Source organism: Microbacterium sp. M4A5_1d, assembly GCF_053345465.1.
The window spans coordinates 275,491-501,473 of the sequence record NZ_JBKFAD010000003.1; the positions used below are offsets into that span (position 1 = coordinate 275,491).

Here is a 225,983-nt window from a genome sequence, read left to right on the forward strand (position 1 = left end):
CTCGGCCGTGCTCGTGAAGACGCCGAAGGACGAGCTGGCTTCCGCCCTGAAGCAGGTCGAGGACGACATCCGCGCCAACCAGTGACATCCCCGCGTGTGCGGCCCGCTCCCCCGGACGGGCCGCACACGCATGTCCCGTTCGAGGAGCCCCGCATGACCCTCATCCGCCTGTCCGGCGTGACCAAACGCTTCCCACCGTCCACCAAGGGCGGCGAGCCCGTCGTCGCGGTCGATGACGTCGACCTTGAGATCGAGGCCGGAACCGTGTGCGGCATCGTCGGGTACTCCGGCGCGGGAAAGAGCACGGTGCTGCGCCTGGTCAACGCCCTCGAGACGCCGACGAGCGGCAGCGTCGAGATCGACGGCCGCGACATCACGGGACTCCGCGAGCGCGAGCTGCGCACCCTGCGCGGTGACATCGGCATGATCTTCCAGCAGTTCAACCTGTTCGACTCGCGAACTGTCGCGGGCAACGTGGCGTACCCGCTCGAGGTCGCCGGACGCTCGCGTGCCGAGGTCAAACAACGCGTGGCCGAACTGCTGGAGTTCGTCGGGCTCTCGGGCAAGGCCAAGAACTACCCCGAACAGCTCTCGGGCGGGCAGCGGCAGCGCGTCGGCATCGCGCGGGCGCTGGCCACGAGCCCCCGCATCCTGCTGGCCGACGAGGCGACGAGCGCTCTCGACCCCGACACGACCCAGGAGGTGCTCGCCCTCCTGAAGCGCATCAACACCGAGCTCGGCGTGACGATCCTCGTCATCACCCACGAGATGGAAGTCGTCCGCGCGATCGCCGACCGCGTCGTCGTGATGGAGCACGGACGCGTCATCGAGAGCGGCGACGTGTTCGACGTTCTCTCGGCACCGTCGCACGACGCCACGCGCCGCTTCGTGGCGAGCATCATCGATGAGGCGCCCACGGGCGACAAGCTCGCGGCACTTCGCGCCCGGCATCCCGGCCGCATCGTCACGTTCACGATCCGCGAGGGCGAGTCGCCGCAGGCGGACGTGTTCGCGGCGCTGTCGTCGCACGGCGTACGGTTCGAGCTCATCCACGGCGGCATCAACGACATCCGCGGTCGCGTCTTCGGCCATCTGACCCTCGCTCTGTCGGGTGAGAAGGACGCCGTCGACCGTGCCGTGGCGGCGGCATCCGCCCACGCACCGCTCATCGAGGAGGACTCCCGTGGATAGGCTCATCGACCTGCTCCCCGACCTCTGGCCGGCGACGGCCGAGACGCTCTACATGATCACGCTGAGCCTCGTGTTCGGCGGTATCGCGGGCTTCCTTATCGGCCTCGCACTGTACGCGACCCGGGCCGGCAGCCTGTTCCCCAACCGCGTCGTGTTCGGCATCGTCAATGTGATCGTCAACACGTTCCGGCCGATCCCGTTCATCATCTTCATGGCCGCGGTTCAGCCGCTCGCCCGCGCGTTCAGCATCCGCGGCATCGGCATCGAGTTCGCCGTCTTCGCGATCTCGATCGCGTCGATGTTCGCCATCGGACGCATCGTCGAGCAGAACCTGCTGACGGTGCGCCCTGGGGTGATCGAGGCTGCCCGCGCCGCCGGTGCGAGCCGCTCGCGCATCCTGTTCCGGCTGGTCCCCCGCGAGTCGCTCGGACCGCTCGTGCTCGGCTACACCTTCATCGTGGTCGCGCTCGTCGACATGACCGCGGTCGCCGGCGCGATCGCGGCGGGTGGCCTCGGTCAGTTCGCGCTGGTGAACGGCTTCCGTCAGTTCAACCCGTGGGTGACCTGGGCGGCCGTGATCATCATCATCCTGCTCGTGCAGGGCGTACAGTTCCTCGGCAACGCCCTCGCGCGCCGCATCCTTCGACGCTGATACCCGCCGAGGTCCCCGTTGGGCGGGGTCCGCGCCCGTCGAGGTCCCAGTTCGGCCGGGTATGGCGGCATCATTCCCGGCCCGAGTGGGACCTCGGGGGCGGGGGCTAGCCTGGCGGCATGCTTTCGGATGCCGATCTGGTTCGCATCGCGCGTGATGTTGCAGCGACGCCGGGCGTGGTCGCGGTGGCGCTCGGAGGCAGCCGCGCGCGCGGCACGCATGCCGCCGGCTCGGACGTCGATCTCGGCGTCTACGTCGACGGGCGAACATTCGACCGCGGCGTCCTCTCCGCGTCGGTGTCTCGCTGGGCCGGGACGTCGGTCACCATCGGACCGGCCGGGAGCTGGGGCCCGTGGGTGGACAGCGGCGCGTGGGCGACGATCGCGGGAATGCCCGTCGACGTCATCATCCGCGACGCCGACCGCGTTCGAGCTCAGGTCGCGAGGGCTCGCCGCGGCGAGTTCGCCTTCCACGCACAGCCGGGGCATCCATTCGGGTTCCTGGACGTCGCATACGCCGGCGAGGTCGCGCTCGCGAAGCCGCTCGTGGATGGCGCGGGTTTCCTGCGCGATAGCTCCGCTGCCCTCATTCCCTACCCCGAGCCGCTGCGGCAGGCCTTCCTCGACGATCTGTGGCAGGTGGATTTCCTCGTGGACGCCGCAGCGAAGGTCGCTGGTCGCGGCGACACCGCCTACCTCAGTCTCTGCCTGAGCAACGCGGCCGTGCGGCTCGGGTACGCGTGGCACGCCGACGCCAGAGCCTGGGCGATCAACGAGAAGGGCATCGTCCCGGGAGTCTCTCGTCTGATCTCGGCCCCGGCCGACTTCGACATCCGGGTCGCCGCTGCTCTCAGCGCGCTCAACGCCTCACCCGAGGGCGCGCGGGCAGCGGTCGAGATGCTCCGGACCCTGCCTCGCCCGTCCTGACCACCGCCGAGGTCCCACGTGGGCCGGTTTCAGCGGCCCCGTTCCCGGGCGAACTGGGACCTCGCGCGGCAAGCTGGGAGCTGGGGGGGATGCCGAGGGAGCAGAGACCTAGCGGCAGACGAGGCCGTCCTCGGGCACCGTGTCGTCGAGGAAGAAGGCCTCGACCGCGTCGTCGACGCACGAGTTGCCCTTCTGGAACCCGGTGTGCCCCTCGCCCTCTCGCGTGACGAGCACGCCCGAGGCGAGCTGATCGGCGAGCGATTCCGACCACTCGTACGGAGTGGCGGGATCGTTGGTCGTGCCCACGACGACGATCGGCGCGGCACCGTCGGCGGTGATCTCGCCGCGGGTACCGGTGGGCGGGTACGGCCAGACTGCGCAGGCGTCGACGCCCTCCCAGTACGGTGCGACCGTCGGCGCTTCCACCGCGAGGCGCGCCTTCGACGCGGCCTCGGCCTCGGGGTCGTTCTCGACCGGGTAGTCCATGCAGTTGTACGCGCGGAACGCCTCGGACGAGTTGTCCGAGTACTGCCCATCGGGCGTGCGCGCGTAGTAGAAGTCGGCGAGCAGGAACGCCGTCTGCGGGTCGCCCGCCAGCGTCTGCGAGAGAGCCTGCCGCAGGATCGGCCAGTTGTCCTGCGAGTACAGCGCGGCGATGATCGCGGTCATGAGCGAGTCGGCGCCGAGCCGGCGACCGTCGGATGCCGGCAGGGGCGAGGCGTCCACGCTCGCAAGCAGCGTCCCGAGGTCGGTCATCGCGTCATCGACGCTCCCTCGGAAGGGGCAGTCCTCTTCCTCGATGCAGGCCGCCATGAACGCGCGCAGCGCCGACTCGAAGCCGACCGCCTGGGTGGCGCTGACATCGAGAGACGACACGCTCGGGTCGATCGCACCGTCGAGCACGAGACGCCCGACGTTCTCGGGGTAGAGCTTGGCGTAGGTCGCCCCGAGGAAGGTTCCGTACGAGTACCCGAGGTAGTTGAGCTTCTCGTCGCCGAGCACCGCACGCAGCAGATCCATGTCGCGCGCGGCGAACTCGGTCGTGATGAAGGGCAGGATGCCGCCGCTGTTCTCGTCGCAGGCGGCGGCGAACTGCTCGTTGCGGGCGGTCAACTCCGCTTCCCACTCGGGCGTACCGCGAGGGGCGGCCGGGATGTCGAAGAAGTAGGCGTCGGTGCCCGCGGCGTCGAAGCACGCGACGGCGCTCGAGCGGCCCACGCCGCGCGGGTCGAACCCGATGACGTCGTAGGCGTCGGCCAGCACTGACCCGACCGCGAACTGGGCGCTGTCGGCGATCAGGTCGTACCCGCTCGCGCCGGGACCGCCGGGATTGACCAGCAGCGACCCGAGCGCTTCGCCCGATCCCGCCGCCCGCCGCACGACCGCGAGCTCGATCTCGCCCGCGGACGGATCGTTCCAGTCACGCGGCGCGCGCACCGTCGTGCAATCGTATGAACCCGAGTCGGCGCCCACGCAGGACTCCCATTCGAGTTCCTGCCCGTAGAACGGCATCAGATCCGCTGAGACGCCCTCGGTGACAGGTGTGCGGCTCGGCGCCGGCGAGGCCTGATCGGAGCTTCCCTTGAAGACGCATCCGGTGAGGACCGTCACCGTGGCCGCGGCGATCGCGATGACGGTGACCAGACGACGGGGAGCTTTCACGGTGTCCTTCCGCTGGCGACGGTGATGAGCATGCTCTCGAGGGCGAGCAGGGGGGCCGCGTTGCCTTCGAGGGCGCTCCGGGTGGCCGAGATGCGATCGAGCACGACGAGCGTGCGGTCGGGAGTCCATGCCGACGCGAGAGCGGCGAGCTCGCTCGTCAGCTCGCGATTGATGAGGTCGCCCTCCCGGCCGAACTGCAGCATCAGCGTGTCGCGGTACATCGATTCGAGATCGGTGAGGACCCTATCGATGCCGTCGCGCAGGCTGCGCGTCGCCCGACGCTTCTGCTCGTCCTCGAGCGCGCTGAGCTGACCGCGCACGGCGGGCGGCACGGGTGCACCCGGAGCGACCCCGAGCGTACGCCGGAGCGCCTCGCGCTCGGACTCGTCGCGTTCGGCCGTCAGAGCCTTGGCATCTTCCGTCGCGGCGCTCACGATGCGACCGGCCGTCTCGACGGCGTCGGACACCCCGCGCACCGCCAGTACCGCGCGCAGCGTCGCATCGCGGCGCTCCCGAGAGGCGGCATCCGTCGCGAGGCGCTGAGCCATACCGATGTGGCGCTGGGCGAGACGAGCGGACTGCTCGGCCACCGCTTCGTCGACGCCCGTGCGCGCGGAGATGAGCCGTGCGACATCCACCACGTCGGGCTCACGCAGTCGCAGTGTCCGCACGCGCGAGCGGATCGTCGGCAGCAGATCGGCATCACTCGGCGCGCACAGCACCCAGACCGTCTGCTCTGGCGGCTCTTCGAGAGCCTTGAGCAGAACGTTGCTCGTCCGCTCGACCATCCGGTCGGCGTCTTCGACGACGATGACGCGGTAGCGACCGAGAGACGGCGAGAAGTACGACCGTTCGACGAGCGCTCGGGCGTCACGGATGGAGATGACCACGCCCTCCGTGCGGAGGGCCGTGAGATCGGGATGCGTGCCCGCGAGGACCTGCCGCATCGCGCCCTCATCCCCCGGCTCGGCGATCAGCGCTGCCGCGAACGCGTGCGCGAGCGTCGAACGCCCCGAGCCGGGCGGTCCCGTGATGAGCCAGGCGTGCGCGAGCTGCGCGGGGTCGGATGCCGCGGCCTGCAGCGCCGCGACGGCCGAGTCCTGACCCCAGACCTCGCCCCACGGCGGCGCGAGCGGAGCGGAGGCGGTCATGGGTCCAGCCTACGGGGAGCCCCCGACCTCGGTTACCCCGCGCCGCGCGGGCCACAGTCCGCCGCCCGCGCCGACTCAGCCGCGCAGCGAACGTTCGACGCGTGCGCGGATCTCGACGGACAGGTCGACCGGCGGACGGGATGCGTCGAGCACGAGGAACCGCTCGGGTTCCGCGGCGGCGAGCCTGAGGAAGGCGGTGCGCACACGCTCGTGAAAATCGGCCTTCTCGGCCTCGAGCCGGTCGAACGGTTTGTCGTCGGCGTCGAGACGTGCTCGGGCGGCGGCGGGGTCGAGGTCGAGCAGCACCGTGATGTCGGGCAGCGCGCCGTCGGTGGCCCACAGCGAGAGGTCGCGCACCTCACCGGCATCCAGGACCCGCCCGGCCCCTTGGTAGGCCACGGACGAATCGAGGTACCGATCCTGCACGACGACGGCGCCGCGTACGAGGGCCGGACGGACCACGGTCGCGACGTGGTGAGCGCGGTCGGCGGCGTACAGCAGGGCTTCGGCGCGCGGAGCGATGTCTCCCCGGTGGTGCAGGACAATGTCGCGGATGAGCACGCCCACGTCGCTGCCGCCCGGCTCGCGCGTGCGAACGACCTCGCGTCCGCCCTCGCGGAGCCAGGCCTCGAGAGCGGTCGCCTGGGTGGTCTTCCCCGACCCGTCGCCGCCCTCGAGGGTGATCCAGAGTCCGCGGTCGGCGGAGCCGGTCACTTCTTCTTTGCCGCGGGCTTGCGCGTCGTCGTGGTCTTGCGCGCCGCCGCCTTGCGCTTGGGCGCCGGTCCCTTAGCGCGCTTGTCGGCGAGCAGCTGAACGGCGCGTTCGAACGTGACCTCTTCGGCGTTCTCACCGCGCGGGATCGTCGCGTTGGTCTCGCCGTCGGTGACGTAGGGACCGAAGCGGCCGTCCTTGAGCTTGATCGGCTTGCCGCTGGTGGGGTCGGCTTCGAACTCCTTGAGCGCACTGGACGCCGCGCGAGCGCCGTACTTGGGCTGCGCGTAGACGGCGAGGGCTTCCTCGAGCGTGATGTCGAACAACTGCTGCTCGCTCGCGAGCGTGCGCGAGTCGGTGCCCTTCTTCAGGTACGGACCGTAGCGGCCGTTCTGCGCGGTGATCTCGTTGCCCGACTCGGGGTCGACGCCCACGACGCGAGGAAGCGACAGCAGCTTGAGCGCCTGTTCGAGGTCGACCGTGTCGACGCTCATCGACTTGAAGAGCGACGCGGTCCGCGGCTTGGGGGCCGATTCCTTCTTCTTCGTCGTCTTCTTCTTGGCGGGGGCGACCTCACCGGTCGCCTCGTCGACGGTCTCCTCGGGCTCGGGCTCGAGCTCCTGCACGTAGGGGCCGAAGCGTCCGTCCTTGACGACGATGAGCTTGCCGTTCTCGGGGTTCTCACCGAGGACGCGGTCACCGGCGACGGGAGCGTCGATGAGTTCCTGCGCCTTCTCGGGCGTCAGCTCGTCGGGCGCGAGATCGTCCGGAACGTTGACGATGCGCGTCTCGCCCTCGCCGACGGGGACGTCGAGGTACGGCCCGTACTTGCCGAACCGCAGAGTCGCCACGTCGCCGATGGGCGTCGCGTTGAGCTCGCGGGCGTCGATGTCACCGAGGTTCTCGACGATGTTGCGCAGGCCCACGTGGTTGTCCGAGCCGAAGTAGAACTCCTTCAGCCACGCCTCGCGCGCCTGCTCACCCCGGGCGATGGCGTCGAGGTCGTCCTCGAGCGCGGCCGTGAAGTCGTAGTCGACGAGGTCGGAGAAGTGCTGCTCGAGCAGCCGCACGACGCTGAACGAGAGCCAGCTGGGGACGAGCGCCTGGCCACGCTTGGTGACGTAGCCGCGCTCGAGGATGACGTCGATGATGCTCGCGAAGGTCGACGGACGGCCGATGCCCTTCTCCTCGAGCGCCTTGACGAGGCTCGCCTCGGTGTAGCGGGGCTTGGGGCTCGTCGCGTGCCCCTTGGGCTCGACATCCGACAGCGCGAGCTCGTCGCCCACGGCGACGGCCGGCAGCGACTGGTCGGCGGAGCGGTCGTTGTCGCCGCGCTTCTCGTCGTTGCCCTCTTCGTACGCCTCGAGGAAGCCCTTGAAGGTGTAGACGGTGCCGGATGCCGTGAAAGCGGCCCGCTTGCCGGCTGCGTCGACCTCGAGCGTGACGGTCGTGGTCTCGTACTTCGCGTCGGACATCTGGCTGGCGACGGTGCGCTTCCAGATGAGGTCGTACAGGCGCTGCTCGTCGCGGTCGAGACCGGACGCGACGGATGCAGGCGTGCGGAACTCCTCGCCCGACGGGCGGATCGCCTCGTGCGCCTCCTGGGCGTTCTTGGCGTTGTTGCGGTACGAGCGCGGGCTCGCGGGAACCGCACGGTCACCGTACAGCGCGACCGCCTGCGTGCGCGCGGCCGTCACGGCCTGCGCCGAGAGCGCGGTCGAGTCGGTACGCATATAGGTGATGTAGCCCTTCTCGTAGAGACGCTGGGCGACGCTCATCGCGTGCTTGGCGCTCATCGAGAGCTTGCGGCCGGCCTCCTGCTGCATCGTGGAGGTCGTGAAGGGCGGCTTGGGGCTGCGGGTTCCGGGCTTGGCCTCGACCGCGGTGACGGCGGCGGTGGCGGCCTTCTCGATCGCTGCGGCGAGTTCGCGGGCATCCTTCTCGCTGAGGACGACGACCGCCTTCTTGAGCGAACCGGTGTCATCGAAGTCGGTGCCGCGGGCCAGCGGGGCGCCGTCGAGACGTGCCAGACGGGTCGAGAACGAGCCGCCGTCCTTCGCCGCGTGGGCCTCGATGTCCCAATACGACGCCGAGACGAACGACATCCGCTCGCGCTCGCGCTCGACCACCATGCGAGTGGCGGCGGACTGCACGCGGCCGGCGCTCAGCGCCTGGCCGTCGCGGCCGGAACCGATCTTGCGCCAGAGCACGGGCGAGACGTCCCACCCGTACAGGCGGTCGAGGACGCGGCGGGTCTCCTGCGCGTTGACCAGTGCGAGGTCGAGCTCGCGGGTGTTGTCGGCGGCCGCGCGGATCGCGTCCTTGGTGATCTCGTGGAAGACCATGCGCTTGACGGGGACCTTGGGCTTGAGCACCTCGAGCAGGTGCCAGGCGATCGCCTCGCCCTCGCGGTCTTCATCGGTGGCGAGCAGGACCTCGTCGGCGTCCTTCAGGGCGCGCTTGAGCTCGGCAACGGTCTTGGTCTTGCGATCGCTGACCACGTAATACGCATCGAAGCCGTTCTCGACGTCGATGGAGTACTTGCCGTACGCCTGCTTCTTGTCGGCCGGGATGTCCTCTTTCTTAGCGAGGTCCCGGATGTGCCCGACCGAGCTGAGCACTTCGTACTCGTCGCCCAGGTAGCCCTGGATCGACTTCATCTTGGTCGGGGACTCGACGATGACGAGTTTCTTGCCGCCTGCCACGAGTCTTCCTTTCTCCAGCGCACACCATACACGCGCCACACGGTGGAGGATGCTGGGAACGGCGCGCCATATCCTCCCGTCGGCATGCCAGGACTCACGAGCCGCGCGGGCGCGCGCGGGCACGCGGAATACACCCTTCACAGGCCCGTCTGCGACGGCACGATGCGACGGGGTTCAGCCGGGAATCACGCATTGCGGATGACCGGCACGCGCGGGATGCCGGGCGCCTCCTACGATCGCAGCAAGCCGGCGGTTCCTGATCAGTCCCACTCGGCCAGGCCCGGTGGCTGAGGCGACCGGGCCGCTCCCCTGGGCGGCGGGTTCACGACCGCGGTCGAGACATCGAATGAGTCACTCCGGCGGGCCGGCCCGGGCGCGCGCCTGAACGGCGAATACGCCGGCCGACGACCCGACCGCGACGGTGGCGACCACGCCGTCCACCTCGCACGCGGTGAGCGCGAGCCCCGACCGTGCGACGACGTGCCCGGCTCGCTCGCACGGCACTCCCCCGACGAACCCGAGCGCGGCATCGGCCGCCGCGAGCGCCGCCGTGTCGGCGACGGCAGACACCCGCGCCGACTGGATCGCCGCGACTCCCGCCAGGGCGCAGCCCGCCGCGACCGTCGCCGTCACTGCCAGAACGCCGATGGCCGTCGCGACGCCCGCCATCAGAGCCCTCCGGAGAGCGCGCAGCTCTCCGCGCGCAGTGACGGCAGCGGCAGCGGGATCGCATGATCGGCCGTCACGATCGCGCACGTGAGGTCCGCCTCGGATCGCACGTCGAGCACGGCACCCCCTGCCGCGGCCTGCACCACCGCCGCCGCCCGCCCGGGATCCTCGCCCCGCGCGACGAGCCGCGCGGCCTGAGCAGCCGCATGCTCGAGCCGGATCTGCGTGCCCGCCGCCGCCAACGCGGCGACGGCGAGCAGCACCAGGAGCATCGCCGCCGGAACGACGACCGCGAACTCGGCGGCCACCGAGCCGCGCTCGTCTCGGCGTAACCTCATTCGACGGTCAACGCCCGCCGCACGAGATCGGTGAGGATGCCGCGCACCTCGTCGCTGCGCATGATCATCACCAGCAGGCCCGCGAAGGCGACGGCGGCCATCGTCGCGATGGCGTACTCCGCCGTCGCGGCGCCGGACTCGTCGGCGAAGAGCCTCGCAGCGCGCGCTCGCGTCAATCGAGGAAGGGATCGGTTCATGTTCGCTCCGTTCTGTCGTTGAGTGTTCGGATCGGGCACGGTGGGCACGGTCTGGGTCTGGTCGGACGTGAGCGCGCTCGCGCGGGGGTAGCGACGTCACAGCGTCACCGAGGTGCTCGTCATCGCGCTGAGGAGCATCGGCGCGACGCCGATCAGGAGGAACGCGGGCAGGGTGCAGACCCCGAGCGGCAGCAGCAGCCGTGATGTCAGCTGCGCCGCCCGCATCCGCCCCTCGATGCGGGCGCGGTGGCGCTCGAGCTCCGCGGTGGCGCGCAGAAGGTCCACCGCCGGCACGCCTGCCGAGGTCGAGAGATCGAGGACGTCTCGGTCGGCATCCGCCGGCGAGACGTCGACGGATGCCAGTACCTCCTCCGCACGGCCGATCGATACGCCGCTCGACAGCGCGATCGCGAGGAGTTCCGCCGACATGCCCGGGATACCACCGCCCGGCCGGGCGCGAGCTACGAGACGACGTGTCCACACGTGCGCGCCCACCATCAGCAGCGCCCCGACGACGAGGCACGCTGCGCCCACAGGGTGCTGCAGCGTGGCGAGCACATCGAAACCGAGCAGCAGTGCCAGCGCGACGGCGGCGAGCGGCAGCCACCCGACCAGGCGCGCCGTGGCCGTCGGCTCGGCGAGCGCGACGCGGATGTCGTCACGAGCTGCCTCGGCGTCGCGGAGCGCCTCGGCCATCCCGCGCAGCGTGCGCGCGAGCGGGGCGCCCACCGTCGTCGCGACCTGCCAGGCTTCGGCGACCTCGCGCCAGGCGCCCTCCTCGGCAGCGATGGCGTCGGCGAGCGGTCGGCCCGCTCGTCGTCGTTCGTGCACGCGCCGAGGTGCCGAGTCACCCGAGGCGGCGAGGTGCTCCCAGGCCCGGTCGGGTGCGATGCCTGCTTCGAGGAGCACGGCGAGACGATGCAGGACGGGTGCGACATCCGCCGCTGCAGCATCCGACTCAGCCGCGGAACGGCGCCAGCGCCAAGTCCGCGTCATGCCTGTTCCTCGATCCCGAGGCGCCCGTCTCTGAGGACCGGGCGGGCGATCCCCATGACCCGTCGCACACCGTCGACGTTTCCTACGTGGACGACCGCGCCGATCGCGCTCACCACCTGGCGGGCGACGCCGTGATCGTCGAGGCCCGCCAGCGCACCGAGCGCCTCGAGCCGGGCCGGGACCTCAGCCAGACCGCTCGCGTGCACCGTCCCTGCTCCGCCCTGGTGCCCCGTGTTGAGGGCGGTCAGCAACTCGCGGACCTCTTCGTCGCGGCACTCGCCCACCACGAGCCGATCGGGCCGCATGCGCAGCGCCTCCCGGACCAGCCGAGCGAGCGGCACAGCTCCGGCGCCTTCGAGATTGGGCTGGCGCGCCTCGAGCCTCACATGGTGCGGGTGATCGAGCCTCAGCTCGGCGACATCCTCGATCGTGACGATCCGGTCGGTCGGGCTCGCGGCCGAGAGCAGCGCTGCGAGGAGCGTCGTCTTGCCGGCGCCCGTCGCCCCTGTGACGAGGAGGTTGGTGCGCTCCTCGACGAGCCGACGAAGGTCCGCGGCGACCGCGGTGTCGAACATGCCTCGCTGCTCGAGATCGGCCAGACTCAGTTGCTCGACCGCGGGGAGCCGGATCGAGATCACCGACCCCTCGCAGGCCACCGGCGAAAGCACGGCGTGCACCCGGATGCCGCCGGCCCAGCGCACGTCGGCACAGGGCGTAGCGTCATCGAGATGACGCCCGCCGAGGGCGATCAACGCGACGGCGAGAGCGCGCACCTCCGCCTCATTCGGACGCCACCCCTCGACGGCCTCGGTGCCCCGGCCGCGGTCGATGAAGACGCCGCGTTCCCCATTGACGAAGACATCGGTCACATCGGGATCGAGCAGGTACTCGCGCAGCGGGTCGAGCGCCGCATCATCGGGGAGCTGTCGCCGCGGTCCCGGCACCGACGCCGGTTCGCCGCGTGAGGCCGCAGCCGAGCCCGGGCGCGGAACGACGACGAATGCTGATGCCATGCCCCAACACTAGAAAGCGCCCCCGCCCTCATTCGCGGGCCGCCGCCATTCGTGGCACAAGCCGTGTCTTATCCCCGTTGGGGAGGAACCGGAACGAGACACTGGCATGGTGGTTCAGGACGAGTCGACCGGTGCGGTTCACCGCAACACGGGCTTCCGATGGTTGTGGGCGTCGAATGCCCTCCAGGAGACCGGACGCCAGTTCGCGACACTCGCCCTGTCGGTGACGGCGGTGGCCGTCCTCGGAGCCGAGGCGTGGCAGGTCGGTGTCATCTCCGCGCTCGGCCTGAGCGCCTATCTCGTGATCGGTCTCCCGGCCGGCGTCTGGGTCGACCGGTGGCCTAAGAGGCCCGTCCTCGTGTGCACCGAGCTCATCCGTGCTGTCGCTGCGGCGAGCGTCGCGGTCGCGTACATCGCCGGCTGGCTCTCGGTGTGGCAGCTCATGGGGGTCGCCGCGATCATCAGCGTGACGTCGGTATTCTCCGACACGGCGCAGACGGCGTTCACCCCGGCCATCGTCGGGCCGTCGCGGGTATCCGAGGCAACGGCTCGAATCCAGTCGACCGACGCCTCGATGCAGGTCGTCGGCCCCGCGCTGGCAGCAGCCGTGCTCACACGCCTGGCGGCACCGCTCCTCTACGTCATCACGTCGGTCACCGGCATCCTGGCCGCCGTCGCGGCCTCGCTCATCCGCGCACCGGAGCCTCGCGAGAAGGGTGTCGCCCCTCCCCCGTTCTGGGCGTCGCTCGTCGAGGGGATCGCGTTCGTCCGGCGGCATCCCGTTCTCCGGACCATGCTCGTCACGAATGCCCTCATCAACGCCGGCGCCGGCGTCTTCGCAACGCTGATCGTTCTCGTCGCCCTCGACGACCTCGGGATGACCGCGAGCGGCTACGCGCTCGCGAGCGGCATCGGGGCGACCGGGGCCATCATCGGGTCGTTCGTCGCCATGCGGATCCGCACCCGCCTGGGTCCCATCCGAACGATGCTCACCGGATACTGCCTGCTTCCCGTGGCCGCACTGATCCTGCCGTCGGCGTACGTGGTGCCGCTTCCCTCGGTCGTGTTCGTCGCGGGGTCGAGCTTCGCCTTCGGCCTGATCGTCGTGACGACGATGATCAGCTCCGCTGGCCTGCGCGCCGAGGTGACTCCGCCGCAGCTGATGGGACGAGCCACCGCCGCGAACCGATTCGTCACGCAGGGCGCCATGCCCCTCGGGGCACTCGTCGCGGGCATCGTCGGCAGCGCGGCATCGAACGGTGTCGCCCTGTTGCTGTCGCCTCTGCTGCTGACACTCGCAGCGGCCGCGTTCGCTCTCTCGCCGCTGCGGCCCCACCGTGCGCTGCCGGACGAGTGGAAGCACCACCTCGCCGCGTGAAACCCGGGAGAAAAGAAGAAGGACGGCACCCCACATTGGGGGATAGGGGTGCCGCCCACGCAACGTCCCGCCGCTTGGGGGGTAGGTCGGGCCGCCACGGGCGCGAACGATGTCGCAGCCACGGATCAGCTTACGCTGTCGAACCGGCTGCTACCCAATCACCGCGCGCCCACACCACCCTCGGCATGACCACCCACTATCGGCGGTAGTCTCCTGATCTCGCCGCGGTCTAGATTGACCGCACGCCGCCCGCGCGCGGGCGCCATCGACCGCGAAGGAGCGTGCCGTATGAGCAGCCAGATCGACCACCTGCTGACCGAGACCCGGCGGTTCGCGCCGTCGCCGGAGTTCGCCGCATCCGCCGTCGGCACCGCCGAGCTCTACGAGCGCGCCGCAGCCGACCGCGAGGGCTTCTGGGCAGACCAGGCCCGGGAGCTGCACTGGCACAAGCCCTTCACGCAGGTACTCGACTGGTCGAATCCCCCGTTCGCCGAGTGGTTCGCCGACGGTGAGCTGAACGTCGCGTACAACTGCCTCGACCGTCACGTCGAGGCCGGCCTCGGCGACCGTGTGGCGCTGCTGTGGGAGGGCGAGCCGGGCGATGACCGCGCTGTGACCTACGGCGAGCTCACCGATGAGGTCAAGCGCCTCGCCAACGTCCTGACCGAGCTCGGGATCGAGCAGGGCGACCGCGTCGCGATCTACATGCCGATGATCCCCGAGGCCGTCGCCGCGATGCTCGCCGTCGCCCGCGTCGGCGCCGTGCACTCCGTCGTCTTCGGCGGGTTCTCCGCCGACAGCCTGCGGACCCGCATCGACGACGCCGGAGCCAAGCTCGTGATCACCGCCGACGGCGGCTATCGCAAGGGCAAGGTCTCGCCGCTCAAGCCCGCCGTCGACCAGGCGCTGGCCGACCGGGGTACCGGCCCGCAGCTCACCGTCGAGCACGTCATCGTCGTACGGCGCGGCGGCAACGACATCGAGTGGAACGCCGAGCGCGACCTGTGGTGGCACGACGTCGTGCCCGCGGCATCCCCCGATCACGACGCGCAGGCGTTCCCCGCAGAGAACCCGCTGTTCATCCTGTACACCTCGGGCACGACGGGAAAGCCGAAGGGCATCCTGCACACCTCCGGCGGCTACCTCACGCAGGCCGCGTTCACCAACCGCGTCGTGCACGACCTGCACGCCGAGACGGACGTCTACTGGTGCACCGCCGACATCGGGTGGGTCACCGGCCACAGCTACGTCACGTACGGACCGCTCGCCAACGGCGCGACACAGGTGCTCTATGAGGGAACCCCCGACACGCCCCACTCGGGCCGCTCGTGGGAGATCATCCAGAAGTACGGCGTGACGATCTACTACACCGCCCCCACCGCGATCCGGTCCTTCATGAAGGTCGGCCGTCAGGTTCCGGCGCAGTACGACCTGTCGAGCATCCGCCTCCTCGGCTCGGTGGGCGAGCCCATCAACCCCGAGGCGTGGATGTGGTACCGCAAGGTCATCGGCGGCAAGAAGGCGCCCATCGTCGACACGTGGTGGCAGACCGAGACCGGCGCGATCATGATCTCCGCGCTGCCGGGGGTTACCGAGACCAAGCCCGGATCGGCGCAGGTCGCTCTCCCCGGCATCTCGATCGATGTGGTCGACGAGGAGGGCAACCGCGTGGGCGAGGGCAACGGCGGGCTGCTCGTCATCACCGAGCCCTGGCCGAGCATGCTGCGCGGCATCTGGGGCGACCCCGACCGCTTCGTCGAGACCTACTGGGAGAAGTTCCAGAAGCAGGGCTACTACTTCGCCGGCGACGGCGCCCGGCTCGACGACGACGGCGACATCTGGCTCATGGGCCGCGTCGACGATGTCATGAACGTCTCGGGCCACCGCCTGTCGACGACCGAGATCGAATCCGCGCTCGTCGCGCACGAATCGACCGCCGAGGCGGCCGTCGTCGGAGCCTCCGACGAGACCACGGGCCAGGCCGTCGTCGCGTTCGTGATCATCAAGCAGAGCTACCTCGACGCCCACTCCCCCGACGGTCTCGCGACGTCGCTCCGGCAATGGGTCGGCGAGCAGATCGGACCCATCGCACGGCCGCGCGACGTCTACATCGTGGGCGAGCTGCCGAAGACCCGCTCGGGCAAGATCATGCGACGATTGCTGCGGGATGTCGCCGAGGGCCGGGAGGTCGGCGACACCACGACACTCGCCGACACCGCGGTGATGTCGGTCATCAGCGCACAGCTGAAGTAGCCCGCGCGCGGGCTCGATCGCGTCACTCGGCGTCGCGATCGAGTCCGCGGGCCCGGATCTCCTCGATGTCGAGGTCGGCGAGGATGCGGCGTGCCACGAGGTCGTCGATCGTGCCGTCACGCCGCAGGCGCAGCAGCACCTCGCGCTTGCGATCGAGCATCGCCAGCCGCAGCCGCGTCGCCTCCCGGTGCCGGATGAGCGGCGAGCGCTGCGTCAAGTCGATGTCGTCGCTCACGGCGATCATCTCGAGCTGCGGCGCAGGCCGATGCCCGTCCCCGTCCGACGGTCCCGGCGGCACGGGGCCCATGCGCGACGCATCCTCGTCGGACGAGTCGTCGTCGATGTCGGCATCCGGGTCGCGTTCCTCCGCCGCCCGCTGGCGCGCGACGGCGCGGGCGTTGGCGAGCTCGAGGCGTTCGTAGCCCTCGTGCCGGGCACGGTCGCGGACACGATCGCTGACCCCGTGCTCTGCGGCGAGGTCGTCGAGCGCAGCGAGGGCGGCGCCCGAAATGGCCCGCTGGGCGAGCTCGTACTCCTCGATCGCCGCATCGTCGGCGGGCAGCTTCGCCCAGCGGATGACGACGGGCAGCAGCGGCCCCTGCACGAGCAGCGTGAGCACGATGACCCCCGCCGTAACGAACACGATCGAGTCGCGTCCCTCGACCGGCTCCCCCGAAGCCGTCGTGATCGGCACCGACAGCGCGATGGCGAGCGACACGGCGCCGCGGAACCCCGACACCGTGCTGACGACCCGAGAACGATGACGCAGCGATCTGCTCGACCCGGGCGCCGGGCGCGAGAAGGGCGAGAACAGCCACTGGAACAGGTAGCGCACGACGAAGAGGGCGACCCACGCCGCCAGAGTGACGAGAAGCAGGATGCCGATCTCCGACGGCGAGATCTCATGCAGCACCAGCTGCACCTCGAGGCCGATGAGCACGAACAGCGCTCCGTTGAGGAGGTACACCCCGAACGGCCAGGTGGCATCGGCGGCACGGCGCGACATCGCCGTCGTGATGCGCGGCGACACCCAGGCGATGATGAGCCCGGCGAAGACCACGGCGAGCACGCCGGACGCCTCGATCAGCTCGGCGATGAGGAACGCGACGAACGGAACGAGCAGCAGCGTCAGGTTGATCGTCAGGGTCGACTGCATCCGCCGCAGCGCGAGGAAGGCGAGGGCCGCGACGGCGATGCCGGCCGCAGCGCCGCCGAGATACGAGAGGAGCACCATGCCCGTGATCGAGAGGGCGCTGACCTGGTCGCCGAGCAGGAGCGAGACCGCGATGGCGTAGAGGACGAGGGCGGTGCCGTCGTTCGTAAGACTCTCGGCCTTGAGCTTCATGAAGGTGCGGGCGGGGAGCAGCCGGCCGAGCGCGGCCACCGCGGTGGCGTCGGGCGGGGCGACCGCGGCCCCGAGCACGAGCGCGGCCTCCCACGGCACCCCCAGCCAAGTCGCGACCGCCGCGACGGCGAACGCCGAGGCGACGACGAGCAGGGTGCTCATCGGCACGATGTAGCGCAGCGACCGGCGGACCGAGCGGAGCGACGTCGTCCACGCCTCGCGGAACAGCAGCACCGGCAGGAAGAGCAGCAGCACGGTCTCCGGCGGCAGCTCGATCGCCCGCAGCTCGGGCACGAACCCGAGCAGCAGACCGATCACGAGCAGCACCAGCGGCGTCGCGACGCGCAGCCGCGGCGCCAGCACGGTTCCGACCAGAAGGGCGATGCCCAGCAGAACCGTGACCTCGAGTCCCTGCATCCCTACCGCCCTTCCGCGTGGTCCACACCAGAGCGTAGAGCCGCGGGCGACCGGACGGGCGGTGTTCCGCCCGAGGTTCGCGGCGGGCGGAGAGCCCGGCGATCAGACCAGGGCGAAGACGACCTCGACCTCGACCGGGGAGTCGAGCGGCAGCACCGGCACCCCGACCGCCGACCGCGCGTGACGACCCGCGTCGCCGAAGATCTCGCCCAGCACCTCGCTCGCGCCGTTGATGACACCGGGCTGTCCCGTGAACTCGGGGACGGATGCCACGAACCCGGTCACCTTCACGACCCGAGCGAGGTTGTCGACACCGCCGGCCACATCCGCCGCGGCGGCGATGGCGTTGAGCGCGCACTGACACGCGAGCTGCTTGGCCGTGTCGGCGGCGACGAGACCGTCGCCCTCGCCGACCTTGCCGGTCGCGGGCAGCGCGCCGTCGACCATGGGCAGCTGCCCGGAGGTGTAGACGAGACCGTCGTGCTCGGTCGCGGGGATGTAGGCGGCGACGGGCGGGACGACGGGAGGAAGCTGGATGCCGAGCTCGGCCAGACGCGCCGAGACGCTCATGCGCCCGTGCCCTCGAACTGCTGGGCCGCCTGGTGGGCCGCCCCGAGACCGGCGTTGGCTGCTCCCCCGCCCACGGGACGCTTGAAGTACGCGACGAGTCCGCCCTCGGGTCCAGGAACGACCTGCACGAGCTCCCAGCCCTGCTTGCCCCAGTTGTTGAGGATCGCCGCGGTGTTGTGGATCAGCAGGGGCGTGGTGAGGTACTCCCACGTCGTCATCGGGGCTCCGATCTGTGGCTTTCGCGCGCGCGCCGGCATGCGCGGACGCACGCGCGCAAGGGGTGGTCCTGAGGCGGATGCCCAGGTATCTCGCTTACGATCACCCTATGCCTCACAAGAAACGCACGGCCACCGGTGTGCTCGGCGGTCTCGCCGGCCTGGTCGGCCTGAGCGCTGTGGCCGGGATCCTCGTCACGGCTACCGTGACCCCCGCCATCGCCGTGTCGGGTTACGCAGCCACCAGCGCGATCGACGTCTTCGACAACATGCCGAGCTACCTCGAGGTCGACGAGCTCATGCTGCCGACCGAGTTCTACCGCAAGGACGCAGACGGCAACGACGTCCTCATGACGCAGTTCTACGACCAGAACCGCATCCCGGTCACGTGGGATGAGGTCGCGCCGGTCATGTTCGACGCGATCACGTCGAGCGAGGACAAGAACTACTACACGCACGGCGGCGTCGACCTTCTCGGCACCGCGAGCGCGGTGTTCGGCAACCTGCGCGGCGGCGACACCCGCGGTGGCTCGTCGATCACCCAGCAGTACGTCAAGAACGTGCTGCAACAGGCGTGCGAGAAGGAAGCCAAGTCGCAGGACGAGGTCGAGGCGTGCTTCCGCTCGACCACCGTCTCCTCCGGCACCGACGGCATCGAGCGCAAGCTGCAGGAGATGCGGTACGCGATCCAGCTCGAGAAGCGGTATCCGAAGAACGAGATCCTGCTCGGCTACCTGAACATCGCGCACTTCGGCGGCACCGTCTACGGCATCGGCGCGGCGTCGCAGTACTACTTCGGCGTGCCCGCCTCGCAGCTCACGATCGGCCAGGCCGCGGCGATCGCGGGCATGGTGCAGGAGCCGAACACCTACCGTCTGGATCGTCCCGACAGCGAGTCGAACGGCGCCGCGAACGGCTACGAGCTGACGAAGGACCGTCAGATCTACGTGCTCAAACGCATGTTCTCGGATGGCAAGATCACGCAGGAAGAGCGGGATGCCGCTATCGCGGAGCCGATCACCCCGAACATCCAGGAGCGCCCGCAGGGCTGCCAGCTCGCCGCCGGCGCCGAGTTCTTCTGCGAGTACGTCCGCAACATCGTCCTCGACGACCCGGCCTTCGGCGAGTCGCTCGAGGAGCGCCAACAGAACCTGCGCCGCGGCGGCATGAAGATCTACACCACTCTCGACCCGCAGCTCCAGGATGCCGCGCTCGACGCGATGTCCGTCGTGCCCGCGACCGACGACCGTCTGAACCTCGGCGCCTCTGGCGTCCAGGTCGAGGTCGGCACCGGCCGCGTGCTCTCGATGGTGCAGAATCGCCCGTTCGCGCCCACCGGAGACGACGCCGGCACGGTGACCCCGGTCAACTACAACGTGCGCAACCAGGACGGCGGCGGTGGTCACTCCGCGGGCTCGACCTACAAGGTGTTCAGCCTCATCAACTGGCTCGAGCAGGGGCACTCCGTGAACGAAGTGATCAACGGCCGTGTCGGGAACAAGCGCGTGCTGACGAGCTGCGACGGCGCCACCCAGAACGTCCGCACCGGCAACAGCGGCCGCCCGAACGAGATCGGCAACTTCCAGAGCAGCAACGGCTACTCGGGCACGATCAAGAAGTTCACCGAAGACTCGCTGAACTCGGGCTTCCTCGCGATGGCCGAGCGCATCTCGGTGTGCTCGACCAACCAGGTCGCGATGAAGATGGGCGTCATGCAGTCCAACGGCGACCCGCTGGACGTCAACAACAACCCCTATGATGTGCTGGGATCCGCGGCGGTGGCACCCATCGACATGGCGGAGGCCTACGCGGCGATTGCCGGTGGAGGCACGCGGTGCGAGCCGAAGGTCATCGACCGTGCGGTCAAGTCCGACGGCACCGACATCACGCCGCAGACGAGTTGCGACCAGGCCATCTCCGCCAACGTCGCCGCCACTGCCGCTTTCGCGCTCGAAGGCGTCATGAACGCGACGGGCCAGGGCGCCCGCATCTTCGACGGCGTGCCGGTGTTCGGCAAGACCGGTATCCACGAGTACGAGCACACCTGGATGGACGGTGCGAGCACCAAGGTGGCCACCGTGGTCTGGGTCGGCAACGTCGACGGCTTCGCGAAGCTCAACGAGTACCGCGTCAACGGCTGGCGACTCGATCAGATCCGAAACGCGATCTGGCCGAAGATGCAGGGAGCGGCGAACGCCAAGTTCGGCGGCGATCGGTTCCCGACCCCGGACACGAACCTCACGAAGAACACCCTCACGGAGCTCCCGAACGTCGTCGGTCAGAACGTCGATGAGGCGCGCGGCACCCTCGAGGCGGCCGGCTTCTCGGTGAACGTCGCCGAGCCCACCGACTCGACCGAGCCCGAAGGCCGGATCGTGTCGCAGGATCCGGGCGCGGGTCGCGCCGCGGGCGGCGCGACCATCACGATCACACCGAGCAACGGTCAGGGCGCCACGGTGCCGCCGGTGACGGGCAACCCGCAGGAGGCCGAGCGCCAACTGCGAGCCGCCGGCTTCACGAGCGTGACAACGGCGTGTACCGAGAAGGACGACCCGCCGCAGCCGACGGTGACGGGCACCAGCCCTGCCGCAGGCGAGGCGGTCGGCCGCGGGACGCAGATCACCATCGAGTACACCGCGAAGAACTGCTGATGGCAGGCGTCCGCAGGACGCTCTCCACGATCGCCACCGCCGGCGCCCTGGGCGCCGGCGGTGCGGTCGTCTGGGGGGTGGGCATCGAGCGCCATCTGTTCACCGTCCGTCGCCACGAAGTCCACGTGCTGCCCGAGGGCAGCCCCAGCATCACCGTGCTGCACCTCTCCGACGCCCACATGGCGCCGTGGCAGCAGCGCAAGCAGCGGTGGATCGCAGAGCTGGCCGAGACGACGCAGCCGGACCTGGTCATCAACACGGGCGACAACCTCGGCCATGCCCGCGGCCTCGCCGGCATCCGCCGCGCCTTTGCTCCCCTCCGCGGCGTGCCGGGCTTCTTCGTCCACGGGTCGAACGACGTGTTCGAGCCGAGCGCGCGGAACCCGCTGCGCTACTTCACGGGCCCCTCGCGTCACGCCAAAGCGGCGCCGAAACTCGACACCGCGGCGATGGACTCGTTCTTCGCCGACGACCTCGGCTGGTCCGAGCTCGACAACGCCGCCGCTGCCGTGCGCGTGGCCGGCATGCGAATCGACGGCGTCGGGGTCGACGACGCGCACCGCGACTGGGACGACCTCGACGTGCTGCCGGGCGCTCTGGCGGCCCTGCAAGGCCGCAGAAGCGCCGACCTGACCCTGGGCGTCACCCACGCCCCGTATCGCCGCGTGCTCGACCGTTTCGTGGATCTGGGGGCGGACATGGTCTTCGGCGGCCACACTCACGGCGGGCAGGTCCGCATCCCCTTCGCCTCGCGCGCCCTCGTCGCCAACTGCGATATTCCGCTCGATCAGGCGCGCGGCCTGAGCTCATGGGGTGCGGACCGTGTCCCACTCAATGTGAGCGCGGGCCTCGGTCACTCCATCTATGCGCCGGTGCGTTTCGGGTGCCGCCCCGAGGCCTCCGTGCTGGTCCTCCGCGCTCGGGCGTGAGCCGATTCGTCTTCCGAGCCGGATCGGGGTAAGCTTGGAGGGTTGCCACGGGGTGTGGCGCAGCTTGGTAGCGCGCGTCGTTCGGGACGACGAGGCCGCAGGTTCAAATCCTGTCACCCCGACAGCGAAGAGGCTCCGCCGCAAGGCGGGGCCTCTTTCATGCCACCGGAGAACGGAGCACGGATGCCCATCCCCCGACTGGTCGCCTTCGACCTCGACGATACCCTCGCTCCCTCGAAGAGCGCCATCAACCCGCGTATCGGGCGCCAGCTGCTCGATCTTGCGGCCCGCGTCGAGGTCGCGATCATCTCCGGCGGACACCTCGCGCAGTTCACCGCGCAGGTCGTCGACCAGCTGCCCGAGACGGATGCAGACCTGCTGTCGCACTTCCACCTGCTGCCGACCTGTGGAACGCAGTACTACCGCCTCTCCCCCGCCGGCATCGAGACGGTCTACGCCCGCTCGCTGACCGATGACCAGAAGTCCCGCGCCCTCGCCGTGGTCGAGGAAGAGGCGCGTCGGCTCGGCCTGTGGGAGAGCGAGACCTGGGGCCCCATCCTCGAGGACCGTGGGTCTCAGATCACGTTCTCCGCGCTGGGCCAGCAAGCTCCCGTCGACGCGAAGATGGCGTGGGATCCCTCCGGCGAGAAGAAGAATGCGCTGCGAGCGGCCGTGGCAGACCGCATCCCCGACCTCGAGGTGCGCGCGGGCGGCTCGACGTCGGTCGACATCACCGAGCGCGGCATCGACAAGGCCTACGGCATGACCCGGCTGATCGAGCAGAGCGGCATCCCGCAGGACGACATCCTGTTCGTCGGCGACCGTCTCGACGAGAACGGCAACGACTATCCGGTGCTCGCGATGGGCGTGGCCTGCCACGCGGTCGAGGGCTGGGAAGAGACCGCCGACTTCCTCGACCAGCTCATCCCCACGCTTCCGCTGCGCTGATGCGCTGACGCGGACGACTCCGCACGACACGCGCCCGGGCCCCGGGCCGAGCAGCCTGACGACTGCCGGCACCGGGGCCCGTTGCTTCGCGTCCCGTCGTCAGGCTCGCGACGCCGTTTTGGCGCGCGTGGCGGCGCGGCGCGGCGCTGAGCCGGTGACCGGCACGAGCCGCTGCAGCTGCGTGACGTGACGCGGCTCGAGCTCCTCGAGGCTCGAGACGCCGAGCAGCTGCATCGTCCGCTCGATCTCGCTGCGCAGGATCGCGATGGTCCGGTCCACGCCCTGACGGCCGCCCGCCATCAGCCCGTAGAGGTAAGCGCGTCCGATCAGAGTGAACTTCGCGCCCTGCGCGATGGAGGCAACGATGTCGGCACCGTTCATGATGCCGGTGTCGACCATGACCGTGGCGTCCTTCCCGACCTCGCGCACGACCTGCGGCAGGAGGTGGAACGGCACGGGGGCGCGGTCGAGCTGGCGGCCGCCGTGGTTCGAGAGCACGATGCCATCGACTCCGAGGTCGATGAGCCGCTTGGAGTCCTCGACGTTCTGCACGCCCTTGATGACGATCTTCCCGGGCCACATGCTGCGGATGACCTCGAGGTCGTCGTAGCTGATGGTCGGGTCCATCGCGGCGTTGAGGAGTTCGCCGACGGTGCCGCCGGTGGTCGTGAGCGACGCGAACTCGAGCTTGGGCGTCGTGAGGAAGTCGATCCACCACCAGGGGCGCGGGATGGCGTTGACGATCGTCCCGACGGTCAGCGCGGGCGGGATGGAGAACCCGTTGCGCTTGTCACGCAGGCGCGCTCCCGCAACCGGGGTGTCCACGGTGAACATGAGAGTGTCGAAGCCCGCCTCGGCCGCCCGCTTGACGAGACCATATGAGATCTCACGATCGCGCATGACGTAGAGCTGGAACCAGTTGCGTCCGTGCGGGTTGGCCGCCCGGACGCCCTCGATCGACGTCGTCCCGAGCGTCGAGAGGGTGAACGGGATGCCGGCCGCGCCCGCGGCGGATGCCCCCGCGCTCTCGCCTTCCGTCTGCATCAACCGGGTGAATCCGGTCGGGGCGATTCCGAACGGCAACGCCGAGCGCCCGCCGAGGATCTCGGTCGACATGTCGACCGATTCCGCCGGACGCAGGATGTCGGGGTGGAACTCGATGTCCTGGAACGCCTGCCGTGCTCGCGCGAGCGAGATCTCGCCCTCCGCGGCACCGTCGGTGTAGTCGAACGCCGCCTTGGGCGTGCGGCGCTTCGCGATGGTCCGCAGATCATCGATCGTCAGGGCCGACGTGAGTCGGCGGCGGCGTCCATTGAGATCGGGGGCCTTGAACTGCATCAGTTCGAGCAGCTCGGGAATCTTGGGCAACTGTCGGGTGACCATATTCTCTCCTCAGTTCCGGCGGGGCCGACGGGGTCGGACCGGATGGGTTCAGGTGGATTCGGGGCGCACGGGGTTCGCGGACGCGTAGTACCCCGTGATGTGGTCGTGGACGGCGGTGCGGGCATCGTCTACCCGCTGTTCGTCGATCGCCGCCACGATCGCGTTGTGCTCGTCGCGCAGGCGGTCCACCGCGCTGTCCCAATCCGGGATGCGCGCGGCACCCTGGAGCACGTAGTCCTCGATCGACGATCGGAGGCCCGCCATCATCGCCGCCACGACCTCGTTGCCCGATGCCTCGGCCAAGGCGACGTGGAACTGCGCATCGAGTGCCAGGAAGTCGGCGGGGCTGAGGTCGGCGGCATCCATCGCACGGAGCGCTTCGCGCGCCCGCTCGAGATCGACGTCGGACGAGCCGGCCAGCTCACCGGCGACCCACTCCTCGAGCAGGAGACGCGTGTTCACGACATCCGAGATGGCGAAGCCCTGCGCGGCGACCTGCAACCGGAGGAGCGCCTGCATGCCGCCGGTCGGGCGGGCCACGACGATGGCCCCCGCGCTCGGCCCCGATCCCGTCGCGGTGCGGATGAGGCCCATGACCTCCAGCACGCGGAGCGCTTCGCGCACGCTGGATCGCCCGACCCCGAGCTGCGCGACCAGGTCGCGCTCGGACGGCAGTCGGTCGCCGGGACCGAGCTTGCCGGCGAGAAGATCGGATTCGATCTTCTCCAATACGACGCGCCAGGCGCGCGCCGGGGTTCCGTCAGCCATGACGCCCCTCTCCTTGGTGGCCGGACCACGATACATCTTGTGGTCTGACCGCGCAAAGCCCTGGACAGGCGCGTCGTGAAACGTATCAGTCGCCGGACGCCTCAGGCGAGGCGACCACCCGACTCGCGGAGATAGCACTCAGCGCACATCGACTCGTACGTCACCCGGTCGAGAGCGAGCTCGTCGATCGCCACCTGGTCGCCTTCGAACACGAAGCGTCCGCCGACCAGACGTGCGTTGAAGAGGGCCTTCCGCCCGCAGCGGCAGATCGTCTTCAGCTCTTCGAGACTGTGCGCGAGCTCCATCAGACGCGCCGAACCGGGAAAGGCGCGGGTCTGAAAATCGGTGCGGATGCCGTAGGCGAGCACCGGGACGTTCTCCTCCACCACGGTCCGCAGCAGATCGTCGACCTGCTCCGACGTCAGGAACTGCGCCTCGTCGATGAGGAGGCAGGCGACATCCGCTCCCGTCTCGGCGCGCACGCGCTCACGATGCACGCCGAAGACGGCCCGCAGGTCGTCGTCCGCACCGACGAGGAAGTCGACGTCTCGCTCGACGCCCAGCCGGCTTGCGATCTGGCCGGCGCCCTTCGTGTCGATCTCGGGCTTCGCGAGCAGCACGTGCTGGCCGCGCTCCTCGTAGTTGTAAGCCGCCTGCAGGAGAGCCGTCGACTTGCCGGAGTTCATGGCTCCGTAACGGAAGTAGAGCTTGGCCATGCCCGTCAGGGATTGATCGAGAGCGCTTCGGCCGTCGCCTCGATCGACGCGCGAGCGGCATCCGCCCGCGGGTTCAGCGGCTGCCCGTAGCTCGGGATGAGCCTCTTCAGCTCGGGCTCCCAGCCCGCGATGCGGTCGGGGAAGCACGTCTTGAGAAGTCCGAGCATGATGGATGCCGCAGTCGAGGCGCCCGGCGAGGCCCCCAGCAGACCGGCGATCGACCCGTCGGCAGAGGTCACGACCTCGGTGCCGAACTGCAGCACGCCGCCCTTCTTCGGGTCCTTCTTCATGACCTGAGCACGCTGACCGGCCTGGATCAGCTCCCAGTCCTCGTCTTTCGCGGTCGGCATGAAGACGCGGAGCGACTCCACCTTCTTGCGGTGGTTCTTGAGCAGCTCGCCGACGAGGTACGAGATGAGACTCGGGTTGTCGACGGCCACCTTCAGCATCGGCAGCAGGTTGTGGGGGCGCACCTGCGACACGATGTCGGTGATGCGGCCGTTCTTGAGGAACTTCGGGCTGAACGTCGCGAACGGTCCGAACAGCAGCGAGGCCTCGCCGTCGACGACGCGCGTGTCGAGGTGGGGAACCGACATCGGCGGAGCACCCACCGAGGCCTGCGAGTACACCTTGGCCTTGTGCTGCGAGACGACGGCGGGGTTCGTGGTCTTGAGGAACTGCCCGCCGATCGGGAAGACGCCGTAGCCCTTGATCTCGGGGATACCCGACTTCTGCAGCAGCTTCAGCGCCCAGCCGCCGGCCCCGACGAAGACGAAGCGCGCGTCGGTGTGCCCGGGGGTCTTGCCGAGGCGATTGCGCCAGAAGACCCGCCACGAGCCGTCCTTCTGGCGGCTCAGCGTGCGCACCTCACGGTCGGTGATGACCTCCACGCCCTGCTCCTGCAGGTGCGAGAACAGCTGCCGGGTGAGCGATCCGAAGTCGACATCCGTGCCGGCGGGGACGCGCGTCGCCGCGAACGGCTCGCCCTTGCGGCGCTCCTGCATCAGCAGCGGCGCCCACTGGTTGATGACGCGCGAGTCTTCCGAGTACTCGATGCCCGCGAAGAGGGGCTGGTCCTTGAGCGCCTCGTAGCGGCGCTTGAGGAACGCGACGTCCTTCTCACCGCGGACGAAGGTCATGTGAGGCGTCGCGTTGATGAACGTCGACGGTTCGTCGAGGATGCCGCGCTCGATGAGCGAGGCCCAGAGCTGACGGCTCTGCTGGAACTGCTCGTTGATCGTGATCGCCTTGCCGGGATCTACCGAGCCGTCCGACGCCTCGGGCGTGTAGTTCAGCTCGCACAGCGCGGCGTGACCCGTGCCCGCGTTGTTCCACGGGTTCGAGCTCTCCTGCGCCAGATCCGACAGGCGCTCGTGCACCTCGATCTTCCAATCGGGCTGGAGCTGCTTCAGCAGCACACCGAGCGTGGCACTCATGATGCCCCCGCCGATCAGGACGACGTCGACCTTTTCACTCACGATGCACCAGTCTATCCCGGTGGCGGCGCGCGGCATCCCGCCGCCCCGCCTTGACGTCAGAGACGCTCGGCGACGATCTCCGCGATCTGCACCGCGTTCAGCGCGGCACCCTTGCGGAGGTTGTCGTTGCTGATGAACAGCACGAGTCCCTTGCCCTCGGGCGCGGACTGGTCGGCGCGGATGCGGCCGACGTAGCTCGGGTCGTTGCCGGCTGCCTGCAGAGGCGTCGGGACCTCCTCGAGCACGACACCGGGCGCCGCGGCCAGGACCTCGCGCGCCCGCTCCGGCGTGATGTCGCGCGAGAACTCGGCGTGGATCGACAGCGAGTGACCCGTGAACACGGGGACGCGCACGCAGGTGCCGGCGACGCGCAGGTCGGGCAGCTCGAGGATCTTGCGGCTCTCGTTGCGGAGTTTCTTCTCCTCATCGGTCTCGTTGTCGCCGTCGTCCACCAGGTTGCCGGCGAACGGGATGACATCGAACGCGATCGGGGCGATGTACTTCTCGGGCTGCGGGAAGTCGACCGCCGAGCCGTCGTGCACGAGATCGAGCGTGTGTCCTTGAGCGAGGACTCCCTCGACCTGGCCGAGCAGCTCTTCGGCGCCGGCGAGGCCCGAGCCCGAGACCGCCTGATAGGTCGAGACGATGAGGCGCTCGAGCCCCGCCTCGGTGTCGAGCACCTTCAGCACCGGCATCGCGGCCATCGTGGTGCAGTTCGGGTTCGCGATGATGCCCTTCGGCGGGGTAACCGTGGCGTGGGGGTTGACCTCGCTGACGACGAGGGGAACCTCGGGGTCCATGCGCCAGGCGCTGGAGTTGTCGATGACGACGGCGCCTGCTTCTGCGAAGCGCGGCGCGTGCGCGCGCGATCCGGTCGCCCCCGCAGAGAAGAGCGCGATGTCGATGCCGGCGGGGTCTGCGGTGGCGATCTCCTCGACGATCACGTCGTGCCCGGCGAACTCGATCGAGGTGCCCGCCGAGCGCGCGGTGGCGAACAAGCGCAGTTCGCGGATCGGGAAGTTCCGCTCGACGAGAATCTCGCGCATCACCTTTCCGACCTGGCCAGTGGCGCCGACGACGGCGACGGAGAGTCCGGAATCGGAGATGCGGGTCATAGCGGTTCCTTGCGTGAAGCGTGATCGGGTTTCGGCGATTCTATCGGCGCACCGGGGCGGGTCCGACGCACGTGACAGCCGATGACCGCGCGATTCACGCCATCTCGGGGCGGTTCCACTCCCCCGGCACGTCGAGGGCGCCGTAAGCGAGGTCGACCCCGCCAGTGCCGACGGAAGCGGTGCAGACGAGCAGCGACAAGGTCGGCACGCCGTACGGACGGTTGTCGCGGATGATCGCGGCGTCGTCGGTGGCCGGGGTGGCCGCGGTGTCCTGGAGCACGTCGAGCCAGGGCTGCAGGCCGTCCGCGCGATCGAGCTCCGGCGCGGCCGCCGCGAACTCGCCGAGCCAGCGACGGATCCGGGCGGTGCGCGGATCGTCGACGTCGTCGTGGGCGATCATGTGGGTGCCGGGACCGAGGTCGACCGTCCGCAGGGTCGCGGCATCCCACATCGAGACGCGGACCCCACCGGGCGAGACGTCGACGAGATTGAAGCCGTGCGTGGGCGGGGCACCCGTCGGCGGCGAGCCCGCGACCGCATCCAGGACGATGCCGCCGCGCGACAGCGCCGGCGCGCCATCCGGGAGCACGTCGGCTCGATTCAGGATGACGGCCAGCCGGCGAGCGGCCGGGTCGGCGGCGAGCCAGGCCCCGCCGGCGCGACGGTCGCGCACGCCGACGACATCGGCGTACGTGTCGGGCCACCAGGGACCGATCGGGTCCCACGCACGCGACGGATCCTCGTCGCGGACGGCCAGCAGCCGAACCGGCCGGCTCGGATCGGCGGGCACCTGGATGACGACGGTGCACATGGGATCACTCGCTCTCGGCGGCCGGTGGTCGATCCGCGCACCCCGCCCGGGGCCGTGGGAGGATCGGGGGCATGTTCATCGTAGTCGGGGTCACCGGTGGCATCGCCGCCTACAAGAGCGTCCAGCTCGTACGGCTGCTCGTCCAGCAGGGGCACGACGTCCACGTCATCCCCACCGAGGACTCGCTGCGCTTCATCGGCCTGACGACATGGGAGGCGATCAGCCGCAACCCCGTCACGACGTCCGTCCACGACGACGTCGCGCGTGTGCGGCACGTCGCCCTGGGGCAGAGCGCCGACCTCGTGATCGTCGCGCCCGCGACGGCCAACATGATCGCGTCGATGGCCGCGGGTCTGGCATCCGACCTGCTGGGCACGACGCTCCTCGCCACCACGGCACCCGTCGTGGTCGCCCCTGCGATGCACACCGAGATGTGGCGGCACCCGGCGACCGCCGCCAACGTCGCCACGCTCCGCGAGCGCGGCGTGCTGCTCGTCGGGCCCGCGGACGGCCCGCTGACCGGCGGCGACAGCGGCCCGGGCCGCATGTCGGAGCCAGAGGACATCGTCGCGGCGGCTCTCGCGCTGGTGTCCCCCGCGCCGACCGACCTCGACGGCCTGCACGTCGCGGTCTCGACCGGGGGCACCCGCGAACCGCTCGACCCCGTGCGCTTCCTCGGCAACCGGTCGAGCGGTCGTCAGGGCGCGGAGATCGCCGTCGAGGCGGCGCGGCGCGGCGCCACGGTGACGCTCGTCGCGGCATCCGTCGACGCCGGCGTTCTCGACGCCGCCATCGCGCACCCGCGCATCACGGTCCAGCATGTCGAGACCGCGGCTGAGCTCGGCGGGGCGATGTCGGATGCCGCCGCCGCGGCAGAGATCGTCATCATGGTCGCAGCCGTCGCCGACTATCGCGCCGCTCGAGTGTCGGAGCACAAGCTGCGGAAGGAGGACGGTCCGCTCGAGACGATCGAGCTGGTGCCGAACGACGACATCCTCGCAGGGCTCGCCGCCGCTCGCCGCGACGGTCAGACCGTTGTCGGGTTCGCCGCCGAGACCCGGGACGACGACCTGCTGGAGCGCGCGCGACGCAAACGCGACCGCAAGGGCGTCGACCTCCTCGTCGTGAACGAGGTCGGGTGGGACGCCGGTTTCGGTGCGGGCGAGAACGCCGTCGCCGTCATCGGAGACGGCGGCGCGGTCGTCGCCGAAGCCTCCGGCCCGAAGGACGCCGTCGCGCGCGCAATCTGGGACGCGATCGTCGCGCTACGCGCCGCGAGCTGACGCTCAGCCCCTGGCCGGGCGCGATACATCCGTCGGATGTTTGGTGCCCACGCGCACTCAGAGTCACGCGGAGGCGACACCAGCACCACCGGTCCTGCAGCTGTATCGCCACCGGCACGCCTCGGCGGGGCCGACTGCGGACGGGCGGGATCAGCTCAGAGCGCGCTCGCGGATGAAGGCAGTGAGTGCGGCGGCGTCGTCGGGCAGGTCGACGACGTGCTGCGGCGCATCGAGCATCGCCTGCAGCTCATCGGAGTACGTCATGTCGATCTCGATGGCTTCACGGATGGTCTCCGCGAACTTCTCGGGCTTGGCGGTCTCGAGGACGAGCATGGCCTCGCCGGGCTCGATGTACTGGCGAGCAACGGTGACTCCGTCGGCGGTGTGCGGGTCGATGATCTCGCCCGCTTCCTCGTGGACCGCGCGGATGGTGGCGAGGCGGTCGGCGTGCGTGGACGTTCCGCTGACGATGCCGAACTCGGCGGTGAAGCGAGCGAGGTCGGCGGAGAAGTCCGCGAAACCCTGCGACTCGAGATCCTTCCACGCCGCGACGACGCGCTCGGGGTCTCGCCCGACGAGTTCGAAGATGAAGCGCTCGAGGTTCGAGGCCTTGGAGATGTCCATCGACGGGCTCGAGGTCTGCAACGTCTGCGCGGCGGAGCGCGGACGGTAGATGCCGGTGCGGAAGAACTCGTCGAGCACGTTGTTCTCGTTCGCCGCCAGCACGAGCCGGCGGATCGGCAGACCCATCTCGCGCGCGTAGAACCCCGAGAGGATGTTGCCGAAGTTGCCGGACGGCACCGTGATCGAGACCTCGGCGTGGCCGTCGGCGTCCGTCGCGCGCAGCCAGGCCCAGAAGTAATAGACGACCTGCGCCGTGATGCGGGCGAGGTTGATCGAGTTGACCGCGCCGAGGTGCAGCGACCGCTTGACCTCGAGGTCGCCCGCGAGCTCCTTGACCAGGTTCTGGCAGTCGTCGAAAACGCCCTCGATGGCTATGTTGTGGATGTTCGGCTCGTCGAGCGAGAACATCTGCGCCCGCTGGAACGGGCTCATGCGGCCCTGCGGCGACAGCATGAACACGGCGATGCGCTCCTTGCCGCGCAGCGCGTACTCAGCGGCCGATCCGGTGTCGCCCGAGGTCGCACCGAGAACGTTGAGCACGGACCCCGTGCGCGCGAGAGCGTGCTCGACGACCTGACCGAGGAACTGCATCGCGAGATCCTTGAAGGCCAGCGTGGGGCCCTCGGAGAGCCCGACCAGCGTGATCCCGCCACCGATCCGCCGCAGCGGCACGACAGCATCGGGGAAGGGAGCGTATGCGGCCTCGGTCATGCGGGCGAGGTCGTCGCGCTCGATGTCGGTGGCGAAGAGCGCCAGGACCTCGGTGGCCAGCTGCGGGTAGGTCAGAGCCCGCCAGCGCTCCAGGGTCTCGGGCGAGACCGAGGGCATCTCTTGCGGCACGGCGAGACCGCCATCGGTCGCGAGCCCCTCGAGGAGAGCATCGCAGTACGGCAGCGGCTCAGCGCCGCCTCGGGTCGAGATGTACAGCACGCGGGGCTCCTCGGTGACGGGTCGGGGACGGCTTTCGATTGTCGCAGGTGCCGCGCCTGCCCGGCGTCGGCGGGGCGTCGACGGCCGGCGGGGCGTCAGCGCCCGGTGCCGGCGTAGACGACCGCTTCGGTGTCGCCGTCGAGCCCGTACGCCGTGTGCACGACGCGAGCCGCCTCGGCGAGCTCGTCGCCGCGGACGACGACGGAGATGCGGATCTCCGAGGTCGAGATCATCTCGAGGTTCACCCCGGCGTTCGACAGCGCTTCGAACAGCGTCGCGGAGACGCCCGAGTGCGTGCGCATCCCGGCACCGACGACGGAGAGCTTTCCGATCTGATCGTCGTGCACGAGGCTCTCGAAGCCGACCTCGCTCTGCTCGCCCGCGAGGGCGCGGAGCGCGACGGTCGCATCCGTCTTGGGCAGCGTGAACGAGATGTCGGTGCGACCCGTCGTGGCCGCCGAGACGTTCTGGACGATCATGTCGACGTTCGCGCCCGACTTCGCCACGATCTTGAAGATCTCGGCAGCCTTGCCCGGGACGTCGGGCACGCCGATGACGGTGATCTTGGCCTGGCTGAGGTCGGTGGCGACGCCCGCGACGATCGGCTCTTCCATCTCTTCTTCCTTTCGGCCTTCGGGCAGCGTCATCCCGGGACCGAGCACGAACGTGCCGGACCCCGAGCTGAACGTCGACCGGGCGTTGATCATGACGCCGTGACGGCGGGCGTACTCCACCGCACGGATGTAGAGGACCTTGGCGCCGTTCGCGGCGAGCTCGAGCATCTCCTCCGCCGAGACGACGCCGAGCTTGCGAGCCTTAGGCACAACGCGCGGGTCGGCGGTGTAGATGCCGTCGACGTCGCTGTAGATCTCGCAGACGTCGGCCGAGAGCGCTGCGGCGAGCGCGACGGCCGTGGTGTCGGATCCGCCACGGCCGAGCGTCGTGATGTCGCGGGTGTCGCGGTTGAACCCCTGGAACCCCGCGACGATGACGATCGCTCCCTCGTCGAGGGCCTCGCGCAGCCGCACGGGCGTGACGTCGACGATGCGCGCGGCACCGTGCGTGGCATCCGTGATCATGCCCGCCTGGCTGCCGGTGAACGACCGTGCCTCGAAGCCCATCGAGTGGATGGCCATCGCCAGGAGCGCCATCGAAATGCGCTCGCCCGAGCTCAGGAGCATGTCGAGCTCGCGGGGAGCCGGGATCGGTGCGACCTCGTTCGCGAGATCGAGCAGCTCATCGGTGGTGTCGCCCATCGCGCTCACCGCGACGACGACGTCGTGACCGGCGCGGCGGGTGTCGACGATGCGCTTCGCGACCCGCTTGATGCTCTCCGCGTCGGCGACGGACGACCCGCCGTACTTCTGCACGATCAATGCCATGTGGGACTCCCGGATGCCGGTGCCGGCGCGATTGCTACGGGCGCCCGGATGCCGCGCCCACCGGACCATCTTACGGAGCGTCCCATGCGCGCAGCGCCATGTGACGACCCGCCCGCGGGCGAGGCCCCGGGCGCACGGACCTAGGCTGGAACCCATGGGACGCCGCTCGCTCTTCACGGCGCTGAATGCGCTCGTCCACACCTCCGATCCGGCCGGCGGCCCGGCGACGGAGATGCTCCCGGTGATCGACGACGCGTTCGCGGTGCGGGTGCTCGACCTGGCGATCCGACTCGGCGAGACGATGCTCGTGGCGGGCTCGCCGGCCAGCGAAGTGACCCTCACGATCGTGCGGGTCTCGGGGGTCTACGGCCTCGACCCGGTGCACGTCGACGTGACGTACAACTCGATCACCGTCGCGCACCATCGCAGCGGCGAGGACCGACCGATCACGCTCATGCGCGTGGTCCGCGGCGCCGCGCCCGACCATGCACGGCTGCAGCGGTTGCAGGCGCTCGTGGCCGAGATCCGGTCGGGACTCCCCCTGGATGCCGCGGCCCTGCGCTTCCGCGGCATCCGTCGCACACCGTTCCGGTATCAGCAGCCCGTCGCCGTCGCCGCGCAGGCGCTGCTGGCGGTCGGGGTCGCGGTGATGTTCGGGGCGAACTGGCTCGTCATCGTGCTGTCGTTCCTCGCCGCGGGGTCGGCGGCGGTGACCCAGTTCCTCCTGGGCCGGGCGCGCGTGCCGTTCTTCTTCAGTCAGATCGCCGGGGCGTTCGTGCTCACGATCGTCGCCGCGGCCTCCCCGCTTCTTCGAGCGACGGGGTGGGAGGCCGCGATGACCATGCGCCCCTCCGTCATCGTCGCCTCGGGCATCGTGCTGATGCTGGCGGGCCTCACCGTGGTCGGGGCGGCTCAGGACGCCATCGACGGTTTCGCGCTGACGGCGATGGGCCGCATCCTCGAGCTGGTGACGCAGACTCTCGGCGTCGTGCTCGGCATCCTCGCCGGCATCGAGACCGCGCGAGTCATCGGGCTGGGCCTGGAGGCCCCGACGGAGGCGCTGCCGCTCGGACCCGTGCCGCTGCAGTTCCTCGGCGCAGGTCTGATCGCCCTCGCCGTCGCCGTCATCAACGGGGCCGGGCTCCGCATCATCGTCGTCAGCGTCGCGCTCAGCATCGTCGCGTGGCTCGGATACGTGGCCGCGGCCTCGCTCGGCTTCGAGACGGCGGCGGCGAGCGGCGTCGGCGCGTTCGTCGGGAGCCTCGTCGGCATTCTCGCCGCTTATCGTCTGCACGTTCCGTCTGTCGCGATCACGACGGCGGCGATCCTGCCCATGGTCCCCGGTGCCGCGGTGTTCCGCGGGCTCCTCGGCGTGGTCGAGTCGGGTGACAGCCCGGCGACCCTGCTCACCGGATTCAGCACCCTCGCGGCAGCCGCGACCGTCGGCATCGCCCTGGCGGTGGGCGCGTCGCTCGGCATCTACCTCGGCCAGCCGCTCCGCGCGTCGCTGGGGTCGGTCATCCGTGCGCGCGCGCGGGTGCGCTGAAACCGAGAGAAGCGAAACGGCCGCGTCACGAGCAGGCGGGGAACCTGCCGCGGACGCGGCCGAGACGAAGCGACGCGGAGATCAGCCGAACAGCGCGGCGGCCTCCTCGTAGCGGTACAGCGGAACGGTGTTCAGCTCGCCGAGGGCCTCGTCGAACGAGACGCGGACGATGTCGGTGCCCTTGAGCGAGACCATCTGACCCCAGGCACCGTCGACGAGCGCGTCGGCCGCCGCGAGCCCGAGGCGCGTGGCCAGCACACGGTCGAACGCGGACGGCGAGCCGCCGCGCTGGATGTGACCGAGCACGGTGGCGCGCGTCTCGATGCCGGTCAGGCGCTCGATCTCGGGAGCGAGCACCTCGCTGATGCCACCGAGACGGGGACGGTTGAACGCGTCGAGGCCCTTGTCGCTGTAGGCCTCGTCCTGACCCTTCAGCTTGAAGCCCTCCGACACGACGACGAGCGGGGCGCGGCCACGGTCGAACGCCTTGGTCACCTGCGCCGTGATCTCCTCGATCGACATCGGCACCTCCGGGATGCAGATGACGTGGGCGCCGGCGGCGATGCCGGCGTGCAGGGCGATCCAGCCGACGTGACGGCCCATGACCTCGGCCACCATGCAGCGCTGGTGCGAGTCACCGGTCGTGCGCAGGCGGTCCATCGCGTCGGTCGCGATGTTGACGGCGGTGTCGAAGCCGAACGAGTAGTCGGTCGCCTTCAGGTCGTTGTCGATCGTCTTCGGCACACCGAGGACGTTGATGCCGTCGTTGGCGAGACGGTTGGCCGCAGCGAGCGTGCCTTCGCCGCCGATGGCGATGATGCCGTCGATGCGGTGCTTGTCGAGGGTCGCCGCGATGTTCTCGGCGCCGCCACGGGGGCCTTCGTACGGGTTGGTGCGGCTCGTACCCAGAATGGTTCCGCCGACCTTCGACAGGCCCTTCACCTCGTGGCGCGTGAGGGGGAAGAAGTCGCCGTCGACGACGCCGCGCCAGCCGTCGCGGATGCCGACGAACTCGATGTTGTACGAGGTGGTGCCCTTGAGCACGACGCCTCGGATGACAGCGTTGAGTCCGGGGCAGTCGCCGCCGCTGGTGAGGATGCCGATCTTCATGGGGAGATCCTTCGTTGTTGCTCAGGGTGGAGTGTGGCGACGCTGCCTCAGGTCGAGACTATCGTCGCGGCGCGGGTGCTGCCAGGCGAGCCCGCCGGGAGAACTCGCGAGGCCCGTGCGGATGCGACCAGGCGCGCCCTCCGACCACCGACGAACAGCGGAGAGGACGGCTCAGTCCGCGCCGAGCGCCTGACGCAGCAGGTGCATGAGAGCCGACAGCTGCACCGAGTCGCTCGAGGTCGGGTCGACGGCCTCACCATCGAGCGCCCGAGCCGCGAGACCCTGCTTCGAGTCGATGAGCTCGGCGATCTTCGTGTCGATCGTGTGAGCGGCGATGATCCGCCACGCGGTGACGGGCTCCTCCTGACCGATGCGGTGCACCCGGTCGATCGCCTGCGTCTGCTCGGCCGCCGTCCACGACAGCTCGGCGAGGACGACGTTCGAGGCTGCCTGCATGTTCACGCCGACGCCGGCAGCCGTCAGCGAGCACACCGCGATGGCGACATCGGGATCGTTGTTGAACGCGTCGATCGCGTCCTGGCGTGCCGTCGCGCTCTGATCGCCGCGCAGCGACACGGTCCGCAGCCCGGCGGCCGCGAAGTGGGCCTCAGCGGCATCCATGACGTCGATGTGCTTGGCGAAGAACACGACCTTGCCGACGGAGCGCTGCAGCTGGGCCGCGTAGTCGGCGGCGAGCACGGCCTTGGCCTGGCCGATGCGGCGGACCATCGTGAAGACGTTCTCGGCGCCGGTGCCCGTGGCCTTCGACTCCTCGAGCTCCTGCGTCGCGACGAGGCGCACGATGTCGGAGTCGGCCTCGCCGATGAGCACACGGTCGCCGCGCGCCTCGATGATCCGGCGGTACCGCGCGGCGAGACGCTCGCCGAGCTCGTGCTCGGCCTGGCGGATCGACCGGCCGTACTCGTCGTCGAGCTGCACGGGCAGGTCGGCGATGAGCTTGTCGGGAAGGTCGGCGGCGACGTCCTTCTTCTTGCGGCGCACGATGCCCATCGAGATGACGGCGTCGCGGGCAGCGGGATAGAACGCCTTGTCGGCCGGCGTGAGGCCGGTCTCGTCCAGACGCTCCATGAGCACGGGGCCGGGCTTCTCGCCGTTGGTCCACCCCAGGAACCGCCAGATCGCGTCGAAGTCCTCGACGTCGTTGATCAGCGGGGTTCCGGTGAGGGCCAGCATGAGCGGGTCGCGCACCTGCTCGCGAATGCGGCCCGCGAGGGCGAGCACGTTCTGCGAACGCTGCGAGCTGAGGTTCTTGATGAAGTGCGCCTCGTCGACGACCATGCCGCGCAGGCCGATCGAACCGAGCCACGAGAGGTGGCGGTCGAGCACCTCGTAATTGACGATGAAGACGTCGGCGAACGCGTCGATCTGATCGCCGTCGCCCGAGATCACGGTCGCGCGTCGCTGCGGCGTCCAGCGCTCGACCTCGCGCGCCCAGTTCATCTTGACCACGTTCGGCACGACGGCCAGCAGCGGATAGGCGCCGGCGACGGATGCTGCGAGCACCGACTGCGCCGTCTTTCCGAGACCCGGCTCGTCGGCAAGCAGGAACGAGCGGTGACCGGCTCGCACCGACTCGAGGAACCGCGACTGGTGCGGCATGATCTCGAGACCCTTGGGCGACAGGCGGTCGAACTCCGGCACGGGAGGCAGGTCCATCGAGGCAGCCGCCCCGCCGGCGCCGGACTCGAACGCCTTGTAGAGCGGCCCCATCAACTCCCAGCCGTCGAGTCTCCGACGCGGGGTGTCGTGCGGCGCGTGCAGCTCGAGGTCGGGCGCGAGGAAGGGGTTCGCCTCGCGTCGTGCGATCACCTGCGGCGGTGTGACCTGCCGGTCGGCGAGAGCCGCGGGCACGACGGGCGCCTGAACCGGAGCGGCATCGGTGATGATGAGCTCGTCCTCCGGCAGCTCGGCACCCGACTCGAGAAGCCAGTCGCGCCGCATCCGCTTCGCCACCGGCGACGTCGCCTGGTCGACCTCGAGCAGCTGGATGAGAGACGTGTCGCGCGCGGCCGTCTTCGCGAGGATCGTGGCGACGCCGTCGAGCCGCTTGAGCAGCTCCGCCCGGGCGGCGGTGGAGACGTTCTCGTCGGCCTTCACCCGCGCGCGCTCTTCGCGCACCAAGAAGGCGATGACCTGGAACTTGACGCGGTTCGTGGGTCCGAGCTTTCCGCGCTGGGCCTTGGCCTCGACCTCGCGCACCTTGCGCGCCAAGATCGGGATCAGCGGCGCGTCATCATCGCGTCGGGCGGACGAAGATCTCCGTCGGCGGTTGGCGGTCGCTGCGGCGGTGGCCATGGTCGGCATGCTCCTCCTGAGCCTGAGTGCCGGAGTTCCGTCGTGACGGAAACGTACGAGGTGCCGCTCGAACGGACACCGGAGCGTCATGCGAGCGAAGGGCGTTCGCGTCGGTCGGCCACGGGCACTCGCTTCAGCGAGCTGCGGCGTCGAACCCGACGATGTCCCCGCTCACCATTCTATGCCATGACCGGCGCGCCCCGCGATGCGGGGCGTTACTCAGCGCCAGAGCTGAGCGACGATGCCGGGGGTGTAGGAATCGGGGCTGTAGTTGACCCACCGCGTCGACACCCAGGCGTTCCCGCGAAGGAAGTGAGTCTCACCCAAGTCGACGACTTCTTCGTCCATCGAGAGCATCTGCTGCGATGTCCGGAAGTAAACGCCTCCCGAAGCTTCCTCTGAGCCGAAGCCCGCGGTGGACAACGCGTCAGCGATGAGTTCGGACTGGGCGGGCGAGACGAGTGCCACGGTGGTCGCGATGCCTCGGTCGGAGGGCTTTCCCCACGTGCAACGCAAGCTCGGCACCCCCGATTCGAGCACCGTCAGGGCCTCGGCGTTCTCGGTCGAGTACATCGTCACGCCAGGGTCGTTCAGCGGGGCGATCTCAGCGTCGAGCGTGGCGCGCAGATCGCCCGTGAAGAGCTCGTCGCATGACGACGGTAGATTGATCTCGTCGGTTGTCGACCGCGTCTCGACAGGGCTTGGCGTCTCCGACGGAGTGGGCGCGAGCGACGGCGTCGCGGCCGACTCGGACGGCGCGGGTGTAGCAGCTCCGCCGGCGGGAGTCGCGCATGCCGTAGCCAGCAGCGCGACCGCCGTGACGACCGGGATGAAGCGGAGAGCTGTGCGGTGTCTGACGGCCATGAACTGATCCTAACGAGCCGGGTCGGCTACGCGCTCCGGCGCGCGGGCCGCAACGCCGATCGCAGTCGCAGGCTGTTGAGCACGACGAAGACGCTCGAGAACGCCATGGCGGCCGCGGCGACCATCGGGTTGAGCAGACCGGCCACCGCGAGCGGCACGGCGGCGACGTTGTAGGCGAAGGCCCAGAACAGGTTGCCGCGAATGATGCCGAGGGTACGGCGGCTGAGTTCGATCGCCTCGGCCACGGCCCGGGGGCTGCCAGCGGTGAGCGTGATGTCGCTGGCGTGCTTGGCGGCATCCGTGCCACCGCCCATCGCGATGCCGAGGTCGGCAGCGGCGAGGGCGGCCGCGTCGTTGACGCCGTCGCCGACCATCGCGACGCGCTTCCCCGCGGCCTGGCGGCGCCGTACCTCCTCGAGCTTGCCCTCGGGACGCACGTCGGCGACCACGTCGTCGATGCCCAGCTCGCGGGCGACCGCCCCCGCGGCGCCGGCGTTGTCGCCGGTGACCAGGACCACCGAGGCCCCGGTGCGGTGCAGCCGCGCCACGGCTTCGCGGGCGTCGTCGCGGACCCGGTCCGAGACCGCGATGACCGCACGGACCGCCCCGTCCCAGCCGACGGCGACGACGGAAGCACCGGATGCCGCGGCGTCGCGCGCGGCTTCATCGAGCTCGGAGCTCAGCTCGCCCAGTCGCTGGGTGACGAAGGCGACGCTCCCCGCGGTGACCTCGCGCCCCTCGACTACGCCGCTGACGCCGCCTCCGGCGACGCCCGTGAACTCCGTCACCGGCGGCACGGTGCCAGCGGCTGCGACGATCGCGCGCGCGATCGGGTGCTCCGAGGCGGATTCGACGGCGCCGGCCGCCCGCAACGCGTCGTCGCGATCGGCTCCGGCCGCGGTGACGACCGAGGCGACGGACATCCGCCCCTCGGTGAGGGTGCCGGTCTTGTCCATGAGCACGACGTCGATGCGCTCGGCGGCCTCGAGGGCTTCGGGACCGGTGATGAGGATGCCGAGCTCGGCGCCTCGGCCGGTGCCGACGAGGACGGCGATGGGCGTCGCGAGCCCGAGTGCGCACGGGCAGGCGATGATCAGGACCGCGACGGCGGCGGTGAAGCCCGCGGCGACCGGTGCGCCGGCGATGACCCAGCCGAGAAGGGTCAGCACTGCCACGACGATGACGACGGGGACGAACACCGCCGAGACGCGGTCGGCGAGACGCTGCACGCGGCTCTTGCCCGACTGGGCCTCGTCGACCAGCCGCGCCAGATGCGCGAGGCGGGTTTCGTCGCCGACCGAGGTGGCGCGTACCCGCAACCGTCCGCCGGAGGCGATCGTGCCGCCGGTGACCTCGGAACCGGGGCCGACGTCGACGGGCACCGACTCGCCCGTCAGCATGCTCTCGTCCACCGCCGCCGCGCCGTCGACGACGATGCCGTCGGTGGCCACCTTCTCACCGGGCCGCACGATGAACTCGTCGCCCGCATGCAGCGCGTCGATGCCGACGCGACGCCCGTCCGGCAGCTCGACATCCGCCGCCCCGAGCTCGAGCAGGGCGCGCAGCGCGGCGCCCGCACGTCGCCGCGAGCGCTGCTCGATGTAGCGACCGAGCAGGATGAGCACGGTCACCGCTGCGGCGACCTCGAAGTAGACGAGCGATGTCGGGTCGTGCACGGGGCCGAAGAGGACGACATCGTGACGGATGCCGATGCGCCCGGCGGAGCCGAACAGCACCGCCCACAGGCTCCAGGCGAAGGCCGCGAAGGTGCCCAATGTGACGAGCGTGTCCATCGTCAGCGCGCCGTGGCGCGCGTTCGCGAAGGTGGCGCGGTGGAACGGCCAACCCGCCCAGAACACGACCGGCGCGGTCAGGACGAGCGACACCCACTGCCAGCCGGGGAACTGCCACGCCGGCACCATGCCGAGCGCCACGACGGGCGCGGCGAGCACGATGCCCCAGATCAGCCGGGTGCGCAGAGTGGTCTGGCCCGGCATGTCCTCGACGTCGTGCTGGTGGCCCGGAGCGTCATGATGCTCCGCCGGATGCTGCGCCGGAGAGGAGCGCACTCGAGCGGTATACCCCGCCTGGCCGACGGCCTCGACCAGGTCGTCGACCGAGACGGCGGCGGGATGCTCGACGCGCGCCGACTCGGTCGCGAGGTTCACCGTCGCGTGGACACCGTCCAGGCGCTGCAGCCGCTTCTCGACCCGGGCGACACAGCTCGCGCACGTCATCCCCTCGATGTCGAGGACGGCATGGCTGCTCTCCCGCCCGGCGGTGTCCGCGCTCATCAGCGGCGTCCGGTGACCGTGTAGCCCGCCTCGGCCACAGCGGCCGAGACGACGTCGTCGTCGGGCGGCTGCACAGCCGTGACCGCGACGGTGCCGGCGTCGACGTCGACGGCGACGTCGGAGACGCCCGGGACGAGCCCGAGCTCGCGGGTCACCGCTGCGGCGCAGTGCCCGCAGGTCATGCCTTCGACGGTGTAGGTCTGAGTCGTCATGATGCTCCTTCGTGGTTCAGCGACGACAACAGGATACCCCCCAGGGGTATTCCCGTCGATGCCTCGAGATCCGGACGGCGTACGCTGAAAGCATGTCCACGATCTCCGAGCGCGAGCTCGCCGCGACCCTCGACCACGCCATCCTCAAGCCCGAGCTGACCCGCGACCAGGTCGACGCCGAGCTCGACATCGCCGCCGAGTGGCGAGTCTTCTCGGTGTGCGTACGCCCCTCCGACATCCCGCACGCTGTCGCGCGTCTCGCGGGCACCGGTGTCGCCGTCGGTACGGTCATCGGCTTCCCCCACGGCACGACGTCCACGGCGTCGAAGGTCGCCGAGGTCCGTCAGGCCGCCGCGGACGGCGCCTCGGAGTTCGACATGGTCGTCAACATCGCCGCACTGCGCTCGGGCTTCGACGACGTCGTGGTCGACGACATCCGCGCCGTGGTCGAGGCCGCCGAAGGCAAGATCGTCAAGGTCATCCTCGAGACGAGCCTGCTCGACGACGAGCAGATCGCCCGCGGCAGCCGCCTGACCGAGGCCGGCGGCGCCGACTTCGTCAAGACCTCGACCGGCTTCGCCGGCGGCGGGGCGACAGTTCCCCACGTCCGCCTCATGCGCGAGAACGTCGGCGAGGCCGTGCAGGTCAAGGCCTCCGGCGGCGTGCGCAGCTTCGCCGACGCCGTCGCGATGCTCGACGCAGGCGCCACGCGCCTCGGCACGAGCGGCAGCGCGACCATCCTCGGCGAAGCGCGCCGACTCGAGGCCGGCGGCGCTGCCACCGGCGCGGTCGACGAGTCGTCGTACTGATCCCGCGGGCTGCGGCCCGCACGGGCGCGCGAGGCGCTGGCCTCAGGCGAGGGCCTCGCGCACGCGGACGACATCGTCGTCCATCTGCTCGATGAGCGCCGGGATACCCGCGAACGCGACCATCCCGCGGATGCGGGCCGTGAAGCGGACCTCGACGCGGTGACCGTAGAGGTCGAGATCCGTCTCGTCGAGCACGTACGCCTCGACCTGTCGCTGCGGCACGTCGTCGAACGTGGGATTGGTGCCCACCGAGATCGCCGCCGGATACCGGATGACACTTGCCGGCATCGCGCCGTCGGCACCCGGCATCCCGAGGTCGACGAGCCAGCCGGCGTACACACCGTCGGCCGGGATGAAGCCCGCGGCGTCGGTGGCGAGGTTCGCGGTCGGATACCCGAGTTCCCGGCCGCGCTTGAGTCCGTGGACGACCTCGGCCTCGACCGCGTGAGGGCGGCCGAGCAGGCGGGCGGCACCGGCGACATCGCCGGCCGCGAGCAGATCGCGCACCCACGTCGACGAGACGCGCCGGCCGGCATCACGGGCACGGACGTCCGTGACGACGTCGACATCGAAACCGTGCTCGCGCCCGAGTGCGGCCAGCATCTCGGGATCGCCCTCGCCGCCTCGACCGAAGCGGAAGTCGTCGCCGACGAGGACGCCGACGGCACCGAGCGCGCGAACGAGGATGCTCTCGACGAAGTCACGCGCCGAGAGCGCTGCGAGCTCGGCGTCGAACCGCAGCACGAGGACGGCATCCACCCCGGCCGCCGCGAGGAGCCCGATCTTCTGATCCAGAGCGACGAGCGGCTCGGGGCAGAGCTCCGGACGCAGCAGGCTCAGCGGGTTGCGGTCGAAGGTGACCGCCACGACACGCGCGCCGCGGGCGGCGGCATCCACCCGGGCCCGGTCGATGACCGCGCGGTGCCCGGAGTGCACGCCGTCGAACTTGCCGATGGCCACGACGCTCGGGCCGAAGTCCGCGGGGACCTCCGCGGGGTCTCGGTACACGGTCACCATGACGATCCCTCCAGGACGGCCGGGCGCTCGCTGCTCTCCCCGGCACCGTTGCGGTGCGACACGAGCCACCAGATCCCCACGAAGGGCAGGGCGAGCGGAACCCAGAAGTAGCCGAAACCGTAGCCCGACCAGACGGTGGCGTCGTGCGAGAACAGGTCGGGCAGCACGAGGCTGAGCGTGCCGACGACGAGCACCCCGGCCAGCTCGAAGCAGATCGCGACCCACGCGATCGCGTACCAGGTGCGCGAGCCCGACTTCACCAGCGCGACGGTCGCCAGCACGTACACCAGCGCCGCGGCCGCCGACAGTGAGTACGCGAGCGGTGCGTTGGAGAAGTCCTCGACGATCTGGACGAACGAGCGTCCCGTCGCGGCGAGCGCCATCACGGCGTACACGACCACGAGGACGCGGCCGATGCCGGTCATTCGAGGGCGGGGATGATCCATGACCCCACCAATGATAGGCGTCGCGCGGATGGCTTCAGACGACCTGAACCGTCCAGATCACCTGCATCCGCCACACCATGATCGCGACCGACAGGGCGGCGACGCCGAGGATGACGGTGCTCCAGCGACTGCGTTCGATGAGCGCCCAGAACACAGCGGCAGGCGGCAGCAGGACGGCCGAGACGAGATACACCCAGAACTCCAGGAGACTGCCCGAAGGGGCGTTGCCTGCGAGCGGGGCGATGATCGCGACGACGACCTGGGTGATGAGAAGCACCTCGACGAGGGCGAGCGACCCGACCGAGAGGTCGCTCGGGCGGCGGTTCGCGAGGCCGAGGACGGTACAGAGCAGACCGGCGGCGACCGCCACCGCCACCTGAACGATGGTGAAGACCGTGATCATGCGTCCTCCGCCATGTTCATCAGGCTCTTGACGTCGTCGCCGCGACGCTCGACGATCCCCACCAGTCGCCCATCGGGGTCGATCGCCGCCGGGTGCGGCGCCGACAGGCGCGCCGCCGCTCCGACGAGACGCTTGCCGTGGCGCAGGTCGCGCGCCTCGTCGGCGGTCACCTCGAAGGCGCCGAGCACCGCGGCCGCGACATCCGCGTCGCGCAGCAGCGTCGCGTCCGGGGCGATCTCGGCCTCGGCATCCGACACCTCGAAAGGTCCGATGCGGGTGCGCCGGAGCGCCGTCAGATGCCCGCCGACGCCGAGATCTGCTCCCAGGTCGCGGGCCAAGGCGCGGATGTAGGTACCGCTCGTGCAGTCGACGATGACGTCGACGTCGATCGCGCGGGATCCGCCCGCGACATCGTTCAGGACGACGTCGCGGACGTCGCGCACATCGAAGCGAGAGACGGTGACGCGACGCGCCTTCAGCTCGACTTCTTCGCCCGCGCGAGCGAGGTCGTACGCCCGCTTCCCGCCGACCTTGATCGCCGACACCCGGCTCGGTACCTGGTCGATCTCGCCGGTGAGCGCCGCGATGCCGCGATCGATGCCGGCGCGGTCGACCGCGGCGAGGGCTTGGTTCGTCGCGTGCTCCGTCACGGTGCCGTCGGCGTCGTCGGAATCGGTCGAGACGCCGAGGCGGATCGTCGCCTCGTAGGTCTTGTCGAGCCCCACGATGTAGGTCAACAGGCGGGTCGCCGGCCCCACACCGAGGACGAGCAGCCCCGTCGCCATCGGATCCAGAGTGCCGGCGTGGCCGATCTTGCGGGTGCCGAGGGCTCGACGGGCTCGGGCGACGACGTCATGACTGGTCATCCCGCCCGGCTTGTCGACGAGCAGGATGCCGCGGGGCGCGGGTTCGGGCATGTCTCCCAGCCTACGGTGACGCCCCGTCGGCCCCGTCCGCGGTCAGTCCAGCGCCAGCTCGATGGTCGCGAAGGAGTGCGGCGGCAGCGTCACGACGAGCTCGCCACCGTCGAGGGCGGTCGCGAGGGGCCGCGGCTCGACACGAGCGGGCACGTCGGCGTCGTTGTACGTCGTCGCGCTCTCTGCTCCCAGCACCCGGGCACGCACGACGCGGGCGCCACGTCCGCGGAGGTCGATGCGCACCTCGCACTCGTCGTCCACCGAGAGGTGGGTGAGCGAGATGAGCGCCGCCCCCTCCTTCGTCGAGGCCGACATCGACACCAGCGGCAGCTCTCCCCCGCGCGCCGTCGTCGCGGGCGCGTCGAGCACGTGGGCGGCGAGCGCACGGGCGTCCTGGTGCCCCTTGTTCATCTCGAACACGTGGTAGGTCGGCGTGAGAACGAGCTTCTCGCCGTCGGTGAGGATCATCGCCTGCAAGACGTTCACCGTCTGTGCGATGTTCGCCATCGAGATGCGCCGCGCGTACCGGTGGAAGATGTCGAAATGAATGCCGGCGACGAGCGCGTCGCGGATCGTGTTCTGTTGGAACAGGAAGCCCGGGTTCGTGCCCTTTTCGGCGTTCCACCACGTGCCCCACTCGTCGCAGACGAGGCTCACCCGGTTCTCGGGGTCGTACGAGTCCATGACCGCGACGTGTCCGCGGACGACCCGCTCGAAGTCGCGGGCGTAGGCCATCGTGTCGTAGAACTGCTCGTCGGTGAAGGTCGTCGCGTCTTCGCGATTGATGCCCGATCCGGTGTGCGTGTAGTAGTGGAACGAGATCGCCTGGTACGGATGCTTGTCGTACAGGTTCGCGGCGTGCGACTCGACGAGCGTCTTCACGAGCACCCGCGTCCACTCGAAGTCGTCCTCGTTGGCGCCGGCGGCGATGAGCGTCAACCTGTTCTCGCCGTGGTCGTGGCAATAGGTCGCGTAGCGCCGCGCTTCTTCCGCGTAGAACTCGGGAGACAGGTTGCCGCCGCATCCCCACGGCTCGTTGCCGATGCCCCAGAAGGGCACACGCCAGGGCTCGTCGCGACCGTTCTCGCGGCGCAGACGCGCCATGGGGCTGTCGTCGTCGCGCGTGAGGTACTCGACCCACTCCGACATCTCCTGCACCGTGCCGCTGCCGACGTTCCCGTTGACGTACGCCTCGGTGCCGAGCAGGTCGCACAGATCCATGAACTCGTGGGTTCCGAAGTGGTTGCTCTCGACGACGTCGCCCCAGTTCGTGTTGGCGATCTTCGGCCGTTGCTCGCGCGGACCGATGCCATCGCGCCAGTGGTACGTGTCGGCGAAGCAACCGCCCGGCCAGCGCAGGTTCGGGATGTCGAGCGCGCGGAGGGCCTCGACGACGTCGGTGCGGATGCCGCGGGTGTTGGGGATCGCCGAATCCTCGCCGACCCAGAAGCCGTCGTAGATGCAGCGTCCGAGATGCTCGGCGAAGTGCCCGTAGATGTGCCGGCTGATGCGATCGCCGACGACGTCGAGGTCGATGACCGCACGTGCGGACGAGGTCATGTGGTTCTCCAGTGCTCGTGCTCGGTGAGCGGGACCAGCGGAGGACGCTCCGCGGTCGTGGTCAGGGTGATGCGGCGTCCCTCTCGCGCCGACCGCGTGAGGGCGCTCATGATCTCCAGGACGTGCAGGGCGACCTCACCGCTCGCACGCCCCGCGCCGGAGCCGCCGCGTACGAAGTCGAGGACCCCGATGCCGCGGCCCGCGCCTCGATAGCCCGCGCGCGGCGCGATGGCCGTCCACTCCTCCGCGCGGGGTCGCCGCATGGTCACGTCGCCGTCGAAGAAGTTGGGGTCGGGCAGGGTCAGCGATGCGCTCTCGCCGTGCACCTCGATCGGTGCGGCGTGGGTTGCGGCGGCGTCGAAGCTGAAGGTGACCGTCGAGACCGCGCCGCCGGCGTGCTCGAGCACGCCGGTGACATGCGTGTCGATCTCGACGGGGATGCGCTCCCCCGCTCGCGGGCCCGAACCGATCGTGCGGTCGTCGCGTGATCGCGACGAAGCACCCGACACGCTGACGACGGGTCCCAGCAGGTGGAACAGCGCCGTGAGGTAGTACGGCCCCATGTCGTAGAGCGGTCCGCCGCCTTCGCGATAGTAGAAGTCGGGATGCGGGTGCCAGGCCTCGTGGCCCGACGACAGCCACGTCGCGACGGCCGCGACCGGTCGGCCGATCTCGCCGGCGTCGACGACCGCTCGCGCGGTCTGCACACCGGACCCCAGCACGGTGTCGGGGGCCCCGCCGACCCAGGCGCTGGCCGCGCCGGCCATGACCCCGAGCGCTTCGTCGAAGGTCGCGGCCAGCGGTTTCTCGCCGTAGACGTTCTTGCCCGCGGCGAGCGCCGCGCGCGCGACCTCGCCGTGAGCGGCGGGGATCGTCAGGTTGACCACGGTCTGCACCGCCGGGTCGGCGACGAGCTCGGCGACCGATAGGGCGCGGGCTCCGGGGAACCGCTCGGCGACCGACCGGGCGCGGTCGACGTCGAGGTCGGCCGTCGCAACGATACGGACGGCGGGGTGATCGCCCAGCGTCTCCAGATACTGGCCCGAGATGACCCCGAGGCCGACTACACCGATGCCGTGCGGCTCGCCCACAGCATCCCCCTCTCGATGATGGTGCGGACGTTGACGTCGCGCAGCACGACGAGGCTGTGCCCCGGCGTCGCGACGAAGATGCGGCCCTGTCCCCACTCGCGCGTCCAGACGGCAGGCGAGGTGATGGGGCGGTGCCACGGGTGGTACGGCTGCACGGGATGCGTCGTCGTCGCGAGCACGTCGTTGAGGTCGTCGGAGAGCACCCAGTACTGCTCCGTGCGGAGCGTGAAGTCCTCGAGGCCCGCCATGATCTCCGAGCGGCGACCTGCGTCGGTGAGGTCGACGGTGTAGCAGAGGTAGTTGTCGGTCTCGTCGCCGACGCGGGCATCGGGGTGCTTCGCGGGATGCGTCGCGAACTGGCCGCCGATGAGCTGCAGGTAGTCGGAGTTGTCGCGGTACGAGTCGGCGATGCCGCCGTGCCAGCCCGCCAGCCCCGTTCCGCGCTCGACCGCGTCGCGCAGGCCGGCGAAGGCCTCGCGTGAGATCTTCGACATCGTCACGGACTGGACGATGAGGTCGGTGCTTTCCATCGTCGCCCGGTCGGTGTAGACCTCATTGTCCTCTTCGATGCGGACCTCAAAGCCGTTCTCTTCGAGGAAGGGCACGAAGAGGTTGGTGGCCTCGACGGGTTTGTGCCCCTCCCAGCCGCCTCGGACGATGAGCGCCTGTCTCGCGGTCATGAGATGACCCCTTCCACTCGGATGCTTCTGCTGTCGGATGCCGCGCTCTCCTCGACCGCCGCGAGGACGCGCTGCACGCCCGCGGCCTCGGCGAACGACGGGTGCGCTTCGATCTCACCGGCGACGGCGCGGACGAAGTCGACGCTCTGGTGGGTGAACAAGTGCTCGTAGCCGAGTCCGTGTCCTGCCGGCCACCAGGCTCCGGCATAGGGATGCTCGGGCTCGGTCGCGTCGATGCGGCGGAACCCCTGCTCACCGGCAGGGAGCGTCGCGTCGGCGAAGAGCAGGTCGTTCAGGTGCGAGAAGTCGAAGGCGACGGCTCCGCGTTCACCGCTGATCTCGATGCGGTTGGCGTTGCGGTGCCCCGTGGCCATGCGCGTGGCCTCGAAGATGCCGAGGGCGCCGTCGGAGAACGATGCGGTGAACGCCGCGGCGTCGTCGACGGTCACGCGTTCAGTTGCGGCTCCGGCACCGGCTCGGCCGCCGAGCCCGACGCGCTCGTCGAGGACCGGGCGCTCGTCGACGAAGGTGCGGAGTGTGCCGGAGACGCTCGTGATGCGCGCGCCGGTGAGCCACTGGGCGGCATCGATGCTGTGCGCCCCGATGTCGCCGAGCGCACCCGATCCCGCGCGACCGCGATCGAGACGCCAGGTGAACGGCGCGTCCGGGTCGGTGAGCCAGTCCTGCAGGTACTGCGCGCGCACGTGCCGAATGCGGCCGATGCGTCCCTCCTCGATCAGACGTCGCGCCAGAGCGAGGGCGGGCGTGCGGCGGTAGCTGAACCCGCACATCGCGACGACCCCGCGCGATGCCGCCGCGGCGGCGGCATCCGTCATCCGGTTGGCGTCGGTGACGTCGTTGGCCAGCGGCTTCTCGCACAGCACGTGACGGCCGGCGTCGAGGGCTGCGAGCGCGATCTCGGCGTGGGTGTCGCCCGGGGTGCAGATGTCGACGGCGTCGATGTCGTCGCGTGCGATGACACTTCGCCAGTCGTCGCTCGACTCGGCGATGCCGAACCGCGATGCGGCGTCGGCCGCGCGTTGTGCGTCGCTGCCCGCGAGCACGACCACCTCCGGTTCGACCGGCAGATCGAAGAACCGCGGAGCGGTGCGCCAGGCGTGCGCGTGCATCCGTCCCATGAACCCGGTCCCGATGATCGCGATGCGCAATCGTCTCGACATCCTCGTCTCCCTCCGCACCGGTGCGTGTGATCGCGGACCACGATGTCACAGCCCCTCGACGCGGACGTCGGGCTTTGCGCAAAATAGGCGAATGCCGTCTTCCCGACCGAGCCTCACCGACGTCGCCACGGCCGCGGGCGTGAGCGTCGCGACCGTCTCACGGGCGCTCCGCGGCCGCGGCGAGCTGTCGCCCGAGACCCGCACGCGTGTGCTGCAGACGGCGGAGCGGCTCGGGTACACGCGAAGCGGGACACCGCGCGGCCGGCCCCGCGGCGGGACGTCCCGCATCTTCGATCTGGTTCTCGGGCACTTCCATGACCCCTACACCGACGAGGTCGTCGCCGGGGCTCACACGGCGGCCTCGCGCCTGAGCTACGACCTCGTCCTCACCGCGGAGCGCGACGATCCGGGCGATGACTGGCCGGCCCGCATCCGCTCCCGGGGATCGGCGGGGGTCGTGCTCGGTCTGATCCTGCCCACCGCGGCCCAGCTGGAGGTCGTGCAGGGCGCGGGCATCCCCATCGTCCTGCTCGAGCCTCCGTCGGGGACCACCCAGCACGTGCCGAGCGTGCGGAACACCGATCACGCGGGCGGCTCGGCGGCGGCGGAGCACCTGCTGGCGCAGGGCGCGCGGCGCTTCATCGTCATCGGCGGGGCTCCGTCGTACCGGTACGGCCGTGCGCGGATCGAGGGCTTCCTCTCGACGCTCGACGAGACGGCCCCGGCTGCGCCCCGCATCCTGACGACGGCGGACTGGGGTGCGGCGGACGCGCGACGAGCGTGCGCCGCGGCGCTCGATGACCTCGGCGGCGAGGGCCCCATCGGGCTCTTCGCCTGCTCCGATGAGATGGCCGCGGGCGCCTACCGGGCGATCGCCGAGGCTGGGCTCGCGGTGGGGCGCCACGTTCTCGTCGTGGGATACGACGATGTGCGGGGCGCGCGGTGGCTGCATCCGCCGCTCACCACGATCCGTCAGCCCATCCGCGAGATGGCCGCTGCGGCGGTCACGCTCCTGGCTCAGATGGCGGGCGGTGCGCAGCTCGCCGACGAGGTGGTCGAGCTGCCGACGGTTCTCGTGGCCCGCGGCTCGACCGGCCGTCCGCGCTGACCGAGGCCGCCACCGACGGGGCTCACGCGGGCGCGACGACCGGGAAGTACACGGCGTAGCGCTCGTCGACGATCTCGTTCAGCGGCACGAATCGGATGCCGGCCGAGCCGCCGACACTGCGGTATCGCGTGAGCCACTGCGACCACTGCCTCTCGTCGTCGGCAGCCAGCAGCGTCGCCGGGTCGGAGCTGTCGCCGATGAGCGGCGTCTCACGGTCGACGAGACCCGCGAGCACCACGGCGCCCTCGACGAAGGCGACGGTCTCGGGCTCATCCGGGATCGGCACCGTCCGCAGCTCGAATCCGAAACCGAGTTCGATCTCGGTGCGCCCGCCGGGATGATCGATCTCCACGAAGCTGCCGCGCCGCACCACGGCGATGTCCGACCGGACGTGCACCTCGCCCGCGGTCCAGGCGGGCACACGCATCCGGACGCGGCCCCGAACGGTCGGCGGCGACTCGACCGCCACCGAGACCCGAAGGGCGTGCGGCCGATGCGCCGGGCCGCCGGGGCCCGCGTTCGCGTCCGGACCGACGTAGAGGGCGTCGTCGATCGTGCGGACCTCGACGGCCAGCTGGCCTGCTGCCGTGGCGACGTCGGCGCGGACGGGGATGTACTGCGCGACGGTGACGGCTTCGCCGTCGCTGTACACCGCCAGCGACGAGTGGCGCGTGTGCGCCTGCACCACCGTGCCGTGGCAGCACCAGAAGTCCTCGGTGGGCGATCCCCACTCCTTGCGCGCTCCGCTCTGCAGCGGCAGGAAGTAGCTCACCATGCCGGTGCCGGGATGCTGCTGCGCCAGGATGCCGTTGACGAGGTTGGCCTCGATGTAGTCGAGGTACGACGCCTCGCCCGTCCATCGGAACAGCACGTCGGCCAGCCGGATCATGTTGTAGACGGCGCAGTGCTCCTGGGTCTTCGTGCCCCGTCGCGCGGCGAAGGCGAACGGCGGCGTCCAGATCTCACCCGAGGTCTGTCCGCCCGTGCAGAAGGTTCCGCGTCGTGTGACGGCCCAGTCCCAGTACGCCTCGACGATGCGTCGCCAGCGCTCCTCACCCGTGACCTCGAAGGCCCGCGCGGCACCGAGCACCTCCGGGATGGTCGTGTTCGCGTGCATGTTGGTCAGCATGTCCTCGCCCGCCAGCAGACCGTCGAAGAGCGACCGGTGGTCGTATCGGTCGAGGAGCTCGCGATACATGTCGTCGCCGGTGGCCTCGAGGAGGTCTGCCCACACCTCGAGCATGCCGCCCGTCTCGACCTCGAGGATGGCCTGGAACTCGTCGCGCTCGAACTCCCGCGCCCACTCCGCGATCAGCGCCGCAGCGCGGTGGGCGATGCGCAGGGCTCGCTCGTCGCGGAGGTCTCGGTACACGTCCACCAGACCCATGAAGGTCTTGTGGATGTTGTACTGCGGCGCCCACACCTCGCGCCCCTCGGCGAGCCGGCGCAGGAACGTCTGCGGAATGCCGAACACCCAGCCCGCGCCGGCATCCTGGCACGCTTCGAGCTCGTCGAGGACAACGGCCAGCTTGCCCCGCAGCACCGGATCGCCGGTGACGGCGATCTCGCGCGCGGCCGCCGACATCCAGTGCCCCACGAAATGGCCCCGCAAGAGTGCGCCGGGCGTCTCCCAGCCCCAATGACGTGCCCAGCCGTTCTCGACGCCCGGTGTGACGGACGGCTTCAGGTGCCAGGCCTGATCGCCGATGCCCGCTTCGATGCGGTGGTTCTGCACGAGAGCGTGCTCGTCGAGCGACACGAGGTACGTGCGATTGGTGCGGCGACGACGATCATAGGTTCCCGGGAGCAGCCGGGAGGCATCGGGCGCAAGGGCGGATGCGGTCATGGTTGTGACATCTCCTTCGATGTGCTGAGATCGATCTCTGACTGTACCGCCCGAGCGATGTCAGCAGAATAGGAGCATGGATTCCATGCGCGTGATCCACCTCAACGCCGAGGACGTCTCCGTCGTGATCGCAACGGCGGACGATGGGATGCCGGAGATCGTCCACTGGGGCGAGGCGGTGACGTCGGCGGAGCCCGACCTCCTCGCATTCGTCGCGGCCGAGCAGCGGAACGGGATGACCGGTGATTCCGACGTTCCGTACCGCGCGAGCGTGCTGCCCGAGCACAGCCGCGGGTGGTTCGGAGCCCCGGGGCTGTCCGCACATCGCGACGGCTCGGGGTGGGCGCCGCGGTTCGTGCTGCGCTCGCTGACTCTCGACGGCGCCGAGGCCGGACCGGGCGTGACGTCCGGCGGAGCGGGGCGGGTCGACGCGGTCCTCCACGACGATGCTGCTGAGATTGAGCTCGGTGTAGAGATCGATCTCACACGAGACGGCCTCGTGCGTTCCCGCGCTCGGGTCCGGAACACCGCCGGCGCAACCGAGGCGGCGGCACCGCTCGAGATCCAGTCCCTCGCCGTCGCCCTTCCGATACCGACGTGGGCGCAGGAGGTGCTCGACTTCACCGGCCGATGGGGGCACGAGCGCATGCCCCAGCGGCATCCGGTCGTCCGCGGTGATCACTCGCGCGTCTCGCGGCGCGGCCGCACCGGTCTCGACGCGACGCTGGTGCAGGCGGTCGGCACGCCGAGGTTCTCCGCCGGCTCCGGCGAGGTATGGATCGGACACGTCGGATTCAGCGGCGACCACGAGCACACGATCGAGCGCACCGACGGGCGCCTGCACTTTCGGGGCGGCGAGTCGATCCTTCCCGGCGAGATCCGGCTGACGCCCGGCGAGGAGTACACCGGCCCCTGGGTGTTCGGCAGCTACGGGCGCGGACTCGACGGCGCTGCGGCGCGCTTCCACTCCTACCTGCGTGAGCGCTCGCGTTCGTCGCGCCGCCCCCGCCCCGTGACGATGAACGTCTGGGAGGCGGTGTATTTCGACCACGACCACCGCGTGCTCGTCGATCTGGCGGCCCGCGCCGCCGAGCTCGGCGTCGAGCGCTACGTCCTCGACGACGGCTGGTTCCGGGGGCGCAATGACGACCGCGCGGGGCTCGGCGACTGGGCGCCCGACCCGATTGCGTGGCCCGACGGCCTCCGCCCACTGGCCGACGAGGTGCGCTCTCTCGGCATGGAGTTCGGGCTCTGGGTCGAGCCGGAGATGATCAACGAGGACTCCGATCTCGCCCGTGCGCACCCCGAGTGGATCCTTCGGGCGGGGCCCGAGCTGCCGCCGCGCCAGCGGTTCCAGCAGGTGCTCGACCTCACGCATCCGGCCGCTTTCGACCACATCCTGGGCGTGCTCGACGGGCTCATCGAGGACATCGGCGTGAGCTACCTCAAGTGGGACCACAACCGCGACCTCATCGCGGCCGGGCACCCCGCCTCGGGCACCCCTGCCGTTCACGAGCAGACCCTCGCGGTGTACCGCCTCATCGACGAGCTCCGCCGTCGCCATCCCGACCTCGAGATCGAGAGCTGCGCCTCCGGCGGCGGGCGGGTCGACCTGGGGATCCTCGAACGGACTGACCGGATCCATCCCTCCGACAGCCACGACCCCCACGACCGTTTCGGCATCCTGCGCTGGACGGGACTCCTGGTGCCGCCGGAGATGATGGGATCGCACGTCGCCTCCCCCGTGTCGAGCGTCACGGGACGCGCGCATGACCTGCAGTTCCGGTGCGCAGTCGCCTTCCTCGGCCACTTCGGCATCGAGTGGGACATCCGCGATCTCGACGAGCACGACCGGCGCGTCCTCGGCGACTGGATCGCACGATACCGCCGGCACCGCCACCTCATCGCGACGGGGCGCACCGTCGGCTCGGGTGAGCTCGACGCCGCGGCTCCGCAGGTGCGCGGCGTGGTCGCGCCCGACGGGTCGGAGGCGCTCTTCACGATCGTCACGCCGACGACCTCGGCCGACACGATCGCCCGTGTGCGGTTCCCCGGCTTGTCGACCGACCGCAGCTACCGGGTGTCGGTGAGCGGCTCGGACTCGTTCGGACCGCCCTGGCAGGTTCCGGCGTGGCTTCGGGAGAGCCCCGAGCTCGGCGGTGACGGTGACGGTGGCGGTGGCGGTGGCGGCGAGCGTGTGGGTGACGGCCCGGTCATCGCGGGTACCGTGCTCGCACGGGTGGGGCTGGAGTTCCCCACGTTCCACCCCGACCGCGCGGCGGTCGTTCACCTCGCGGCGGTGGCAGCGCCGTGATCGGCGAGCGCCGGGCCGCGGCATCCCGTCCCCCGATGGGGTGGAACAGCTGGGACTGCTTCGGGTCGTCCGTGACGGAGACCGAGGTGCTGGCGAACGCCGAATACGTCGCGGAGCACCTGCTCGCGTTCGGCTGGGACACGATCGTCGTCGACATCCAGTGGTACGAACCCGATCCGGGGGCGCACGACTATCGCGAGGTCTCTCGGCCGCTGCTGGATGCCTGGGGCCGGCCGCTCCCCGCGCCGGGACGCTTCCCCTCCGCGGCGGACGGGAGCTTCCAGCCGCTCGCCGACCGCGTCCACGAACTCGGCCTGCGCTTCGGGGTGCACCTCATGCGGGGCGTCCCGCGCGCCGCAGCGGATGCGGCTCTGCCCGTCTCGGGCCGCCCCGACGCGACGTGCGACTCGATCGCCGACCGCTCGAACGTCTGCGTGTGGAACCCCGACAACTACGGCGTCGATATGACGGCACCCGGTGCGCAGGAGTACTACGACTCGGTCATGGCGCAACTGGCCGCCTGGGGCGTCGACTTCGTGAAGCTCGACGATGTGCTCTACCCGCCCGTCGAGACCGCCGAGATCGCAGCGATCTCGCGCGCAATCGATCGGTCGGGACGGGCGATGGTTCTGAGCCTGTCGCCCGGCAAGCGACTGTCGCTCGCGCACCTCGAGACGCTGCGCGAACACGGCCAGATGTGGCGGATCTCGGACGACTTCTGGGATGACTGGGCGCACGTGGTCGAACAGTTCCAGCGCGCCGCCCGCTGGGCGCCGTTCCAGCGGCGCGGTGCGTGGGCGGATGCCGACATGCTCCCTTTCGGACGCATCGGCGTGCGCGGACACGTCGGCGAAGACCGTCTCAGCCGCCTGTCGGTCGACGAGCAGCGCACCGTCATGACGCTGTGGAGCATGATGCGCTCACCGCTCATGATGGGCGGCCACCTGCCCGACACTCCGCCAGAGACGCTCGCGCTGCTGCGTAATCCCGGCGTCCTCGCGCTGCGCGACGGCGAGGAGTCGCGCGAGATCGTGCGCGACGGACATCTGGTCATTTGGAGCGCGCGCGTGGGCGCGCGCGAGTACCGTGCGGTGTTCTGGCTCGGCGACGATGAGCAGGAGCTCGTCGTCCACCTCGCCGACCTCGGGCTCGGGCTCGGGCTCGGGCTCGGGCTCGGGGACGTGGGGACGGCGGGTTCGTGCACGGATGTGTGGAGCGGGACGAGCGTCGAGGTCGCCGACGGACGCGTCACGCTGACGGTGCCGGCTCACGGCACACGGCTGCTCGTCTTCGGCTGACCGTCGGGAGGAGGAGCGGGCCGGCTGTGGAAAGGCACGGGCGATGTCGGAGGCCCGTGGCAACATTAGAACATGCATTCGAACGGCGAGCTTAGTGGCGGGATGGGCAGCGACGCTGATGTCGACGTCCTCGCTCAACTGGTCGCGGATGCGGAGGGGGCGGCGGATGCTGCGCGGTTGGCGCAGATTCGTGAGGTTCGGGTGCTCGCGGCAGCTGGCGTGCTGGCCGAGAAGCAGGCGGCTGGGGCGGCGGAGCGGGTCAAGGCGCGCGAGATGGCGCTGCGTGGCATCGCGGCGGAGCTCGCCGGGGTCTTCGTCGCGACCGACCGGACGTTGCAGCGGCGCATCGACGAGGCGCGAGACCTGGTGGAGAACTATCCGGTGACGATGGCGGCCTGGGAAGCCGGGCGAATCGTCCGCGGGCACGTGCGGGTGATTCAGGAGACGGGATGCCTCGTGCCCGCGGAGGAACGGGCAGAGTTCGAACGGGTCGCGATCGAACGGTGCGAGGGCGAGACCCCGAACCGGGTGCGCGACGCGTTGCGGATGATCGCCGAGCGGATGCACCCGCGGTCGTTCACCGAGAGGCACGAGGAGGCCGCGGCCGGGCGGTGCGTGCGGGTGCTGGCCGGCGCCGATGGGATGTCGGACCTGATCGCGACCTTGCCGACGGTGATCGCCGACGGGATCGTCGACCGGCTCACCCGTCAGGCCCGGGAGATCATCAACGCGCGGCAGCAGGCTGATGCGCCTGGCACGCCTGACACTCGAGCCGACGCGAACGGCGGCTCACCCGATGCCGACAGGACGATTCGCGACGGGTCGTCGTTCGTCGACGATGCCCGCACCATCGACCAGGTCCGCGCCGACGTGTTCAGTGACCTCCTCCTCGCGGGGGCGCCGGCCCTCGACCCGACTGGCACCGGTGACGGCGACGGAACGCTCGGGGCGATCCGGGCACACGTGCAGGTTGCCGTGTCGGCGTTGACGCTGATGGGTCAGGACGAGGGGCCGGCCGATCTAGCCGGCCGCTCCCCCATCGATGCCGCGACCGCACGCGAGCTCGCGGGCAACGCGACCTCGTGGGACCGGCTGCTCACCGACCCCGTCACCGGAACCGTGCTCGAGTGCGACAGCTACCGCCCCACCGCCGCCATGGTGCGACTTCTACGGGCGAGGGATCGGCACTGCCGGTTTCCCGGATGCCGGCAACCCGCCATCCGTTGCGAACTCGACCACACGATCGCCGCATCCGAGGGCGGGGGCACGCACGTGTGCAACCTCGCCAACCTCTGCAAGAGACACCACGACGTCAAACACCACACCCGATGGCATGTCCGACAACTCCCGGGTGGGCGGCTCGTGTGGACCTCACCTACCGGGCGGGTCTACCGCGAAGACGCACCCCCACCACTCGTCGCCTTCACCATCGACGAGCCAACCGATCGCCGAGGCGATCAAGCACCACCCGGAGCGTTTCCCCCACCACGATCACTGGGGCGACCCGACGCGCCTCGGGGGTCCGCTCCGCCGTTCTGACGGGATCGTCTTCGCCCTGAACCAGCCCGCGGGAGGGGGTGGTTGCCGTGCCCGTCACACCGTGAGAGCGCCGTCCATCATGCCCGCGGCCGCCGGCCGCACCGCCGGAAGACGACACGCGTCTGCTCGCGTTCGGCTGACCGTCAGGACGCGCGGCGCGGGTCGATCCCGAGTCTGCCGACGGCGTCATCGAAGCCACCGACGCGAGCGAGCTCCGCGGCGCGCGCCGATGCCCGCTCGAACAGGTCGTCGAACCTGACCGGGACGCCGGCGGCCGCGGACGCCACGGCAGCCTCGACCATGGCTAGGCTGCCGATGTTGCGCGTGATCTCGCCGGACGGCACCGGACCGCCGTCGAGGGCTGCGACGAACTCGGCGAGGGCGGCATCCAGCCCCTCGGCCCCGTCCGCCAGCACAGCAGCCTGCGCGCCGCCCTCACGTGGCTGGATCACGACGTCGGTCTCTCCGTCCCAGGCAGCGGATCCATGGGCAGCGTTTCCCCGCCAGTCGCCGTTCCACGAGGTCGTCAGACCGTCGGCGCACCAGCTGCCGGAGTACGAGAACCGGCGCCCATCGGCGAAGCGGAAGATCGCCTCGGCCGCGGCGGCGCCGCGATACCAGCTCCAGCTCGGCGAGAACTCCTCGCAGAAGACCGACACGGGTTCACTCGAGAGCAGGTACCGGGCTTGGTCGAACTGGTGGATCGCCATGTCCATGAGCAGCGGCGACGGCATCTCGTCTCGGAAACCTCCGAACCGGGGGTTCTGGAAGAAGCGGACGTCGAGCTGCTCGGCCCCGCCGAGGCTGGCCAGGGCGTCGCGGAACGCCCGGATCCCGCGGGAGTGCCGACGCGACTGACTCGTCGCCATCAGGGTCCCGGTCGACGCGCTGACGGCGGACAGCAGCAGCGCCTCGGCCACAGTCGGCGTCACCGGCTTCTCGCTCAGGACGGGAACACCCGCCCGCAGCGCCGCGGCGCTCACCTCGAGATGCGCCTGCGGGATCGTGACGTTGACGACCAGGTTGACGTCGAAGGCGTCGAGCGCATCATCGACCGAGCCGAAGCTCGGGACATCGAGTCCCCGCTCGACTGCCGCGGCCCGCGCGGCGTCGGCGACGATGTCGACGAGCCCGACGATCTCGAGATCAGGACGACGAGCGGCCGTGTCGATCCACGCCTTCCCCATCGCTCCCGCCCCGACGATGACGACACGACGGGCGCGCCCCGTCACGACTGCTCCTCGCCGTCCCACTCCCGCGGAACGTCCCACTCCCCCGTGCGATGCATCGCCAGACGGGCGGCGGCGCGGGGGCGGTCGTTCCGAGCCCATCGCGCCGCGTTCGCGAGGACGAGCTGGATCTCGGGCTGATGGTAGACGGGATAGTCCTGGTCACCCGGCGAGAAGTAGAACACCCGCCCGTGACCGCGGAAGAACGTCATGCCCGAGCGGAACACCTCGCCGCCCGAGAAGTTCGAGACGAAGACGAGCTCGTCCGGCTGCGGCACGTCGAAGAACTCGCCGTACATCTCCTGCTCGGGGATGACGATCGGCTGCGGCACGCCGGCGGCGATCGGATGCGACGGCGAGACCGTCCACACGAGCTCCCGGTCATGCGCCTGCCGCCAGCGCAGCGCGCAGGTCGTCCCCATGAGACGGATGAAGATCCTCGAGAAGTGCGCCGAATGCAGCGCCACGAAACCGAGCCCGCCGAGCACGTGCCGATGGACCCGCTCGACCACGACGTCGTCGACCTCGTCGTGCAGGAGGTGCCCCCACCAGAACAGCACATCCGTCTGCGCGAGGCGCTCCTCGCTCAGCCCGTGCTCCGGATCGTCGAGCGTCGCCGTCTCGACGACGGCAGCGTCGCCGAGCAGTCGCCGCAGGCCCGCGGCGATGGTCCCGTGCATCGTTTCGGGATAGAGGGCGCGCGGGATGTCGTGATGCTTCTCGTGATGGTTCTCGCCCCACACCAGCACGCGGATGGGGGTGGATGTCGTGCCCGTCACCCCTTGAACGCCCCGTCCATGATGCCCGCCACCATGCGGCGCCCGACGACGAAGAAGACGATGAGCAGCGGCAAGGTTGCCAGGAACGACCCGCCCATCGTCAGCGCCAGGTCGATCGACCGGTTCGCCTGCAGCTGCTTCAGGGCGATCTGCACCGTGAACAGCTCGGGCGACTTCAGCACGATGAACGGCCACATGAAGTCGTTCCACACCGAGGTGAACGTGATGAGGCCGAGCACGAAGGCCGCCGGCCGCACGACCGGGAACCCTATGCGCCAGAAGATCTGCCAGCTGTTCGCCCCGTCGATGCGGGCCGCGTGCATGAGCTCGTCGTTGAGGGTGGTCGCCATGTGCTGCCGCATCCAGAAGATGCCGAACGCGCTGGCGAGCCCCGGGACGATGATCGCTTGCAGGGTGTCGACCCAGTCCAGCCACGAGATGATCAGGTACTGCGGGATGACGCTCAGCTGAGCGGGCACCGTCATGGTGAGCAGCACGATGACGAAGAGCGCGTTCCGGCCCCGGAACTGCAGCTTCGCGAAGGCGAAACCGGCGAGCGCGCACAGCAGTGATGCGATGACGGCGATCGAGAGCGAGACGATCGCGCTGTTCAGCAGCGACTGGAAGAACGGCACCGTGTCGAACACCTTCGTCGCGATGTCGAAGAAGTTGAGCCCCGGGTAGAAGCGCGGCGGGATCGAGGTGACCGCGGAGGCACCCACCGACGCGATCACGAACATGTAGTACAGCGGGAAGACGCTGATCACGACCGCGATCCCGAGCAGCACGTAGACCGGCCAGGGCACGCGGCCGACGCGCCCGCCTCCGCGCCGCGGACGCTTGCGGGGCGCGCTCAGCGCGGTCGGATCGAGGGGACGCGGCACAGCTGTGTCGACGGCGTCGGACATCATCGGGCCTTTCGGGTGCGGGTGGTCAGGAAGAAGTTGATCGCCGAGACCACGACGACCACGACGAAGAGGGCGACACCGATCGCCGAACCGTAGCCGAACTCGAACTGGCCGAAGCCCTGCTCGTAGAGGAACAGCGCGAGGGTCTGACACTGTCGCCCGCCGCCGCAGGTCAGCCCCGACTCGGGAGCCACCAGCAGGGGCTCCGTGAAGATCTGCAGCCCGCCGATGGTCGACATGATGACGGTGAAGATGATGATGGGCCGCAGCGACGGGATCGTCAGGTGGATGAACTGCTGCCAGCCGGACGCGCCGTCGACCGAGGCCGCTTCGTACATTTCGCGCGGGAGCGCCTGCAGCCCGGCGAGGTAGAGCAGCGTGTTGTATCCGAACCATCGCCACATCACCATCGACGAGATGACGATCCACGAGCCGACCTGAGACGACAGGAAGTTCACCGCCGGGATGCCGAAGAGGTCGAGCACCCAATTGATGAGCCCGAAGTTCTTGTCGAAGATCTGAGCGAAGACGAGGGCGGTCGCGGCGACCGAGGTGATGTAGGGCACCAGCAGCGCCATGCGGAAGAAGTTCGCCATCTTGAGGGTGGCGTGGTTCAGCAGGTGCGCGAGGCCGAGCGCCAGCAGCAGCTGCGGGATCGTGGAGATGAGGAAGATCCCGAAGGTGTTCACGAACGCGTTCCAGAACCGGGAGTCCTGGACGAGCCGCTCGAAGTTCGCCAGACCGACGAACGTCTGCTCCCCGATCGGGTTCCAGTCGAATAAGGCCACGTAGAACGTGAACAGCAGGGGGAACAGCCCGAAGATCAGGAAGATCACGAAGAACGGGGCGATGTAGATGTACGGCGCGATGCGCTCCGCGAGCGGCTGGCGGATGGCGCGTCTCGGCGGACGCTCGCGCCGAGCGGTCTTCTTGTCGATGGTGATGGCGGTGGCGGTGGCTGTCGCGGTCATGATGCGTCCTCGATGAGGGTGGTGGCCCGCCCACGGGCGGACCACCACCGAGCGGGTAAGGTCAACCGCCGATCGCGGCCCGGGCGCTGTCGACGCCGGTCTGCCACGCGTCGCGCGGCGCGACGTTGCCCGCTTCCATGTCGACGAGGGCATTGAGCAGCGCCGCCCCGATCGCGCTCGTGTCCGGCCCGTTGTGGAAGGACTGGAACTGCAGCACCGAGTTGCTGATGACCTCGCCGATCCGGGAGTCCCCGAAGAAGGGATCGGTGTAGCCGGTCACCTCGCTGCTCTCGAGAGCGCTCTTGGCCGCCGGGAACGTGCCGGTGCGGGCGAAGTGCGCCGTTTGTCCTTCCGGCGAGAGCATCGTCTCGATGTACTTCCACGCGGCCTGCGGGTTCTTCGCGCGGGCGGGGATCGCGATGACGCTGCCACCCCAGTTGCCGCCGACGCCGGGGATCGCGGCGACTCGCCAGAGCCCCTCGGTGTCGGGAGCGTCGTTCTTGTAGCCGGACAGCATCCAGGAGGGCGCAGTGCTGACCGCGAACGCGCCGTTCGCCTTGCCCGGAGCCCAGCCCGACGACCAGGCGGCGATGCCGGCGCTGATGCCCGCCTCGTAGGTGCGCACCGCGACGTCGAACGCCTCCTCCACCTGCGGGTTGGTGTCGAAGATGAGCTCGCCGTCCGGTGTGTAGTACTTCTCGGTGACCTGGTTCACGGTCGAGAAGAAGACGCTCGTCTCGACGTTGTCGACGAAGGGCTCTCCGGTCGCGGCCGTGTACTTCTTGCCCATCTCGATGAAGCCGTCCCACGTCGACCACATCTCGGCGACCTCGTCCGGGTCGGTCGGCAGTCCTGCCGCCTCGAAGAGGTCTGCGCGGTAGGCGAAGCCGAGCCCGCCGATGTCGGTCGGGATGCCGATGATCGAGCCATCCTCACCCGTCGCCTCGGCGATGGCCCAGTCGAGGTAGCCCTCGCCGATGTCGTCGCCGCCCAGCGTGCGGAGGTCGATGAAGTTCCCGGGGTTCTCGATGAATTTCGGCAACTCGTCGTTCTGGATCATGACGAGGTCGGGGACGCGTCCGCCGGCCAGGGCCGCGGTGAGCGCGGTCGCGGTCTCGGCGGTGCTGCCGACCTCCGACAGCTTCACCTTCGCGTCCGGGTTCTGCTCGAGGTACTGGTTGACGGAGTCCTGCTGCCCGATTCCCGTGAACGACCAGAACTCGAACTCGGCGTTCGGGTCGTCCGACCCGCCGCCCGATCCACCGGACGTGCACGCGGTCATCGCGATCGCGACGACGCCGAGAGCTGCGACGGGCAGGGCCAGTCTGCGACGATTCACAACTGCTCCTCTTCTTTGGGGACATGTGATGTGCGCGGGGCGATCAGAGACCCCACTGAGAGATCGTTCTCTCATGCCGGGAAACAGTATCCCGAGATCGAACAGCTGGCAAGCCGCGGCATCCGCCAGTCTCGTCACACGCACTGCAAGACCGGGACCATGAACGGATAAGTTGCGCGCAGCGGCTGCTGTCGTGCGAAGATCATCGCGTCAGAGAACGATCTTTCGCTCGCTGAACCCGACCTAGGAAGAGGGAGCCATGTCTCGACCGACCATCGTCGACGTCGCCCGCGCGGCCGGCGTCTCACGCGCTACGGCAGCGCGCGTCCTGGCCGGAGCGACGAACGTCGACCCGGCGATGGCGGCCGCCGTCGGCCGCGAGGCCGCGCGCCTGGGCTACGAGACGAACTTCGCCGCGCGCGTGCTGCGCGGCGGGCGCGCCGGCGCGATCGGACTCGTCATCGCCTTCGACGAGCTCGGCGGGCTGAGCGGCACGTTCTTCACCGCGGTCATGAAGGGCGCAGCCAAGGGCCTCTCTGCCGGCGAGGTGCAACCGGTCCTGCTTCCCGCCGATCACGAGGACCTCGATCGCATCCCGCGGTTCCTGCGATCTGGAGCACTCGATGGCGCCATCGTCGTGCTCCAGCACGAGATCACCCACCTCGTCGACCGGCTCGCCGACTCGCCGGTGCCCATCGCGTGGGTAGGCCGCCCACGCGGCGAGATCGGCCCCGACCCGATCGTGATCGACTCGGACAACTACGGCGGCGGGGTCCTCGCCGCACGGGCGCTCGTTGAGCACGGGCGCCGCAACATCGGCATCATCACGGGCCCCCTCGACATGGAGCAGGCGCGCGAGCGCACCCGCGGATGGACCGACGAGCTCGCGCGCCGCGGCATCGAGCCCGGACCCATCGTCCACGGCGACTTCACCCTCGACAGCGGCACGGCGGCGATGGCCCGGCTGCTGCAGCGCGTCCCGACCCTCGACGGGGTGTTCGCCTGTTCCGACCTCATGGCCGCGGGCGCCATGCGCGTGCTGCAAGCGGCCGGTAGGCGTGTGCCCACCGACGTCTCGCTCGTCGGCTTCGACGACATCCTGCTCGCCGCAGCGAACGACCCCCCGCTGACCACCGTGCGCCAACCGCTCGAGGAGATGGGCCGTGCTGCCGCCGACACGCTTCTGGGCGCCATCCGCGGGGACGACGTCGAGCGTGTGCAGGTGCTGCCCACCTCGCTCGTGCACCGGGAATCGCTGTGACCTCGAAGCGCTCGTGAAAGCCGACCCGGATCTGGTCTTCCGCAGCACGGAGCCCGCCGAGTCGTGGGAGCACGGCCTCATCGTCGGAAGCGGTCGTGTCGGCGCCGTCGTCCACGGACCCGGCGACGAGCTGCGCATCTCGATGGCCCACGAGAGGTTCTTCCTGCCCGCGAACCCGCGGCCACCGGCACCCCGGCTGCATCCCGCCCTGCCGCGGTTGCGGGCGGCCCTCGGGAGCGGCGACCCGGCGCTGGCCGCCGAGATCTTCGACGCCGCGCTGACCGAAGCCGGGTTCGCCGAGCTCGTCTGGACCGACCCGCTCGCGCTGTGCGGCTCGCTGACGGTGGCGACGACGGGGGGATGCTCGACCGAGACGCGCGAGATCGACCTCGTCCGCGGCGTGGCGAGCGTCGCCTGGCGCGACGACTCCGGCGCGTCCCATCGGGTCAGCGTCGTCGCCCCGCGTGACACCGACACGATCGAGCTCGCCCTCGAAGCCGACACCGACACCGAGATGCGGATCCGCCTGGCACTCGCTCCCGTCGACGACACCCCCGCCGCGTCGTTCGCCCCCGATTACACCGGAACCGTCACGGGGCGCCTGCGCGCGGGCGACACCGGATGCCTCGAGATCGTCGACGTCGCCGGTCGACTCCTCGCCACCGTGACCGCGGCGATGCCCGAGCCGGGCGTCGCCTGGCGGGAGGATGCGGACGCTCTCGAGGCTCGCGTGCTCGTATCCGCGGGGGTGAGGCGGACGGTGCGCGTCGATCTGTCGGTCGTGGGGCAGCCATTCGCTCCCGCGCGCGCTGCCGACTGGGAGGACCGGCTCCGCTCGCAGGAGCGCGATCACGGCTCCCTGGTCACCTCATCGCTGCTCGACCTCGACGTCGCACCCGGCGTGGGCACGGCGACGACCGGTGAGCTGTGGCGGGACGCCCGATCGGAAAGCGCCGACGCCGTCCGTCGCGCGATCGAGATCGCCTATGTTTCGGGCCGGTCGAACATCATCTCGTCGGCCGGAGAGCTGCCGCCGACCCTCCAGGGCGTCTGGCAGGGCACCTGGAGGCCGGCATGGTCGGCCGACTACACGATGAACGGCAACGTGCAGAACGGGGCCCTCGCCGGCGTGGGCGTGACGGGAACACCCGAGCTCGCGCTCTCGCTCCTCGGGCTCGTCCTTCCGCACCTCGACGACTACCGGGAGAATGCGCGACGGATCTACGGCGCCGACGGGATGCTGCTCCCCTCGCGCATGTCGACGCACGGCATCGCCAACCATGTCGACCGCGCCTACCCGCACGTCTTCTGGGCCGGCGCCGGCCCCTGGGTCCTCCGGATCGCGGCCGACGTCCTGGCGCTCACGGGCGACCGCTCGATCGTGGACGATCGCCTCTGGGAGCTCGTCGAGGGCGTGCTGTCCTTCGGTGAGACCGCGACGGTCGTCGTCGACGGCATCCGCCATTTCTCACCGAGCTATTCACCCGAGAACACTCCGGCCGGGTGGGCGACGCCGCTCGCGGTCGACGCCGCCGTCGACGTCGCCGCCTACCGCGACGCCGCCCGCGCGGCCCGTCTGCTCGGTCGAGCCCGGGCAGACGGCTCGCTCGACGAGCGGTGGGACGCGCTGGCGAACAGCCTCCCCGACCTGGCGGTCGCGCCCGACGGGACGCTGGCCGAGTGGCTCGATCCGGCGGTACCGGAGAACATCGCGCACCGACACGTCTCGCAGCTGTACCCGCTCTGGTACGACGCCGACGAGATGTTCGCCGCCGACAGCCCCTCGTCCGCCGCGCTGCGCGAGGCCGCTCGTCGGACGATCGACGCGAAGATCGCCTGGCGTGCACACGATCCCGCTCCCCCGCCGGGCCGGATGGAGATGGCGTTCGGGCTCGGGCAACTCGGTCAGGCGGCTGCCGCTCTCGGCGATGCGGAGGCGGCGGTGCGCTGCGTCGAATGGCTCGCACTCCTGCATTGGCGGCCGTCGCTCACGACGACCCACGACGCCGACAGCATCTTCAACCTCGACGCCAGCGGAGCGCTGCCCGCCGTCGTCGCGTCGATGCTCACTCGGTCGACGATGGACTCCCTCCATCTGCTGCCCGCGCTTCCGGCACGGTGGCCGCGTGGCGAGGTCACGGGGCTCCGCGCGCGCGGCGGCATCGTGATCGACCGCCTGGCGTGGGATGAGGCCTCGGCGACGGTCGAGTTGCGCAGACTCCCCGCAGCCTCGTGGCTGTGTCCGGCGGGAACCACGATCATGCATACCGGCTCGGGGTTCACGTGGGGGGACGAGCAGGGCGACGCAGACGGCAGCGCGCGCGTCGTCGAGCTGCGCGATGAGCCCGTCACCCTGAGACTGCGGCGCACCCCGCGACGGAGGAGCACAGCCACGACATCGTAGGCTGAACGGATGCCCGACCTCGCCTCGCCGCTCATCGCGTGGTACCGCGACAACGCGCGCGATCTCCCGTGGCGACGCCCGGGATTCGGGGCTTGGGGAACCCTGGTCAGTGAGTTCATGCTGCAGCAGACTCCCGTCGCCCGGGTGATCCCCCTGCTGGAGGCGTGGCTCGAGCGATGGCCGACACCGGCGGATCTCGCCGCCGCGGCCCCAGCCGACGCGGTCCGGCAATGGGCCAACCTGGGCTATCCGCGGCGCGCGCTCTGGCTGCACCGTGCCGCCGTCGAGATCCGCGACCGCCACGCCGGCGTCGTCCCCCGCGACGTCGACGACCTGCTCGCGCTGACCGGCATCGGCGACTACACCGCGCGTGCCGTCGCCGTCTTCGCGTACGGCGACCGGCATCCGGTCGTCGACACGAACACTCGCCGCGTCCTGGCGAGAGCCGTGCAGGGGCGTTCGCAGCCCGGGCCGGCGGCGAAGCGCGACCTCGCCGACATGACCGAGATCCTGCCCCACGACATCGCCGCATCGGCCGTCGTGAACGCGGCGGCGATGGAGCTGGGAGCGCTCGTGTGCACAGCCCGAGTACCGAGGTGCGCTGCGTGCCCGCTGGCCGACCGCTGCGCATGGCGCGCCGCCGGCTATCCCGACACCGGCGACACCCGCGTGAAGCAGGCGCGGTACGAGGGCAGCGACCGGCAGGCACGAGGCGCGATCCTCCGAGTCCTGCGGTCGACGACGACGCACGACGTCGCCGCCGAGGACGTCATCGGCGACTGGCCCGACGCCGCTCAGCGTGACCGCGCGATCGACTCGCTCGTCTCAGACGGCCTCGTCGAAGCCGTCGACGGCCGGCTGCGCCTACCCCGGTGACGAGACGGAAGAGGGATGCCGCGGCAGCGCGGCATCCCTCTTCTCAGTCCTCGTCCTCGTTGGCCTCGCGAGGCTTGACGTAGGGGTCGGCTTCTCCCGCGTAGCTCGCGCCCGTCGCGGTGGCCGCGGTGGCGGCATCCCGCTCGCGCGCCTCGCGCAGCAGGTGCTCGATGTGACCCGCGTTCTCGGGGATGGCATCGAGGATGAACTCGAGCGTGGGGGTCACCCGCACGCCGAGCTTGCGACCGACCTCGCTGCGGAGCATGCCCGTCGCCGCGCGCAGGGCGTCGGCCGAGTCGGCTCGCTCCTGGTCGGAGCCGTACACGGTGTAGAACACCGACGCGTGCTGCAGGTCACCCGTCACACGCACGTCGGTGATGGTCACGAAGCCGAGGCGCGGATCGCGCAGGCCCTTCTCGAGCCGCTCCGCGACGAGCACGCGGATGCGATCGGCCAGACGCGACTGACGTTCGCTGGACATACCTTCTTCTCCCTCTTCCCCTCCGCCCGCTCGGCGGATGGATGCAGCGAAGGCGTTGGATGCCTCCTCGATAGTCGGGGTCTCGGGGGTCCCGTTATCGAGGAGGCATCCAACGCCGTAGCGTCTGACGAAATCAGCCGCGCGGCTTCTCCACCATCTCGGTCGTCTCGATCTCGTCGCCGATCTGGATGTCGTTGTACTTGCCGAGGCCGATACCGGCTTCGAAGTCCGTACGGACCTCGGTGACGTCGTCCTTGAACCGGCGGAGCGACTCGATGGCGAGACCATCGGCGATCACGACACCGTCGCGGATGACGCGCGCCTTGGCGTTGCGCGTGATCGTGCCCGAGCGGACGATGACACCCGCGATGTTGCCGAACTTCGAGGAGCGGAACACCTCGCGGATCTCGGCCACACCCGACTGGACCTCTTCGTACTCCGGCTTGAGCATGCCCTTAAGCGACTGCTCGACGTCGTCGATCGCGTTGTAGATGACCGAGTAGAACCGGACGTCCACACCCTCGCGGGCGGCACGCTCCCGCGCCTTCGTGTCGGGACGGACGTTGAAGCCGATGACGATCGCGTTGTCGATCGTCGCCAGGTTGATGTCCGACTCGGTGATGGCGCCGACGCCGCGGTGGATGATCCGCAGCTGGACGGAGTCGTCGACCTCGATCTTGAGCAGCGACTCCTCGAGGGCCTCGACGGCACCCGAGACGTCACCCTTGATGATGAGGTTGAGCGACTCGACCTTGCCCTCTTCGAGAGCACGGGTGAAGTCCTCGAGCGAGATGCGCTTGCGGGCCTTGGCCAGCTGGGCATTGCGCTCGGCAGCCTCGCGCTTCTCCGCGATCTGACGCGCGGTGCGGTCCTCCTCGGTGACGATGAACACGTCGCCGGCTCGGGGCACCGAGTTCAGACCCTGCACCTGCACCGGGCGCGAGGGGTAGGCCTCGTCGACCGCGTCGCCGTTCTCGTCGATCATGGCGCGGACGCGACCGTAGGCCGTTCCCGCGACGATCGCGTCGCCGACGCGGAGCGTTCCGGACTGGATGAGCACCGTGGCGACCGAACCGCGGCCCTTGTCGAGCTTGGCCTCGATCGCGACACCGCGCGCCGCCTTGTTCGGGTTCGCCGTCAGGTCGAGACCGGCGTCGGCGGTGAGCAGGACGGCGTCCAGGAGCTCCTGGATGTTGGTGCCCTGTCGAGCCGACACGTCGACGAACATGACGTCTCCGCCGTACTCCTCGGCGACCAGACCGTACTCGGTGAGCTGCTGGCGAACCTTGGCCGGGTTGGCGTCGGGCTTGTCGACCTTGTTCACCGCGACCACGATCGGCACGTTGGCGGCCTGCGCGTGGTTCAGGGCCTCGACCGTCTGCGGCATGATGCCGTCGTCGGCCGCGACCACGAGGATCGCGATGTCGGTCACCTGCGCACCACGGGCACGCATGGCGGTGAACGCCTCGTGACCCGGGGTGTCGATGAAGGTGATCGCACGCTCGATGCCCTCGTGCTCGGTCCAGACCTGGTACGCACCGATGTGCTGCGTGATGCCGCCGGCCTCGCCCGCGACCACGTTGGTCTGACGGATCGCATCGAGCAGTCGCGTCTTACCGTGGTCGACGTGGCCCATGACGGTGACCACCGGAGGACGGATCTCGAGGTCTTCGTCGCTCTCCGCTTCCAGCTCGGCGTCGAGATCGAGACCGAAGCCCTCGAGGAGCTCTTTGTCCTCGTCCTCGGGCGAGACCATCTGGATCTTGTAGCCGAGCTCCTCGCCGAGCACCTCGAAGGTGGCCTCGTCGAGCGACTCGGTGGCCGTGGCCATCTCGCCCAGGTTGAACAGGATCGTCACGAGCGTGCCGGGCTGCACCGTGTAGCCGCGCAGCGCCTCGAGCTTGTCCGCGAAGTCGGCGATCGATGCACCGCGGCGCAGGCGGATGATCTCGCCGTTGCCCTTCTGGACGTTGACGCCGCCGACGACCGGCGCCGACCGCATCTCGAATTCCTGCCGCTTCGCCCGACGCGACTTACGCTGCTTGGACTTGCCGCCGCCCTTGCCGAAGGCGCCTGCGGTGCCGCCGCCGGGGCCGCGACCGCGACCACCGCCGCCACCGGGACGACCGGCGAAACCGCCACCGGGAGCACCCGGACGCTGGAAGCCGCCGGCACCGCCGGGACGACCGGGACCGCCGGGACGCTGCTGGAAGGGAGCACCGGGACGACCGCCGCCGCCGGGACGACCGGCGCCACCGGGGCGCGGAGCGCCGGGACGGGGAGCACCGGGTCGCGGGGCCTGCGGACGCGGGATGTTGCCGGGCGTAGGCCGCTGGCCCATGCCCTGCGCCGAGGCGAAGGGGTTGTTGCCGGGGCGGGGACCGGCGGGACGCTGGCCCATGCCCTGCGAGGGCGCGAAGGGGTTGTTGCCGGGGCGTGCGCCACCCGGACGCGGCGGCTGCGAGCCGCCGGGCGTCGGGCCTGCCGGCTTGGCCGGACCGGGCTTGCCGGCGCCGGGCGTCGGGGCCGACGGAGCGGAAGGCGCCGCAGGGGTCGCCGACGGCGCGGCAGGCGCAGCGGGAGCTGCCGGGGCGGATGCCGCGGGGGCAGCCGGAGCTGCGGGCGCGGCGGGCTTCGCGGGGCCGGGCTTGACGGCCGGGCCGGGCTTCGCTCCGGCGGGACCGGGCTTGCCGGCGCCGGGGCGCGCAGCACCCGGACGAGCGGCACCGGGCTTGGCGCCGCCCGACGCAGCGGGAGCGGGAGCCGCGGCGGCAGAGCCGCCCTCAGCCTCGAGCGCAGCCCGCAGCTTGCGAGCCACGGGGGGCTCGATGGTGGACGAGGGGCTCTTGACGAACTCGCCGAGCTCCTTCAGCTTCGCGAGCGCGACTTTGCTGTCGACGCCGAGTTCGGAAGCGATCTCGTGTACGCGTGGTTTTGCCACAATTCTCCTGTCTGAAGGCCCACCCTCGGACAGGGCGGACCGCTTAAGCGCGGACGGGTCTCATTTCGAGCCGTTCACTTCGTGTCCATAGCCGTTCAGCCTTTGCGCTGGTGATCAATCGGGAAATCCTGCGTGTCCAGTGGGCCGGACACCCGCAGGGCTCGTCCGAACGCGCGGCGCCGCAACGCGGCATCCATGCATTCGTGCGTCTCGTGCACCCACGCGCCCCTGCCCGGCAGCGACGCGGCTCGATCTGCGATCAAGACGCCGTCGCGGGCCACGACTCGTAGGAGTGAGGACCGGGAGGCACGCGCGCGACAGCCCACGCACGTTCGAACAGGTTCCATTCTACCCCCTCGACCGACGTCCCGGTTTCGTCAGGACTCCAGGATCGAGTCGGGCTGGATGTCGATCTTCGCGCCGGTCAGCTTCGCGGCGAGGCGGGCGTTCTGCCCCTCCTTGCCGATGGCGAGCGACAGCTGGTAGTCCGGGACGAGCGCCCGGACGGCCTTCGTGGCCGCGTCGAGCACGAAGCTCGAGGTGACCTTGGCCGGCGACAGGGCGTTGGCCACGAACGCCGGCAGGTCGGCGTTGTAGTCGATGATGTCGATCTTCTCGCCGCCGAGCTCTTCGGTGACGGCGCGGACGCGGCGGCCCAACTCGCCGATGCAGGCGCCCTTGGCGTTGATGGAGGGATCGTTGGCCTTGACCGCGATCTTCGTGCGGTGACCGGCTTCGCGCGCGAGCGAGGTGATCTCGACGAGACCGTTGGCGATCTCGGGCACCTCCATGGCGAAGAGCTTGCGGACGAGTCCGGGGTGCGTGCGGGAGACGGTGATCGAGGGGCCCTTGGTGCCCTTCGAGACCGAGGTCACGTAGACGCGCAGACGCGAGCCGTGCCGGTACTCCTCGCCCGCGACCTGCTCCTCGGGCGGGAGGATGGCCTCGATCGTGCCGAGGTCGACGTGCACCATGCGCGGGTTCGGCCCCTGCTGGATGACACCGGCGACGATGTCGCCCTCCTTGCCCCGGAACTCCCCCAGCACGGCGTCGTCGGCGATGTCGCGCAGGCGCTGGCTGATGACCTGCTTCGCGGCGAAGGCGGCGATGCGGCCGAAGTCGTCGGGAGTCGACTCCTCTTCGCCGACGACCGCGCCCTCGTCATCGCGGAGGGGCACGTAGATGGCGACGTGGCCGGTCTTGCGGTCGAGCTCCGCACGAGCCCCTTCGGGCAGCTCGCCGTCGGGCGAGGTGTGCTTGGCGTACGCCGTGAGGACCGCCTGCTCGATGATGCGGACGAGTTCGTCGAAGGGGATCTCCTTCTCTCGCTCGACGGTGCGCAGCAGTGAGAGATCGATGTCCATGGGGCCCTCCATATTCAGCTCTTGTCCGGGCGCGTTTCGCGCTCCCGGCATCCATCCCACGTTACCCGATGGGGCGGGGAACGTGTTTGCCCGGCGCCGAGGACGCCACGTCGAGCGGGCGACCTCGGGATACTGGGGGCATGACCGAACGCGCTCCCCGCCTCGCCGACCCCGGACTGATCGGACTGCTCGGTTTCGTGATCGCCACGCTCACGGCACAGCTGGAGCATCTCGGACTGCAGAACGAGAGCCCGGTGTTCTGGGTCGGTGCCGTCTTCGGCGGCGTGGTTCAGGTCACCGCGGGGATGCTGTCGTACTTCGCGGGCGACGACTTCCACTTCATCGTCTACAACGCCTTCGGGTGGTACTGGATCTGCATGCCCGGCTTCCTGCTCGGCGGCGAGCTCGGGTTCTTCGAGGTCGAGGGGCCCGCGCGTGGCGTGTTCACGCTCATGTTCTCGATCCTGGCCCTCGTGTTCGCCCTCTCGGCGGCATCGCGCAACACCGTGCTGCCGGTGACACTGCTGGCCGTCGCGGCCGGCCTCGGCCTGCAGACGGTCACCGCGTTCGGCGGGCCGCCGGCCGTCGGAGCAGCCGGCTCGGTCGCATTGCTCCTGGCCTCCGCGCTCGCGGCGTACATGCTGCTCGAGAAGTTCTACGCGCGAACGCTCGGTCGCAGCATCCTGCCGCTGGGGCCCGCGTGGTTCCGGGTCGCCTCCCCTGTATCGATTCAGGCGCATACTGTTTGAGGACCGGGCGGCCCGCGCTGCGGGAGACCACGCCCGATCGTGACATCGGTCGCGACGACGGCTCTGCCGCCGCGACCGCAACGCGAAAGGAACCTCTCATGACCACCAACGCGCACGCCGCCGTTCTCCACGGCCAGGACGCACCGTTCACATTCGAGGAGATCACCCTCGACGACATCCGTCCGAACGAACTGCTCGTGAAGGTCGCCGCCACCGGCCTCTGCCACACCGACCTCGCCGTGCAGCATGGTCACATCCCCGCGGCGTTCCCGTTCGTCCTGGGCCACGAAGGCGCGGGCACCGTCGAGCAGGTCGGCGATGCCGTCGTCGGCTACGCCGTCGGCGACAAGGTCGCGGTGTCGTTCGCCTCGTGCGGCCACTGCACCAACTGCCTCACGGGACGCGAGGCTTATTGCCGCAACTTCATGGCGCTCAACTTCGGCGGGGCGCGCGAGGACGGCTCGGCCACCATGACCGCCGCGGACGGTTCCGCCGTGCACGGCTCGTTCTTCGGTCAGTCCTCGTTCGCCAGCCACGTCATCGTCGAGGCCCGCAACGCGGTGAAGCTGCCGACGACCGCCGACGTCGAGATCGCCGGCCCCCTCGGCTGCGGCGTGCAGACCGGAGCCGGCACCGTGCTCAACTCGCTCGACGTTCCCGCCGGCGCATCGGTCATCGTGACCGGCACCGGCGCCGTGGGGCTGTCGTCGATCATGGGCGCGAAGGTGGCCGGCGCCACGACGATCATCGCGGTCGACATCATCCCGGAGCGGCTCGAGTTCGCGGCGAAGCTCGGCGCAACCCACACGGTCAACAGCAAGGACGAAGACGCCGTGGCGCGCATCCTCGAGATCACCGGCGGGGTCGGCGCGGACTTCGCCGTCGACACCACGGCCGTTCCCGCGGTCGTCGACACGATCGTCGCCGCCACCGCGTTCGGCGCGAAGATCGCGCTGGTCGGTGTGCCGAAGCCGGGCACGGAGATCGCGCTGGCGTCCATCTCGGGCTCGGGCAAGACCTTCGTCGGCGCGATCGAGGGTGACGCGGTGCCGCAGAAGTTCATCCCCGAGATGCTCGCGCTGCACGAGGCCGGACGCTTCCCGTTCGACCAGCTCATCACCAAGTACCCGTTCTCGGAGATCGAGCAGGCCATCGCCGACACGCAGTCGGGCAAGGCGGTCAAGGCCGTCCTCGTCATGGACTGACGACCCGGATACGCCGATCGGGCCGGAGCACGCACATCGCTGCGCGTTCCGGCCCGATTCCTTCCGTCTGGCGGCACGACTTCGGCCATCGCTGAGCCACCCGGCGGTCGCCCCTCGGACACCTAGCCGTCACGGAGTCTCTCCAGAGTCGGGATCGGCGCACATCGCGCCGCCCTCCCCGTCGAACAGGAGTTCCCGCGTGTCCTCACGCCTTCCGTCAGCCACCCGCACGCGTCGCACCGCCGCCGCCCTGACCGTGGCGGGCCTCGCCGCCGGTCTCGCCGTGGCCGCGCCCGCAACCACCGCAGCGACCGCCGCCGCGCCTCCCGCCGAAGACCTCGCCTCCCGCTTCACCCTCGCCGTGCTGCCCGACACGCAGTTCTACTCGCGCTACTCGGCCGACCAGTTCCTGCCGCGCTACGGCACCGACCCGTTCGCGACGCAGACGGAGTGGCTGACGGCTCACGCGGACGACCTGCGCATTCCCTTCACGTTGCACCTCGGGGACATCGTCGACCGCGCCGGCGTCGAGGCCGAGTGGCGTGCGGCCGACGCCGCCATGCGCACCATGGACGAGGCCGCTGCGCCCTACTCGATCCTTCCCGGCAACCACGACGTGCTCAACAGTGGCGTCCGCGATGACCAGCTCGACGTCGCGAACGAGCCCTTCAACCGCTGGTTCGGCGCGACACGGGCGGCGACGCAGAGCACGTACGGCGGCAGCGACCCGCTGGGGCTGAGCCAGTTCCACATCTTCGAGGCCGAAGGCCAGCGGTTCATGTCGCTCGCCGTCGCCTGGAACGCCTCGGACGCAACGCTCGCCTGGGCCCAGAGCGTGCTCGACGCGCACCCGGACGTCCCGGTCATCCTCACCTCGCACGCACTGATCAACGTCGCGGCCGACCAGACCTCCCCCGTCGAGACCGGCGACAGCCAGCGGATGTGGGACCGCCTCATCCGGGGCAACGACCAGATCTTCCTGACCTTCAACGGCCACTTCCACGGCGCGACGCGACAGGTCAAGCAGAACGACTTCGGCCACGACGTGCATCAGGTGCTGATGGATTATCAGATGGCGTACGAGGGCGGCAACGGCTACCTCGGCCTCGTCGAGTTCGACCTCACCAACGGCCGCCTGTCGCTCGAAACGGGGTCGCCGTGGGTTGTGCAGAAGCCGCAGGAGAGCCTCACGAGCTACGACCAGCCCCTCCTCGACGGTGAGCATCAGCGTTTCTCGGTCCCGATCGACTTCCGGGAACGCTTCGCCGGCTTCGCTCCCGGGTTCACCGCCGGTTCCGCCGATGAGCCGAGGCTGACGGAGGCCGCGCGCGCGATCCTTCTCGACGGCTTCGAGGGCCCCGATCCGATCTCGACCGAGGCCCCGGGCAACGAACTCGACTTCGTCGAGGCCGAGGGCACGCTCGCGCACTGGCGATTCAACGGTCAGGAGGGCGTCGTCGACGCGGACACGGTGATCGAGGACATCGCCGGCGACAACGACCTCACCCGTCCCGACCCCGCCGACACGAACGCGGTCGGAACGCTCTGGGAGGACGTGACCGTCCAGTCGTCCGACGTGCACGGCTACTCGTCGGACGCGGCGGCCGTGTGCTTCGACGACTCGTCGGGATCGCGCTTCAGCTACCTGACGACGGCCGCCGACGCCCCGATCAATGAGGCAGACCTGTCGCAGGGGTACACGATCGAGACTTTCGTGAAGATGGACGCCGACTGGAACGCCTCGGCGAACGGATGGTCGAAGGCCGTGACCCGCACCGGCAACCGGTCGCAGATCGGTGTGCCCGAGACCCGCTGGGACTGGACCGCCTCCCCCACCGCGCTGGGCATCTCGAACCTGCGCGAGTTCCAGTACACCAGCCTCGACGCCGACGCCACGCTCGGCGACCGCGTCAACTGGTCGGGCGAGATCATGGTCGACCAATGGCAGCACGTCGCGATCGTGAACGACCCCGAGTCGCGCACGACGACCATGTACGTCGACGGTGCCCCGGTGCTGCGCAACGCCACGAACGTCGGCGGTATGGCCTGGCACGAGGGACACTCGTGGATCCTCGGGGCCGACTGGACCGATGACGCCGCGCGCAACGGATGGCATGGCTGCATCGGCGAGACGCGCATCATCGACCGCCCGACCACGCCGGACGAGTGGCTGACGCAGCGCGCCGACCTGACCGGCTTCGGGGTGCGCGAGGCGCCGTCGGGCGAGCTCGCCGCCGATGTGTCGTTCGTGCGCTTCGCGGGCGTCGGCTTCCCCGGCGCCGAGGTGCGCCTGGCGCCCGCCGCCGAGGGCGTGGCGGCACGTGCCGACCTCGGCGGCGCCGTCACCGCCGTGGCGGCGGACGGCACGTGGGAGATCGTCGTCACCTCGGGCCTGACCGCCGGCGAGCACGCCGTCGAACTCTCGCAGGCTCTCGGAGCGCGCTCGATCACGCCGCAGCGCGTCGCCTTCGCGATCGCGGCCGCTGCGCCCGCTCCGGCTCCGACGACGCCCGCCCTTCCCGGCGGGACCGTTCCCGGCGGGACCGCGCCGGGAGGCGCCGTGCCGACCGGCGCACCTGCCGCGGACGTCGACGGTTCGCTGGCCGCCACCGGCGGCGACTCGGGCATCCTGATGCCCGTCGCCGTGGCGGCATCCGTGCTCACCGTCCTCGGTGGCGTGCTCCTGGCGCTGCGTCGCCGACGCATCGCTCGCGGCTGATCCCCCGGGCCGGGGCGCGGCGGCATCCGTCGCGTCCCGGCCCGCCGCCGCCCTCTCCGGCCCGTGCCGTCGTAGGCTCGCGGGATGGCCGAACACGGGGTGCACGACGCGGCGCGCGCCGTCGAACGGCATCCCGCGGCGCGCGTGCTCGCCCGGGGCGGCTACGTCGCGAACGGTTTCGTGCACCTGCTGATCGGGTCGCTCATCGTCGCGGTCGCTTTCGGCGGCGACCGCGACGCCGACCAGACGGGAGCCTTCCGCGCGGTCGCCGAGCTTCCGCTCGGGTTCGTCGCGCTGTGGGCCGCAGCCGCTCTCCTGACCGCGCTGGGCGTGTGGCATCTCGCCGAGGGAATGCTGGCCTCGCGGCGCCGGCGCGGCGCCGCCGTCTGGGGGCTGCGGGTCTCGGAATGGGGACAGGCCGTCGTGTTCCTGTTCTTCGGCGGGTTGTCCGCCGCCGTGGCGCTCGGCGCACGCCCGCAGGCCGATGAAGCCGCGCGCGACGCGAGCCGCGGCATCCTCGCGCTTCCGGGCGGCGTGTTCGCGATCGTGCTCGTCGGGGCCGGTGTCGCGATCGCGGGAGTGGTCTTCGTCGTGATGGGCGTGCGGCGCTCCTTCCACTCGAAGATGACGATCCCCGACGGAGCGGTCGGTCGCGCCGTCGAGGGCCTCGGGATCCTCGGCTTCATCGCGAAGGGCATTGCTCTGGGGTCGCTGGGCGGTGTGCTCATCGTCGCCGCCGTGCGTTCGCGCGCCGACCAGGCCGGCAGCCTGGATGCTGCGATCCGGGCGCTGCTCGACCTGGCTTTCGGCCCCGAGATCGTGGTCGTCGTGGGGGCCGGGCTCATCGCCTACGGCGTGTTCACGGTCTTCCGCGCGCGCTACGCCGACCTCTGACCCCCGGGTCTCTCGGCGGCTGCCCGCTTGCGGGCGCACCTCGGCCTGTCGAGCGCAGGAACACGTGCGCCGGATGCCGCAACCTGCGCGGCATCCGGCGACCGGGTGCTGAGATCAGCGGGCGGTGAGTCGCGCGACCGCGTCGGCCGCGGCGAGGGTCTCGCGTTCGCCCGTCCGACGGTCCCACAGCTCGACCTGGCCGTCGGCCGCGCCGCGCCCGACGATGAGGATGCGCGGCACGCCCACCAGCTCGGCGTCGCCGAACTTCACGCCGGGCGACACCTTCGGGCGGTCGTCGTAGACGACCTCCAGGCCCGTCGCCTCGAGCTCGCCCGAGAGCTGCTCGGCCAGCTCGAAGGCCGCGGCGTCCCGGCCGGTCGCCACGACGTGCACGTCGAACGGAGCGACCGACGCGGGCCAGATGAGTCCACGCTCGTCGTTGTTGAGCTCGGCGATGATCGCGAGGATGCGGGTCACACCGATGCCGTACGAGCCCATCGTGACCGTGACGAGCTTGCCGTTCTCGTCGAGGACCTTCAGCCCCAGTGCCTCGGCGTACTTGCGGCCGAGCTGGAAGACGTGACCGATCTCCATGCCCCGCGCGATCGAGACCGGGCCCGAGCCGTCGGGCGCCGGGTCGCCCTCGCGCACGGTGGCGACCTCGACGAACGCGTCGGCCGTGAAGTCGCGGCCCGCGACGAGGGAGTGCACGTGCTTCTGGTCGATGTTCGCGCCCGTGATCCACGAGGTCCCGTCGACGACGCGGGGGTCGAGGACGTAGCGGATGCCGGTGGCCGACTCCTCGCCGAGCACCGGGCCCTCGGGCGACCAGGGGCCGATGTAGCCCTTGACCAGCAGCGGGTTCTTGGCGAAGTCCTCGGCCGTCGCCGGCTCGACCTCGGCCGGCGCGAAGGCGACCTCAACACGCTTGTCGTCGACGTCGCGGTCGCCGGGCAGGCCCACGACGACGAGCTCACGCGTGCCGTCGAGGTGCGTGAGGGCGAGCACGACGTTCTTGAGCGTATGCGCCGCGGTGAACTCACCCTCGAGGTTCGCGTTGACGTGTGCGACAAGCGTCTCGATCGTGGGGGTGTCGGGCGAGTCGAAGACGACCGGCTCCGGCAGCCCGTCGATCGGCCCGGCCTCGGGCACGACCGTCGTGAACGCCTCGACGTTCGCGGCATACCCGCCCGCGGATCGCACGAACGAGTCCTCGCCGACGGGGGTCGGGTGCAGGAACTCTTCCGAGCGGGAGCCGCCCATGGCCCCGGCATCCGCCTGCACGATGACGTATTCGAGACCGAGGCGCTGGAAGATGCGCTCGTACGCGTCGCGCTGGGCCTGATAGCTCGCCTCGAGCCCGGCGTCGTTCGCGTCGAACGAGTACGCGTCCTTCATCGTGAACTCGCGGCCGCGCAGCAGGCCGGCACGGGGACGGGCCTCGTCGCGGTACTTGTCCTGGATCTGGTAGATCGTCAGCGGCAGGTCCTTGTACGACGAGTAGAGGTCCTTGACGAGGAGGGTGAAGGCCTCCTCGTGGGTCGGAGCGAGCAGGTAGTCGCCGCCCTTGCGGTCCTGCAGGCGGAACAGCAGGTCGCCGTACTCCTCCCAGCGTCCCGTCGCCTCGTACGCCTCGCGCGGCATCAGCGCCGGGAAGTGCACCTCCTGCGCACCGGCCGCCGCCATCTCCTCACGCACGACGCGCTCGATCTTGGCCTTGACGCGCAGGCCGAGAGGCAGCCAGGCGAAGATGCCCGCCGCCTGCGGTCGGATGTAGCCGGCGCGGATCAGCAGCTTGTGACTGGCGACCTCGGCGCCCGCGGGGTCTTCACGGAGCGTGCGGAGGAACAGGTGCGACATACGGGTGACCACGAGTCGAGTCTACGGATGCCGCGGGGCCGCGATGCGCGCGCGATCGTTCCTCACCCCGCCGCGTCCCGCATCGCCGACAGCACGCGCTCCGCGGCATCCACGACGTCCGGCGCCTCCATGATCTCGACGACGTTCACGCCATCTGTCGCGAGGAGGTAGGAGCTGTCAGGACGGATAGCCCCGACGCCCCGCACGGCCTCGGTCGCGCCCGCGACGTCGACCGGCACCGGGACGTCGCGTCGGCCGTCACCTGCGGCGAGTCGATTCCATTCCCATGCGCCTCCGGGATAGATCGTCACGATGACCGCGTCGAGACGGGCTGAGTTCGGCGCGTACCAGCGGCAGACGGTGCCGAGCCCCGCGTCGCGCGCGATCTCGATGTGAACGTCTGTGCCGAAAGCCGAGGGGTACCCCTCGACGAAGTCGGTCGTGCCGAGGATGTCGGCCACCGAGACCCGTTCCCGCAGCTCATCGCACGTCGTCGGAGACCACCACGAGGAAGTGCGCGCCGCCGGCATCGGACGACCGGCATTCTCGAGGGCTGACATGAAGAGCGGGGCAACCGCGTCGAGTCGGGCCGTGACGACGTCATTGCTGACCCCGTCAGCGTTACCGAACACGCCGCTGACCGTCACGAGCATCCAGGTGTCGCCATCGGACACCGCCCGACGACAACCCTCGCTGTCGTAGCGGAAACCTTCGCAGACCGTGTCGGAGTACGTGGAGACGACGCTCGCGGGAACAACGTCCGCGGGGAGGGCGGACACCTGCACGGATTCGAAAGTGCTGGATTCCCACGAGCAATCGAGACCGCCGAGCGTCCGGACCTCGGGCGTGCTGAGGTCCGTCGCGGGGCCGAGCTCGACCCCGACAGCCGACGAGAGCGCGCTCGCATCGAACACCTGTGTGCAATCGCCCCTGAAGGCCATGGTCGGCGCGGACAGCTGCGGCTCCGCATCCGGAGTCGCTGTCTGGGTGGGCGAAGGCTCCGCCGTCGGAGTGGGGGAAGGCGTGGGTGTGGGCGTCGGCGTCGGCGTGGACGTCTCGACCGGAGTCAGGATGCGGTCGTCCGGGCGGAGGGCCGCGAAGGCGACGCCTGCGACGACGACGGCCACGAGGGCGGACGCGGCCGCTCCCGCGACGATGCGCGAGCGGCGCGCGCGGGCGGCGCGCAGCCGCTTCACACCCCCGACGACACGATCGCGCAGATCGCCGTGCTCGTTCGGGGTGAGCTGATCGTTCAGGTCCACGATGCCTCCAACGCCGTCATCTCGTCTCGTAGCCGGCTCTTCGCCCGTGAGAGGCGTGATTTCACCGTGCCGACCGGGATGCCCAGGGTCTGCGCGACGTCGCGTTCCGGGTAGCCCTCGAGCACGCTGAGGACGACGACGCTCTGCTCACCGGCCGGCAGCTGCTTGAGCGCCGCGAGTACACCGCTCTCGTCGTGGGCGGACGGTGCCGCGGATGCGGACGCCGCAGGGGTCTTCGCCAGCAGCGCTCGGTAGCGCCGCCCCGCTCGCTCGAGATTGCGAGCCGCGTTCGCGACGGTCGTCAAGAGCCACGGCAGCGGCGACCCGTCGACCAGGCGCACGCTCGCGCGCTTGCGCCAGAGCTCGAAGAACGCGATGGCGACCGCGTCCTTCGCATCCTCGCGATCGGTCAGCAGCCGGGTCGCGTGCCGGAACAGTCGCGACTCGTATCTGTCGAACAGGTCTCCCAGCGCGGACTCGTCGCCCGCCCGCAGTCGCTGCCATGCAGCGGCCTCATCATCTCCCACACCATGCAGTGTCCGGCACCACCGAGAAGGTTCGCGGTCGTGCGAACTAATCTGAGCGGATGACGACCGTGCCGGAGGCCGTGGAGCAGCGACTCGCCCCGGTCGAATGTCGGAGCGGCCGCCTAGCCTGAACTCATGAGAACCGTGCTGCTGACTGGATTCGAGCCGTTCGCCGGAGACGCGACGAACCCATCGGGGGACGCGGTGAACCTGGTCGCCGACCATTGGACGGGCCCGGAGAACCTGGTCATGGCGGTGCTGCCGGTGACCTTCCACGGGGCCAGGTTGCAGCTGCTCGAGCTCATCATCGAGCACTCCCCCGACGTCATCATCGCGACCGGCCTGGCCGGGGGCCGCACGGGGATCGCTGTCGAACGAGTGGCGCTCAACCTCAAGGACGCGCGAATCCCGGACAACAGCGGCGAGCAGCCCGTCGACGAGCCGTCGGTCGGGCACGCGCCCGACGCACACTTCGCGACGCTGCCCGTGAAAGCGATCGCCGCGGACATCATGGCGGCGGGCATCCCCGCCTCGGTCTCATACTCGGCGGGCACCTTCGTCTGCAATGACGTGATGTTCACGGCCCTGGATGGCGGCGAGCCGGGCGATCGCGCCGCCGGCTTCATCCACGTTCCCTACGCCACCGAGAACGCACCCGAGGGCCAGCCGTCGCTGCCGCTCTCGGACATTGCGCAAGCGTTGCGCATCGCCATCCGCACCTCCTTGGACACCGAGGTGGACCACTCGTACGCGGCAGGCTCCATCTGGTGAGAGGCAGCTGCCTCGTCAGCTCGAGAGCGCGGAGAGCATTCGCCCGAGGACCTGCCCTGCGAGGTCGAGATTCTCGTCGTAGAGGCTGACCACGTTCACTCCGTCGGTCGCGAACGCCTTGTACGAGCCGTAACCCCAATCTGTGGCGAAGGCGTCGGTCGCACCGGCCACGTCCAGCTCGACAACCGATGACTCCGCCGCCCGCCCGCGCAACTCGTCCCACTGCCACCCCAGGCCCGGCGCGACCTGCGGCGAGAGGATGTGGAACTCGTCCGTCTCGTAATCTATCCGCTCGCCGTCGGAGAACAGCGGACACGCTCGGAAGACACCCGCCGCTGCCAGCAGGACCTCCTCCGGCTGCTCGGAACCCTCCCAGTAGCCGTGGCGATACGGACCGATCAGTTCCTCGAGGCCCATGGCCTCGCCGAGCCACACGCAGTCGGGAACCGGCCAGACGTCATCGGTGGCGGCAGCGCGCCGAGGCTGCGTCGCCGTCGGTAGGTTGGCGGCGACCGCTTCGATGGCTGCACCCAGCAGCTCGTCCGGGGTCTCGACCGCGCCCCAGCCGGCATTCGCGCCGACCCACACGTCGTCCACCACGCGCCCGAGACGACAGTGGTTGGCGTCGTAGCTGGGCTCGCAGGTCGCCACGGAGTAGCGCGCTGCGAACTCGTTGCTCACCTCGGCTGCGGGGACCACGGTCAACGTGAGGTTTCCGACACCCTCGGGGAGATCCGCGCCGTCAGCGGCGAACCACGTGCAGGCGAGGCCACCGAGAGTCCCGAGGGGCTCGACGTCGACCTCCACCGGACGATCCGCGTCCCACGCGAGGTACTGCTCGGCCCGAGTGAGCGCCCCGACCCCGAGGAGTTCGTCGCGCTGCTCGGTCGTGAGCATTCGATCGCAGTCGCCGTCGAACGCGCGAACCGGCTCCAGGTTCGGCGTGGGCGTCGGCGTCGGCGTCGGCGAGGCCGGCATCTCGCTCGGCGCTGAGGGCGTCGGCGTCTCCGCCGTGCGTTCCACGGGAGCACACCCCGCCACAAGGGCGGCGGCGAGCGCGAGGGAGAGAAGCGCGACAGGACGACGGAGCATGCGGTCAGCCTGGCAGGGCCGACATGCCGACAGCGGCATCCGCCGTCGAAGCTTTATGGAACCGATCTCAGGCGGTGACGACCTGTGCCGTGCCGAGCGGCGCGTCGGGACCGAGCTCGTCGGCGATACGGCGGGCCTCTTCGATGAGGGTCGCGACGATCTCCGACTCGGGCACAGTCTTGATGACCTCGCCCTTGACGAAGATCTGCCCCTTGCCGTTGCCCGACGCGACGCCGAGGTCGGCCTCCCGCGCCTCGCCCGGCCCGTTGACGACGCAGCCCATGACAGCGACGCGCAGCGGCACGGTGACATCCTTCAGACCCGCGGTGACGTCGTCGGCGAGCGTGTAGACGTCGACCTGCGCACGCCCGCACGAGGGGCACGAGACGATCTCGAGCTTGCGCTCCCGCAGGTTGAGCGACTGCAGGATCTGGTGTCCGACCTTGACCTCCTCGGCCGGCGGCGCCGACAGCGAGACGCGGATGGTGTCGCCGATCCCCTCGCCCAGCAGGATGCCGAACGCGGTGGCGCTCTTGATCGTGCCCTGGAACGCCGGCCCCGCCTCGGTCACCCCGAGGTGCAGGGGCCAGTCGCCGCGCTCGGCGAGCTGCCGGTAGGCCTTGACCATGACGATCGGGTCGTTGTGCTTGACCGAGATCTTGAAGTCATGGAAGTCGTGCTCCTCGAACAGCGAGGCCTCCCAGACCGCGCTCTCGACGAGGGCCTCCGGCGTCGCCTTGCCGTACTTCTCGAGCAGGCGCCGGTCGAGAGAGCCGGCGTTGACGCCGATGCGCAGCGAGACGCCGGCGGCCTTCGCCGCGTTCGCGATCGCACCGACCTGGTCGTCGAACTTCCGGATGTTGCCCGGGTTCACGCGCACCGCGGCGCATCCGGCGTCGATCGCCTGGAAGACGTACTTCGGCTGGAAGTGGATGTCGGCGATGACGGGGATCTGGCTCTTCTTGGCGATGATGTGCAGTACATCCGCGTCGTCCTGCGAGGGAACGGCCACGCGCACGATCTCGCAGCCGGATGCCGTGAGCTCGGCGATCTGCTGCAGCGTCGCGTTGATGTCGGTGGTCGGCGTCGTCGTCATCGACTGCACGCTGACGGGGGCTCCTCCCCCGACGAGCACCTTCCCGACGCGGATCTGCCGGCTCTTGCGGCGAGGGGCGAGGACGTCCGGAACCTGGGGCATCCCGAGATTGACAGCTGGCACGGGCACAGCCTACGCGGCACCGCCGCAGACGGGCTGGGAGCCGCGCGACACCGCGTCCCCGGCGCGGGTGTGATAATTTCGGCCCATGCGCACGCGCCTCTCCTGGTGGCACACCGCCTAGGCGGTGTGTTCGACGTGCACACGTTTCAGACCGCCCGGCGTTGAAGGCCCGGCGGTCTTCTTCGTGGGGCGGGCGCTCCGACGAAGAAAGACGACGATGACCGGTTCTCTCCCGACCCTGACCGATCTCGCGGCGAGCGGTGCGCCCTTCGCGCTCATCGCGCGCGACGGGGCGACCGTCGAGGTGCTCCGCGGCGACGTCGTCGACGTCGACCGGCTCGCCGACATCCCGCTGGACGATCCCGACGGCACACCGCGCGAAGTGCTCGCCCTCGTGCCGTTCCGCCAGGTCGTCGAACGCGGCTTCGTCTGCCACGACGACCGGGCACCGCTGCGCTGCCTGCGTGTCGCCGACCACGATTCCCTGCCCCTGGCCGAGGCACTGCGCCAGTTGCCGTCGGAGCGGGTGCCGCTCGAGGACGCCGGGTTCGACATCTCCGACGAGGACTACGCCGACATCGTCCGTCGCGTGATCGCCGACGAGATCGGCCGCGGCGAGGGCGCCAACTTCGTCATCCGGCGCGACTTCACCGCGACGGTCGAGACGGATGCCGTCACCGCCGGCCTCACTTGGTTCCGGGCGCTGCTGCAGCACGAGCGCGGCGCCTACTGGACCTTCCTCGTCGTGACCGACGGTCACGTCGCGGTCGGCGCCAGCCCGGAGGCCCATGTCAGCGCGCGCAGCGGGGCGCCCGCGGAGCCCGGCACGAGCATCGTCACGATGAACCCGATCTCCGGCACCTTCCGCCATCCCCGCGGTGGCGCGACCGCCGAGACGCTGACGGAGTTCCTCTCCTCCACCAAGGAGACCGAGGAACTGTTCATGGTCGTCGACGAAGAGCTGAAGATGATGTCTGCGGTCTGCTCCGACGGGGGCCGTATCACCGGCCCTCATCTGAAGGAGATGTCGCGCCTGACCCACACCGAGTACATGCTGCGCGGCTCGAGCACCATGGACCCCCGCGACATCCTTCGGGAGACGATGTTCGCACCCACCGTCACGGGGTCGCCGATGCAGAACGCGTGCACGGTGATCGCGCGGCACGAGCGGACGCCCCGCGGCTACTACTCCGGTGTCGCCGCCCTCTTCACCCCCGCGGCGGGAGGCGGCCACGACCTCGACGCCCCCATCCTGATCCGCACGGCCTATCTCGTCGACGGCCGGCTGCGCGTGCCCGTCGGAGCGACGCTCGTGCGGCACTCCGACCCGGCGGGCGAAGTGGGCGAGACCCACGGCAAGGCGGCCGGCGTCCTGGGCGCGATCGGCGCCGTCGACCGTGACGAGGCGCCCGCCTCCATCGCCGACACCGCGGCCGTCGACGAAGACGCGCCCGCGGCGCATCGTCCGCGACTCGGCGACGACCCGACGATCGCCGCCCTCCTCTCCTCGCGCAACGCGCGGCTCGCGCAGTTCTGGCTCGACCCGCAGGCGGCGCACGGCGGTCCTTACGCGGGCCGCGAGGTGCTGGTCGTCGACGCCGAGGACCGGTTCACCACCATGCTCGGCCATCAGCTGCGCCACCTCGGATTCTCGGTGCGCATCGCTCCGTGGAACGAGGTCACAGATGCCGCGGTCGACGACGCGGGGCTCGTCGTCTTCGGGCCCGGCCCCGGCGATCCGCGAGACGACGCGAGCCCTCGCATCGCGCGCATGCGCGAACTCGTCGCCCGCCGGGCCGAGGCGGGGCGGCCGCTGCTCGCGGTGTGCCTGAGCCACCAGATCCTGGCCGACCGGCTCGGGATCGCGCTGGCCCCCCTCGCGTCGCCCCATCAGGGCCTGCAGAAGAGCGTCGACGTGTTCGGACAACCCGCGTCCATCGGCTTCTACAACACGTTCACGGCACGCGTCGCCCCCGGCACCGAACGCCTGGGCGACACCGAGATCGCGGCGGACCCGTCGTCGGGTGACGTGTACGCGCTCCGGGGACCGGGGTACGCCTCCGTGCAGGGGCATCTCGAGTCGATCCTGTCGCGAGATGGTCTGCCGACACTCGAGCGGCTCATCGGATTCGCGCTCGAGCCCGTCTCCGCCTGATCGCGCCGCGTCGGCGGCGAGCGCGTCAGCCGAGGATCGAGATCGGGTTGAAGACGTCGGCGAGGATCAGCGTGCCGCCCATGACGATGAGCCCGATCACGACGACGAAGGTGACGGGCACGAGCTTCGTGGCGTCGACGGGGCGCGGAGGCGGGCGGCGGAAGAGCTTCGCCCAGGCGCGCTTGATCCCGTCCCACAGGGCCACCACGACGTGTCCGCCGTCGAGAGGCAGCAGGGGCAGCAGGTTGAAGATGAACAGCGCGATGTTGAGCGAGCCGAGCAGGCTCAGCACCTGGAAGGCACGGTCCTGAATCGGCGCGTCGGTCGCGGCCACCTCCCCGGCAATACGCCCGGCACCGACGACCGACAGCGGACCATTGGGATCGCGCTCCCCGCCGGTCACGAGGGCGACCCCGGTCTCGTAGACCTTGACCGGCAGCTGCCAGATGACGCTCGCGACGGCACCGAGCCGCTCGACCGCCGCCTGCGGTCCGGTCCAGATCGGCTGCGGCACGTTGATCCGCGTTCCCGTCATGCCGACGAATCCGACCTCCTGGACCTCGGTCGTGCCGTCCGCCGTCGTCACGGGACGTTCGGCGGCGATCGGGGTGACCTCCAGCGTCACGCGGTCGCCGTCGCGCTCGACGACGACCGGGATCGTGCGTCCCGGCGACGCCTGGACGATGGCGGTCGCCTCGGCGTAGCCCGACACCTCGGTGCCGTCGACGGCGACGATGACGTCGCCGGGGCGGATGCCGCCTGCCGCGGCCGGTGAGACGGGATCACCGGGCTCGCATGTCGTGCGCTCGACGCCGGCCGGAACGACGCACTCGTTCACACCGGCGATCGTGGTGGAGACGCTCGGCAGCCCGATGGCGCTCAGCGCGATGCCGAAGAGCACCATCGCGAGCACGAGGTTCATCAGCGGCCCGCCGACCATGATGACGATGCGCTTCCACACCGAGAGCTGGTAGAACGCCGGGCGCGTGTCGTTCTCGACGAGGGTCTCGGCGTTGGCGAGACGGGCGTCCTGCACCATCGCCCCGAAGAAGCGACCACTGCGCCGGGTGGCGGCGTCGGGCTCGTCGGGTGCCGGCGGGTACATGCCCGACATCGAGATGTAGCCGCCGAGAGGCAGCGCCTTCACGCCGTACTCGGTCTCGCCGAAGCGCCGCGACCAGAGCGTCGGCCCCAGGCCGATCATGTACCGGCCGACGCGCACGCCGAACAGCTTGGCGGGCACGAGGTGGCCGACCTCGTGCAGCGCGATCGACACGGCGAGCCCGACGACGAGCAGCACGACGCCGATGACGAAAGCGAGGACGGTCACGACCGCTCAGAGTACCCGCCGAGTCTTTGAATCGGCCCAGGCCGTAAACTCCCACTATGGAGCGGGCGCAGAGTGCGACAGTGCGGCGTGCTCGCGCGCTGCGCGGAACCGCCTCCGCCGCGATCGCCACCGTCTTCGCCGCCACCGCCCACACCATCTCGGGCGGGCTCGCGCCCTTTTGGCTCATCGTCGTCGCGACGCTGCTCGCGGCCCCCGCGGCCGTCTGGCTCGTCGGCAGGGCACCCTCGGCATGGCGGACCTGCCTCGTCGTGCTGGCGAGCCAGGGCCTGTTCCACACGTTCTTCTCCATCGCCGGCTCCACTGACCCGACGGCGACCCTCGGGCACGTCCACGGCGGAACGCTCGCCGCGCTCGGGCCTGTCGCGCACACGCACGCCTCCGGCACGAACATGACCGCGACGCACGTCCTCGCGGCCGCCGTCACCGTCGCGACGCTCGTCGCCGGCGAGCGCCTCGTGCGCCTCATCCATCGCGGCATCCGTCGGTTCGTGCGTCTGATGTCGCCGTCGGTTCGCGCGCGGACGCCCCTGCTGCGTCCCGCCGTCGGGAGCACGCGCGTCGTCCCGGCACGTCGTCTCCGTTCCTCTCTGTCGCTGCGGGGCCCGCCGGTCGCCGCCGCGTGACCTCCCCTTCCCGTAGCGGACGGCACGACGCCGCCCGCATGTTCCGAGAGACGACAATGACCCTCACCATCACCGCGCGCCGCCGTGCGCGCCTGGCCGTCGGCGTGACCGCCGGCGCCGCCCTCGCCCTGGCCCTTCCGCTGGCCGCCTCCGCGCACGTCCACGTGACGCCGGAGGAAGTCGCCGCCAACGGCTCGACCCGCATCGACTTCTCGTTCAGCCACGGCTGCGACGGATCGCCCACGACGGCGCTCGTCGTCGACATCCCCGCCGAGGCACAGGGAGCGACCCCCGTCATCGACGGCGCGTGGACCATCACCACCGAAGCGGGCGAGAACGGCATCCCCACGCGCGTCACGTATACGGCGGTGGCGCCCATCCCCGACGCCTACGCGGCCTCCGCCGGCATGAACGTGATCTTCCCGGGATCGGCCGAGGGCGAGAGCTTCGCCTTCCCCGTGACGCAGCAGTGCGAGGCAGGAGAGGCTGCCTGGGTGCAGGTCGCCGAGGACGGCCAGGACCCGGACGACCTCGAGTACCCCGCTCCCGTCGTGGTTGTGGGGGCGGCCGCAGCCGACGCGCACGGCGGTCACTCCGAGAGCGGCCATTCGTCCGCGGGCACGTCCGACGCGGCCGATGCCGAGGCGACGGCCGCGGCCGCGCCCGCGGCCGACCCGCTGCCGCTCTGGCTCTCGGCCGGCGCACTCGTCCTCGCGGCCGCGGCGCTCGTCCTGGCGATCACCCGCCGACGCGCGTGAGCACAGCCGGGGCGGGCGCGTCAATCGGCGCGGCCGCCCCGGAACCGGGATGAGACAATGGTGGGAATGCCTACCGACGCCCCGAACCTCCCTCCCGTCCTCCGACCCGAGACGCCGCCGCGCCGCTCCCTGGCCGAGCTCGCCGCCCACGTCGGCGGCCGGATCGTCGGCGATGCATCCGACGTCTCGGTCACGGGTATCACCCTCGCGACGGCCGACCTGCGTCCGGGGGAAGCGTTCGTCGCGATCCGCGGCGCGGCGCGGCACGGCGCCGAGTTCGCGACGCAGGCCGCCGCGACGGGCGCCGCCGCGATCGTCACCGACACCCGCGGGGCCGAGCTCGCCGCCGACGCCGGCCTGCCCATCGTGGTCGTCGACGACCCCCGGGCCCGACTGGGCGAGCTCTCTGCCTGGGTCTACGGCACAGGCCGTGACGACCGCCTTCCTCTTCTTTTCGGCACGACCGGGACGAACGGCAAGACGAGCGTGTCGCACCTCATCGAGGGCATCCTCGGTCAGCTCGGAGCCGTCACCGGGCTGTCGTCCACGGCCGAGCGCCACATCGCGGGCGAGGTCATCGTCTCGCGGCTCACGACGCCGGAGGCCTCGGAGTTCCACGCGCTGCTCGCCCTCATGCGGGAACGCGGCGTCGAGGCGGTCGCCGTCGAGGTGAGCGCGCAGGCACTGTCACGTCACCGTGTCGACGGTGTGGTCTTCGACGTCGCCGGGTTCACCAATCTCACGCACGACCACCTCGACGACTACCGCGACATGGCGGAGTACTTCGAGGCCAAGCTCCCCCTGTTCCGTGCCGACCGTGCGCGGCGGGGCGTGGTCTGCCTCGACTCCGAAGCCGGCACCCAGATCGTCGCGCGGGCCGAGATTCCCGTGACGACGATCGTCACACCCGCGATCGCCGAGTCGCCCTCCGCGACCGCGGACTGGACGGTCGAGATCGTCGCGGAGCGGCAGAGCGGCACCGAGTTCCGCCTGGTCGGGCCGGACGAACGACAGCTCACCACGACGGTTCCGGTCATCGGACGGCACATGGCCGCGAATGCCGGCCTCGCGATCGTCATGCTGCTCGAGGGCGGCTACGCGTGGGACGAGCTCGTGCGCGTGCTGGACGGGCGACGCATCGACGCTCACCTGCCTGGGCGCACGCAGCGCGTCTCGGGTGACCGCGGCCCGGCCGTGTACGTCGACTTCGGGCACTCCCCCGATGCGTTCGAGAAGACCCTGGCCGCCGTGCGGCGCGTCACCCCCGGGACCGTCGTCATGGTCTTCGGGGCCGACGGCGATCGCGACAAGACCAAGCGGCACGACATGGGTGCCACCGCTGTCCTCGGCAGCGACATCCTGATCGTTACCGACCACCACCCACGGTTCGAGGATCCCGACGCGATCCGGGCCACTCTCCTCGAGGGCGCTCGGCGAGCGCGACCGGATGCCGACATCCGCGAGTCGTCGCCGCCCGAGAAGGCGATCATCGAGGCCGTCTCGCTCGTCGGAGAAGGCGACGCGATCCTGTGGGCGGGGCCGGGACACCAGGACTATCGCGACATCCGCGGAGTCCGCACGCCGTATTCCGCTCGGGAGCTCGCCCGTCGCGCGCTCCGAGACGCCGGCTGGCCCGTGCCCGAACCGAGTTGGGCCGTGCCTTACGCCGACTGAGCGCGTTTGTGGTCGGACCACTGTGAAAAATCAGGGGTCTCCCGCCGTCCTGTCGCTCGCGTGCACGATTCCTCCACCACCTGCGGGTGCGGCGTAGCGTCGGCCACAGGCACGCCGCGGCAGGCACGACCAGCGCCTTCCCCGCTCCCCGGCGGGCCTTCCGACAGGACGAAGGACCCACGATGAGCACAGTCATCCCGACCACGACAGCACACGACGACGACGCGGTCCCCGCCGCGTGGGCGGGCTTCGCCCCGGGCCCGTGGCAGGACGACATCGACGTCCGTGACTTCATCCAGCGCAACTACGAGCCCTACACCGGTGACGCATCGTTCCTCGTGGGACCGACGGCCCGCACGACCGGGCTCTGGCAGACGCTCAGCGAGATGTTCCCGGCGGAGCGCGAGCGCGGCGTGTACGACGTCGACGCCCTCACCCCCTCGACGATCACGTCGCACGCTCCGGGCTACATCCGGCGAGAGGACGAGCTGATCGTCGGTCTGCAAACCGACGCGCCCCTCCGTCGGGCGATCATGCCGAACGGCGGATGGCGCATGGTCAAGGGCGCCCTGGAGACGTACGGCTATCCGGTCGATCCGACCCTCGAGACGATCTTCACGCGGTACCGCAAGACGCACAACGACGGTGTGTTCGACGTCTACCCGCCGGCCGTCCGCCGCGCCCGCAGCAGCCACATCATCACGGGCCTTCCCGACGCCTACGGCCGCGGCCGGATCATCGGCGACTACCGCCGCGTCGCCCTGTACGGCACCGACGCACTCGTGGCGGCGAAGAACGTCGAGCGGGCGGAGCTCGACATGCACCCCTCGACGGAGAACATCCTGCGCTCGCGCGAAGAGAACGCCGAGCAGATCCGCGCGCTGCACGAGCTCACCGAGATGGCCGCCTCGTACGGCTTCGACATCACCCGGCCCGCCGCCACCGCCCGCGAGGCGATCCAGTGGCTGTACTTCGCCTACCTCGGCGCAGTGAAGGAGCAGAACGGCGCCGCGATGAGCTTCGGGCGCAACACCGCGTTCCTCGACGCGTACATCCAGCGCGACATGGCGCGCGGCATCCTGACCGAGGCCGAGGCCCAGGAGCTCGTCGACGACCTCGTCATCAAGCTGCGCATCGTGCGATTCCTGCGCACACCCGAGTACGACGCACTGTTCTCGGGCGACCCGACCTGGGTGACCGAGTCGATCGGCGGCGTCGGCGAGGACGGACGCACGCTCGTGACCAGAACCGCCTTCCGCTTCCTGCAGACGCTCTACAACCTCGGCCCCGCACCCGAGCCCAATCTGACCGTGCTGTGGACCGACGCCCTGCCCGACGGCTTCAAGGAGTTCTGCGCGCAGGTCTCGATCGACACCTCGTCGATCCAGTACGAGTCCGACGACCACATCCGCGCACTGTGCGGCGACGACGCGGCCATCGCGTGCTGCGTCTCGCCAATGACGGTCGGCAAGCAGATGCAGTTCTTCGGGGCTCGGGTCAACCTCGCCAAGACTCTCCTGTACGCCATCAACGGCGGACGCGACGAGGTGAGCGGCAAGCAGATCGCACCGGCCGCTGCCCCCGTCTCGGGAGACGTGCTCGGGTACGACGACGTGCGCGAGCGCTTCCGGGTGATGATGGAGTGGCTCGCCGAGACGTACGTCGACGCGCTCAACTGCATCCACTTCATGCACGACAAGTACGCCTACGAGCGTCTCGAGATGGCTCTGCACGACGGCAACGTCCTGCGCACCATGGCATGCGGCATCGCGGGGCTCTCGGTCGCCGCCGACTCGCTCTCGGCCATCAAGTACGCGACCGTCGAGCCGGTGCGCGATGCGTCGGGGCTCGTCGTCGACTACCTCGTGCACGGCGACTTCCCCACTTTCGGGAACGACGACGACCGCGTCGACGAGATCGCCCGCGAGCTGGTGTCGGACTTCATGTCGATGATCCGCAAGCACCAGACGTACCGCGATGCGGTGCATACCCAGTCGGTGCTGACGATCACATCGAACGTCGTGTACGGCAAGGCCACCGGCAACACCCCCGACGGTCGCCGTGCCGGTCAGCCCTTCGCCCCGGGCGCGAACCCCATGAACGGGCGCGACACGCACGGGATGCTGGCGGCGGCACTGTCGGTCGCGAAACTGCCCTTCGACCAGGCCCAGGACGGCATCTCGCTGACCACGACGGTGACGCCGAGCGGTCTCGGGCGCACGCCCGAGGAACGGGTGCGCAACCTCGTGGGGCTGCTCGATGCGCAGATGGCGTCGGACGGCTACCACCTCAACGTCAACGTGCTGACGCGCGAGACGCTCGAGGATGCGATGGTCAATCCCGACAAGTACCCGCAGCTGACCATCCGGGTGTCCGGCTACGCGGTCAACTTCGTGCGACTGACCCGAGAGCAGCAGCTCGACGTGCTCAGCCGCACCTTCCACACGGGGGTCTGACTCCCGTGTCCGCCATCCTGGTGCCGGGCGAAGCCTGCACCGCCGATCTGAGCGATCCCCGTCATGACCGTCTCGCCGCACGACGGTCCGGGCACGTCGCGAGTGTGCACTCCTGGGAGCTCGTCACTTCCGTGGACGGCCCCGGCACCAGGATGACCCTCTTCCTCGCGGGATGCCCGCTGCGGTGCCAGTACTGCCACAACCCCGACACCTGGCGTCAGCGCGACGGCGAGCTCACCGCTCTCGACGACATCGTCGCCCGGCTGCGCCGGTACCTGCCGGTCTTCCGCGCGACGGGCGGCGGGCTCACGATCTCCGGCGGCGAGCCGCTGCAGCAGTCGGCCTTCGTCACCCGCCTGGCCCGAGCCGCCGCCGAGCTCGGGGTGCACGTCGCCATCGACACCTCCGGCAACCTCGGCCGCGCGGCATCCGATGCGCTGCTCGACGACGTCTCACTCGTCCTGCTCGACGTGAAGTCGGGCTTGCCCGACACCTATCGCGAGGTCACCGGCCGCGACCTGCAGCCGACGATCGAGTTCGGCGACCGCCTCGCGGCCCGCGGCACTCCGGTGTGGATCAGGTTCGTGCTCGTGCCCGGACTCACGGATGCCGCGGAGAACGTCGACGCCGTCGCCGACATCGTCGCCCGGTGGCAGAACGTGCAGCGGGTCGAGGTGCTGCCGTTCCATCAGATGGGCACGTCGAAGTGGGAGCGTCTGGGCATCCCCTATCCGCTCGCCGGGCGACCGACGCCGGATGCCGAGCTGCTCGCCCGGGTCCGCGGTCAGTTCGCCGCGCGAGGCCTCACCGTCTACTGACGGCGGTCGTCATCGCGTCGCACCGATCGCCCGGTCAGCGGCGTTCCGGGCCCACGACTCGGCCTCCGCGAGCGACTCCCGCGAGAGTTCGCTCGGCGGGCGGTGCGCTTCGACGACGCGCTCGACGGTCTCCACGATGCCGAGGAAGCTCAGCGCGCCCGCATGGAACGCCTCGACGGCCTGCTCGTTCGCGGCGTTGAAGACCGCCGGATAGGTTCCGCCCTCGCGACCCACGCGTTTGGCGAGGGCGACGGCCGGGAACGCGGCGTCGTCGAGCGGCTCGAAGGTCCACGCGCTCGCGCGCGTCCAGTCGAGCGGAGCGCCGACGCCCGCGACCCGGCGCGGCCAGTCGAGACCGAGCGAGATCGGCAGGCGCATGTCGGGCGGCGAGGCCTGGGCGATGGTGGACCCGTCGAGGAACTCGACCATCGAATGCACGACGGACTGGGGATGCACGACGACGTCGATGCGGTCGTACTCCACGCCGAACAGCAGGTGCGCCTCGATGACCTCGAGCCCCTTGTTGACGAGGGTCGCGGAGTTGGTGGTCACGACGCGTCCCATGTCCCACGTGGGGTGAGCGAGGGCCTGGTCCGGTGTGACGGAGGCCAGTTCGTCGCGGCAACGGCCGCGGAACGGCCCGCCGGATGCCGTGAGCACGAGCCGCCGGACCTCGTCAGGCTCGCCCGACCGCAGCGCCTGCGCGATGGCGGAGTGCTCCGAGTCGACAGGAACGATCTGACCCGGCGCAGCGAGCGACGTGACGAGCTCGCCGCCGACGATGAGCGATTCTTTATTCGCCAGCGCGAGGGTGCGACCTGACTCCAGGGCGGCCAGGGTCGGGCCCAGCCCGACCGACCCCGTGATGCCGTTGAGCACGACATCGGCCTCGACGTCACGGACAAGACGTTCCGCGTCGGCCGCACCGAGTGCGGTGTGGGTCACACCGAACCGCGCCGCCTGCTCTTCCAGCATCCGAGCGTTCGAGCCCGCGGCGAGTCCCACGACCTCGAACCGGTCTCGACGGGAGTCGATGACGTCGAGCGCCTGCGTTCCGATCGAGCCGGTGGAGCCGAGGATGAGGACGCGACGCATGCCGTCAGCCTAGGTGCTGCGGGTGTGCCGGTTTAGTTGCCGCGGCGGTGGGTGACCTCAGCCCGCGGCGGGGGCCGGGGTGCGCTGGACGCCGAGGATGTCGACGACGAAGATGAGCGTCTCGTTCTGGAGCTCGCTGCCCTCCTGCGCACCGTAACCCGCGGCCGGCGGGATAACGACGAGCACCTGCGAGCCGACCTGCTGCCCCTCGAGCGCCTGCTGGAAGCCGGCGACGACCTTATTCGTCTCGAACGCTGCGGGCTGGCCGCGGTCCCAGCTCGAGTCGAACACCGAGCCGTCCGACCACTTCACGCCGGTGTACTGCACGAACGCGGTGTCACCGGGCTGGATGGTGGCGCCGTCACCGGTCTTGAGGTTGGCCAGCTGCACCTCGGTCGGCGCGTCCGTGCCGGGGAGGGTGATGGTGGGGGCGCCGTTGTCGGCCAGGGCGACGGTCGGCATTCCGTCGACGGGGGCCTGGTCGGCGCCGTCGGCTCGCGTCGGAAGCTTCTCGACCCCCTCGGCGACGACGACCACTGATGTCCGATCCTGACCGAAGGCCGAGCCGGGGATCGCGAGGGCGGCGGTCGAGCCGAGCGGCGCGCATTCGAGAGCCGCGACGAACACCGAGTACTGCTGCGGGTCGAGCAGCACCGGCACAAGACCGGAGTCATCGGGAGAGGTGTCGCGCGACTGCTCGAGCAGCTCGCCCGTCGCGCCGTCGTAGATCGCGTAGGAGCCGGAGACGAGATCGCCCGAGACGAGGTCCTCGCCGTCGCCGCGAGTCGTGAGCGTCCGCTCGATCTCGGCGGGCTCGAGGCCCGGATTGACCTTCGCCGTGAGCTCGGGTGCGGACCCCGAGACCTCGATGCTGTCGGAGGACTCCCCCGGCTGGGCGTTCACGAGGCACTGCTCCGACGCACCGGAGGCGTTCGGGCTGGGCGACTCGGTGGCCGTGTCACCGCTCGCGCAACCGGCGAGCGCAAGCGCCGAGACGGCGACGACGGACAGGGCGGCGAACGGGCGCAGACGCACGGAAGAACCTCTTCGATCGGGGGTGGGAGCTCTCATCCTCTCGCACGAGCATCGGTGTGCGCTGAGAGCGGCGGATGCACGTGCCCCTTCGGGCTGTGGAGAACCGCGGGGCGATGTCGGAGGTCCGTGGGAATATTAGAACATGCATTCGAATGGCGGGTTGAGCGGCGGGATGGGCAATGACGCAGACGTCGATGCGCTCGCGGAGCTGGTCGCGGATGCCGAAGGAGCGGCGGACGTCGTTCGGGCTGGTCAGGTGCGTGAGGTTCGGGTGCTCGCCGCGGCCTCGGTGCTCGCGGAGAAGCAGGCCGCGGGCGCGTCCGAGAAGGTCAAGGCGCGCGAGATGGCGCTGCGGGGGATCGCGGCGGAGCTCGCCGGGGTGTTCGTCGCGACCGACCGGACGTTGCAGCGCCGCATCGACGAGGCCCGGGATCTGGTCGACAACTTCCCGCTGGCGATGGCCGCGTGGGAGGACGGGCGCATCGTCCGCGGGCATGTGCGGGTGATTCAGGAGGTCGGATGCCTCGTGCCCGCAGAGGGCCGGGCGGAGTTCGAACGCGCCGCGATCGAGAAGTGCGAGGGCGAGACGCCCAACCGGGTGCGCGAAGCGCTGCGGATGCTGGCGGAGCGGATCAACCCGCGGACGTTCACCGAGCGGCACGAAGACGCCGCCGCGGGGCGGTGCGTGCGGGTGCAGCCCGGGCCGGATGGGATGTCGGACCTGATCGCGACGCTGCCGACCGTGATCGCCGACGGAATCGTGGACCGGCTGACGCGCCAGGCCCGGGAGATCATCAATGCGCGGGTGCAGGGCGACGCGGCGGGTGGCGCGGGCGCCCCCGAAGCACGAGCCGACGTCCCTGACGCGCGAACCGACGCGAGCGGTGGCGCGCTCCATGCCGATACGACGATTTGCGACGGGTCGTCGTTCGTCGACGATGCCCGCACGATCGATCAGGTGCGCGCCGATGTGTTCTCCGACCTGCTCCTCGCCGGGTCGCCGACCCTCGACCCGACTGGCACCGGTGACGGGAACGGAACCCTCGGGGCGATCCGCGCGCACGTGCAGGTCGCGGTATCGGCACTCACGCTGATGGGTCAGGACGAGGGGCCGGCTGACCTGGCCGGCCGCTCCGCCATCGATGCCGCCACTGCACGTGAGCTCGCGGGCAACGCGACCGCGTGGGATCGGTTGATGACCGACCCGGTCACGGGAACCGTGCTCGAGTGCGACAGCTACCGGCCCACCGCCGCCATGGTCAGGCTGCTGCGGGCCCGTGATCGGCACTGCCGATTCCCCGGATGCCGGCAACCCGCCATCCGCTGCGAACTCGACCACACCATCGCCGCATCCGACGGCGGTGCCACCCACGTGTGCAATCTCGCCAACCTCTGCAAACGCCATCACGACGTCAAACACCACACCCGATGGCGAGTACGACAACTCCCCGGCGGACGGCTGATCTGGACATCACCGACGGGGCGGGTCTACCGCGAGGACGCACCACCACCGCTCGTCGCCTTCACCGTCGCGGCTCCGCCCGGACCGGGAGTTCCGCCATTCTGACGAGTCCACCCTTCGACGCGCCCTCCGCGAGTTCAGCGCGCGCTCCGCGAGTTCGGCGCGCGCGCTCGGCGGGTGCGCGCGCTGGGACAACATGTCCACGGAGTTATGCGTTCCGCAGTAGCCTCGTCTGGTGAACGCTGACGCAACCGAGCCGCAGTCCGGCGAGCCCGGCGAGCACGAAGAAGCCGCAGCCGCCGTCGAAGCCGTTCCCGGAATCGGTCTCACCTACGTGATCGGCCGCTGGGTGCTCGCGCCGCTGGCGCGCATGCTCTACCGCCCGCGCATCGAGGGCCGCGAGAACTTCCCTCGCAAGGGCGCCGTCATCCTCGCGAGCAACCATCTCTCGTTCATCGACTCCTTCGTCATCCCGATGGCCTCGCCGCGTCCGGTGCGGTTCCTGGCGAAGTCGAGCTACTTCGACGGCACCGGTTTCCGCGGGTGGCTCTCGCGCGAGTTCTTCTACGCCGCCGGCGCGTTCCCGGTCCGGCGCGGTGCCGGCCAGGCTGCGCTGGATGCCCTGGATCAGCAGAAGAAGATGCTCGACGCGGGATGGTCGACGGCTCTCTACCCGGAAGGCACGCGGTCACTCGACGGCCGCCTGTACAAGGGCCGCACCGGGGTCGCCTTCCTGGCTCTGCAGACCGGCGCACCGGTCATCCCCGTCGGACTGATCGGCACGAGCGAGATCATGCCCGTCGGCGCCAAGTTCCCGCGGTTGCGCCCACGCGTCACCGTGCGATTCGGCGAGCCGCTCGACCTCAGCCACCACGGGTCGGCGGATTCCGGTCGCGCGCGCCGCAATGCCACCGACGAGATCATGACCGCGATCCACGCCCTGTCGGGTCAGGAGCTCGCCGGCGCCTACAACGAGGCCCCGCCGCAGAACGCCGTCGAACGGATCAAGCAGGCTCTGCCCCACGAGCGCCGCTGACGCAGCGAATCATCCCTCGCCCGACACGACGATCGTCGGCTCGTGCCGGACCGGGAAGTTCACCGAGTTCGCGATGAAGCACCATTCGTTCGCCTGCGCGTGCGCCGCGATGGCTGCTTCGCGCATCGACTCCTCAGCGACGACGACGCGGGGCCGCAGAACGACCTCCGTGAACGCACCGCCGCCACGCCCGTCTTCGCGCATCATCCCGGTGGCGTCGTCCGTGTATTCAACGACGACGACGCCGGTCGTCACGCAGGCGTGCAGATACGACAGCAGGTGGCACTCGGAGAGCGCCGAAAGCAGAAGATCCTCGGGATTCCACCGGCTCGGGTCTCCGCGGAAGGGCTTGTCGCTCGACGCGGCGAGGGGCGGCTTGCCCTCGATGCTCAACGTCACGGCCCGGTCATAGTCCCGGTAGCCGCTCGTCCCGGTGCCGCGGTTGCCGGTCCACTCAGCCCGCACGGAGTAGTGATGCTCACCCAACATGCGGACAGTCTGGCACGCGGCATCGCGGGGTCCGCGACGGTAGGCTGTCGGGGTGCCGCAGACCTTCGCCGTTCCCGCCGCTGTCGAGCTCGCGGTCGTCGAGCGCAGCGGTTTCATCGAGTCGCGACATGCCGGTGCAGCGGCCGTCCTGGGCGCCGACGGCGCACCGATCCGCACCCTCGGCGACGTCGACGCCCCGATCCTGCCGCGCTCGACGCTCAAGCCCCTCCAAGCCCTCGCCAGCCTGACCGCCGGGGCCTCTCTCGAGGGTGAGCGACTCGGCCTGGCGACGGCCAGCCACTCCGGCACCGACCGGCATGTCTCCGTCGTCCGAGGCATCCTCAACGACGTCGGGCTGGGCGAGGACGACCTCGGCTGCCCTCCCGCCTGGCCGGGCGACACCGCGACGCGCGACGAGATGGTCCGCGAGCTCGGCTCCCCCACCCGCATCCGGATGAACTGCTCCGGCAAGCACGCCGCGATGCTGGCTGCCTGCGTCGCGAGCGGATGGGACACCACCACCTACCTCGACCCCGACCACCCGCTTCAGGTTCACACCCGCGAGGTCATCGAGCGACTCACCGGCACCAAGGCGTCGGCGATGGCGATCGACGGCTGCGGCGCCCCCGTCTACGCGATGAGCCTCATCGCGCTCGGACGCGCTATCCAGCGCATCGGCACCGCGAGCGAGCGGTCGCCCTTCGCGCTGCACCGCATGGCCGGCGCCCTCGTCCGAGCAGTTCGCGAGAACCCGTGGACGATCGACGGCCCCGGCCGGCCCGATACCGTCGCGATCGAGCGCCTCGGCGTCTTCGCGAAGACCGGTGCCGAGGGTGTGCTCGTGATGGTGGCCCCCGACGGCACCACCGTGGCCCTGAAGGTGCTCGACGGCAACGGGAGAGCCGCGACGGCGATCGCACTCACGCTCCTCGTGAAGGCCGGTGCGCTGGAAGCGGCGCCGGTGGCCCGCGTGATCTCTCATCTTCCGCTGACCGTGCTCGGCGGCGGACAGAACGTCGGCATCATCCGGCCGACGGTGTAGCGGCTCCTCACGAGGGAGCGCAGAAAGGACTGCCATGCGCATCAGCGTTCCCACCGAGGTCAAGAACAACGAGTACCGCGTCGCCCTCACCCCCGCAGGCGTGCACGACCTGGTCGTCGCAGGCCATGAGGTCTTCGTCCAGCGCGGGGCCGGCGAAGGATCGTCGCTTCCCGACTCCGAGTATGCCGACGCCGGCGCGGTGCTCCTCGACGACCCCGACGAGGTCTGGGCACGCGCGGAGCTGCTGCTGAAGGTCAAGGAGCCGATCGCGAGCGAGTACCACCGCTTCCGCGACGACCTCGTGTTGTTCACCTACCTGCATCTTGCAGCCGACCGTCCGCTCACCGACCGGCTCATGGAAAGCGGCATGACCGCCATCGCCTACGAGACGGTGCAGTTGCCCGGCGGGGGCCTGCCGCTCCTCGCCCCGATGAGCGAAGTGGCCGGACGCCTCGCCCCGATGGTGGGAGCCTCAACCTTGCTGCGCTCCGCCGGGGGCCTCGGACTGCTGATGTCCGGCGTTCCCGGAACCCGGCCCGCCGCGGTGACGGTCATCGGCGGCGGGGTCGCCGGGGCCAACGCGGCGTACATCGCGGCGGGTCTCGGGTCGGACGTCACGATCTTCGACACCAACATCCAGCGTCTCCGCTTCCTCGACGATCACTTCCAGGGGCGCGTCAAGACCGCGGCATCCAACCCGCTCGATCTCGAACGTGCGGTCGTGGCATCCGATGTCGTGATCGGCTCGGTGCTCATCCCCGGGGCGAAGGCTCCCAAACTGGTGCGCAACGAGACCGTCGCTCGGATGCGGCCGGGCTCGGTGCTCGTCGACATCGCGGTCGACCAGGGAGGCTGCTTCGAGGACACGCGACCGACGACCCACGCCGACCCGACTTTCCGCGTGCACGACACCGTGTTCTACTGCGTTGCGAACATGCCGGGCGCCGTGCCGAATACGTCGACATCGGCGCTCACCAACGCGACGCTGCCCTACGTCCGGCAGATCGCCCGCCACGGCTGGCGCGCCGCCCTGCGGGCAGACGGCGCCCTGGCGGCCGGCTTGAACACCGCCGGAGGCCACGTGGTCAACGCCGGCGTCGCGGCGGCGCACGGCATCACCGCGGGGTCGTTGGATGACGCGCTGAGCTGAGGGGCAGCACCACCCGCCGGACCCGATCCGTCCGCGTGTCGATGACCCAGGCGCGGCCGCGCCCGGGAGCGGCGTACGGCAGCAGATCTCTGTTGCCGGTCAGAAGCCGCACCTCCCCCGCACACGAGGCATCGATGACGAGCTGGCATCGGGTCTGCGCGGCGGCCGCCGCTGCGCGCCACCGACCGATCCAGGCGTCCGGGGTGCCCCAGACCACCCTCCTCGACCGCAGCGACGTCGTCTGCTCGACGGTCGCGATCTCGAAGCCCCGACGATTCCAATGCTCCAGCGCGGCACGCGTGGCGGCGGTGGGCGGCGCGACGAACGCCGTGGCGTGGCGCGGCTCGAACACGTCGGGCGGCCGGGCCCGCTCCCGCGCGGGGTCGAACGCTCCGGCGTCCGCGAACTGCACGAGTATGCCGCGCCACCTCCCGCGGCCCGCTGGGGCCGTCGGGTCATGGTGAGCCCCCTCACCGCCGAAGGCGACATGCTCCGACCGGGACACGGCGGCGAGCACGGCGCGATCGGGAAGCTGGTCGACGATCCTGCCGACGGCGCCGGTCATCCGCTGTGCAGAGCAGATGAACTGAACGCCACGCGACCGCGAGTCGCGCGCCACACGTTCCAGGATCGCCGCGGCGGCGGCGCTGTAGTCATCCGGCAGCCTCGCCAGCACACGGTCGAGATCGTCGACGACGATGAGCCACCCCGGCGGGATGTCGTCGAGTCCGACGATGACGTCCCACGCGGCCTCGAGATCGTCGGGCAGCCAGCACACCCGATCGTGGGGCACCTGGGCAGCGATGGTCCGGAGCACCGTCGTGCGCCCGGCTCCGGCTCGTCCGAGCACCGCCACCCCCGGCGCTCCAGGGTCCAGCGTCACCGCACGTTGACGCTGCGCATCCGGCTCGTCGGCCAGACCGAGCACCACGGACCCCTCGCCCCGCAGGTCGGCGAGCGCGACGCCATCCGGCAAGGGCGGCAACCAGGGCCGACGCGCGGGGGCCGCACCCGCCGCGGCTCGCGCGATCGACTCGATGGCCGGCAACGGGCACCGGCTCACCCGAATCACGTGCGGATGGACATCAGCCGGACGCATCACCAGCGCGGTCCCGCGCTCGTCGCGGCCGCCGGGAAGCATGGCGGCGTCGCCCGAACCGAGCACGGCGCGCGAATCCGCGACGTCGGTCACGCGAAGCGCGACCCGCAACGGTGCGTTCGCGAGCACCGCCTCACGGAAGCCCGCAGCACGCTGGGTCGCGAGCACGAGGTGCATCCCGAGTGCGCGGCCTCGAGCGGCGATGTCGGCGAAGACATCGTGCATCGCGGGGTGTGTCGAGGTGAGCGCGGCGTACTCGTCGACGACGACGACCAATCGCGGCAGAGCGTCCGGCACATCCGCGATGTCGCGGGCCCGGAGGCCGGCGAGAACGCGCTCGCGACGGCGCACCTCCGCGGTGAGGCTCTCGATCGCGCGCACCGCGTTGCGCTCGTCGAGATCCGTCACGACGCCGGTCACGTGGGGCAGCGACGCGAGGGCATCGAAAGCCCGACCTCCCTTGAAGTCGATGAGCAGGAAATTCACCCGCTCGGGCGGCAGACTCCGCGCGAGCGCGGCGATCCACGTCACGAGCAGTTCGCTCTTGCCGCTGCCCGTGACCCCCACCACGACGGCGTGCGGCCCGTCGTCGACCAGGTCGATCGCCAGCGGGCCGTCGGGCCCCGCCCCGAGGACGGCAGCGAGGCCGGCCCCTCCGACGACGGGGAGATCATCGAATGACGGAGGTGCCGCCGCGTCACCACCCATCGCCTCCGCGCGCTCCCGCAGCAGGGCGGTCACCGCAGCAGCCTGCTCCCGTCCGAGCGGCTCCGGACGGATCGGCCGCGACGAACCGCTGTACGCGAGCACCGCCGCGTCGGCGTCCCCCACGCGGAGCACGGCCGCACACTGCGGCGGCGGTGCGCCGGAGCCCGCGGAGACGATGACGATGTCGGCATCGGCAGGCGGCACCCCGGTCCCCCACCACAGGCGCCGGCCGCCCGGAGTCGATGCGTGCGGGAGGTCACGGGCCCAGTCCTCAGCGGCGCCGACCACCCACACCTCACCGGGCGGGTGGACGAGGCAGATCTGCATCACGAGAGCGCGCGCGATCGCCGCTGGCGCCGCAGCCGGTCCGACGACGGCTACTCCTGCAGTCAGTGGGATCGTGACCGGTGCATCTCGGAGCACCCCTGCGGCATGCCGGAGCTCCGGCGTCGGCTCGCCCTCGATCCGCACACACGACCGCGCATCGCCCGCTCCCATCACGAGCACATCGCGTACCGCCCTCGGGCGCCACAGCTCGTCGGGGTCGTCGAGCAGCCGCGCGACATCCGGCGTGGCACGCCAGAGCTCCGCGCGCTCGAGCGCGTGCCGCTCGTCGACCTCGAGGCGCGCTCTGTGCATGCTCGCCGCTGCGTGCTTCGCGGCCCGCCGCCGCTCCCGCCGCGCGACGCGTGCAGAATCGAGCATGGTGGCGGTGGCTACGAGAGGACCGAGCGCAGCGAACCAGAGCACCGTCGGCGAGCCGGTCACCTGCCACAGGATCACCGCCCCGGCGATGGGGACCACCACCGCCCACAGCGGAAAGGATGATCGCCGCGCCTGCGTCTGCGTCAGCGACGTGGACAGCCGGATGGGGTCGTCGAGTCGGGCTGAGGAGTGCACGCACCCCAGTCAAGCGATGACGAGACGCCGCCGGAGAGGCGCCACGGCCCGCGGTGGAGGATCGGGCTCAGCCCTGGTTCGGGGAGGAGTCGTCGTTCGAAGCACGCACGTGCGCGTCGAGCACGATGACCGTGACGTTGTCACGGCCCCCGTTCTCCAACGCCGCCGTCATCATCGCCGACACGGCCGCCGCAGGATCGGCGTTCTCGAGCAGGAAGTGCAGGATGCCGTAGTCGGTGAGCTCTTTCGTGAGCCCGTCGCTGCAGATCACGAAGCGGTCGCCATCGACGACATCGAGGCGAACGTAGTCGGGGGTGACTCCGTCGCTCGGTCCCACCGCGCGGGTGATGACGTTCCCGTAGGGGTGCTGCTCCGCCTCTTCGGGGCTGAGCCGGCCGGCCGCCACGAGCTCCTGCACCACGGAGTGATCCGTCGTGACCTGGGCGATCGCCTGGTCGCGCAGCAGGTACACCCGCGAGTCGCCGATGTTCAACGTCGTCCACTGCGGTTCGCCGTCGACGATGTCGAGGTACACGCCGGTGACGGTCGTTCCCGTTCCGTCATCCGTCGTCTCGGGGTGATCCGCGATGTCTCCGACGGCGCGCTCGAGGGCTTCTTCGATGTCTTCGGGAGTCACCACTCCGCGCTCGGCGACACCACGGAGCCGGTCGACGGCGCTCGCGCTCGCGATCTCGCCGCCGATATGTCCGCCCATGCCGTCTGCGACGATGAACAGCGGATACTGCGCAAGGACGGCGTCCTGGTTGCTGTCGCGGCGGCGTCCGGTGTCGGTCGCGGCGGCCCACCGGAGTTCGATCGCACCGGACGGGACGTCCACGATCCGGGATTGGGTCGTGGGGTCGGGCACGCTGTCACTCTTCTTTCGTCGACGGATGGGCGTGTCACACTCTAGTGGACGCACCCGCTGAGCGTGATTTCTTCACCCCGCGGCGGGGTCGGACGGCAACGGGAAGAGCGCGTCGATCGCGGCCAGCTCGGCAGCATCGGGGTGCCACGCCGAGGCGGCTGCCGCATTCGAGTGAACCTGCTCGGGTGAGGTCGCGCCGGCGATCACGCTGCTCAGGGCCGGCTGCGCCAGGAGCCAGCCGAAGGTCGCCTGCACCATCGTGATGCCACGCTCGTCGCAGAAGGTCCGGTACGCCTCGATGGCGTCCCAGGGAGCGTTCTCCCACAGATGACGCCGTTCCCTCGCGACCCGCGAGTCGGCGGGGATGTGGTCGCGGGTGAACTTCCCGGTGAGCAAGCCGTTGTGCAGCGGGAAGTACGGGAGGAATCCCCTCCCGAAATGACGGACGGCCGGCAGGACCTCACGCTCGGCGGCGCGTGCGAGCAGGCTGTAGTGGTTCTGCGCGGAGACGAACGGCACATCACCGCGTGCACGCGCCACGGCCTCGGCCTCGGCGATCTGCCAACCCGCGAAGTTGGAGTGTCCGATGTAGCGGACCTTGCCCTCCCGTACGAGCTCCGACAGCGCGTCGAGCGTCTCTTCGATAGGCGTCTCGGGGTCGGGGGTGTGCAGCTGGTAGAGGTCGATCCAGTCGGTCTGCAGGCGCTCGAGCGAGGCCTCCACCGCGCGTCGGATGTAGGCGCGAGATCCTTTCGCGCCCGGCAGCCCGAGGTCCACGGCGCTGTGACCGAACTTCGTGGCGACCACGACGCGGTCGCGACGTCCCCGCAGGGCCTCACCCATCAGCGTCTCGGACAGACCGGGCTCGCCGCCGTAGATGTCGGCGGTGTCGAAGAAGGTGATGCCGGCGTCGAAAGCGGCGTCGAGCACCGCGACCGTGCCGTCGAGAGTCTGCGTGGGAGTTCCCCGCCGCCCGAAGTTGTTGCATCCCAGCCCGACGGCCGAGACGAGCAGGCCGGAGGTTCCGAGTCGGCGGGTGTGCACTGCGTCGTCCATCCCTCCACGCTAGACCCGAATCCGTGGGGTCGGCGCCCGCTACGGCGAGGAACCCCCGTCATACGACGAGGGTTCCTCGGGTGTTCACTGCCGCGGGGCGTCCGGCGCGGGGGGCTCGGTGGTCGGAGGCGTCACGGGCGGCTGTGCCGCCGGCGGCGGGTAGGCACCGGCCGGGGGCGCCGGCGGCGTGGCCGGCGGCGGGTACGAACCGGCCGGCGGCGCGGCGGGAGCGGAGGAAGATGCATAGCCGGCACCGGTGGAGCCGTACGCGCCCGGTGCGGGTGCCGCGCCGCCGTCGGGCTGGACCGGGATGCCCTGCCAGACCGTCGTGTCGCGCAGGAACGAGGTGCGCCACGGCGAGGGCTGCACGTGGGGATTCCACGGCGAGCTCGAGAACGCGGCGATACCGAGCCAGATCAGCCCGCCGATGCCGGGGATGATGTACAGCAGCACGAGCGGCCAGTCCTTGCCGAGCTTCTGACCGACGCGAACGCTGGCCAGAGCCAGCGCGACGATCGCGAGGTAGCTGAAGATGAATCCGATCGCCGGGATGTTGCTCAGCACCGCCGTCGCGACGAGCGCGCCCAGCATGACCCAGGGAGAGGTGTCACCGAGCTTCGCGAAGACCATCTCGCGGTAGACCGGAACCCAGGCGCGCCATTTTCCCTGCACGCCGGCCTTCTCGAAGATCTTCATGTAGAAGAACGAGCTGATGATGTAGCCCGCGAGCACGATGATCAGGATGATGGGAAGAATCAGCAGGATGAGGGCGAGGAAAGCGCCCGCGCCCGCACCATCGTCGTAGTAACCCGACATGTACGACCTCCTCAGTCGCGACCCGGCACGAAGCGCTCGCGCCGTGGGTCGCCGCTCATGCTAGCGAAACACCGGACCCGGCGTGCGACCTCGACAGCACCGGGCATGGGGCATCAGACGACGAGCTCGAGCTCGGACGATCCAGCCGTCTCGCGCAGCACCCATCCGTGTGACGCGGCCCACGCGAGAAGGTCGTCTCGAGAGCTCACGGTCGCAGCCGAACGGGCGAGCGAACGCGTGAACTCGCCCTTCGCGTGCTTGTTGAAGTGGTTGAGGGCGCGCACTGTTCCATCGGCGCCGGCGGAGACCACGCGGACGAACGCGGAGGGCATCGCCGCGGGGACCGGAGCCAGGGCCACGTAGGCCTCCGAGCGCAGATCGAGCACGAACGGCGCCCCGGCCCCCATCAAGGCGGCCGAGCTCGCCGCAGCCCAATGCCGGCGGAGCGGCGGGATGCCCGGAAGCGCCGTGCCCGCCGCCAGCCGATACGCCGGGATGGGATCGAGCGCGGCGACGGGACCGAAGGGCGCCGACTGGATGAGCACATGCTCGCCGAGCCAGCCCCGCGCCCCGGCGTCGAGCGCGGCCGCATCGAGAGCATCGAAGAGGACGCCGGTGTACCGGTCGACGGCGGGCATCGTCGGAGAGGTCATGAGCGCGGAGTTCACCGCCACCTCGCCCAGCTGACGCGCGCTGAGCTTGAGCACCCGCGCCGCGGCGTCCGGATCCGCCGACAACGCGACGAGCGCGTCCACGGCCGCGCGGCGCTCGGGCGCCAGCTGCGGCAGGGCCAGGGCGTCGATGTCGAGCGGCGCACCGGTACCCCCGGCGCGTTTGGTCTCGGACGGCGGCAGCAGGAGCAGCATCCGGAAATCTCCCTTCAACGCGAGAGACCGCACCCCGGAGGGTGCGGTCTCTCGTAGACGCGGTGCGGGTCAGGCCAGCGCGGCGTTACCCGCCACGATGGTGAGCTCGTCGCCCTCCATCGACAGGAAGCCGTCCTGCGCATTGGCGACGATCTTCTCGCCGCCGGGCTGCGTGATACGCACCTGACCTTCGGCGAGGATCGCGAGCACCGGCTCGTGACCCGCCATGAAGCCGATCTCGCCCTCGACGGTCTTGGCCACGACGAGGGACGCCTCGCCCGACCAGACCTCCGCCTCGGCGGAGACGAGCGTGACCGTCAGAGCCATGTCAGCTGTTCTCCTTCTGGATCTTCGCCCACTTCTCTTCGACGTCGCCGATACCGCCGACGTTGAAGAAGGCCTGCTCGGCCACGTGGTCGAAGTCGCCCTTGACGATCGCGTCGAACGACTCGATGGTCTCCTTGATCGGGACCGTGGAGCCCTCGACACCGGTGAACTTCTTCGCCATGTAGGTGTTCTGCGAGAGGAACTGCTGGATGCGGCGTGCACGCGACACGACGATCTTGTCCTCTTCGGAGAGCTCGTCGACACCGAGGATCGCGATGATCTCCTGCAGCTCCTTGTTCTTCTGCAGGATCTGCTTGACGGCGGTGGCCACGCGGTAGTGGTCCTCACCGATGTAGCGCGGGTCGAGGATGCGGCTCGTCGAGCTCAGCGGGTCGACGGCCGGGTAGAGACCCTTCGACGCGATCTCGCGCGAGAGCTCGGTCGTGGCGTCGAGGTGCGCGAAGGTCGTCGCCGGAGCCGGGTCGGTGTAGTCGTCGGCGGGGACGTAGATCGCCTGCAGCGAGGTGATCGAGTGACCGCGCGTCGAGGTGATGCGCTCCTGGAGCACACCCATCTCGTCGGCGAGGTTGGGCTGGTAGCCCACGGCCGAGGGCATACGGCCCAGCAGCGTCGAGACCTCGGAACCGGCCTGCGTGAAGCGGAAGATGTTGTCGATGAAGAGCAGCACGTCCTGCTTCTGCACGTCGCGGAAGTACTCCGCCATCGTCAGGGCCGACAGGGCGACGCGCAGACGCGTCCCCGGCGGCTCGTCCATCTGGCCGAAGACGAGGGCGGTCTTGTCGAAGACGCCCGCCTCCTCCATCTCGTGGATGAGGTCGTTGCCCTCACGGGTGCGCTCACCGACACCGGCGAACACCGACACACCACCGTGGTCCTGCGCGACGCGCTGGATCATCTCCTGGATGAGGACGGTCTTGCCGACGCCGGCACCACCGAAGAGGCCGATCTTTCCACCCTGGACGTACGGGGTGAGGAGGTCGATGACCTTGATGCCCGTCTCGAACATCTGGGTCTTCGACTCGAGCTGGTCGAAGCTCGGCGCCTGGCGGTGGATGCCCCAGCGCTCGGTGACCTCGACGGTCTCGCCCTCGGCGGCGTTGAGAACGTCGCCCGTGACGTTGAAGACCTTGCCCTTGGTGACGTCCCCGACGGGGACCGTGATGGGGCCGCCGGTGTCGCGCACCTCCTGGCCGCGGACCATGCCGTCGGTCGGCTTCAGCGAGATGGCGCGAACGAGGTCGTCGCCGAGGTGCTGAGCGACCTCGAGGGTGATCTCGGTCGACTCGCCGTCGATCGTGATCGTGGTCTTCAGCGCGTTGTAGATGTCGGGGATCGAGTCGTGCGGGAACTCGATGTCGACGACGGGGCCGGTGACGCGCGCAACGCGGCCGACGACCGACGTGGCTTCGGCAGTGACGGTAGTCATGTCTGTCTCTTTCGGTTGGTCTTACTTGCCCGACGCCAGAGCGTCGGCGCCGCCGACGATCTCGGCGATCTGCTGAGTGATCTCGGCCTGGCGAGCGTTGTTGCGCAGGCGGGTGTAGTCGGTGATGAGCTTGTCGGCGTTGTCGCTCGCCGACTTCATCGCCTTCTGCGTCGCGGCGTGCTTCGCGGCGGACGACTGGAGCAGCGCGTTGAACACGCGGCTCTGGACGTACACCGGCAGCAGCGCGTCGAGCACCGTCTCGGGGTCGGGCTCGAACTCGTACAGCGGATAGACCGGAGCCTGGTCCGCCGTCGCCGCATCGGCCTCGACGACTTCGAGGGGCAGCAGACGGACTGATTCAGGTGTCTGCGTCATCATGCTGACGAAACGGTTGTACACGAGGTGGATCTCGTCGACGCCGCCGTCTTCGCCGCCCTGAGCGTAGGCGTCGAGGAGAGCCCCGGCGACCTGCTCGGCCGTGCTGAAGTGCGGCGTGTCGGTGTCACCCGTCCACTCGCCCGCAGCCCGCATCCGGCGGAACTGGAAGTACCCGACGGCCTTGCGACCGATGAGGTAGTAGTCCACTTCCTTGCCCTGCGACCGCAGCAGCTCGGCCAGCTCGAGACCCTCGCGGAGGATCTGCGAGTTGAACGCGCCGGCGAGGCCGCGATCGGAGGCGAAGATGACGACCGCGGAACGACGGATCGTCTCGCGCTCGGTCGTCAGCGGGTGCTCGACGTCGGAGTGGGTCGCCACCGCGGAGACGGCGCGCGTCACAGCTCGCGCGAAGGGAGAGGATGCGCGGACGCGTCCCATCGCCTTCTGAATGCGCGAAGCCGCGATGAGCTCCATCGCCTTCGTGATCTTCTTGGTCGTCTGAGCAGAACTGATCTTCTGCTTGTAGACCCGGAGTTGTGCGCCCATAAGTGTGTGTCGTCCTCCGCGTCAGCCGCGGCGGCCCTTGACGATCTGCTCCTGGTTCACGTCGTCGGCCTCGGCGGCAGCGGTCTCCTCGTGGCCCGGCTTGTTGATGGCCTGGCCCTTTCCGCCCTGGAACTCGAGCACGAACTCGTCGACGACCTTCTCGAGCTCGGCGACGGTGTCATCGCCCAGCACGTTCGTCTCACGCAGCGTGTCGAGGATCGACGTGTTGCGCTTGAGGTAGTCGAGCAGCTCGCGCTCGAAGGTCAGGACGTCCTCGACCTCGATCGTGTCGAGCTTGCCGTTGGTGCCGGCCCAGATCGAGACGACCTGCTCCTCGACGGGGTACGGCGAGTACTGCGGCTGCTTGAGCAGCTCGGTCAGACGCGCACCGCGAGCCAGCTGACGACGCGACGCGGCGTCGAGGTCCGACGCGAACATCGCGAACGCCTCGAGCGAGCGGTACTGAGCGAGCTCGAGCTTCAGCGTTCCCGAGACCTTCTTGATCGACTTGACCTGAGCGTCACCGCCGACGCGCGACACCGAGATGCCCACGTCGACCGCCGGACGCTGGTTGGCGTTGAACAGGTCGGACTGCAGGAAGATCTGGCCGTCGGTGATCGAGATCACGTTGGTCGGGATGTACGCCGAGACGTCGTTGGCCTTGGTCTCGATGATGGGCAGACCCGTCATCGATCCGGCACCCAGGTCGTCGGAGAGCTTCGCGCAACGCTCGAGCAGACGCGAGTGCAGGTAGAAGACGTCACCGGGGTACGCCTCGCGGCCCGGCGGACGGCGCAGCAGCAGCGAGACCGCACGGTAGGCCTCGGCCTGCTTCGACAGGTCGTCGAAGATGATCAGGACGTGCTTGCCCTCGTACATCCAGTGCTGGCCGATGGCCGAGCCGGTGTACGGAGCGAGGTACTTGAAGCCGGCGGGGTCGGATGCGGGAGCCGCGACGATCGTCGTGTACTCCATGGCACCGGCGTCCTCGAGCGCGCCCTTCACCGAAGCGATGGTCGAGCCCTTCTGGCCGATCGCGACGTAGATGCAGCGGACCTGCTTGTTGACGTCGCCCGACTCCCAGTTGGCCTTCTGGTTGATGATCGTGTCGATCGCGATGGCCGTCTTGCCGGTCTGGCGGTCGCCGATGATCAGCTGACGCTGACCGCGGCCGACGGGGATCATGGCGTCGATGGCCTTGATGCCGGTCTGCATCGGCTCGTGGACCGACTTGCGCTGCATGACGCCGGGCGCCTGCAGTTCGAGTGCGCGACGGCCGGTCGTGGCGATCTCGCCGAGACCGTCGATCGGGTTGCCGAGCGGGTCGACGACACGGCCGAGGTAGCCCTCGCCGACTCCGACCGAGAGCACCTCACCGGTTCGCGTGACCTTCTGGCCCGCCTGGATACCGGCGAAGTCGCCGAGGACGACGACACCGATCTCGTGCTCGTCGAGGTTCTGCGCGAGGCCCTCGACGCCGTTCTCGAAGCGGACGAGCTCGTTCGCCATAACGCCGGGCAGACCCTCGACGTGGGCGATGCCGTCGGCCGCGTCGACGACGGTGCCGACCTCGGTCGCGGCGGCCCCGGTGGGCTCGTACGCGGCGACGAAGTCTTTCAGCGCGTCACGGATGACATCCGGGCTGATGGACAGTTCTGCCATGGTGTTCCTTCGGTCCTGAGTCTGAGGGTCCGGATGCATCCGGCCGGTGCGCCCCTGCGGGCGGTGAGGTGGGTCAGCCCGCCAGTCGCTGGCGGAGATCGGAGAGGCGAGAGGCGACGGTCGCGTCGATCACGTCGTCGCCGATCTCGATGCGCAGCCCCCCGACGACCGCGGGGTCGACGACGAGGTTGAGCGCGACGGGCGTGCCGTAGCGGTTCGAGAGGGTCTCGGCGAGGCGGGCGCGCTGCTGATCGCTGAGAGCGGTCGCCGTGCGAATGCTCGCGACGACGCGGCCGCGCTGGTCCGAGACGATGCGGATCGCCCGCTCGAGCAGCTGCCGCACACGGCGCTCACGCGGACGCTGCACGATCGACGAAGCGATCAGACGCGTTGCGGAACCGAAACGCCCGTCGAGAAGGCGCTCGATGAGAGCCCCCTTGGCCGAGGCCTCCCCCAGCCTGCTGCCGAGAGCGAGCTCGAGCTCGGGGTTCGCCGACACGGTGTGCAGCACACCGAACAGCTCGTTCTCGAGATCGCCCTGATCGGCGACGGCTGCGGCGCGGATCGCCAGTTCCTCGACGGCGTCGACGAAGTCGTCGACCGAGGACCAGCGCTGCGCGACGGCTGTGCGCAGCAGCGACACGGTCTGCGCCGCGAAGGCCGGACCGAACACGTCGCCGACGACCTTGTCGCGAGCCTGCGGCGAAGCCGCGTTGTCCGTCAGCGCGCCGCTCAGCTGCGGCGAGTCCGCCAGAGCCCGCGCCGCGACGAACAGCTCACCGGACACGTCGAGCGTGAGCCCGGGGGTCTCGGCGATGGCCGCCGTCGTCGCGACGAGTGCCTGAGTGGTCGCGCTGCCCATCAGTTCGACGCCTTCTCAGAAGCCTCGAGCTCGCTGAGGAAGCGGTCGACGACGGCCTGCGCCTTCTGGTCGTCGGACAGGGTCTCGCCGATGACGCCGCCGGCCAGGTCGAGAGCGAGCGTGCCGACCTCGCTGCGCAGCGAGACGACGGCAGCCTGGCGCTCGGCCTCGATCTGCGTGTGCGCGGCAGCGGTGAGACGCTCGGCCTCGGCCGATGCGTTCTGCTTCGCCTCGCTGACGATCTTGCGACCGTCCTCGCGAGCGGCGTCGCGGATCTCACCGGCCTCCTTGCGGGCCTCGGCCAGCTGAGCGGTGTACTCCTCGAGCGCTGCCTCCGCCTTGCGCTGCGCCTCGTCAGCCTTGGCGATGTTGCCCTCGATGGCCGCGCTGCGCGCGTCGAGCACCGTGGTGACACGGGGCAGCGCGTAGAAGACGACGACGAGAACGATGATGACGAAGCAGACGCCCGACCAGATGATGTCGTAGTAGGCGGGCAGCAGCGGGTTGCCGGAGCCCTCTTCGGCGGCGACGGTGAGCAGTGCGTCGACCATCATGCCTCCCTCTTGGTGAATGACGAGCGGATCAGAGCGCGTTGAAGATGAACGGCGTGGCGATGCCGATCAGCGCGAGGATCTCGATGAGGCCGATACCGATGAACATCGTCACCTGGAGGCGACCGGCGAGCTCGGGCTGACGGGCCGTCGACTCGATGGTCTTGCCGATCATGATGCCGAGGCCGATGGCCGGACCGATGGCGGCGAGGCCGTAGCCGACGGTTGCGATGTTTCCGGTGACGGCGGCAAGGATCGTCGTAGCGTCCACTGGATTTTTCCTTTCGTAGGGCGAGCAGCCGGGTGGCTGATCGTCAGTGCTCTTCGGCGACAGCGAGCTGGATGTAGACCGCGGTCAGGATGGTGAAGATGTATGCCTGCAGGGCGGCAACGAAGATCTCGAACAGGGTGAAGGCGAAACCCATCGCGAGGGTACCGGCCGACAGGATCGAGAACCAGTTGAAGCTCATCAGGAAGAACTGGGTGGCTGCGAAGAACAGCACGAGCATGAGGTGGCCGACCATCATGTTGGCGAGCAGTCGCAGGAACAGCGAGAAGGGCCGCGCGACGAAGATCGAGATGAGCTCGATCAGGGCGATCAGCGGCACGATCACGATCGGCACACCGCTCGGCACGAGCGAGTTCTTCAGGAAACGTCCGAGGCCGTGCTTCTTGAGGCCGGCGTAGACGAAGACGACGTATGCGACCAGCGCGAACATCAGCGGCGCGCCCGCGACCGCGGTGCCCGCGATGTTGAGGAACGGGATGATGCCCGTGAGGTTCAGGAAGAGGATCCCGAAGAACAGCGACGTCAGGATCGGAAGGAACCGCTTGCCGTCCTTCTCGCCCAGGACCTGATAGGCGACCTGCTCGCGCACGAAGCCGAAGCCCAGCTCGAGCACGCTCTGGAAGCGTCCCGGCACGACGGTCATGCGCCGTGCGCCGATCACGAGGATGAGCACCAGCACCGCGGTCGCGATCAACTGCACCATCGAGATCCGCGTGAACGCGAACGGAGTGCCTTCGAAGAGCAGGACCTCAGGGAAGAAGTCGCTGATGGAGGGCGGGTGGAATTCGTTGTCGGCCGCCATGGCGATCATTGCCGCTTGAGTCAACGGGTTGGCTCCAGCTTCTCGTGCCAGCGTGAACCAGCTCGGTAAGTATGAGAAGAGATCTCCACGGGGCCTCAGCGTCGCCGCTGCCCACCATCCGTGAAGTGCTGTGTCAGCCTATCAAACAACCGGGCACTGCCCGTCATCCGAATGCCTGGACGTCAGACTTCGGGGTTCGTCTCCGGCAGCGTCGTGTCCGATACGTGCGGCAGTCGCATCCGCGCCATCACGACGAGATCGACGGTGATCGCGCCGATCGCCGCAGCCACCAGGGCGAAGAAGAACATCGGCGACACGATCCACTCGATGCGGCTGATGACCAGGAGCGCCACGAGCACGAGGGCGAACTTGACCACCCAGCCGCCCATCACGATGCCGAAGTAGATCGGCAGGAACGTGTCCTGCCCGTACCACCGGTTGGCGATCAGGATGCTGAGCGCGGTGAGTGCGGGGAAGATGACTCCCACCGCCGCACCGATCACTCCGCTCCACGCACCCTCGGGTCCGGCGACGACCGCGCCCGCGACGGCGGCGACGACAGCGACGACGGCACCGACGATGAGGCCCCAGGTGAGCGCGGCACGCAGGATCGGCGTGCTCGAGAGGGTCTTCTGATTCATGAGTTCTCCACGGGTGAGGCATCCCGCGCGGACCGGGCGGGGATCAGGGTGACGACGAGGCACGCGGCGACGCCGAGGATGAGGAAGCCGAGGCCGAAGAGGTAGTCCCCCGGCCAGGCGGCGGTCGTGCCGATGTACATCAGCAGCACCGAGAGGCTGACGACCGTGGTCCAGGCGTAGAAGATCAGGACGGCGTCGCGGTCGCTGTGACCCATGTCGAGCATGCGGTGATGGAGATGCTTGCGGTCGGGCGAGAACGGCGACTTGCCCCGGGACATGCGGCGGATGACCGCCATCCCGAAGTCGAGCAGCGGCAGGAGGACCACGACGACCGGCAGCAGGATGGGGATGAACGCACCCAGCAGCTGCGAGCGGCCGAACACGTCGTTGTCACCCGTGGCCGGGACGAGGGTGCCCGTGACGAGGATGGCCGAGCAGCTCATGAGCAACCCGATCATGAGCGCTCCGGAGTCGCCCATGAACAGCTTCGCAGGGTTCCAGTTCAGCGGCAGGAAGCCCGCGCAGACCCCGAGCAGCACCACGGCGAGGAAGGAGGCGAGGTTCGCGTAGCTGCTCGCACCGAAGTCGCGACCGAGCAGGTAGGTGTAAGTGAAGAACACCCCGTTCGCAATCAGTGCCACGCCCGCCACGAGGCCGTCGAGACCGTCGATGAAGTTGACGGCGTTCATCACGACGACGATCGAGAAGACCGTGATCGTGAAGCTCGCGGCGCTCGAGACGACAGTCTGCCCGCCGAGCGGGATCGTGTACATCTGCACGCCCCCGAACCCGACCACGATCGCTGCGGCGCCGAACTGCGCGCCGAGCTTGATGAGCCAGTCGAGGTCCCACAGGTCGTCGGCGACGCCGACGACGACGATGAGGGCGGTCGCCGCCAGGATGGCCCAGATGGGCTCGGGTTTGGCCCAGAAGATCGAGAAGAAGGGAATCTGCGACGAAGTCAGGATGACGGCGGTGGCGCCGAGGAACATCCCGACGCCGCCGAGCCTCGGTGTCGGTGTCTTGTGGACGTCGCGCTCGCGGATCTCCGGATAGAGCTTGTAGCGCAGACTCACCCTCAGCACGAGCCAGGTCAGCCCGAAGGTGACGAGGGCCGTGACCACGAAGGTGGCCAGGTAGAGCCTCACGCGACGCTGCCGCCGGCGGTCTCTCCGCCGGTGACACCGGCCGAGCCCGACTCCATGGGCGTGCGATTCGCCGCCTCGGCATGCTCCGGCTCGACGTCGGGCTCGAGCAGGTCGCCGAGGACGTCGCGCAGAGCCTCACGTGTGACCGCCCCGTCACGCAGCACCCGCACCGGGGCGGGGTCGGGGCCGACGAGGGGCGTCGCGTCGATGATCGTCGATGCGACGCCGGTCGCCGCGGGGCCGCCGTCGAGATAGACCGACACGCTGTCGCCCAGCATCCGCACCGCGTCGTCGATCGTGACGGCGGCGTTCATCTTGGTGAGGTTCGCACTCGAGACCGCCAAGGGGCCGCACTCCTCTAGGAGCTCCAGGGCGAACCTGTCGGCGGGCATGCGCACGGCGACGGTCCCTCGGGTCTCCCCCAGATCCCACGACAGCGACGGCTGTGCCGGCAGGACGATCGTCAGGCCGCCGGGCCAGAAGGCCTCGACGAGCCGTTCGACGGGCTCGGGGACCTCGGCCACGAGCGCGCGCATCGTCGCGATGCCGGCGACGAGCACCGGGGGCGGCGACTGACGACCCCGTCCCTTCGCGGCGAGCAGCTTGGCGACGGCCGAGGCGCTGAAGGCGTCGGCGGCGACACCGTAGACGGTGTCGGTGGGCAGGACGATGAGATCGCCGCGACCGATGGCCTGGCGCGCCTGGCGCATGCCGGGGAGGACCTGGGTCTCGTCGCGGCAGTCGAAAACGGGAGACATGACCGCTCCAGTGTACGGCGGACCCCGGCCGCACTCAGGAGCGGACGGCCGTCGTGGTGCGGTCGCGCATCGTGAGGTCGGGATGCGTCGCGGTCGCCGACCACCCGTCGGAGGCCAGGATGCCGCGGATCGCGGCCCCCTGCAGCTCGCCATGCTCGATGACGATGCTGCCCCCGGGGTGCACCAGGCGGAGCCCGACGCGCGACAGGGTCCGCACGACGTCCAGGCCGTCCGCGCCGCCGTAGAGCGCCGCCGGCGGGTCCCACAGCCGCACTTCGGGATCGCGCGGGATCGCGTCGTCGGGCACGTACGGCGGGTTCGACACGAGCACCGAGACGGTGCCGTCGAGCTCCGGGAACGCGCGCTCGAGGTCGATGAAGGCGAGGCGGGCGTTCGGAGCCCCGACGAGGGCGAAGTTCTCCTTCGTCCAGATGAACGCGTCGACGGAATTCTCGGCGGCGTAGACGCGTGCGTGCGGCACCTCTGTCGCCAGCGCCAGGGCGATCGCTCCCGAACCGGTGCCCAGGTCGACCGCGACAGGCTCGGGGCCGGCCGCCGCGCGCAGCAGGTCGATCGCGATCTGAGCGACCGACTCCGTCTCGGGGCGCGGCACGAACACACCGGGGCCGACGCGGAGCTCGAGGTGGCGGAACGGCGCGACGCCGGTCAGATGCTGCAGGGGCTCGCGCGACGCGCGACGCGCGACCAGTTCGGCCAGTCGCGCGGCATCCTCGGCGCCGATCGCATCGCCGCGGAAGACGGCGGCCGACAGCTCGCCGCGGCCGACTCCCAGGACGTGTGCGGCGAGGAGCTCGGCGTCGACCTGCGGGGTCGGGACGAAGGCGGCCTCGAGCTCGGCGGTCGCGGCACGCAGGACCTCGGTCAGGGTCGGTGCGGGACGGGGCGCGGTGCTCATGGCGCCGACAAGCCTAATCACGAGTGCGGATTCGTCACATTCGGCTCCCGTGGCGAAGGGCGACAATAGGCTGGGGCGACGATCCCGCCGCGACGCGGCATCCGCTCGAAAACCCGAAAGGCAGACATGTCCGACCCGGTCACTCACGGCATCCACCCCGACATCACCACCGCGTACGGCAACACGCCTCTCGTGCGGTTGAACCGCGTCAGCGAGGGCCTGCCGGGCACGGTTCTCGCGAAGCTCGAGTTCTACAACCCCGCGTCATCCGTCAAGGACCGTCTCGGCATCGCCATCGTCGATGCGGCCGAGAAGGCCGGTGCTCTGCAGCCCGGCGGCACGATCGTCGAGGGCACGAGCGGCAACACCGGCATCGCCCTGGCGATGGTCGGCGCGGCGCGGGGCTACCGCGTCATCCTCACGATGCCTTCCTCCATGTCGATGGAGCGTCGCCTCCTGCTCAAGGCCTACGGCGCCGAGCTCGTGCTCACCGACCCGTCGCTGGGCATGAAGGGCGCCGTGTCGGAGGCGGAGAAGATCGCCGCCGAGACGCCGGGCGCCGTCCTCGCGAAGCAGTTCGCCAACGAGGCCAACCCCGACATCCACCGCCGCACGACCGCGGAGGAGATCCTTCGCGACACCGATGGCCAGGTGGGCTACTTCGTCGCCGGCATCGGCACGGGCGGCACCATCACCGGCGTCGGCCAGGTGCTCAAGGAGCGCGTCGCCGATGTGAAGGTCGTCGCGGTCGAGCCGAAGGACTCGCCCCTCCTGACGGAGGGAAAGCCCGGCCCCCACAAGATCCAGGGCATCGGGCCCAACTTCATCCCGCCGATCCTCGACCAGGGCGTCATCGACGAGGTGCAGGACGTCACCTTCGACGACGCTGTCCGCGTCGCGCGCGAGGTGGCGCAGAAGGAGGGCATCCTCGTCGGCATCTCGTCGGGAGCCGCCGTCTGGGCCGCGCTCCAGGTCGCGGCACGCCCCGAGTCCGAGGGCAAGAACATCGTCGTGATCATCCCCTCGTTCGGTGAGCGCTACCTCTCGACCCCGCTGTTCGAGGACCTGCGCGAAGACTGATGGGAACGCTCCGAGCACGCATCCGCGAAGACCTGGCCGCCGCGAAGCTCCGCGATCCCGCGGCTCGCAGCGGCCTCGAGATCGCGCTGCTGTACCCGGGGCTGCACGCGGTCTGGTCGTACCGCATCACGCATCGGCTGTGGCTCCGGCGCGCGCGTTTCCTCGCGCGCGCCGGGTCGCAGCTGACCCGCTGGCTCACGGGGATCGAGATCCACCCGGGGGCGCGCATCGGCCGCCGGTTCTTCATCGACCACGGCATGGGGGTCGTGATCGGCGAGACCGCCGTCATCGGTGACGACGTCATGCTCTACCACGGGGTCACCCTCGGCGGCCGCACCCGTCATGCCGGCAAGCGGCATCCCACCCTCCAGGACGGCGTCGCCGTCGGCGCCGGCGCGAAGATCCTCGGTCCGATCACGATCGGCGCCCGAAGCGTCGTCGGCGCCAATGCGGTCGTCACGAAGGATGCCCCGGCCGACTCGGTGCTCGTCGGCGTCCCCGCCCGGCCGCGTGTCCGCCGCGAGGGCGAGGACACCCGCGCCGTCCTGACCGCCCCCGAGTACCACATCTGACTCCCCCCTCCCCTGTCCGCCCTGTTGGCGGGAGGGGGAGCGGGGCTCAGTCGTCGGCAAGAGCCGCGAGGCGGGCCTCTTCGTCGGCGGCGATGCAGCTGTCGATGACCGGCGCGAGGGCGCCGTCCATCACCTGATCGAGGTTGTAGGCCTTGTACCCGGTCCGATGATCGGCGATGCGGTTCTCGGGGAAGTTGTACGTGCGGATGCGCTCGGAGCGGTCCATCCCGCGGATCTGCGAGCGGCGGGCGTCGGATGCCGCGGCATCCCGCTCCTCCTGCTGCTTCGCGAGCAGCCGGGCGCGCAGTACGCGCATGCCGGCCTCGCGGTTCTGCAGCTGGCTCTTCTCGTTCTGCATCGAGACGACGATGCCCGTCGGCACGTGGGTGATGCGGACGGCCGAGTCGGTCGTGTTGACCGACTGCCCGCCCGGGCCGGACGAACGGAAGACGTCGATCTTCAGGTCGTTCGGGTCGATGGTGATCTCTTCGGGCTCATCGACCTCGGGGAACACGAGCACGCCGGTCGTCGAGGTGTGGATGCGCCCCTGCGACTCGGTGGCCGGCACACGCTGCACGCGGTGCACCCCGCCCTCGTACTTCAGGTGGGCCCACACCCCCTGCGACGGGTCGGACGACGAGCCCTTGATGGCGACCTGGACGTCCTTGTACCCGCCGAGGTCGGACTCGTTGCGCTCGAGCAGCTCGGTCTTCCATCCGCGCGAGGCGGCGTACTGCATGTACATCCGCAGCAGGTCGGCGGCGAAGAGAGCGGACTCCGCTCCCCCTTCGCCCTGCTTGATCTCCATGATGACGTCACGGGCGTCGTCGGGATCGCGCGGGATGAGCAGACGGCGAAGCCGCTCCTGCGCCTCGCGCAGCCCCTCCTCGAGCGCGGGCACTTCCGCGGCGAAGGCCTCGTCCTCGCGGGCGAGCTCGCGAGCCGCCGCGAGATCGTCGGATGCCGCGACCCACGCGTCGTGGGCCGCGACGATCCGCGACAGCTCGGCGTACCGCCGATTCACGCGCTTCGCGCGCGCAGCGTCGGCGTGCACCGCGGGGTCGGAGAGCTCCTCCTGAACCGCGCGGTGCTCGTCGAGCAGCCCCCGGACCGACTCGAACACGATCAGCGGATGCTGTTGTCGTGCCCGCCGGAGTGCGTGGTCGGCGCCGGGATCGACTTCTGCATCTGCACGAGGAACTCGACGTTGGACTGCGTCTCCTTGAGCTTGTCGAGGATGACGCCCAGCGCGTGCTGCTGGTCGAGACCCGCGAGCGCACGGCGCAGCTTCCACGTGATCTTGACCTCGTCGGAGGAGAGCAGCATCTCTTCACGACGCGTCGAGGAGGCGTTGACGTCGACGGCGGGGAAGATGCGCTTGTCGGCCAGCTGACGCGACAGGCGCAGCTCGCTGTTGCCCGTGCCCTTGAACTCTTCGAAGATGACCTCGTCCATCTTGGAGCCGGTCTCCACCAGCGCCGTCGCGAGAATCGTGAGCGAGCCGCCGTTCTCGATGTTGCGCGCTGCACCGAAGAAGCGCTTCGGCGGGTACAGCGCCGAAGCGTCGACACCACCGGTCAGGACGCGGCCCGACGTCGGGGCCGACAGGTTGTAGGCGCGACCGAGGCGCGTGATCGAGTCGAGCAGCACGACCACGTCGCGGCCGAGCTCGACGAGACGCTTGGCGCGCTCGATCGCGAGCTCGGCGACGGTCGTGTGGTCCTCGGCGGGACGGTCGAAGGTCGAGGCGATGACCTCGCCCTTCACCGTGCGCTGCATGTCGGTGACCTCTTCGGGCCGCTCGTCGACCAGCACGACCATGAGGTGGACCTCGGGGTTGTTCTGCGCGATCGCGCCGGCGATCTGCTGCAGCACGATCGTCTTGCCGGCCTTGGGCGGTGCGACGATGAGACCGCGCTGGCCCTTGCCGATGGGAGCGACGAGGTCGATGATGCGCTGGGTCAGCTTCTCGGGGCCGGTCTCGAGGCGCAGACGCTCCTGCGGGTACAGCGGCGTCAGCTTGCCGAACTCGACCCGGTCGGCGGCGTCCTCGACGGACAGGCCGTTGATCGAGTCGACCTTGACCAGCGCGTTGTACTTCTGACGGCTCGACTGCTCGCCCTCGCGCGGCTGCTTGATCGCGCCGACGACCGCGTCACCCTTGCGCAGGTTGTACTTCTTCACCTGTCCGAGCGAGACGTAGACGTCCTGCGTACCGGGGAGGTAGCCGGTCGTGCGCACGAAGGCGTAGTTGTCGAGCACGTCGAGCACGCCGGCGATCGGGATGAGGACGTCGTCCTCGTTGATCTCGGTCTCGAACTCGTCGCCGCTGCCCTGGCCGCGGCGCTTGTTGCGCTGACGTCCCCGACCGTTCTGTCCCGAGGCGTCGTCATCATCGGCGGCGTTGTTGTTGCCGCCCTGGCCGTTGCCACCCTGGTTCTGGTTGCCGCCCTGGTTCTGGCCGGCCTGGCCCTGGCTGCCCTGCGCGTTGTCCTTGTTGCGGTTGCGGTTGCGGCTGCGCGAACGGCTGCGCGAACGGCCGGTCGACTCGCCTTCGCCCTCGCCGGAGTCGGACTTCGACGAGTCGTCGGAGGAGGCGTCGGCGTCCGGCGCCTGCTCGGCGGGAGCGTCGACGGCACCCTCCGCAGACGGAGCGTCAGCGGATTCGGTGGCCGCATCGCCCGCGGGGGCGGCTTCAGCCTCGGCCTCGGCCTCCTTCTTGGCATTGCGTCCGCGGCCACGGCCTCGCGCCGGCTTCTTCGGCGCCTCCGCGGGCTCCGCCTCGACGGCCTCGGCCGTGGCGTCAGACGCGCTCTCATCCGCGGCCGGCTGCGCGTCGGCGGCGACGGCGTCGGCTGCGGGAGCATCGGCGGTGGCCGGCGCATCGGTGGCGGCGGAGAGCTCCTCCGCTGCTGCCTCGGAGGCGGCGGCCGGGGTCTCGTCAGCGGCCGCCGCAGGCGCGGCATCCGTGCTCTTCGCGCGACGGGGTGCTCGCTTGCGCGGCGCCTTCGCCGGCTTCTCGGCGGGCTCAGCCGCCTCAGCGGGCTCGGCCACCTCGGCGGGGGCGGCCACCTCGGCGGGCGCCTGCTCGACGGGCGCCTCTTCGACGGGGGCGGCCTCCTCAGCGGGGGCAGCGTCCTCGACGGGGGCGGCCTCCTCAGCGGGCGTCTCGACGACGGCATCCTGCTGCTCGGTCGCCTCTTCGGCTGGGGCGTCGACGGTCTCGTCGATCGTCGGGTTCTCGGAGTTGGACTCCACGAGTGCTCCTCTTAAACGGTGGATATGACAGAACCGCGTCCAGCGCCGTCCACGGCGGGCGCCATCCACCTGCCACACGCGTCCGGCCGACGGCACGGGGTATGGATCAGGGGTGTTCGCGGTGATTCGCAGAATTGCGACGGAGGCTCAGATCACAAAGGTGTGGAACCCTCCGTATGGTCCCTCACCATACCACCGCGCACATCGACCGCCAGCATCCGCGCGTCCCACGGGGTGTCTGTGGTATGCGCGGCCACCTCGGCGGCCGCAAGACGCTGCCCCGGCCCGTCGGCGAGCACCAGGACGCTGGGGCCGGCACCCGACACGACCGCCGCGAACCCCTCAGCACGCAGAGCCCGGACGAGCTTGTCGGTCTCGACCATCGCCTGGGCGCGGTACGACTGGTGGAGCTTGTCCTCGGTGGCCGCGAACAGCAGGTCAGGGCTCTGCGTGAGAGCCGCGACGAGCAGCGCCGAACGCGAGAGATTGAAGATCGCGTCTTCGCGCGTGACCTGCAGAGGGTCGAACCCCCGCGCCACCGAGGTCGACATCGTGAAGTCGGGCACGAACACCAGCGGCGCGACGCCGCGGTGGACGAGCAGCTTCTTGTGCTGCGGGCCGTGCTCGTCGACCCAGGCGATCGTGAGGCCGCCGAACAGGGCCGGCGCGACGTTGTCCGGGTGGCCCTCGAGCTCTGTCGCGAGGCGCAGCAGCGCGTCGGCGCCGATCTCCACGTCGCCCGCGAGGAGGCCCTTCGCCGCGAGGAGTCCCGATACGACTGCGGCGCCCGACGAGCCCATCCCCCGCCCGTGCGGGATCGCGTTGACCGCTTCGAGGCGCACGCCGGGCATCGTCCGCCCGAACGCCTCGTACGCGTAGGCCATCGCCCGCACGACGAGGTGCGAGGCGTCCGTCGGGACGTCGGCGGCTCCCTCGCCGGAGACGGTGATCTCGAGGCCGGGTGCCGGCAGCTCCGTGACGATCAGTTCGTCGTAAACGCTGAGCGCGAGACCCAGGGTGTCGAAGCCGGGACCGAGGTTGGCGCTGGTCGCGGGAACACGCACCTGAACCGAGCGGGTCATGCCGTCGCCTCCGGCGCGAGATCGAGCACGGATGCCACTTCCGACGTCGCCGCGTCGACGACGATCGGCTCGGCCTGAGTGCCGTCCGCGTTGCGGAGGGCCCACTGCGGGTCCTTCAGGCCGTGACCGGTGACGGTCAGCACGACGGTCGAGCCCGCGGGGATGACGCCCGCCTCGGCCCGGTCGAGCAGGCCGGCGACGGTGATCGCGGACGCGGGTTCGACGAACACGCCGGCCGTGCTCGCGAGGAGCTTCTGCGCCGCGAGGATGCGGTCGTCGTCGATGGCGCCGAACCAGCCCTGCGTCGCGTCACGGGCCTCGAGGGCGAGGTGCCACGAGGCCGGGTTGCCGATGCGGATCGCGGTCGCGATGGTGTCGGGGTCTCTCACGACCTCGCCGCGGACGAGCGGCGCCGATCCGGCGGCCTGGAAGCCGAACATCCGCGGAACGCGCGTCGCCGCCCCGCGGGCCGCCTCCTCGCGGTAGCCGCGAGCATGGGCCGTGTAGTTGCCGGCGTTGCCGACGGGCACGAAGTGGAAGTCCGGCGCGTCGCCCAGCTGCGACACGATCTCGTACGCCGCGGTCTTCTGCCCGTCGATGCGATCGGGATTGACGGAGTTGACCAGGTGCACCGGATAGTGGTCGGCCAGTTCGCGCGCGATCTCGAGGCAATCGTCGAAGTTGCCGCGGATCTGGATGAGACGGCCGCCGTGCGCGACCGCCTGACTCAGCTTGCCCATCGCGATTCTGCCCTCGGGGACGAGGACGGCAGCTGTGATTCCGGCGTGGGCGGCGTAGGCCGCAGCAGAGGCCGACGTGTTGCCCGTCGAGGCGCAGATGACGGCCTTCGCCCCGTGCTCGACGGCGCGCGAGAGCGCGACCGTCATCCCGCGGTCCTTGAACGACCCCGTCGGGTTCATGCCCTCGAACTTCACCCAGACGTCGGCGCCGGTGCGCCGCGAGAGCTCGCGAGCGGGCACCAGCGGCGTACCGCCCTCGCCGAGCGTCACGATCGTCGACGATTCGGTGACGTCGAGACGGTCGGCGAACTCGCGCAGGACCCCCTGCCACACGTGTGCCATGTCAGTCTCCCTCGACCCGGAGCACCGAGACGACGCGCTTGACGACGCCGCTCTCGCCGAGCGAGGCGACAGCGTCGCTGAGGTCCTGCTCGCGGGCGGTGTGCGTGCCGATGACCAGGCGGGCCGTCTGCACGTCGCCGTCGGCGACGATCGTCTGTTCGAGCGTCGCCACCGAGACGTTGCCGTCGCTGAGCAGCCCCGCCACCGCGGCGAGGACGCCCGAGCGGTCGTCGACCTCGAGGGTGATCTGGTAGCGCGTGGTGACGTGACCGATCGGGACGACCGGCAGGTTCGCCCGCGTCGACTCCCCCACGCCCACACCGCCGGCGATGTGGCGGCGGGCCGCCGATACGACGTCGCCCAGCACAGCCGACGCGGTCTGCACCCCGCCCGCGCCCGCGCCGTAGAACATGAGGTCGCCCGCGGCCTCCGCCTGGACGAACACGGCGTTGTTGGCTCCGTGCACGCTCGCGAGCGGGTGCTCGCGCGGCACGAGCGCGGGGTAGACGCGCACCGAGATCGTCTCGCCCGACGGCGACACCTCGGCATCGGCGAGGCGCTCGCACACGGCGAGGAGCTTGATGACGAAGCCGGCCTTGCGCGCGGCATCCATCATGTCGGCGTCGATCTGGGTGATGCCCTCGCGGTGCACCGCATTCAGCGGCACGGCGGTGTGGAAGGCGAGCGACGCGAGGATCGCGGCCTTCTGAGCAGCGTCGTACCCCTCGACGTCGGCGGTCGGGTCGGCCTCGGCGTACCCGAGCGCTTGCGCGTCGGCCAAGACGTCGGCGAAGTCCGATCCCTCGCGGTCCATGCGATCGAGGATGTAGTTCGTCGTTCCGTTGACGATGCCCATGATGCGCTGCACCCGGTCGCCGGCGAGCGAGTCGCGCAGCGGGCGGATGATCGGGATGGCGCCGGCGGCCGCAGCCTCGTAGTAGATCGACGCGCCCACCTGGTCGGCCGCTTCGAACAGCTCGGGTCCGTGCGTGGCGAGCAGCGCCTTGTTCGCCGTGACGATGTCGGCTCCGGCGCCGATGGCCTTCAGGATGCTCGTGCGCGCGGGCTCGATCCCGCCCATCAGCTCGATGACGATGTCGGAGCCGACGAGGAGCGGCTCGGGATCGGTGGTCAGCAGCTCGCGCGGCAGCTCGACGTCGCGCGGCGCGTCGATGTCGCGCACCGAGATGCCGACGAGGTCGAGGGCGGCTCCGGCGCGATCGGCCAGTTCGTCTCCGTGCTTGAGCAACAGGGCGGCGACCTGCGAGCCGACGGCGCCGGCTCCGAGCAGGGCCACGCGCAGGCGGCGGTAGTCCGTCATTCGGCTCCTTCTGTGGGGATGCCCGCGTCGCGGGCGAGCAGGTCGTCGATCGTCTCGCCGCGGACGATCACCCGGGCTACGCCGTTCGAGACGGCGACGACGGGCGGGCGCGGGACGTAGTTGTAGTTGCTGGCGAGCGAGTAGCAGTAGGCACCCGTCGCCGGGACAGCCAGCAGATCGCCCGGAGTGACGTCGGCGGGCAGGTATTCGGCGTCGACGACGATGTCGCCCGATTCGCAGTGCCGACCCACGACACGCGAGAGCGCGGCGGGCGCGTCGCTGCGACGGTTCGCGACTCGTGCCGAATAGGCCGCGCCGTATAGGGCGGGCCGTGCGTTGTCGCTCATGCCGCCGTCGACGCTGACGTACAGGCGCTCGAGCTCGTCGCTGACGCGGACCGGCTTGGTGGTGCCGACCTCGTACAGGGTCACCCCGGCGCGGCCGACGATGGCCCGACCGGGCTCGAAGGCGAGCATCGGCAGCGGGATGCCGTGGGCCTCGCACTCGCGAGCGACGGCCGCGACGATGCCGTCGGCCAGCTCTTCGATCGGGGTCGGGTCGTCGACGCTCGTATAGGCGATGCCGAAGCCGCCGCCGAGATTGAGCACCGGAACCTCGCCGCCGCCGAGAAGGCGGGCGTGGACGGCCACGAGCCGTGACGCCGACTCGGCGAAGCCCGCCGTACCGAAGATCTGCGATCCGATGTGGCAGTGGAGCCCGAGGAAACGCAGCGAGGGCAGCTCGCGGATGCGAGCGACCACGGCCTCGGCATCCGTGAGCGCGAAGCCGAACTTCTGGTCCTCGTGGGCCGTCGCGAGGAAGTCGTGGGTCTCGGCGTGCACGCCGCTGTTGACCCGGACCAGCACGGGCTGGACCGCCCCGCGTGCGGCGGCGATCTCGGCGAGCCGGTCGATCTCGACGAGGCTGTCGACGATGACGGAACCGACTCCGAGTTCGACGGCGCGCGCGAGCTCGAGGCGCGACTTGTTGTTGCCGTGCAGTCCGATGCGCGCCGGATCCGCTCCCGCAGCCAGGGTGACGGCGAGCTCACCGCCGGTCGCGACGTCGACCGCGAGCCCTTCCGCCGTCACCCATCGCACGATCTCGGTGCTCAAGAACGCCTTGCCGGCGTAGTACACCCGAGCGCTCGTGCCGTGGCGTGCGGCGGCGGCGTCGAATGCCTGACGGACGCGACGCGCCTGCGCCACGACGGCATCCTGGTCGAGCACGTAGAGCGGCGTGCCGAACTGAGCGGCGAGGTCGGTCGTCGCGATGCCGCCGATGGACAGCGCACCGAGGTCGTCGCGCTCGGCGCGGGGCGGCCAGACGGCTTCGACCAGCTCGTTGACGTCAGCGGGAGGGAGCAGCCATTCCGGTACGGCAGGGCGGACGTCGGACGCGGACACGGGAACACCAATCGGGAGAGACGCTGACCGTCCGGCAGACGGGGCCGCGACGGTGCCGCCAGTCTAAGACACCCGCCGCGCGGGCTCCGCCGGTGTGACCGCCCGCGACAGACGCGGCCGTGAGCCCGCTCACGAGAGCGACGAGGGCGCGTCCTCTTCCGCGAGCCGGGCGACGGCCCGGCGGATCCGCGCCGCCCGCGCAGCATCCGACGGCGCGCTCAGGACAGGATGCAGGACGGAGTACCGCTCGGCGGCGCGGAGCGCGGCGAACCGGCGGGATGCCGCGGGCGACGCCGCGAGCGCAGCCTCGAGGTCCGCCGTCACCGCGGCCCCGGCCTGGCCTGCGTAAGCGCGTTCCCAGCGCCCGTCGGCCTGCGCACGCTCGACCTCCATCCGGCCGCGGGGACGCATGCGCCCCTCCGCGACCAGCCGCTCGATGATCCCCACATTGCGGAGCGACCAGATCGAACGGGCGCGGCGCGGCGTGAAGAGCTGCAGGAAGGTGGCCTCATCGCGGGAGTTGCGCCGCCCGTCGATCCAGCCGCTGCAGAGCGCCTCGTCGAGCGCCTCGGCGTACGTCAGCGACGTCGGCTCCGTCACGTTCTTCTTCGCGAGCACCAGCCGCACGCCGTCGGAGTCGGACTCGTGCGCGTCGAGCCAGGCTCGCCACGCGGCCGCATCCGAGACGACGAGGAGAGCCGGGCCTCCGTCGTCCGCTGTCATGAGCACTCCACGCTTGTAGCCTGGCGCAGGAGGCGATGATGGGCAATGGAACGCGCGAACCGGCCGGACTCGACGAGCGTATCGGTGCGCTGAAGGAACGCATCTATGCGACGGTGACCGGGCTGGCGATCCTGGCGGGACTCCTCACGGCCGAGCACGTCACGGTCACCGAGTCGATCTTCGCCCTCGCGGTCGGCATCTTCGCGATCGCGGCCGCCGGCTTCGTCGCCGAAGTCATCGCCCATCAGATCGGGCATCGCCAGTTCCCGAGCGGACGAGAGCTGGCGGTCATGGCGCGCACGGCCGTGGTCGCCCTCGGAACCGCGTCGCTCCCCCTGCTCGCGCTGCTGCTCGCCCTGCTCGACCTCATCGACCTCGACACGGCGCTGATCATCGGGATCATCGCCGACGCGGCGGTGCTGGTCGGTGTCGTGCTGCTCGCCAGTGCGCGCACGGGCCTGACCGCGCTGCAGCGCCTGGTCGCATCCGCGCTGCTGCTCGGGCTGGTCGCGGCGGTCGCCGTCGCGCTTCTCCTCGCTCACGGCCACTGAGCCGGGGCAGGCGTCCGGGTGGGGCGGCCGGCTCAGGCGCAGGTGCCGTCGGCCTGAAGCGCCGGATCGCGGATGATCGCTCCGTCGACATCGACCTCGGCCACCAGCGCGCCGGGTTCCACGCGCACCTCGCGCAGCGTCAGCCCGGCGGGAAGGCGATCGCGGATGCAGATCGGGTAGTCGCGCAGCACGCCGTCGGCGGCCGAGCCGAATCGCTGGCGGAGATCGTCGCCGGTCAGCGCCGCGCCACCGAGCCGGACAGCAGTGGGCGTCAGGACGATGTCACCGTCTGCAGCGCTCGGCGTCAGGTCGAGCCCGAGCGGAACCGAGAGGGCGAACAGCGGCATCTCGACGTCGACCGTCACGTACGGCGGATCCAGCGTGACCCCCGCACCTGAGACGCCGGAGACCTGCGATAGCAGGGTCTCGAGCTGGTCCTCCGCGAAGACCACCGTCGCCCCCGCCGATCCGATGTCGCCTCCGTCGGCTCGAATGGGAACATCGGTCGCGCGCACCGACACGTCGGCCACGACGTCGCCGAGCGGGATCCCGTCGCTCGCCACATCGAGACGGTCGAGCCGGCCCCCGATGACCTGGGGCAGCACCGGCTCGTCGAAGCCGACGTCGATCTGCTGGTCCTCGGGCAGTGCGAGCCGGGTGATCACCTGCTCGCGCACGGTATTCGTGAGGATGCTGCGCGTGATGCTCTCAGCGACGAACCACGCGGCGATCGCAAGGCCGACGACCACGACGAGAGCGATGATCCACGGCAGCGCCCGCCGCCGTCGCTTCGGCGGCACGGCGACAGCCTCGGGCAGCGGAAGGGTGGGCTGAGTGGCACCGCTCACGTCGGTCACATCCGTTCGGGGGCGCTGACACCCAAGAGGTCGAGCCCGTTGCGCAGCACCTGCCCGGTGGCGTCGTTGAGCCAGAGGCGAGTGCGGTGGAGGTCGGTGACCTCTTCGTCTCCGAGCGGCGTGACACGGCAGGTGTCGTACCAGCGGTGGTAGAGGCTCGCGAGCTCCTCGAGGTACCGGGCGACCCGGTGCGGCTCGCGCAGCTCGGCAGCGAACGCCACGATGCGCGGGAACTCCTGGAGCGCGCCGAGGAGAGCCGACTCGGTCTCGTGGTCGAGCAGCTCCGGGGCGAACGCATCGCGGGTGACCCCGGAGTCGGCGGCGTTGCGCGCGACGTTGTGCGTGCGGGCGTGCGCGTACTGCACGTAGAACACGGGGTTGTCGTTCGTGCGCTTCTGCAGGATCTCGGGATCGAGGGTCAGCGGCGAGTCGGCGGGGTAACGCGCGAGCGAGTAGCGCAGCGCGTCGGTGCCGAGCCAGTCGCGCAGGTCGTCGAGCTCGATGATGTTGCCCGCACGCTTGGACAGACGCGCACCGTTGACCGAGACGAGCTGGCCGATCAGCACCTCGATGTCCTTCTCGGGGTCGTCACCGGCCGCGCCTGCGAGGGCCTTCAAACGGTGGACGTAGCCGTGGTGATCAGCGCCCAGCAGGTAGATCTTGTGCGCGAAACCGCGGTCGCCCTTGTTCAGGTAGTAGGCGGCATCGGCGGCGAAGTAGGTGTACTCGCCGTTGGAACGACGGATGACGCGGTCCTTGTCGTCACCGAAGTCGGTCGTCCGCACCCAGACGGCGTCGTCCTGATCGAAGACGTGTCCCTGCGCACGCAGCCGGTCCACGGCCTGGTCGACGAGACTCGGTCCACCGTCGGCGGGGGTCGCGTGCAGCAGCCGCTCGCTGAAGAACACGTCGAAGTGCACGTTGAACTTCTCGAGCGAGTCCTTGAGGTCGGCCATCTGGAGCTCGTAGCCGAGGTCGAGAGCGACCTGCTCCTGCTCCTCGAGGGCGAGGGTCAGCAGATCCGGGCGCGCCGACAGCACCCGCTGGGCGAGGTCGTCGATGTACGCGCCGGGGTAGCCGTCCTCGGGCGTGGGCTCTCCCTTGGCGCTCGCGAGCACGGAGCGGCCGAACCGCTGCATCTGCGCTCCCGCGTCGTTGATGTAGAACTCGCGGACGAGCTCGGCCCCACTGGCGAGCAGGAGACGGGCGATCGCGTCGCCGAGCGCCGCCCAGCGCGTGTGCCCGATGTGCATCGGACCGGTGGGGTTCGCGCTCACGAACTCGAGATTGATCGAGTTGCCGGCCTGGCTGTCGTTGCGGCCGAACGCGGCCCCCGCCTCGACGATCTCGCGGGCGAGCGCGCCGGCGGCGGCGGCATCCAGGCGAATGTTGATGAACCCGGGGCCGGCGACCTCGACGGATGCCACCCCCGGCGTCTCGGCGAGCGCCGCGGCGATCTCGGCGGCGAACTCACGCGGGTTCGCACCGACACGCTTGGCCAGCTTCATCGCCGCGTTGGACGCCCAGTCGCCGTGGTCCCGGTTCTTGGGGCGCTCGAACACGAAGTCGGCGGCGGTGAGACCATCGCTCGAGCCGGGGCGTCGCGCCTCGGCGAGCGGGGCGACGACGGACAGGAGGGCTTCGGCAAGAGCATCGGGATTCATAGCCCTCCGATTCTAGGCGGGCGGCCACGGGCCCGATGCTGAACGTCTCGCGGACGGCATCACGCGAGGGTGATGAAAGCCTCGTGATCGTCTCGGGCGGGATCGTCGACGGCGGCGTCTCCCCCGGCGACCTCGGCATCGACCCGCAGATGCGTGAGCGCGACGTTGCCGCCGTAGTAGCTGAGGAACGCGCAGTCGGCGGCATCCCGGCCGGTCGCGATCCGGACGAGCCCGCGGCGGTTCGACAGCCGAGTCGCGTCGATGACGTGCCAGGCGCCGTCGACGTACGCCTCGGCGACGGCGTGGAAATCCATCGGGCGAAGCCCCGGCGCGTAGCAGGCGGCATAGCGCGCGGGAACGTCCATCGCGCGCAGCAGCGCGATGACGAGGTGGGCGTAGTCGCGGCACACCCCCTGTCCGGTCGCGAGGGTCGTGACCGCGGAGTCGGTGCCGAGGCTGAGACCCGGCGCGTAGGTCGTGTTCGAGGCCACGAAGTCGCTGATGGCCGAGACGAGTTCGCGGCCCTGCAGGCCCCGGAACTGCCGACGCGCGTGCGCGAACACCTCGTCGGACTGCGCGTAGCGACTCGGCCGCAGGTACGCGATGGTCTCGAGCTCGCTCGTCGGCGCCGGGGCGGCGGAGCCGTCGACGACAGCGCGGTACCGAACCGAGATCGTGCCCGCTTCTCCCGCGAGGCGATGGATGCGCGTGCCCGCGGGAGACGCGGGCGGGTCGACGATCTCGGAGACGGACAGCGAGCGGCCGGCGAGCGTGACGCTCAGTTCTTCGTTGCGGAAAGACGCCGCGCGCGACGCGGCGATCTGCAGGATGACGTCGACGGGACCGGTCAGCTGGAGGTCGAGTTCGGCCGTCAGGATGCGCTGCACCGGGTAATCCTCGCACGCAGCGAAGCGCCGTCGGGCCGCTCCCGGCGGTGATCGGATCGGCCGCGATGAGAGGCTGGTGGTCGGCCATGAAACGAGGAGCCCTCATGTCGAAGACCGTCACCCTCATCCGCGCGTCATCCCTGTCGGATGCCGCTGAGTACGCGTACGCGGCCACCGCGCCCGCCGACGCGCGCCTCATCTTCCTGGCCGGTTCGTGCCCGCTCGCCGCCGACGGGTCGACGGTCGGCGTCGGCGACTACGCCGCCCAGGCGGCATCCTGCATCGAGAACATGAAGGTCGCCCTGGCGGCCGCCGGCGCGGGGATCGAGAACGTCATCAGCACGCGTGTGCTCGTCGCGTCGAGCTCGCAGGCCGACCTCGTCACCGCCTGGGAGGTGGTGCGCGACGCCTTCGGAGACCACGACGTGCCCAGCACGCTGATGGGCGTGACGGTGCTCGGCTACGACGATCAGCTCGTCGAGATCGAAGCCGTCGCCGCCGTCCGCGCCTGAGGGGTCAGGCCTCGGGCCGCGCGGTCTTGCCACGCAGGCGTCCCGGCACCCCATCCGATGACGTACCCTCAGCGTGTGCGAACCCGAAACGCCCGCCCCCGCCGCAGAACCGTGTGGGCTGTCTCGGCGATCTCGGCCGCCGTCGTCGCGGTGGCGCTGACGGCATTCCTGCGGCCCTGGGCGGCTCCCACGGCGGCACCGGTGGCGGCCGGACCCGGCGCGGTCGCGAGGATCGAGGCGCCGCCGCTCGCGCTTCCCACGGGGGCTCGCGTTCTGATCTTCGGCGACTCGTGGACCTACGGCTCCGCGGCATCCGGTCCGACCCTCGGATACGCCTATGTCGTCGCCCAGCGAACCGGGTGGACGACGATCGTCGACGGCGTCCGCGGCAGCGGCTACCTCAAGCCGGGCATCGACGGTCCCGCGTTCGGCGACCGAATCGCCGCGCTCGACCCCGCACTCGATCCCGACCTCGTGATCATCCAGGGGTCGATCAACGACCGCAAGCAAGGTGCCGCCGGGTACCGCGACGCCGTGAACGCGGCGTGGGACGATCTCGCGGCGACCTACCCCGAAGCGCGCATCGTCGTGCTGGGCCCCGCACCGCAGGTGCTCCCGGTCGAGAGTGAGACGGCCCGCATCGACCGGGATCTCGCCGAGCTCGCCGGCGCCCGGGGCTGGTGGTACCTCTCCCCCATCGCCGAGGGCTGGATCACCGACGCCAACTACAGCGACGTCATCGACACCAGTGCCACGGGGCGCGACCACCCATCGACAGCGGGGCACGCGTATCTCGCCGATCGCCTCGCAGCCGACGTCGCGGCGATCACGGATGCACCGGCCGTCGCCGCCGAGCCCGTTCCCGAGCCGCTCGTCCCCTGACCCGCTGGTCTCGCCGCCTAAGCGCCGCTGTGGGGCGAAGGGCCCGTGCTGAGGTGCTCGTGCACGAGACGCCAGCCCGAGCCGGTGCGGTGGAAGACGTTGGTCGCCCGACCGCGACCGCTTCGGGCCTGTCCGTCGATGTGTCCGCTCCAGCGATACGTGTAGACGGCCACCGCCGCGTCGGCGGCATCCACGACCCACTCGACGTCCTCCGCCCCGTAGACCTCATCGGGGATGAGCGTCCACGTCCGCTCGAAGTAGGCGCGGACGGAAGCGAGGCCGACGCAGGTGGCATCGCCGAAGTAGTACACCGCGCTCGCGTCGAGCACCTGTGCAACCTCGTCGAAGTCATGCGTGTTGGTCGCGGCGATGTAGCGGGCGAGCGTCTCGGATGCGGTCATGTCTTGGTCCTTTCGTTCATCGGAGCGGCGGCGCCGACGACGGCGCTCATGCTCCACACCGGTGGCGCGTCCCGCGGTTCGACCCGCGAGACGACCGAGAAGCCGTGTCGTTCGTAGAGCCGGACGTTGCGCTCGTCCGATGTGTCGAGCGCGAAGCGGTCGGCGCCCCGTCGCCCGCCCTCAGCGAGCGCGAACCGGATGAGGTCGGATGCGAGGCCCTGCCCCTGACGGGCGGGCACGACGCCGACCGTCTCGATCCGCCACGAGTCCGGCTCGGACGGCGTGTCAGCGGCGTCGCCGAGTCGTCCGAGTCGGTCGCCGTGCAGCTGAACGATGCGGTCGACGACGGCCGGTGCCGGGTCGGGCGCATCCGGCGGGAGCACGGCGATCACTCCGTCAGCGGGCCCCGTGACCCCGACGAAGCCGTGGGCGTGCGCGTGCCGCAGGTAGACGAGCTGCAGCTCACGGAGCCGCCACGCGTAGTCATCGTCGGGGATGACATGGCGTGTCCACGCGTAATCCTCGAACGCCTCCGCGAGAGCGTCGGCGGCGGCATCCAGTTCGTTCTCGGCGGCGAGACGAGTGCGAGGTGTCATGCGGGTGCGTCCTTGGGTTGCTTGCGGTCGGATGCCGGTGCTGTCGGCGTCGCGGAACCGGATTCGATGATCGCCTGCAGCGTCGCCAGGTGGCGGGCGAACGCCTCGCGACCGGCATCCGTGATGCCGACCCACGTCCGCGTCCGCCTGCCGACGGCTTCTTTCCGCACCTCGACGAGCCGCGCGTCGGCCAGCACGGTGAGCGTCTGCGACAGGGTCGAGTCGCTCACCTCGAGCAGGTCGGCGAGGAAGCGGAAGTCGACGTCCTCGAGATTGCGGAGGGCAGCGAGCAGCGAGAAGCGCACGGGCGAATGGATGAGGGCGTCGATGTCCTTGCGCGGGTGACTCATCGGCGTGAGCTCGGGAAGAGGCAGGCGAGGATCGGAGAGATTGACACGATTCCCGCGAGAACCCACCACCACGGCGACGAGAGCTGGAGCAGTTGGAGCGCCGGGTCGAGCATCAGCGTGTAGAGCGCGAACCAGGTCGCGACCGCGATCCCCATGTTCCGCAGTCCGTTGCGGGGCACCGACCGCTGGGAGCGGAACGCGATGGTCCAGATGCAGAGCGTCGCGAGGAGGAAGGGTGCGAAGGCCTTCCAGTAGCCGACGCCGGCGACGTCGATCGATAGGGTGAACGCGAGCGCGTACGCGGCCTGCGCCACGACGAAGATCCGGAACCAGCGCGTCGCGCGACGCGCATCCCTCTCGGCCTTCGTCCCGACGGCGACCATGCGGGCTGCGTCATCGTATGGGAAGCTGTTTTGCGCCATGCAATGACTTTAACAGTTGTAAAGCTAATGCTGCCACCTCTCCCGCGGTCGTTCCGGTCGCCTCCGCGGTGATAGTCTCGATCGGCACGCCTCCGTAGCTCAGGGGATAGAGCGTTGGTTTCCGGTACCAAAGGTCGCAGGTTCGATTCCTGTCGGGGGCACCAGTGAGCAGAAGGGCAGTCGAGGGTTCGACTGCCCTTCTGCGTACCCAGAGGTGTATCCATCGTGGGCACGGTCCGGCTCAGTCGGCGAGGTGGATGCCGAAATCGGTCCGCCCCGGATGGATGTCGCTGCGCAGCGACCGGGTGCCGCGGTAATCACCGTCGCGGAGCGCCCGGTAGCGACGCGGCGTCTCGCTGTCGAGCCCGGCGATGCGGGCACGCAGGCGCTCGGCCTCGCGGTCGACGCCCGCGGCATCCAACCCGTCGGCGTCGTAGACGACGTGAAGGTCGAGGGTTTCGATCCCGACGTACCAGAGCGCGCCGTGCGTCAGCGGGAACAGGAGCGAGTCGAGGTCGCCGCTGATTCCGCGCTCCCCGATCGAGCGCTCGTCCTCTCCCACCGTCACGACGACGAGCGCACGCCGGCCGGCCAGCCCGCCGTCACCGTAGCGCCGCGGGACACCGAGCTCCGGATCCATGTCGCCGTAGGCGAAGCCGTTGGTGAGCACGCGGTCGATCCACCCCTTGAGGATCGCGGGCGGCCCGTACCACCACAGCGGGAACTGCAGCACGAGCAGTTCCGCGGCAGCGAGCTTGCGCTGTTCCTCGAGCACGTCGTCCGGGAAGGGGACGCCGCCGTACTCGCCCCCCGCAGGGCCCGCCGCCCGCCCAAGCGTGACGTCGAGCTCACTGTCGGGGAACACCGGATTGAACCGCTGCGCGTACAGATCGGATGTCTCGACACTGCGCGTTCGCGACAGCTCGGCGACCCCGTCACGGAAGAGCCGGGCGTTGAAAGAGGTCGATCGCGGATGGGCGAGCACCCAGTGGGCGACGCCCGGCGCGGGCTCGTGCGAGATGGTCATGATTCCTCCGGTTCGGTGGCTGATGTCACGAGGGCGCGCAGGACGCGCGTGAGGGTGGAGCGCGCGGCCGCGGGACTCACGCGTTCGTCCAGCGCCGCCCGCGAGAGTGCGTCGCCGGCCCCGACGAGAGCCTGCGCGCCGGCGTCATCGAGACGAACGCCGCACGAGGCGAGCACGTCATCGCACAACGCGAGGTAGGCGCCTTGCGCCTCGCGCCGCACCTCGACGAGCATCGCGGATCCATCGAGCGCCGAGACGACGTCCGCCAGCTCGCGCCCCTCGGCCAGCGAGCAGTCGATGTAGGCTCCCGCGACGGCGCGACACACGGCATCGAGCGCGAGCGGCTCGTCGGCGAGCGCCGCGGTGAGAGCCGCCCGCTGCTGCTCCTCGAACTCCCGGTAGAGCTCGGCCAGGGCGCCCGCGCGATCGCCGAAGTGGTCGTACACGACGGGCTTGGTCACCCCCGCGCGCTCGGCGAGCCGACCCAGCGTGAACTCGTCGGTGCCGCGCTCGCGGATCAGCTCGCGAGCGACCGCCAGCAGCTGCGCGCGTCGTTCATGGCGCGGCATCCGCCGCTGTCGCCCACCGTCGCTCATCACGCCTCCCGCTAAGTTACTACCAGTAGCTTAGCGGGAGTTCGCGGTACGATGGGCGCTCACCTGGCAGTTCCCGCCGCCACATCGAGCGGGATGGGGCGGGACCTGCCAACTGAACGAGCTCGCGCCGTCGGGTCAACTCGCGGGCGCCACCAACTCCGCCTCAGCGGCGCCAGGCAGCACCTCGCGCAGCAGGTCGTCCAGTGTGACGACGCCGAGCAGCCGGGCGCCATCGACGATGGTCGCGAGCTGCACGTGTCCGCGGCGCATGCGCGCGAGCGCATCGTACGCCGACGCATCGGGCGCGAGCACGAGCGCGTCACGGGCGATCTCGAGCGCCGGGGTCTCCGGAGCCACCGCGAGCGTGTCACGAACGTGCGCGACGCGGCTCGACGGCCCCCTTCCCACGAGGATGCGCAGGTGCGCGGAGGATGCCGCGGCCGCCTGCACATCGGCGGCGGTGGCCGTCGCCGGCACCGCGGTGGGCACCCGGTCGGTACGGACGATGTCGCCGACCGTCAGCGACCCGAGGGCGATGGCGCGTGCGATCGGCTCGGAGTACTGCTCCTCGAGCGTTCCCGCGGCGCGCGAGTGCGCGACGATCTCGCGGATGGTGTCGGCGTCCTGACCGCCCGCGGCAGCCTTCTCGACGGGCTCGACACCCGAGGCCTTCACGAGCCGGTTGGCGATGTGATTGATCCACAGCAGGAAGGGACGCAGCGGCCAGGTCAGCGCACGGGCGGTGATGCCCGTCGCCTTCGCGGCCACCTCGGGGTGGGCGATCGCCCACGACTTGGGCGCCATCTCGCCGATGACGAGGTGCAGGAACGTCACCACGATGAGCGCCAGCATGAACGCGATGATGTCGGCGAGCACGTAAGGAAGTCCCCACTGCTCGAACACCGGAGCGAGCGCGTAGTCGATCGCGGGCTTGGTGATGGCACCGAGCAGGAACGTGCACGCCGTGATGCCGAGCTGGGCGAACGCGAGCATGACGGTCAGCTCGTTGACGCCGCGGAGAGCGGCACGCGCCGACGCGCTGCGGTCGGCCTCCTCTTCCAGGCGGTGGCGCCGAGCCGCGAGCAGCGCGAACTCGACGATGACGAAGAACGCGCTCGCCAGGATGAGCGCGATCGTGATGATCGTGACGACCCACCAGCTCATCGGGTGACCTCCTCGGTCGCGCCAGCCGCGACGACGGCATCGACGCCGACCTCGGGGCCGGCTTCAACGGCATCCAGATCCACCTCGTGCAGACGCACGACGAGCTCGGAGGGCACGAGACGGGCGACCTCGGCGACCTCGACATCCAGCCAGCGCTGCATCCGCAGCCCCTGCACCGTCTCGGACGCCCGCTCGGGCAGGTCGATGCGCACGACCGCGCCCACGGGCGGCAGGTCACCATGCTCGCTGATGATGAGACCTGCGATGGTCTCGGCGTCGTCGCGCGGCAGGTCGAAGCCGATCAGGCGCTCGACCTCGTCGAGATGGACGTCGCCGGGCAGACGCCAATGATCCTCGCCGACGTTCACGATCTCGTGGACCTCGAGGTCGTGTTCGTCGGAGATCTCGCCGATGACCTCCTCGGTCAGATCCTCGATGGTGAGGATGCCGTCGAAGTTGCCGTACTCGTCGACGACGCAGGCGAGCTCGTTGCGCGTCTGCCGCATGCGGTCGAGGGCGACCGGCAGCTGCATCGTCGTCGGCAGCACCACCGCCTCGCGCATCATCGTCGAGACGGGCGCGTCGTCGTCGTGGCGGCCGCGGAGCAGGTCGATGAGCTCGACGACACCGACCGGGTCGTCCTCCTCGCCGATGACGGGATAGCGGGTGTGGCCGGTCGCCATGAGCACGCGCACCTCTCCGACGGTCGTGTCGGGCGAGATCGAGTCGATGCGCGAGCGCGGGACCATCGCGTGCTCGACGTCGCGCTGCGGGAAGTCGAGGATGCGGTCGATGATCATCGACAGATCGTCGGGCAGATCGCCGCTCGCGCGGGACTCCTCGATGATCGCTTCGAGGTCGCGCGCGGTCGCGCTCTCGTCGACATCTTCGAGCGGCTCGATGCGCAGCAGCCGCAGCAGGGCGTTCGCGGCGACATCGAACACCGTGATGAGCCAGCCGAAGAGCATCAGGTAGATGCGGGTCGGAACCGCGAGGGCGCGGGCCAGGGGCTCCGGGCTGGCGATGGCGAGGTTCTTGGGATACAGCTCGCCGAAGATCATCGTCACGATGGTGGCCAGCAGCAGCGCGCCCACCGTTCCGATGAGCACCGAGACAGCCGGATCGATGCCGACGCCGCCCAGCAGCGTGCCGATGGACTCGCCGATGAGGGGCTCCGCCACGTAACCGATCAGCAGGCCGGTGACCGTGATGCCGAGCTGCGCACCCGAGAGCATGAACGACGTGCGCTTGGTGATCGCGAGCACACGTGCCGCCTGGGCATCGCCCTTCTCGGCACGGGCGGCCATGCGCGACCGGTCGACGGACATGTACGCGAACTCCTGCGCGACGAAGAAGCCGCAGGCGGCGATGATCGCCAGTGTCAGCAGGATTCCCAACAGCAGCGTCAGGACTGCTTCGATCATTCGGATTCACCCCCTCTCTCAGCGAGGGGGTACGAAGATCGACCCTCCTGGTCGGTGGAGGAATGGCGATTGCTCACGGGTGTTCTTTCTCGATAGGGCACGGGTGGGCACTCACAGGATAGCGGGCCGTCGGCGAGACCGGGCCAAGGCCTGCGCGGCACGGGGCACCGGAACCCGCGCCGAACGATCCGCACCACGAAGCGTCGCGGACATGCGCGAAGAGACCACAGCTACAGTGACGGGCATGTCCGGGAAAAGGGTCGGTCGCCCGCGCGTCGAGGACATCACCGAGGAACTTCTCCGGGAAGGCGAGCGGGTCCTCGCCGAGGAGGGCTTCTGCGCTCTCACGGTCGACGGCCTCGTGAGCCGGGCCGGGTCGACGCGCCCCACCTTCTATCGGCGGTTTCGAAGCACGGCCCACCTCGCCGTCGCCGTCTTGTCTCGCCGATTCGAACCGGGGCCGCTGCCCGATACCGGCTCGCTTGCCGGCGACCTTCGGGCGGTCCAGCGGGAGGGGATCGCTGTGCTCTCCGACCCGGTCGCTCGAAACAGCGTGGTCGACCTCGTGGGGGTCGCAAGGACGGACGAAGATCTCTCGGCGCTGCTCGACGCGGAGTTCATCCGCCCGCGCCGCGCCCGCGTGAAGCAGGTGATCGATGCCGCTTTTGCGCGACGAGAGACCGAGCCCCCGCACGTGGATGCCGATCAGGTCTACGACATGCTGATGGGCCCCCTCATCACACGCATGTTCTTGCCGCCGTACGCCCCGCCCGACGACGCTCTCGCCGAGAGCAGCGTTCGTTCCGCGCTCACTCGGCTCGGGTCGGACGACCTCGCCCGCCCGTGAGTCGCGCCGGCCTGGGGGTCAGTCGCGGGTGAGCCCGCTGCCGTCAGCCGACATCCGGAACGACGCGGTCTCGTAGTCGTCCTCGAGTGAGAAGTTGATCTCGATGGGCCCCGACTTCTCTCCGGATGACACCGCTTCGGCGCCACCCCACGTGCGCATGACCGTCGCCCCCGCGTCATCGACGGGGAGCCCGCTCTGGGACGCAGCCTCTTCCATGGCCGGGAGAATGCCTGCAAGATCGACGTCTTCCCATGAGAACGCTTCCGTGGCCGACTTCGGTTGAATCGACACGGCGCCGGAATGCTCCACCTGACCACCGCGGTACATCCACCTGTCGGTATGCGTGGTGCCGGCGGTGACGGGAGCCTCGACGATGACGAAATCCGGGGTGACGTAGATCGAGCTCACGCGGTCGTGGCCGATCTCGCGTTCGAGGGCGGCCTGGGCCTGGGCGAGCGGCCCGGGCTGACGCATGTCGACGTGCGCCCTGCCGTCGAGCACCGCCTCGACGGTCTGTGCCACCGCCTCCCGATAGGGCGCGACGACAGCGACGGCCACCGCGACGGCGACAGCCGTGAACACGAGCAGGCGCAGCGGCCGGCCGCGTCTGCCCACGCCGATCAGCGGCCCCTTGCGGCGCCCGCCGGAGATCCGGGTGTGGCTCGCGATGGGGACGAACCCAACCGACGACCGATCGGGGACCGTGAGGTTGCCGACCTCAGACGGTGAGAGCTCACCGTCGACGAAGGCGACCTCGGGTCCGCCGTCGAGAAGGATGGCGACCTGGCGCTGAACGCCGGGCTGGAACGAGGGAAGCTCCGTCAGGGCGACGACGGTGCGCAGAGTGGTCGCGTACGCCTCCCCCTGGATCGGCCGCACGGTCAGGTCGATCTCGCACAACGGCTGATCGTTGATCTGGGTACCGGTCTGCCGGATCGCATCGACGCGGGCGAGGCCGAGCCGCCGCGAATCGAGAGCGCGACGGAGATCGTCCTTCGATACCGCCACTCCCCCGGCCATCGATCGGCCGATGAGGATGAACGTCCCGCTGATGATCGCGACCGGAAGCGCGATGCTGATGATCGCCCAGCCGGCGTCCGGCGGCCCGACGTACTCGACCACCGCGCCACCGAGGAGCGCGCCGACAGCTGCGAAGAAGATCAGGCGGAGCACCATCCGACCCTATCGGCGGGGCGCAAGCCGCGGAGAAACGTCCCAGCGGCGGGAGGGGGGAGACCGAACCTCGGCAGGATCTCAGCCTCCTGTTAGGTTCTTCTCGTGTCGACGGACGAGAACGAGACCCCGCGAGCGCTCAGCCGCCGGGCGGTGCTGCTCGGATCCGTCGCGGCTGGCTCTTTGGTGCTCGCCTCTGCGACACCCGCCCGAGCCCTGACCTACAGCGTGAAGACGCCTGCCGAGCATGCCGCGCTTCCGATCGTCTGGGGGTACCCTCTCGCCAGCCGCGCGACGCGCGGATCCGGCGTCGACGGATACCCCGGGCAGACGTACAGCGGACACATCGGCGCCGACTACTACGTGACCCCCCGCATCGGGACCACGATCCTCGCGATCGCCGATGGCACCGTGACCGCCGTCGGGGATGACGGTGACGTGAGCCGCGGGGTGTTCGTAGTCGTCCAGCACGCTGCGGGTGTGCGTTCTGAGTACCTGCACATGGAACGTGGCAGCCCCATGGTGAGCGTGGGCCAACGCGTGTTCCGATGGACCCCGCTGGGCCGAACGGGGAACACAGGAGACGTGCGACCGCGCACGGAGGCCAACGCTCACCTCCATCTGGCGATCTTCTCGGGCCCCCACCGCACCGGAACGGTCTGGAACCCCGCGTGGCTCATCGAGGGAGCGCCGCTGCCGGCGACGTCGCCCACAGCGGCGACTCCGGTCTACCGGTTCTGGAGCGCTCGCTACCAGGGACACTTCTATACGGCGAGCTCGGCCGAGCGCGATGGCATCGCAGCTCGCTGGCCCGACATCTGGTCGTATGAAGGAACCGCCTATCGGGCGTTCACGACTCAGGTTTCCGGCACGGTGCCGCTCTTCCGCTTCTGGAGCGCCCAGTACAACGGCCACTTCTATACGACGGATGCCGGCGAGCGGGATGCGGTCATCGCTCGTTGGCCCGATATCTGGTCGTACGAGGGCACCGCGTTCTTCGTCTATCCAGCCGGCTCGTCCGCGCCCGATACGGTGACCGTCGCCCGGTTCTGGAGTCCGTCCGCACGGCACCACTTTTATACCGCGAGCGCGGAGGAGCGCGACGGCGTGATCGCGCGCTGGCCTGACATCTGGCAGTACGAGGGAGACAGCTTCCGCGTGCCCGCAAGCGTCGAGAACTGAGAACGAGGAGTACCCATGACCGGCATCGTCCTTCGGCGTCGCATCAGTGTGCCAGCCATCCTCGCATTCGCGCTGCTCACCGCGGGGTGCGCCACCCCGGGCATCGGCGGCGCGGCAGCACCCTCGCCATCGCCGACCCCGAGCGAGACCCTGTCACCGACGACTCAGCCGGAACCGTCCGCGACGCCGGACTCGACGACGCCCCCGGTCTCCTCGCCGGCACCGTCCCTGTCGACATCCGATCTGCTCGATGCGTGCCTCGTCGCGGTCAGAGACGGAAACGCTCCGGCGTCCGAGCAACTCGATCGTTCCACGGTCGAGAGCGGTAGTGCCCGATCCGCGCTCCGCCCGGATGGCCTCTGGTACGTCGTCGTCCCCGTCACCGATCCCACGGTCGATGCGCCGCTCGAATACGCGTGCCTGCTGAACGCCGACATGACCGTCGATGCGAGCTGGGGTCGAATCGCCCCGGACGCGGATGACTTCGATCAGTGGTCCACGGCTACGGAGCCTGCTGACGGCTTGTGACTCTGTGAACGTCGCGTCGTCCAGGCAAGAACACCCCGGTTGACGCGAAAATGCCCGGAGAGCAGGTCTCCGGGCACATCGATCGGGTCAGGACTTCTCGTCTTCTTCCGGTTCGAAAGTCGAGGCGGTTCCGGTGTGTCCGGCCGCGACGCCGTCCGGGTTGCTCGGGATGGTGCCGTCCTTGCCGAGACCTCCCGGCTCGCGCGTACCGTCGCCGTCGGTGTCGGCCGTGGAGACCTCGACGTCGGGTCCCTCGTAAGCGTTCTCGTCGGTCTCGCGACGGGTGTCATCGTTGCTCATGGCGTTCTCCTTCTCTTCGGCGACGGCCGATGCCGTCCGGTCTCAGATGAACGGAGCCAGTGCTCCGGCGGTCAGGGCGAGTGCGCCCGCGACAGCGCCCGAGGCGGTGGCCGTCATCCGCAGATGACGACGTGCGCGGGACTTCCGAGCCCGGTTTCCGGGCGCCTCGGTCGTCAGAAGCGAGTGCTGCGCTTCCTTCAGCGTTGCGAAGCGGCCGATGGGGGTGGCCTGACCGTCGAACGCGATGAAGTGCCCGTCAGAAGAGGTGTCGACGGATCCGACGAACTCCCCGTCGGTGGAGGCGACGTAGAAACCGGGGGCGACCGTCGACCAGGTGATCGTTCGGGCGGTGAGGATGCGCGGCGCTTCGGGGGCGCGCTCGAGCAGGGTCATGCTGCCGTCGCCAGCGCGCTCGGAGCGGTTGCGATGCTCTCGGCAGCGGCGGGAGCAGCGGCGATCGGGGCAGCAGGAGCCGCGTCGAAGTCCGCGAAGTCGACGACGAGGCCGGTGGAGGAAGTTGCCGCCCGTGCCATCTCGGTGAGCAGCGCCGAGTCGAGCTTTTCCATCTCCGCCCCGCCGAAGACGAAGCGGAGCGGGATCGCGGGCTGCAGCCAGATGGTCTGACGCCCCGCCGCGATGTCGGCGCCGTGACGCCAGGTGAGCGTGAAGCTCTCGGAGCGGCGGAGCTTGGTCGCGGTCAGCACCTTGAGGTGCGCGAGCAGGCGGTCCGGGATCTCGATCGACTCGGACGCGTTGCCGTAGAACAGCTGGCCCATTGTTGCTCCTCACAGATGCTGGATGACTTGTTGGGAACGCTACTAGTTGGGAAAGTATCTCGTCAAGTTAGATATCTGGTAAGGTAAAACGCATCAGCCAGGACCGCGGAGGTGTGCAGATGAGCGGCTTCTTCTACAACGACGATCGTCAGCGCGCGACCAGCGCGCTCGAGGCGTTGCGTCTCTACCAAGCGGCCGAGGCGGCGATGCGACGCCGCACGCGCGAGTCGATGTCGATGGGAGAGAACGAGCTGCTGGTCATCCGTCAGCTTCTGCGCGCGCAGTCGCGCAACGTTCCCGTGAAGCCCGGGGACGTCGCTAAGTACCTCGGCATCTCCACGGCCAGCACGACGAGCCTTCTCGACCGCCTCGAGTCCGCCGGCTACCTTCGTCGCGTGCCGCATCCGAGCGACCGGCGCAGCGTCTATCTCGAACCGACGGAACGCGCAGACGACGAGGTCCGTTCCACACTGTCGGCCATGCACGACCGTATGCATCAGGTGGCCGACGAGACCACGCCCGAGGCGACCGCGGCCGTGATCGACTTCCTCTCGCGGATGCAAGATGCGGTCGACTCCGTCGAACCGGCCCCTAGTCTGCAGCGCCAGCGCGGAGCAGCGCCGGCCGGCTGATCCGTCAGCTTCGACGCGGCTGGCAGGCGGGACACCACCACGTGCGCCGCTGTTCCGAATCGCCCGCGACCTCGGCGCGCACGAGGATGCGCGTCCCGCACCTGAGGCACGGTTTGCCGGCGCGGCCGGTCACCCAGTGCGCGCTCCCCCGACGCGCGGTGCCGGTGGTCACCTGATACATACCGGGCACTGTCGCGGAGAAGCGCAGAGCGCGCGCGGCACGGGCGACGAGCGACTCGAGGTCAGCGGTCGCAATGGGGTCGAACGGGTGGACACCCGAGAGGAACGCGAGTTCGTTCACCCAGAGGTTCCCCAGACCCGCGATGTTGCGCTGATCGAGCAGAGCGCCGGCGAACGTCCGATCCGGACGAGCATCGAGCCGCCGAAGGGCCTCGACGGCATCCCAGTCGTCGCGCAGCGGGTCCGGCCCCAGGTGACCGAGCGCAGTCGCGACGCCGTTCGCGCGCAGCAGTTCGACGACGGGCATGTCGATGCCCCACAGCGTCGCGCCGTCGTCCAACTCGGCTCGCACACGCACGGCCGGCTGCACGCGCACGGGAACGACGCGCCCCGAACGGGTGACCGTCCACGACCCCTGCATCAGAAGATGCGTGTGGAGTGCGAAATCGGGATCCAGCCAGGTGATCAGATGTTTGCCCCGGGTCTCGAGCCCAGCGATCCGCCAACCGGCGAGGGATGTCCCGGCCGCCGGGCCAGAGCGCAGTTCTCCGGACGAGATCGTCCGATCCACGACCTGAGGCCGGAGCCGGGCTGCCATGCGGAAGACGCTGTCACCTTCCGGCACGGGCTCCCCCGGACATCACGCCGACCTCATTCCTCCAGTCTGCCGCGGGCGCCTAGCCTCGGCTCCGAGAACCGTCAACTGCTCGAAAAACGCTTCGGAAGCGATGACGATGTGGGCATGACTGAGATCACCGCCCACAAGGGCCTCTTCAACGACATCGAGCTGCACGTCGACGACACCGGCGGATCGGGTCGCCCGGTCGTGCTGATCCACGGCTGGCCGCTGTCAGCGGAATCGTGGTCCGAGCAGATTCCCGCGCTCACCGCCGCCGGGTACCGCGTCGTCGCCTACGACCGCCGCGGCTTCGGGCGCAGCGACAAGCCTCGCTCGGGCTACGACTACAACACGTTCGCTCAGGACCTGGCATCCGTCCTCGACACCCTCGACCTGCGCGACGTGACCCTGGTCGGCTTCTCGATGGGAGGCGGCGAAGTCGCCCGTTATGTCGCCAATCACGGCCAGGATCGGCTGCGGAGCGTCGTGTTCGCCGCCGCGGTGCCGCCGTACCTCGCGCAGACGCCCGATAACCCGGAGGGCCCGCTCACACAGGAGGCCGCCGACGAAATGGAGAACGGCCTCCGCGCGGATGAAGCGACCTTCTACGACGGCTTCACGACCGCCTTCTTCTCCGTCGACGGCGAGCTCAAGGTCACGGAGGAGCAGCGCCAGGAGGCCCTCGCGCTCGCGCGCCAGGCCGACCACCACGCGGCACTGAAGTCGATGGAGGCGTGGGCGACGACCGACTTCCGCCGCGATCTGGCCGCGGTGACCGTGCCCGCGCTGATCATCCACGGCGACGGCGACGGCACCGTCCCCTTCGAAGGCTCGGGCAAGCGGACCCACGAGCAGCTTCCGGGCAGTGAGCTGGCGCTCATCGAAGACGCACCTCATGGCCTCAACGTGAGCCACGCCCGCGAGTTCAACGACGCCCTGCTCGCCTTCCTCGCGAAGTAGGCCTGCTCCGCTCGACGACGATGGGCCGTCCCGCAGCAGCGGCGACGGCCCATCGTGGCGTAGAGGCCCGAAGACTCAGAGGTCCAGCTTCTCGTTGCGGCCCTCATAGGTCTCACCGGTGATCTTCGACTTGATCAGGCCGATGGCGGTCGCGATGCGTCCGCCGGCACTGCTCCAGTACTCCCCCGAGATCGCGTCGACCCGCAGCAGCGTGATGCTGGGGTCGTCCGGGCCGTCGGGGAACCAGGCCTCGAGAGTGCTCGACCAGTAGTGTTCGAGGCGAGCGCGGTCGTCGACGATGGTCGCCTCACCGGCGAGCGAGACCCACGCGTCGTCCTTGCTGAGGGCGACGCCGACGGCGGCCCGCGAGGCCACGTGCGTCGCGACGGACGATCCGCGGTCGACGACGAACCAGAGGTCTCCGTCGAACTCGGCCTCCTGCACCGTCAGCGGGCGCGCTGTGAGCTTCCCCGATTCGTCGACCGTCGTCACCATGGCGAACCGGAACTCGGGCAGCAGCTCCGCCAGGATCGCGCGGGGGTCTTCGTTGTCACTCATCGTTTCTCCTTCGATCTGGCGTGGTCGTCATCCGTGGGTCCAGGCTCGCACCGGGACCAGCCCTCGGTCGCCGTCTTGACAGCCGACTCGATGCGCGACAGTCGCGCGACCCCTCAACCGCCCGAGGGGTTCTCGAGCGGCTGACCGTCGCCATCGGTCGTCGTGTCGGCATCTCCACCATGGCCCTCCGGTGCGGGCTCGTCGGGCGCCGCGCTCGGAGCCCCCGGAAAGGCCGATGCCCCGCCGGTGGCGGTTCCGGTCTCGATGTCGTCGCCGGGGATGTCGGGACGCTCTCGGTCACTCATGTGTTCGTCCTCTCGTCGTTGCGTGACCGCGACGCTACGCACCGAGCCGGCGCGGACCGAGGGTATTGACACACGTGAGGCACGGATCATCCCGCAGGGGGATGCTTCTCAGCCGATCGACCGACGCGTCGCAGGGCCACCGCTTCGTAGCGTCGAACTGTGACCGCCGCTCCCCTCTCTCCCCTCGACCGCATCCACCTCGCCGCTGGCCGCGGTCGCGCCCTGCTCGGCTCGATCCTGGGCAACATCGCCATCCTCGGCATCATCGCCCTAGCGGCGCTCGTCGTGCCGATCGCCGCCGCTCTCGTCTTCGGTCCCGCGCTCCTCGCTCGGCTGTGACCCTCGCGCCGCAGTCCTGCTCGTGGCCGGAACGAGCTTCAAGCCGATGACAGCGACCACGATGCCGGCGATGAAGACCACCTTGCCCGGAGCGAACGCCTCAGCGCCCGTCGCGATCGACCAGGTCACGGTCAGCGCCGCGCCCACCCCCACCCAGACCGCGTAGGCCGTACCGATCGGAATGTGCTTCATAGCGCGTCCGAGCCCGAGCATGCTGAGCAGCAGACCGATGGCGAACACGACACTCGGCACGGGGTCGCGTAGCCCGTCCGATTCGCCCAGGGCCGTCGCCCAGACAGCCTCGCAGACCGCGCTGGCGAGCAGGATCGTCCATGCACGCGTCATGTCAGCTCACCACCTTGAGGCCGACGACGCAGGCGACCAGGAGCAGAAGCAGGAGGATGCGCGCGGTCGACGCGCGCTCGCGACGGGTCACCATCGCCCACACGACAGTGAGCGTCGCTCCGACCCCGACCCAGACGGCGTAGGCGGTGCCGGTCGGCAGCTCGGTCATCGCGTATGCGAGGCCCGCCATGCTCGCGGCGAGCGCGACGACGAAGAGCGACGCGGGCCGTTTGCGGCGGAATCCCTCGGATGCCGCGAGCGCGGCAGCCCATACCGCCTCGAGGACGCCGGCTGCGATCAGGATCACCCATGCCATGACAGACCTGTCCGAGTCAGTCTTGTCCGTTGCGGGTACTGCTCCCTCGTCCGCGGGCCCCGCGTCGGGGCCCCGCGACCCAGCGTAGCCGCGGGTCAGGGCGCCGGGACGAGGAACAGCGCGTCGAGGAGACCCGGATTGTGCGCGTGGACGAGCACGCCGAAGACGACCGCGTCGAAGAGAAGGTGCACCGTCACGACGTAGGTGAGCGACCGCGTGCGCAGGAAGATGTAGCCCTGCAAGAGCGCGAACGGGATGGTCAGCACCGGTCCCCAGGCGCGGTAGCCGAGCTCCCAGAGGAATGAGACGAACACGATCGTCTGCAGGACGTTGGCCGAGACATCGGCGAAGTGCCGCCGGAGCAGCGCGAAGCAGGTGCAGATGAAGAACAGTTCGTCCCAGATGCCTACGGCGCCGACGCCGACGAAGAGGCGCGCGATGAGGTCGGGGGTGTCGACGACGGGCCAGTTGGTGTAAACGCCCGACGTGATGAAGTAGAACGGCAGGATCAGCCAGCCGAGCACGAGGACCGCGGCGAGCCAGACCCACTGGAAGGTGGTCCAGCGCCCTCCGCCGCGCCAGGGGAAGCGGATGGCGTGATCGCGATACACGAAGCGCGAGACGAGGTACGGCAGCAGCACCGCCCCGCCCAGCGCGAGGGTGAAACGCAGCATCGCGAGGTTGTCGAGCTCGGCCTTCAGGTCGATGAGGCTCACGACGACGAGACCGAGGGCGATCAGGGAGAGATCGCGCGCCAGCGAGGGCCGCGTCTCCTCACCCACCCGCCAGCGGTCGACGCCGAGAGCCGAGACGAGCCCCAGGACCAGCAGCGTCCACCCGAGCCAGGGCTGCAGCAGCACGAAGAACGCCGGCGCCGCCAGGCAGACCAGAAGGGCGGGCACGGTGCTCGCCGAGACGACGGGGCGGGCGGCCAGTCCCGGGTGCGTCTTCACGGCGTCCGCCCTCCGTCAGACCGCGTCGGTACGGCGATAGGCGAGGTCGCGGATGTCGCGCCCCTTGGCGATGCCCTTCCGCTCGAAGGCCGTCATCACGCGGCCCTCGAAACGCGGCGCCCAGTCATCCTCGAAGTCGGGGACGAAGCCCGCGGCATCCCCCATCACCTCGCGCATCTGGCGCGCGTAGTCCTCCCAGTCGGTCGCGAGTCGGAGCACGCCCCCGGGCTTGAGCGCCCGCGCCGCCAGCGGCGTGAAGTCGGGCGAGATGAGGCGCCGCTTCGTGTGACGCGTCTTGTGCCACGGGTCGGAGAAGAAGATCCAGAGCTCGTCGACGGATGCCGCGGGCAGCAGGTGCTCGAGTACCTCGGGCGCGTTCGCTTCGACGAGGCGGAGGTTCCGCACGCCCGCACGATCGGCGTCGAGCATGGTGCGGGCGAGCCCCGCCCGAAACACCTCCACGGCGAGGAAATCCGTCTCCGGCGCGGCCTGCGCAGCCGCGACGATCGCGTGCCCCTGGCCCGAGCCGATCTCGACCACGAGCGGCGCGCTGCGACCGAACAGCGCGGCGGGGTCGACCTCCGAGCCCGGCCGGACGCTCAGCACAGCCTGATCCCGTTCGACGGGGACGTTGTAGAAGTCGCCGAGCTGGTTCCAGGCGCGCTCCTGTCCGTCGCTCATCCGCCCGCTGCGGCGGGCGAACGACACGGGCCGCTCGCGGTAGCGGGGTTCGTCACCGGTGTCGGGCGCGTCGGTCTGCGGCATGAGTCCAGGGTATCGAGCGACGGGAGGTGCGCCGAGCGGACCTGGGGCGTCAGGCCGTGACGAAATCGATGAGCTCCTCGACCCGGCCCAGCAGCGCAGGATCCAGGTCGCGGTACGTCCGAACCGATCCGAGAATGCGCTGCCAGGCATGCGCGATGTCGGCCTGGTCCTCGGCGGGCCAGCCGAGCGCCCGGCAGACGCCGGTCTTCCACTCGATGCCGCGCGGCACCTGCGGCCACGCGCGGATGCCGACGGCCTCGGGGCGCACGCACTGCCAGACGTCGATGTGGGGGTGCCCGACGATCCTGAGGTGGGCACCGTGCGGACCACGCAGGATCTGCTCCGCGATGCGGGTCTCCTTCGAGCCCGCGACCAGATGGTCCACGAGCACCCCGTAGCGACGCTCGGCAGAGGGCGGCTCGTCTCGGAGGAGGTCCTCCAGCAGGTCGATCCCCTGCAGGTACTCGACCACGACGCCCTCGACGCGGAGGTCGGCGCCCCAGACCTTCTCGACGAGTTCGGCGTCGTGTCGTCCCTCGACCAGGATGCGCGACGCGCGTGCCACGCGCGCCCGTTGCTGCGGCGCGACGAACGACCCCGAAGCGGTACGCAGCCGACCCGCGGGCTGTGCGGCCTTCGGAGCGACGAGCTTGACGGGCTCGCCGTCGACGAGGAAGCCGCCCCCGAGCGGGAACAGACGCACCTTGCCGAGGCGGTCCTCGAGTTCCACGTTCCCGCCGCGGACGGCCACGACCGCTCCGCAGTAGCCGTCGGCCGCCACCTCGACGACGAGATCGGGATCGGCGGGCACCTCCGGCACCACCTTGCGTCCGGCATCGCGCCATCCGGCTGCGAGCACATCGGTGCCGTATCTGTCGTCCATGGTTCCTCCCGCCTCGCGCCCCGTCGGGCCGCGGGTCAGCGTAACCGCGGCCGTTCCCGTCGCCGGGTATCCGCGCCGCGATTCCGCTGGCCGCTGATTCACAGTCCCGGCATAGGCTCAGGCACGACGCCCTCAATAGAGTGGAGACGAGGCCGGTCCTCCGACCTCGGAAGGGGAACGGATGCGCGTGCTCCGAGCGGTGACGCTCTCGATCCTGGCGAGCCTGATGTTCGTCGCGGGCGGTTCCGCCGCGGCCTGGGCGACCGACCCGGTCGACCTCGGCTCGGGACGCGTCGTGGATCAGGCCGACGCGCTGACTCCAGGCGAAGAGCGTGCCGTCGACGAGAGGCTCACCGCGTTGAGCTCGGAGGCGGGCATCGACCTGTGGGTCGTGTACGTCGACGCGTTCACCAGCCCGTCCGACGCCGAGGGCTGGGCCAACGCGGTCGCCGAGCGCGGCGGCCTCGGCGTGGACCAGTATGTACTGGCGATCGCGACCGAGCAGCGCAACTTCTACCTGTCGGGCGACACCAACGGCCCCGTCGACGGCGAGACGCTCGGCGACATCGAGACGCGCGACATCCTTCCAGAGCTCCGGTCGGAGGATTGGGGCGGCGCCGCGTTCGCCGCCGCCGGCGGACTCGCGGCGGCGGTCGGTGGATCCGGCGGCGGATCCGGCGGCGCGACGGGCGGCTCGGGCATGTCGGGCCTGACGATCGTCCTCGGAATTCTCGCGGTCGGTGCCGTGATCGCCGTCATCGTCGTCCTGGTGCGCCGTCGTCGGGCGGGCGCCGGCCCCGGCTCCGCCCGTGGCGCGGCCGCCGAGCCGATCGAGGAGCTCGCCCGGCGCTCCGCCAGCGCGCTCGTGGCAGCCGACGACGCCATCCGGACGAGCGAGCAGGAGCTCGGCTTCGCGACGGCGCAGTTCGGCGACGAGGCGGCAACCGCTTTCGCCGAGACCCTGGCGCAGGCACGCCGAGACCTCGACGAGGCGTTCACGCTGCAGCAGCGCCTCGACGACGATCAGCCCGACACCGAGGCGGACGTCCGCGTGATCCACACCCGCATCCTCGAGCTGTGCGCGCACGCCGACTCCGAGCTCGACGCGCGCGCCGAGGAGTTCGACCGTCTGCGCGACCTCGAGCAGAACGCCCCCGAAGCGCTCGTTCGCATCCAGCAGGAACGCGGCGCCGCCGGAACCGGGCTCGACGGGGCGGTCGCCTCTCTCGAGCGGCTTCGATCGGCCTACGCCCCCGAGGAACTCGCCACCATCGGCGACAACCCCGAGCAGGCGCGCAGCCGCCTCGACTACGCCGACGAGCAGCTCGCGACGGCGCAGCGTGCGATCGCCGCGGGCGACGGCGCTGCGGCGGCCGTGTCATTGCGTGCCGCCGAAGGAGCCGTCGCGCAGGCCGCTCAGCTGGAGGCCGCGGTCGAGAAGGTCGCCGTGGATCTCGCCACCGCCGAGCGCGATGCTGCGGCGCTCATCACGGACCTCGAACAGGACGTTGCGGCAGCGGTCGGCGTACCCGATCCCGACGGCACGCTCGCCGCGGTCGCGTCGGCCACCCGGCAGCACATCGACGCCGCCCGTTCCCAGCTGACCGGCGAGCACCGTCGCCCGCAGGCCGCGTTGTCCACGCTGCTGGGCGCGAACTCGGCGATCGACGCCGCGCTCGCCGGAGCCCGGGATGCCGCGCAGCGAGCCGCCCGCGCGCGACAGACGCTCGAACACCAGCTGCAGCAGGCCCGGGCGCAAGTATCGGCCGCCGAGGATTACATCGGCACGCGACGCGGAGCCGTCGGGGCGACGGCCCGCACGCGAGTCGCCGAAGCTCGCGCGTCGCTCGACCGGGCGGAGGCGACCGCGCAGATCGACCCCGAGCGCGCGCTGGCCGACGCAACACGTGCGACGCAGCTGAGCGGACTCGCGATCGACGCGGCACGCACCGATGTCGGCGGCTTCGCAACTGGCTCCCCCGGATCGAACTCGAACGGCATGATGGGTGCCATGATCGGCGGCATGGTGCTGAACTCGCTCCTCGGGGGCGGGTCGTCCGGACGCCGCTCGTCGGGCTTCGGCGGCAGCGGCTTCGGCGGCGGCTTCAACGGCTCGCGCGGCGGGTTCGGCGGCGGTTCACGCGGTCGCAGCGGCGGCGGCGGGTTCGGTGGCGGCCGCTCTCGGCGCGGCGGCGGCCGATTCTGACGACTTCTCCCTCTTCCCGACCACCCACGAAAGGAACCCCGATGGCAAAGCAGTCCATCTTCGGTCGCATCTCGACGCTCGTGAAGGCGAACATCAACGCCCTCCTCGACCAGGCCGAGGACCCGCAGAAGATGCTCGACCAGCTCGTGCGGGACTACACCAACTCGATCGCCGACGCGGAGTCGGCGATCGCCGAGACGATCGGCAACCTGCGCCTGCTCGAGCGCGACCACCAGGAGGATGTCCAGGCCGCGGCAGAGTGGGGCAACAAGGCCCTCGCCGCGAGCCGGAAGGCCGACGAGCTGCGCGCGGTGGGCAACACCGCCGACGCCGACAAGTTCGACAACCTCGCGAAGGTCGCGCTGCAGCGTCAGATCAGCGAGGAGAACGAGGCCCGGACCATCGCGCCGACGATCGCGACCCAGACCGAGGTCGTCGAGAAGCTCAAGGACGGCCTCAACGGCATGAAGGTCAAGCTCGACCAGCTCCGCGCGAAGCGCTCCGAGCTGCTCGCGCGCGCGAAGACTGCCGAGGCGCAGAACCGCGTCCACGACGCCGTCAAGTCGATCGACGTACTCGACCCGACGAGCGAGCTCGGACGCTTCGAAGACAAGGTCCGCCGCCAGGAGGCGCTCGCCGCCGGCAAGCAGGAACTCGCCGCCTCGAGCCTCGACGCGCAGTTCGAGAGCCTCGAGGACGTGGGCCAGCTCACCGAGGTGGAGGCGCGACTCGCCGCGCTGAAGACGGGCGGAGCCGCCGGCGCCATCGAGCGCTGAGTGCCGATGTCGACGCCCGGGCCGGCTCTGCCGCCCGGGCGTCGACGCTCGAACCGCTGAGAACGCCCGACGAAGGACGAAGGAATGACCCGATTCATCGTGGTCCCGCAATGGCAGGGCTCGCCCTCAACTCGATCGATGACGCTGATCGACGGCGCTGACGCGATCGCGGGCGACCTCCCGCGCAGCGCGACCGTCCGGGTCGACGTGCCGATCGAGGCCGGCGAGGCGCTCGGCAGCGGCATCCGGCGGTTCAGCTCGCTCCAGCGCACCCGCGACCTGGTCACGGCCGCCCTCACCGAGGCCGACGGTGCCGCGGACGGCGCGAGCCCGAGCGGCCACGTGCTGGTCGTCGGCGGCGACTGCGGAGTGGCCGTGCCGGCGATCGCGCATGCGGCCGCGCTGCATCCCGACATGGCCGTCGTCTGGTTCGACGCGCACGCCGACCTGCATACCCCCGAATCGTCCTCCTCGGGTGCGTTCGCGGGGATGGCCCTGCGCGCGGTGTTCGAGACGACCCCGTTGTCACCGGATGCCGCGGTGCCCGCCGATCGCATCGTCCTTGCGGGCGCCCGCGAGTTCGACGACGCAGAGACCGATGCGGCGAAGATCGCGGGTCTGACGCATCTCGGCGTCGACGATCTGGCCGATCCCGCCCGTCTGGCGGACGCGGTCGCTGCCACCGGCGCCGGCTCGGTCTACGTTCACGTCGATCTCGACGTCCTCGACCCCGCGGCGATCACGGGTGTGAGCGCGGCCGTGCCGTTCGGAATCGACATCCCAACCCTCACCAACGCGATCGGCATCCTGCGCGGGCGGTTCTCGTTCGCCGGAGCGTCCGTCTCCGGGTTCGCTCCGCCGCATCCCGAGGCCGTCGTGGACGACATGGGCTCCGTGCTGCGGGTCGTCGGGGCTCTGGCGTGAGCAGCGTCCGGATCCCGCCCGCCGGATGGCGGCAGCGAGCCGACGCGGCGGTCGCGCGAGGCGCGGCGGTGGACCGGCTCATCCCCCGGATGCTGCTGGACTCCCCCGTCAGCGAGTTCGGCGCCCGGGCGGGCACCGCCTTCGGGTTCGTCTGGGGCACGCTGTGGTCGACCGGCCGCGTCGAGCGACGTCAGGGGCTGTGGGTCTTCCGCGGGATGCCGGAATGGACGTTCGGCCGCGGGGGCGTCTGCGTCGGGTCGTGCTTCCTGACCGGCGACCGTGAACCGAGCGAGCGGATCCTCACGCACGAGGCCGTGCACGCTCGGCAGTGGCGGCGATACGGGCTCCTCATGCCGTTGCTCTACCTGATCGCGGGCCGCGATCCCCTGCGCAACCGATTCGAGATCGACGCGGGACTGGCCGACGGCAACTACATCCCCCGGCGCGCCAAGAGCCGCTGACGGACCTCAGCGGGCGGTCGCGAGCCCGAAGCGCTCGGGCGTGTGAATTGACGCGGCGGTCATTCCGCAGCGCGCGGTGAGGTGATCGACGATGTCGACCGTGCCGAGGAACCCGCCCAGCAGGTGCACGCGCGTCGCCTTCGCGGCATCCGTGCACAGCATCTCGTCGGCCCACGCGGTGACCGCGCGAGAGAGCGCCTCGCCCGACCCGCAGCCCCGGCCCGAACCCGGAGCACCGGTTCGGCGTGAACGGTCGAGCCAGGTCACGACCATGCGGGCCGGCGCCGACACGGTGCCGATCCAGGCGGCGTCGGGCACCTCGATGAAGACCCGGCCGGTCGAGCACAGCGGCAGGGTGGCGAGGAGCGCCTCGAGCTCGGCGAGCGAGTGCTCGTCGGCCGTCACCAGGTGCTGCACCCGGACGTGCTTCGAGGCGCGGCAGGCGGCGGCGCTGTGGAGCTCGGTCATGATGACTCCACTATACCCGCGGTGTAGGCATGCCTTACCTACGTAGCCGAAACCGGACGGCCCCCCGAGGTCTCACATCAGGATGATGCGGCGCAGCTCGGCGAGCTCGTCGTCGGCGAGTCCGTGCGACCGGAGGTAGTCGGCCGGGGAACCGAATCGCTCGCGCAGGTCGGCCAGGAGCCCGCGCATCACCGGCGCGGGCGACCGCGTGGCCAGGTCGACCAGCTGCGGGGCGTCGGGGTGGTGCGCGCGGAGATACGCGAGGATCGGCGCGTTGCGCTCGGCCGGCAGCAACGTCTCCGTGCGGGCGTAGTCGTCGACGACGGCATCCTCGTCCACTCCCGCTGCCGCGAGGATCATCGCGATCGTCACTCCGGTGCGGTCCTTGCCGATCGTGCAGTGCACGAGCACCGGCTGATCGGCGATGACCCCGCGGACGACCTCGAGCACGCGCGGAGCCGAGTCGTCGATGAGCGAGCGATACATCGACTCGAGCGACATGTCGGCGCGGAACAGCGAGGCGACCGACCCCAGGAACAGCGGCACCCGCTGGGTCTCGATGGAGAGATCTCCGAGCACCGTGGGCTCGGAGCGCACCTCGTCGTCGTCGCGCAGGTCGATGATGCGACGCAGCCCGAGCGCGCCGAGAGCGCGGCGCCCGGCGTCGTCGACGCGGAAGAGGTTGCCCGAACGGTAGAGCACGCCCGATCGTGTCGAGGTGTTTCCCGCCCGCAGGCCGCCGGTGTCGCGGAAGTTCAGGGCTCCCGGCACCGACAGCGATGCCGCGCCGCTCATCCGCCGGGACGCGGGAGCGGCGGCACGGGGTACCGGCCCGCGATCGTCAGGCGATTGAACGCGTTGATCGAGATGAAGAGCCAGCTCAGCGCGACGTACTCCGCCTCGGAGAAGACCCCGCCCACGCGGTCGTACAGCTCGTCCGAGACGCCCTCGTCGGCGATGTGCACATACGCCTCGGCGAGCTCGAGAGCCGTACGCTCGCGTTCGTCGAAGACCCCCGACTCGCGCCAGGTGGCGAGCTGGGCGATCTCGTCGGCCGTCACACCGGCAGCCACCGCCCGACCCACATGCACACGCACGCAGTAGGCGCAGCCGTTGAGCTGCGAGCTGTGGACGAGCGCGAGCTCTTTCAGACGCTCGTCGATGCCGGCATCCTGCGCGATGGTCCCGACCGTGCGGGCGAACGCGTCGAGCGCGTCGTAGGCCGGACGAGCCGCCTTGGCGAGATGGATGCGCCGCTCCGGATTCATGCGTCAACCCTATCCACCGCCCTCCCCCGTCGCGGGAGAATGGTCCCTCCCCGATGCGAAGGATCACCGTGCACGACGACACGTTCGACGAGTTCTCGTTCCTGCCCGTCCAGGCCGCTGAGGCCGGCGTTCCGACACCCGCGGCCGAGCGGCTGTTCACCTTCGCCCCTGACGGGCGACCGGTCAGCGCGCTCCGACTCGGCGACGGCGAGCCCGAGGTCACCCTTCTTCACGGGGCCGGCCTCAACGCCCATACGTGGGATCGCACCGTCCTCGCGCTCGGGCGGCCGGCGCTGGCGATCGACCTGCCGGGACACGGTGACTCCGCGTGGCGCGACGACGCCGACTACACGGGACGGACGCTCGCGGCCGACATCGCTCCGGCGCTCGAGCAGTGGACGGCGACGCCGCAGGTCGTGGTCGGGCAGTCGCTCGGCGGCCTCACGGCCGCGGCCCTCGCCGCAGCGCACCCCGAGCTGGTGCGTGCCCTCGTGATCGTCGACATCGCGCCCGGGCTCGACCCCGCCGGAGCGGCGTCGCAGATCCGGCGGTTCTTCGCCGGACCGACCAGCTGGGCCTCTCGCGCGGAGATGGTCGAGCGTGCACTGTCGTTCGGGCTCGGCGGAGACCGCACCGCGGCCGAGCGCGGCGTCTTCCTCAACTCGCGCGTGCGCGATGACGGCCGCGTGGAGTGGAAGCACCACTTCGCACACATCGCCAACGGGCTCGCCGCCGACCCCGGCGCCGCGGCCGCGGCATCCGAGCGGCAGGATGCGCTGGCGCCCGCCCTCGCGGCATCCGGCTGGGATGACTTCGCGGACGTGGCGGCGCCCATCACGCTCGTACGCGGCACTCGGGGCTATCTGACCGACGCCGACGTCGATCGGTTCGGCGAGCGCCTTCCCGCAGCGCGCATCGTCACGGTGGAATCGGGCCACAACGTGCAGGAGGAGCTCCCGACCGAGCTCGCTCGCATCATCCGCGACGCCGCCACCGCCTGACTCCCCCGCATACTGCGGGCTTTGTGCCGTCAACAGGCGGAGCCGACGTCACGGGCACCCGGGCGCCGCAGGAGGGTTGTTCAGCCTGTCAACGGCCGCGGCGCCGCGGCGAAGCCGTGCTGCGGCGCCGCCGACGGGCTCAACGCGCACGTGACCCAGCTGCGTCGCGCGATTCAGCTGTTCATCCTGGCGACGGAACCCCGCGAACAGCGGGCATCGCCGGGTTGGAGGGCGCCTCTGGTCGGCGGAGATCGGCCCGGTCTGCGCTCCTGCGGCGAGCTCCACCGGCCAAGCCGTACCGCCGACAGGCTCAACCGGCCTGCGGCCGTCTCACCCGCCCCGCAGCCCGCGCTCAGCCTGCGCACGGCACGCTCCCGAGCAAATAGGGAGTCGCCGTGCGACGCTGGACGTCGGTGAATGCGTCTCGCGGTCGTGGCGGACCCTAGGCTGTATGCCGCACTGAGTTCGCGGACGCGCATCGGACAGCAACGATGCCACCGCCCTTGCGAAAGGAACCCTCCTCCACATGCTCCGCCGCACCACCGTGACCGCCGCCGCACTGCTGGCTGCAGGCACCCTCCTCCTCGCCGGCTGCACCGGGTCGACCGAGCCCGGGCCGTCCGCCACCATGGGCGCCCCTGACCCGGACGCCAGCGTCAACATCCGCCTGGTGCTCGAGCCCTCGAACCTCGACATCCGGCAGACCGCGGGCATCTCGCTCGATCAGACGCTCATCGACAACGTCTATCAGGGCCTCGTCGCCCGCACCGCGGAGGGCGAGATCGTCGACGCGCTCGCCAGCGCCCACGAGGTTTCCGCAGACGGCTTGACCTACACGTTCACGTTGCGTGAGGGAGTCGCCTTCCACGACGGCCAGCCCCTCACGCCTCAGGATGTCGTCTCGTCGCTGACCACCCGGCAGGCCACCGCCGAATGGGCGGACAGCGAACGACTCGCCAACGTCACGTCGGTCACCGCCGACGGGCAGAAGATCGTGCTGACGCTGTCGCAGCCCGACTCGTCGCTGCTGTGGAACCTCACGGGCCGCGCGGGGATCATCCTCAAAGAAGGCGACACCGTCGACTACAACACCGCCGCCAACGGCACCGGGCCCTTCCGGCTGGCGAACTGGCGCCAGGGCGCCAGCCTGACGCTCGAGCGGAACGAGGCGTACTGGGGGGATGCGGCTCAGGTAGCCGACGTCACGTTCGACTTCATCCCCGACAACCAAGCAGCCATCAACGCCGCTCTCGCCGGCGAGATCGACGTCGTCGTCGGCTTCGACGCGAACCTCGCCGATCAGGTCGAGGGCGGCGGCGACTTCGTCGTCGAGACCGGCAGCGCGACCGATAAGAGCGTGCTCGCGATGAACTCCACGTCGGGGCCCCTGGCTGATGTCCGGGTGCGCGAGGCGATCCGAACCGCCATCGACCACGACGCGATCGTCGAGGCCGTCGGTGCAGGGCAGACGCTCTACGGTCCGATCCCCGAGGCCGACCCCGGATACGAGGACCTCTCGGATGTCGTCTCCTACGACCCTGAGGCAGCCCGGGCGCTGCTGAGTGAGGCCGGCGTCAGCGATCTCGCGCTGACCCTGACCATCCCGTCGGCCTACGGCACGACGCTCCCGCAGATCCTGGTCTCCAACTTCAACGACGTCGGGATCGACCTCAAGGTCAACCCCGTCGACTTCGGCACCTGGCTCAGCGACGTGTACACCAATAAGGACTACGAGCTCAGCGTCGTCAACCACGCCGAGCCGCGCGACTTCGAGAACTGGGCGAATCCCGACTACTACTTCACCTACGACAACGCCGAGGTGCAGGATCTCTACGCGCAGTCGCTGCTCGCGACGGACGAGCAGTCCGCCGATGACCTCCTGAAGAAGGCCGCGCGGATCGTGTCCGAGGACCACGCCGCCGATTGGCTCTACAACTGGGCTTCAGTGGTCGCGGTCGCCACGAACGTCTCGGGTATGCCCGTCGACAACGTGAACGCGCGCATCAACCTCGCCGAGATCGCCAAGAGCGACGGGTGATCCGTTACGCGCTGACGCGACTGGCCCTGCTGTTGCTGGGTCTGGTCGTCGCCAGCGTGCTGATCTTCGTGACGTTGCGGGTTCTGCCCGGCGATGTCGCGCAGCAGATCGCCGGAACCAACTCCACGCCGGAGCAGGTCGCGGCGCTGCGTGAACGCCTCGGTCTCGACGTGCCGTTGCCTACGCAGTACCTCGAGTGGGTGTCGGGGCTGCTGCGCGGCGACCTCGGCACGTCGCTGGTGACGGGCTCGCCCGTCGCGGCGGAGCTCGCCGCCAAGGCTCAGGTCACCGTTCCCCTCGGGCTCATGTCGATGTTCGTCGCACTGATCATCGCGCTTCCCTTCGGCGTGATCGCGGCCATCCGTCGCGGCCGCGCCGACGGCACGGCGCTCTCGTTCGGCGCGCAGGCGATCGCCGCCGTACCCGTGGTCTGGGCGGGCATGATGCTGGTCGTCGTGTTCGCGATCTGGCTTGGCTGGCTGCCCGCGCAGGGCTTCCCGCGCGGCGGGTGGGGCGACCCGGCGCGGGCCTTCGCCGCACTGATCCTTCCCGCGGTCACCATCGGCGTCGTCGAGGGCGCGATGCTGATGCGGTTCGTCCGCAGCGCCACGCTCTCGGCGATGGGGCAGGATTTCGTCCGCACCGCAGCTGCCAAGGGACTCACGCGCCGTGCCGCGCTGCTTCGCCACGGCCTGCCGACGGTCGGCCTGTCGATCATCAGCGTCCTGGGCCTGCAGGTCGCGGGCATCGTCGTGGGAGCGGTCGTGATCGAGCAGCTGTTCACCCTGCCGGGTATCGGCCGGATGCTGGTCTCGGATGTCGGCCTGCGCGATCTGCCGAAGGTCCAGGGCGAGCTCCTCGCGCTCACGGCGGTCGTTCTCGTCGTCGGTTTCATCGTCGACCTCGTGCATCGCGGTCTGGATCCGAGACAGCGGGAGGCCTCATGAACGACCGGATGCCGTGGCTGCGGCGACTGTGGTCGCTTCCTGCCGGCCGTTTCGGGCTCATCGTGGTCGTCACCATCGGGGTCGTGGCCGCGGTCTCGCTCGTCTGGACCCCGTTCGACCCGCAGCGGGTGGACATCCCGGCGCGGTGGAGCCCGCCGAGCTGGCCGCATCTGCTCGGCACCGACGCGTCGGGTCGCGACATCCTCTCGCTGCTGATCGCGGGGGCGCGCACGACGGTCCTCGTCGCCGCAGGCGCGGGCGTCGTCGCCACGCTGATCGGTATCGCACTCGCCTGCCTCGGCGCGCTCACCCGCCGCTGGACCCGCGAGGTCGTCGCCGTGCTCGTCGACATCCTGATCGCTTTTCCCGTGCTGCTGATCGCGATGATGATCTCGGCGGTGTGGGGTGGCTCACTGTGGGTGGTCGTCATCTCCGTCGGCATCGGATTCGGCGTCAACATCGCGCGCGTCACCCGGCCGGAGCTGCGCCGCACGCTGCACAGCGATTTCGTGCTCGCGGCGCGCGCCAACGGCCTCACGCCGTCGCAGATCGCCCTGCGCCACCTGCTCCCGAACGTCGCGCCCGTCTTCATCGTGCAGCTGTCGTGGGGCATGGCGGTCGCGGTCCTCGCCGAGGCGGGCCTGAGCTACCTCGGTTTCGGCGCTCCCCCCACGCAGCCCTCGTGGGGGCTGCTGCTGAGCGAGCTGCAGACGTACCTGACGGCGCATCCGCTGAGCGTCGTGTGGCCGGGGCTCGCGATCACGATCACCGTGCTGGGACTCAACCTCCTCGGCGACGGTCTGCGCGAGGCGACCGACCCGACGCTCGCCCGGCGGCGCTCCCCCGCCGCATCGCATACTCCGGCGGTGGTCGCATGAGTCTCGAGGTCGAGGGCCTGTCGGTCGTGCTCGACGGGCGCCGCGTGGTCGACGACGTGTCGTTCGGCGTCGCCGACGGCGCGCGGGTCGGGCTCATTGGGGAATCGGGGTCGGGCAAGTCGCTGACCGCCCTGGCTGTGCTCGGGCTGCTTCCCGACGGCGCCGAGGTCGAGGGCAGCATCCGGTGGAACGGGCGGGAGCTGATCGGCCTGCCGGACCGCGAGCTGGCCGCTCTCCGCGGCGAGCAGATCGGCATCGTCTTCCAGGAGCCTCAGACCGCCCTGAACCCGCTGCGGACGGTGGGCCGGCAGGTCGCGGAGCCCCTGCGCATCCACGGCCGCGCCGGCCGGCGTGAGGCTCTCGCACGGGCTCAGGCCGATGCTGATCGGGTGAGGCTCCCCGAGGGCGCGCTGCGCCGCTACCCGCATCAGCTCTCGGGCGGCCAGCGCCAGCGGGTGGCGATCGCCATGGCCCTGGCCGCTCGGCCGCGCCTGCTCATCGCCGACGAGCCGACGACCGCGCTCGACGTGACGATCCAGGCCGAGATCCTGGCGCTCCTGGGAGAGCTGGTCGAGAACGACGGGATGTCGCTGCTGTTCATCACCCACGACCTCGCCGTGCTGTCTCAGGTCGCGTCGGAGGCGGTCGTGCTCGAGCATGGTCGCGTCGTCGAGGACGGCACGGTCGCCGACCTGCTCACCGCTCCGCAGTCGGAGGTCACCCGTGGCCTGCTCCGCGACGCGACGGCCACGGTCTGGCGGCCGGAGGGAGACGCATGACAGGCGAGGTGCTCATCTCGGCGCGCGGCCTGAGCAAGCGCTATCGGGTGCGCGCCGGCGGTGCGGGTGCGCCACGACGCGAGACCGTCGCGCTCGACGACGTGGACGTCGATGTCCGCTCGGGCTCGGCGCTGGGGATCATCGGCGAATCGGGGTCGGGCAAGTCGACCCTCGTGCGGCTCCTCCTGGGCCTCGACACGCCCTCGACGGGAACGGTGACGATCGACGGGCGTCCCGTGGACGCCCGCGCGTCGGCTCGCAGCCTGCACTGGCTCCGCCGACGGACCGGCATCGTCTTCCAGGACCCGTACGCCTCGCTCGATCCCCGCATGAGCGTCGGCCGCATCATCGCTGAGCCCCTGTGGGCGCTCGACATTCCCGGCGACCGCCGCGCGCGCGTCCACGAGGTGCTGTCGGACGTCGGACTGGATGCCGACGCGGCGGAGCGCTACCCGCACGAGTTCTCGGGGGGTCAGCGCCAACGCATCGCGCTCGCCCGCGCGATCGCGCACCGCCCGGCGATCCTCGTCGGCGACGAGCCGCTGTCGGCGCTCGATGTGACGGTGCGGGCGCAGATCCTCGAGGTCTTGCGCCGTCTGCGTGCGGAACAGGGGATGACGCTGCTGCTGGTCTCGCATGACATCGGCGTGGTCCAGAACCTCTGCGACGAGGTCATCGTGATGACCGAGGGGCGCATCGTCGAGGAGGGCCCCACCGAGAAGGTGCTGCTCCAGCCGCAGGCGGCCTACACGCGTCGCCTCCTCGCCTCGGTGCCCGTGATCGACCCGCATCGCACGCAGGACTAGACGTCCCCTTCCGCACTCGATGTCGGTGACCGCCGCTACCGTGAGGCCATGCGCGCGATCATCCCCCCATACCTCCTCGCCCGCGTCGCCTCCGCTCGCGAGCCCCACCTCGCGCGGGCCGCGGTCGCCGCGCGGACCACCCTCGCCGCGCGTCCGTCCGATCTGGCCGGACGTTCGCAGCTGCGTCTCTCCGTCGAGCCGGGCGGCACTCTCGTCGCCGAGCGCATCGCCGCAGCCGACCGGGCCGTATCCGACGCGCAGGGCCGCGAAGAGCTTCCGGGCGTCCTCGTCCGCCGCGAAGACGACCCGCCCACCGGCGATCGCGCGGTCGACGAGGCCTTCGACGGGCTCGGCGCGACGTTCTCGTTCTTCCGCGACGCCTACGGCCGCGATTCGCTCGACGGGCGAGGCGGTGTGCTCGCGGCCACCGTCCACTACGGCGAGGCGTACGACAACGCGTTCTGGAACGGCGAGCGCATGGTCTTCGGCGACGGCGACGGCGAGGTGTTCACCGGGTTCACCGGGTCGCTGACCGTCATCGCCCACGAGCTGGCCCACGGCATCACCGAGTTCTCGGGAGGCCTGACGTACGCGGGTCAGTCCGGCGCTCTCAACGAGTCGCTGTCCGATGTGTTCGGCGCGCTCACCGAGCAGCACCGACTCGGCCAGAGCGCCGAGCAGGCGTCGTGGCTCATCGGCGCGGGCATATTCACGGATGCCGTCCAGGGGCGCGCCCTCCGGTCGCTGGCCGAACCCGGGTCGGCCTACGACGACGATGTTCTCGGACGCGACCCGCAGCCCGGGCACATGCGCGACTACGTCGTGACGACCAGCGACAACGGCGGGGTTCACATCAACTCGGGCATTCCCAACAGAGCGTTCCACCTCGTCGCAGCACGGCTGGGCGGCTACGCCTGGGAACGCGCGGGACTCATCTGGTATCGCACACTCACCTCGGGAGCGCTCTCCCCCGATTCCGACTTCGCTGCCTTCGCCGCCGCCACCATCGCCCAGGCCGTCGACGAGTACGGTGAGGAGACGGAGGAGGTCGCCGCCGTGCGTGCCGGATGGCAGGGCGTCGGCGTGCTGGAGGATGCCTGACACCCGTGACGACGGTTCCGCGGCGCAGCTGCGGATCGTCGTGGAGCGCACCGGCGGTTTCGCCGGCCTGACCCGGGCGTGGCGCGTCGAGCCGACGCCGGCTGACCGCGACGGGTGGCGCGAGCTGATAGGGCGGTGCCCCTGGCAGGAGATCGACGCGTCGGCACCGGCAGGCAAGACCGGATCGGGCGGGGCCGACCGCTTCCTTTGGCGGATCGCCGTCACCGACAGCGAGACGACGCGTCAGGCCGAGTTGAACGACGACCTCGACGAACCGTGGCGATCGCTCGTCGAGGCGGTGCGAACCGGTCACCCGGCCGAACCCGACCCGAATGCCGACGACGCGGGGTGAGGCCTCAGCCGGACTTCTGCGCGAAGAGTCCGCGCAGCCCCTTCTTCGGCTGCTCCAGCGACTTCTGCAGGTAGATCGTGCCCAGCCACCGGCCGAACTTGTGACCCACGCGCCCCATCCGGCCGACCTCGACGAACCCGAAACGCTCGTGCAGGGCGATCGACGCCTCGGCGCCCTTGTCGCTCACGACCGCGACGATCTCGCGCAGTCCCAGCTGCTGGCATGCGTCGATGAGTGCCTCGAGCAGCGCACGCCCGAGGCCCTTCCCGGTGGCCGCCTGACCGAGGTAGATGGACGTTTCGGCGGTGTAGCGGAATCCGGTCTTGCCGTTCCACGGCGACGCGAGTGCGTATCCCAGGATCTGCCCCATCGGCGACACCGCGACGAGGAACGGCAGCTTGAGCTTCGTCAGATAGTCGTACTTCTCGTGCCACTGCGCGAGCGACCACTTCTTCTCGTCGAAGGTCACGACGGAGTTGGTCACGTAGTAGTTGTAGATCTCGCGGATGTCGGGGAGGTCATCCGGGCGCGCCGGCCGGATCTCGTACGAGAAGGGCCGTTCGGCTTCGGCCGGACGGCGCAGGTGCCGCGGCAGGCGTCGGCGGTCGCGGTTGGAGTCCTCCTCGAGCATGCAGCAACTCTACGGCGCAGACGTTTCGCGCCGATGACGACGGCGGTTCAGGCCTCCGGAATGCGCCAGTCGATAGGCTCGCCACCCCGCGCGACGAGCAGTTCGTTCACGCGCGAGAAGGGGCGCGACCCGAAGAAGCCACGGTTCGCCGAGAGCGGTGAGGGATGCGGCGACGCCACGATCGCCGCGTCGCCGAGCAGCGGCCGCAGGGTCGCGGCATCCTTCCCCCAGAGAACCGCCACGAGGGGGCGCTCCCGCGCTACCAGCGCGCGGATGGCGTGCTCCGTCACGCGTTCCCAGCCCCACCCCCGGTGGGATGCCGGTGCCCCGGGGGCGACCGTCAGCACTCGGTTCAGCAGCAGCACGCCCTGATCACTCCAGGCGGAGAGGTCGCCGTGCGGCGCGGGGGCGATGCCGAGGTCCGATTCGAGCTCCCGATAGATGTTCCCGAGGCTCCGGGGCAATGGCCGCACGTGGGCGTCGACCGCGAAGGAGAGTCCGATCGGATGCCCCGGGGTCGGGTAGGGATCCTGACCGACGATCAGGACGCGGACGTCGGCCATCGGCCGTTGGAAGGCGCGCAGCACCCGGTCGCCCGCCGGCAGGTACCCGCGACCGGCGGCGGTCTCGGCGCGCAGCCGGTCACCCAGCGACGCGATGTCACCGGCGACGGGTTGCAGCGCCTCGGCCCAATCGGGGGCCATCAGACCGGCGGCGGCGAGCTCGGGCAGGGAATGGGGCGTCACCCTCTCAGGGTAGGCCGGTCGTGCCGGTATGCTCGCCCCGTGTCGACGACGCTGCGCACCTCCGCTCTGGGCGTCACCGCGGGTCTGATCGGGTGGTTCATCCTGGTCGAGATCGTCAGCGGCATCCTGCAGGGCTATTACGTTCCGCTCTTCAGTGACATCGTCGCCGAGCTCGGGATCCACGACTCGGACGTGAACTGGTTCGAGGCCGCGCAACTGCTGCTGTCGGCGCTCGTCGTACCGGTGCTGGCCAAGCTCGGCGACATGTACGGGCACAAGCGGATCCTGCTGGTCGCAGCTGTCCTGACCGCCGCGGCGACCTGGTGGCTCGCGTTTGCGGCATCCTTCTGGACCTTCCTCATCGCCTGGGCGCTGCAGGGCTTCTACGTCGTCTGGCTCCCCCTCGAGATCGCGCTCATCTTCGAACGGGGCAGGCGGCAGAGCCGGGGCGTCTCGCTCACCCGGCGCGCGGCGGGGCTCCTGGTCGTCGGGCTTCAGGCCGGCGCGATCATGGGCGCATTGGCCGCGGGCCGGATCTACGCCGCCACAGCCGGCGACATGACGTTGACGCTGATCGTGCCGGCGGTGGCGGTGACCCTCGTCGCGATCGTCATCTGGCTCTGGGTGCCCGAGTCGAAGCCGGAGCCGGGCCGGCGGCAGCTGGACTCACGTGGCTTCGTGCTCCTCGCGGTCTCGTTGCTGTTCGTCACCAGCGCCCTGACGTTCCTCCGCTTGAACGGCCCCGCGGCCTTCTGGGTGTGGGCGCTGCTCCTCGCGGGAATCGTAGGTTTCGTCGTCTTCGGACGGTTCGAACTGCGCCAGCCCGACCCCGCGGTCGATATTCGGATGCTCGCCCGCCCGGAGATGTGGCCGGTGCAGGCCACCGCGTTCCTCGTCGGCATCAGTCTGCTCGGAGCCCAGGGCCCGTTGTCGACCTATGCGGGCACGGACCCTGCGCTCGGTTACGGTCTCGGGCTCGACGCCACCGACCGGTCGAACATCATCGGGGTCTACCTCGTGTCGCTCATCGTGGGCGCCGTACTGTTCGCGGTCACGTCTCGCCGAGCGAGTCCCCGGGTCGTCCTCATCGGCGCAGCGCTGCTCGTCGGCATCGGGTACGCGCTCTTCCTGCCGTTCCACCGGGAGCTCTGGCAGGTTCTGCTCAACCTCTGCATCGCGGGCCTGGGCTGTGGCGCGCTCGTCGGCGCGATGCCGGCTGCGGCGGCAGCGGCCGCCCCGCGCGGGCAGACCGGTGTGGCGTCGGCCATGACCAACACGACCAAGACCGTCGGCGGAACGTTCTCGTCGGCGATCTTCGGTGTGGTGCTGGCTGCCGGCGCGGGTGTCGTCGCGAGCGAGACCGCCGCCTCCCTCGGCGGTTACCTCACGGTGTGGGCCATCTGCGCCGCCGGCGGCTTCGTCGCAGCGGTCCTGCTGTTCGTCGTGCCGCGCGTGGCGTTCGCCGACGCTGAGGATGCCGCTCCGCAGCCCGCGGGCGGCACGGACGGGACCATCGCCCAGCCCCGCGGCTGAGGAGGCTGATCGCCCGGCGGTCAGGCTCCGGTCGACCGCGGACGCAGCGGACCGCGCGCCAGCAGGTGCTGCGCGGACTGCGCGACGGGACGCATCGTCACGAGGTCGAGGTTGACGTGCCCCGGCGCGTTCAGGGCGTACGCGACGACATCCGCCACGTCTTCGGCGACGAGAGGCTGCTCGACGCCCTCGTACAGGCGGTCCGCCGCTTCCTGGTCGCCGCCGAGACGGTTCAGCGTGAACTCCTCGGTGCGCACCATGCCGGGCGCGATCTCGACCACACGGATCGGCTCGCCGTTCAGCTCCAGCCGCAGCGCGTGGACGAGCATCGACTCCCCCGCCTTCGCCGCGTTGTAGCCGGCGCCTCCCGGGTAGGCCGTCTGAGCGGCGGTCGAGGTGACGTAGACGGTGTCGGCATGGCCGGAGCCCGCCGCGACGGCGCGTCGCAGCAGCGGGAGGAGAGCCGCGGTCAGCCGCTGCGCCGACAGGACGTTCGCCTCGAACATCCACTGCCAGTCCTCGGCCGCGCCGTCTTCGACGCGGTCGGTGCCGCGGGCACCGCCGGCGACGTGGACGAGGGCGTGGACATCGCCGGAGGCGGCGAGGTGCTCGGTGAGGGCGGCGACATCCCCCTCGCGGGTCAGATCCGCGGCGAATGAGGCGGAGCCGACCTCGACGTCGAGCGCCTCGAGGCGCTCCGCCCGCCGGGCGACGCCGACGACCTCCCACCCCGACGCCCGCAGCGCGCGGACGACCGCCTCGCCGATTCCCGAACTCGCACCGGTGACCACTGCACGTCGCGTCATGCTCCCACCGTAGCCGTCAGGTTACGCAGCGTGTCCCGCGCATTGTCGGGCACACCCGGTTTCCGTACGCTCGACCCAGGCCGGCGACCGTCGCCGCTTCCCGACCCGATGGAGCCACGCATGTCCGCATCCGAGAACTGGCGCTTCGAGACGAAGCAGATCCACACCGGAGCCGCACCGGACCCGGTCACCAAGGCACGGGCGACGCCGATCTACCAGACGACCTCGTACGTGTTCGACAACTCCGACCACGCCGCGAACCTGTTCTCGCTCGCGGAGTTCGGCAACATCTACACGCGCATCCAGAACCCCACGCAGGATGTCGTCGAGCAGCGCCTCGCCGCACTCGAGGGTGGCACCGGGGCCCTCCTCGTCGCGTCGGGTCAGGCCGCCGAGACGTTCGCGATCCTCAACATCGCCGAAGCCGGAGACCACTTCGTCGCCTCGAGCTCGATCTACGGCGGCACCTACAACCTGTTCAAGTACACGCTCGCCAAGCTCGGCATCGAGGTCACGTTCGTCGAGAACCAGGACGATCTCGGGGAGTGGCGCCGCGCAGTGCGGCCCAACACCAAGCTCTTCTTCGCCGAGACGATCGGCAACCCGCAGATCAACGTCCTCGACATCCGCGGTGTCTCCGACGTCGCCCACGAGGCCGGCGTGCCGCTCATCGTCGACAACACGATCGCCACGCCCTACCTCATCCGTCCCTTCGAGCACGGCGCCGACATCGTCGTGCACTCCGCCACGAAGTTCCTCGGCGGCCACGGCACGGTCATCGGCGGCGTCATCGTCGACGGCGGCAGCTTCCCCTGGACGGAGCACTCCGAGCGCTTCCCGGGGCTCACGACGCCCGACCCCTCGTACCACGGCGCCGTCTACACGCAGGCTGTCGGCGACGGCCTCGCCTACGTCATCAAGGCCCGCGTCCAGCTGCTGCGCGACCTCGGCGCGGCGATCTCACCCCAGAGCGCGTGGCTGCTCATCCAGGGCATCGAGACGCTCTCCCTGCGCATCGAGCGCCACGTGCAGAACGCACAGGAGATCGCCGAGTGGCTCGAGAACCATGAGGACATCGCCTCGGTCAACTACTCGGGCCTGCCGACCTCGCCCTGGTACGCCGCGGCCAACCGCTACGCGCCGAAGGGCGTCGGGGCGGTGCTGTCGTTCGAGCTGAAGGGCGGCGTCGCCGCCGGCCGCGCGTTCGTGGACTCGCTGCAGCTGTTCAGCCACCTCGCGAACATCGGTGACGTGCGGTCGCTCGTCATCCACCCCGCGTCGACGACGCACTCGCAGCTGACCCCGGAGCAGCAGCTCACGACGGGCGTCACCCCCGGCCTCGTCCGCCTGTCGGTGGGGCTGGAGAACATCGACGACCTCAAGGCCGACCTCGAGCAGGCCCTCGCGGCCGCGCGCAACGTCGCCGAGGCGGCGCGCGCCTGATCGTTCCTCCTCAGAACGACCGGATGCCCCGGACCACCGCGAGCGGTGGGGCCGGGGCATCCGTCGTTCGCGGCGCCGTCAGTCGGCGTCGGTGGCCGTCGTGATCTGCTCGCCCTGAACCTGCTCGCGGTCGTTCTTCGCCTTGTCCCCGCGCGTCTTGGCGAGGCTCGCGACGGTGGCGACCGCGACGGTAGCGGCGATGAACAGCAGCGAGAACCAGATCGGGATCTCGGGAACCCACAACAGCGGCTCACCGCCGTTGATGAAGGGCAGCTCGTTGACGTGGAGCGCGTGGAACACGAGCTTCACGCCGATGAAGGCGAGGATGACCGCCAGGCCCTGCGCGAGGTAGACCAGACGCTCCAGCAGACCGCCGATCAGGAAGAACAGCTGGCGCAGGCCCATCAGGGCGAAGGCGTTCGCCGTGAAGACGATGTAGGCCTCGTTGGTCAGACCGTAGATCGCCGGGATCGAGTCGACCGCGAAGACGAGGTCGATGAAGCCGATCGCGATGATGACGAGGAGCATCGGCGTGACGAAGCGCTTGCCGTCCTTCTGCACCGTCAGCTTGTCGCTGTTGTACTCGTCGGTCACGGGAAGGTGGCGGCGGACGAACGTCATGAACTTGCCGTTGGCCGGGTCGGAGTCACCGTGGGAGAAGGCCTGACGGTAGGCGAGGAAGAGCAGCAGCGCACCGAAGATGTAGAAGATCCATGAGAAGTTGTCGATGAGCGCCGCGCCGATGGCGATGAACGCGCCGCGCATGATGAGCGCGATCACGATGCCGATCATCAGCACCTTCTGCTGGTACTTCTTCGGCACCGCGAAGCCGGTCATGATGATCAGGAAGACGAAGAGGTTGTCGATCGACAGGGCCTTCTCGGTCAGGTAACCGGCGAAGTACTCGCCCGCGAACACCCAGCCCCAGCCCGGCACGAAGCCGATGACCACGCCGAAGATGAGCGCGAGGCCGATGTAGAACGCCGACCAGCGCGCCGATTCGGCGATCGTCGGCTCGTGCGGAGTGCGCACGTGCGCGAAGAACTCGTACACGAAGAAGGCGATGGTCACCGCGATGGTGATGATCCACACGAGCGGAGTGATGTCCACGAAGGCTCCAAGGGGTCGACAGTAGCGAACGGCCAGGTCTCCTTCATCCCCGGAGGGACCGGCGTCCCGGAATCCGACGTCGGATCCGTAATGACGAGAGCGCCGCAGGCGGAAGTACTCCCCTTGCTTCGCGGTATCTTACGCGACGATCGTGACGCTCAGCGCATCTACCCTGAAGCGATGGACGCCGACACCTCCCGCCGCTACCATGCGTTCGCCGACTGGTCCCGGGGCAGCTCGCCGCTCTACGCCGAATGGGCCGAGGGCATCGCCGGCGACGACGAGCTCACCGAGCGGATCGCGCTCCTGGGCGAGCGGCGCCGCCAGCCGAACCTCGTCTTCGCCGCTGCACGCTGGGCGGGATGCGGACTCGAGCCGTTCGCCGCTTGGCGCGAGCGGCTGATCTCGGAGTGGGACCGGGTCGCCGCCATCACCGCGGAGCGCCGCACGCAGACCAACGAGGTCGGACGCTGCGCCACCCTCCTGCCTCTCCTCTCCCGCATCGACGGACCGATCGCCCTCCTCGAGACCGGCACAGCCGCGGGCCTCTGCCTCTATCCCGACCGGTACGCGTACGAGTACGCGTCGCCCGGCGGCGAGCCGCTGCCGGCGATCATTCCTGAGGGGTCGGATGCCGCCCATCGCCCGCTATTGCGCTGCCGCATCGACGACCCCGGCGCCGTGCCCGAGTCGCTTCCCGACGTCGTCTGGCGCGCCGGCATCGACCTCGCCCCGATCGACGTGCGCGATACGGACGCGGTCTCCTGGCTCGAGACGCTCGTCTGGCCGGGCCCCGTCCACGACGAGCGCATCGGGCGACTCCGCGCTGCCGTCGAGGTGGCGCGGGCCGACCCACCGCGCATCGTCGCCGGCGACATCCTCGAACTCCTTCCCGAGGTCGAAGCCGAGAGCCCGCCCGAGGCGACGCTCGTGGTCTTCCACAGCGCGGTGCTCCTCTACCTCGATGCCGACGAACGTCGCCGCTTCGCCGACCTCGTGAGCGCTCTCGGCGAACGGGTGAACCGCCGCGTCGTCTGGATCTCGAACGAGACGGTGGGCACCCTGCCGGAGATCGACGGACGGATGCCGCACGGCGTCGACCCCACCGGCAGCTTCGTCCAGACGATCGACGGGATGCCCGTCGCACTCGCGGGCCAGCACGGCGCGGCCTACGAGGTGTCTCCGTTCCGGTCGTGACGTAACACGCGAGCAGCGTGCGCCACGACCCGGGAGAATGGCGACATGGACTGGCAGACCTCCGAGGACACGGTGCCGAGCGCGCCGATCACGGAGGCCGATGCGCGCCTGCTGCGCGGACGCCCGCCCGCCACGGGCGCCTGGCGCGACGGCGACCCTGTCGGCCATCGGAGCTTCGGTGCGTTCGGTCCGCTCATCACCGAGAGCGGCGAGCAGCTGCCGAGCTTCCGCCTCGCCTACGAGACGTGGGGCGAGCTCTCACCCGAACGCGACAACGCCGTGCTCGTGCTCCACGCCCTCACCGGCGACAGCCACCTGCGCGGCGAGGCAGGCCCGGGGCACCCGACGGCCGGCTGGTGGGAGGACATCGTCGGTCCCGGTCTGGCGATCGACACCGACCGCTGGTTCGTGGTCGCCCCGAACATGCTGGGCGGCTGCCAGGGGTCGACGGGCCCCTCGTCGATCTCGTCCGACGGCTACGAATGGGCGGCTCGGTTCCCGTACCTCACGATCCGCGATCAGGTCGCCGCGCAGGTCCGGCTGGCCGACGCCCTCGGGGTCGAGGTGTGGGCCGCGGTCGTGGGCGGATCGATGGGCGGCATGCACGCGCTCGAGTGGGGTATCGGGCACCCCGACCGCCTGGAGCGACTCGCGATCCTCGCCGCCCCGCCCGTGAACACCGCCGACCAGATCGCGCTGAACTCGGTCCAGCTCGAAGCCATCCGCATCGACCCCAGGTTCCAGGACGGCGAGTACTACGACGCGGCAGACGGCGACGGCCCGCACCGCGGTCTCGCGCTCGCGCGCCGCATGGCTCTGCTGAACTACCGCAGCCCGACCGAGCTGAACCTGCGCTTCCAGCGCACGTGGCAGTCAGGCAAGAGCCCGCTCGGTCTCGGCGGACGCTTCGCGGTGGAGAGCTACCTCGACTTCCACGGCAACAAGTTCACGCGACGCTTCGACGCGAACAGCTACATCACGCTCGTCGAGGCGATGAACTCGCACGACGTCGGCCGTGACCGCGGCGGGATCGACGACGCCCTGGCACGCGTCACCGCGCGCACCCTCGTGCTGGGCATCGACTCCGACCGGCTGTTCCCCGTCGAGGGCCAGCACCGCATCGCCCGCGGCATCCGATCGACGATCGACGAGGCGGCGGTGGTGATCTCGAGCGATTTCGGGCACGACGCCTTCCTGATCGAGACGCCGATCGTCGGCGCTCACCTGCGACGGCTGCTCGAAAGCTGACGTCTCAGCGTGTCGGCGCAGGCGCGTCGGATCGGTCGATCAGCGAAGGCGAGCGCCGCCGCGCACGAGCCTCGACGGCGAAGCTCGCGCACGCGACCCCGAACCCGGCGAGGGCGAGGACGACCCCCACCCAGACCGGCGCGACGAACCCGAGCCCGGCGGCGATGACGACCCCGCCGAGTGCCGCACCCAACGCGTTGCCCATGTTGAGCGCCGAGTGGTTCAGCGCCGCCGCGATCGACTGGTTGTCGCCCGCGACATCCATCAGCCTCGTCTGGATGGTCGGGCTCAACGCCGACGAGAAGAACCCGACCAGGAAGACGAACAGGCCGACCGCCACGATCCAGCCGGCCGTCAGTGCGAGCAGCGCTTGAACCGCCGCAAGAGCGAGCAGGCCGCCCAGAAGGCTGCGCCGCAGATCGTTGTCGGCGAGCCTGCCTCCGACGAGGTTCCCGACGGTCATGCCGAGACCCGCGACGACGAGCACGATCGGCACCGCCCACTGCGGCGAGCCGGCCGCCTCGGTGACGAGGGTCGCGACGTAGCTGTAGACCGCGAAGAAGCCGCCGAAGCCGATCGCCCCGATGCCGAGCGCGAACCACACCTGGCCGATGCCGAAGACCCGCAGTTCGGCGCGCAGGGTGCGCGACGGCTCCCCTGCGTGATGCGGGACGGTCAGTGCGATCGCCACGGTGGCCAGCGCGAAGATCGCCGCGACGACGAGGAACGCGGCCCGCCAACCGAACTGCTGGCCGAGGAAGGTGCCGAGCGGAACACCCACGACGTTGGCGATCGTGAGGCCCGTCAGCACGAACGCGACGCCCTGCGCACGCTTGCCCGGACCCAGGACGTCGGCGGCGACGAGAGCACCGATGCCGAAGTAGGCACCGTGTGGCAGGGCCGCGAGGAACCGGGATGCCGCGACGAGCTCGAACGTCGGCAGCACGAGGGTCAGCGCGTTGCCGAGGGTGAGGGCGAGCGCGAGGAAGACCATGACCCGGTGCCGCGGGTACTTCGCCACGACTCCTGCGATGGTCGGCGCCCCCACGACGACGCCGGCGGCGTAGAGCGTGATGAGCCACCCCGCCTGGGCGATCGCGGCTTCCGGATCGCTCGCGTAGACGGAGGGCAGCAGCTCGCCGGCGATCTCCGGCAGAAGGCCCATGACGACGAACTCCGTCATCCCGATGCCGAAGCTGCCGATCGCGAGCGAGAGCAGGGCCCGGCGGGCGGTCGGGCGGGAGATGGCGGGCGTCGTCACTCCGGGAGCGTAGCGCCGCGCTCGCCCTCATGTCGAATCGATTCGAGCGCGCCCTCGAGGCGCTCGATCTTGCCGTCGAGCTCGCCGCTGTAGCCCGGCCGGATGTCGGCCTTGAGCACGAGCGATACGCGTGACCCGAACGGCATGACCGCCTCGGTCGCGTGCTTGACGACGGCCATCACCTCCTCCCACTCCCCCTCGACCTCGGTGAACATCGAAGTGGTGCGGTGCGGCAGGCCGGATGCCCGCACGACGGCCACGGCTGCGGCGACGGCATCGTGCACCGAGCCGTCGGGATTGCTGCCGGTGCCGCTGGGAGCGACGGAGAAGGCGATGAGCATGATGGACCTCCGGATCAGGCGGGGATGGATGACGGCGTCCGGACCGGCACCCGGACGAGGCGCACCACCATCCAGACACCGAGGACGATGAGCAGGGCGTTGCGCACGGTGAGGATGCCGACGCCGAGGGGATGCGCCGCGAGGACCTCGCCGTAGAACACCGGGTACACGAGCTGGGTGAGCGCGCTGAGCACGAGGACGAGGATCGCCGGTCGCACCCAGGCGCGGCGCGCGACGACCAGTCCGAGCACGACGGGCGGGACGAGCCAGCACAGGTACTGCGGCGAACCGACCTTGTTGAGCACGATGAAGACGGTGACGATCGCGAGCGCCGCGACGGGCAGAAGGTCGCGCACCGCAGCGCCACGGCGCACCTTGAGGGCGGCGACGACCGCCACGGCCCCCACCCCGATCATGAGGATCGGAGTCATCGACGCGATGACCGGATCGATCTCGGTGCCGGTCACCTGGAACGTCAGGATCTCGGTCGAGTAGTAGACGAAGAACCCCGGGATGCCGAGCATCTGCCCCCACAGGTAGAACATGCTCACGGGCGCCTCGACCTGAAGACCGCGCCCCGTCTGATCTCCGATGAACCCGAGCGCATGGTCGAGGCCACCGGCGGCGACGACGGCCGCGAGCGTCGCGACCGAGACGACGAGCCCGGCACCGACGAGCGCCCACCGCCGCCGGAGCGCGATGACCGCGGCGGCGATGATCGCCGCGGGCCAGACCTTGATCCATGTCGCCACGGCGAGCAGGATGCCGGCCAGCCAGGGCCGTCCGCGAAGCCACAGGCCACCCATCACGGCGAGCGCGACGGTGACGGCGTCGAGCCGGTAGAGGCCGACCGGGCCGAGGAGCAGAATCGCCGCGAGCCAGAACCACGCCGCCGTCACGCGTCCGCGCGATCGCGCGCGGCCCACGAGGACCGCGAAGGCGACGGCGTCCAGAGCCGTGACGAAGATGGCCCAGCCCACCGTGTAGCCGGCGATCCACGCGAACCCGTGGGCGAGCACAAGCGGGACGAGGGCGAGCTGGGGGTACACCCAGTCCTCGTCGATCCCCACGATGCCCTCACCGGCGAGCGCTCGCTGCGACCAGGGTTCGTAGACGAGGTAGACATCCCCCATCGGCTGATTCGGGAGCACGAATCCGAGCACCGAGACCACGACGTGGACGAGCGCGAACGCGACCCACAGCGTTCCCCGTCTCGACACCGTCACATCCTACGGTGAGGCCATTGGGGCCCACCGGTGGTGTCAGCGGGCGGCCGGGTCGCCGCCGGAGAGCAGCACGTGGATCACGGCGGGTACGGCCTCGGCGACGTCCAGCGCCGTGATCGGGCCGGGACCGGCACCGCGACCGGCATGTCCGTGGATGTACGCCGCCGCGGCGGCCAGCGGTGCCAGGGCCGCGGCATCCAGATCGTGCTGCGCGCCCCGGGCCGCCACGACAGCACCCAGGATGCCGCCGAGCACGTCACCGGTGCCCGCGGTGGCGAGCCACCCGGTGCCGGCCCGGACGACGGCGGTCCATCCGTCGGGGGCCGCGACGACGGTCTCGGCGCCCTTGAGCAGCACGGTGATCCCGGCCGCGGCCGCGGTCTCGCGGGCGGCCTCGATGCGGTCGGTCAGTGACGTCGGTGTCACGTCGTCGAGGCCGAGCAGCCCGCGCAGGCGCGCGTGCTCGCTCTGGTGCGGCGTGACGACGAGCGGGGCGGTCGCGCCGGGGACCAGGTCGAGGGCCCCGGCGTCGACGACGACGGGGAGGTCGCCCTGCAGCAGCTCTCCCAGCCGTGCGGTCTCGGCGGCGGGCCGGGTCGCGGCATCCGTCCCCGATCCGATCAGCCACGCCTGCACGCGGCCCGGCGCCGTGACCGTCTCGGGCCGGCGCTGGAGCACGAGGTCGGCGGGACGCTCGGGGCCGAGGTAGCGGACCATCCCGATGCCCGTCCGCCAGGCGGCCTCGACACCGAGCACGGCGGCACCGGGATACTCCTGCGATCCGGTTCGCACACCGAGCACCCCGCGGGAATACTTGTGGTCGTCGGCAGTTGGCTTGCGCAGGAGCGCGACCGTGTCGCGCGCATCCCATTCGTGGATCTCGACCATGGCGCCACCCTATCGGCGCCCCGAAGGAGCCCGGCGTGAGCCAGTTGTTCAGCCCCCTGACCATCCGAACCGTCGAGGTGCGCAACCGCCTCTGGGTCGCCCCCATGTGCCAGTACTCGGCGCAGGACGGCATGCCGAACGACTGGCATCACGTCCACCTCGCGCAGTTCGCCTCGGGCGGCGCCGGACTCGTCATGGCCGAGGCGACCGCGGTCGTGCCCGAGGGTCGCATCACCCCCGAAGACACCGGCATCTGGAACGACGAGCAGCGCGACGCCTGGCGCCCGATCGTGACGGCGATCCACGACCGCGGCGCCGTGGCCGCGATCCAGCTCGCGCACGCGGGCCGCAAGGCGTCGACGTATTCGCCGTTCGCCGCCGAGCGCGGGACCGTGCCGGAGGCGGAGGGCGGCTGGCAGGCACTCGCCCCCTCGGCCGTCGCCTTCGACGGCTACGCCCGGCCCGACGAGCTCGAGCGCGCTGAGATCGACGCCCTCGTGACCGCGTTCGCCGATGGGGCACGCCGTTCACGCGAAGCCGGCTTCGACGTGCTCGAGATCCACGCGGCCCACGGCTATCTGCTGCACGAGTTCCTGTCGCCGTTGTCGAACCAGCGCACCGATGAGTACGGCGGGTCGCTCGAGAACCGCGCCCGGCTCCTGCTGCTCATCGTCGAGGCGGTTCGCGCCGCCGCTCCCGACGCCCCGCTGTTCGTGCGCTTCTCGGCGACCGACTGGGCCGAGGGCGGCTGGGATGTCGCCGAGACGGCGACGGTCTCGGCCTGGGCGCACGAGCGCGGCGCCGACCTCATCGACGTCTCGAGCGGCGGCCTCGTCGCACACCAGCGAATCACCACGGGACCGGGTTACCAGGTGCCCTTCGCGAGCCAGATCCGCGCGACCACCGGGCTGCCCGTCAGCGCGGTCGGCGAGATCACGACCGGCACGCAGGCCGAGGAGATCCTCGCCGCCGGAGACGCCGACGCGATCATGGCCGGCCGCGAGTGGCTGCGCGACCCCCACTTCGGGCTCCGTGCGGCCGACGAGCTGGGCGAGGACGCCTCGGTCTGGCCGCCCCAGTACGTCCGCGCGCGGCGCCGCTGAGCGAGCGTCGTCACCCGGCCAGGCTCAGGCCCAGCGAGGTGCGCGGCGCGTGGCGTCGTGCACCTCGCCGATGAGCTCCTCGATGATGTCCTCGAGGAAGAGCACCGCGGTGGTCCGCCCCTCAGCATCCCGAACCTGAGCGAGGTGACGGCTCGATCGGCGCATCAGAGCAAGCGCGTCCTCGAGGTCGGTCGTCTCGGCGACCGGCACCATGAGATGGATGCGCTTGGACTTGATCGGCCGCGATGCCGCGCCGTCGGCATCCTCCGCCTCTCGCAGTACGTCCTTGAGGTGCACGTACCCGACCGGCTGCTCGGTGTCATCGACGATGACGTAGCGCGAGAAGCCGTGCCGCGCGACGGCGCGCTCGACGTCTTCGGGCGTCGCGGTCTCGGGCAGGGTCACCAACTCGCCGAACGGCACGGCGACATCCGCCGCCTTCTTGTCGGTGAACTCCACGACGGCCGCGACCGTTCCGGACGCATCGTCGAGCACGCCCTCGATACGGGACGTCGCAACGATGGTCGCGACCTCGTCGAGCGTGTAGGTCGAGGTCGCCTCGTCCTTCGGTTCGACCCGGAACAGACGCACCGCGTGGTTGGCGATCCAGTTCAGGGCCACGATGATCGGGTAGAAGAGCCGCGAGACCCACCGCAGCGGCGTCGCCAGCAGCAGCACGGCTCGGTCGGGCAGCGAGAAGGCCAGGTTCTTCGGAACCATCTCGCCGAACACGACGTGCAGGTACGACACGACGATGAGCGCCACGGCGAAGGCGACGACATCGACCACCGCCTCGCCCCACCCGGTGAGCCCGAGCGGCACGGCCAGCAGGTGGTGGATCGCCGGCTCGGAGACGTTCAGGATCACCAGCGAGCAGATCGTGATGCCCAGCTGGCACGTCGCGAGCATGAGGGTCGCGTGCTCCATCGCCCACAGCGCGGTCTTCGCCGAGCGCGACCCCTTGTCGGCGAGGGGCTCGATCTGCGATCGGCGCGCGGAGATGACGGCGAACTCGCTCGCGACGAAGAACGCGTTGAAGGCCAGCAGCACGACGAGCCAGGCCAGTCCCGCCCAGTCGTTCATCGACGATCACCGTCCTCGCGGCGCGGCGCCGGTCGCATCGGCTCGACCGCGGACGCGGTCGGTGCCTCCTCGGGCACCGGGGTGGGCTCGAAACGCACGCGGTCGACCCGCCTGCCGTCCATCCGCTGCACGGTGAGCGTGCCGTCCTCGATCTCGACGGTGTCGCCGACGACCGGGATGCGCTCCAGCACACTCATCACGAACCCTCCGACGGTGTCGTAGACGTCGCCCTCGGGAACCCGGATGCCGGTGCGGTCGAGCACCTCGTCGGGACGCAGCTCGGCGGGGAAGACGATGCCGCCGGCGACCCTCAGCACCCCGGCGCGGTTGCGATCGTGCTCGTCGAGCACCTCGCCGACGATCTCCTCCACGAGATCCTCGAGCGTCACGACACCGGCCGTGCCGCCGTACTCGTCCACGACGATGGCCATCTGATACCCCCGGGCGCGCAGTTCGCTGAGCACGGCGTCGAGATGCACGGCCTCGGGCACCCGCAGCGGATCCTCCGCGATGGCGGCGGCGGGAACGTCTGCGCGGCGCTCGCGCGGGACGCTGACCGCCTGCTTGACGTGGACGATTCCGGTGATGTCGTCCATCGAGTCACCGAAGACCGGGAACCGGCTGTGGCCCGTGCGCCGCGCGACCTGGATGACGTCCTCGACGCTGTCGCCCGCAGCGACCGCGTGCAGGCTCGGGCGCGGCGTCATGACGTCGGCCGTGGTCAGCCGAGCGAAGGTGAGCGAACGGTCCAGCAGCGATGCGGTGTCCTTCTCGAGCACGCCCGCGCTCGCGGACCGGCGCACGAGGCTCGACAGCTCCTCCGCCGAACGGGCCCCCGACAGCTCCTCCTTGGGCTCGACGCCCATCGAGCGGAGCACTCCGTTCGCGCTGCCGTTGAGCACCGTGACGGCCGGCCGGAACACGGTCGTGAAGAGGGTCTGGAACGGGATGACGAGCTTCGCCGTCTGACGAGGGATCGCCAGAGCGAAGTTCTTCGGGACGAGCTCGCCGAGGATCATCGAGAAGATCGTCGCGATCGACACGCCCACGACGGCGGCGACGGGCCGCGACACGGTCTCGGCCCAGCCCCACGCCTCGAAGACCGGCGACAGCAGGTTCGAGATCGCCGGCTCCATCGTGTAACCGGTGAGCAGCGTCGTCAGCGTGATGCCGAGCTGCGCGCTCGACAGATGCGTCGAGGTGATCCGCAGCGCCGCGATCGTCATCGAGAGGCGCGATTCGCCCGCCGCCTGGCGGGCCTCGAGGTCCGCGCGATCGAGGTTGACGAGCGCAAACTCACTCGCGACGAACAGACCGGTGCCGACGGTCAGCAGGAGCCCCACGCCCAGCATGATGAAATCCATCAGGCGTCACCCCCGATCGGTCGGGGTCGGCGGGGCGAGGGTCGGCAACTGGGAGGGTCGTCCATCGTGCGCCCGATCTTACGCCTGTCCGAGGCGCGCGCCGGGCGCAGCCGCGACAATCGACTCATGACAGATTCGACGAGCGCGCCGGGGAGAACGGAAGACCGCACCACGGGCATCGGCGAGAGCCGTGGCATCCGGGTTCGTCCGTTCGTGCCGGCCGATGTAGAGCCCTACCGGAGGTGGCTCCAGCCCCATCAGGACTGGCATCGCTGGGACGGCCCCTACTTCCCGAAGCTCGACGTCGCGGGGGTGGATGCCGCGTGCGCACGACTCGCATCCAGCATCGCCGACGGCTCGTACGGCGCACACGCCCCGCTGACGCGGGCGGTCATCGTCACGGCGGACGATCCGGCGACGATGCTCGGCACGGTCTCGTGGCACTGGGAGTCGGAGGTCTCGGACTGGCGGCGGATGGGCCTGACGGTCTACGACCCGACCCAGCGCGGCCGCGGGGTCGGCACCGAGGCCCTGCGCCTCTGGACCGAGTACCTCTTCCGCACGACCTCCGTCGTCCGGCTCGACTTCGCGACCTGGTCGGGGAACGAGCGGATGCTCGCTGTCGGCCACCGTCTCGGTTTCGTCGAGGAGGCGCGCTTCCGCGATGCGCGCGAGGTGCGCGGCCGACGGTACGACTCGGTCGTCATGGGTGTACTGCGCGACGAATGGGAGTCGTCTGGCCAGAGGCCGGCGCAGGCGGCGAGCTCTACCAGCTGACGGGAAGCGCCTTGCCCTCTTCGTAGCCGGCGGCCGACTGGAGACCGACCGTCGCGCGCTCGTGGAACTCTGCCACCGTCGCGGCTCCTGCGTAGGTGAAGGACGAGCGCACACCCGAGGTGATCATGTCGAGCAGATCCTCGACGCCCGGGCGCAGCGGGTCGAGGTAGATCCGCGACGACGAGATGCCCTCGGCGAACAGCTCCTTGCGGGCTCGCTCGTAGGCGTCGAGGCGCCCGAACCGGCCGACGACGGCCTTCGTCGAAGCCATGCCCCACGACTCCTTGAACGCACGCCCCTCGTCGTCGAGCTGGACCTCGCCGGGCGACTCGATCGTGCCGGCGAACCAGGAGCCGATCATGACGGATGCCGCGCCCGCGGCGAGCGCCAGCGCCACATCCCGGGGATAGCGGACTCCCCCATCGGCCCAGACGTGCGCCCCGCGCTCCGCCGCCGCCTGCGCGGTCTCGAGCACGGCGGAGAACTGCGGCCGTCCGACGGCCGTCATCATGCGGGTCGTGCACATCGCCCCGGGGCCGACGCCGACCTTGAGGATCGTGGCACCCGCCTCGACGAGGTCTGCGACGCCGTCGGCCGTGACGATGTTCCCCGCGACGATCGGCAGACCGAGGTCGAGCGCCGCGACCTCGCGCAGTGCGCGCAGCATCCCCTCCTGGTGCCCGTGGGCGGTGTCGACGACGAGCACATCGACGCCCGCGGCGGCGAGCGCCCGCGCCTTGGCTGCCGCGTCGCCGTTGATCCCGATCGCTGCCGCGACGATGAGACGCCCGTCGCCGTCGACGGCGGGGCGGTAGATCGCGGTGCGCAGCGCACTGCGACGCGACAGCGTGCCGACGAGCGCACCCTGATGGAGCATTGCGACGACCGGTACATCGGCCGCGTCGATGAGGTCGAAGGCGGCGCGAGGACCGGAGACGTCATCGGCGTCGATCGCGGTCGCACGGTCGCGTACCAGGTCGCCCAGGCGGGCGTCCGGCAGTGCGGTGGCCAGGCGGGCCGCGGGAACGATCCCGGTGATGTCGTCGATACGCAGCGTCGGCGCCGACGGCTCCGCGACCACGATGCCGTGCCCATCCAGCGAGGGAAGGATGCGGGATGCCTCGGCGACCGTGGCATCCGGTGAGAGCACGATGGGGGTGTCCCATGCGACCGGCTGGTCCTTGACCCACCGGATGGCGGCGTCGAGGTCCTGCAGCGGCATGTCCTGCGGCAGCACGCCGAGTCCGCCGCGGCGGGCGAGCGTGGCGGCCAGACGCGGGCCGGTGACGGAGTTCATGTTCGCCGAGACGATCGGCAGCGTGGCCGCCGTGCCGTCGCCGGGGGCGAGGTCGACATCGAGCCGACTCGTGATCGCCGATCGGCGGGGCACGAGGAAGACGTCGGAGTACGTCAGGTCGACCGTGGGCTCAGCACCGGAGAAACGCATGCTCCATACGCTACGCCGCGGACCCGACAGACAGCCGGGCGTGCGGCGAGAGGGCCGGGCGGGCTCCATCACGATGCGATACCACGGGTGTCGCCGCGGCATCCGGTCGGTTGATCTGGGCTACCCTAGGAGACTGTGCGCGGCGGCGGACGACCGCCGTGAGAACCGATCTTCACCGATGAAAGCAGGCGATCTGCCGTGTCCAGCCAGGCGACCGGAATCGGAACCTCGAACGACGGCGAGTTCGGGGCGAACGAATGGCTCGTCGCGGAACTGTACGAACAGTTCCGCGAAGACAAGAACTCGGTGGACAAGGAGTGGTGGCCGACGCTCGAGGCCTACGCCGCTCACGTGAACGGCGGCGCTTCCCAGCCCGCCGGGTCCGCCCCGGCGCAGCCCGCCGGCACCGCTCCCGCGCAACCCGCCCCCGCACAGCCCGCGGCGGCGTCGCACCCCGTGACGGCCCCGGTGCCGACGGTCGGCTCGCAGCCGGTCGCTCGCACGACGGCTCGGCCCGCCGCCGCGCAGCCGGTGCCCGCGCAGGCCCCGACGACCCCCGCCGCCGAGGTCGAGCAGCGCGAGGATGTCGTCACCCCGCTGCGCGGCATGCCGAAGACCCTCGCGGCGAACATGGACGACTCGCTCACGGTGCCGACCGCGACGAGTGTGCGCACCATCCCCGCCAAGCTGATGATCGACAACCGCATCGTCATCAACAACCACATGTCGCGCACGCGCGGCGGCAAGATCAGCTTCACCCACCTCATCGGCTGGGCGCTCATCCAGGCGCTCAAGGCCTTCCCGAGCCAGAACGTCTCGTACGCAGAGGTCGACGGCAAGCCGTCGGTGATCGCGCACGCGCACGTCGGCCTCGGCATCGCGATCGACCTCCCCAAGCCCGACGGCACGCGCGCGCTCATGGTGCCGAGCATCAAGCGCGCCGAGTCGCTCAGCTTCGGCGAGTACCTGGCCGCCTACGAAGACCTGGTCAGCCGTGCTCGCAAGAACAAGCTCACCGCTGCCGACTTCCAGGGCACGACGATCTCGCTGACCAACCCCGGCGGCATCGGCACGGTGCACTCGGTTCCGCGGCTCATGCGCGGCCAGGGCAGCATCATCGGCGCCGGCGCGCTCGACTACCCGGCCGAGTTCCAGGGCTCGAGCGAGAAGACGCTCGTCAACCTCGGCATCGGCAAGACCATCACTCTCACCAGCACCTACGACCACCGCGTCATCCAGGGTGCCGGCTCGGGCGAGTTCCTCAAGACCGTTCACGAGCTGCTGATCGGCAAGAACGGCTTCTACGACGAGATCTTCGCCGCCCTGCGCATCCCCTATGCGCCCATCCAGTGGTCGACCGACATCAACGTCGACCTCGCCGAGCGCGTCGACAAGACGGCCCGCGTGCAGGAGCTCATCAACTCCTACCGGGTGCGCGGCCACCTCATGGCCGACATCGACCCGCTCGAGTACCGCCAGCGCACGCACCCCGACCTCGAGATCGAGCAGCACGGTCTGACCTTCTGGGACCTCGACCGCGAGTTCGTCACCGGCGGGTTCGGCAGCAAGCGCGTCATGAAGCTCCGCGAGATCCTCGGCGTCCTGCGCGACTCGTACTGCCGCACGATCGGCATCGAGTACATGCACATCCAGGATCCCGAGCAGCGCAAGTGGTTCCAGGACAACGTCGAGGTCAAGTACCAGAAGCCCGGTCACGACGAGCAGCTGCGCATCCTCGGCAAGCTCAACCAGGCCGAGGCGTTCGAGACCTTCCTGCAGACCAAGTACGTCGGCCAGAAGCGCTTCAGCCTCGAGGGCGGCGAGTCGCTGATCCCGCTGCTCGACGAGGTCCTCCAGGGCGCGGCGCGCACGGGCCTCGAGGGCGCCGCGATCGGCATGGCCCACCGCGGCCGTCTCAACGTCCTGACGAACATCGCCGGCAAGACCTACGGCCAGGTCTTCCGCGAGTTCGAGGGCTCCGTCGCGATCGGTTCGAAGAGCGGCTCGGGCGACGTGAAGTACCACCTCGGCACCGAGGGCACCTTCGTCGGCGATGAGGGCGACGAACTGCCGGTGTACCTCGCCGCGAACCCGTCGCACCTCGAGACCGTCGACGGCGTTCTCGAGGGCATCGTGCGCGCCAAGCAGGACCGCGGCCCGATCGGCTCGTTCTCGTGGCTGCCGATCCTCGTCCACGGCGACGCCGCGTTCGCCGGTCAGGGCGTCGTCGTCGAGACGCTGCAGATGTCGCAGCTGCGCGGGTACCGGACCGGCGGCACGGTCCACGTCGTGGTCAACAACCAGGTCGGCTTCACGACGCTCCCCCTCGACGCCCGCAGCTCGGTCTACGCGACGGACGTGGCCAAGACGATCCAGGCGCCGATCTTCCACGTCAACGGCGACGACCCCGAGGCCGTCGTCCACGTCGCGCAGCTCGCGTTCCGCTACCGCCAGGAGTTCAAGCGCGACGTCGTGATCGACCTCGTCTGCTACCGCCGTCGCGGTCACAACGAGGGCGACGACCCGTCGATGACCCAGCCCCTCATGACGAACCTCATCGAGGCCAAGCGCTCGGTCCGCCGGCTCTACACCGAGTCGCTGGTCGGACGCGGCGACATCACCGAGGAAGAGTACGAGCAGGCCAAGCGCGACTTCCAGGACCGCCTCGAGGTCGCGTTCGCCGAGACGCACGCCGCCGAGACCGGCGCGTCCGGCCCGGTGGGCCTGTCGGGACCGATCGATCAGGCCGTCGGCGCCCCGGAGACGACGGGTGTCGGTGAAGACGTCATCCATCAGATCGGCGACGCGTTCGTCAACGCCCCCGAGAACTTCACGGTGCACGGCAAGCTCAAGCAGCTGCTCGACAAGCGCCACGATATGAGCCGCAACGGCAACATCGACTGGGCGATGGGCGAGCTCTTCGCGTTCGGCTCGCTGCTCATGGAGGGCACGAACGTCCGCCTCGCCGGTCAGGATGCGCGTCGCGGAACGTTCGTGCAGCGTCACGCCGTCCTCCACGACCGCTCGAACGGCCAGGAGTGGCTGCCGCTCGCGAACCTGTCCGAGAACCAGGGCCGCTTCTACGTCTACGACTCGCTGCTGAGCGAGTACGCGGCCATGGCGTTCGAGTACGGCTATTCGGTAGAGCGCGCGGACTCGCTCGTGCTCTGGGAGGCCCAGTTCGGCGACTTCGCCAACGGCGCGCAGTCGGTCATCGACGAGTTCATCTCGTCGGCCGAGCAGAAGTGGGCCCAGCAGTCGGGCGTCGTCCTGCTGCTCCCCCACGGCTACGAGGGCCAGGGGCCGGATCACTCGTCGGCTCGCATCGAGCGCTACCTGCAGATGTGCGCTCAGGACAACATGACGGTCGCTCGGCCCTCCACCCCCGCGTCGTACTTCCACCTGCTGCGCCGCCAGGCCTACGCACGTCCGCGCCGCCCCCTCGTCGTGTTCACGCCGAAGGCGATGCTGCGCCTGCGCGGTGCGACGAGCCCGGTCGAGGACTTCCAGCGCGGCAAGTTCGAGCCCGTGATCGACGACAGCGCGATCACCGACAAGAGCGCGGTCAAGCGTGTGCTGCTGCACTCGGGCAAGATCCACTGGGACCTGAAGTCCGAGCTCGACAAGAAGCCGAACCCGGCCATCGCGCTCGTGCGTCTCGAGCAGTTCTATCCGGCACCGATCGACGAGCTGAAGGCGGTCCTCGCGGGCTACGCGAACGCCGAGGTCGTGTGGGTCCAGGACGAGCCCGAGAACCAGGGCGCTTGGCCGTTCATCGCCCTCGAAGCCGCCGCCAAGCTCGATGGCCGCTCGGTGCGCGGCATCACCCGGCCTGCGGCGGCGTCGACGGCGACCGGTTCGCCGAAGGTGCACGCCGTGGAGCAGGCGAAGCTCATCGAGCAGGCGCTCACGCTTTGAGCCAGCGGTAGCGAAAGGGGCGGACGTGCGAACGTCCGCCCCTTTCTGCTCTCACGGTCGAGCTCAGGCCGTCATCGGGCTCGGGCGCGGAGCGCGCTCACGCGTGAGCGGCCTCCTGGGCCTCCCGCAGACGCGCCAGAACCTGGTCGCGCAGCTCCTCGGGTGCCGATTCCCGGCACGCTCGGGCGACGACCTCGGTGAGTGTGCGCGACACCAGGGCCTCGTCGCGACAGGCCGGGCATGACTCGAGGTGCTCCCGGATGTCGGCGTGCTCGGTCTTGCAGACCTCGTTGCGCAGGTACTCTTCCAGATCGCGTCGCGCTTTCTCGCAGCCGCAGTCACTCATTTCTTGCTCCTCGTGGGGGGCATCTCGATGCCCCGCTCCTTCGCATAGTCGGCCAGCAGGTCACGCAACAGGCGTCTGCCACGGTGCAGACGGCTCATGACCGTGCCGATCGGGGTTTTCATGATGTCGGCGATTTCCTGGTAGGCGAAGCCCTCGACGTCCGCGAGGTACACCGCCAACCGGAAATCCTCGGGGATCGACTGCAGCGCGTCCTTGACCGCGGACGCCGGCATGTGGTCGATCGCTTCAGCCTCGGCGGAGCGGCTCCGGGATGCGGTGGTGGATTCCGCTCCTCCCAGCTGCCAGTCCTCGAGGTCGTCAATGGTGCCCTGGTAGGGCTCCCGCTGCTTCTTGCGGTAGGTGTTGATGTAGGTGTTGGTCAGGATCCGGTACAGCCACGCCTTGAGGTTGGTCCCCTGCGTGAAGGACGACCACGAGGCGAACGCCTTGACGAACGTCTCCTGCACGAGGTCCGCTGCGTCAGCGGGATTGCGGGTCATCCGCATGGCGGCGGCGTAAAGCTGGTCCATGAACGGGAGCGCCTGCTCCTCGAACTGGGCGCTCGGATCGGTGACCGCTTGCTCTTCCATCAGCGGCCAGTCTACGTGGGCGTCCCACGGCGCGACCGCAGGATCGGCGAGTGCGATCATGGGCTCCTCTCACTCGGTGGGACCAACGACCTCGACAGCACGAGGGCGTTCGATACTGTGAAACCCATGACCACCGCCGCGTATTCCCCCCGCACCGCCGACGTCGGCGCGCCGTGGCGCGCGCCCGTCGCTGAGAGCCCCGTCCGGGCCGAGGTCGCCGTGCCCGGCTCCAAGTCGCTCACCAACCGCGAGCTCGTGCTGTCGGCCCTCGCCGAGACTCCCTCGCGCCTGATCGCGCCGCTGCATTCGGACGACTCCGCGCGCATGATCGACGCGCTGCGAGCTCTCGGCGCCCAGATCGAAGCCGTGCCCGGCGAGGGCCGTTTCGGCCCCGACCTCGTCGTGACGCCGCTCGGGGCGGAACCGGCCGATGCCGTGGTCGACTGCGGGCAAGCCGGCACCGTCATGCGCTTCGTCACTCCCCTCGCCGGACTCGCGCGCGGCGAGGTCACCGTCACGGCCCACGAGAGCGCCCTGCACCGGCCCATGGCGGAGATGATCCGGAGCCTCCGCGAGCTCGGCGTCGACATCGACGACGGCGGCCGGTGGACGCTGCCGTTCCTCGTGCACGGGCACGGCCACGTTCGCGGCGGCGAGGTCACGATCGACGCGAGCGCCTCGAGCCAGTTCGTGTCGGGGCTCCTGCTGGCGGCGCCCCGGTTCGATGTCGGGCTCCGCCTCGTGCACGACGGTCACCGCCTGCCGAGCCTGCCGCACATCGACATGACGGTCGAGGCCCTCGGCCACCGTGGCGTGAACGTCGAGCGTCCGAGCGACCGCGAGTGGCTCGTCCCCGCCGGTCCGCTCCGCGGCAAAGAGCTCACGATCGAGCCCGACCTGTCCAACGCGGCCCCCTTCCTGGCCGCGGCCGCGCTGACGGGCGGGCGGGTGACGATCCCGCACTGGCCCGTGCACTCGACCCAGCCGGGTGCGCTGCTCGTCGACATCCTGACCGAGATGGGCGCCCGCGTGACGCGACGCAGCGGTGTTCTCGCGGTCTCCGGCACCGGCGAGCTGCGCGGCGTCGACCTCGACCTGTCGGCGGCGAGCGAGCTGACCCCGTCGCTCTTCGCGCTCGCGGCGTTCGCCGACTCGCCGAGCACACTGCACGGCATCGGCCACATCCGCGGCCATGAGACCGACCGCATCGCCGCTCTCGTGGGCAACCTCCGAGCGCTCGGCGGCTCGGCCGAAGAGCTCGAGGACGGCATCCGCATCACGCCCACGCCGCTGCGCGGCGGGCTCTGGCGGGCGCACCACGACCACCGGATGGCCACGGCGGGGGCGATCATCGGCCTGCGCGTCCCGGGCGTCGAGGTCGACGACATCGGCACGACCGCGAAGACGATGCCCGAGTTCCCCCAGTTGTGGGCAGAGATGCTCGGATCCGACGCGCAGGTCGCCGGGTGAGCTGGCTCGGCGGCGACGACGACCTCGACGAGGAGTACGACGAGTCCGACATCCCGATGCGTCCGAACCCGAAGGCGAATCGGCCGCGCACCAAGCGACGACCCGCCCACAGCAACGCCCAGGTGGCGCGCGTGGTGGGTGTCGACCGCGGCCGCTACACCGTGCTCATCGACGAGGACGGCGACGACGAGCACACCACGCTCGCGGTGCGCGCTCGCGAGCTGCGGAAGCAGCCCATCGTCAGCGGCGACCGGGCACGCGTGGTCGGCGACGTGTCGGGAGACGAAGGCACTCTCGGACGCATCGTCGGCATCGAACCACGCACGACGCTGCTTCGCCGCAGCGCCGACGACACCGACCAGGTGGAGCGGATCGTCGTGGCCAACGCCGATCAGATGGTCATCGTCGTCGCCGCAGCCGACCCTGAGCCCCGCCCGCGCCTGGTCGACCGCTACCTCATCGCGGCGCTCGACGCCGGCATCCATCCCCTGCTCGTGGTGACCAAGACCGATCTCGCCGACCCGGCCGCGTTCCTCGCGCATTTCGAGGGGGTCGACGACCTCGAAGTGCTCACGAGCGGGCGGGGACGGATGCCGGTCGACGAGCTCGGCGCGAAGCTCGTGGGCCACGCCACGGTGTTCGTCGGTCACTCCGGCGTCGGCAAGTCCACCCTCGTGAACGCCCTGGTGCCGACAGCCGCACGGGCGACCGGACACGTCAACGAAGTCACCGGTCGAGGTCGCCACACGTCGAGCTCGACGGTATCGCTTCGTTATCTCGGCCCCGAGGGGCGCGGTTGGGTCATCGACACGCCCGGGGTCCGCTCGTTCGGCCTCGGGCACGTCGACCCCGCCAACATCCTCGCCGCGTTCACCGACCTCGCCGCTGTCGCCGAGGAGTGCCCGCGGGGCTGCACGCATCTTCCCGATGCGCCCGACTGCGCGATCGTCGAGGCCGTCGCGCAGGGCCGGCTGGGAGAACGTGGCCCGGCGCGACTCGACTCGCTTCAGCGCCTGCTCGGCACCTTCTCGGCCGGGGTCGACCCGGCGGTTCGCCGTTCTAGGCTGGAATCATGACGCGTCTGCAACCGGGCGACCTCGCCCCCGAATTCTCCCTCGACGACCAGGACGGCTCGACGCTCTCGCTGTCGGACCTGCGCGGACGGCGCACGGTCGTGTTCTTCTACCCGGCGGCCATGACTCCCGGCTGCACGCGGGAAGCCTGCGATTTCCGCGACAGCGTCGAGTCGCTGCGCGCAGCGGGCATCGAGGTCATCGGAATCTCGCGCGATGACGAGGCGAAGCTGCGCCGTTTCCGCGAGCAGGAGCAGCTCACCTATCCGCTTCTCAGCGATCCCGACCACGCCGTGCACGAGACGTACGGCGCATGGGGCGAGAAGATGAACTACGGCAAGACCGTCGAAGGCGTCATCCGATCCACCTTCGTCATCGACGCCGACGGCCGGATCGAGCACGCGCTCTACAACGTCAAGGCGACGGGTCACGTCGCGCGAGTCCGCGCGCTGCTCGGTCTCGACTGAGGGCCTCGACGACTCAGGCGTCGCCGCGGCCGCGTGCTGCACGCCGGGTCGCGGCCACCAGCAGCACGAAGCCGACCACGCCCGGCACCGCGATGAGCACAGCGGTGCCGGCGTCGGCGTACTGACCCGTGGCAGCGCCGAGGGCGACCGCCAGGATCAGAAGCTGCGCGACGATGCCGCCCGAACGGCCCCACGACACCCGGCGCCAGACCGACACGGCGAATGCTGCGAGGGCCACGGCACCGATGGCGGTCAACACGATGAGGGCGACGGAGCTGGGAACGTCGATGGTGTCGCCGCCGACCAGCGCGACGATCTCCCAGCCGACGACCGCGAGCAACGCGATGGCTTCTGCGGCGAGCACGGCTCCCGCGAGACGTTCGACAGCAGTGGGGGCCATGGCATCCGACCTTCGATCAGAGCCGCGCGATACCGGTATTCACGGCCCGGCGGCGAGCAAATCCGCAGTTCACCCTTGATTCATCTGTCCGGGCTATGGGACGATAGATCAAGCCGTGTGCTCCCACAGCGAAGTGGGGCGAGCATCCGCTCGCACACTTAACCAGGGTACCGGACTACCCGAGTCCGGCCCGACAGAATCACCACCCCAAGGAGCACCACATGGATTGGCGCGACAAGTCTGCCTGCCTGACCGTCGACCCCGAACTCTTCTTCCCCGTGGGCAACACGGGCCCCGCCGTCGACCAGATCGAGAAGGCGAAGGCCGTCTGCGCCCGCTGCACCGTGACGGAGATCTGCCTGCAGTACGCCCTCGAGACCGGCCAGGACTCGGGCGTCTGGGGCGGCCTGTCCGAGGACGAGCGTCGCGCACTGAAGCGCCGCGCTGCACGCGCTCGCCGCGCGTCCTGACCCGCTCCCCGACCCCGCTGCCGACACGTCGGCGCGGGGTCCGCGCGTTGACGGGGACCCCGCGACGCGCTCAGCCCGCGTCGCGCTCGATGTAGCGCAGCGGGATCTCGATGGTCACCTCGGTTCCGCTGCCGACGAGCGTGTGCCAGTCGATCGTGCCGCTGAGCTCGCCCTGGATCAGAGTGCGGACGATCTGCGTGCCGAGGCCGCGCCCGACCTGCCCCTCCGGCAAGCCGCTGCCGGAATCGCGCACCTTCACCTCGAGGCGCTCCGCGGAACGCTCCGCGACGATCTCGACATCGCCCTCCGTGCCCGCCAGCCCGTGCTCGACGGCATTCGTGACGAGTTCGGTGAGCGCGAGCGCGAGCGGCGTCGCGTACTCGCTCGGCAGGGTGCCGAAGCGCCCCGACGACCGCGTGCGAGCGCGGGTGTTCGGCGCGGCCGCCACCTCGGCGACGAGCTTGAGGACGCGCGCGAACACCTCGTCGAAGTCGACGTTCTGTGCCAGCCCCTCCGACAGGGTGTCGTGCACCACCGCGATCGCCGACACCCGGCGCATCGCCTGGGTGAGAGCGTCACGCGCCTCCTCGGAGTGCGTCCGGCGGGCCTGGATACGCAGCAGCGAGGCGACGGTCTGCAGGTTGTTCTTCACGCGATGGTGGATCTCGCGGATCGTCGCGTCCTTCGTGATGAGCTCCTGCTCCTGGTGCCGGATCTCACTCACGTCGCGGCATAGGACGATCGCGCCGATGCGGGTGCCGTGGTCGCGCAGCGGGATGGTGCGCAGCGACACCGTGACGCCGCGGGCCTCGATGTCGGCGCGCCAGGGTGCACGGCCGGCCATCACGATCGGCAGCGACTCGTCGAACTCGCGCTTGCTGGGAAGGATCGCCGTTGCCACCTCGATCAGCGGCTCGCCCTCGAGCTCGTCCTCGAAGCCCAACCGGTTGAAGGCCGAGAGAGCGTTCGGGCTGGCGAAGGTGGTCATGCCGTCGACGTCGAGCCGGATGAGCCCGTCGGATGCGCGCGGAGCGCCGCGACGCGGAGCCGTCGGGGCGTTCAGATCGGGGAAGTCGGACGAGGCGACCATCCCGAACAGGTCGTCGGCGCAGTCGTTGAACGTGATCTGCTGACGCGAGGGCGTCCGCGCCTCACCGAGGTTCGTGTGCCGCGTGAGGACACCGACCACGTGCGCGGCGCGCCCCTCGGTCGCCCGTTCCCGGACGATCGGCACCGCGCGTACGCGGGTCGGCGTCTCCTCGAACCAGTCGGGCGAGGCCGAATCGACGATGCGCGCCTGGGTGAAGGCATCCTTCACCTGCGTGCGCCACTGCGGGCGCACGCGATCGCCGACGATGTCGCGGTAGAAGAGGGTTGCGGCTCCCCCGGGCCGGGTGTGCGCGACGGCGATGAACGAGTCGTCCGCGGTGGGCACCCAGATGACGATGTCGGCGAAGGCGAGATCGGCCAGCAGCTGACCGTCACCGGCGAGGCGGTGGAGCCACTCGACGTCGGCGTCGGTGGAAAGTCCTTGAGCATGGACGAGATCGCTGAGGGTCGACACCATCCCAGACTAGGGGGCCGATCCCGCCGACGCGGCGTGCGCCGTCACACGATGGCGGCGCGACGCCGCGACCGCGCGCATCGGGGGCGAGATCGCTTCGCCGACGAGTCGGCGGACGGCTGCCGGGATGGGGCCCCGACCGTTTCCTTCGCCGACGGGCCGGGCCCCCAACAGAGCCGCATCGGTGGCGCGCGGGTCCCACGGGACGAACCAGCATCGCTCGATCCCGGCGTACCGCTCGAAGCTGCGGCGGATCTGGCCTCGTGGATCGATCCCGAGCGGGCCGCCCCGGAGCTTGTTGACGACGACGTGGACGGGCACGGCCCCGACGGTCGCGCGCAGCTCGGGGTAAGCCCGCAGGAACCGCGAGAGCCCCACGGGGTCGGCGGCAGCGACCGCGACGACCAGGTCGGCCGACTCGAGCGCGGCGAGGGTCGCGGCATTGCGCCGGGGCCCGTCGAGATCGCTGACGATCGCCTCATCCCGTTCGAGCGATGCCGAGACGTCGACGACGACATCGTCGACCCAGTCACGACAGGTCTCGAGGACGCGCGTGACACGCTCGAACCCGAGTTCCGGCCAGCGCGCCGGCCGGTTGATGCCGACGAGGACATCGACGGCGCCCGCAGGCTCCGCGATGCGAGCCAGTTCCGCCGGTGTCAGTTCGCCGCGCGACGCACGTCGGCACGCGCCGGCCAGGCCCGGCCCCTCGTCGGGAACGCCCAGCGCGACGGCGACGGCGGGCGCGTGTGCGTCCGCGTCCGCGAGCGCGACGCTGCGCCCATCGCGCGCCGTCTCGCGAGCGATCTCGATCGACATCGTCGTGCGACCGGGCGCGCCCGAGGCGCCCCACACGACGATCACCCTCCCGCGCGACCGAACGGGCGGGGTCGATGCGGGAACGGCGGTGACGGCGTCCAAGGCATCAGTGGTCGAATCGACGACCGCGACCCCGAGGATCTCGGCCGCTCGATGCTCGGCCGCGCCCCGGCTCCACGCGACGATCCTGGTCGCGGTGCGGTCGCACAACTCGACGACGTCGCGCGTGAGCCACGAACGGGATGCTGCGAGAAGGAGCACGTCCGCGCCTGCGATCACGGCAGCGGTACCGGATAGCTCGCGCGCCTGTGGAGCGGACCATGCGAAGGTCGCGTCGTGCGCTGCCGCGGCCACATCCTCGGGCGCGAGCGCGGTTACCTCGGTGAAACCTCCGGCGCGCAGTCGCTCGGTGAACGGCGCGGCATCGGGAATCGCCACGACGATACGCATCAGCGCGTCCCGCCCGCGGCCGGGATCACCGACACCGCGTCACCGGCCGCGACAGCGGCGAGCGCGGCCGAGACGTCCGTGCGCGCCACCACCAGCTCGACAGCGGCGGATCGTTGCTGTGCCATGAGCCCGTCGCCGGCCTGCACGGCGCGCACCGTGGCTTCTCGGACGAGGATGCGCGGCTCGCCGAAGACCCCTCGCTCGCGCTGCGGCGCACTCCACACCTCGACGCGGGTCCCCGGCGACACGGAGCCGGGCACGGCACCGGCTGTCTGCACGACGACGGTCGTCACCTCGACGTTGTCCGGTGATGCGACTGCGGCGCGCGGCACGAACTCGCCGGCGGGGATCGTCCGCGTCGCGACACCGCCCGGCTCGAGCGCACCCGGTGCGGCATAGATGTCGTCAGCCGATCCGAGCGCCACCTCCACGACGCGCAGATCGGCAGCCTCGACGGTCTCGCCGACGACGATGGTCCGCGCCGCGGTCAGGACCGCCGACGTCTGCCGCGCCGCTGACACCGCGGCCCAGACCCCCGCGACGGAGATCGACACGAGGACGACGCCGATGATGACGCGTGCGTCGGCGCGACGGATGCGGTTACGGAACGAGGTTCGTGCGACCATGCCACCATCGTGGGCGAGGCGGTGCCACGGCCGTGCTGGTTGTCCACAGGGCTGTCAAGAGCCGAGCGGGCGAACATTCGCCCGCGGATAATGGGACCATGCCCGCCACGCCCGACAGCGCGCGCTTCCTGACGCCTTCCCAGGTCGCGGAGGTGCTGCAGATCGAGGTCGACGAAGTGGTCGCGCTCACCGTCGAGGGTCGTCTCGTCGGAGCGAAGGTCGGAACACCGCCCCGCTGGCGGATCGAGTCGTCCAGCGTCGAGGATTACCTCGACGCGCAAGTCGAGGACGCCCGCCGCGCCGCCCTGTGGCAGCAGTCGCAGGTCGCCAGCTTCCCCGAGCTGTGGGGGCGGCGGAACCGCAGCGACTGACTTCTCAGCCGTGGCCGCTCTGCAGGTGCAGGACCCGCATAGCCGAATAGGCGATCATCCGGTGCCCCGTGACAGCGCTCGGTCGCCGCGGCTCAGCTGCGTCGTGCAGCGCGAGATCGAGGTGGTCGGCGCCTGCGCGATCGATCGTCCCCGCCCAGGTCTTTCCGCCCGCGACCACGATGTGCACGGGGACGCGACGGCGCGCCAGGTCACGCAGCACGAACCCGAGCGTCATCCGTTCCGACAGCGCCGAGCCGCGTCCCGCGGGACGCGCGCTGCGGAGCAGATCAGGTTCCGCGAGGACGACCGACGACGCAGCGGCGAAGGGCACGACGGCGGCACCGGGGCCGTCCGCGCGGTCCAGGCCCACCCAGTCGGCTCCCACCCCCGTCAGGCGGCCGCGGATCGGATCACCGGCGGCCACATCGACGGTCACCTCTGCGCCGATCGATTCCTGAAGCCGCTCGCGCAGAGTCAGCCGCGAGAGTCGCAACCGCTCGGCCTCGGTGTCGAGCGCCGCTCGCTCGGCCTCCCACTCGGAGTCGAGCTGGTGTTCGAGATCCTCGAAGAACCGCTGCCATCGCACCCCGTGAGGCTAGCGGTGACGCGGCGCACCCCGAGGGCGCTCTCCACAGGTTGGAGGATTCTCATCCGGCCAGATTCGGCGGTGTGCTGTACTCGTCGGCGTTGACACAGCCGATGGAAGGAGGAGCGTGCGATGACGTCGATGAGCGCGAACCAACCCCGCCGGTACCCCCGCATCGGGTCCTCGCTCGACGTCGCCGAGTACTTCGCAGCGCAGCCGACGTCGACGACAGATCTGCCCGATCCCGAGCCGCTGATCCGCAACCTGACCCGCGGGGTCCTCGAGGTGCTGGCGGGAGTGCGCGAGGTCGAGCAGCTCGCTCGGTGGCTGAGCGAGGACGCTTTCCGCGTTCTCGTCACGCGCGCGAATCTCGCGGCGCGTGCACGCAGTGCCCGACAGGTGACGCCGGCGCGGCCCGTCCACTCGATCGTCTCGGTCCGCACGTGCGAGCCGGCGGACGGCGTCGTCGAGGGCACGGTGGTCGTCACCACTCCGCATCGGACGCGGGCCGTCGCGCTCCGGCTCGAAGGCCTCGACGGGCGGTGGCGCGCGACGTCGCTCGCCCTGCTGTGACGGGCTACTGCTTGTACGACGAGAGGAAGTTGCCCAGCCGCTCGATCGCCTCGGTCAGCACGCGCGCCTCGGGCAGCGTGACGATGCGCAGGTGATCCGGATCGGGCCAGTTGAAGCCGGTTCCCTGCACCAGCAGCACGTGTTCCGCGACGAGGAAGTCGTAGACGAGCTTGCCGTCGTCATGGATGTCGTAGACCTCGGGGTCGAGGCGCGGGAAGGCGTACAGCGCGCCCTCGGGCTTGTGACAGGTCACGCCGGGGATGCTCTCGAGACCCTGCCATGCGGCATCCCGCTGCTCGTGCAACCGCCCCGACGGGGCGATGAGCGCCTCGATCGACTGCACGCCCGACAGCGCCGCCTGAACCGCGAACTGCGCCGGCACGTTCGGGCACAGCCGCGTGGATGCGAGCAGCTGGATGCCCTCGAGGAAGCCCTTCGCGTGCGCCTTGGGCCCGGTGATGACGAGCCAGCCCGACCGGTATCCGGCGACGCGGTACGTCTTGGAGAGGCCGTTGAAGGTCAGGCAGAGGAGATCGGGAGCGAGCGTCGCCAGCGGGATGTGGGTCGCCTCGTCGTAGAGGATCCGGTCGTAGATCTCGTCCGAGAGCAGAAGGAGCGAGTTCTCACGGGCGATCTGCACGATGCCTTCGAGTACCTCGCGGCTGTAGACCGCGCCCGTGGGGTTGTTCGGGTTGATGACGACGATCGCCTTCGTCTGCGGGGTCACCTTCGAGCGGATGTCGTCGAGGTCGGGCTCCCAGCCCTGTGTCGCGTCGCACAGGTAGTGCACGGGCTTGCCGCCGCCGAGGCTCGTCATGGCGGTCCACAGCGGATAATCGGGCGCTGGGATCAGCACCTCGTCGCCCTCGTCGAGGAGAGCCTGCATCGTCATCGTGATGAGCTCGGAGACGCCGTTCCCGAGGTAGACATCGTCGGGATCGACGTGCGGGAACCCGGGAACCTCCTCGTACCGCGAGACGACGGCGCGCCGCGCGGAGAGGATGCCGCGGCTGTCGCTGTAGCCGTGCGCGTTGGGCACCGACTCGATCATGTCGCGGACGATCTGGAAGGGGGCCTCGAACCCGAAGATGGCGGGGTTACCGGTGTTGAGCTTGAGCACCCTGTGGCCGTCGGCCTCCAGTCGGTCGGCCTCGGCCAAGGCGCTGCCGCGAATCTCGTACAGGACGTCCTTGAGCTTCGATGACTGATCGAGGATTCGGCGGTTCATCCGATCAGGATATCCGGGGGTCGAGCGGGCCGATCGACGATGCGTGGCCCGCTCGCCGGATCACTTCTTCTTGCCTGCGGCGCGTCGTGCGGCGCGGTTGCCCGCGTCGCCGGCGTCCTCGGCCGTGCCTGTCTTCTGGCCGAACGCGCCGCGCGGTGCGTCGGCGGGCGCCTCCTGCTCCGCGGCGTGCTGACGGGCCTTCGCCGTGGCGCTCTTCTGCACCTGACCGCGGTCGTTGCGTACCTCGACCTCGCCCGATCCGGTGTCGCTCGGGGCGGAGTATTCGAGCTTCTGCGTCTCGACGGGCGTCGGGGTGAGCCCCTTGGCGTCGACCTCGCCGCTCTCGGCGGAGCGCACCTCGACCTCGAGGTTGTAGAGGAAGCCGACCGACTCCTCCTTGATCTGGCTCATCATCGACTGGAACATCTCGTAGCCTTCGCGCTGATACTCGATGAGCGGGTCGCGCTGAGCCATGGCCCGCAGGCCGATGCCGTCCTTGAGGTAGTCCATCTCGTAGAGGTGGTCGCGCCAGCGGCGGTCGAGCACCTGCAGCACGACGCGCCGCTCGAGCTCACGCATAGCGGGTTCGCCGAGCGCCTCCTCGCGGTTCTGGTAGGCGATCTTCGCGTCGGAGAGCAGCTCGCGCTTGAGCACCTCGGCGGTGATCCGCCCCTTGTTCCCCGCTTCCGCGACGACCTCGTCGATCGTGACACCCACGGGGTAGAGCGTCTTCAGCTCGGTCCACAGAGCGTCGAAGTCCCAGCTCTCGGTGTGGCCCGACGATGTGTGGTCGTCGATGACGGCACTGATGGCGTCTTCGATGAAGTGCTGCACGCGCTCCGACAGGTCGTCGCCGTGGAGCACCTGGCGGCGGTCGGCGTAGATCGCCTCACGCTGACGGTTGAGGACGTCGTCGTACTTGAGGACGTTCTTGCGGATCTCGGCGTTGCGCGCCTCGACCTGCGCCTGCGCGCTCTTGATCGCCCGCGAGACCATCGACGACTCGATCGCGACGTCCTCGGGGAAATTCGTCCGCGCGAGGATCGCCTCGGCCGCGCCCGACTGGAACAGACGCATCAGGTCGTCCGTCAGCGACAGGTAGAACCGGCTCTCACCGGGGTCGCCCTGACGGCCCGAACGACCGCGCAGCTGGTTGTCGATGCGGCGCGACTCGTGACGCTCCGTGCCGAGGACGTACAGACCACCGGCTGCGACGACCTTCTCGGCCTCTTCGGCGACGGTCTCGCGGACCGACGCGAAGACCTCGTCCCACGCGGCCTCGTACTCCTCCGGGGTCTCGACGGGGTCGAGCCCGCGCGACTTCATCTCCTGGACGGCGAGGAACTCCGCGTTGCCGCCGAGCATGACGTCGGTACCGCGACCGGCCATGTTGGTCGCGACCGTGACGGCGCCCAGGCGGCCGGCGCGGGCGACGACCTCGGCCTCACGGGCGTGGTTCTTGGCGTTGAGGACCTCGTGCTTGACGCCCTTCTTCGCGAGCAGGCGCGAGAGGTACTCGCTCTTCTCGACGCTCGTCGTGCCCACGAGCACCGGCTGACCCGTCGCGTGACGCTCGACGATGTCCTCGACCACCTGCGCGAACTTCGCGGTCTCGTTCTTGTAGACGAGATCGGGCTGGTCCTTGCGGATCATCGGCTTGTTCGTCGGGATCGGGACGACGCCGAGCTTGTAGGTCGACATGAACTCGGCCGCCTCGGTCTCGGCGGTACCGGTCATGCCCGAGAGCTTGTCGTAGAGGCGGAAGTAGTTCTGCAGCGTGACGGTGGCCAGCGTCTGGTTCTCGGCCTTGACCGGAACGCCTTCCTTCGCCTCGATGGCCTGGTGGATGCCCTCGTTGTAGCGGCGGCCGACGAGGATACGGCCCGTGTGCTCGTCGACGATCATGACCTCGCCGTTCATCACGACGTAATCGGTGTCGCGCTTGAACAGGGCCCGCGCCTTGATCGAGTTGTTCAGGAACGAGATGAGCGGGGTGTTCGCCGACTCATAGAGGTTGTCGATGCCGAGGTAGTCCTCGACCTTCTCGATACCGGGCTCGAGCACTCCGACGGTGCGCTTCTTCTCGTCGACCTCGTAGTCGACACCCGGTTCGAGGGTGAGGGCGACGCGCGCGAACTCCACGAACCAGCGGTTCGCCTCCCCCGACGACGGCCCCGAGATGATGAGCGGGGTCCGGGCCTCGTCGATGAGGATGGAGTCGACCTCGTCGACGACCGCGAAGAAGTGGCCGCGCTGCACGAGGTCTTCGCGGCGCCACGCCATGTTGTCGCGCAGGTAGTCGAACCCGAACTCGTTGTTGGTGCCGTACGTGATGTCGGCCGCGTACTGCTCACGTCGGACCTCGGGGGTCTGACCCGAGACGATCGTCCCCGTCGTCATGCCGAGCGCGCGATAGACGCGACCCATGAGCTCGGACTGGTACGAGGCGAGGAAGTCGTTGACGGTGATGACGTGGACGCCCTTGCCCGCGATGGCGTTCAGGTAGGCCGCGAAGGTGGCCGTCAGCGTCTTGCCCTCACCGGTCTTCATCTCGGCGATGTTCCCGAGGTGGAGGGCCGCACCGCCCATGACCTGCACGTCGTAGGGGCGCTGACCCAGCGTGCGCTTGGCGGCCTCGCGGACCGCGGCGAACGCCTCCGGCATCAGCCGGTCGAGCGTCTCGCCGGCCTCGTGACGCGCGCGGAGCTCGGCGGTCTCGTTCCGCAGCTCGTCGTCGGTGAGGCGGGCGTAGTCCTCTTCGAGCGCGCCCACGGCCTTGACGATCTGCTGCAGGCGGCGCAGCACACGGCCCTCACCGGCGCGGAGCAGTTTCTCGAGAGGGTTGGCCACAGCGGATCTCCATCTGTCGGGTGCGCCGACGCCACGTCGGCCGCGCCCGCGCGTACGCACGGGCATATGGAGCCATGTTATCGGCCCGTGACCTTGGCGTCGCCTGCGAGAGACGACGACATCCCCTCCTCCGCCGACCGCCGAGACCTAGGATCGGAACATGGCTGGATTCTGGGGCAGACGCAAGCGGGAACAGCAGGACGTCGCGGACGCGGACGCGAACCTGGCACGCGAGGCCGACATCGCCCTCGTCGGGGCGGACGAGCGCCTGCGCGTCACGAGCGACGAGATGGTCTTCGCCGAGGCCGAGCTCGGCGAGGAGGCCACGGCTCCTCTACGCGAGGCCATCGCCGCCGTGCGCCACCACCTCGGCGAGGCGTTCCACCTCAAGCAGCTCAACCACGACGAGATCCCCGACACGCCGGAAGAGGTGCGCACGCGCAACGCGCGCATCGTCCAGCTGTGCGAGTGGGCTCAGGATCTGCTCGACGACCGTGTATCGGCCCTGTCGGAGGCGATCGAGCGCGCGCGGCGGGCGCCCGAGATCCTCGCCGGCATCCGCGCCGACGTCGCCACTCTGCGCGAGCGCATCGACCCCGCACGCGCCGTCATCGACCGGGTCTCGAGCCGCTATCACCCCGACGCGCTCAACCGGGTCAGCGGGAACGCGGACGAGGCCGCCGGACTCCTCGAGTTCGCCGAGCACGGGGCGGATGTCGCCGAGCGCCGGCGTGCTGCCGGCGAGCGCGGGCCGGCCAACATCGCGCTGGAGACGGCGACCGAAGCGGTGCGCCGCGCGCGCACGCTGCTCGACGCGGTCGACGACTTCGAGGTCGAAGCGCTGCGAGCGCAGTCGACGCTCGCCGATGTCGTGGCCGACTCGCGTGACGACCTCGTCGCCGCGCGGACGGCACCGCAGACCCCGGCGGTCACCACCGCGATGGCGGAGCTCCAGCAGGCGCTGACCCGCGTCAGCCCCGCCGGTTCGAAGGGCGACCCGTTCGCCGAGCTGTCGATGCTCCGCGAGAAGAACGCCGCGCTGGACGTCGCCGTCGACACCGCCCGCGAGCGGGCGGCCCGCCCGATCCCGCCCGAGAGCCACGTGCGACACGCCATCGACGACGCCGACCGACAGCTGTCCGTCGCGCGCAGCGTCATCGCCGGACACCGCGGCTGGATCGGTGCGGACGCGCGCACGCGACTGGCCGAGGCCGAGAGCCTGCGACTCGGGCTCGCCCCGGTCGGTCCGATCCCCGAGGACGATCGCGAGAAGGCGCTGGCCGACGCGCGGCGCTGCGCCGCTCTCGCCGGCGAAGCCCTGCAGCTCGCCCAGCGCGACATCGACGGCTCGCGCCCGAACGACGGCTGGGGCGGCCCCGGAGGATACGGCGGCGGCTGGGGCGGTCGCGGCAGCGGCGGCAACATGGTCGGCGGCATCCTGGGCGGTCTCGTGATCGGCAGCATGCTCGACGGCATGTTCGACTGACGGCCCGGTTTCGACCGGCACACGACGGGGGCGGATGCCGTGATGGCACCCGCCCCCGTCGTCGTCCTCAGGTCAGGACGCCAGCTCGGCCTCCGGCGGGGCGGCTGCGGTCAGCGAGATGACACCGTAGTCCCAGCCCTTGCGGCGATACACGACGCTCGGGTGGTCGGTGCGCGCGTTGATGAACAGGAAGAAGTCGTGGCCCACGAGCTCCATCCGGTCGACGGCTTCCTCGACGGTCATCCATTCAGCACCGAACTCCTTCGTGCGGATAACGACGGGCGTGTAGTCCTCTTCCTCCGCCGAGTCGCCGATGACGGGCACCTCGCCCGTCGCCACGGCGCGCAGGACGTCGACCGACGCCGGTTCGACGTCGATGCCTTCCAGGGCTCCGGTTCCCTTGTCGAGCTTGGCCCCTCGGGGGTGGTTCCGCGCGTCGACCCGCTTGTCCTTGGCGCGACGCACCTGCTCTACGAGCTTGTCGACCGCGAGGTCGAGGGCGACGAACTTGTCGCCGTCCGTGGCCTCGGCCCGAACGATCGGTCCCTTTCCGGTGAGGGTCAGTTCGACGGTCTCATCATCCATGCGCCCGTTGCGGTAGGCGTGATGCGTGACCTTGATGTCGAGGCGCTGCGCACGGGGTGCGAGCGTCTCGATGCGACTGGACTTCTCTTCAGCCACCGTGCGGAAGCGATCCGTGATCCCGACTCCCACGCCGACGATGCTGGTTTCCATCCTGACCTCCTTGCTCCGGTCCGCCCGGTTCAAGGGCGGACCTTCGTTCGCCTTGGTCTCCCCCACGCTAGTGCGGCGAGCGAGCAATGTCACTCATGAACCGCCAGGAATATCTCCGACCGTCATCCGCAAGGGCGTGTCCGCGAGCACGACGGCGCCGACGACGCGTGAGCCGGCCTCGCGGAGCGCACGCTGCGCCTCGCGCAGCGTCGCCCCGGTGGTCATGACGTCGTCGACGATGACAGCGGCCGTCGTCCCGGGCCGTGCCACGAACGAGCCCGCGACATTCCGCTGCCGCTCGGCGCGGTCGAGGCGGCGCTGATCGAGGACGCGGCCGCGCACGCGGAGCCGACGTGCCGTGCGGACGTCGCCGTGCCGTGCGATCATCTCGGGCACGGCGTACCCCCGTCGTCGTAGGGCCGCCCGAGACGGCGGAACGGGAACGAGCACGGCGTCCTCCCACCCCGCATCGCGGACGAGGCCTGCCACCAGACGGCCGAGGGGGCGGCACAATCCGGTGCGGCCGTCTTCCTTGAGCGCTCGGATGATGCGTGCCGCAGCGCCCTCGTACCGCGCGAGGCTCCGGACGTCGAGACCGTCGGCATCGCGCCGGCGCGGCCGCGGGAGCTCCGCGACGCACGTCGCGCAGAGCGCGCGTCCCGGTGCGTCGCATCCGGCGCACCAGACGGGCATCAGGAGGTCGAGCGCGTCCGCGAGGTGTTCTCGCCAGGACTCGGGATGGGAGGCGATCGGCTGCACGCTTCCATGCTGTCGAGGCGCTCGCGTCGCCCCTGGCACCGAACCTCCCCGTTGTGGAAGAGAGCGCCGACACGGTCGGTGGGGAGGAGTCAGCGCGGCGAACCCTGTTGGCTGGCGAGCACCCGGATGCCGCCCGCGACCGTCGGCCAGGCCTGGCCCTTCTGCGCGTAGAGCACGCCCTCGCCGTCGAGCAGCCGCACGGCGCGCAACTGATTCGTCGCTGCGATGGCGACCGGCCCCGCCGGCGCCGTGATCCGCTCGCCGAACCCGCCCACCGACTGCGAGATGACGACATCGGCGTCGCCGTCCTCGGCGAGGACCGCGATGGTCGAACCGTCGACCCAGCTCGCGTCGATGCCCGTACCCGGCAGCTGGGTCACGGTTTCACGATCGCCGAGCCCGACGGGCGAGCCGTCGTCGTCGCGGAGGATGCCGGCGATCCACAGCGCCGGGCGCGAGCCGTCGCGAACCAGGGCGGCGATGCGCGTTCCGTCCCGTGACACCTCGATGCTCGAGATCTGCGATGCGCCCGGCCAGGCGTTCGCGATGGAGACGACCGTTCCGTCCGCCCCGGTCGCCGTCAGTCCCGACGGCGCACTGGCGGGAACGCTCCAGATGAATCCCTGCGGATCGATCGTGGGGTCGATCAGGCCCGCCCGCTCGTCGACGATCTCGAAGGTGGCGTCATCGCGCGCGCGCACGACGGCACCGGCGGCCGTGCGCACAGCGGCCGCACTCCGGTCGGTCCCCACCTGGATCGACTCGGGGTCGAGGTCGGGGATGACGGTCGACAGCCCGGGCAGCGGCTCGATCTCGGAGCCGGAGAGGAACCCGAAAGCGTCTTCGGTGAGCACGGCGGGTCGGACGTCGACGCGGATAGGACGGACGTCCACCGCCTGCGCAGCGACGGGCTCGCCGTCGACCGACATCTGGGCGCCGCGGATGCCGGCGGACTGGAGGCTCGCGTCGAGCTGCGCCTGCATCCGGTTGCGGGTCTCGGGCACGATCGCGAGCGCAGACTGCGACAGCGGCACCTGCGCAACGCCCCCCTCGAGCGGAACCGCGCGGGTCGCGAGCTCGAGGCTCTCGGGGAACGCCGAGTACACCGCGCCGGACAGCCACGGGCTCGGGTCGCCGTCGATGAGGGCCTCGGTGATGTGGGTGGCCGCGTTGGTCGCCGGAAACCAGCGACGATCGGGCACGAGATACGTCCACGAGCGATCGAAGTACATCACGGAGTATTCGCGGAAGACCGCTTGGAACCGGGCGCGGTCGAGCACGACGCCGTCGGGGGCGTCCGAGATGCGCCACTCGCCGTCCACCTCGACGAGAGCGAAGTCGAGCGGCATGGATCCGCCGTCGGTCACCGACAGCGCGCCGGACGCGTCGACCGCGGCCTCAGGGGTGATGGAGACCGTGACGGTCCCGTCGCCGGCGACGGTGTACACCCGTTCGCCGGGAAGGTCGATCGTGGCGCGCGCGGTCGGCTGCCACGACGATCGGAAGTCCGGTGCGAGGAACTGCCGGGCGGTCCCCCAGTCGTCCCGAGGCCCCGACCCGGCCGCGAGGAAGCCCGCGACGATCTGCTGCGGCGTTGCTCCCGGGGGCGGATCGTCGGGCAGGAACGAGAAGTCGACCGAGCCGGCTTCCTGATTGATCGGGGCGCCCGCGACGACCGGACCAGAGGTCGGCAGCCCCGTGCAGCCCGCGAGCAGCAGCACGAACAGCATCCCCAGGACGGCGGCGACCGGGCGCAGACGCATCACGACGAGCCTTTCGCGGAACGAGGAAGGGAGATCGGCTGGGTCAGGCCCAGGTCGTCGAAGGGTACGCCATCCTCACCGGGATCGACCGGGAGCGGGGAGTGCCCGTCGAGCGGCTCGCTGCGTCGAGGGATGGTGAGCACGAAATTCGTTCCGCGCCCGAGCTCGGACCACACCGCCAGGGTGCCGCCGTGGAGCCGCGCGTCGCCGAGGGCGATCGAGAGCCCCAGGCCGGTGCCCCCGATGGTGCGCTTGCGTGACGGATCGGCGCGCCAGAAACGGTCGAAGACGCGCTCGGCGTCGGCCGGGCGCATCCCGAGGCCGTAGTCGCGCACGCCGATCGCGACCGCTCGGGCATCGCTGTCGACGCTGACGACGATCGGTCGGCCTTCGCCGTGCTCGATCGCGTTGCCCAGCAGGTTGCGGACGATCCTGCGCACGCGTCGCGGGTCCATCTCCACGGGCGAGTAGCCCCCGGGTGCCACGAGGCGCACGTCGCTGCCGTGCTGCTCCGCGAGCTGCTCCATCGATGCGATGACATCCTCCGCGAGCTGCGTCATGCTCGTCGGCTCGCTCTCGAGCTGCACCGAGCCCGCGTCGTAACGGCTGATCTCGAGCAGATCGGTCAGCAGCACCTCGAACCGGTGCACCTGGTCGTGCAGCAGCTCCGCGGCGCGCGCCGCCACCGGATCGAACTCCTCGCGCCGATCGTTCAGCATGTCGGAGGCCAGCCGGATCGTCGTCAGCGGCGTGCGCAACTCGTGCGAGACATCCGATACGAAGCGCTGCTGAACCTGCGAGAGCTCCGCCAGCTCCTTGATCTGGGACTCGATGCTGTCGGCCATCGCGTTGAAGGACCGTCCGAGGGTCGCGAACTCGTCCTCGCCGCGCACCTGCAGCCGCACCGCGAGGTCTCCCGCCGCCAGTCGCGAGCTGCTCTCGGCGGCCTGGGCGATCGGCTCGGTGACCGAGCGCAGCACGATCCACGAGATCGCGCCGATGAGGACGACCAGCCCCACGCCGACGATCCACAGCGTGATCTGGACGAAGCCGAGCGTCTGGGCCTCGCTGGCGAGGTCGTACCCGAGATACAGCTCGTAGGCGCCTACCTCCGGCAGCACGATCTGCTGCCCGACGACGATGCCGGGCACCTGCCCGCCGCCGGAGACGGCGAAGCCGACGGGCTGCCACCACTGCAGCTCGTCGTCGCTCTGCACCTGTGCGCGAAGCGCGTCGCTGATGCGGTCGGCCGGGAGACCCGCCGAGTCGAAGTCCTGCGGCGCGATGGCGGACGGTTCCGAGGAGATCCGGAAGGCGGCGATGCGATCGGTCGAGGACTGCCGCTGGATGGACGTGCGCACGCTCTCCATCAGGTTGTCGACCGCGACGACATCGCCCCCGACCTCGGCGGCATCCAGGGTCGCCTGCGCCGACTGGGTCGCGCGCTGAGCCTCTCCGAGGAGTTGCGAGGTGCGCGACTCGAAGAGGTCGTTCTGAATCGCCAGCGACATCCACACCAGCGCCACGGTGATCGTCAGCGCCGTGGCACCCAGCGTGATCGCGACGGTGCGGAACCGCAGCGATCGTCGCCAGGTCCGGGCGAGCCGCCGCCCCCAGGACCGCCAGCCGTGCGTCGCGACCGTCGCCGTCGTGACGGTGCGGATGGGCATCGGAGCGTCAGATGACGGCGCCGGCGCGATAGCCGACGCCGCGGACGGTCGTCACGATGCGCGGGTTGTCGGGGTCGATCTCGACCTTCGCCCGCAGCCGCTGCACATGCACGTTCACGAGCCGCGTGTCGGCCTTGTAGTGGTAGCCCCACACCTGCTCGAGGAGCATCTCGCGCGAGAAGACCTGCTGCGGCTTCGAGGCGAGCGCGACGAGCAGCTCGAACTCCAGCGGCGTCAGCGCGATGGCGTCGCTGCCGCGCCGGACCTCGTGGCCCTCGACGTCGACGACGAGATCGCCGATGCGCAGCGACTCGGAGGCCGACGCGACCGCGGGGCGCAGGCGCGTGCGGATGCGGGCGACGAGCTCCTTGGGATTGAACGGCTTGACGATGTAGTCATCGGCGCCCGACTCGAGCCCGCGCACGACGTCGGCCGTGTCGGTGCGCGCGGTCAGCATGATGATCGGCACGCCCGACTCCGCACGCACCTGCGTGCAGATCTCGATGCCGTCCACGCCGGGGAGCATGAGGTCGAGGAGGATGAGGTCGGATTTCTCGGTGCGCCAGGTCTCGACAGCCGCCGCGCCGTCGGCGCAGAAGACGGTGTCGAACCCCTCGGTGCGCAGCACGATGCCGATCATCTCCGCCAGTGCGGTGTCGTCATCGACCACCAGGATGCGAGAAGTCATGGGCGGCGTTCGTCTTTCGGCTCGGGCTCGCGCGCGACGTGCGCGTATTCACCGTACCCGACCCACGGACCCGCGACTCCGGATGCCGCGCCCTCGTGTGACACGATGGGTTCGACCGAGCCGACTGTTCCAGGAGTGCATCGTGACGTCATACCCCGCGTGGACGCCGGCGCCGCGTCCCGGCATCATCCCGCTTCATCCACTCTCGTTCGGGGTGATCCTGGGCCGTTCGTTCTCCGCCCTACGGCAGAACCCCAAGGTGCTGCTGGGCTTCGCGCTGGTCGTGCAGACGGTCGCGATCCTCGTCGCCACCGCGGGCATCGTCGCGGTGGGCTTCGCGACCTTCGGCCGACTCGCGTCGCTGCGCCCCGGCACCGACGAGTTCGAGACGGTCCTGGCCGGGTCCATCGCGATCAGCGGGGCGACGGCGCTGGTGCTGTCGCTGGCCTCCGGCGCGCTCGGCGTACTCGTGCAAGGCGTCGTGGTCAGCGAGGTGGCCCATGCCGTCGTCGCCGAGAAGCACACGCTCGGCGCGCTGTGGCGGCGGGTGAAGCCGGTGGCGTGGCGACTGATCGCATACTCCGCTCTGGTCTTCCTCATCGTGGCCGTCGTCATCGGCGTCCTCGCCGCGGGCGTCATCGGGCTCGCCGTGAGCGTGGGGCCGGCGGCGATCGTCCTCGCCATCCTCCTGGCCCTGTCGGCGATACCGCTCAGCCTGTGGCTGAGCACGAAGCTGCTGCTGGTGCCCTCGGTCATCGTCCTCGAGCAGGCGAGCGTCTTCGGGGCGATCGGGCGATCCTGGCGGCTCACCCGCGGCCGGTTCTGGCCGACGCTCGGGATCATCGTCATCATCTCGATGAGCTTCGGCATCCTCGCGCAGGTCATCAGCGTGCCCTTCTCGTTCGTCACGATGGGGCTGACATCGGTCATCACTCCGACCGGCGACCCCGAACCCGGCCAGATCATCGCCCTGCTCGTCGGCACGCTGTTCGCCCAGGCGTTCGTCACCCTCATCCAGACCATCGCGGTCATCGTCCAGTCGACCGCCGGCGCGCTCGTCTACATCGACTGCCGGATGCGCCGCGAGGGACTCGACCTCGATCTGTCGGCGTACATCGATCAGCGCGATGCCGGCACGCCCGCGCCCGATCCGTATCGGCGAAACGTGGGACGCGCGATGGACGGACGCTGGCAGCCACCCGGGGCCTATGCCGGCACGCAGCCGGGCTACCCGCCGCCGCCCACACAGTACCCCGGCTATCAGCCCGTTCAGTCCCCGCCCGCCGGATCGCCCGCGCCGCAACAGCCCGCCGCGGCAGCCGAGCCCCCCGTCGCACCGGCGGACCGCCCGTCGTCGACCGACTGGACCGCTCCGGGCGCTGACCGCGCATGAGGCTCTTCGCCACCCCGATCGCGCCCGACCCGGACGAAGCCCGTCGATGGGCGGAAGAGGAACTGTCGAAGACCGCGTACCAGGAAGCCGAGCCCACCCCGATCGACCGCTTCGCGCGCGGCGTCGTCGACTTCTTCGCGGCTCTCTTCAGCGGGCAGGTACCCGCGACGCTCGGCCCGTGGCTCGCGGTCGGCGCGATCGTGGTGCTGCTGGTGCTGGTCGCCGTGGCGATCCTCATCTGGGGGCGTCCCCGCGCGGTCGTCCGCTCGCGCGCGAGCGTGCCGCTCTTCGGTGACGACGAGACGAGAAGCGCCGCTCAGCTGCGCTCGGACGCCGAGGATGCCGCGCGCCGCAGCGCGTGGGACGAAGCCATCGTGCTGCGGATGCGTGCGCTCGCCCGTGGACTCGCCGAGCGGACGATCGTCGACCCGGCCCCGGGCACGACCGTGCATCGCTTCGCTGCTGAGGCGGGGCGCGCCTTCCCGGCAGAGAGCGTGGAGCTCGAAGCGGTGGCGCGGACCTTCGACGACGTTCGCTACCTTCGACGCCCGGGAACAGCCGAGGGCTACGCCGCCGTGCGCGCCCTCGATGAGCGACTGGCCGGCGCGCGGGTCGAGGTGCCCGTATGAGCGCGGGGGTCGCGACGCCGCCCGTCGCCCGTCGATCGCGCTCGGTGCTCGGCTGGGCGACCGTGACCGCCGGCCTTCTCGTCGCCGGCCTCGCCGTCGCCGCCATCGCCGGCATCAACACCATGCCGGCACAGGGCCTCCTCGATCCGGAGGCCGCGGGGCCGGAGGGCTCGCGCGCACTGGCCGAACTGCTGCGCGATCGCGGCGTCGAGGTCGAGATCGCCCGCGACCGCACGGCAGCCCTCCAGGCGCTCGAGGGCGGCGACGCGACGCTCGCGATAGCCGACACCGCACCCCTCGACGACGACGACCTCCGGGAGTTGCGGGATGCCGCCTCCGGCGTCGTCCTGCTCGAGCCACGCACGCGCGATCTGCGTGTGCTCCTCGGAGACCCGCGCAGTGCCGGCTTCGGCGACGGCTCAGCCGCCGCACCCTCGTGCGACCTGCCCGCCGCCGCCGTCAGCGGACCGGTCCGGCCGGGCGAGGTGTTCAGCGGAGAGGGGGCAGACCGCACCTGTTACGCGGCCGGCGACGGCTACGGCCTCATCGTCTCGGACCGCGGCGCCGACACCGTCGTCGCTCTGGACGCGACCGCGCTGCTGGTCAACCAACGGCTCGCCGAAGCGGGCAACGCCGCGCTCGGCCTGAATCTGCTGGGCGGCACCGGCACTGTCGTGTGGTACCTGCCGTCCATCGGTGACGGTTCCCTCACCGCCGCGCCGTCGCTGGGTGAGCTCACGCCTCCCTGGGTGACGCCGTCGATTCTCCTGCTCGTCGCCTCGGCCGTCGCGGCCGCCATCTGGCGGGGCCGGCGCTTCGGCCCGCTCGTGGCGGAGAATCTGCCCGTCACCGTCCGCGCGTCCGAGACCACCGAGGGGCGGGCACGCCTGTACGCCGCGTCAGCCGACCCCGTGCACGCGCTCGACCAGCTCCGCCGCGAGACGTTGCGCCGCATCGCGCGACTGCTGGGACTCGGCGCCGCAGACGCCGGCGCGATCGCCGATGCCGCGGCGAGCCGCATCGGAGACGATCGCGCGCGCGTCCGCGGCATCCTGCTCGATGACCTCCCCCGTAACGATCGCGACCTCGTCGACGCCGCCGACCGTCTGCGCGAGGTGGAAGCAGCAGTCCTCCGATCCGTCCGTCCCGAAAGGAACACCCCATGAGCGAGACCGCACCCGGCGACCTGCGCGAGGCGATGAACCGCGTCCGGCTCGAGGTCGGCAAGGCCGTCGTCGGACAGGACGGGGCCGTCACGGGCCTCCTGATCGCGCTTCTCGGCCGCGGACACGTGCTGCTCGAGGGCGTGCCCGGCGTCGCCAAGACGCTGCTCGTGCGCACCTTCAGCCGAGCGGTCGGCCTCGACACCGCCCGCATCCAGTTCACCCCCGACCTCATGCCGGGCGACGTCACCGGATCGCTCGTCTACGACGCCCGCGCCGGGGAGTTCGAGTTCCGTTCCGGACCCGTCTTCACCAATGTGCTGCTCGCCGACGAGATCAACCGCACGCCGCCGAAGACGCAGGCCGCGTTGCTCGAGGCCATGGAGGAGCGCCAGGTCTCGGCCGACGGCGTCTCGCGTCCGCTGCCCGATCCGTTCCTCGTCGCCGCGACGCAGAACCCGGTCGAGCACGAGGGCACCTACACCCTGCCCGAGGCCCAGCTCGACCGCTTCCTCCTCAAGCTCGTGATCGACCTGCCCGCGCGCGACGACGAGATCGCCGTGCTGCGCCGCCACGCCGACGGCTTCCGACCCGGATCCCTCGAGAGCGCGGGCGTGTCGGCGGTCGTCACCGCCGCCGAGATCCGCGCCGCCCAGCAGGCCGCGGCCGCTGTGGCGGTTTCCGACGACGTCCTCGGCTACGTCGTGGATCTCGCCCGGGCGACCCGGCAGTCCCCCTCGGTCCAGCTGGGCGCGAGCCCGCGTGCCGCGACCGCGCTGCTCGCCGCCGCCAAGGCGTGGGCCTGGCTGGGCGGCTACCCGGCGATCACGCCGGACCACGTGCAGACGATGCTCGTTCCCGCGTGGCGCCACCGGCTGCAGCTGCGCCCGGACGCCGAGATCGAGGGCGTCTCCGCGGACACGATCCTCAGCTCCGTGCTGCAGCAGACCCGCGTCCCGATCTGAGGCGTCGTGTACCTCTCCGGCCTGTTCGTGCTGCTCGTCGCCGCCGGCGTCGTGCCCGTCGTGCTCGCCCCCGCGGCGGGGCTCGATGCGGCGTGGGCGGCGCTCGCGTGGATCGGGCTGTGCCTCGTCCTCGCCACCGTCGACGTCATAGCCGCCGGACCGCTGCGCACCGTTGAGATCGAGCGTCGCATCCCCTCACGCGCGCGGGCGGGCGAGCCCGTCGAGACGAGCATCCTGTTGCGCAATCCTGGAGCCCGCGGCATCCGTGGTCTCCTTCGCGACGGCTGGCAGCCGACCGCCGGTGCCGGCGACGCGCGCGCCGCCGTCGACCTTCCTGCGGGTGAGCGGAGAGCTGTCGCCATGCCGCTCCTCCCCCGGCGCCGGGGCGAGCTGCGCTCGGCGTTCGTCGCGCTGCGCAGCCGCGGCCCGCTGGGGCTCGCGGGGCGGCAGCGGGTGATCGCGGCACCGGGTGCGCTGCGCGTGCTGCCCCCGTTCGCCTCGCGTCGGCATCTGCCGTCGCGGCTCGCCCGGCTGCGCGAGCTCGACGGCAACACGAGCGTCCAGGTGCGCGGGCGCGGCACGGAGTTCGACAGCCTGCGCGAATACGTGCGGGGTGACGACGTCCGCTCCATCGACTGGCGTGCGACCGCCCGCGCCGGGACGACGATGCTGCGCACCTGGCGTCCGGAACGCGATCGACACGTCGTGATCGTCATCGACACGGGCCGCACCAGCGCATCGCGCGTGGGTGACGGTGTCCGTCTGGATGCCGCGATGGAGTCGGCGCTGCTGCTCAGCGCCCTCGCCCAACGTGCCGGCGACCATGTCCATCTGCTCATGTTCGACCGTGCTCGGCGCGCGCGGGTCACCGGCATCGACGGCCCGCGGTTGCTGCCTGCCCTCGTGGACGCGATGGCACCGGTCGAGCCGACGCTCATCGACACCGACTGGAACGCCGTCCTCACGGAGGTGCGTGCGCTGACGTCGCGGCCCTCTCTCGTGGTGCTGCTGACCGCGCAGGACGCCCCCGATGCCGCCCGGGGTTTCCTCGGAGCCCTGCCATCGTTGACGGAGCGCGCCACCGTTCTCGTCGGGTCGGCACAGGATGCACCCGAGGCTGCGCCGGCTGAGCGTACCGCCGAGGACGTCTACCGCGAAGCCGCGATCGCGCACGCCACGCGTGATTCGGAGTCGGTCGCGGCGGCGATCCGTCGCGCCGGCGGCGCCGCCCTCAGCGCGACGCCCGACGTGCTGCCCCCCGCGATCGCCGACCACTACCTCGCGCTGAAGGCCGCCGGCCGCCTCTGACCCAACCCGCAGCCGTGCTCTACCCGTGCCCGCGTTGCAGCGTCCCTTTCACCTGGCAGCTCGCGCCCTCTCGCGCCTCAAGTTTGGGCACCAACTGCCAACCCAAACCCGCAGCCCCGCCCCACCCCGGGGCCCCGCGTTGCGGCATCCCTTTCACCTGGCAGCTCGCGCCCCTACACGCCCCAGGTTGGGGCCCCAACTGCCAACCCAAACCCGCAGCCCCTGCTCACGTGGCAACTCGCGCCCCCTTCCGAGCCGGGTTTGGGCACCAACTGCCAACCCAAACCCGCAGCCCCGCCCCACCCCGGGCCCCGCGTTGCAGCATCCCCTTCACCTGGCAGCTCGCGCCCTCTCGAGCCTCAAGTTTGGGCACCAACTGCCAACCCAAACCCGCAGCCCCTGCTCACCTGGCAGCTCGCGCCCCTACGAGACCCAGGTTGGGGCCCCAACTGCCAACCCGAACCCGAACCCGAACCAGCGCGAGCAGCGACGACGAAGGCCCGCCCCGGGGAATCGGGACGGGCCTTCGCAGGGATGCTGCGGGTCAGCGCAGGTCGAAGCGGTCGAGCTCGGTGACCTTGGTCCAGGCGGCGACGAAGTCGCGCACGAACTTCTCGCTCGCGTCATCCGAGGCGTACACCTCGGCGATGGCGCGCAACTCCGAGTTGGAGCTGAACAGCAGGTCGACGCGCGTGCCGATGCCGATCTCCGAACCGTCGGCGTTCACGCCGCGGAAGGCGTGCGAGCCGGGGTCGAGCGGCTTCCAGGTGGCGCCGAGGTCGAGCAGCTTCACGAACACGTCGTTCGTCAGCACGCCCGGACGCTCGGTGAACACGCCGAACGACGATCCGTCGTAGTTCGCTCCCAGGGCGCGAAGGCCACCGACGAGCACGGTCATCTCGGGAGCGCTCAGCGTCAGCAGGTTCGCCTTGTCGATCAGGTGGTGCTCCGCCGGCAGGAACGCGTTCGGGCCGTAGTAGTTGCGGAACCCGTCGGCGACCGGCTCGAGGTGGCTGAACGACAGCTCGTCGGTCTGCTCCGCGGTGGCGTCGGTGCGTCCGGGACGGAAGGGAACCGTCACCTCGACGCCGCCGTCGCGCGCGGCCTTCTCGACACCGGCGTTGCCCGCCAGCACGAGGAGGTCGGCCAGCGAGACCTTCTTGCCGTCGGCACGGCCGTCGTTGAACGACGCCTGCACGCTCTCGAGCACGCCGAGCACGCGCTGCAGCTGGGCCGGGTTGTTGGCCTCCCAGTCCTTCTGCGGGGCGAGACGGATGCGGGCGCCGTTGACGCCGCCGCGCTTGTCGCTGCCTCGGAACGTCGAGGCCGCGGCCCACGTCGTCGAGACGAGCTCGCTCACGGTCAGGTCGGTCGCGAGGATGCGCGCCTTGAGGTCGGCGGCATCCGCGTCATCGATCAGCTCGTGGTCGACGGCGGGCAGCGGGTCCTGCCAGATGAGCTCCTCCTGCGGCACCTCGGGTCCGAGGTAGCGGGCGATGGGGCCCATGTCGCGGTGCGTGAGCTTGAACCAGGCGCGAGCGAACGCGTCGCCGAAGGCCACCGGGTCGTCCTTGAAGCGACGCGAGACCTCGTCGTAGGCGGGGTCCATGCGCAGCGCGAGGTCGCTCGTGAGCATGCGCGGCTCGCGGCGGCCGTCGGAGTGCGCGAGCGGCACCATGTCGGCACCGGCACCGTTGACGGGACGCCACTGGTGTCCGCCGCCGGGGCTGCGCATGAGCTCCCAGTCGTAGGCGTAGAGGATGTGGAAGAACTCGTTGTCCCAGCGGGTGGGGTGATACGTCCAGGTGACCTCGAGGCCCGACGTGATCGTGTCGTCGCCGTGGCCGGTGCCGAAGTTGTTCTTCCAGCCCAGGCCCTGCATCTCGACGCCCGCGGCCTCGGGGTTGTCCTCGAGGTTCGAGTCGGGGGCCGCGCCGTGGGTCTTGCCGAAGGTGTGGCCACCGGCGATGAGGGCGACGGTCTCCTCGTCGTTCATGCCCATGCGGCCGAACGTCTCACGGATGTCGCGGGCCGACTTCAGCGGGTCGGGCTCGCCGTTCGGACCCTCGGGGTTGACGTAGATGAGGCCCATCTGCACGGCGGCGAGGGGCTTCTCGAGGTCACGGTCGCCGGAGTAGCGCTCGTCGGCGAGCCACGTCGTCTCGGGGCCCCAGTACACGTCGTCGTCCGGCTCCCAGACGTCGGGACGGCCGCCGGCGTAGCCGAAGGTCGAGAAGCCCATGGACTCCAGCGCGACGTTGCCGGCGAGGATCATGAGGTCAGCCCACGAGATCGACTGGCCGTACTTCTTCTTGACGGGCCACAGCAGGCGCCGAGCCTTGTCGAGGTTGACGTTGTCGGGCCAGCTGTTCAGGGGGGCGAAGCGCTGCTGGCCGGCCCCACCGCCGCCGCGGCCGTCGGTGACGCGGTACGTGCCGGCCGAGTGCCAGGCCATACGGATCATGAGCGGGCCGTAGTGACCGAAGTCGGCCGGCCACCAGTCCTGCGACGTGGTCAGGACCTCTTCGATGTCCTTCTTCACGGCGGCGAGGTCGAGCGACTCGAACGCAGCCTTGTAGTCGAAGTCCTCACCGACGGGGTTGGCCACGGCGGGGTTCTTCTTCAGGATGCGCAGGTTGAGCTGGTTCGGCCACCAGACGTGGTTGGCGTTGCCGACCGTCGGGTGAGGCTGTCCGCCGTGCGATCCGTGGCCGTGCCCCTGTCCCTGCTCGCCGCCGTGGATGACGGGGCAGCCGCCGGCGTCGTTGGAACGCGGCCGGGTCTCGCCGTCGGCGCGCTCGTCTTCGGGTGTGTCGATGGGGGTGACCGCCTGGTCGGTGTCGGTCACGTCCTCGCCGATGGGCGCGGACTGCTGGTCGCGATCGCTCATGGGGATCCTTCCGTTGGGGGTTTTCGGGAGAGAGAGAAGATCAGGATGCTGCCGGGGGCGCGGATGCGGCGCACGCCGCACACCGACCCCAGTAGGTCACCTCGGCCGAGGCGACCTCGAACCCGTGGTCGTCGGACGGGTGCAGGCACGGCGTGTGCCCGACGGCGCAGTCGACGTCTTCGACCCGGCCGCACTCGGTGCACACGAGGTGGTGGTGGTTGTCGCCGACGCGCAGCTCGAACAGCATGGAGCGACCGGCGGGCTCGATGCGCCGAGCGAGACCGGCGTCGGCGAAGTCGTTGAGGGCGTTGTACACCGACTGCCGACTGGTCTGCGGCATCCGCTGGACGACGGCCGCATAGACCTCGTCGGCACTGGCGTGGGGGCTCGCATGCAGAGCGTCGTAGACGGCGGAGCGGGACTCGGTCACACGCAGACCGAAGGCGCGGATGGCCTCGGGAGCGGTCGCGATCGTCATGCCCCGATCGTATCCGGCATTTTTGATCAGATCAAATTAAGCCGCGGTGAACGCGCTCGTCAGCCCGCGACGAGACGCGGGGTGCCGGCCTCGTATTCGGTGAGGTCACCGGTCTCGCCCCGCCGCGCCGCGATGCGGCCCAGGCCCAGCATGTATGCGAGGAACACGGCGAGGGCCAGTGCACCGATGCCGATCTTGATCGGCCACGGCCAGGGCTGACGCGTCACGAAGCCCTCGACGAGCCCGGAGAGCGCGAGGGCGAGGATCAGTCCGATCGCCACCGTCGCGAGGGATCTGCCGGCGGCTGCGAGCGCCTCGCCGCGGCTGCGCCGCCCGGGCGCGACCCACGCCCAGAAGATGTGCAGACCCGTCGCCCCGGCCACGAAGATGCAGGTGAGCTCGAGCAGGCCGTGCGGTGCGATGTGCAGCAGGAAGACGTCGCCGCGGTCGAACGAGATGAGGATCGCCGCTGCCTGACCGATGCTGACGGCGTTCTGCATGAGCACCATGACCGGCCACAGGCCGGTGATCCCGAACAGCACGCATTGGGCGGCGATCCACGCATTGTTCGTCCACACGGTTCCCGCGAACACCGCGGCGGGGTTCTCGCTGTAATAGGCGGTGAAGTCGTTCTCGGCATACTGCTCGAGCTGCGCCTGCGAGCCGAGGGCGGCGACCGCGGCCGGATCGCCCGAGACCCAGAAGGCGACGAGGGCACTGATCACGACGAAGCCGACGGCGACCGCCAGCGTGGTCCAGCGCACGCGGTACAGCGCGGCCGGCAGCTGCTGCAGGAAGAAGCGGGGCAGCTGCCGGAGCACGTTCTCGGGGGCTCCGGTCAGCCGCAGACGTGCGCGCGACAGGATCATCGAGAGCCGATCGCCCTCGACGCTGCGACCCGCCGAGGTTTTGATGTCGGCGAGATCGGCCGACGCCGCGCGATAGCGGGTGACCAGTTCGTCGACCTCGTCGCTCGACAAGCGGCGGGCGCGGCCGAGCGCGTCGAGCCGATCCCATTCGGCGCGACGCGCGGCGACGAGGGCGTCGAGGTCCATTTGCTTAACTGTACCCATGACCACGCCCGCTCCCCCGGTGCAGATCGCCCAGGACGAGATCCTCACCGGCGAGGCGGTCGCACTCGACGTTCAGCCCCTCGGCTTCTTCCTCCGCGCGCTCGGAGCTCTCATCGACGTCCTCTGCGGCGTCGCGCTGCTGCTGCTGTCCTACTTCGTCGGAGGCTTCGTCGTCGGGGGCCTCGGCCTCGAGAACCTGTCCGGAATCCTCGTCGTCTCGGCGCTCGTCCTCGTGCTCGTCGTCATCCCGACGGCGATCGAGGCGCTCACGCGCGGCCGCAGTCTCGGGAAGCTGGCGGTCGGCGGTCGCATCGTCCGCACCGACGGTGGCGCCACCGGATTCCGACAGGCCTTCATCCGCGCCCTCGTCGGTGTGCTGGAGATCTGGTTCACCTTCGGCGCCCTCGCGGGGATCGTCGCGACGTTCACCCCGCGATCGACCCGCCTCGGCGACATGGTCGCGGGAACGTACTGCGAACGCACGCGCGCGCCCCGCCTCCCGACCCCCGCCGGGCCCGTCCCCGGTCAGCTGCAGGAATGGGCGGAGGTGGCCGATGTGGGAAGACTGCCCGACCGCATCGCCCGACGGGCGACTCAGTTCGCACGCTCGGCCGAGGGCATGGAACCGGGGGCGCGCTCGCGCTCGGCGGCGATGATCGCCGCCGAGATCGCACCTTTCGTCTCACCCCTGCCGCACTCGGACCCGGAGACGCTCGTGCGAGCGGTCGTGGCGGTGCGACGCGACCGCGAGTACGCCGCGATCATGCGAACCGACGAGCGCGCAGCGGCGCTCGTCGGCGCGGCCCAGGAGACGCCGCGCGGATTCCCGGTCAGACCCGCAGGGTCTCGTGCCGGATGACGACCCAGCCCTTCGGCACCGACAGGCGCTCGGTGTGGATGGCGCAGAGGTCGTGCGCGTGCGGGTCCGTTCCGCCGCCGAGCGGACCCAGGGCGGCCATCTGGTCGCCGTAGTCGAAGGTGAGGGTCGTCACGGCCTCGCGGGCGCAGCCCACCTTCGAACACAGTCTCTCGCGCATCGCATCCACGGTAACGCCGTGTACCCCGTACGTCCGGATGCCGCGCCGAGCCTCCGCCCCTCGCGGCATAGGATGGCCTCATGATCCGGCGTCGTTCCCGACCCGTCCCGCCGCGGCGGAACCGGCCGTCGCGGCACGGCCGTCATGGCCGCGATGACCGGAGCCCCGTCGTGCGGCCGCCACTCCCTCCCCTCGAGACGCGCTCCGAGCGATTCGATCTGTCGGTGGGCACCGCTGCTGAGTTCCTGCGCAGCGCCTGGCCCGAGCTGCGGGAGGTCCGCTTCGAGGTCGCCGGGATGCCCGCGGCGAGCGACGAAGACGGCATCCCTCGCTGGCAGGTCTTCGCCGCCGAGAAACGGATCGTGCTGTACCGCCTGCCGATAGAGCGCTTGAACCGACTGCACCGGAACGACGACCTGCACCGCCGGATGATGGTCGAGAGCTGCGTCTTCCGCGCTGCGGCCGAGTACCTCGATCGCGACCCGTGGGATCTCGGGCCCGATCGCTTCCGCTTCCTCTGACCGACGCCTAGGGATAGACGGTGAGTTCGGCCGCTGCTGCGGCGGAACCGGCCACCGGGTAGGTTCCGAGCTGTCCGTCGCCCGAGAAGCCGATGGAACCGCGGATGCCGCCGGCCCCGGGGTCGACCCGGTAGATCGTCCCGGCTTCGACATCGATCGTCCGCGACTGCCCGGCGGCGAGTTCGACCGTCCGGGGCGTTCCGCCGCTCACCGGCGTCACCGTGGCGACGGTCTCGCGCTCGGCCGTCAGCGTGAGCGTCGGCGCGGGGGCCGGCGCGACGGCGACGAGAGTGGGGGCCTCGACGAGCGGCGCTGCCACCGCCCAGGCGAAGTCGGCAGGGGCCGCGAGGTCGGTCGATGTCCATGCCGCCGCCACGAGAGGCGCATCCGCGGTCGCGGTCACCGTGTAGTCGCCGACGGGCATCCCCGTCACCTCGAGCTCGACCGGTCGGCCAGCCGTGAGGGCGATGTCATCCTGCTGGGACACCACACCGCCGTCCGCGACGGAACGCACCGTGACGCTCGCGCCTGCGTCGGCCGCTGTGGCCATCAGGCGCACCGAGAGCCCTCCGGCCGAAGCGCCGGAGTCGGGTGCGACCGTCACGTTCACGGCCGGGATCACCTGCTGGGGAGCGGGGAGCGCGCTCGCGCCGATCTGGTCCACTCCGCCCGCGATGAGCGTGCGGGTCAGTGTCGACTGCAGCGAGGCCCGGACGGGGGCGCCTTGGGCCGTGACCTGCACGACCGGGCTCTGCTCGCCGCGACGGAGAGCCGCGAGGGGGATAGCCCGCTGCGAGCGAGCCCCGACGACGATGCCTTGTCCCGCGACGGGTTCCTGCATACCGTCGGCGCCGAACACGCGGAGGTCGACGGTCGCGGCGACATCGCCCGGGTTCGTCAGGAGGACCAGGTCGCTGGCGCCCGTCGCCGCCGATCCGCCGACCAGCCACGACTCCATCGCGGGACGCGTGCAGGCCGAGACGGCGAGTCCGCGCAGGTCGGCCTCGTCGAGCGATGCGGCCGACGCCGCGCCGAGATCCGTCGGGCGGCCTCCCGTCGGCTCTGCCGAGAAGGCCGCCGGCGGTGCGCCGTCGTCCGCACGGTCAGGGGCGGCGAGGGTGTACTCGGTGGGTTCGGCCCCGTCGGCAGCGGCGACGACGGTCGACGACGCGGCGCTGGTGATCGCGCTCGCAGCCGTCGCGTCACGGCCGAGCGCGAGCAGGGGTCCGTCGCACGCCGCGACCGAGCGCGCCGCCTCGGGCACAACGTCGAGCGACATCGGCTCGCGCGTGAGGGTCGGCCACGGCGCGGCAGCGGCAGCGATCACGCCGCCGCCGATGACGACAGCGGTCACGGCTCCCGCCACGAGACGGGTCACGAGTGCAGTTCGCGTGGTCATCGGTCCCTCCTGCGGAGCGCACGTATCCCCACGAGACGCGGAGCGGCCCGAGATGCCGATCGGCTGCCCCGCGTGGGCAGGGCCAGCAGCAGGGCGATGGCGAACACCGCGGCGATGCCGCTCCACGCTGCGGCGGCGAATGCGCGCGCGGATGCCGGCGCGTCCGCTCGGGGAGCCACCTCACCGGACAGGCGCCACAGCTCGCCCTTGTCCGTCGAGCCGACGGCGTCCAAGCCGTCGCGGCTGCCCAGCGCCGTCGCCGCTGCGAGGCGTGTGCTGCGGGCCGCGGCGGATTCGTCGTCCCCGTTCGAGGCGAGCAGGATGAACGCGACACCGTGGTCGCGCAGCTCGCCGACGACGTCGTTCGCGGTATCGGCGACGAGGTCGGCGGCGACCTGCGCCGCTTCCCGATCGGCATCGGTCAGCTCCGTGCGCGTGGTGACGAGTGAGGACTGGCCGCCGAGGGTCGCACTGCCGCCCCAGACGACATCGACCGCGACACCGTCGTCGGTGGGAGTCAGCACGATGGTTCCGAGTCCCGGCGTGTTCGCCCCCTCGGCCGCCACGAATGCGGGAAGGGTGCTCGTCTCGCCGCGACCGACGGCCGCGGCATCCCGCGCGTGAGCGGTCAGCGTCGGGACGGCTGCGACGACCAGACCGGCGACGGCGATCGCGGCGGCGACCGTCCGGACCGCTCGAACCGGCACCACGCTGTCGAGCGTCAACAGCGCCGCGCCGACGACTCCGATCCACGCGAGGCTGAGGGCGGCGCCCGGCCAGAGCGGGATCGCGGTCGTCCCGTCGATGGCGACTGCCAGGCCTGCCGCGGCGAAGGCGGTCGCGACTCCGAGACCCGCGACGGTCAGGAGCACGATTCCGACGAAGCGACGCGTCGACGCGGCAGCGGCGAGCGCGAGCGCGAGCAGCGGCGCGGTGAACAGCAGCAACCACCACACCGGGCCGGAGGCTCCCGTGAAGGCCGCCCACCCCGCATCCGCAGGGAACCCGGCGGCGAACAGGAATCTCCCGACGACATCATCGGCGAATCGCGGGCCGCTCCACGGCACCCCCGGGTCGGCCAGCAGCGACCACGGGTCTCCGGCGCGGAGCCGCGCGAGAACGAGCGGTGCCGACAGCGCGAGCGACGGGAGGATGATCCACAGCCACCGGAACGCCGCGCGCCGGCCCCGGAGCACCATCGACAGCACGACGGCGAAGACCCAGATGATCACGACGGGAGCGGACAGAACCGGGGAGCAGGCCAAGACGACGGCGAGGAGGATCGAAGCCGTACCTGCATTGCCCCACGAACGGTGAGCGCCGGCAGCGGTGAACGCCAGCCACGGCAGCACGAGGTGGACGATGACGGATGCCGGGCGCCCGTCGCCCAGTGCCACGAGGAACATCGGCGCCAGTGCCCAGATCGCGGCACCGACGATGCGCAGCGCCGCACGCTCGGTGACGCGCGTGGCAGCGAACCATCCGCCGAGCACCGCGAGCGGGAGGGCGAGGAGCCACAGCACCACGAGCGCGCGCGACGGGTCCGTCGGCGAGAACGATGCGAGCACAGCGAGAACGGCGCTGAACGGGTCAGCGGGGCCGACCGCTTCCCACCCGAGCGGTCGTTGCGCACCCGTCGCCTCGTACCAGGCGCGGGCCGCGTTGGCGGCGAGCGGAGCGAGGGCTCCGCCGCCGATGGAGGGCCAGCTCAATGCCGCGGGCATCGCCGCGATCGAGACGACGAGGGCTGCGAGGACTGCCCACGCACCACCGCCGGAGAAGAAGCCGAGCTCGGTCCGACGCGGACCGTCGCCGGCGGGCTGATCCTCGATGAGACGCTGCCGCATGACCCGCGAGCTGACTCGCAGCGACGCCAGTTGCGACCAGGATGCGCGCCGGTGACGAGCGATCCGACGTCGGGCGCGGGCGACGGCACGCAACCGGACCAGCACGGTCACGGCGGCCGACCATTCCGGGCCGATCCGCGCGGGACGTTTGCCGACGAGGTCGACGACGCTGCGCCAGAGCGCCAGTGGCAGGAGCGTGAGCCAGTGCAGTACGACGACGGGCGGCGGGGCGTAAACCAATCGCCGGTGCAGCTGCGCGACGCGTGCGGCATGCGTGACGCGGGCGCGGGCGCCCGTGGTCCGCGGTGCTGGGGGGCCGGCCACGCCGTCGTGCGCGACGGCGATGCGCGCCCCGGGCGCGAGGACCACGCGGCCGCCGGCCAGACGCACGCGCACACCGAGATCGAGCCCCTCGTCGGCACCGGCGAGGGCATCGTCGAGCCCGTCGAGCTCCCGCCACGCCGCGGTGTGGACGAGGATGCCGCGCACATCACCGCCGAGGACGTCGTCCGTACCGTCGTGCTGGCCCTGGTCGTGCTCACCGTCAGCGAGACCGACCGCAGCGCCGAACCTCGTCATCGAGCGTCCCAGCGAGACGATGCGCGTGTTGTCATCCCACTCGACGAGCTTCGGAATGGCGATCGCGACGGACGGCGCCGTCTCGAGGGCGGCGGCCAGCCGCTGCAGCGCCTGCGGCTCGGGCGCGACGTCCTGCGCCAGCAGCCACACCGCGTCACCGTCGAGACGCCGTGACGCCAGCCGGAGCGCGGCAGCGAAGCCCGTTCGGGACGGCGCGGCGATCACCACCTCGGCACCCGACTCCTCCGCGAGAGCGCGCAGACGGTCGTCGCCGCCGCACAGCACGATCGTCAACGCGTTGACGGCGCGCGTCTGATCGCGCAGCGCGGCGAGCGTGCGCGTGAGATGGAAGGCTGCCGGTGCGCGTCCATCGGGACGCACGACCAGGAGCGCATGAACACGGGCGGGCATGACGGAGCAAGCCTAGGTGGCGATTCTGAGCGAGCTCGACAGCGGCGAGGCGGTTCGCCGATATCAGCGACCCCGGCCGCCGGAGCTCGTCAGACTGCGCGACGCTTCAGCTTGCGGCGCTCGCGCTCGCTGAGGCCGCCCCAGATGCCGAAGCGCTCGTCGTTCTGCAGGGCGTACTCGAGGCATTCCCCGCGGACGTCGCACGACGTGCAGATGCGCTTGGCGTCGCGGGTCGAGCCGCCCTTCTCGGGGAAGAACGCCTCGGGGTCGGTCTGCGCGCAGAGCGCGTCGGTCTGCCAGGCGAGCGCATTGTCGTCACCGTCGGTGTCGACGCGGCGAACACCGGGCACGCCCAGGTTGACCGGATCGACGAACCAGTTGTCGGGAACGCCCGAACGGTATGCCGTCATATCGTGTCCCCTCCTCGCCGGCCGGCACGCGAGCCGCGTGTCTCGCATTAATTACACCCGTGTGATTCCTCTGGGTCAAGTCGCGGATCGTAAACCCTCAAGCCCATGTTTAAGCTTCGCGACGCTCCATCGGCGTGTCGCGACTCGTCAGGCGCCGGGCTGCGCGACGAATGCCTCCCCCGCGCCGCCGATCGCGACGGACGCCGCCGCGACGACGGCCGCCGTGCCGGGCACGAGCTCCACGCGCTGACCGTCCGCTTCGACGACGACGTCGCCGCGGGTCGCGAGGACGATCGCCGTGCCGGCGAGCGCGATCTCGGTGACCGCCTCGAAGGTCGTCTCGACGCGCGCGAGACGGAAGTCCGGCACGCCGACGTCATAGCCGAACACCCCGGGCGCAACCTCGATGGGCTCGACGATCGGCGCGGGACCGCTGTCGGTGCTGACGATCTGCAGCAGCTCCGTCACGTCGACGTGCTTGGGCGTGAGGCCACCGCGGAGCACGTTGTCGCTGGCGGCCATCAGTTCGACTCCGAGGCCCTCCTGATAAGCGTGGAGCACACCCGCCGGCGCGAAGAGCGCCTCGCCTCGTCGCAGCTCGACGAGATTCATGAGGGTCGCCACGATGAGCCCCGGGTCGCCAGGGAATGCACCCGCG

The 225,983-nt window shown here is 70.3% G+C and carries 213 protein-coding genes, 2 tRNA genes and 1 riboswitch (2 of these 216 only partly in view); of the genes, 80 read left to right on the forward strand and 135 right to left on the reverse strand.

Features of this window, described 5'->3' with window-relative positions:
• The 4 genes from ACLBWJ_RS13230 to ACLBWJ_RS13245 form a co-directional block, all read left to right on the forward strand.
• Positions 1–85: the 3' end of a MetQ/NlpA family ABC transporter substrate-binding protein gene (locus ACLBWJ_RS13230; protein WP_447660517.1), read on the forward strand. It extends 812 nt beyond the left edge of the window; 85 of the gene's 897 nt are visible here — the last part of the coding sequence; its start codon lies off the left edge, out of view; the stop codon is at positions 83–85.
• 68 nt (positions 86–153) lie between these two features.
• Positions 154–1,191 carry a methionine ABC transporter ATP-binding protein gene (locus ACLBWJ_RS13235; RefSeq protein WP_447660518.1) on the forward strand — a complete coding sequence of 346 codons (1,038 nt, stop codon included), beginning with the start codon at positions 154–156 and terminating at the stop codon, positions 1,189–1,191.
• Entirely contained in the window at positions 1,184–1,843 is a 660-nt protein-coding gene (locus ACLBWJ_RS13240; RefSeq protein ID WP_181574219.1) for a methionine ABC transporter permease, read from the forward strand. Before ACLBWJ_RS13235 ends, ACLBWJ_RS13240 begins: the two co-directional genes overlap by 8 nt.
• Positions 1,844–1,962: 119 nt before the next feature.
• Entirely contained in the window at positions 1,963–2,769 is an 807-nt protein-coding gene (locus ACLBWJ_RS13245) for a nucleotidyltransferase domain-containing protein (RefSeq protein ID WP_447660519.1), read from the forward strand.
• Positions 2,770–2,877: 108 nt separating this feature from the next.
• On the opposite strand, the gene ACLBWJ_RS13250 is transcribed toward ACLBWJ_RS13245, so the two are convergent.
• From ACLBWJ_RS13250 to ACLBWJ_RS13290, 9 genes are all read right to left on the reverse strand, one after another.
• Entirely contained in the window at positions 2,878–4,431 is a 1,554-nt protein-coding gene (locus ACLBWJ_RS13250; RefSeq protein ID WP_323986107.1) for an alpha/beta hydrolase, read from the reverse strand.
• On the reverse strand, positions 4,428–5,582 hold the full coding sequence (locus ACLBWJ_RS13255; RefSeq protein WP_323986109.1) for a DNA polymerase III subunit delta': 1,155 nt from the start codon (positions 5,580–5,582) through the stop codon (positions 4,428–4,430). The genes ACLBWJ_RS13250 and ACLBWJ_RS13255 overlap by 4 nt, the downstream gene beginning before the upstream one ends.
• Positions 5,583–5,657: 75 nt before the next feature.
• A complete protein-coding gene (tmk, locus tag ACLBWJ_RS13260) occupies positions 5,658–6,296 on the reverse strand; it encodes a dTMP kinase (RefSeq protein WP_447660520.1) in 639 nt (212 codons plus the stop codon).
• Positions 6,293–8,998 (reverse strand): type I DNA topoisomerase, encoded by a 2,706-nt coding sequence (topA, locus tag ACLBWJ_RS13265; protein ID WP_447660521.1) that lies wholly within the window; start codon positions 8,996–8,998, stop codon positions 6,293–6,295. The genes tmk and topA overlap by 4 nt, the downstream gene beginning before the upstream one ends.
• 351 nt (positions 8,999–9,349) lie before the next feature.
• On the reverse strand, positions 9,350–9,667 hold the full coding sequence (locus ACLBWJ_RS13270) for a helicase (RefSeq protein WP_274178734.1): 318 nt from the start codon (positions 9,665–9,667) through the stop codon (positions 9,350–9,352).
• Entirely contained in the window at positions 9,667–10,005 is a 339-nt protein-coding gene (locus ACLBWJ_RS13275) for a TadE family type IV pilus minor pilin (protein WP_274178735.1), read from the reverse strand. The genes ACLBWJ_RS13270 and ACLBWJ_RS13275 overlap by 1 nt, the downstream gene beginning before the upstream one ends.
• Positions 10,002–10,202, reverse strand: coding sequence for a DUF4244 domain-containing protein (locus tag ACLBWJ_RS13280; RefSeq protein WP_114588405.1), 201 nt, complete (start codon positions 10,200–10,202; stop codon positions 10,002–10,004). Before ACLBWJ_RS13280 ends, ACLBWJ_RS13275 begins: the two co-directional genes overlap by 4 nt.
• A 96-nt stretch (positions 10,203–10,298) precedes the next feature.
• On the reverse strand, positions 10,299–11,198 hold the full coding sequence (locus ACLBWJ_RS13285; RefSeq protein ID WP_274178736.1) for a type II secretion system F family protein: 900 nt from the start codon (positions 11,196–11,198) through the stop codon (positions 10,299–10,301).
• Complete coding sequence (locus ACLBWJ_RS13290) at positions 11,195–12,211, reverse strand: TadA family conjugal transfer-associated ATPase (protein ID WP_447660523.1); 1,017 nt, start codon at positions 12,209–12,211, stop codon at positions 11,195–11,197. The genes ACLBWJ_RS13285 and ACLBWJ_RS13290 overlap by 4 nt, the downstream gene beginning before the upstream one ends.
• Positions 12,212–12,317: 106 nt before the next feature.
• Here ACLBWJ_RS13290 and ACLBWJ_RS13295 point away from each other — a divergent pair, with 106 nt between their 5' ends.
• Together ACLBWJ_RS13295 and acs are read left to right on the forward strand one after the other, a co-directional pair.
• Positions 12,318–13,589 carry an MFS transporter gene (locus ACLBWJ_RS13295; protein ID WP_447660524.1) on the forward strand — a complete coding sequence of 424 codons (1,272 nt, stop codon included), beginning with the start codon at positions 12,318–12,320 and terminating at the stop codon, positions 13,587–13,589.
• Between the two features lie 288 nt (positions 13,590–13,877).
• Complete coding sequence (gene acs / locus ACLBWJ_RS13300; RefSeq protein WP_404568706.1) at positions 13,878–15,842, forward strand: acetate--CoA ligase; 1,965 nt, start codon at positions 13,878–13,880, stop codon at positions 15,840–15,842.
• Between the two features lie 22 nt (positions 15,843–15,864).
• Here the strand turns inward: acs and ACLBWJ_RS13305 are convergent, their stop codons facing one another.
• From ACLBWJ_RS13305 to ACLBWJ_RS13315, 3 genes are all read right to left on the reverse strand, one after another.
• Complete coding sequence (locus tag ACLBWJ_RS13305) at positions 15,865–17,604, reverse strand: Na+/H+ antiporter (RefSeq protein WP_447660525.1); 1,740 nt, start codon at positions 17,602–17,604, stop codon at positions 15,865–15,867.
• A gap of 102 nt (positions 17,605–17,706) precedes the next feature.
• Positions 17,707–18,174 carry a RidA family protein gene (locus tag ACLBWJ_RS13310; protein WP_447660527.1) on the reverse strand — a complete coding sequence of 156 codons (468 nt, stop codon included), beginning with the start codon at positions 18,172–18,174 and terminating at the stop codon, positions 17,707–17,709.
• The gene (locus tag ACLBWJ_RS13315) at positions 18,171–18,392 is read right to left on the reverse strand and encodes a DUF4177 domain-containing protein (RefSeq protein ID WP_094261190.1); all 222 of its coding nucleotides are present in this window, start codon (positions 18,390–18,392) and stop codon (positions 18,171–18,173) included. Before ACLBWJ_RS13315 ends, ACLBWJ_RS13310 begins: the two co-directional genes overlap by 4 nt.
• Before the next feature lie 107 nt (positions 18,393–18,499).
• On the opposite strand from ACLBWJ_RS13315, the gene ACLBWJ_RS13320 reads away from it, so the two are divergent.
• The 4 genes from ACLBWJ_RS13320 to ACLBWJ_RS13335 all read left to right on the forward strand — a co-directional run bounded on the left by ACLBWJ_RS13320 (position 18,500) and on the right by ACLBWJ_RS13335 (position 22,917).
• The gene (locus tag ACLBWJ_RS13320; RefSeq protein WP_323986121.1) at positions 18,500–21,040 is read left to right on the forward strand and encodes a transglycosylase domain-containing protein; all 2,541 of its coding nucleotides are present in this window, start codon (positions 18,500–18,502) and stop codon (positions 21,038–21,040) included.
• Positions 21,040–21,969 carry a metallophosphoesterase gene (locus ACLBWJ_RS13325; protein WP_269267670.1) on the forward strand — a complete coding sequence of 310 codons (930 nt, stop codon included), beginning with the start codon at positions 21,040–21,042 and terminating at the stop codon, positions 21,967–21,969. The genes ACLBWJ_RS13320 and ACLBWJ_RS13325 overlap by 1 nt, the downstream gene beginning before the upstream one ends.
• Before the next feature lie 48 nt (positions 21,970–22,017).
• Positions 22,018–22,091: transfer RNA gene (locus ACLBWJ_RS13330), tRNA-Pro, on the forward strand.
• 61 nt (positions 22,092–22,152) lie between these two features.
• Positions 22,153–22,917 carry an HAD-IIB family hydrolase gene (locus tag ACLBWJ_RS13335; protein WP_447660529.1) on the forward strand — a complete coding sequence of 255 codons (765 nt, stop codon included), beginning with the start codon at positions 22,153–22,155 and terminating at the stop codon, positions 22,915–22,917.
• Positions 22,918–23,016: 99 nt separating this feature from the next.
• On the opposite strand, the gene ACLBWJ_RS13340 is transcribed toward ACLBWJ_RS13335, so the two are convergent.
• The 6 genes from ACLBWJ_RS13340 to ACLBWJ_RS13365 form a co-directional block, all read right to left on the reverse strand.
• A complete protein-coding gene (locus ACLBWJ_RS13340; protein ID WP_447660530.1) occupies positions 23,017–24,300 on the reverse strand; it encodes an alpha-hydroxy acid oxidase in 1,284 nt (427 codons plus the stop codon).
• Between the two features lie 48 nt (positions 24,301–24,348).
• The gene (locus ACLBWJ_RS13345) at positions 24,349–25,068 is read right to left on the reverse strand and encodes a FadR/GntR family transcriptional regulator (protein WP_112617207.1); all 720 of its coding nucleotides are present in this window, start codon (positions 25,066–25,068) and stop codon (positions 24,349–24,351) included.
• Between the two features lie 101 nt (positions 25,069–25,169).
• Positions 25,170–25,784, reverse strand: a complete 615-nt coding sequence (locus tag ACLBWJ_RS13350; RefSeq protein ID WP_274178744.1) for a thymidine kinase — start codon at positions 25,782–25,784, stop codon at positions 25,170–25,172.
• A gap of 5 nt (positions 25,785–25,789) precedes the next feature.
• The gene (locus tag ACLBWJ_RS13355) at positions 25,790–27,298 is read right to left on the reverse strand and encodes a malate:quinone oxidoreductase (RefSeq protein WP_205289255.1); all 1,509 of its coding nucleotides are present in this window, start codon (positions 27,296–27,298) and stop codon (positions 25,790–25,792) included.
• Between the two features lie 20 nt (positions 27,299–27,318).
• Complete coding sequence (locus ACLBWJ_RS13360; RefSeq protein WP_447660532.1) at positions 27,319–28,377, reverse strand: aspartate-semialdehyde dehydrogenase; 1,059 nt, start codon at positions 28,375–28,377, stop codon at positions 27,319–27,321.
• Between the two features lie 94 nt (positions 28,378–28,471).
• Positions 28,472–29,188, reverse strand: coding sequence for an NRDE family protein (locus ACLBWJ_RS13365; RefSeq protein WP_447660533.1), 717 nt, complete (start codon positions 29,186–29,188; stop codon positions 28,472–28,474).
• Between the two features lie 71 nt (positions 29,189–29,259).
• Between ACLBWJ_RS13365 and coaBC the strand changes: the two genes are divergently transcribed.
• Entirely contained in the window at positions 29,260–30,471 is a 1,212-nt protein-coding gene (gene coaBC, locus ACLBWJ_RS13370) for a bifunctional phosphopantothenoylcysteine decarboxylase/phosphopantothenate--cysteine ligase CoaBC (RefSeq protein ID WP_447660534.1), read from the forward strand.
• Between the two features lie 150 nt (positions 30,472–30,621).
• Here the strand turns inward: coaBC and thrC (ACLBWJ_RS13375) are convergent, their stop codons facing one another.
• Together thrC (ACLBWJ_RS13375) and ACLBWJ_RS13380 are read right to left on the reverse strand one after the other, a co-directional pair.
• On the reverse strand, positions 30,622–32,025 hold the full coding sequence (thrC, locus tag ACLBWJ_RS13375; protein ID WP_447660535.1) for a threonine synthase: 1,404 nt from the start codon (positions 32,023–32,025) through the stop codon (positions 30,622–30,624).
• A 95-nt stretch (positions 32,026–32,120) separates the two neighbouring features.
• Positions 32,121–33,407, reverse strand: coding sequence for an aspartate kinase (locus ACLBWJ_RS13380; RefSeq protein WP_112617213.1), 1,287 nt, complete (start codon positions 33,405–33,407; stop codon positions 32,121–32,123).
• 154 nt (positions 33,408–33,561) lie between these two features.
• On the opposite strand from ACLBWJ_RS13380, the gene ACLBWJ_RS13385 reads away from it, so the two are divergent.
• Positions 33,562–34,953, forward strand: a complete 1,392-nt coding sequence (locus ACLBWJ_RS13385) for a threonine/serine exporter family protein (RefSeq protein ID WP_282501279.1) — start codon at positions 33,562–33,564, stop codon at positions 34,951–34,953.
• Positions 34,954–35,034: 81 nt separating this feature from the next.
• Here the strand turns inward: ACLBWJ_RS13385 and ACLBWJ_RS13390 are convergent, their stop codons facing one another.
• The 5 genes from ACLBWJ_RS13390 to ACLBWJ_RS13410 form a co-directional block, all read right to left on the reverse strand.
• Positions 35,035–36,063: a 6-phosphofructokinase gene (locus tag ACLBWJ_RS13390; RefSeq protein WP_023955073.1), complete on the reverse strand. Its 1,029-nt coding sequence runs from the start codon at positions 36,061–36,063 to the stop codon at positions 35,035–35,037.
• 171 nt (positions 36,064–36,234) lie between these two features.
• On the reverse strand, positions 36,235–38,388 hold the full coding sequence (locus tag ACLBWJ_RS13395; protein ID WP_447660536.1) for a DEAD/DEAH box helicase: 2,154 nt from the start codon (positions 38,386–38,388) through the stop codon (positions 36,235–36,237).
• A gap of 210 nt (positions 38,389–38,598) precedes the next feature.
• The gene (locus ACLBWJ_RS13400) at positions 38,599–39,243 is read right to left on the reverse strand and encodes a hypothetical protein (RefSeq protein ID WP_274178749.1); all 645 of its coding nucleotides are present in this window, start codon (positions 39,241–39,243) and stop codon (positions 38,599–38,601) included.
• Between the two features lie 26 nt (positions 39,244–39,269).
• Positions 39,270–41,537: a heavy metal translocating P-type ATPase gene (locus ACLBWJ_RS13405; RefSeq protein ID WP_282501280.1), complete on the reverse strand. Its 2,268-nt coding sequence runs from the start codon at positions 41,535–41,537 to the stop codon at positions 39,270–39,272.
• Positions 41,537–41,749 (reverse strand): heavy-metal-associated domain-containing protein, encoded by a 213-nt coding sequence (locus tag ACLBWJ_RS13410; RefSeq protein ID WP_023955083.1) that lies wholly within the window; start codon positions 41,747–41,749, stop codon positions 41,537–41,539. The genes ACLBWJ_RS13405 and ACLBWJ_RS13410 overlap by 1 nt, the downstream gene beginning before the upstream one ends.
• A 92-nt stretch (positions 41,750–41,841) precedes the next feature.
• On the opposite strand from ACLBWJ_RS13410, the gene deoC reads away from it, so the two are divergent.
• Positions 41,842–42,558, forward strand: a complete 717-nt coding sequence (deoC, locus tag ACLBWJ_RS13415) for a deoxyribose-phosphate aldolase (RefSeq protein ID WP_282501281.1) — start codon at positions 41,842–41,844, stop codon at positions 42,556–42,558.
• 42 nt (positions 42,559–42,600) lie between these two features.
• On the opposite strand, the gene ACLBWJ_RS13420 is transcribed toward deoC, so the two are convergent.
• Genes ACLBWJ_RS13420 through ACLBWJ_RS13455 form a run of 8 tightly spaced genes read right to left on the reverse strand, consistent with a single transcriptional unit; the run spans position 42,601 to position 49,853 of the window.
• A complete protein-coding gene (locus tag ACLBWJ_RS13420; protein ID WP_447660666.1) occupies positions 42,601–43,572 on the reverse strand; it encodes a bifunctional riboflavin kinase/FAD synthetase in 972 nt (323 codons plus the stop codon).
• Positions 43,569–44,021: a hypothetical protein gene (locus tag ACLBWJ_RS13425; RefSeq protein WP_112617219.1), complete on the reverse strand. Its 453-nt coding sequence runs from the start codon at positions 44,019–44,021 to the stop codon at positions 43,569–43,571. The genes ACLBWJ_RS13420 and ACLBWJ_RS13425 overlap by 4 nt, the downstream gene beginning before the upstream one ends.
• A gap of 34 nt (positions 44,022–44,055) precedes the next feature.
• On the reverse strand, positions 44,056–44,424 hold the full coding sequence (locus ACLBWJ_RS13430; RefSeq protein ID WP_274178752.1) for a hypothetical protein: 369 nt from the start codon (positions 44,422–44,424) through the stop codon (positions 44,056–44,058).
• Positions 44,421–45,341: a tRNA pseudouridine(55) synthase TruB gene (gene truB / locus ACLBWJ_RS13435; protein WP_354450169.1), complete on the reverse strand. Its 921-nt coding sequence runs from the start codon at positions 45,339–45,341 to the stop codon at positions 44,421–44,423. The genes ACLBWJ_RS13430 and truB overlap by 4 nt, the downstream gene beginning before the upstream one ends.
• A gap of 42 nt (positions 45,342–45,383) precedes the next feature.
• Positions 45,384–46,901, reverse strand: a complete 1,518-nt coding sequence (locus ACLBWJ_RS13440) for an alpha-N-arabinofuranosidase (RefSeq protein WP_354450167.1) — start codon at positions 46,899–46,901, stop codon at positions 45,384–45,386.
• Positions 46,898–47,992, reverse strand: a complete 1,095-nt coding sequence (locus ACLBWJ_RS13445; protein WP_274178755.1) for a Gfo/Idh/MocA family protein — start codon at positions 47,990–47,992, stop codon at positions 46,898–46,900. The genes ACLBWJ_RS13440 and ACLBWJ_RS13445 overlap by 4 nt, the downstream gene beginning before the upstream one ends.
• Positions 47,965–48,672: a ThuA domain-containing protein gene (locus tag ACLBWJ_RS13450; RefSeq protein ID WP_274178756.1), complete on the reverse strand. Its 708-nt coding sequence runs from the start codon at positions 48,670–48,672 to the stop codon at positions 47,965–47,967. Before ACLBWJ_RS13450 ends, ACLBWJ_RS13445 begins: the two co-directional genes overlap by 28 nt.
• Positions 48,669–49,853, reverse strand: coding sequence for a Gfo/Idh/MocA family protein (locus ACLBWJ_RS13455; protein ID WP_354450164.1), 1,185 nt, complete (start codon positions 49,851–49,853; stop codon positions 48,669–48,671). Before ACLBWJ_RS13455 ends, ACLBWJ_RS13450 begins: the two co-directional genes overlap by 4 nt.
• A gap of 91 nt (positions 49,854–49,944) precedes the next feature.
• Here ACLBWJ_RS13455 and ACLBWJ_RS13460 point away from each other — a divergent pair, with 91 nt between their 5' ends.
• A complete protein-coding gene (locus ACLBWJ_RS13460) occupies positions 49,945–50,961 on the forward strand; it encodes a LacI family DNA-binding transcriptional regulator (protein WP_354450162.1) in 1,017 nt (338 codons plus the stop codon).
• A 22-nt stretch (positions 50,962–50,983) separates the two neighbouring features.
• On the opposite strand, the gene ACLBWJ_RS13465 is transcribed toward ACLBWJ_RS13460, so the two are convergent.
• Positions 50,984–52,807 (reverse strand): beta-L-arabinofuranosidase domain-containing protein, encoded by a 1,824-nt coding sequence (locus tag ACLBWJ_RS13465; RefSeq protein WP_354450160.1) that lies wholly within the window; start codon positions 52,805–52,807, stop codon positions 50,984–50,986.
• A gap of 76 nt (positions 52,808–52,883) precedes the next feature.
• On the opposite strand from ACLBWJ_RS13465, the gene ACLBWJ_RS13470 reads away from it, so the two are divergent.
• The 3 genes from ACLBWJ_RS13470 to ACLBWJ_RS13480 all read left to right on the forward strand — a co-directional run bounded on the left by ACLBWJ_RS13470 (position 52,884) and on the right by ACLBWJ_RS13480 (position 57,958).
• Positions 52,884–55,121: an alpha-galactosidase gene (locus tag ACLBWJ_RS13470; protein ID WP_354450158.1), complete on the forward strand. Its 2,238-nt coding sequence runs from the start codon at positions 52,884–52,886 to the stop codon at positions 55,119–55,121.
• Between the two features lie 35 nt (positions 55,122–55,156).
• Positions 55,157–56,419, forward strand: a complete 1,263-nt coding sequence (locus ACLBWJ_RS13475) for a glycoside hydrolase family 27 protein (protein ID WP_447660537.1) — start codon at positions 55,157–55,159, stop codon at positions 56,417–56,419.
• A 102-nt stretch (positions 56,420–56,521) separates the two neighbouring features.
• Entirely contained in the window at positions 56,522–57,958 is a 1,437-nt protein-coding gene (locus ACLBWJ_RS13480) for a DUF222 domain-containing protein (RefSeq protein ID WP_447660538.1), read from the forward strand.
• A gap of 143 nt (positions 57,959–58,101) precedes the next feature.
• Here ACLBWJ_RS13480 and ACLBWJ_RS13485 read toward each other — a convergent pair whose 3' ends face one another.
• The 5 genes from ACLBWJ_RS13485 to ACLBWJ_RS13505 all read right to left on the reverse strand — a co-directional run bounded on the left by ACLBWJ_RS13485 (position 58,102) and on the right by ACLBWJ_RS13505 (position 63,184).
• A complete protein-coding gene (locus ACLBWJ_RS13485; protein WP_447660539.1) occupies positions 58,102–59,190 on the reverse strand; it encodes a Gfo/Idh/MocA family protein in 1,089 nt (362 codons plus the stop codon).
• On the reverse strand, positions 59,187–59,966 hold the full coding sequence (locus ACLBWJ_RS13490) for a ThuA domain-containing protein (protein WP_274178763.1): 780 nt from the start codon (positions 59,964–59,966) through the stop codon (positions 59,187–59,189). Before ACLBWJ_RS13490 ends, ACLBWJ_RS13485 begins: the two co-directional genes overlap by 4 nt.
• A complete protein-coding gene (locus tag ACLBWJ_RS13495; RefSeq protein WP_112617566.1) occupies positions 59,963–60,874 on the reverse strand; it encodes a carbohydrate ABC transporter permease in 912 nt (303 codons plus the stop codon). The genes ACLBWJ_RS13490 and ACLBWJ_RS13495 overlap by 4 nt, the downstream gene beginning before the upstream one ends.
• Entirely contained in the window at positions 60,874–61,845 is a 972-nt protein-coding gene (locus ACLBWJ_RS13500; protein WP_112617233.1) for a carbohydrate ABC transporter permease, read from the reverse strand. Before ACLBWJ_RS13500 ends, ACLBWJ_RS13495 begins: the two co-directional genes overlap by 1 nt.
• A gap of 61 nt (positions 61,846–61,906) precedes the next feature.
• The gene (locus ACLBWJ_RS13505) at positions 61,907–63,184 is read right to left on the reverse strand and encodes an ABC transporter substrate-binding protein (RefSeq protein WP_269267698.1); all 1,278 of its coding nucleotides are present in this window, start codon (positions 63,182–63,184) and stop codon (positions 61,907–61,909) included.
• A gap of 259 nt (positions 63,185–63,443) precedes the next feature.
• Between ACLBWJ_RS13505 and ACLBWJ_RS13510 the strand changes: the two genes are divergently transcribed.
• Genes ACLBWJ_RS13510 through ACLBWJ_RS13520 form a run of 3 tightly spaced genes read left to right on the forward strand, consistent with a single transcriptional unit; the run spans position 63,444 to position 67,725 of the window.
• Entirely contained in the window at positions 63,444–64,445 is a 1,002-nt protein-coding gene (locus tag ACLBWJ_RS13510; RefSeq protein WP_447660540.1) for a LacI family DNA-binding transcriptional regulator, read from the forward strand.
• A 13-nt stretch (positions 64,446–64,458) separates the two neighbouring features.
• Positions 64,459–66,849, forward strand: coding sequence for a glycosyl hydrolase family 95 catalytic domain-containing protein (locus ACLBWJ_RS13515; RefSeq protein WP_447660541.1), 2,391 nt, complete (start codon positions 64,459–64,461; stop codon positions 66,847–66,849).
• Positions 66,850–66,858: 9 nt separating this feature from the next.
• Positions 66,859–67,725, forward strand: coding sequence for an A/G-specific adenine glycosylase (locus ACLBWJ_RS13520; protein ID WP_447660542.1), 867 nt, complete (start codon positions 66,859–66,861; stop codon positions 67,723–67,725).
• 43 nt (positions 67,726–67,768) lie between these two features.
• Here ACLBWJ_RS13520 and rbfA read toward each other — a convergent pair whose 3' ends face one another.
• From rbfA to nusA, 4 genes are all read right to left on the reverse strand, one after another.
• Positions 67,769–68,206, reverse strand: a complete 438-nt coding sequence (gene rbfA, locus ACLBWJ_RS13525; RefSeq protein ID WP_274178769.1) for a 30S ribosome-binding factor RbfA — start codon at positions 68,204–68,206, stop codon at positions 67,769–67,771.
• Between the two features lie 133 nt (positions 68,207–68,339).
• On the reverse strand, positions 68,340–71,147 hold the full coding sequence (gene infB / locus ACLBWJ_RS13530) for a translation initiation factor IF-2 (protein WP_112617238.1): 2,808 nt from the start codon (positions 71,145–71,147) through the stop codon (positions 68,340–68,342).
• Between the two features lie 95 nt (positions 71,148–71,242).
• The gene (locus ACLBWJ_RS13535; protein WP_112617239.1) at positions 71,243–71,494 is read right to left on the reverse strand and encodes a YlxR family protein; all 252 of its coding nucleotides are present in this window, start codon (positions 71,492–71,494) and stop codon (positions 71,243–71,245) included.
• 30 nt (positions 71,495–71,524) lie between these two features.
• Positions 71,525–72,511 (reverse strand): transcription termination factor NusA, encoded by a 987-nt coding sequence (gene nusA / locus ACLBWJ_RS13540; protein ID WP_274178771.1) that lies wholly within the window; start codon positions 72,509–72,511, stop codon positions 71,525–71,527.
• Between the two features lie 140 nt (positions 72,512–72,651).
• Here nusA and ACLBWJ_RS13545 point away from each other — a divergent pair, with 140 nt between their 5' ends.
• From ACLBWJ_RS13545 to ACLBWJ_RS13560, 4 genes are all read left to right on the forward strand, one after another.
• Entirely contained in the window at positions 72,652–73,260 is a 609-nt protein-coding gene (locus tag ACLBWJ_RS13545; RefSeq protein WP_269267706.1) for an acetate uptake transporter family protein, read from the forward strand.
• A gap of 98 nt (positions 73,261–73,358) precedes the next feature.
• Positions 73,359–74,465 carry an NAD(P)-dependent alcohol dehydrogenase gene (locus tag ACLBWJ_RS13550; protein ID WP_112617242.1) on the forward strand — a complete coding sequence of 369 codons (1,107 nt, stop codon included), beginning with the start codon at positions 73,359–73,361 and terminating at the stop codon, positions 74,463–74,465.
• Between the two features lie 199 nt (positions 74,466–74,664).
• Complete coding sequence (locus ACLBWJ_RS13555; protein ID WP_447660543.1) at positions 74,665–77,184, forward strand: LamG-like jellyroll fold domain-containing protein; 2,520 nt, start codon at positions 74,665–74,667, stop codon at positions 77,182–77,184.
• Between the two features lie 84 nt (positions 77,185–77,268).
• Complete coding sequence (locus ACLBWJ_RS13560; RefSeq protein WP_282501298.1) at positions 77,269–78,078, forward strand: DUF1206 domain-containing protein; 810 nt, start codon at positions 77,269–77,271, stop codon at positions 78,076–78,078.
• Between the two features lie 114 nt (positions 78,079–78,192).
• Here ACLBWJ_RS13560 and ACLBWJ_RS13565 read toward each other — a convergent pair whose 3' ends face one another.
• Genes ACLBWJ_RS13565 through ACLBWJ_RS13575 form a run of 3 tightly spaced genes read right to left on the reverse strand, consistent with a single transcriptional unit; the run spans position 78,193 to position 81,727 of the window.
• Entirely contained in the window at positions 78,193–79,950 is a 1,758-nt protein-coding gene (locus ACLBWJ_RS13565; protein ID WP_323986151.1) for a proline--tRNA ligase, read from the reverse strand.
• A gap of 50 nt (positions 79,951–80,000) precedes the next feature.
• On the reverse strand, positions 80,001–81,200 hold the full coding sequence (locus ACLBWJ_RS13570; protein ID WP_274178776.1) for a hypothetical protein: 1,200 nt from the start codon (positions 81,198–81,200) through the stop codon (positions 80,001–80,003).
• Positions 81,191–81,727 (reverse strand): RNA polymerase sigma factor, encoded by a 537-nt coding sequence (locus ACLBWJ_RS13575; protein WP_354450140.1) that lies wholly within the window; start codon positions 81,725–81,727, stop codon positions 81,191–81,193. Before ACLBWJ_RS13575 ends, ACLBWJ_RS13570 begins: the two co-directional genes overlap by 10 nt.
• A gap of 135 nt (positions 81,728–81,862) precedes the next feature.
• Here ACLBWJ_RS13575 and pcp point away from each other — a divergent pair, with 135 nt between their 5' ends.
• Complete coding sequence (gene pcp / locus ACLBWJ_RS13580; protein WP_447660544.1) at positions 81,863–82,498, forward strand: pyroglutamyl-peptidase I; 636 nt, start codon at positions 81,863–81,865, stop codon at positions 82,496–82,498.
• A gap of 15 nt (positions 82,499–82,513) precedes the next feature.
• Here the strand turns inward: pcp and ACLBWJ_RS13585 are convergent, their stop codons facing one another.
• Both ACLBWJ_RS13585 and ispG read right to left on the reverse strand, forming a co-directional pair.
• The gene (locus ACLBWJ_RS13585; RefSeq protein ID WP_447660545.1) at positions 82,514–83,590 is read right to left on the reverse strand and encodes a hypothetical protein; all 1,077 of its coding nucleotides are present in this window, start codon (positions 83,588–83,590) and stop codon (positions 82,514–82,516) included.
• Positions 83,591–83,657: 67 nt separating this feature from the next.
• Complete coding sequence (gene ispG / locus ACLBWJ_RS13590) at positions 83,658–84,788, reverse strand: flavodoxin-dependent (E)-4-hydroxy-3-methylbut-2-enyl-diphosphate synthase (protein ID WP_023955151.1); 1,131 nt, start codon at positions 84,786–84,788, stop codon at positions 83,658–83,660.
• A gap of 238 nt (positions 84,789–85,026) precedes the next feature.
• Between ispG and ACLBWJ_RS13595 the strand changes: the two genes are divergently transcribed.
• The gene (locus ACLBWJ_RS13595; RefSeq protein ID WP_404568730.1) at positions 85,027–86,964 is read left to right on the forward strand and encodes an anthranilate synthase family protein; all 1,938 of its coding nucleotides are present in this window, start codon (positions 85,027–85,029) and stop codon (positions 86,962–86,964) included.
• A gap of 25 nt (positions 86,965–86,989) precedes the next feature.
• Here the strand turns inward: ACLBWJ_RS13595 and ACLBWJ_RS13600 are convergent, their stop codons facing one another.
• On the reverse strand, positions 86,990–88,294 hold the full coding sequence (locus ACLBWJ_RS13600; RefSeq protein WP_404568731.1) for a M50 family metallopeptidase: 1,305 nt from the start codon (positions 88,292–88,294) through the stop codon (positions 86,990–86,992).
• Between the two features lie 56 nt (positions 88,295–88,350).
• Between ACLBWJ_RS13600 and ACLBWJ_RS13605 the strand changes: the two genes are divergently transcribed.
• The 5 genes from ACLBWJ_RS13605 (at position 88,351) to pflA (ending at position 94,644) form a co-directional block, all read left to right on the forward strand.
• Complete coding sequence (locus tag ACLBWJ_RS13605) at positions 88,351–88,938, forward strand: hypothetical protein (protein ID WP_447660546.1); 588 nt, start codon at positions 88,351–88,353, stop codon at positions 88,936–88,938.
• A gap of 56 nt (positions 88,939–88,994) precedes the next feature.
• Complete coding sequence (locus ACLBWJ_RS13610; RefSeq protein ID WP_404568733.1) at positions 88,995–89,696, forward strand: DUF1775 domain-containing protein; 702 nt, start codon at positions 88,995–88,997, stop codon at positions 89,694–89,696.
• 66 nt (positions 89,697–89,762) lie between these two features.
• Positions 89,763–91,370 carry a Mur ligase family protein gene (locus tag ACLBWJ_RS13615; RefSeq protein WP_404568734.1) on the forward strand — a complete coding sequence of 536 codons (1,608 nt, stop codon included), beginning with the start codon at positions 89,763–89,765 and terminating at the stop codon, positions 91,368–91,370.
• 182 nt (positions 91,371–91,552) lie between these two features.
• A complete protein-coding gene (gene pflB, locus ACLBWJ_RS13620) occupies positions 91,553–93,826 on the forward strand; it encodes a formate C-acetyltransferase (protein WP_404568735.1) in 2,274 nt (757 codons plus the stop codon).
• Positions 93,827–93,840: 14 nt separating this feature from the next.
• On the forward strand, positions 93,841–94,644 hold the full coding sequence (gene pflA, locus ACLBWJ_RS13625) for a pyruvate formate-lyase-activating protein (RefSeq protein ID WP_274179033.1): 804 nt from the start codon (positions 93,841–93,843) through the stop codon (positions 94,642–94,644).
• A 9-nt stretch (positions 94,645–94,653) separates the two neighbouring features.
• Here pflA and dxr read toward each other — a convergent pair whose 3' ends face one another.
• Positions 94,654–95,739, reverse strand: coding sequence for a 1-deoxy-D-xylulose-5-phosphate reductoisomerase (gene dxr / locus ACLBWJ_RS13630; protein ID WP_274178786.1), 1,086 nt, complete (start codon positions 95,737–95,739; stop codon positions 94,654–94,656).
• Between the two features lie 57 nt (positions 95,740–95,796).
• Positions 95,797–96,774 (reverse strand): FKBP-type peptidyl-prolyl cis-trans isomerase, encoded by a 978-nt coding sequence (locus ACLBWJ_RS13635; protein WP_274178787.1) that lies wholly within the window; start codon positions 96,772–96,774, stop codon positions 95,797–95,799.
• Positions 96,775–96,916: 142 nt separating this feature from the next.
• Here ACLBWJ_RS13635 and ACLBWJ_RS13640 point away from each other — a divergent pair, with 142 nt between their 5' ends.
• Both ACLBWJ_RS13640 and ACLBWJ_RS13645 read left to right on the forward strand, forming a co-directional pair.
• The gene (locus tag ACLBWJ_RS13640) at positions 96,917–98,341 is read left to right on the forward strand and encodes a DUF222 domain-containing protein (protein ID WP_447660547.1); all 1,425 of its coding nucleotides are present in this window, start codon (positions 96,917–96,919) and stop codon (positions 98,339–98,341) included.
• Positions 98,342–98,468: 127 nt separating this feature from the next.
• Positions 98,469–99,272 (forward strand): lysophospholipid acyltransferase family protein, encoded by an 804-nt coding sequence (locus ACLBWJ_RS13645; protein WP_447660667.1) that lies wholly within the window; start codon positions 98,469–98,471, stop codon positions 99,270–99,272.
• 9 nt (positions 99,273–99,281) lie between these two features.
• On the opposite strand, the gene ACLBWJ_RS13650 is transcribed toward ACLBWJ_RS13645, so the two are convergent.
• Positions 99,282–99,761, reverse strand: a complete 480-nt coding sequence (locus ACLBWJ_RS13650; protein WP_112617254.1) for an OsmC family protein — start codon at positions 99,759–99,761, stop codon at positions 99,282–99,284.
• Positions 99,762–99,813: 52 nt separating this feature from the next.
• Here ACLBWJ_RS13650 and ACLBWJ_RS13655 point away from each other — a divergent pair, with 52 nt between their 5' ends.
• A complete protein-coding gene (locus tag ACLBWJ_RS13655; RefSeq protein ID WP_447660548.1) occupies positions 99,814–100,803 on the forward strand; it encodes an asparaginase in 990 nt (329 codons plus the stop codon).
• A gap of 34 nt (positions 100,804–100,837) precedes the next feature.
• On the forward strand, positions 100,838–101,953 hold the full coding sequence (gene ald, locus ACLBWJ_RS13660) for an alanine dehydrogenase (RefSeq protein WP_447660549.1): 1,116 nt from the start codon (positions 100,838–100,840) through the stop codon (positions 101,951–101,953).
• Here the strand turns inward: ald and ACLBWJ_RS13665 are convergent.
• The 17 genes from ACLBWJ_RS13665 to prmC all read right to left on the reverse strand — a co-directional run bounded on the left by ACLBWJ_RS13665 (position 101,919) and on the right by prmC (position 118,593).
• A complete protein-coding gene (locus ACLBWJ_RS13665; protein WP_447660550.1) occupies positions 101,919–104,660 on the reverse strand; it encodes an FtsK/SpoIIIE domain-containing protein in 2,742 nt (913 codons plus the stop codon). The genes ald and ACLBWJ_RS13665 overlap by 35 nt on opposite strands.
• Before the next feature lie 67 nt (positions 104,661–104,727).
• Positions 104,728–105,528, reverse strand: a complete 801-nt coding sequence (locus tag ACLBWJ_RS13670) for a PP2C family protein-serine/threonine phosphatase (RefSeq protein ID WP_114588455.1) — start codon at positions 105,526–105,528, stop codon at positions 104,728–104,730.
• A 72-nt stretch (positions 105,529–105,600) separates the two neighbouring features.
• Positions 105,601–106,584 carry an aldo/keto reductase gene (locus tag ACLBWJ_RS13675; RefSeq protein ID WP_112617259.1) on the reverse strand — a complete coding sequence of 328 codons (984 nt, stop codon included), beginning with the start codon at positions 106,582–106,584 and terminating at the stop codon, positions 105,601–105,603.
• 84 nt (positions 106,585–106,668) lie between these two features.
• Positions 106,669–107,400: a large exoprotein gene (locus ACLBWJ_RS13680; RefSeq protein WP_447660551.1), complete on the reverse strand. Its 732-nt coding sequence runs from the start codon at positions 107,398–107,400 to the stop codon at positions 106,669–106,671.
• A 113-nt stretch (positions 107,401–107,513) separates the two neighbouring features.
• Entirely contained in the window at positions 107,514–108,266 is a 753-nt protein-coding gene (locus ACLBWJ_RS13685) for a YaaA family protein (protein ID WP_282501307.1), read from the reverse strand.
• Between the two features lie 69 nt (positions 108,267–108,335).
• Positions 108,336–108,593, reverse strand: coding sequence for a F0F1 ATP synthase subunit epsilon (locus ACLBWJ_RS13690; RefSeq protein ID WP_023955192.1), 258 nt, complete (start codon positions 108,591–108,593; stop codon positions 108,336–108,338).
• A gap of 1 nt (position 108,594) precedes the next feature.
• On the reverse strand, positions 108,595–110,040 hold the full coding sequence (gene atpD / locus ACLBWJ_RS13695) for a F0F1 ATP synthase subunit beta (RefSeq protein ID WP_091502862.1): 1,446 nt from the start codon (positions 110,038–110,040) through the stop codon (positions 108,595–108,597).
• Between the two features lie 21 nt (positions 110,041–110,061).
• Positions 110,062–110,964 carry a F0F1 ATP synthase subunit gamma gene (locus ACLBWJ_RS13700; RefSeq protein WP_112617262.1) on the reverse strand — a complete coding sequence of 301 codons (903 nt, stop codon included), beginning with the start codon at positions 110,962–110,964 and terminating at the stop codon, positions 110,062–110,064.
• Positions 110,965–110,985: 21 nt separating this feature from the next.
• Entirely contained in the window at positions 110,986–112,626 is a 1,641-nt protein-coding gene (atpA, locus tag ACLBWJ_RS13705; RefSeq protein WP_274178794.1) for a F0F1 ATP synthase subunit alpha, read from the reverse strand.
• Between the two features lie 73 nt (positions 112,627–112,699).
• Positions 112,700–113,488: a F0F1 ATP synthase subunit delta gene (locus ACLBWJ_RS13710; protein WP_447660552.1), complete on the reverse strand. Its 789-nt coding sequence runs from the start codon at positions 113,486–113,488 to the stop codon at positions 112,700–112,702.
• On the reverse strand, positions 113,488–114,039 hold the full coding sequence (locus tag ACLBWJ_RS13715; RefSeq protein WP_112617572.1) for a F0F1 ATP synthase subunit B: 552 nt from the start codon (positions 114,037–114,039) through the stop codon (positions 113,488–113,490). The genes ACLBWJ_RS13710 and ACLBWJ_RS13715 overlap by 1 nt, the downstream gene beginning before the upstream one ends.
• Before the next feature lie 31 nt (positions 114,040–114,070).
• On the reverse strand, positions 114,071–114,310 hold the full coding sequence (gene atpE / locus ACLBWJ_RS13720; protein WP_091502856.1) for a F0F1 ATP synthase subunit C: 240 nt from the start codon (positions 114,308–114,310) through the stop codon (positions 114,071–114,073).
• Between the two features lie 43 nt (positions 114,311–114,353).
• Positions 114,354–115,130, reverse strand: a complete 777-nt coding sequence (atpB, locus tag ACLBWJ_RS13725) for a F0F1 ATP synthase subunit A (RefSeq protein WP_309300110.1) — start codon at positions 115,128–115,130, stop codon at positions 114,354–114,356.
• A 182-nt stretch (positions 115,131–115,312) separates the two neighbouring features.
• Positions 115,313–115,771 carry a hypothetical protein gene (locus ACLBWJ_RS13730; protein ID WP_112617265.1) on the reverse strand — a complete coding sequence of 153 codons (459 nt, stop codon included), beginning with the start codon at positions 115,769–115,771 and terminating at the stop codon, positions 115,313–115,315.
• On the reverse strand, positions 115,768–116,919 hold the full coding sequence (locus ACLBWJ_RS13735) for an MraY family glycosyltransferase (RefSeq protein ID WP_114588459.1): 1,152 nt from the start codon (positions 116,917–116,919) through the stop codon (positions 115,768–115,770). The genes ACLBWJ_RS13730 and ACLBWJ_RS13735 overlap by 4 nt, the downstream gene beginning before the upstream one ends.
• Entirely contained in the window at positions 116,916–117,677 is a 762-nt protein-coding gene (locus tag ACLBWJ_RS13740; protein ID WP_112617267.1) for an L-threonylcarbamoyladenylate synthase, read from the reverse strand. Before ACLBWJ_RS13740 ends, ACLBWJ_RS13735 begins: the two co-directional genes overlap by 4 nt.
• A 34-nt stretch (positions 117,678–117,711) precedes the next feature.
• On the reverse strand, positions 117,712–118,593 hold the full coding sequence (prmC, locus tag ACLBWJ_RS13745) for a peptide chain release factor N(5)-glutamine methyltransferase (RefSeq protein ID WP_282501310.1): 882 nt from the start codon (positions 118,591–118,593) through the stop codon (positions 117,712–117,714).
• A 126-nt stretch (positions 118,594–118,719) separates the two neighbouring features.
• Here prmC and cysK point away from each other — a divergent pair, with 126 nt between their 5' ends.
• On the forward strand, positions 118,720–119,673 hold the full coding sequence (gene cysK / locus ACLBWJ_RS13750; protein ID WP_269267732.1) for a cysteine synthase A: 954 nt from the start codon (positions 118,720–118,722) through the stop codon (positions 119,671–119,673).
• On the forward strand, positions 119,673–120,245 hold the full coding sequence (gene epsC, locus ACLBWJ_RS13755; RefSeq protein WP_274178796.1) for a serine O-acetyltransferase EpsC: 573 nt from the start codon (positions 119,673–119,675) through the stop codon (positions 120,243–120,245). Before cysK ends, epsC begins: the two co-directional genes overlap by 1 nt.
• Positions 120,246–120,291: 46 nt before the next feature.
• On the opposite strand, the gene prfA is transcribed toward epsC, so the two are convergent.
• From prfA to ACLBWJ_RS13790, 7 genes are all read right to left on the reverse strand, one after another.
• Positions 120,292–121,368, reverse strand: a complete 1,077-nt coding sequence (prfA, locus tag ACLBWJ_RS13760; RefSeq protein WP_112617271.1) for a peptide chain release factor 1 — start codon at positions 121,366–121,368, stop codon at positions 120,292–120,294.
• Between the two features lie 2 nt (positions 121,369–121,370).
• A complete protein-coding gene (gene rho / locus ACLBWJ_RS13765; protein WP_447660553.1) occupies positions 121,371–123,503 on the reverse strand; it encodes a transcription termination factor Rho in 2,133 nt (710 codons plus the stop codon).
• 152 nt (positions 123,504–123,655) lie between these two features.
• Positions 123,656–124,585 carry a homoserine kinase gene (gene thrB / locus ACLBWJ_RS13770; RefSeq protein WP_112617273.1) on the reverse strand — a complete coding sequence of 310 codons (930 nt, stop codon included), beginning with the start codon at positions 124,583–124,585 and terminating at the stop codon, positions 123,656–123,658.
• Positions 124,582–125,667, reverse strand: coding sequence for a threonine synthase (gene thrC / locus ACLBWJ_RS13775; protein ID WP_274178798.1), 1,086 nt, complete (start codon positions 125,665–125,667; stop codon positions 124,582–124,584). The genes thrB and thrC (ACLBWJ_RS13775) overlap by 4 nt, the downstream gene beginning before the upstream one ends.
• Before the next feature lies 1 nt (position 125,668).
• Entirely contained in the window at positions 125,669–126,988 is a 1,320-nt protein-coding gene (locus tag ACLBWJ_RS13780; protein ID WP_269267739.1) for a homoserine dehydrogenase, read from the reverse strand.
• Complete coding sequence (gene lysA, locus ACLBWJ_RS13785) at positions 126,985–128,394, reverse strand: diaminopimelate decarboxylase (RefSeq protein WP_282501314.1); 1,410 nt, start codon at positions 128,392–128,394, stop codon at positions 126,985–126,987. The genes ACLBWJ_RS13780 and lysA overlap by 4 nt, the downstream gene beginning before the upstream one ends.
• A gap of 129 nt (positions 128,395–128,523) precedes the next feature.
• Positions 128,524–129,117, reverse strand: coding sequence for a YdeI/OmpD-associated family protein (locus ACLBWJ_RS13790; protein WP_447660554.1), 594 nt, complete (start codon positions 129,115–129,117; stop codon positions 128,524–128,526).
• Positions 129,118–129,152: 35 nt separating this feature from the next.
• Here ACLBWJ_RS13790 and ACLBWJ_RS13795 point away from each other — a divergent pair, with 35 nt between their 5' ends.
• Entirely contained in the window at positions 129,153–129,668 is a 516-nt protein-coding gene (locus ACLBWJ_RS13795; RefSeq protein WP_282501315.1) for a hypothetical protein, read from the forward strand.
• Positions 129,669–129,700: 32 nt separating this feature from the next.
• On the opposite strand, the gene ACLBWJ_RS13800 is transcribed toward ACLBWJ_RS13795, so the two are convergent.
• Genes ACLBWJ_RS13800 through ACLBWJ_RS13810 form a run of 3 tightly spaced genes read right to left on the reverse strand, consistent with a single transcriptional unit; the run spans position 129,701 to position 133,076 of the window.
• Complete coding sequence (locus ACLBWJ_RS13800) at positions 129,701–130,516, reverse strand: LmeA family phospholipid-binding protein (RefSeq protein ID WP_447660555.1); 816 nt, start codon at positions 130,514–130,516, stop codon at positions 129,701–129,703.
• A gap of 5 nt (positions 130,517–130,521) precedes the next feature.
• Positions 130,522–132,189 carry an arginine--tRNA ligase gene (locus ACLBWJ_RS13805; RefSeq protein ID WP_282501317.1) on the reverse strand — a complete coding sequence of 556 codons (1,668 nt, stop codon included), beginning with the start codon at positions 132,187–132,189 and terminating at the stop codon, positions 130,522–130,524.
• A gap of 59 nt (positions 132,190–132,248) precedes the next feature.
• Positions 132,249–133,076: a transglutaminase-like domain-containing protein gene (locus tag ACLBWJ_RS13810; RefSeq protein ID WP_274178803.1), complete on the reverse strand. Its 828-nt coding sequence runs from the start codon at positions 133,074–133,076 to the stop codon at positions 132,249–132,251.
• A 104-nt stretch (positions 133,077–133,180) separates the two neighbouring features.
• On the opposite strand from ACLBWJ_RS13810, the gene ACLBWJ_RS13815 reads away from it, so the two are divergent.
• Together ACLBWJ_RS13815 and ACLBWJ_RS13820 are read left to right on the forward strand one after the other, a co-directional pair.
• On the forward strand, positions 133,181–133,588 hold the full coding sequence (locus tag ACLBWJ_RS13815) for a RidA family protein (protein WP_274178804.1): 408 nt from the start codon (positions 133,181–133,183) through the stop codon (positions 133,586–133,588).
• A 75-nt stretch (positions 133,589–133,663) separates the two neighbouring features.
• On the forward strand, positions 133,664–134,470 hold the full coding sequence (locus ACLBWJ_RS13820) for an SGNH/GDSL hydrolase family protein (protein ID WP_447660556.1): 807 nt from the start codon (positions 133,664–133,666) through the stop codon (positions 134,468–134,470).
• 17 nt (positions 134,471–134,487) lie between these two features.
• Here the strand turns inward: ACLBWJ_RS13820 and ACLBWJ_RS13825 are convergent, their stop codons facing one another.
• The 4 genes from ACLBWJ_RS13825 to ACLBWJ_RS13840 are packed head-to-tail and all read right to left on the reverse strand — an operon-like array spanning position 134,488 to position 136,239.
• Positions 134,488–134,871, reverse strand: coding sequence for a YybH family protein (locus ACLBWJ_RS13825; RefSeq protein WP_274178806.1), 384 nt, complete (start codon positions 134,869–134,871; stop codon positions 134,488–134,490).
• On the reverse strand, positions 134,868–135,467 hold the full coding sequence (locus ACLBWJ_RS13830; RefSeq protein WP_274178807.1) for a GNAT family N-acetyltransferase: 600 nt from the start codon (positions 135,465–135,467) through the stop codon (positions 134,868–134,870). Before ACLBWJ_RS13830 ends, ACLBWJ_RS13825 begins: the two co-directional genes overlap by 4 nt.
• The gene (locus ACLBWJ_RS13835) at positions 135,464–135,817 is read right to left on the reverse strand and encodes a transcriptional regulator (RefSeq protein WP_274178808.1); all 354 of its coding nucleotides are present in this window, start codon (positions 135,815–135,817) and stop codon (positions 135,464–135,466) included. Before ACLBWJ_RS13835 ends, ACLBWJ_RS13830 begins: the two co-directional genes overlap by 4 nt.
• Entirely contained in the window at positions 135,814–136,239 is a 426-nt protein-coding gene (locus ACLBWJ_RS13840) for a hypothetical protein (RefSeq protein ID WP_274178809.1), read from the reverse strand. Before ACLBWJ_RS13840 ends, ACLBWJ_RS13835 begins: the two co-directional genes overlap by 4 nt.
• Positions 136,240–136,327: 88 nt before the next feature.
• Between ACLBWJ_RS13840 and ACLBWJ_RS13845 the strand changes: the two genes are divergently transcribed.
• Positions 136,328–136,403 (forward strand) — tRNA-Arg (locus tag ACLBWJ_RS13845).
• Between the two features lie 77 nt (positions 136,404–136,480).
• Here ACLBWJ_RS13845 and ACLBWJ_RS13850 read toward each other — a convergent pair.
• From ACLBWJ_RS13850 to ACLBWJ_RS13865, 4 genes are all read right to left on the reverse strand, one after another.
• Positions 136,481–137,266, reverse strand: coding sequence for an NAD(P)H-dependent oxidoreductase (locus ACLBWJ_RS13850; RefSeq protein ID WP_282501322.1), 786 nt, complete (start codon positions 137,264–137,266; stop codon positions 136,481–136,483).
• Positions 137,263–137,862, reverse strand: a complete 600-nt coding sequence (locus tag ACLBWJ_RS13855) for a TetR/AcrR family transcriptional regulator (protein ID WP_447660557.1) — start codon at positions 137,860–137,862, stop codon at positions 137,263–137,265. Before ACLBWJ_RS13855 ends, ACLBWJ_RS13850 begins: the two co-directional genes overlap by 4 nt.
• Positions 137,863–137,997: 135 nt before the next feature.
• Positions 137,998–139,026 carry a CNNM domain-containing protein gene (locus tag ACLBWJ_RS13860; protein WP_447660558.1) on the reverse strand — a complete coding sequence of 343 codons (1,029 nt, stop codon included), beginning with the start codon at positions 139,024–139,026 and terminating at the stop codon, positions 137,998–138,000.
• The gene (locus ACLBWJ_RS13865; RefSeq protein ID WP_447660559.1) at positions 139,023–140,450 is read right to left on the reverse strand and encodes a hemolysin family protein; all 1,428 of its coding nucleotides are present in this window, start codon (positions 140,448–140,450) and stop codon (positions 139,023–139,025) included. Before ACLBWJ_RS13865 ends, ACLBWJ_RS13860 begins: the two co-directional genes overlap by 4 nt.
• 244 nt (positions 140,451–140,694) lie before the next feature.
• On the opposite strand from ACLBWJ_RS13865, the gene ACLBWJ_RS13870 reads away from it, so the two are divergent.
• A complete protein-coding gene (locus tag ACLBWJ_RS13870; RefSeq protein ID WP_274178813.1) occupies positions 140,695–141,297 on the forward strand; it encodes a TetR/AcrR family transcriptional regulator in 603 nt (200 codons plus the stop codon).
• 18 nt (positions 141,298–141,315) lie between these two features.
• On the opposite strand, the gene ACLBWJ_RS13875 is transcribed toward ACLBWJ_RS13870, so the two are convergent.
• Positions 141,316–142,470, reverse strand: a complete 1,155-nt coding sequence (locus ACLBWJ_RS13875; RefSeq protein WP_447660560.1) for a hypothetical protein — start codon at positions 142,468–142,470, stop codon at positions 141,316–141,318.
• 105 nt (positions 142,471–142,575) lie between these two features.
• Between ACLBWJ_RS13875 and ACLBWJ_RS13880 the strand changes: the two genes are divergently transcribed.
• Positions 142,576–143,652 carry a peptidoglycan DD-metalloendopeptidase family protein gene (locus tag ACLBWJ_RS13880; RefSeq protein WP_447660561.1) on the forward strand — a complete coding sequence of 359 codons (1,077 nt, stop codon included), beginning with the start codon at positions 142,576–142,578 and terminating at the stop codon, positions 143,650–143,652.
• Positions 143,653–143,667: 15 nt separating this feature from the next.
• Entirely contained in the window at positions 143,668–144,180 is a 513-nt protein-coding gene (locus tag ACLBWJ_RS13885; protein WP_447660562.1) for a hypothetical protein, read from the forward strand.
• A gap of 87 nt (positions 144,181–144,267) precedes the next feature.
• Here ACLBWJ_RS13885 and ACLBWJ_RS13890 read toward each other — a convergent pair whose 3' ends face one another.
• From ACLBWJ_RS13890 to ACLBWJ_RS13900, 3 genes are read right to left on the reverse strand one after another with little or no spacing between them, the layout of a single operon-like run.
• Positions 144,268–144,480 (reverse strand): hypothetical protein, encoded by a 213-nt coding sequence (locus ACLBWJ_RS13890; protein ID WP_114588477.1) that lies wholly within the window; start codon positions 144,478–144,480, stop codon positions 144,268–144,270.
• Positions 144,481–144,522: 42 nt separating this feature from the next.
• A complete protein-coding gene (locus ACLBWJ_RS13895; RefSeq protein WP_274178815.1) occupies positions 144,523–144,873 on the reverse strand; it encodes a peptide ABC transporter permease in 351 nt (116 codons plus the stop codon).
• Positions 144,870–145,256 carry a DUF7882 family protein gene (locus ACLBWJ_RS13900; protein ID WP_274178816.1) on the reverse strand — a complete coding sequence of 129 codons (387 nt, stop codon included), beginning with the start codon at positions 145,254–145,256 and terminating at the stop codon, positions 144,870–144,872. The genes ACLBWJ_RS13895 and ACLBWJ_RS13900 overlap by 4 nt, the downstream gene beginning before the upstream one ends.
• A 119-nt stretch (positions 145,257–145,375) precedes the next feature.
• Between ACLBWJ_RS13900 and ACLBWJ_RS13905 the strand changes: the two genes are divergently transcribed.
• Complete coding sequence (locus ACLBWJ_RS13905) at positions 145,376–145,888, forward strand: MarR family winged helix-turn-helix transcriptional regulator (RefSeq protein ID WP_282501325.1); 513 nt, start codon at positions 145,376–145,378, stop codon at positions 145,886–145,888.
• Between the two features lie 4 nt (positions 145,889–145,892).
• Here the strand turns inward: ACLBWJ_RS13905 and ACLBWJ_RS13910 are convergent, their stop codons facing one another.
• Positions 145,893–146,693, reverse strand: coding sequence for a DNA-formamidopyrimidine glycosylase family protein (locus tag ACLBWJ_RS13910; protein ID WP_447660563.1), 801 nt, complete (start codon positions 146,691–146,693; stop codon positions 145,893–145,895).
• Between the two features lie 117 nt (positions 146,694–146,810).
• On the opposite strand from ACLBWJ_RS13910, the gene ACLBWJ_RS13915 reads away from it, so the two are divergent.
• Positions 146,811–147,647 carry an alpha/beta fold hydrolase gene (locus ACLBWJ_RS13915; RefSeq protein ID WP_323986285.1) on the forward strand — a complete coding sequence of 279 codons (837 nt, stop codon included), beginning with the start codon at positions 146,811–146,813 and terminating at the stop codon, positions 147,645–147,647.
• Between the two features lie 75 nt (positions 147,648–147,722).
• Here ACLBWJ_RS13915 and ACLBWJ_RS13920 read toward each other — a convergent pair whose 3' ends face one another.
• A complete protein-coding gene (locus ACLBWJ_RS13920) occupies positions 147,723–148,205 on the reverse strand; it encodes a pyridoxamine 5'-phosphate oxidase family protein (RefSeq protein ID WP_404568742.1) in 483 nt (160 codons plus the stop codon).
• A gap of 113 nt (positions 148,206–148,318) precedes the next feature.
• Entirely contained in the window at positions 148,319–148,510 is a 192-nt protein-coding gene (locus ACLBWJ_RS13925; protein ID WP_274178821.1) for a hypothetical protein, read from the reverse strand.
• 159 nt (positions 148,511–148,669) lie between these two features.
• Here ACLBWJ_RS13925 and ACLBWJ_RS13930 point away from each other — a divergent pair, with 159 nt between their 5' ends.
• On the forward strand, positions 148,670–148,849 hold the full coding sequence (locus tag ACLBWJ_RS13930) for a hypothetical protein (RefSeq protein ID WP_112617295.1): 180 nt from the start codon (positions 148,670–148,672) through the stop codon (positions 148,847–148,849).
• On the opposite strand, the gene ACLBWJ_RS13935 is transcribed toward ACLBWJ_RS13930, so the two are convergent.
• The 5 genes from ACLBWJ_RS13935 to ACLBWJ_RS13955 all read right to left on the reverse strand — a co-directional run bounded on the left by ACLBWJ_RS13935 (position 148,781) and on the right by ACLBWJ_RS13955 (position 152,111).
• A complete protein-coding gene (locus ACLBWJ_RS13935) occupies positions 148,781–149,194 on the reverse strand; it encodes a DMT family transporter (RefSeq protein ID WP_274178822.1) in 414 nt (137 codons plus the stop codon). The two genes, ACLBWJ_RS13930 and ACLBWJ_RS13935, sit on opposite strands and share 69 nt — an antisense overlap.
• A gap of 1 nt (position 149,195) precedes the next feature.
• Positions 149,196–149,510: a DMT family transporter gene (locus ACLBWJ_RS13940; protein ID WP_114588482.1), complete on the reverse strand. Its 315-nt coding sequence runs from the start codon at positions 149,508–149,510 to the stop codon at positions 149,196–149,198.
• 10 nt (positions 149,511–149,520) lie between these two features.
• A riboswitch (guanidine-III (ykkC-III) riboswitch) is annotated at positions 149,521–149,586 on the reverse strand.
• Positions 149,587–149,605: 19 nt separating this feature from the next.
• A complete protein-coding gene (locus ACLBWJ_RS13945) occupies positions 149,606–150,463 on the reverse strand; it encodes a CPBP family intramembrane glutamic endopeptidase (RefSeq protein ID WP_274178823.1) in 858 nt (285 codons plus the stop codon).
• 15 nt (positions 150,464–150,478) lie between these two features.
• Positions 150,479–151,228, reverse strand: coding sequence for a tRNA (guanosine(46)-N7)-methyltransferase TrmB (gene trmB, locus ACLBWJ_RS13950; RefSeq protein WP_112617298.1), 750 nt, complete (start codon positions 151,226–151,228; stop codon positions 150,479–150,481).
• A 49-nt stretch (positions 151,229–151,277) separates the two neighbouring features.
• Positions 151,278–152,111, reverse strand: coding sequence for a DUF3097 domain-containing protein (locus ACLBWJ_RS13955; protein ID WP_269267769.1), 834 nt, complete (start codon positions 152,109–152,111; stop codon positions 151,278–151,280).
• A gap of 181 nt (positions 152,112–152,292) precedes the next feature.
• Here ACLBWJ_RS13955 and ACLBWJ_RS13960 point away from each other — a divergent pair, with 181 nt between their 5' ends.
• The 4 genes from ACLBWJ_RS13960 to ACLBWJ_RS13975 all read left to right on the forward strand — a co-directional run bounded on the left by ACLBWJ_RS13960 (position 152,293) and on the right by ACLBWJ_RS13975 (position 156,478).
• Positions 152,293–154,317, forward strand: coding sequence for a TPM domain-containing protein (locus tag ACLBWJ_RS13960; RefSeq protein ID WP_447660564.1), 2,025 nt, complete (start codon positions 152,293–152,295; stop codon positions 154,315–154,317).
• Between the two features lie 41 nt (positions 154,318–154,358).
• Positions 154,359–155,093, forward strand: a complete 735-nt coding sequence (locus ACLBWJ_RS13965; protein WP_112617301.1) for a PspA/IM30 family protein — start codon at positions 154,359–154,361, stop codon at positions 155,091–155,093.
• Between the two features lie 84 nt (positions 155,094–155,177).
• Positions 155,178–156,017 (forward strand): arginase family protein, encoded by an 840-nt coding sequence (locus ACLBWJ_RS13970; protein ID WP_404568745.1) that lies wholly within the window; start codon positions 155,178–155,180, stop codon positions 156,015–156,017.
• Positions 156,014–156,478: a Fe-S oxidoreductase gene (locus ACLBWJ_RS13975; RefSeq protein ID WP_404568746.1), complete on the forward strand. Its 465-nt coding sequence runs from the start codon at positions 156,014–156,016 to the stop codon at positions 156,476–156,478. The genes ACLBWJ_RS13970 and ACLBWJ_RS13975 overlap by 4 nt, the downstream gene beginning before the upstream one ends.
• Before the next feature lie 6 nt (positions 156,479–156,484).
• On the opposite strand, the gene ACLBWJ_RS13980 is transcribed toward ACLBWJ_RS13975, so the two are convergent.
• The 3 genes from ACLBWJ_RS13980 to ACLBWJ_RS13990 all read right to left on the reverse strand — a co-directional run bounded on the left by ACLBWJ_RS13980 (position 156,485) and on the right by ACLBWJ_RS13990 (position 158,214).
• Complete coding sequence (locus ACLBWJ_RS13980; RefSeq protein WP_354450097.1) at positions 156,485–156,946, reverse strand: SIP domain-containing protein; 462 nt, start codon at positions 156,944–156,946, stop codon at positions 156,485–156,487.
• 72 nt (positions 156,947–157,018) lie between these two features.
• A complete protein-coding gene (locus ACLBWJ_RS13985; RefSeq protein WP_274178829.1) occupies positions 157,019–157,741 on the reverse strand; it encodes a tyrosine-protein phosphatase in 723 nt (240 codons plus the stop codon).
• Complete coding sequence (locus ACLBWJ_RS13990; RefSeq protein WP_274178830.1) at positions 157,738–158,214, reverse strand: carboxymuconolactone decarboxylase family protein; 477 nt, start codon at positions 158,212–158,214, stop codon at positions 157,738–157,740. Before ACLBWJ_RS13990 ends, ACLBWJ_RS13985 begins: the two co-directional genes overlap by 4 nt.
• 53 nt (positions 158,215–158,267) lie before the next feature.
• Here ACLBWJ_RS13990 and ACLBWJ_RS13995 point away from each other — a divergent pair, with 53 nt between their 5' ends.
• The 8 genes from ACLBWJ_RS13995 (at position 158,268) to ACLBWJ_RS14030 (ending at position 166,116) form a co-directional block, all read left to right on the forward strand.
• Positions 158,268–159,215 carry an alpha/beta fold hydrolase gene (locus tag ACLBWJ_RS13995; RefSeq protein ID WP_439117195.1) on the forward strand — a complete coding sequence of 316 codons (948 nt, stop codon included), beginning with the start codon at positions 158,268–158,270 and terminating at the stop codon, positions 159,213–159,215.
• 526 nt (positions 159,216–159,741) lie between these two features.
• Positions 159,742–161,253, forward strand: a complete 1,512-nt coding sequence (locus ACLBWJ_RS14000; protein WP_447660565.1) for an ABC transporter substrate-binding protein — start codon at positions 159,742–159,744, stop codon at positions 161,251–161,253.
• Positions 161,250–162,200, forward strand: a complete 951-nt coding sequence (locus ACLBWJ_RS14005; protein WP_274178833.1) for an ABC transporter permease — start codon at positions 161,250–161,252, stop codon at positions 162,198–162,200. The genes ACLBWJ_RS14000 and ACLBWJ_RS14005 overlap by 4 nt, the downstream gene beginning before the upstream one ends.
• Positions 162,197–163,078: an ABC transporter permease gene (locus ACLBWJ_RS14010; protein WP_323986298.1), complete on the forward strand. Its 882-nt coding sequence runs from the start codon at positions 162,197–162,199 to the stop codon at positions 163,076–163,078. Before ACLBWJ_RS14005 ends, ACLBWJ_RS14010 begins: the two co-directional genes overlap by 4 nt.
• Positions 163,075–163,857, forward strand: a complete 783-nt coding sequence (locus tag ACLBWJ_RS14015) for an ATP-binding cassette domain-containing protein (RefSeq protein ID WP_274178835.1) — start codon at positions 163,075–163,077, stop codon at positions 163,855–163,857. The genes ACLBWJ_RS14010 and ACLBWJ_RS14015 overlap by 4 nt, the downstream gene beginning before the upstream one ends.
• On the forward strand, positions 163,854–164,663 hold the full coding sequence (locus ACLBWJ_RS14020) for an ABC transporter ATP-binding protein (RefSeq protein ID WP_269267780.1): 810 nt from the start codon (positions 163,854–163,856) through the stop codon (positions 164,661–164,663). The genes ACLBWJ_RS14015 and ACLBWJ_RS14020 overlap by 4 nt, the downstream gene beginning before the upstream one ends.
• A gap of 48 nt (positions 164,664–164,711) precedes the next feature.
• The gene (locus ACLBWJ_RS14025; protein WP_114588492.1) at positions 164,712–165,764 is read left to right on the forward strand and encodes a M4 family metallopeptidase; all 1,053 of its coding nucleotides are present in this window, start codon (positions 164,712–164,714) and stop codon (positions 165,762–165,764) included.
• Positions 165,757–166,116: a protealysin inhibitor emfourin gene (locus tag ACLBWJ_RS14030; RefSeq protein WP_274178836.1), complete on the forward strand. Its 360-nt coding sequence runs from the start codon at positions 165,757–165,759 to the stop codon at positions 166,114–166,116. Before ACLBWJ_RS14025 ends, ACLBWJ_RS14030 begins: the two co-directional genes overlap by 8 nt.
• 4 nt (positions 166,117–166,120) lie before the next feature.
• Here ACLBWJ_RS14030 and ACLBWJ_RS14035 read toward each other — a convergent pair whose 3' ends face one another.
• Both ACLBWJ_RS14035 and ACLBWJ_RS14040 read right to left on the reverse strand, forming a co-directional pair.
• Positions 166,121–166,747 (reverse strand): N-acetyltransferase family protein, encoded by a 627-nt coding sequence (locus tag ACLBWJ_RS14035; RefSeq protein WP_447660566.1) that lies wholly within the window; start codon positions 166,745–166,747, stop codon positions 166,121–166,123.
• A gap of 47 nt (positions 166,748–166,794) precedes the next feature.
• Positions 166,795–167,451 (reverse strand): uracil-DNA glycosylase, encoded by a 657-nt coding sequence (locus tag ACLBWJ_RS14040; RefSeq protein WP_404568858.1) that lies wholly within the window; start codon positions 167,449–167,451, stop codon positions 166,795–166,797.
• Between the two features lie 93 nt (positions 167,452–167,544).
• On the opposite strand from ACLBWJ_RS14040, the gene ACLBWJ_RS14045 reads away from it, so the two are divergent.
• Positions 167,545–169,026 (forward strand): MFS transporter, encoded by a 1,482-nt coding sequence (locus ACLBWJ_RS14045; protein ID WP_439117201.1) that lies wholly within the window; start codon positions 167,545–167,547, stop codon positions 169,024–169,026.
• 20 nt (positions 169,027–169,046) lie between these two features.
• Here ACLBWJ_RS14045 and ACLBWJ_RS14050 read toward each other — a convergent pair whose 3' ends face one another.
• Positions 169,047–169,832: an SDR family oxidoreductase gene (locus ACLBWJ_RS14050; RefSeq protein WP_404568750.1), complete on the reverse strand. Its 786-nt coding sequence runs from the start codon at positions 169,830–169,832 to the stop codon at positions 169,047–169,049.
• 120 nt (positions 169,833–169,952) lie between these two features.
• Between ACLBWJ_RS14050 and ACLBWJ_RS14055 the strand changes: the two genes are divergently transcribed.
• Entirely contained in the window at positions 169,953–171,275 is a 1,323-nt protein-coding gene (locus ACLBWJ_RS14055; protein ID WP_274178840.1) for a bifunctional o-acetylhomoserine/o-acetylserine sulfhydrylase, read from the forward strand.
• 78 nt (positions 171,276–171,353) lie between these two features.
• Here ACLBWJ_RS14055 and ACLBWJ_RS14060 read toward each other — a convergent pair whose 3' ends face one another.
• Positions 171,354–172,385: a TerC family protein gene (locus ACLBWJ_RS14060; RefSeq protein WP_112617318.1), complete on the reverse strand. Its 1,032-nt coding sequence runs from the start codon at positions 172,383–172,385 to the stop codon at positions 171,354–171,356.
• Positions 172,386–172,565: 180 nt separating this feature from the next.
• Between ACLBWJ_RS14060 and ACLBWJ_RS14065 the strand changes: the two genes are divergently transcribed.
• Positions 172,566–173,582, forward strand: coding sequence for a DUF2332 domain-containing protein (locus ACLBWJ_RS14065; RefSeq protein WP_447660567.1), 1,017 nt, complete (start codon positions 172,566–172,568; stop codon positions 173,580–173,582).
• 45 nt (positions 173,583–173,627) lie between these two features.
• Positions 173,628–174,830: a homoserine O-acetyltransferase MetX gene (gene metX / locus ACLBWJ_RS14070; RefSeq protein WP_447660568.1), complete on the forward strand. Its 1,203-nt coding sequence runs from the start codon at positions 173,628–173,630 to the stop codon at positions 174,828–174,830.
• Between the two features lie 4 nt (positions 174,831–174,834).
• Here the strand turns inward: metX and ACLBWJ_RS14075 are convergent, their stop codons facing one another.
• Genes ACLBWJ_RS14075 through ACLBWJ_RS14090 form a run of 4 tightly spaced genes read right to left on the reverse strand, consistent with a single transcriptional unit; the run spans position 174,835 to position 178,546 of the window.
• Positions 174,835–176,091 carry an MFS transporter gene (locus ACLBWJ_RS14075; protein ID WP_404568752.1) on the reverse strand — a complete coding sequence of 419 codons (1,257 nt, stop codon included), beginning with the start codon at positions 176,089–176,091 and terminating at the stop codon, positions 174,835–174,837.
• Entirely contained in the window at positions 176,088–176,432 is a 345-nt protein-coding gene (locus ACLBWJ_RS14080; protein WP_447660569.1) for a thiamine-binding protein, read from the reverse strand. The genes ACLBWJ_RS14075 and ACLBWJ_RS14080 overlap by 4 nt, the downstream gene beginning before the upstream one ends.
• A gap of 14 nt (positions 176,433–176,446) precedes the next feature.
• On the reverse strand, positions 176,447–177,652 hold the full coding sequence (locus tag ACLBWJ_RS14085) for a glycosyltransferase family 87 protein (RefSeq protein ID WP_274178843.1): 1,206 nt from the start codon (positions 177,650–177,652) through the stop codon (positions 176,447–176,449).
• Between the two features lie 42 nt (positions 177,653–177,694).
• The gene (locus ACLBWJ_RS14090) at positions 177,695–178,546 is read right to left on the reverse strand and encodes an ADP-dependent NAD(P)H-hydrate dehydratase (RefSeq protein ID WP_274178844.1); all 852 of its coding nucleotides are present in this window, start codon (positions 178,544–178,546) and stop codon (positions 177,695–177,697) included.
• A 35-nt stretch (positions 178,547–178,581) separates the two neighbouring features.
• Here ACLBWJ_RS14090 and ACLBWJ_RS14095 point away from each other — a divergent pair, with 35 nt between their 5' ends.
• The gene (locus ACLBWJ_RS14095; RefSeq protein ID WP_274178845.1) at positions 178,582–179,649 is read left to right on the forward strand and encodes an NADH:flavin oxidoreductase/NADH oxidase; all 1,068 of its coding nucleotides are present in this window, start codon (positions 178,582–178,584) and stop codon (positions 179,647–179,649) included.
• A 24-nt stretch (positions 179,650–179,673) separates the two neighbouring features.
• On the opposite strand, the gene ACLBWJ_RS14100 is transcribed toward ACLBWJ_RS14095, so the two are convergent.
• Positions 179,674–180,732, reverse strand: a complete 1,059-nt coding sequence (locus ACLBWJ_RS14100; protein WP_114588501.1) for a hemolysin family protein — start codon at positions 180,730–180,732, stop codon at positions 179,674–179,676.
• Positions 180,729–182,096: a hemolysin family protein gene (locus ACLBWJ_RS14105; protein ID WP_447660570.1), complete on the reverse strand. Its 1,368-nt coding sequence runs from the start codon at positions 182,094–182,096 to the stop codon at positions 180,729–180,731. The genes ACLBWJ_RS14100 and ACLBWJ_RS14105 overlap by 4 nt, the downstream gene beginning before the upstream one ends.
• Before the next feature lie 126 nt (positions 182,097–182,222).
• Here ACLBWJ_RS14105 and ACLBWJ_RS14110 point away from each other — a divergent pair, with 126 nt between their 5' ends.
• Complete coding sequence (locus tag ACLBWJ_RS14110) at positions 182,223–182,873, forward strand: GNAT family N-acetyltransferase (protein ID WP_354450078.1); 651 nt, start codon at positions 182,223–182,225, stop codon at positions 182,871–182,873.
• On the opposite strand, the gene guaB1 is transcribed toward ACLBWJ_RS14110, so the two are convergent.
• Positions 182,863–184,320, reverse strand: a complete 1,458-nt coding sequence (gene guaB1 / locus ACLBWJ_RS14115) for a GMP reductase (RefSeq protein ID WP_447660571.1) — start codon at positions 184,318–184,320, stop codon at positions 182,863–182,865. The genes ACLBWJ_RS14110 and guaB1 overlap by 11 nt on opposite strands.
• 198 nt (positions 184,321–184,518) lie before the next feature.
• Here guaB1 and ACLBWJ_RS14120 point away from each other — a divergent pair, with 198 nt between their 5' ends.
• Entirely contained in the window at positions 184,519–188,238 is a 3,720-nt protein-coding gene (locus ACLBWJ_RS14120) for a multifunctional oxoglutarate decarboxylase/oxoglutarate dehydrogenase thiamine pyrophosphate-binding subunit/dihydrolipoyllysine-residue succinyltransferase subunit (protein WP_447660572.1), read from the forward strand.
• A gap of 97 nt (positions 188,239–188,335) precedes the next feature.
• On the opposite strand, the gene ACLBWJ_RS14125 is transcribed toward ACLBWJ_RS14120, so the two are convergent.
• Both ACLBWJ_RS14125 and ACLBWJ_RS14130 read right to left on the reverse strand, forming a co-directional pair.
• Positions 188,336–188,584: a zf-HC2 domain-containing protein gene (locus tag ACLBWJ_RS14125; protein ID WP_112617327.1), complete on the reverse strand. Its 249-nt coding sequence runs from the start codon at positions 188,582–188,584 to the stop codon at positions 188,336–188,338.
• Positions 188,581–189,234 (reverse strand): sigma-70 family RNA polymerase sigma factor, encoded by a 654-nt coding sequence (locus ACLBWJ_RS14130; RefSeq protein ID WP_378719613.1) that lies wholly within the window; start codon positions 189,232–189,234, stop codon positions 188,581–188,583. Before ACLBWJ_RS14130 ends, ACLBWJ_RS14125 begins: the two co-directional genes overlap by 4 nt.
• Before the next feature lie 66 nt (positions 189,235–189,300).
• Between ACLBWJ_RS14130 and aroA the strand changes: the two genes are divergently transcribed.
• From aroA to bcp, 3 genes are read left to right on the forward strand one after another with little or no spacing between them, the layout of a single operon-like run.
• Positions 189,301–190,644: a 3-phosphoshikimate 1-carboxyvinyltransferase gene (gene aroA, locus ACLBWJ_RS14135; protein ID WP_274178849.1), complete on the forward strand. Its 1,344-nt coding sequence runs from the start codon at positions 189,301–189,303 to the stop codon at positions 190,642–190,644.
• Positions 190,641–191,720 (forward strand): ribosome small subunit-dependent GTPase A, encoded by a 1,080-nt coding sequence (gene rsgA / locus ACLBWJ_RS14140; protein ID WP_447660573.1) that lies wholly within the window; start codon positions 190,641–190,643, stop codon positions 191,718–191,720. The genes aroA and rsgA overlap by 4 nt, the downstream gene beginning before the upstream one ends.
• A complete protein-coding gene (gene bcp / locus ACLBWJ_RS14145; RefSeq protein ID WP_282501342.1) occupies positions 191,717–192,184 on the forward strand; it encodes a thioredoxin-dependent thiol peroxidase in 468 nt (155 codons plus the stop codon). Before rsgA ends, bcp begins: the two co-directional genes overlap by 4 nt.
• A 13-nt stretch (positions 192,185–192,197) precedes the next feature.
• On the opposite strand, the gene ACLBWJ_RS14150 is transcribed toward bcp, so the two are convergent.
• Positions 192,198–192,584, reverse strand: a complete 387-nt coding sequence (locus ACLBWJ_RS14150) for a histidine kinase (protein WP_282501343.1) — start codon at positions 192,582–192,584, stop codon at positions 192,198–192,200.
• A gap of 221 nt (positions 192,585–192,805) precedes the next feature.
• On the opposite strand from ACLBWJ_RS14150, the gene ACLBWJ_RS14155 reads away from it, so the two are divergent.
• Positions 192,806–193,054, forward strand: coding sequence for a WhiB family transcriptional regulator (locus ACLBWJ_RS14155; RefSeq protein WP_023955350.1), 249 nt, complete (start codon positions 192,806–192,808; stop codon positions 193,052–193,054).
• Positions 193,055–193,124: 70 nt separating this feature from the next.
• Here ACLBWJ_RS14155 and ACLBWJ_RS14160 read toward each other — a convergent pair whose 3' ends face one another.
• Genes ACLBWJ_RS14160 through ACLBWJ_RS14170 form a run of 3 tightly spaced genes read right to left on the reverse strand, consistent with a single transcriptional unit; the run spans position 193,125 to position 196,513 of the window.
• Entirely contained in the window at positions 193,125–194,618 is a 1,494-nt protein-coding gene (locus ACLBWJ_RS14160; protein WP_112617585.1) for a sensor histidine kinase, read from the reverse strand.
• 9 nt (positions 194,619–194,627) lie between these two features.
• Entirely contained in the window at positions 194,628–195,875 is a 1,248-nt protein-coding gene (locus ACLBWJ_RS14165; protein WP_447660574.1) for an AAA family ATPase, read from the reverse strand.
• Positions 195,876–195,886: 11 nt separating this feature from the next.
• Positions 195,887–196,513: an SAF domain-containing protein gene (locus tag ACLBWJ_RS14170; protein WP_354450069.1), complete on the reverse strand. Its 627-nt coding sequence runs from the start codon at positions 196,511–196,513 to the stop codon at positions 195,887–195,889.
• Positions 196,514–196,611: 98 nt separating this feature from the next.
• On the opposite strand from ACLBWJ_RS14170, the gene ACLBWJ_RS14175 reads away from it, so the two are divergent.
• Positions 196,612–196,884 (forward strand): helix-turn-helix domain-containing protein, encoded by a 273-nt coding sequence (locus ACLBWJ_RS14175; protein WP_447660575.1) that lies wholly within the window; start codon positions 196,612–196,614, stop codon positions 196,882–196,884.
• 4 nt (positions 196,885–196,888) lie between these two features.
• On the opposite strand, the gene ACLBWJ_RS14180 is transcribed toward ACLBWJ_RS14175, so the two are convergent.
• Entirely contained in the window at positions 196,889–197,470 is a 582-nt protein-coding gene (locus ACLBWJ_RS14180; protein WP_447660576.1) for a hypothetical protein, read from the reverse strand.
• Between the two features lie 141 nt (positions 197,471–197,611).
• Here ACLBWJ_RS14180 and ACLBWJ_RS14185 point away from each other — a divergent pair, with 141 nt between their 5' ends.
• Positions 197,612–198,043 (forward strand): Rv3235 family protein, encoded by a 432-nt coding sequence (locus ACLBWJ_RS14185; RefSeq protein WP_447660668.1) that lies wholly within the window; start codon positions 197,612–197,614, stop codon positions 198,041–198,043.
• Positions 198,044–198,047: 4 nt separating this feature from the next.
• On the opposite strand, the gene ACLBWJ_RS14190 is transcribed toward ACLBWJ_RS14185, so the two are convergent.
• On the reverse strand, positions 198,048–199,271 hold the full coding sequence (locus ACLBWJ_RS14190; RefSeq protein ID WP_269267808.1) for a pyridoxal phosphate-dependent aminotransferase: 1,224 nt from the start codon (positions 199,269–199,271) through the stop codon (positions 198,048–198,050).
• A gap of 60 nt (positions 199,272–199,331) precedes the next feature.
• Complete coding sequence (gene secA, locus ACLBWJ_RS14195) at positions 199,332–202,121, reverse strand: preprotein translocase subunit SecA (protein ID WP_447660577.1); 2,790 nt, start codon at positions 202,119–202,121, stop codon at positions 199,332–199,334.
• 160 nt (positions 202,122–202,281) lie between these two features.
• On the opposite strand from secA, the gene ACLBWJ_RS14200 reads away from it, so the two are divergent.
• A complete protein-coding gene (locus tag ACLBWJ_RS14200; RefSeq protein ID WP_274178857.1) occupies positions 202,282–203,607 on the forward strand; it encodes a hypothetical protein in 1,326 nt (441 codons plus the stop codon).
• A gap of 72 nt (positions 203,608–203,679) precedes the next feature.
• Here ACLBWJ_RS14200 and hpf read toward each other — a convergent pair whose 3' ends face one another.
• The 5 genes from hpf to mtrA all read right to left on the reverse strand — a co-directional run bounded on the left by hpf (position 203,680) and on the right by mtrA (position 209,222).
• A complete protein-coding gene (gene hpf / locus ACLBWJ_RS14205) occupies positions 203,680–204,342 on the reverse strand; it encodes a ribosome hibernation-promoting factor, HPF/YfiA family (protein WP_112617340.1) in 663 nt (220 codons plus the stop codon).
• 93 nt (positions 204,343–204,435) lie between these two features.
• Positions 204,436–205,101: a ComF family protein gene (locus ACLBWJ_RS14210; protein WP_447660578.1), complete on the reverse strand. Its 666-nt coding sequence runs from the start codon at positions 205,099–205,101 to the stop codon at positions 204,436–204,438.
• A gap of 89 nt (positions 205,102–205,190) precedes the next feature.
• The gene (locus ACLBWJ_RS14215; RefSeq protein ID WP_447660579.1) at positions 205,191–206,864 is read right to left on the reverse strand and encodes an LpqB family beta-propeller domain-containing protein; all 1,674 of its coding nucleotides are present in this window, start codon (positions 206,862–206,864) and stop codon (positions 205,191–205,193) included.
• Entirely contained in the window at positions 206,864–208,534 is a 1,671-nt protein-coding gene (gene mtrB / locus ACLBWJ_RS14220) for an MtrAB system histidine kinase MtrB (RefSeq protein ID WP_274178859.1), read from the reverse strand. The genes ACLBWJ_RS14215 and mtrB overlap by 1 nt, the downstream gene beginning before the upstream one ends.
• 7 nt (positions 208,535–208,541) lie before the next feature.
• Positions 208,542–209,222, reverse strand: a complete 681-nt coding sequence (gene mtrA, locus ACLBWJ_RS14225; protein WP_447660580.1) for an MtrAB system response regulator MtrA — start codon at positions 209,220–209,222, stop codon at positions 208,542–208,544.
• A 142-nt stretch (positions 209,223–209,364) separates the two neighbouring features.
• Here mtrA and ACLBWJ_RS14230 point away from each other — a divergent pair, with 142 nt between their 5' ends.
• From ACLBWJ_RS14230 to ACLBWJ_RS14250, 5 genes are read left to right on the forward strand one after another with little or no spacing between them, the layout of a single operon-like run.
• Positions 209,365–210,615 (forward strand): hypothetical protein, encoded by a 1,251-nt coding sequence (locus ACLBWJ_RS14230; RefSeq protein WP_282501348.1) that lies wholly within the window; start codon positions 209,365–209,367, stop codon positions 210,613–210,615.
• Positions 210,612–211,244 carry a DUF4129 domain-containing protein gene (locus tag ACLBWJ_RS14235; RefSeq protein WP_282501349.1) on the forward strand — a complete coding sequence of 211 codons (633 nt, stop codon included), beginning with the start codon at positions 210,612–210,614 and terminating at the stop codon, positions 211,242–211,244. Before ACLBWJ_RS14230 ends, ACLBWJ_RS14235 begins: the two co-directional genes overlap by 4 nt.
• Positions 211,241–212,410, forward strand: a complete 1,170-nt coding sequence (locus ACLBWJ_RS14240) for a DUF4350 domain-containing protein (RefSeq protein WP_447660581.1) — start codon at positions 211,241–211,243, stop codon at positions 212,408–212,410. The genes ACLBWJ_RS14235 and ACLBWJ_RS14240 overlap by 4 nt, the downstream gene beginning before the upstream one ends.
• A complete protein-coding gene (locus ACLBWJ_RS14245) occupies positions 212,407–213,372 on the forward strand; it encodes an AAA family ATPase (protein WP_269267817.1) in 966 nt (321 codons plus the stop codon). The genes ACLBWJ_RS14240 and ACLBWJ_RS14245 overlap by 4 nt, the downstream gene beginning before the upstream one ends.
• A gap of 6 nt (positions 213,373–213,378) precedes the next feature.
• A complete protein-coding gene (locus ACLBWJ_RS14250) occupies positions 213,379–214,680 on the forward strand; it encodes a DUF58 domain-containing protein (RefSeq protein WP_274178863.1) in 1,302 nt (433 codons plus the stop codon).
• 544 nt (positions 214,681–215,224) lie between these two features.
• On the opposite strand, the gene katG is transcribed toward ACLBWJ_RS14250, so the two are convergent.
• Genes katG through ACLBWJ_RS14265 form a run of 3 tightly spaced genes read right to left on the reverse strand, consistent with a single transcriptional unit; the run spans position 215,225 to position 219,103 of the window.
• Positions 215,225–217,570, reverse strand: a complete 2,346-nt coding sequence (katG, locus tag ACLBWJ_RS14255; protein WP_274178864.1) for a catalase/peroxidase HPI — start codon at positions 217,568–217,570, stop codon at positions 215,225–215,227.
• 40 nt (positions 217,571–217,610) lie between these two features.
• Positions 217,611–218,048, reverse strand: a complete 438-nt coding sequence (locus tag ACLBWJ_RS14260; protein ID WP_274178865.1) for a Fur family transcriptional regulator — start codon at positions 218,046–218,048, stop codon at positions 217,611–217,613.
• A gap of 59 nt (positions 218,049–218,107) precedes the next feature.
• Complete coding sequence (locus ACLBWJ_RS14265; RefSeq protein ID WP_274178866.1) at positions 218,108–219,103, reverse strand: stage II sporulation protein M; 996 nt, start codon at positions 219,101–219,103, stop codon at positions 218,108–218,110.
• A 16-nt stretch (positions 219,104–219,119) separates the two neighbouring features.
• Here ACLBWJ_RS14265 and ACLBWJ_RS14270 point away from each other — a divergent pair, with 16 nt between their 5' ends.
• Positions 219,120–219,980 (forward strand): RDD family protein, encoded by an 861-nt coding sequence (locus ACLBWJ_RS14270; RefSeq protein WP_447660582.1) that lies wholly within the window; start codon positions 219,120–219,122, stop codon positions 219,978–219,980.
• Here the strand turns inward: ACLBWJ_RS14270 and ACLBWJ_RS14275 are convergent.
• A complete protein-coding gene (locus ACLBWJ_RS14275) occupies positions 219,952–220,158 on the reverse strand; it encodes a DUF3499 family protein (RefSeq protein WP_036305938.1) in 207 nt (68 codons plus the stop codon). The two genes, ACLBWJ_RS14270 and ACLBWJ_RS14275, sit on opposite strands and share 29 nt — an antisense overlap.
• Before the next feature lie 80 nt (positions 220,159–220,238).
• Here ACLBWJ_RS14275 and ACLBWJ_RS14280 point away from each other — a divergent pair, with 80 nt between their 5' ends.
• On the forward strand, positions 220,239–220,679 hold the full coding sequence (locus tag ACLBWJ_RS14280) for a metallopeptidase family protein (RefSeq protein ID WP_023955399.1): 441 nt from the start codon (positions 220,239–220,241) through the stop codon (positions 220,677–220,679).
• Between the two features lie 7 nt (positions 220,680–220,686).
• Here ACLBWJ_RS14280 and ACLBWJ_RS14285 read toward each other — a convergent pair whose 3' ends face one another.
• The 4 genes from ACLBWJ_RS14285 to manA all read right to left on the reverse strand — a co-directional run.
• A complete protein-coding gene (locus ACLBWJ_RS14285; RefSeq protein ID WP_447660583.1) occupies positions 220,687–222,078 on the reverse strand; it encodes a DUF5719 family protein in 1,392 nt (463 codons plus the stop codon).
• Entirely contained in the window at positions 222,075–224,915 is a 2,841-nt protein-coding gene (locus ACLBWJ_RS14290) for a glycosyltransferase family 2 protein (protein ID WP_447660584.1), read from the reverse strand. The genes ACLBWJ_RS14285 and ACLBWJ_RS14290 overlap by 4 nt, the downstream gene beginning before the upstream one ends.
• 89 nt (positions 224,916–225,004) lie before the next feature.
• Positions 225,005–225,325, reverse strand: coding sequence for a WhiB family transcriptional regulator (locus tag ACLBWJ_RS14295; RefSeq protein WP_023955405.1), 321 nt, complete (start codon positions 225,323–225,325; stop codon positions 225,005–225,007).
• Positions 225,326–225,472: 147 nt separating this feature from the next.
• On the reverse strand, positions 225,473–225,983 hold the 3' portion of the coding sequence (gene manA / locus ACLBWJ_RS14300; RefSeq protein WP_447660585.1) for a mannose-6-phosphate isomerase, class I. It continues 659 nt past the right edge of the window; only the last 511 of its 1,170 coding nucleotides appear in the window; the start codon falls outside the window, past its right edge; it ends in the stop codon at positions 225,473–225,475.

Coding starts and splice junctions, on each gene's coding strand:
- ACLBWJ_RS14020 (WP_269267780.1), top strand. CDS start 163,854: ATGACAGGCGAGGTGCTCATCTCGGCGCGCGGCCTGAGCAAGCGCTAT.
- ACLBWJ_RS13890 (WP_114588477.1), bottom strand. CDS start 144,480: ATGAGCAACGATGACACCCGTCGCGAGACCGACGAGAACGCTTACGAG.
- ACLBWJ_RS13995 (WP_439117195.1), top strand. CDS start 158,268: ATGCGAAGGATCACCGTGCACGACGACACGTTCGACGAGTTCTCGTTC.
- ACLBWJ_RS13410 (WP_023955083.1), bottom strand. CDS start 41,749: ATGACGACTCAGACCTACACCGTCGAAGGCATGACCTGCGGGCACTGC.
- ACLBWJ_RS14280 (WP_023955399.1), top strand. CDS start 220,239: ATGATCCGGCGTCGTTCCCGACCCGTCCCGCCGCGGCGGAACCGGCCG.
- ACLBWJ_RS14265 (WP_274178866.1), bottom strand. CDS start 219,103: ATGGACCTCGACGCCCTCGTCGCCGCGCGTCGCGCCGAATGGGATCGG.
- ACLBWJ_RS13450 (WP_274178756.1), bottom strand. CDS start 48,672: ATGACCGCGAGACAGGCGCTCATCGTCCGAGGCGGCTGGGAGGGGCAC.
- katG (WP_274178864.1), bottom strand. CDS start 217,570: ATGAGCGATCGCGACCAGCAGTCCGCGCCCATCGGCGAGGACGTGACC.
- ACLBWJ_RS13985 (WP_274178829.1), bottom strand. CDS start 157,741: ATGAGCGGCGCGGCATCGCTGTCGGTGCCGGGAGCCCTGAACTTCCGC.
- ACLBWJ_RS13550 (WP_112617242.1), top strand. CDS start 73,359: ATGACCACCAACGCGCACGCCGCCGTTCTCCACGGCCAGGACGCACCG.
- ACLBWJ_RS14185 (WP_447660668.1), top strand. CDS start 197,612: ATGAGCGCGAACCAACCCCGCCGGTACCCCCGCATCGGGTCCTCGCTC.
- trmB (WP_112617298.1), bottom strand. CDS start 151,228: ATGCCGCAGACCGACGCGCCCGACACCGGTGACGAACCCCGCTACCGC.
- ACLBWJ_RS13480 (WP_447660538.1), top strand. CDS start 56,522: ATGGGCAGCGACGCTGATGTCGACGTCCTCGCTCAACTGGTCGCGGAT.
- ACLBWJ_RS13345 (WP_112617207.1), bottom strand. CDS start 25,068: ATGGCTGACGGAACCCCGGCGCGCGCCTGGCGCGTCGTATTGGAGAAG.
- ACLBWJ_RS14285 (WP_447660583.1), bottom strand. CDS start 222,078: ATGACCACGCGAACTGCACTCGTGACCCGTCTCGTGGCGGGAGCCGTG.
- ACLBWJ_RS13955 (WP_269267769.1), bottom strand. CDS start 152,111: ATGGACGACAGATACGGCACCGATGTGCTCGCAGCCGGATGGCGCGAT.
- dxr (WP_274178786.1), bottom strand. CDS start 95,739: ATGCGTCGCGTCCTCATCCTCGGCTCCACCGGCTCGATCGGAACGCAG.
- mtrA (WP_447660580.1), bottom strand. CDS start 209,222: ATGACTTCTCGCATCCTGGTGGTCGATGACGACACCGCACTGGCGGAG.
- ACLBWJ_RS13610 (WP_404568733.1), top strand. CDS start 88,995: ATGACCCTCACCATCACCGCGCGCCGCCGTGCGCGCCTGGCCGTCGGC.
- ACLBWJ_RS13425 (WP_112617219.1), bottom strand. CDS start 44,021: ATGGATCATCCCCGCCCTCGAATGACCGGCATCGGCCGCGTCCTCGTG.
- ACLBWJ_RS13835 (WP_274178808.1), bottom strand. CDS start 135,817: ATGAGTCACCCGCGCAAGGACATCGACGCCCTCATCCATTCGCCCGTG.
- ACLBWJ_RS13470 (WP_354450158.1), top strand. CDS start 52,884: ATGGATTCCATGCGCGTGATCCACCTCAACGCCGAGGACGTCTCCGTC.
- ACLBWJ_RS13235 (WP_447660518.1), top strand. CDS start 154: ATGACCCTCATCCGCCTGTCCGGCGTGACCAAACGCTTCCCACCGTCC.
- ACLBWJ_RS14170 (WP_354450069.1), bottom strand. CDS start 196,513: ATGGTCGCACGAACCTCGTTCCGTAACCGCATCCGTCGCGCCGACGCA.
- ACLBWJ_RS13255 (WP_323986109.1), bottom strand. CDS start 5,582: ATGACCGCCTCCGCTCCGCTCGCGCCGCCGTGGGGCGAGGTCTGGGGT.
- ACLBWJ_RS13385 (WP_282501279.1), top strand. CDS start 33,562: ATGGGACGCCGCTCGCTCTTCACGGCGCTGAATGCGCTCGTCCACACC.
- ACLBWJ_RS14080 (WP_447660569.1), bottom strand. CDS start 176,432: ATGCTCATCGCCTTCTCCGTCGCTCCCAGCGGCACCGGCAGCAATCCC.
- ACLBWJ_RS13615 (WP_404568734.1), top strand. CDS start 89,763: ATGCCTACCGACGCCCCGAACCTCCCTCCCGTCCTCCGACCCGAGACG.
- ACLBWJ_RS13310 (WP_447660527.1), bottom strand. CDS start 18,174: ATGAGCGTCTCGGCGCGTCTGGCCGAGCTCGGCATCCAGCTTCCTCCC.
- ACLBWJ_RS14000 (WP_447660565.1), top strand. CDS start 159,742: ATGCTCCGCCGCACCACCGTGACCGCCGCCGCACTGCTGGCTGCAGGC.
- ACLBWJ_RS13675 (WP_112617259.1), bottom strand. CDS start 106,584: ATGGACGACGCAGTGCACACCCGCCGACTCGGAACCTCCGGCCTGCTC.
- ACLBWJ_RS13275 (WP_274178735.1), bottom strand. CDS start 10,005: ATGAGGTTACGCCGAGACGAGCGCGGCTCGGTGGCCGCCGAGTTCGCG.
- ACLBWJ_RS13900 (WP_274178816.1), bottom strand. CDS start 145,256: ATGGGCCAGCTGTTCTACGGCAACGCGTCCGAGTCGATCGAGATCCCG.
- ACLBWJ_RS14240 (WP_447660581.1), top strand. CDS start 211,241: ATGAGCGCGGGGGTCGCGACGCCGCCCGTCGCCCGTCGATCGCGCTCG.
- ACLBWJ_RS14100 (WP_114588501.1), bottom strand. CDS start 180,732: ATGAACGACTGGGCGGGACTGGCCTGGCTCGTCGTGCTGCTGGCCTTC.
- ACLBWJ_RS13475 (WP_447660537.1), top strand. CDS start 55,157: ATGGGGTGGAACAGCTGGGACTGCTTCGGGTCGTCCGTGACGGAGACC.
- ACLBWJ_RS13885 (WP_447660562.1), top strand. CDS start 143,668: ATGACCGGCATCGTCCTTCGGCGTCGCATCAGTGTGCCAGCCATCCTC.
- ACLBWJ_RS14290 (WP_447660584.1), bottom strand. CDS start 224,915: ATGCCCGCCCGTGTTCATGCGCTCCTGGTCGTGCGTCCCGATGGACGC.
- epsC (WP_274178796.1), top strand. CDS start 119,673: ATGGGAACGCTCCGAGCACGCATCCGCGAAGACCTGGCCGCCGCGAAG.
- ACLBWJ_RS14155 (WP_023955350.1), top strand. CDS start 192,806: ATGGATTGGCGCGACAAGTCTGCCTGCCTGACCGTCGACCCCGAACTC.
- ACLBWJ_RS13455 (WP_354450164.1), bottom strand. CDS start 49,853: ATGTCGAGACGATTGCGCATCGCGATCATCGGGACCGGGTTCATGGGA.
- guaB1 (WP_447660571.1), bottom strand. CDS start 184,320: ATGCGTTTCTCCGGTGCTGAGCCCACGGTCGACCTGACGTACTCCGAC.
- ACLBWJ_RS13535 (WP_112617239.1), bottom strand. CDS start 71,494: ATGGAACCTGTTCGAACGTGCGTGGGCTGTCGCGCGCGTGCCTCCCGG.
- ACLBWJ_RS14175 (WP_447660575.1), top strand. CDS start 196,612: ATGCCCGCCACGCCCGACAGCGCGCGCTTCCTGACGCCTTCCCAGGTC.
- atpA (WP_274178794.1), bottom strand. CDS start 112,626: ATGGCAGAACTGTCCATCAGCCCGGATGTCATCCGTGACGCGCTGAAA.
- ACLBWJ_RS13640 (WP_447660547.1), top strand. CDS start 96,917: ATGCATTCGAATGGCGGGTTGAGCGGCGGGATGGGCAATGACGCAGAC.
- ACLBWJ_RS13715 (WP_112617572.1), bottom strand. CDS start 114,039: ATGGTCGACGCACTGCTCACCGTCGCCGCCGAAGAGGGCTCCGGCAAC.
- ACLBWJ_RS14015 (WP_274178835.1), top strand. CDS start 163,075: ATGAGTCTCGAGGTCGAGGGCCTGTCGGTCGTGCTCGACGGGCGCCGC.
- coaBC (WP_447660534.1), top strand. CDS start 29,260: ATGTTCATCGTAGTCGGGGTCACCGGTGGCATCGCCGCCTACAAGAGC.
- ACLBWJ_RS13650 (WP_112617254.1), bottom strand. CDS start 99,761: ATGTTGGGTGAGCATCACTACTCCGTGCGGGCTGAGTGGACCGGCAAC.
- thrB (WP_112617273.1), bottom strand. CDS start 124,585: ATGACCCGCTCGGTTCAGGTGCGTGTTCCCGCGACCAGCGCCAACCTC.
- ACLBWJ_RS13400 (WP_274178749.1), bottom strand. CDS start 39,243: ATGGCCGTCAGACACCGCACAGCTCTCCGCTTCATCCCGGTCGTCACG.
- ACLBWJ_RS13335 (WP_447660529.1), top strand. CDS start 22,153: ATGCCCATCCCCCGACTGGTCGCCTTCGACCTCGACGATACCCTCGCT.
- truB (WP_354450169.1), bottom strand. CDS start 45,341: ATGCCCGAACCCGCGCCCCGCGGCATCCTGCTCGTCGACAAGCCGGGC.
- ACLBWJ_RS14090 (WP_274178844.1), bottom strand. CDS start 178,546: ATGGTCGAGATCCACGAATGGGATGCGCGCGACACGGTCGCGCTCCTG.
- ACLBWJ_RS13325 (WP_269267670.1), top strand. CDS start 21,040: ATGGCAGGCGTCCGCAGGACGCTCTCCACGATCGCCACCGCCGGCGCC.
- ACLBWJ_RS13545 (WP_269267706.1), top strand. CDS start 72,652: ATGACCGAACGCGCTCCCCGCCTCGCCGACCCCGGACTGATCGGACTG.
- ACLBWJ_RS13815 (WP_274178804.1), top strand. CDS start 133,181: ATGTCGAAGACCGTCACCCTCATCCGCGCGTCATCCCTGTCGGATGCC.
- ACLBWJ_RS13830 (WP_274178807.1), bottom strand. CDS start 135,467: ATGACACCTCGCACTCGTCTCGCCGCCGAGAACGAACTGGATGCCGCC.
- ACLBWJ_RS13690 (WP_023955192.1), bottom strand. CDS start 108,593: ATGGCTCTGACGGTCACGCTCGTCTCCGCCGAGGCGGAGGTCTGGTCG.
- ACLBWJ_RS13510 (WP_447660540.1), top strand. CDS start 63,444: ATGTCTCGACCGACCATCGTCGACGTCGCCCGCGCGGCCGGCGTCTCA.
- ACLBWJ_RS14275 (WP_036305938.1), bottom strand. CDS start 220,158: ATGCGCGAGAGACTGTGTTCGAAGGTGGGCTGCGCCCGCGAGGCCGTG.
- mtrB (WP_274178859.1), bottom strand. CDS start 208,534: ATGCCCATCCGCACCGTCACGACGGCGACGGTCGCGACGCACGGCTGG.
- ACLBWJ_RS13700 (WP_112617262.1), bottom strand. CDS start 110,964: ATGGGCGCACAACTCCGGGTCTACAAGCAGAAGATCAGTTCTGCTCAG.
- ACLBWJ_RS14245 (WP_269267817.1), top strand. CDS start 212,407: ATGAGCGAGACCGCACCCGGCGACCTGCGCGAGGCGATGAACCGCGTC.
- ACLBWJ_RS13980 (WP_354450097.1), bottom strand. CDS start 156,946: ATGACCGAGCTCCACAGCGCCGCCGCCTGCCGCGCCTCGAAGCACGTC.
- thrC (WP_274178798.1), bottom strand. CDS start 125,667: ATGGCACACGTGTGGCAGGGGGTCCTGCGCGAGTTCGCCGACCGTCTC.
- ACLBWJ_RS13245 (WP_447660519.1), top strand. CDS start 1,963: ATGCTTTCGGATGCCGATCTGGTTCGCATCGCGCGTGATGTTGCAGCG.
- ACLBWJ_RS13315 (WP_094261190.1), bottom strand. CDS start 18,392: ATGACGACGTGGGAGTACCTCACCACGCCCCTGCTGATCCACAACACC.
- ACLBWJ_RS13405 (WP_282501280.1), bottom strand. CDS start 41,537: ATGAGCGCGGACACCGCCGGGCGGGAGAGCAGCCATGCCGTCCTCGAC.
- ACLBWJ_RS14190 (WP_269267808.1), bottom strand. CDS start 199,271: ATGAACCGCCGAATCCTCGATCAGTCATCGAAGCTCAAGGACGTCCTG.
- ACLBWJ_RS13440 (WP_354450167.1), bottom strand. CDS start 46,901: ATGACCTCGTCCGCACGTGCGGTCATCGACCTCGACGTCGTCGGCGAT.
- ACLBWJ_RS14025 (WP_114588492.1), top strand. CDS start 164,712: ATGCGCGCGATCATCCCCCCATACCTCCTCGCCCGCGTCGCCTCCGCT.
- aroA (WP_274178849.1), top strand. CDS start 189,301: ATGACCACCGCCGCGTATTCCCCCCGCACCGCCGACGTCGGCGCGCCG.
- ACLBWJ_RS13500 (WP_112617233.1), bottom strand. CDS start 61,845: ATGACCGCGACAGCCACCGCCACCGCCATCACCATCGACAAGAAGACC.
- acs (WP_404568706.1), top strand. CDS start 13,878: ATGAGCAGCCAGATCGACCACCTGCTGACCGAGACCCGGCGGTTCGCG.
- ACLBWJ_RS14030 (WP_274178836.1), top strand. CDS start 165,757: ATGCCTGACACCCGTGACGACGGTTCCGCGGCGCAGCTGCGGATCGTC.
- metX (WP_447660568.1), top strand. CDS start 173,628: ATGGACTGGCAGACCTCCGAGGACACGGTGCCGAGCGCGCCGATCACG.
- ACLBWJ_RS13320 (WP_323986121.1), top strand. CDS start 18,500: ATGCCTCACAAGAAACGCACGGCCACCGGTGTGCTCGGCGGTCTCGCC.
- hpf (WP_112617340.1), bottom strand. CDS start 204,342: ATGGAAACCAGCATCGTCGGCGTGGGAGTCGGGATCACGGATCGCTTC.
- ACLBWJ_RS13895 (WP_274178815.1), bottom strand. CDS start 144,873: ATGACCCTGCTCGAGCGCGCCCCCGAAGCGCCGCGCATCCTCACCGCC.
- ACLBWJ_RS13710 (WP_447660552.1), bottom strand. CDS start 113,488: ATGGGCAGCGCGACCACTCAGGCACTCGTCGCGACGACGGCGGCCATC.
- ACLBWJ_RS14150 (WP_282501343.1), bottom strand. CDS start 192,584: ATGGCCCCCACTGCTGTCGAACGTCTCGCGGGAGCCGTGCTCGCCGCA.
- ACLBWJ_RS13840 (WP_274178809.1), bottom strand. CDS start 136,239: ATGGCGCAAAACAGCTTCCCATACGATGACGCAGCCCGCATGGTCGCC.
- ACLBWJ_RS13605 (WP_447660546.1), top strand. CDS start 88,351: ATGGAGCGGGCGCAGAGTGCGACAGTGCGGCGTGCTCGCGCGCTGCGC.
- atpD (WP_091502862.1), bottom strand. CDS start 110,040: ATGACTACCGTCACTGCCGAAGCCACGTCGGTCGTCGGCCGCGTTGCG.
- ACLBWJ_RS13960 (WP_447660564.1), top strand. CDS start 152,293: ATGCGCGTGCTCCGAGCGGTGACGCTCTCGATCCTGGCGAGCCTGATG.
- ACLBWJ_RS14040 (WP_404568858.1), bottom strand. CDS start 167,451: ATGGCCCCCGATTGGGCCGAGGCGCTGCAACCCGTCGCCGGTGACATC.
- ACLBWJ_RS13935 (WP_274178822.1), bottom strand. CDS start 149,194: ATGACGCGTGCATGGACGATCCTGCTCGCCAGCGCGGTCTGCGAGGCT.
- ACLBWJ_RS13430 (WP_274178752.1), bottom strand. CDS start 44,424: ATGATCACGGTCTTCACCATCGTTCAGGTGGCGGTGGCGGTCGCCGCC.
- ACLBWJ_RS14110 (WP_354450078.1), top strand. CDS start 182,223: ATGACAGATTCGACGAGCGCGCCGGGGAGAACGGAAGACCGCACCACG.
- ACLBWJ_RS13970 (WP_404568745.1), top strand. CDS start 155,178: ATGACCCGATTCATCGTGGTCCCGCAATGGCAGGGCTCGCCCTCAACT.
- ACLBWJ_RS14105 (WP_447660570.1), bottom strand. CDS start 182,096: ATGGATTTCATCATGCTGGGCGTGGGGCTCCTGCTGACCGTCGGCACC.
- ACLBWJ_RS13355 (WP_205289255.1), bottom strand. CDS start 27,298: ATGCCGCGCGCCGCCACCGGGATAGACTGGTGCATCGTGAGTGAAAAG.
- ACLBWJ_RS13460 (WP_354450162.1), top strand. CDS start 49,945: ATGCCGTCTTCCCGACCGAGCCTCACCGACGTCGCCACGGCCGCGGGC.
- ACLBWJ_RS14235 (WP_282501349.1), top strand. CDS start 210,612: ATGAGGCTCTTCGCCACCCCGATCGCGCCCGACCCGGACGAAGCCCGT.
- ald (WP_447660549.1), top strand. CDS start 100,838: ATGCGCATCAGCGTTCCCACCGAGGTCAAGAACAACGAGTACCGCGTC.
- nusA (WP_274178771.1), bottom strand. CDS start 72,511: ATGGACATCGATCTCTCACTGCTGCGCACCGTCGAGCGAGAGAAGGAG.
- ACLBWJ_RS14065 (WP_447660567.1), top strand. CDS start 172,566: ATGGACGCCGACACCTCCCGCCGCTACCATGCGTTCGCCGACTGGTCC.
- ACLBWJ_RS13965 (WP_112617301.1), top strand. CDS start 154,359: ATGGCAAAGCAGTCCATCTTCGGTCGCATCTCGACGCTCGTGAAGGCG.
- ACLBWJ_RS13850 (WP_282501322.1), bottom strand. CDS start 137,266: ATGACCATCTCGCACGAGCCCGCGCCGGGCGTCGCCCACTGGGTGCTC.
- ACLBWJ_RS13730 (WP_112617265.1), bottom strand. CDS start 115,771: ATGAATCAGAAGACCCTCTCGAGCACGCCGATCCTGCGTGCCGCGCTC.
- ACLBWJ_RS13680 (WP_447660551.1), bottom strand. CDS start 107,400: ATGTCGGGTTACTACGACGATGGTGCGGGCGCGGGCGCTTTCCTCGCC.
- ACLBWJ_RS13905 (WP_282501325.1), top strand. CDS start 145,376: ATGAGCGGCTTCTTCTACAACGACGATCGTCAGCGCGCGACCAGCGCG.
- ispG (WP_023955151.1), bottom strand. CDS start 84,788: ATGCCCCAGGTTCCGGACGTCCTCGCCCCTCGCCGCAAGAGCCGGCAG.
- ACLBWJ_RS13295 (WP_447660524.1), top strand. CDS start 12,318: ATGGTGGTTCAGGACGAGTCGACCGGTGCGGTTCACCGCAACACGGGC.
- ACLBWJ_RS13860 (WP_447660558.1), bottom strand. CDS start 139,026: ATGAGCTGGTGGGTCGTCACGATCATCACGATCGCGCTCATCCTGGCG.
- ACLBWJ_RS14035 (WP_447660566.1), bottom strand. CDS start 166,747: ATGCTCGAGGAGGACTCCAACCGCGACCGCCGACGCCTGCCGCGGCAC.
- ACLBWJ_RS13865 (WP_447660559.1), bottom strand. CDS start 140,450: ATGATCGAAGCAGTCCTGACGCTGCTGTTGGGAATCCTGCTGACACTG.
- deoC (WP_282501281.1), top strand. CDS start 41,842: ATGTCCACGATCTCCGAGCGCGAGCTCGCCGCGACCCTCGACCACGCC.
- ACLBWJ_RS13360 (WP_447660532.1), bottom strand. CDS start 28,377: ATGACCCGCATCTCCGATTCCGGACTCTCCGTCGCCGTCGTCGGCGCC.
- pflB (WP_404568735.1), top strand. CDS start 91,553: ATGAGCACAGTCATCCCGACCACGACAGCACACGACGACGACGCGGTC.
- ACLBWJ_RS13780 (WP_269267739.1), bottom strand. CDS start 126,988: ATGACGGACTACCGCCGCCTGCGCGTGGCCCTGCTCGGAGCCGGCGCC.
- ACLBWJ_RS14010 (WP_323986298.1), top strand. CDS start 162,197: ATGAACGACCGGATGCCGTGGCTGCGGCGACTGTGGTCGCTTCCTGCC.
- ACLBWJ_RS13395 (WP_447660536.1), bottom strand. CDS start 38,388: ATGCCGACCATGGCCACCGCCGCAGCGACCGCCAACCGCCGACGGAGA.
- ACLBWJ_RS13925 (WP_274178821.1), bottom strand. CDS start 148,510: ATGAGTGACCGAGAGCGTCCCGACATCCCCGGCGACGACATCGAGACC.
- ACLBWJ_RS13350 (WP_274178744.1), bottom strand. CDS start 25,784: ATGGCCAAGCTCTACTTCCGTTACGGAGCCATGAACTCCGGCAAGTCG.
- ACLBWJ_RS14260 (WP_274178865.1), bottom strand. CDS start 218,048: ATGACGATCGCGACCGCTCCCGAGGCCATCCGCGCCTTCGGTCTGCGT.
- ACLBWJ_RS13280 (WP_114588405.1), bottom strand. CDS start 10,202: ATGAACCGATCCCTTCCTCGATTGACGCGAGCGCGCGCTGCGAGGCTC.
- ACLBWJ_RS13795 (WP_282501315.1), top strand. CDS start 129,153: ATGATGGGCAATGGAACGCGCGAACCGGCCGGACTCGACGAGCGTATC.
- ACLBWJ_RS14130 (WP_378719613.1), bottom strand. CDS start 189,234: ATGATCGCACTCGCCGATCCTGCGGTCGCGCCGTGGGACGCCCACGTA.
- bcp (WP_282501342.1), top strand. CDS start 191,717: ATGACGCGTCTGCAACCGGGCGACCTCGCCCCCGAATTCTCCCTCGAC.
- ACLBWJ_RS13870 (WP_274178813.1), top strand. CDS start 140,695: ATGTCCGGGAAAAGGGTCGGTCGCCCGCGCGTCGAGGACATCACCGAG.
- ACLBWJ_RS13560 (WP_282501298.1), top strand. CDS start 77,269: ATGGCCGAACACGGGGTGCACGACGCGGCGCGCGCCGTCGAACGGCAT.
- ACLBWJ_RS14050 (WP_404568750.1), bottom strand. CDS start 169,832: ATGACGCGACGTGCAGTGGTCACCGGTGCGAGTTCGGGAATCGGCGAG.
- ACLBWJ_RS13390 (WP_023955073.1), bottom strand. CDS start 36,063: ATGAAGATCGGCATCCTCACCAGCGGCGGCGACTGCCCCGGACTCAAC.
- ACLBWJ_RS13520 (WP_447660542.1), top strand. CDS start 66,859: ATGCCCGACCTCGCCTCGCCGCTCATCGCGTGGTACCGCGACAACGCG.
- ACLBWJ_RS13685 (WP_282501307.1), bottom strand. CDS start 108,266: ATGCTGCTCCTGCTGCCGCCGTCCGAGACCAAACGCGCCGGGGGTACC.
- ACLBWJ_RS14125 (WP_112617327.1), bottom strand. CDS start 188,584: ATGAGTGACTGCGGCTGCGAGAAAGCGCGACGCGATCTGGAAGAGTAC.
- ACLBWJ_RS13305 (WP_447660525.1), bottom strand. CDS start 17,604: ATGCAGGGACTCGAGGTCACGGTTCTGCTGGGCATCGCCCTTCTGGTC.
- ACLBWJ_RS13595 (WP_404568730.1), top strand. CDS start 85,027: ATGACCGGTTCTCTCCCGACCCTGACCGATCTCGCGGCGAGCGGTGCG.
- ACLBWJ_RS14215 (WP_447660579.1), bottom strand. CDS start 206,864: ATGCGTCTGCGCCCGGTCGCCGCCGTCCTGGGGATGCTGTTCGTGCTG.
- ACLBWJ_RS13740 (WP_112617267.1), bottom strand. CDS start 117,677: ATGTCTCCCGTTTTCGACTGCCGCGACGAGACCCAGGTCCTCCCCGGC.
- ACLBWJ_RS13585 (WP_447660545.1), bottom strand. CDS start 83,590: ATGCTCCGTCGTCCTGTCGCGCTTCTCTCCCTCGCGCTCGCCGCCGCC.
- cysK (WP_269267732.1), top strand. CDS start 118,720: ATGTCCGACCCGGTCACTCACGGCATCCACCCCGACATCACCACCGCG.
- ACLBWJ_RS13855 (WP_447660557.1), bottom strand. CDS start 137,862: ATGAGCGACGGTGGGCGACAGCGGCGGATGCCGCGCCATGAACGACGC.
- ACLBWJ_RS13495 (WP_112617566.1), bottom strand. CDS start 60,874: ATGTCCGACGCCGTCGACACAGCTGTGCCGCGTCCCCTCGATCCGACC.
- ACLBWJ_RS13990 (WP_274178830.1), bottom strand. CDS start 158,214: ATGAATCCGGAGCGGCGCATCCATCTCGCCAAGGCGGCTCGTCCGGCC.
- ACLBWJ_RS13285 (WP_274178736.1), bottom strand. CDS start 11,198: ATGACGCGGACTTGGCGCTGGCGCCGTTCCGCGGCTGAGTCGGATGCT.
- ACLBWJ_RS14200 (WP_274178857.1), top strand. CDS start 202,282: ATGGCTGGATTCTGGGGCAGACGCAAGCGGGAACAGCAGGACGTCGCG.
- ACLBWJ_RS14270 (WP_447660582.1), top strand. CDS start 219,120: ATGACCACGCCCGCTCCCCCGGTGCAGATCGCCCAGGACGAGATCCTC.
- ACLBWJ_RS13340 (WP_447660530.1), bottom strand. CDS start 24,300: ATGGTCACCCGACAGTTGCCCAAGATTCCCGAGCTGCTCGAACTGATG.
- ACLBWJ_RS13290 (WP_447660523.1), bottom strand. CDS start 12,211: ATGGCATCAGCATTCGTCGTCGTTCCGCGCCCGGGCTCGGCTGCGGCC.
- ACLBWJ_RS13825 (WP_274178806.1), bottom strand. CDS start 134,871: ATGACCGCATCCGAGACGCTCGCCCGCTACATCGCCGCGACCAACACG.
- atpB (WP_309300110.1), bottom strand. CDS start 115,130: ATGGCGGCCGACAACGAATTCCACCCGCCCTCCATCAGCGACTTCTTC.
- ACLBWJ_RS13915 (WP_323986285.1), top strand. CDS start 146,811: ATGACTGAGATCACCGCCCACAAGGGCCTCTTCAACGACATCGAGCTG.
- ACLBWJ_RS13940 (WP_114588482.1), bottom strand. CDS start 149,510: ATGGCATGGGTGATCCTGATCGCAGCCGGCGTCCTCGAGGCGGTATGG.
- ACLBWJ_RS13790 (WP_447660554.1), bottom strand. CDS start 129,117: ATGACAGCGGACGACGGAGGCCCGGCTCTCCTCGTCGTCTCGGATGCG.
- rbfA (WP_274178769.1), bottom strand. CDS start 68,206: ATGTCCAGCGAACGTCAGTCGCGTCTGGCCGATCGCATCCGCGTGCTC.
- ACLBWJ_RS13380 (WP_112617213.1), bottom strand. CDS start 33,407: ATGGCATTGATCGTGCAGAAGTACGGCGGGTCGTCCGTCGCCGACGCG.
- ACLBWJ_RS13270 (WP_274178734.1), bottom strand. CDS start 9,667: ATGGCGGGCGTCGCGACGGCCATCGGCGTTCTGGCAGTGACGGCGACG.
- pcp (WP_447660544.1), top strand. CDS start 81,863: ATGAGAACCGTGCTGCTGACTGGATTCGAGCCGTTCGCCGGAGACGCG.
- ACLBWJ_RS13920 (WP_404568742.1), bottom strand. CDS start 148,205: ATGAGTGACAACGAAGACCCCCGCGCGATCCTGGCGGAGCTGCTGCCC.
- ACLBWJ_RS13465 (WP_354450160.1), bottom strand. CDS start 52,807: ATGACCGCATCCGCCCTTGCGCCCGATGCCTCCCGGCTGCTCCCGGGA.
- prmC (WP_282501310.1), bottom strand. CDS start 118,593: ATGAGCACCGCGCCCCGTCCCGCACCGACCCTGACCGAGGTCCTGCGT.
- ACLBWJ_RS13805 (WP_282501317.1), bottom strand. CDS start 132,189: ATGAATCCCGATGCTCTTGCCGAAGCCCTCCTGTCCGTCGTCGCCCCG.
- ACLBWJ_RS14295 (WP_023955405.1), bottom strand. CDS start 225,325: ATGACGGCATACCGTTCGGGCGTTCCCGACAACTGGTTCGTCGATCCG.
- ACLBWJ_RS14055 (WP_274178840.1), top strand. CDS start 169,953: ATGTCCGCATCCGAGAACTGGCGCTTCGAGACGAAGCAGATCCACACC.
- ACLBWJ_RS13365 (WP_447660533.1), bottom strand. CDS start 29,188: ATGTGCACCGTCGTCATCCAGGTGCCCGCCGATCCGAGCCGGCCGGTT.